General features: G+C 73.1%; 197 protein-coding genes and 4 pseudogenes (2 of these 201 running past the window's edge). 80 read left to right on the top strand and 121 right to left on the bottom strand.

Features of this window, described 5'->3' with window-relative positions; genetic code table 11:
- The 3 genes from ACGFI9_RS19000 to ACGFI9_RS18990 all read right to left on the bottom strand — a co-directional run.
- Nucleotides 1-698: the 5' portion of a DUF4184 family protein gene (locus ACGFI9_RS19000; protein ID WP_393179311.1), read on the bottom strand. 94 nt of this gene lie to the left of the window's left edge; 698 of the gene's 792 nt are visible here — the first part of the coding sequence; it begins with the start codon at nt 696-698; its stop codon lies beyond the left edge, outside the window.
- Between the two features lie 22 nt (nt 699-720).
- The gene (locus ACGFI9_RS18995) at nt 721-1,419 is read right to left on the bottom strand and encodes an HAD family hydrolase (RefSeq protein ID WP_393179309.1); all 699 of its coding nucleotides are present in this window, start codon (nt 1,417-1,419) and stop codon (nt 721-723) included.
- 77 nt (nt 1,420-1,496) lie between these two features.
- On the bottom strand, nt 1,497-4,199 hold the full coding sequence (locus ACGFI9_RS18990; protein WP_393179395.1) for a glucosidase: 2,703 nt from the start codon (nt 4,197-4,199) through the stop codon (nt 1,497-1,499).
- 42 nt (nt 4,200-4,241) lie between these two features.
- Between ACGFI9_RS18990 and ACGFI9_RS18985 the strand changes: the two genes are divergently transcribed.
- The 5 genes from ACGFI9_RS18985 (at nt 4,242) to ACGFI9_RS18965 (ending at nt 11,416) form a co-directional block, all read left to right on the top strand.
- Entirely contained in the window at nt 4,242-6,185 is a 1,944-nt protein-coding gene (locus tag ACGFI9_RS18985) for an amylo-alpha-1,6-glucosidase (protein ID WP_393179307.1), read from the top strand.
- A 129-nt stretch (nt 6,186-6,314) separates the two neighbouring features.
- On the top strand, nt 6,315-7,637 hold the full coding sequence (locus ACGFI9_RS18980) for a glycosyltransferase family 4 protein (protein WP_393179306.1): 1,323 nt from the start codon (nt 6,315-6,317) through the stop codon (nt 7,635-7,637).
- Between the two features lie 76 nt (nt 7,638-7,713).
- Nucleotides 7,714-9,480: a serine/threonine-protein kinase gene (locus ACGFI9_RS18975; RefSeq protein ID WP_393179304.1), complete on the top strand. Its 1,767-nt coding sequence runs from the start codon at nt 7,714-7,716 to the stop codon at nt 9,478-9,480.
- A 200-nt stretch (nt 9,481-9,680) separates the two neighbouring features.
- The gene (locus ACGFI9_RS18970; protein WP_393179302.1) at nt 9,681-10,490 is read left to right on the top strand and encodes a metal-dependent hydrolase; all 810 of its coding nucleotides are present in this window, start codon (nt 9,681-9,683) and stop codon (nt 10,488-10,490) included.
- Nucleotides 10,487-11,416 carry an amidohydrolase family protein gene (locus ACGFI9_RS18965; RefSeq protein WP_393179301.1) on the top strand — a complete coding sequence of 310 codons (930 nt, stop codon included), beginning with the start codon at nt 10,487-10,489 and terminating at the stop codon, nt 11,414-11,416. Before ACGFI9_RS18970 ends, ACGFI9_RS18965 begins: the two co-directional genes overlap by 4 nt.
- A 105-nt stretch (nt 11,417-11,521) precedes the next feature.
- Here ACGFI9_RS18965 and ACGFI9_RS18960 read toward each other — a convergent pair whose 3' ends face one another.
- Complete coding sequence (locus ACGFI9_RS18960) at nt 11,522-12,670, bottom strand: RNA-guided endonuclease InsQ/TnpB family protein (protein WP_393179299.1); 1,149 nt, start codon at nt 12,668-12,670, stop codon at nt 11,522-11,524.
- A 23-nt stretch (nt 12,671-12,693) separates the two neighbouring features.
- Here ACGFI9_RS18960 and tnpA point away from each other — a divergent pair, with 23 nt between their 5' ends.
- The 7 genes from tnpA to ACGFI9_RS18925 all read left to right on the top strand — a co-directional run bounded on the left by tnpA (nt 12,694) and on the right by ACGFI9_RS18925 (nt 21,259).
- Nucleotides 12,694-13,125 carry an IS200/IS605 family transposase gene (gene tnpA / locus ACGFI9_RS18955; protein WP_393179297.1) on the top strand — a complete coding sequence of 144 codons (432 nt, stop codon included), beginning with the start codon at nt 12,694-12,696 and terminating at the stop codon, nt 13,123-13,125.
- A gap of 144 nt (nt 13,126-13,269) precedes the next feature.
- Nucleotides 13,270-14,385 carry a LacI family DNA-binding transcriptional regulator gene (locus tag ACGFI9_RS18950; RefSeq protein WP_393179295.1) on the top strand — a complete coding sequence of 372 codons (1,116 nt, stop codon included), beginning with the start codon at nt 13,270-13,272 and terminating at the stop codon, nt 14,383-14,385.
- Between the two features lie 36 nt (nt 14,386-14,421).
- Nucleotides 14,422-15,726 carry an ABC transporter substrate-binding protein gene (locus ACGFI9_RS18945; RefSeq protein ID WP_393179294.1) on the top strand — a complete coding sequence of 435 codons (1,305 nt, stop codon included), beginning with the start codon at nt 14,422-14,424 and terminating at the stop codon, nt 15,724-15,726.
- A 58-nt stretch (nt 15,727-15,784) separates the two neighbouring features.
- Nucleotides 15,785-16,756, top strand: coding sequence for a carbohydrate ABC transporter permease (locus ACGFI9_RS18940; RefSeq protein WP_393179292.1), 972 nt, complete (start codon nt 15,785-15,787; stop codon nt 16,754-16,756).
- Nucleotides 16,756-17,640 (top strand): carbohydrate ABC transporter permease, encoded by an 885-nt coding sequence (locus ACGFI9_RS18935; RefSeq protein WP_393179290.1) that lies wholly within the window; start codon nt 16,756-16,758, stop codon nt 17,638-17,640. Before ACGFI9_RS18940 ends, ACGFI9_RS18935 begins: the two co-directional genes overlap by 1 nt.
- On the top strand, nt 17,637-19,859 hold the full coding sequence (gene yicI / locus ACGFI9_RS18930; protein ID WP_393179288.1) for an alpha-xylosidase: 2,223 nt from the start codon (nt 17,637-17,639) through the stop codon (nt 19,857-19,859). Before ACGFI9_RS18935 ends, yicI begins: the two co-directional genes overlap by 4 nt.
- Complete coding sequence (locus ACGFI9_RS18925) at nt 19,856-21,259, top strand: GH1 family beta-glucosidase (protein ID WP_393179286.1); 1,404 nt, start codon at nt 19,856-19,858, stop codon at nt 21,257-21,259. The genes yicI and ACGFI9_RS18925 overlap by 4 nt, the downstream gene beginning before the upstream one ends.
- A 3-nt stretch (nt 21,260-21,262) precedes the next feature.
- On the opposite strand, the gene ACGFI9_RS18920 is transcribed toward ACGFI9_RS18925, so the two are convergent.
- Together ACGFI9_RS18920 and ACGFI9_RS18915 are read right to left on the bottom strand one after the other, a co-directional pair.
- Nucleotides 21,263-22,303, bottom strand: a complete 1,041-nt coding sequence (locus tag ACGFI9_RS18920; protein WP_393179285.1) for an aminoglycoside phosphotransferase family protein — start codon at nt 22,301-22,303, stop codon at nt 21,263-21,265.
- A 69-nt stretch (nt 22,304-22,372) separates the two neighbouring features.
- The gene (locus ACGFI9_RS18915) at nt 22,373-23,659 is read right to left on the bottom strand and encodes an MFS transporter (protein ID WP_393179393.1); all 1,287 of its coding nucleotides are present in this window, start codon (nt 23,657-23,659) and stop codon (nt 22,373-22,375) included.
- 99 nt (nt 23,660-23,758) lie between these two features.
- On the opposite strand from ACGFI9_RS18915, the gene ACGFI9_RS18910 reads away from it, so the two are divergent.
- The gene (locus ACGFI9_RS18910; RefSeq protein ID WP_393179283.1) at nt 23,759-24,637 is read left to right on the top strand and encodes a LysR family transcriptional regulator; all 879 of its coding nucleotides are present in this window, start codon (nt 23,759-23,761) and stop codon (nt 24,635-24,637) included.
- Between the two features lie 34 nt (nt 24,638-24,671).
- Here the strand turns inward: ACGFI9_RS18910 and ACGFI9_RS18905 are convergent, their stop codons facing one another.
- Genes ACGFI9_RS18905 through ACGFI9_RS18895 form a run of 3 tightly spaced genes read right to left on the bottom strand, consistent with a single transcriptional unit; the run spans nt 24,672 to nt 27,669 of the window.
- On the bottom strand, nt 24,672-26,186 hold the full coding sequence (locus ACGFI9_RS18905) for a multicopper oxidase family protein (protein ID WP_393179281.1): 1,515 nt from the start codon (nt 26,184-26,186) through the stop codon (nt 24,672-24,674).
- Nucleotides 26,174-26,509, bottom strand: coding sequence for a hypothetical protein (locus tag ACGFI9_RS18900; protein WP_393179280.1), 336 nt, complete (start codon nt 26,507-26,509; stop codon nt 26,174-26,176). The genes ACGFI9_RS18905 and ACGFI9_RS18900 overlap by 13 nt, the downstream gene beginning before the upstream one ends.
- Nucleotides 26,510-26,541: 32 nt before the next feature.
- Complete coding sequence (locus tag ACGFI9_RS18895) at nt 26,542-27,669, bottom strand: amidohydrolase family protein (protein WP_393179278.1); 1,128 nt, start codon at nt 27,667-27,669, stop codon at nt 26,542-26,544.
- Between the two features lie 171 nt (nt 27,670-27,840).
- Here ACGFI9_RS18895 and sigJ point away from each other — a divergent pair, with 171 nt between their 5' ends.
- Nucleotides 27,841-28,722: an RNA polymerase sigma factor SigJ gene (gene sigJ, locus ACGFI9_RS18890; protein WP_393179276.1), complete on the top strand. Its 882-nt coding sequence runs from the start codon at nt 27,841-27,843 to the stop codon at nt 28,720-28,722.
- A gap of 20 nt (nt 28,723-28,742) precedes the next feature.
- Here the strand turns inward: sigJ and ACGFI9_RS18885 are convergent, their stop codons facing one another.
- The 7 genes from ACGFI9_RS18885 to ACGFI9_RS18855 all read right to left on the bottom strand — a co-directional run bounded on the left by ACGFI9_RS18885 (nt 28,743) and on the right by ACGFI9_RS18855 (nt 36,381).
- Complete coding sequence (locus ACGFI9_RS18885; RefSeq protein WP_393179274.1) at nt 28,743-29,336, bottom strand: NTP transferase domain-containing protein; 594 nt, start codon at nt 29,334-29,336, stop codon at nt 28,743-28,745.
- A 143-nt stretch (nt 29,337-29,479) separates the two neighbouring features.
- Complete coding sequence (locus ACGFI9_RS18880; RefSeq protein WP_393179272.1) at nt 29,480-31,222, bottom strand: bifunctional 3'-5' exonuclease/DNA polymerase; 1,743 nt, start codon at nt 31,220-31,222, stop codon at nt 29,480-29,482.
- An 81-nt stretch (nt 31,223-31,303) separates the two neighbouring features.
- Entirely contained in the window at nt 31,304-32,107 is an 804-nt protein-coding gene (locus ACGFI9_RS18875) for a carbohydrate ABC transporter permease (RefSeq protein WP_393179391.1), read from the bottom strand.
- Between the two features lie 163 nt (nt 32,108-32,270).
- Nucleotides 32,271-33,212, bottom strand: a complete 942-nt coding sequence (locus tag ACGFI9_RS18870) for a carbohydrate ABC transporter permease (protein WP_393179270.1) — start codon at nt 33,210-33,212, stop codon at nt 32,271-32,273.
- Between the two features lie 22 nt (nt 33,213-33,234).
- The gene (gene ngcE / locus ACGFI9_RS18865; RefSeq protein ID WP_393179268.1) at nt 33,235-34,647 is read right to left on the bottom strand and encodes an N-acetylglucosamine/diacetylchitobiose ABC transporter substrate-binding protein; all 1,413 of its coding nucleotides are present in this window, start codon (nt 34,645-34,647) and stop codon (nt 33,235-33,237) included.
- Between the two features lie 25 nt (nt 34,648-34,672).
- Nucleotides 34,673-35,422: a sugar isomerase domain-containing protein gene (locus ACGFI9_RS18860; RefSeq protein WP_393179266.1), complete on the bottom strand. Its 750-nt coding sequence runs from the start codon at nt 35,420-35,422 to the stop codon at nt 34,673-34,675.
- Nucleotides 35,419-36,381 (bottom strand): MurR/RpiR family transcriptional regulator, encoded by a 963-nt coding sequence (locus ACGFI9_RS18855; RefSeq protein WP_393179264.1) that lies wholly within the window; start codon nt 36,379-36,381, stop codon nt 35,419-35,421. The genes ACGFI9_RS18860 and ACGFI9_RS18855 overlap by 4 nt, the downstream gene beginning before the upstream one ends.
- A 186-nt stretch (nt 36,382-36,567) precedes the next feature.
- Between ACGFI9_RS18855 and ACGFI9_RS18850 the strand changes: the two genes are divergently transcribed.
- On the top strand, nt 36,568-37,557 hold the full coding sequence (locus ACGFI9_RS18850) for an N-acetylglucosamine kinase (protein ID WP_393179263.1): 990 nt from the start codon (nt 36,568-36,570) through the stop codon (nt 37,555-37,557).
- A 1,007-nt stretch (nt 37,558-38,564) separates the two neighbouring features.
- Here the strand turns inward: ACGFI9_RS18850 and ACGFI9_RS18845 are convergent.
- From ACGFI9_RS18845 to ngcE (ACGFI9_RS18815), 7 genes are all read right to left on the bottom strand, one after another.
- On the bottom strand, nt 38,565-38,996 hold the full coding sequence (locus ACGFI9_RS18845) for an SRPBCC domain-containing protein (RefSeq protein WP_393179261.1): 432 nt from the start codon (nt 38,994-38,996) through the stop codon (nt 38,565-38,567).
- The gene (locus ACGFI9_RS18840) at nt 38,989-39,303 is read right to left on the bottom strand and encodes a helix-turn-helix transcriptional regulator (RefSeq protein ID WP_123241652.1); all 315 of its coding nucleotides are present in this window, start codon (nt 39,301-39,303) and stop codon (nt 38,989-38,991) included. The genes ACGFI9_RS18845 and ACGFI9_RS18840 overlap by 8 nt, the downstream gene beginning before the upstream one ends.
- A gap of 1 nt (nt 39,304) precedes the next feature.
- Nucleotides 39,305-39,679, bottom strand: coding sequence for a VOC family protein (locus ACGFI9_RS18835; protein WP_393179259.1), 375 nt, complete (start codon nt 39,677-39,679; stop codon nt 39,305-39,307).
- 252 nt (nt 39,680-39,931) lie between these two features.
- Nucleotides 39,932-41,194, bottom strand: coding sequence for an RNA-guided endonuclease InsQ/TnpB family protein (locus ACGFI9_RS18830; protein ID WP_393179257.1), 1,263 nt, complete (start codon nt 41,192-41,194; stop codon nt 39,932-39,934).
- Between the two features lie 65 nt (nt 41,195-41,259).
- Nucleotides 41,260-42,159, bottom strand: a complete 900-nt coding sequence (locus ACGFI9_RS18825; RefSeq protein WP_393179389.1) for a carbohydrate ABC transporter permease — start codon at nt 42,157-42,159, stop codon at nt 41,260-41,262.
- Between the two features lie 5 nt (nt 42,160-42,164).
- Nucleotides 42,165-43,073, bottom strand: a complete 909-nt coding sequence (locus ACGFI9_RS18820) for a carbohydrate ABC transporter permease (RefSeq protein WP_393179255.1) — start codon at nt 43,071-43,073, stop codon at nt 42,165-42,167.
- Nucleotides 43,074-43,140: 67 nt separating this feature from the next.
- Nucleotides 43,141-44,556 carry an N-acetylglucosamine/diacetylchitobiose ABC transporter substrate-binding protein gene (gene ngcE, locus ACGFI9_RS18815; protein ID WP_393179254.1) on the bottom strand — a complete coding sequence of 472 codons (1,416 nt, stop codon included), beginning with the start codon at nt 44,554-44,556 and terminating at the stop codon, nt 43,141-43,143.
- Nucleotides 44,557-44,763: 207 nt separating this feature from the next.
- Here ngcE (ACGFI9_RS18815) and ACGFI9_RS18810 point away from each other — a divergent pair, with 207 nt between their 5' ends.
- Nucleotides 44,764-46,146, top strand: coding sequence for an acyltransferase (locus ACGFI9_RS18810; protein ID WP_393179252.1), 1,383 nt, complete (start codon nt 44,764-44,766; stop codon nt 46,144-46,146).
- Here the strand turns inward: ACGFI9_RS18810 and ACGFI9_RS18805 are convergent.
- Both ACGFI9_RS18805 and ACGFI9_RS18800 read right to left on the bottom strand, forming a co-directional pair.
- On the bottom strand, nt 46,082-47,572 hold the full coding sequence (locus tag ACGFI9_RS18805; protein WP_393179251.1) for a CoA-acylating methylmalonate-semialdehyde dehydrogenase: 1,491 nt from the start codon (nt 47,570-47,572) through the stop codon (nt 46,082-46,084). The genes ACGFI9_RS18810 and ACGFI9_RS18805 overlap by 65 nt on opposite strands.
- Nucleotides 47,569-48,876, bottom strand: coding sequence for an aspartate aminotransferase family protein (locus ACGFI9_RS18800; protein ID WP_393179249.1), 1,308 nt, complete (start codon nt 48,874-48,876; stop codon nt 47,569-47,571). The genes ACGFI9_RS18805 and ACGFI9_RS18800 overlap by 4 nt, the downstream gene beginning before the upstream one ends.
- Nucleotides 48,877-49,134: 258 nt before the next feature.
- Here ACGFI9_RS18800 and ACGFI9_RS18795 point away from each other — a divergent pair, with 258 nt between their 5' ends.
- A complete protein-coding gene (locus ACGFI9_RS18795) occupies nt 49,135-50,031 on the top strand; it encodes a glutamate cyclase domain-containing protein (RefSeq protein ID WP_393179248.1) in 897 nt (298 codons plus the stop codon).
- Between the two features lie 120 nt (nt 50,032-50,151).
- Here the strand turns inward: ACGFI9_RS18795 and ACGFI9_RS18790 are convergent, their stop codons facing one another.
- Complete coding sequence (locus ACGFI9_RS18790; protein ID WP_393179247.1) at nt 50,152-51,063, bottom strand: hypothetical protein; 912 nt, start codon at nt 51,061-51,063, stop codon at nt 50,152-50,154.
- A gap of 11 nt (nt 51,064-51,074) precedes the next feature.
- Nucleotides 51,075-51,947: a hypothetical protein gene (locus ACGFI9_RS18785; RefSeq protein WP_393179246.1), complete on the bottom strand. Its 873-nt coding sequence runs from the start codon at nt 51,945-51,947 to the stop codon at nt 51,075-51,077.
- 90 nt (nt 51,948-52,037) lie between these two features.
- Between ACGFI9_RS18785 and ACGFI9_RS18780 the strand changes: the two genes are divergently transcribed.
- Entirely contained in the window at nt 52,038-53,045 is a 1,008-nt protein-coding gene (locus tag ACGFI9_RS18780; RefSeq protein WP_393179245.1) for a hypothetical protein, read from the top strand.
- Nucleotides 53,046-53,099: 54 nt separating this feature from the next.
- Here ACGFI9_RS18780 and ACGFI9_RS18775 read toward each other — a convergent pair whose 3' ends face one another.
- Entirely contained in the window at nt 53,100-53,783 is a 684-nt protein-coding gene (locus tag ACGFI9_RS18775) for a Tat pathway signal sequence domain protein (RefSeq protein WP_393179244.1), read from the bottom strand.
- 417 nt (nt 53,784-54,200) lie between these two features.
- Here ACGFI9_RS18775 and ACGFI9_RS18770 point away from each other — a divergent pair, with 417 nt between their 5' ends.
- The 3 genes from ACGFI9_RS18770 (at nt 54,201) to ACGFI9_RS18760 (ending at nt 56,300) form a co-directional block, all read left to right on the top strand.
- Nucleotides 54,201-54,965, top strand: a complete 765-nt coding sequence (locus tag ACGFI9_RS18770; RefSeq protein ID WP_393179243.1) for a TetR/AcrR family transcriptional regulator — start codon at nt 54,201-54,203, stop codon at nt 54,963-54,965.
- 215 nt (nt 54,966-55,180) lie between these two features.
- Nucleotides 55,181-55,810 carry a DUF6230 family protein gene (locus tag ACGFI9_RS18765; protein WP_393179242.1) on the top strand — a complete coding sequence of 210 codons (630 nt, stop codon included), beginning with the start codon at nt 55,181-55,183 and terminating at the stop codon, nt 55,808-55,810.
- Between the two features lies 1 nt (nt 55,811).
- Nucleotides 55,812-56,300 carry a DUF6114 domain-containing protein gene (locus tag ACGFI9_RS18760; protein ID WP_393179241.1) on the top strand — a complete coding sequence of 163 codons (489 nt, stop codon included), beginning with the start codon at nt 55,812-55,814 and terminating at the stop codon, nt 56,298-56,300.
- Between the two features lie 126 nt (nt 56,301-56,426).
- Here ACGFI9_RS18760 and murD read toward each other — a convergent pair whose 3' ends face one another.
- On the bottom strand, nt 56,427-57,773 hold the full coding sequence (gene murD / locus ACGFI9_RS18755) for a UDP-N-acetylmuramoyl-L-alanine--D-glutamate ligase (protein WP_393179240.1): 1,347 nt from the start codon (nt 57,771-57,773) through the stop codon (nt 56,427-56,429).
- Nucleotides 57,774-57,826: 53 nt separating this feature from the next.
- Nucleotides 57,827-58,162 (bottom strand): zinc ribbon domain-containing protein, encoded by a 336-nt coding sequence (locus ACGFI9_RS18750; RefSeq protein WP_393179239.1) that lies wholly within the window; start codon nt 58,160-58,162, stop codon nt 57,827-57,829.
- Between ACGFI9_RS18750 and ACGFI9_RS18745 the strand changes: the two genes are divergently transcribed.
- From ACGFI9_RS18745 to ACGFI9_RS18735, 3 genes are all read left to right on the top strand, one after another.
- Nucleotides 58,134-59,555: an RNA-guided endonuclease InsQ/TnpB family protein gene (locus tag ACGFI9_RS18745; RefSeq protein ID WP_393179238.1), complete on the top strand. Its 1,422-nt coding sequence runs from the start codon at nt 58,134-58,136 to the stop codon at nt 59,553-59,555. The genes ACGFI9_RS18750 and ACGFI9_RS18745 overlap by 29 nt on opposite strands.
- 71 nt (nt 59,556-59,626) lie before the next feature.
- Entirely contained in the window at nt 59,627-60,976 is a 1,350-nt protein-coding gene (locus ACGFI9_RS18740; protein ID WP_393179237.1) for a hypothetical protein, read from the top strand.
- 98 nt (nt 60,977-61,074) lie between these two features.
- Nucleotides 61,075-61,869 (top strand): maleylpyruvate isomerase family mycothiol-dependent enzyme, encoded by a 795-nt coding sequence (locus ACGFI9_RS18735; protein WP_393179236.1) that lies wholly within the window; start codon nt 61,075-61,077, stop codon nt 61,867-61,869.
- Nucleotides 61,870-61,883: 14 nt separating this feature from the next.
- Here the strand turns inward: ACGFI9_RS18735 and ACGFI9_RS18730 are convergent.
- A pseudogene (locus ACGFI9_RS18730) lies at nt 61,884-63,044 on the bottom strand (helix-turn-helix domain-containing protein); the annotation flags it as partial.
- Between the two features lie 219 nt (nt 63,045-63,263).
- Nucleotides 63,264-63,995 (bottom strand): annotated as a pseudogene (locus ACGFI9_RS18725) (PucR family transcriptional regulator ligand-binding domain-containing protein); the annotation flags it as partial.
- 111 nt (nt 63,996-64,106) lie between these two features.
- On the opposite strand from ACGFI9_RS18725, the gene ACGFI9_RS18720 reads away from it, so the two are divergent.
- Entirely contained in the window at nt 64,107-65,384 is a 1,278-nt protein-coding gene (locus tag ACGFI9_RS18720) for a serine hydrolase domain-containing protein (RefSeq protein WP_393179235.1), read from the top strand.
- Between the two features lie 39 nt (nt 65,385-65,423).
- Here the strand turns inward: ACGFI9_RS18720 and ACGFI9_RS18715 are convergent.
- Nucleotides 65,424-65,844 (bottom strand): annotated as a pseudogene (locus ACGFI9_RS18715) (TrmH family RNA methyltransferase); the annotation flags it as partial.
- A gap of 53 nt (nt 65,845-65,897) precedes the next feature.
- On the opposite strand from ACGFI9_RS18715, the gene ACGFI9_RS18710 reads away from it, so the two are divergent.
- Nucleotides 65,898-66,722 carry a TrmH family RNA methyltransferase gene (locus tag ACGFI9_RS18710; protein WP_393179234.1) on the top strand — a complete coding sequence of 275 codons (825 nt, stop codon included), beginning with the start codon at nt 65,898-65,900 and terminating at the stop codon, nt 66,720-66,722.
- A 382-nt stretch (nt 66,723-67,104) separates the two neighbouring features.
- Here ACGFI9_RS18710 and ACGFI9_RS18705 read toward each other — a convergent pair whose 3' ends face one another.
- Nucleotides 67,105-67,362 carry a hypothetical protein gene (locus ACGFI9_RS18705; RefSeq protein ID WP_393179233.1) on the bottom strand — a complete coding sequence of 86 codons (258 nt, stop codon included), beginning with the start codon at nt 67,360-67,362 and terminating at the stop codon, nt 67,105-67,107.
- Between the two features lie 185 nt (nt 67,363-67,547).
- On the opposite strand from ACGFI9_RS18705, the gene ACGFI9_RS18700 reads away from it, so the two are divergent.
- Complete coding sequence (locus ACGFI9_RS18700) at nt 67,548-67,685, top strand: hypothetical protein (protein ID WP_393179232.1); 138 nt, start codon at nt 67,548-67,550, stop codon at nt 67,683-67,685.
- 345 nt (nt 67,686-68,030) lie between these two features.
- On the opposite strand, the gene ACGFI9_RS18695 is transcribed toward ACGFI9_RS18700, so the two are convergent.
- From ACGFI9_RS18695 to ACGFI9_RS18685, 3 genes and pseudogenes are all read right to left on the bottom strand, one after another.
- Nucleotides 68,031-69,587, bottom strand: coding sequence for a recombinase family protein (locus tag ACGFI9_RS18695; RefSeq protein ID WP_393179231.1), 1,557 nt, complete (start codon nt 69,585-69,587; stop codon nt 68,031-68,033).
- 49 nt (nt 69,588-69,636) lie between these two features.
- Nucleotides 69,637-70,029: pseudogene (locus ACGFI9_RS18690) on the bottom strand (RNA methyltransferase); the annotation flags it as partial.
- 86 nt (nt 70,030-70,115) lie between these two features.
- Nucleotides 70,116-70,673, bottom strand: a complete 558-nt coding sequence (locus tag ACGFI9_RS18685) for a dihydrofolate reductase family protein (protein ID WP_393179387.1) — start codon at nt 70,671-70,673, stop codon at nt 70,116-70,118.
- Between the two features lie 262 nt (nt 70,674-70,935).
- Here ACGFI9_RS18685 and ACGFI9_RS18680 point away from each other — a divergent pair, with 262 nt between their 5' ends.
- Nucleotides 70,936-71,346 (top strand): GNAT family N-acetyltransferase, encoded by a 411-nt coding sequence (locus ACGFI9_RS18680; protein WP_393179230.1) that lies wholly within the window; start codon nt 70,936-70,938, stop codon nt 71,344-71,346.
- Nucleotides 71,347-71,400: 54 nt separating this feature from the next.
- Here the strand turns inward: ACGFI9_RS18680 and ACGFI9_RS18675 are convergent, their stop codons facing one another.
- From ACGFI9_RS18675 to ACGFI9_RS18660, 4 genes are all read right to left on the bottom strand, one after another.
- Nucleotides 71,401-73,608, bottom strand: coding sequence for a transglycosylase domain-containing protein (locus ACGFI9_RS18675; RefSeq protein ID WP_393179229.1), 2,208 nt, complete (start codon nt 73,606-73,608; stop codon nt 71,401-71,403).
- A 549-nt stretch (nt 73,609-74,157) separates the two neighbouring features.
- Nucleotides 74,158-74,967 (bottom strand): hypothetical protein, encoded by an 810-nt coding sequence (locus ACGFI9_RS18670; protein WP_393179228.1) that lies wholly within the window; start codon nt 74,965-74,967, stop codon nt 74,158-74,160.
- 149 nt (nt 74,968-75,116) lie between these two features.
- On the bottom strand, nt 75,117-76,223 hold the full coding sequence (locus ACGFI9_RS18665; protein WP_393179227.1) for an SPFH domain-containing protein: 1,107 nt from the start codon (nt 76,221-76,223) through the stop codon (nt 75,117-75,119).
- A 5-nt stretch (nt 76,224-76,228) separates the two neighbouring features.
- Nucleotides 76,229-76,702, bottom strand: coding sequence for an NfeD family protein (locus ACGFI9_RS18660; protein WP_393179226.1), 474 nt, complete (start codon nt 76,700-76,702; stop codon nt 76,229-76,231).
- Nucleotides 76,703-76,793: 91 nt separating this feature from the next.
- On the opposite strand from ACGFI9_RS18660, the gene ACGFI9_RS18655 reads away from it, so the two are divergent.
- Nucleotides 76,794-78,107: a serine hydrolase domain-containing protein gene (locus ACGFI9_RS18655; protein ID WP_393179225.1), complete on the top strand. Its 1,314-nt coding sequence runs from the start codon at nt 76,794-76,796 to the stop codon at nt 78,105-78,107.
- Between the two features lie 125 nt (nt 78,108-78,232).
- Here the strand turns inward: ACGFI9_RS18655 and ACGFI9_RS18650 are convergent, their stop codons facing one another.
- Nucleotides 78,233-79,045 (bottom strand): DUF3097 domain-containing protein, encoded by an 813-nt coding sequence (locus ACGFI9_RS18650; RefSeq protein ID WP_393179224.1) that lies wholly within the window; start codon nt 79,043-79,045, stop codon nt 78,233-78,235.
- Between the two features lie 162 nt (nt 79,046-79,207).
- On the opposite strand from ACGFI9_RS18650, the gene ACGFI9_RS18645 reads away from it, so the two are divergent.
- Nucleotides 79,208-80,002 carry a hypothetical protein gene (locus tag ACGFI9_RS18645; RefSeq protein WP_393179223.1) on the top strand — a complete coding sequence of 265 codons (795 nt, stop codon included), beginning with the start codon at nt 79,208-79,210 and terminating at the stop codon, nt 80,000-80,002.
- Nucleotides 80,003-80,015: 13 nt separating this feature from the next.
- Here the strand turns inward: ACGFI9_RS18645 and ACGFI9_RS18640 are convergent, their stop codons facing one another.
- The 4 genes from ACGFI9_RS18640 to fabG form a co-directional block, all read right to left on the bottom strand.
- Nucleotides 80,016-80,795 (bottom strand): HAD-IIA family hydrolase, encoded by a 780-nt coding sequence (locus ACGFI9_RS18640; RefSeq protein WP_393179222.1) that lies wholly within the window; start codon nt 80,793-80,795, stop codon nt 80,016-80,018.
- 28 nt (nt 80,796-80,823) lie between these two features.
- Nucleotides 80,824-81,861 (bottom strand): ferrochelatase, encoded by a 1,038-nt coding sequence (locus tag ACGFI9_RS18635; RefSeq protein ID WP_393179221.1) that lies wholly within the window; start codon nt 81,859-81,861, stop codon nt 80,824-80,826.
- Between the two features lie 70 nt (nt 81,862-81,931).
- On the bottom strand, nt 81,932-82,699 hold the full coding sequence (gene fabI / locus ACGFI9_RS18630; RefSeq protein ID WP_393179220.1) for an enoyl-ACP reductase FabI: 768 nt from the start codon (nt 82,697-82,699) through the stop codon (nt 81,932-81,934).
- A gap of 23 nt (nt 82,700-82,722) precedes the next feature.
- Nucleotides 82,723-83,427 carry a 3-oxoacyl-ACP reductase FabG gene (gene fabG, locus ACGFI9_RS18625; RefSeq protein ID WP_393179219.1) on the bottom strand — a complete coding sequence of 235 codons (705 nt, stop codon included), beginning with the start codon at nt 83,425-83,427 and terminating at the stop codon, nt 82,723-82,725.
- Between the two features lie 155 nt (nt 83,428-83,582).
- Here fabG and ACGFI9_RS18620 point away from each other — a divergent pair, with 155 nt between their 5' ends.
- The 4 genes from ACGFI9_RS18620 (at nt 83,583) to ACGFI9_RS18605 (ending at nt 87,689) form a co-directional block, all read left to right on the top strand.
- A complete protein-coding gene (locus tag ACGFI9_RS18620) occupies nt 83,583-84,812 on the top strand; it encodes a sensor histidine kinase (RefSeq protein WP_393179218.1) in 1,230 nt (409 codons plus the stop codon).
- Complete coding sequence (locus ACGFI9_RS18615) at nt 84,809-85,471, top strand: response regulator (protein WP_393179217.1); 663 nt, start codon at nt 84,809-84,811, stop codon at nt 85,469-85,471. Before ACGFI9_RS18620 ends, ACGFI9_RS18615 begins: the two co-directional genes overlap by 4 nt.
- Before the next feature lie 101 nt (nt 85,472-85,572).
- Nucleotides 85,573-86,469: an alpha/beta hydrolase gene (locus tag ACGFI9_RS18610; protein ID WP_393179216.1), complete on the top strand. Its 897-nt coding sequence runs from the start codon at nt 85,573-85,575 to the stop codon at nt 86,467-86,469.
- Nucleotides 86,466-87,689, top strand: coding sequence for an acyltransferase (locus tag ACGFI9_RS18605; RefSeq protein ID WP_393179215.1), 1,224 nt, complete (start codon nt 86,466-86,468; stop codon nt 87,687-87,689). Before ACGFI9_RS18610 ends, ACGFI9_RS18605 begins: the two co-directional genes overlap by 4 nt.
- Nucleotides 87,690-88,216: 527 nt before the next feature.
- On the opposite strand, the gene ACGFI9_RS18600 is transcribed toward ACGFI9_RS18605, so the two are convergent.
- From ACGFI9_RS18600 to ACGFI9_RS18590, 3 genes are read right to left on the bottom strand one after another with little or no spacing between them, the layout of a single operon-like run.
- Nucleotides 88,217-89,167 carry a VWA domain-containing protein gene (locus ACGFI9_RS18600; RefSeq protein WP_393179214.1) on the bottom strand — a complete coding sequence of 317 codons (951 nt, stop codon included), beginning with the start codon at nt 89,165-89,167 and terminating at the stop codon, nt 88,217-88,219.
- Nucleotides 89,164-90,162 (bottom strand): DUF58 domain-containing protein, encoded by a 999-nt coding sequence (locus ACGFI9_RS18595; RefSeq protein ID WP_393179385.1) that lies wholly within the window; start codon nt 90,160-90,162, stop codon nt 89,164-89,166. Before ACGFI9_RS18595 ends, ACGFI9_RS18600 begins: the two co-directional genes overlap by 4 nt.
- Nucleotides 90,141-91,250: an AAA family ATPase gene (locus ACGFI9_RS18590; RefSeq protein WP_393179213.1), complete on the bottom strand. Its 1,110-nt coding sequence runs from the start codon at nt 91,248-91,250 to the stop codon at nt 90,141-90,143. The genes ACGFI9_RS18595 and ACGFI9_RS18590 overlap by 22 nt, the downstream gene beginning before the upstream one ends.
- 240 nt (nt 91,251-91,490) lie before the next feature.
- Between ACGFI9_RS18590 and ACGFI9_RS18585 the strand changes: the two genes are divergently transcribed.
- The 3 genes from ACGFI9_RS18585 to ACGFI9_RS18575 all read left to right on the top strand — a co-directional run bounded on the left by ACGFI9_RS18585 (nt 91,491) and on the right by ACGFI9_RS18575 (nt 94,012).
- Nucleotides 91,491-91,721 carry a hypothetical protein gene (locus tag ACGFI9_RS18585; RefSeq protein WP_393179212.1) on the top strand — a complete coding sequence of 77 codons (231 nt, stop codon included), beginning with the start codon at nt 91,491-91,493 and terminating at the stop codon, nt 91,719-91,721.
- A 48-nt stretch (nt 91,722-91,769) separates the two neighbouring features.
- Nucleotides 91,770-92,297 carry a PH domain-containing protein gene (locus ACGFI9_RS18580; protein ID WP_393179211.1) on the top strand — a complete coding sequence of 176 codons (528 nt, stop codon included), beginning with the start codon at nt 91,770-91,772 and terminating at the stop codon, nt 92,295-92,297.
- Nucleotides 92,298-92,368: 71 nt separating this feature from the next.
- Nucleotides 92,369-94,012 carry a PH domain-containing protein gene (locus ACGFI9_RS18575; RefSeq protein WP_393179383.1) on the top strand — a complete coding sequence of 548 codons (1,644 nt, stop codon included), beginning with the start codon at nt 92,369-92,371 and terminating at the stop codon, nt 94,010-94,012.
- A gap of 184 nt (nt 94,013-94,196) precedes the next feature.
- Here the strand turns inward: ACGFI9_RS18575 and ACGFI9_RS18570 are convergent, their stop codons facing one another.
- On the bottom strand, nt 94,197-95,321 hold the full coding sequence (locus tag ACGFI9_RS18570) for a phosphatase PAP2 family protein (protein WP_393179210.1): 1,125 nt from the start codon (nt 95,319-95,321) through the stop codon (nt 94,197-94,199).
- A 91-nt stretch (nt 95,322-95,412) separates the two neighbouring features.
- Here ACGFI9_RS18570 and ACGFI9_RS18565 point away from each other — a divergent pair, with 91 nt between their 5' ends.
- Nucleotides 95,413-95,817 (top strand): thioesterase family protein, encoded by a 405-nt coding sequence (locus ACGFI9_RS18565; protein ID WP_393179209.1) that lies wholly within the window; start codon nt 95,413-95,415, stop codon nt 95,815-95,817.
- Nucleotides 95,814-96,644, top strand: coding sequence for an MBL fold metallo-hydrolase (locus ACGFI9_RS18560; protein WP_393179208.1), 831 nt, complete (start codon nt 95,814-95,816; stop codon nt 96,642-96,644). The genes ACGFI9_RS18565 and ACGFI9_RS18560 overlap by 4 nt, the downstream gene beginning before the upstream one ends.
- Before the next feature lie 119 nt (nt 96,645-96,763).
- Here ACGFI9_RS18560 and ACGFI9_RS18555 read toward each other — a convergent pair whose 3' ends face one another.
- The gene (locus tag ACGFI9_RS18555; RefSeq protein ID WP_393179207.1) at nt 96,764-97,210 is read right to left on the bottom strand and encodes a MarR family winged helix-turn-helix transcriptional regulator; all 447 of its coding nucleotides are present in this window, start codon (nt 97,208-97,210) and stop codon (nt 96,764-96,766) included.
- An 83-nt stretch (nt 97,211-97,293) separates the two neighbouring features.
- Here ACGFI9_RS18555 and ACGFI9_RS18550 point away from each other — a divergent pair, with 83 nt between their 5' ends.
- Nucleotides 97,294-98,517 (top strand): multidrug effflux MFS transporter, encoded by a 1,224-nt coding sequence (locus ACGFI9_RS18550; RefSeq protein ID WP_393179206.1) that lies wholly within the window; start codon nt 97,294-97,296, stop codon nt 98,515-98,517.
- Between the two features lie 146 nt (nt 98,518-98,663).
- Here the strand turns inward: ACGFI9_RS18550 and ACGFI9_RS18545 are convergent, their stop codons facing one another.
- A complete protein-coding gene (locus tag ACGFI9_RS18545) occupies nt 98,664-99,596 on the bottom strand; it encodes a carbohydrate kinase (RefSeq protein ID WP_393179205.1) in 933 nt (310 codons plus the stop codon).
- A 330-nt stretch (nt 99,597-99,926) separates the two neighbouring features.
- Between ACGFI9_RS18545 and ACGFI9_RS18540 the strand changes: the two genes are divergently transcribed.
- On the top strand, nt 99,927-101,060 hold the full coding sequence (locus ACGFI9_RS18540; RefSeq protein WP_393179204.1) for a lytic polysaccharide monooxygenase: 1,134 nt from the start codon (nt 99,927-99,929) through the stop codon (nt 101,058-101,060).
- A 72-nt stretch (nt 101,061-101,132) separates the two neighbouring features.
- Here the strand turns inward: ACGFI9_RS18540 and asnB are convergent, their stop codons facing one another.
- Nucleotides 101,133-103,094, bottom strand: a complete 1,962-nt coding sequence (gene asnB, locus ACGFI9_RS18535) for an asparagine synthase (glutamine-hydrolyzing) (RefSeq protein ID WP_393179203.1) — start codon at nt 103,092-103,094, stop codon at nt 101,133-101,135.
- Between the two features lie 112 nt (nt 103,095-103,206).
- Here asnB and ACGFI9_RS18530 point away from each other — a divergent pair, with 112 nt between their 5' ends.
- The 3 genes from ACGFI9_RS18530 to ACGFI9_RS18520 all read left to right on the top strand — a co-directional run bounded on the left by ACGFI9_RS18530 (nt 103,207) and on the right by ACGFI9_RS18520 (nt 109,393).
- Complete coding sequence (locus ACGFI9_RS18530; RefSeq protein ID WP_393179202.1) at nt 103,207-104,682, top strand: aminopeptidase P family protein; 1,476 nt, start codon at nt 103,207-103,209, stop codon at nt 104,680-104,682.
- A gap of 356 nt (nt 104,683-105,038) precedes the next feature.
- A complete protein-coding gene (locus ACGFI9_RS18525; protein ID WP_393179201.1) occupies nt 105,039-107,024 on the top strand; it encodes a hypothetical protein in 1,986 nt (661 codons plus the stop codon).
- 362 nt (nt 107,025-107,386) lie between these two features.
- Complete coding sequence (locus ACGFI9_RS18520) at nt 107,387-109,393, top strand: hypothetical protein (protein WP_393179200.1); 2,007 nt, start codon at nt 107,387-107,389, stop codon at nt 109,391-109,393.
- Nucleotides 109,394-109,475: 82 nt separating this feature from the next.
- Here ACGFI9_RS18520 and pulA read toward each other — a convergent pair whose 3' ends face one another.
- From pulA to ACGFI9_RS18505, 3 genes are all read right to left on the bottom strand, one after another.
- Nucleotides 109,476-114,974, bottom strand: coding sequence for a pullulanase-type alpha-1,6-glucosidase (gene pulA, locus ACGFI9_RS18515; protein WP_393179199.1), 5,499 nt, complete (start codon nt 114,972-114,974; stop codon nt 109,476-109,478).
- A 169-nt stretch (nt 114,975-115,143) separates the two neighbouring features.
- A complete protein-coding gene (locus ACGFI9_RS18510; RefSeq protein ID WP_393179198.1) occupies nt 115,144-115,806 on the bottom strand; it encodes a cellulose binding domain-containing protein in 663 nt (220 codons plus the stop codon).
- Nucleotides 115,807-115,906: 100 nt separating this feature from the next.
- Entirely contained in the window at nt 115,907-116,575 is a 669-nt protein-coding gene (locus ACGFI9_RS18505) for a hypothetical protein (protein ID WP_393179197.1), read from the bottom strand.
- Nucleotides 116,576-117,036: 461 nt separating this feature from the next.
- Between ACGFI9_RS18505 and ACGFI9_RS18500 the strand changes: the two genes are divergently transcribed.
- Nucleotides 117,037-118,434 carry an APC family permease gene (locus tag ACGFI9_RS18500; RefSeq protein ID WP_393179196.1) on the top strand — a complete coding sequence of 466 codons (1,398 nt, stop codon included), beginning with the start codon at nt 117,037-117,039 and terminating at the stop codon, nt 118,432-118,434.
- Between the two features lie 55 nt (nt 118,435-118,489).
- On the opposite strand, the gene ACGFI9_RS18495 is transcribed toward ACGFI9_RS18500, so the two are convergent.
- The gene (locus ACGFI9_RS18495; RefSeq protein ID WP_393179195.1) at nt 118,490-119,626 is read right to left on the bottom strand and encodes a hypothetical protein; all 1,137 of its coding nucleotides are present in this window, start codon (nt 119,624-119,626) and stop codon (nt 118,490-118,492) included.
- Nucleotides 119,627-120,064: 438 nt separating this feature from the next.
- Here ACGFI9_RS18495 and ACGFI9_RS18490 point away from each other — a divergent pair, with 438 nt between their 5' ends.
- Nucleotides 120,065-121,321 (top strand): histidine decarboxylase, encoded by a 1,257-nt coding sequence (locus ACGFI9_RS18490; RefSeq protein ID WP_393179194.1) that lies wholly within the window; start codon nt 120,065-120,067, stop codon nt 121,319-121,321.
- A gap of 6 nt (nt 121,322-121,327) precedes the next feature.
- Here the strand turns inward: ACGFI9_RS18490 and ACGFI9_RS18485 are convergent, their stop codons facing one another.
- Together ACGFI9_RS18485 and ACGFI9_RS18480 are read right to left on the bottom strand one after the other, a co-directional pair.
- Complete coding sequence (locus ACGFI9_RS18485; RefSeq protein ID WP_393179193.1) at nt 121,328-121,717, bottom strand: hypothetical protein; 390 nt, start codon at nt 121,715-121,717, stop codon at nt 121,328-121,330.
- A 40-nt stretch (nt 121,718-121,757) separates the two neighbouring features.
- Nucleotides 121,758-122,417 carry a hypothetical protein gene (locus ACGFI9_RS18480; protein ID WP_393179192.1) on the bottom strand — a complete coding sequence of 220 codons (660 nt, stop codon included), beginning with the start codon at nt 122,415-122,417 and terminating at the stop codon, nt 121,758-121,760.
- On the opposite strand from ACGFI9_RS18480, the gene ACGFI9_RS18475 reads away from it, so the two are divergent.
- Nucleotides 122,416-122,628 (top strand): hypothetical protein, encoded by a 213-nt coding sequence (locus ACGFI9_RS18475; protein WP_393179191.1) that lies wholly within the window; start codon nt 122,416-122,418, stop codon nt 122,626-122,628. The two genes, ACGFI9_RS18480 and ACGFI9_RS18475, sit on opposite strands and share 2 nt — an antisense overlap.
- Before the next feature lie 16 nt (nt 122,629-122,644).
- On the opposite strand, the gene ACGFI9_RS18470 is transcribed toward ACGFI9_RS18475, so the two are convergent.
- The gene (locus ACGFI9_RS18470) at nt 122,645-123,013 is read right to left on the bottom strand and encodes an arsenate reductase family protein (RefSeq protein ID WP_393179190.1); all 369 of its coding nucleotides are present in this window, start codon (nt 123,011-123,013) and stop codon (nt 122,645-122,647) included.
- A 589-nt stretch (nt 123,014-123,602) separates the two neighbouring features.
- Between ACGFI9_RS18470 and ACGFI9_RS18465 the strand changes: the two genes are divergently transcribed.
- A complete protein-coding gene (locus tag ACGFI9_RS18465; RefSeq protein ID WP_393179189.1) occupies nt 123,603-124,259 on the top strand; it encodes a C39 family peptidase in 657 nt (218 codons plus the stop codon).
- Nucleotides 124,260-124,320: 61 nt separating this feature from the next.
- Here the strand turns inward: ACGFI9_RS18465 and ACGFI9_RS18460 are convergent, their stop codons facing one another.
- Nucleotides 124,321-124,974, bottom strand: a complete 654-nt coding sequence (locus ACGFI9_RS18460; protein ID WP_393179188.1) for a DedA family protein — start codon at nt 124,972-124,974, stop codon at nt 124,321-124,323.
- 314 nt (nt 124,975-125,288) lie between these two features.
- On the opposite strand from ACGFI9_RS18460, the gene ACGFI9_RS18455 reads away from it, so the two are divergent.
- On the top strand, nt 125,289-128,147 hold the full coding sequence (locus tag ACGFI9_RS18455; protein WP_393179187.1) for an aconitate hydratase: 2,859 nt from the start codon (nt 125,289-125,291) through the stop codon (nt 128,145-128,147).
- 288 nt (nt 128,148-128,435) lie between these two features.
- Here the strand turns inward: ACGFI9_RS18455 and ACGFI9_RS18450 are convergent, their stop codons facing one another.
- The 9 genes from ACGFI9_RS18450 to ACGFI9_RS18410 form a co-directional block, all read right to left on the bottom strand.
- Nucleotides 128,436-128,831 carry a VOC family protein gene (locus ACGFI9_RS18450; RefSeq protein WP_393179186.1) on the bottom strand — a complete coding sequence of 132 codons (396 nt, stop codon included), beginning with the start codon at nt 128,829-128,831 and terminating at the stop codon, nt 128,436-128,438.
- 124 nt (nt 128,832-128,955) lie between these two features.
- Nucleotides 128,956-129,453 carry a DUF2199 domain-containing protein gene (locus tag ACGFI9_RS18445; protein ID WP_393179185.1) on the bottom strand — a complete coding sequence of 166 codons (498 nt, stop codon included), beginning with the start codon at nt 129,451-129,453 and terminating at the stop codon, nt 128,956-128,958.
- A 98-nt stretch (nt 129,454-129,551) separates the two neighbouring features.
- Nucleotides 129,552-130,160, bottom strand: a complete 609-nt coding sequence (locus ACGFI9_RS18440) for an ATP/GTP-binding protein (protein ID WP_393179184.1) — start codon at nt 130,158-130,160, stop codon at nt 129,552-129,554.
- Nucleotides 130,141-130,530, bottom strand: coding sequence for a DUF742 domain-containing protein (locus ACGFI9_RS18435; RefSeq protein WP_393179183.1), 390 nt, complete (start codon nt 130,528-130,530; stop codon nt 130,141-130,143). Before ACGFI9_RS18435 ends, ACGFI9_RS18440 begins: the two co-directional genes overlap by 20 nt.
- The gene (locus ACGFI9_RS18430; RefSeq protein ID WP_393179182.1) at nt 130,527-130,949 is read right to left on the bottom strand and encodes a roadblock/LC7 domain-containing protein; all 423 of its coding nucleotides are present in this window, start codon (nt 130,947-130,949) and stop codon (nt 130,527-130,529) included. Before ACGFI9_RS18430 ends, ACGFI9_RS18435 begins: the two co-directional genes overlap by 4 nt.
- Nucleotides 130,950-131,014: 65 nt before the next feature.
- Nucleotides 131,015-133,450: a nitrate- and nitrite sensing domain-containing protein gene (locus tag ACGFI9_RS18425; RefSeq protein WP_393179181.1), complete on the bottom strand. Its 2,436-nt coding sequence runs from the start codon at nt 133,448-133,450 to the stop codon at nt 131,015-131,017.
- A gap of 97 nt (nt 133,451-133,547) precedes the next feature.
- On the bottom strand, nt 133,548-135,155 hold the full coding sequence (locus ACGFI9_RS18420; RefSeq protein WP_393179180.1) for a prenyltransferase/squalene oxidase repeat-containing protein: 1,608 nt from the start codon (nt 135,153-135,155) through the stop codon (nt 133,548-133,550).
- Nucleotides 135,152-136,057, bottom strand: coding sequence for a terpene synthase family protein (locus ACGFI9_RS18415; RefSeq protein WP_393179179.1), 906 nt, complete (start codon nt 136,055-136,057; stop codon nt 135,152-135,154). The genes ACGFI9_RS18420 and ACGFI9_RS18415 overlap by 4 nt, the downstream gene beginning before the upstream one ends.
- Nucleotides 136,054-137,442: a cytochrome P450 gene (locus ACGFI9_RS18410; RefSeq protein WP_393179178.1), complete on the bottom strand. Its 1,389-nt coding sequence runs from the start codon at nt 137,440-137,442 to the stop codon at nt 136,054-136,056. The genes ACGFI9_RS18415 and ACGFI9_RS18410 overlap by 4 nt, the downstream gene beginning before the upstream one ends.
- 391 nt (nt 137,443-137,833) lie before the next feature.
- Here ACGFI9_RS18410 and ACGFI9_RS18405 point away from each other — a divergent pair, with 391 nt between their 5' ends.
- On the top strand, nt 137,834-138,082 hold the full coding sequence (locus tag ACGFI9_RS18405; RefSeq protein ID WP_089006151.1) for a DUF2630 family protein: 249 nt from the start codon (nt 137,834-137,836) through the stop codon (nt 138,080-138,082).
- Nucleotides 138,083-138,158: 76 nt separating this feature from the next.
- On the opposite strand, the gene ACGFI9_RS18400 is transcribed toward ACGFI9_RS18405, so the two are convergent.
- From ACGFI9_RS18400 to ACGFI9_RS18390, 3 genes are all read right to left on the bottom strand, one after another.
- Nucleotides 138,159-139,088: an RIO1 family regulatory kinase/ATPase gene (locus tag ACGFI9_RS18400; protein WP_393179177.1), complete on the bottom strand. Its 930-nt coding sequence runs from the start codon at nt 139,086-139,088 to the stop codon at nt 138,159-138,161.
- Nucleotides 139,089-139,242: 154 nt separating this feature from the next.
- The gene (locus tag ACGFI9_RS18395) at nt 139,243-139,887 is read right to left on the bottom strand and encodes an HAD family hydrolase (protein ID WP_393179176.1); all 645 of its coding nucleotides are present in this window, start codon (nt 139,885-139,887) and stop codon (nt 139,243-139,245) included.
- A gap of 62 nt (nt 139,888-139,949) precedes the next feature.
- Complete coding sequence (locus ACGFI9_RS18390) at nt 139,950-140,804, bottom strand: carbon-nitrogen hydrolase family protein (RefSeq protein ID WP_393179175.1); 855 nt, start codon at nt 140,802-140,804, stop codon at nt 139,950-139,952.
- Between the two features lie 104 nt (nt 140,805-140,908).
- Here ACGFI9_RS18390 and ACGFI9_RS18385 point away from each other — a divergent pair, with 104 nt between their 5' ends.
- The 6 genes from ACGFI9_RS18385 to mug all read left to right on the top strand — a co-directional run bounded on the left by ACGFI9_RS18385 (nt 140,909) and on the right by mug (nt 145,426).
- A complete protein-coding gene (locus tag ACGFI9_RS18385; RefSeq protein ID WP_073837960.1) occupies nt 140,909-141,481 on the top strand; it encodes a TetR/AcrR family transcriptional regulator in 573 nt (190 codons plus the stop codon).
- 98 nt (nt 141,482-141,579) lie between these two features.
- A complete protein-coding gene (locus ACGFI9_RS18380; RefSeq protein ID WP_393179174.1) occupies nt 141,580-142,500 on the top strand; it encodes a TIGR04222 domain-containing membrane protein in 921 nt (306 codons plus the stop codon).
- Nucleotides 142,501-142,592: 92 nt separating this feature from the next.
- A complete protein-coding gene (locus ACGFI9_RS18375) occupies nt 142,593-143,429 on the top strand; it encodes a DUF692 domain-containing protein (protein WP_393179381.1) in 837 nt (278 codons plus the stop codon).
- On the top strand, nt 143,426-143,908 hold the full coding sequence (locus ACGFI9_RS18370; RefSeq protein WP_393179173.1) for a hypothetical protein: 483 nt from the start codon (nt 143,426-143,428) through the stop codon (nt 143,906-143,908). The genes ACGFI9_RS18375 and ACGFI9_RS18370 overlap by 4 nt, the downstream gene beginning before the upstream one ends.
- A 43-nt stretch (nt 143,909-143,951) precedes the next feature.
- Complete coding sequence (locus ACGFI9_RS18365; protein ID WP_393179172.1) at nt 143,952-144,713, top strand: SDR family oxidoreductase; 762 nt, start codon at nt 143,952-143,954, stop codon at nt 144,711-144,713.
- Nucleotides 144,710-145,426 (top strand): G/U mismatch-specific DNA glycosylase, encoded by a 717-nt coding sequence (gene mug, locus ACGFI9_RS18360; RefSeq protein ID WP_393179171.1) that lies wholly within the window; start codon nt 144,710-144,712, stop codon nt 145,424-145,426. Before ACGFI9_RS18365 ends, mug begins: the two co-directional genes overlap by 4 nt.
- A 169-nt stretch (nt 145,427-145,595) precedes the next feature.
- Here mug and ACGFI9_RS18355 read toward each other — a convergent pair whose 3' ends face one another.
- From ACGFI9_RS18355 to ACGFI9_RS18345, 3 genes are all read right to left on the bottom strand, one after another.
- The gene (locus tag ACGFI9_RS18355) at nt 145,596-147,578 is read right to left on the bottom strand and encodes an ABC transporter ATP-binding protein (protein ID WP_393179379.1); all 1,983 of its coding nucleotides are present in this window, start codon (nt 147,576-147,578) and stop codon (nt 145,596-145,598) included.
- Between the two features lie 115 nt (nt 147,579-147,693).
- Nucleotides 147,694-148,461 carry an enoyl-CoA hydratase/isomerase family protein gene (locus tag ACGFI9_RS18350; protein WP_393179170.1) on the bottom strand — a complete coding sequence of 256 codons (768 nt, stop codon included), beginning with the start codon at nt 148,459-148,461 and terminating at the stop codon, nt 147,694-147,696.
- Between the two features lie 46 nt (nt 148,462-148,507).
- Nucleotides 148,508-148,735 (bottom strand): helix-turn-helix domain-containing protein, encoded by a 228-nt coding sequence (locus ACGFI9_RS18345; RefSeq protein ID WP_007462679.1) that lies wholly within the window; start codon nt 148,733-148,735, stop codon nt 148,508-148,510.
- 212 nt (nt 148,736-148,947) lie between these two features.
- Here ACGFI9_RS18345 and ACGFI9_RS18340 point away from each other — a divergent pair, with 212 nt between their 5' ends.
- Nucleotides 148,948-149,550, top strand: coding sequence for a cadmium resistance transporter (locus ACGFI9_RS18340; RefSeq protein ID WP_393179169.1), 603 nt, complete (start codon nt 148,948-148,950; stop codon nt 149,548-149,550).
- A gap of 14 nt (nt 149,551-149,564) precedes the next feature.
- On the opposite strand, the gene ACGFI9_RS18335 is transcribed toward ACGFI9_RS18340, so the two are convergent.
- Nucleotides 149,565-151,172 (bottom strand): ABC-F family ATP-binding cassette domain-containing protein, encoded by a 1,608-nt coding sequence (locus tag ACGFI9_RS18335; RefSeq protein ID WP_393179168.1) that lies wholly within the window; start codon nt 151,170-151,172, stop codon nt 149,565-149,567.
- 248 nt (nt 151,173-151,420) lie between these two features.
- On the opposite strand from ACGFI9_RS18335, the gene ACGFI9_RS18330 reads away from it, so the two are divergent.
- Nucleotides 151,421-152,335 carry a neutral zinc metallopeptidase gene (locus tag ACGFI9_RS18330; protein WP_393179377.1) on the top strand — a complete coding sequence of 305 codons (915 nt, stop codon included), beginning with the start codon at nt 151,421-151,423 and terminating at the stop codon, nt 152,333-152,335.
- Between the two features lie 106 nt (nt 152,336-152,441).
- On the opposite strand, the gene ACGFI9_RS18325 is transcribed toward ACGFI9_RS18330, so the two are convergent.
- The 11 genes from ACGFI9_RS18325 to ACGFI9_RS18275 all read right to left on the bottom strand — a co-directional run bounded on the left by ACGFI9_RS18325 (nt 152,442) and on the right by ACGFI9_RS18275 (nt 162,285).
- Complete coding sequence (locus ACGFI9_RS18325) at nt 152,442-153,662, bottom strand: RCC1 domain-containing protein (RefSeq protein ID WP_393179167.1); 1,221 nt, start codon at nt 153,660-153,662, stop codon at nt 152,442-152,444.
- A 167-nt stretch (nt 153,663-153,829) separates the two neighbouring features.
- Nucleotides 153,830-154,468, bottom strand: coding sequence for an acVLRF1 family peptidyl-tRNA hydrolase (locus tag ACGFI9_RS18320; protein WP_393179166.1), 639 nt, complete (start codon nt 154,466-154,468; stop codon nt 153,830-153,832).
- 48 nt (nt 154,469-154,516) lie between these two features.
- On the bottom strand, nt 154,517-155,149 hold the full coding sequence (locus ACGFI9_RS18315; protein ID WP_393179165.1) for a LysE family transporter: 633 nt from the start codon (nt 155,147-155,149) through the stop codon (nt 154,517-154,519).
- 456 nt (nt 155,150-155,605) lie between these two features.
- Nucleotides 155,606-155,968, bottom strand: coding sequence for a metal-sulfur cluster assembly factor (locus ACGFI9_RS18310; RefSeq protein WP_393179164.1), 363 nt, complete (start codon nt 155,966-155,968; stop codon nt 155,606-155,608).
- Nucleotides 155,965-156,438: a Fe-S cluster assembly sulfur transfer protein SufU gene (gene sufU / locus ACGFI9_RS18305; RefSeq protein WP_393179163.1), complete on the bottom strand. Its 474-nt coding sequence runs from the start codon at nt 156,436-156,438 to the stop codon at nt 155,965-155,967. Before sufU ends, ACGFI9_RS18310 begins: the two co-directional genes overlap by 4 nt.
- Nucleotides 156,438-157,742, bottom strand: coding sequence for a cysteine desulfurase (locus tag ACGFI9_RS18300; RefSeq protein WP_393179162.1), 1,305 nt, complete (start codon nt 157,740-157,742; stop codon nt 156,438-156,440). The genes sufU and ACGFI9_RS18300 overlap by 1 nt, the downstream gene beginning before the upstream one ends.
- Nucleotides 157,743-157,763: 21 nt before the next feature.
- On the bottom strand, nt 157,764-158,537 hold the full coding sequence (gene sufC, locus ACGFI9_RS18295; RefSeq protein WP_091270088.1) for a Fe-S cluster assembly ATPase SufC: 774 nt from the start codon (nt 158,535-158,537) through the stop codon (nt 157,764-157,766).
- Nucleotides 158,537-158,863 (bottom strand): non-heme iron oxygenase ferredoxin subunit, encoded by a 327-nt coding sequence (locus tag ACGFI9_RS18290; protein WP_393179161.1) that lies wholly within the window; start codon nt 158,861-158,863, stop codon nt 158,537-158,539. The genes sufC and ACGFI9_RS18290 overlap by 1 nt, the downstream gene beginning before the upstream one ends.
- A complete protein-coding gene (sufD, locus tag ACGFI9_RS18285; protein WP_393179160.1) occupies nt 158,863-160,005 on the bottom strand; it encodes a Fe-S cluster assembly protein SufD in 1,143 nt (380 codons plus the stop codon). Before sufD ends, ACGFI9_RS18290 begins: the two co-directional genes overlap by 1 nt.
- A 118-nt stretch (nt 160,006-160,123) precedes the next feature.
- Nucleotides 160,124-161,554: a Fe-S cluster assembly protein SufB gene (gene sufB, locus ACGFI9_RS18280; protein WP_393179159.1), complete on the bottom strand. Its 1,431-nt coding sequence runs from the start codon at nt 161,552-161,554 to the stop codon at nt 160,124-160,126.
- Complete coding sequence (locus ACGFI9_RS18275) at nt 161,551-162,285, bottom strand: helix-turn-helix transcriptional regulator (protein ID WP_393179158.1); 735 nt, start codon at nt 162,283-162,285, stop codon at nt 161,551-161,553. Before ACGFI9_RS18275 ends, sufB begins: the two co-directional genes overlap by 4 nt.
- Nucleotides 162,286-162,383: 98 nt before the next feature.
- Between ACGFI9_RS18275 and ACGFI9_RS18270 the strand changes: the two genes are divergently transcribed.
- Nucleotides 162,384-163,346: a heme A synthase gene (locus ACGFI9_RS18270; protein WP_393179157.1), complete on the top strand. Its 963-nt coding sequence runs from the start codon at nt 162,384-162,386 to the stop codon at nt 163,344-163,346.
- Nucleotides 163,347-163,433: 87 nt separating this feature from the next.
- A complete protein-coding gene (locus ACGFI9_RS18265; RefSeq protein ID WP_393179156.1) occupies nt 163,434-165,107 on the top strand; it encodes a right-handed parallel beta-helix repeat-containing protein in 1,674 nt (557 codons plus the stop codon).
- Between the two features lie 37 nt (nt 165,108-165,144).
- On the opposite strand, the gene ACGFI9_RS18260 is transcribed toward ACGFI9_RS18265, so the two are convergent.
- The 3 genes from ACGFI9_RS18260 to ACGFI9_RS18250 form a co-directional block, all read right to left on the bottom strand.
- Complete coding sequence (locus ACGFI9_RS18260) at nt 165,145-166,056, bottom strand: RimK family alpha-L-glutamate ligase (protein WP_393179155.1); 912 nt, start codon at nt 166,054-166,056, stop codon at nt 165,145-165,147.
- A gap of 6 nt (nt 166,057-166,062) precedes the next feature.
- On the bottom strand, nt 166,063-166,395 hold the full coding sequence (locus ACGFI9_RS18255) for a hypothetical protein (RefSeq protein ID WP_393179154.1): 333 nt from the start codon (nt 166,393-166,395) through the stop codon (nt 166,063-166,065).
- A gap of 252 nt (nt 166,396-166,647) precedes the next feature.
- Nucleotides 166,648-167,607 (bottom strand): heme o synthase, encoded by a 960-nt coding sequence (locus ACGFI9_RS18250; protein WP_393179153.1) that lies wholly within the window; start codon nt 167,605-167,607, stop codon nt 166,648-166,650.
- Nucleotides 167,608-167,873: 266 nt separating this feature from the next.
- On the opposite strand from ACGFI9_RS18250, the gene tkt reads away from it, so the two are divergent.
- The 6 genes from tkt (at nt 167,874) to pgl (ending at nt 176,463) form a co-directional block, all read left to right on the top strand.
- On the top strand, nt 167,874-170,012 hold the full coding sequence (gene tkt, locus ACGFI9_RS18245; protein WP_393179152.1) for a transketolase: 2,139 nt from the start codon (nt 167,874-167,876) through the stop codon (nt 170,010-170,012).
- A gap of 16 nt (nt 170,013-170,028) precedes the next feature.
- On the top strand, nt 170,029-171,207 hold the full coding sequence (tal, locus tag ACGFI9_RS18240; RefSeq protein ID WP_393179151.1) for a transaldolase: 1,179 nt from the start codon (nt 170,029-170,031) through the stop codon (nt 171,205-171,207).
- Between the two features lie 150 nt (nt 171,208-171,357).
- Nucleotides 171,358-173,004 (top strand): glucose-6-phosphate isomerase, encoded by a 1,647-nt coding sequence (locus tag ACGFI9_RS18235; protein ID WP_393179150.1) that lies wholly within the window; start codon nt 171,358-171,360, stop codon nt 173,002-173,004.
- A gap of 38 nt (nt 173,005-173,042) precedes the next feature.
- Complete coding sequence (zwf, locus tag ACGFI9_RS18230; RefSeq protein ID WP_393179149.1) at nt 173,043-174,557, top strand: glucose-6-phosphate dehydrogenase; 1,515 nt, start codon at nt 173,043-173,045, stop codon at nt 174,555-174,557.
- Between the two features lie 22 nt (nt 174,558-174,579).
- Nucleotides 174,580-175,596, top strand: coding sequence for a glucose-6-phosphate dehydrogenase assembly protein OpcA (locus ACGFI9_RS18225; RefSeq protein WP_393179148.1), 1,017 nt, complete (start codon nt 174,580-174,582; stop codon nt 175,594-175,596).
- Between the two features lie 96 nt (nt 175,597-175,692).
- Nucleotides 175,693-176,463 carry a 6-phosphogluconolactonase gene (gene pgl / locus ACGFI9_RS18220; protein WP_393179147.1) on the top strand — a complete coding sequence of 257 codons (771 nt, stop codon included), beginning with the start codon at nt 175,693-175,695 and terminating at the stop codon, nt 176,461-176,463.
- A gap of 122 nt (nt 176,464-176,585) precedes the next feature.
- On the opposite strand, the gene ACGFI9_RS18215 is transcribed toward pgl, so the two are convergent.
- The 8 genes from ACGFI9_RS18215 to rapZ form a co-directional block, all read right to left on the bottom strand.
- Entirely contained in the window at nt 176,586-176,930 is a 345-nt protein-coding gene (locus ACGFI9_RS18215) for an RNA polymerase-binding protein RbpA (protein WP_393179146.1), read from the bottom strand.
- A gap of 131 nt (nt 176,931-177,061) precedes the next feature.
- The gene (gene secG / locus ACGFI9_RS18210; protein WP_393179375.1) at nt 177,062-177,322 is read right to left on the bottom strand and encodes a preprotein translocase subunit SecG; all 261 of its coding nucleotides are present in this window, start codon (nt 177,320-177,322) and stop codon (nt 177,062-177,064) included.
- Between the two features lie 96 nt (nt 177,323-177,418).
- Nucleotides 177,419-178,210, bottom strand: a complete 792-nt coding sequence (gene tpiA, locus ACGFI9_RS18205; RefSeq protein WP_393179145.1) for a triose-phosphate isomerase — start codon at nt 178,208-178,210, stop codon at nt 177,419-177,421.
- The gene (locus ACGFI9_RS18200; protein WP_393179144.1) at nt 178,211-179,410 is read right to left on the bottom strand and encodes a phosphoglycerate kinase; all 1,200 of its coding nucleotides are present in this window, start codon (nt 179,408-179,410) and stop codon (nt 178,211-178,213) included.
- On the bottom strand, nt 179,407-180,411 hold the full coding sequence (gap, locus tag ACGFI9_RS18195; RefSeq protein ID WP_393179143.1) for a type I glyceraldehyde-3-phosphate dehydrogenase: 1,005 nt from the start codon (nt 180,409-180,411) through the stop codon (nt 179,407-179,409). Before gap ends, ACGFI9_RS18200 begins: the two co-directional genes overlap by 4 nt.
- A 263-nt stretch (nt 180,412-180,674) precedes the next feature.
- The gene (gene whiA / locus ACGFI9_RS18190) at nt 180,675-181,655 is read right to left on the bottom strand and encodes a DNA-binding protein WhiA (protein ID WP_088992890.1); all 981 of its coding nucleotides are present in this window, start codon (nt 181,653-181,655) and stop codon (nt 180,675-180,677) included.
- Between the two features lie 54 nt (nt 181,656-181,709).
- Nucleotides 181,710-182,726, bottom strand: coding sequence for a 2-phospho-L-lactate transferase CofD family protein (locus ACGFI9_RS18185; protein WP_393179142.1), 1,017 nt, complete (start codon nt 182,724-182,726; stop codon nt 181,710-181,712).
- Nucleotides 182,723-183,631: an RNase adapter RapZ gene (gene rapZ, locus ACGFI9_RS18180; RefSeq protein WP_393179141.1), complete on the bottom strand. Its 909-nt coding sequence runs from the start codon at nt 183,629-183,631 to the stop codon at nt 182,723-182,725. Before rapZ ends, ACGFI9_RS18185 begins: the two co-directional genes overlap by 4 nt.
- Before the next feature lie 345 nt (nt 183,632-183,976).
- Here rapZ and recQ point away from each other — a divergent pair, with 345 nt between their 5' ends.
- Complete coding sequence (gene recQ, locus ACGFI9_RS18175) at nt 183,977-185,818, top strand: DNA helicase RecQ (RefSeq protein WP_393179140.1); 1,842 nt, start codon at nt 183,977-183,979, stop codon at nt 185,816-185,818.
- A gap of 60 nt (nt 185,819-185,878) precedes the next feature.
- On the opposite strand, the gene ACGFI9_RS18170 is transcribed toward recQ, so the two are convergent.
- The 5 genes from ACGFI9_RS18170 to rsgA form a co-directional block, all read right to left on the bottom strand.
- Nucleotides 185,879-186,538, bottom strand: coding sequence for a C39 family peptidase (locus ACGFI9_RS18170; RefSeq protein ID WP_393179139.1), 660 nt, complete (start codon nt 186,536-186,538; stop codon nt 185,879-185,881).
- A gap of 1,371 nt (nt 186,539-187,909) precedes the next feature.
- The gene (gene uvrC, locus ACGFI9_RS18165; protein WP_393179138.1) at nt 187,910-189,850 is read right to left on the bottom strand and encodes an excinuclease ABC subunit UvrC; all 1,941 of its coding nucleotides are present in this window, start codon (nt 189,848-189,850) and stop codon (nt 187,910-187,912) included.
- Nucleotides 189,851-189,939: 89 nt separating this feature from the next.
- Entirely contained in the window at nt 189,940-190,428 is a 489-nt protein-coding gene (locus tag ACGFI9_RS18160) for a Rieske (2Fe-2S) protein (protein WP_393179137.1), read from the bottom strand.
- A 156-nt stretch (nt 190,429-190,584) separates the two neighbouring features.
- Nucleotides 190,585-193,530, bottom strand: coding sequence for an excinuclease ABC subunit UvrA (gene uvrA, locus ACGFI9_RS18155; RefSeq protein ID WP_393179136.1), 2,946 nt, complete (start codon nt 193,528-193,530; stop codon nt 190,585-190,587).
- Nucleotides 193,531-193,827: 297 nt separating this feature from the next.
- Nucleotides 193,828-194,880, bottom strand: coding sequence for a ribosome small subunit-dependent GTPase A (gene rsgA / locus ACGFI9_RS18150; RefSeq protein ID WP_393179135.1), 1,053 nt, complete (start codon nt 194,878-194,880; stop codon nt 193,828-193,830).
- A 178-nt stretch (nt 194,881-195,058) separates the two neighbouring features.
- Between rsgA and ACGFI9_RS18145 the strand changes: the two genes are divergently transcribed.
- Together ACGFI9_RS18145 and ACGFI9_RS18140 are read left to right on the top strand one after the other, a co-directional pair.
- Entirely contained in the window at nt 195,059-195,778 is a 720-nt protein-coding gene (locus ACGFI9_RS18145; RefSeq protein WP_393179134.1) for a maleylpyruvate isomerase family mycothiol-dependent enzyme, read from the top strand.
- A gap of 8 nt (nt 195,779-195,786) precedes the next feature.
- Entirely contained in the window at nt 195,787-196,440 is a 654-nt protein-coding gene (locus ACGFI9_RS18140) for an MBL fold metallo-hydrolase (protein WP_393179133.1), read from the top strand.
- Nucleotides 196,441-196,486: 46 nt separating this feature from the next.
- On the opposite strand, the gene ACGFI9_RS18135 is transcribed toward ACGFI9_RS18140, so the two are convergent.
- Together ACGFI9_RS18135 and ACGFI9_RS18130 are read right to left on the bottom strand one after the other, a co-directional pair.
- Nucleotides 196,487-197,110 (bottom strand): DedA family protein, encoded by a 624-nt coding sequence (locus ACGFI9_RS18135; RefSeq protein ID WP_393179132.1) that lies wholly within the window; start codon nt 197,108-197,110, stop codon nt 196,487-196,489.
- 100 nt (nt 197,111-197,210) lie between these two features.
- Entirely contained in the window at nt 197,211-197,897 is a 687-nt protein-coding gene (locus ACGFI9_RS18130) for a class I SAM-dependent methyltransferase (protein ID WP_393179131.1), read from the bottom strand.
- A 165-nt stretch (nt 197,898-198,062) separates the two neighbouring features.
- Here ACGFI9_RS18130 and ACGFI9_RS18125 point away from each other — a divergent pair, with 165 nt between their 5' ends.
- Nucleotides 198,063-198,266: a cold-shock protein gene (locus ACGFI9_RS18125; protein ID WP_393179130.1), complete on the top strand. Its 204-nt coding sequence runs from the start codon at nt 198,063-198,065 to the stop codon at nt 198,264-198,266.
- A gap of 51 nt (nt 198,267-198,317) precedes the next feature.
- On the opposite strand, the gene ACGFI9_RS18120 is transcribed toward ACGFI9_RS18125, so the two are convergent.
- The 5 genes from ACGFI9_RS18120 to ACGFI9_RS18100 all read right to left on the bottom strand — a co-directional run bounded on the left by ACGFI9_RS18120 (nt 198,318) and on the right by ACGFI9_RS18100 (nt 203,497).
- Nucleotides 198,318-199,586 carry an MFS transporter gene (locus tag ACGFI9_RS18120; RefSeq protein WP_393179129.1) on the bottom strand — a complete coding sequence of 423 codons (1,269 nt, stop codon included), beginning with the start codon at nt 199,584-199,586 and terminating at the stop codon, nt 198,318-198,320.
- A complete protein-coding gene (locus tag ACGFI9_RS18115) occupies nt 199,583-200,158 on the bottom strand; it encodes an ArsR/SmtB family transcription factor (protein WP_393179128.1) in 576 nt (191 codons plus the stop codon). The genes ACGFI9_RS18120 and ACGFI9_RS18115 overlap by 4 nt, the downstream gene beginning before the upstream one ends.
- A gap of 101 nt (nt 200,159-200,259) precedes the next feature.
- A complete protein-coding gene (locus ACGFI9_RS18110) occupies nt 200,260-201,129 on the bottom strand; it encodes a hypothetical protein (RefSeq protein ID WP_393179127.1) in 870 nt (289 codons plus the stop codon).
- A gap of 162 nt (nt 201,130-201,291) precedes the next feature.
- A complete protein-coding gene (locus ACGFI9_RS18105) occupies nt 201,292-202,947 on the bottom strand; it encodes a CocE/NonD family hydrolase (RefSeq protein ID WP_393179126.1) in 1,656 nt (551 codons plus the stop codon).
- Between the two features lie 4 nt (nt 202,948-202,951).
- The gene (locus ACGFI9_RS18100) at nt 202,952-203,497 is read right to left on the bottom strand and encodes a MarR family transcriptional regulator (RefSeq protein WP_393179373.1); all 546 of its coding nucleotides are present in this window, start codon (nt 203,495-203,497) and stop codon (nt 202,952-202,954) included.
- A 139-nt stretch (nt 203,498-203,636) separates the two neighbouring features.
- Here ACGFI9_RS18100 and ACGFI9_RS18095 point away from each other — a divergent pair, with 139 nt between their 5' ends.
- Together ACGFI9_RS18095 and typA are read left to right on the top strand one after the other, a co-directional pair.
- Nucleotides 203,637-205,763, top strand: coding sequence for an MMPL family transporter (locus ACGFI9_RS18095; RefSeq protein WP_393179125.1), 2,127 nt, complete (start codon nt 203,637-203,639; stop codon nt 205,761-205,763).
- A gap of 385 nt (nt 205,764-206,148) precedes the next feature.
- Nucleotides 206,149-208,017 (top strand): translational GTPase TypA, encoded by a 1,869-nt coding sequence (typA, locus tag ACGFI9_RS18090; protein ID WP_393179124.1) that lies wholly within the window; start codon nt 206,149-206,151, stop codon nt 208,015-208,017.
- Nucleotides 208,018-208,194: 177 nt separating this feature from the next.
- On the opposite strand, the gene ACGFI9_RS18085 is transcribed toward typA, so the two are convergent.
- Nucleotides 208,195-208,860, bottom strand: a complete 666-nt coding sequence (locus ACGFI9_RS18085; RefSeq protein WP_393179123.1) for a class I SAM-dependent methyltransferase — start codon at nt 208,858-208,860, stop codon at nt 208,195-208,197.
- Between the two features lie 72 nt (nt 208,861-208,932).
- Here ACGFI9_RS18085 and ACGFI9_RS18080 point away from each other — a divergent pair, with 72 nt between their 5' ends.
- A complete protein-coding gene (locus ACGFI9_RS18080; RefSeq protein WP_393179122.1) occupies nt 208,933-209,796 on the top strand; it encodes a serine hydrolase in 864 nt (287 codons plus the stop codon).
- A 39-nt stretch (nt 209,797-209,835) separates the two neighbouring features.
- On the opposite strand, the gene ACGFI9_RS18075 is transcribed toward ACGFI9_RS18080, so the two are convergent.
- Nucleotides 209,836-210,633 carry a tyrosine-protein phosphatase gene (locus ACGFI9_RS18075; RefSeq protein WP_393179121.1) on the bottom strand — a complete coding sequence of 266 codons (798 nt, stop codon included), beginning with the start codon at nt 210,631-210,633 and terminating at the stop codon, nt 209,836-209,838.
- 44 nt (nt 210,634-210,677) lie between these two features.
- On the opposite strand from ACGFI9_RS18075, the gene ACGFI9_RS18070 reads away from it, so the two are divergent.
- The gene (locus tag ACGFI9_RS18070; protein ID WP_393179120.1) at nt 210,678-211,775 is read left to right on the top strand and encodes a mandelate racemase/muconate lactonizing enzyme family protein; all 1,098 of its coding nucleotides are present in this window, start codon (nt 210,678-210,680) and stop codon (nt 211,773-211,775) included.
- 43 nt (nt 211,776-211,818) lie between these two features.
- Nucleotides 211,819-212,751: a C40 family peptidase gene (locus ACGFI9_RS18065; protein WP_393179119.1), complete on the top strand. Its 933-nt coding sequence runs from the start codon at nt 211,819-211,821 to the stop codon at nt 212,749-212,751.
- Nucleotides 212,752-212,808: 57 nt separating this feature from the next.
- Here the strand turns inward: ACGFI9_RS18065 and ACGFI9_RS18060 are convergent, their stop codons facing one another.
- A complete protein-coding gene (locus tag ACGFI9_RS18060) occupies nt 212,809-213,807 on the bottom strand; it encodes a TerC family protein (protein WP_393179118.1) in 999 nt (332 codons plus the stop codon).
- Nucleotides 213,808-214,317: 510 nt separating this feature from the next.
- On the opposite strand from ACGFI9_RS18060, the gene ACGFI9_RS18055 reads away from it, so the two are divergent.
- Nucleotides 214,318-214,611: an antibiotic biosynthesis monooxygenase family protein gene (locus tag ACGFI9_RS18055; RefSeq protein WP_393179117.1), complete on the top strand. Its 294-nt coding sequence runs from the start codon at nt 214,318-214,320 to the stop codon at nt 214,609-214,611.
- Between the two features lie 234 nt (nt 214,612-214,845).
- Here ACGFI9_RS18055 and ACGFI9_RS18050 read toward each other — a convergent pair whose 3' ends face one another.
- The 4 genes from ACGFI9_RS18050 to uvrB form a co-directional block, all read right to left on the bottom strand.
- Nucleotides 214,846-215,760 (bottom strand): helix-turn-helix domain-containing protein, encoded by a 915-nt coding sequence (locus ACGFI9_RS18050; RefSeq protein WP_393179116.1) that lies wholly within the window; start codon nt 215,758-215,760, stop codon nt 214,846-214,848.
- A gap of 255 nt (nt 215,761-216,015) precedes the next feature.
- On the bottom strand, nt 216,016-216,384 hold the full coding sequence (locus ACGFI9_RS18045) for a VOC family protein (protein WP_393179115.1): 369 nt from the start codon (nt 216,382-216,384) through the stop codon (nt 216,016-216,018).
- Between the two features lie 23 nt (nt 216,385-216,407).
- Nucleotides 216,408-217,274, bottom strand: coding sequence for an AraC family transcriptional regulator (locus ACGFI9_RS18040; RefSeq protein WP_393179114.1), 867 nt, complete (start codon nt 217,272-217,274; stop codon nt 216,408-216,410).
- Between the two features lie 25 nt (nt 217,275-217,299).
- A complete protein-coding gene (gene uvrB / locus ACGFI9_RS18035) occupies nt 217,300-219,408 on the bottom strand; it encodes an excinuclease ABC subunit UvrB (protein WP_393179113.1) in 2,109 nt (702 codons plus the stop codon).
- A gap of 339 nt (nt 219,409-219,747) precedes the next feature.
- Between uvrB and ACGFI9_RS18030 the strand changes: the two genes are divergently transcribed.
- Nucleotides 219,748-221,853, top strand: a complete 2,106-nt coding sequence (locus ACGFI9_RS18030) for a hypothetical protein (protein WP_393179112.1) — start codon at nt 219,748-219,750, stop codon at nt 221,851-221,853.
- Nucleotides 221,854-221,859: 6 nt separating this feature from the next.
- On the opposite strand, the gene coaE is transcribed toward ACGFI9_RS18030, so the two are convergent.
- Together coaE and rpsA are read right to left on the bottom strand one after the other, a co-directional pair.
- Complete coding sequence (gene coaE / locus ACGFI9_RS18025) at nt 221,860-223,038, bottom strand: dephospho-CoA kinase (protein ID WP_393179111.1); 1,179 nt, start codon at nt 223,036-223,038, stop codon at nt 221,860-221,862.
- 225 nt (nt 223,039-223,263) lie between these two features.
- Nucleotides 223,264-224,748, bottom strand: a complete 1,485-nt coding sequence (rpsA, locus tag ACGFI9_RS18020; RefSeq protein ID WP_393179110.1) for a 30S ribosomal protein S1 — start codon at nt 224,746-224,748, stop codon at nt 223,264-223,266.
- 369 nt (nt 224,749-225,117) lie between these two features.
- Between rpsA and ACGFI9_RS18015 the strand changes: the two genes are divergently transcribed.
- Genes ACGFI9_RS18015 through ACGFI9_RS18005 form a run of 3 tightly spaced genes read left to right on the top strand, consistent with a single transcriptional unit; the run spans nt 225,118 to nt 226,600 of the window.
- Nucleotides 225,118-225,924 carry a class I SAM-dependent methyltransferase gene (locus ACGFI9_RS18015; protein ID WP_393179109.1) on the top strand — a complete coding sequence of 269 codons (807 nt, stop codon included), beginning with the start codon at nt 225,118-225,120 and terminating at the stop codon, nt 225,922-225,924.
- A gap of 39 nt (nt 225,925-225,963) precedes the next feature.
- Nucleotides 225,964-226,182, top strand: a complete 219-nt coding sequence (locus tag ACGFI9_RS18010) for a DUF2945 domain-containing protein (protein WP_393179108.1) — start codon at nt 225,964-225,966, stop codon at nt 226,180-226,182.
- Nucleotides 226,169-226,600, top strand: a complete 432-nt coding sequence (locus tag ACGFI9_RS18005; RefSeq protein ID WP_393179107.1) for a DUF3140 domain-containing protein — start codon at nt 226,169-226,171, stop codon at nt 226,598-226,600. Before ACGFI9_RS18010 ends, ACGFI9_RS18005 begins: the two co-directional genes overlap by 14 nt.
- 171 nt (nt 226,601-226,771) lie before the next feature.
- On the opposite strand, the gene polA is transcribed toward ACGFI9_RS18005, so the two are convergent.
- A protein-coding gene (polA, locus tag ACGFI9_RS18000; protein WP_393179106.1) for a DNA polymerase I crosses the window boundary here: on the bottom strand, nt 226,772-227,184 show its final stretch. Its footprint extends 2,287 nt past the window's final position; only the last 413 of its 2,700 coding nucleotides appear in the window; its start codon lies off the right edge, out of view — the gene reads right to left on this strand; its stop codon occupies nt 226,772-226,774.

Below are 227,184 nucleotides of genomic sequence, written 5' to 3'. Positions count from 1 at the left end.
ATCATCGCGAGGGCCGCCAGGTGCAGCAGCCGTACGCCGGCGGGCGCCGGCACCGTGGCGGCCGGAAGGGCGGGCAGCAGCAGGCCGCCCAGCGCGCTGACCGCCAGCGCCACCGACCAGAAGGCGGCGGGGCGGGCCGGCGGCGCGGGCGGGCGTACCCCGTCGAAGATCTCACGACGGCGGGCGGCCCGGACGGCCAGGGCACCCACGACGACGCCGCCACCCAGCGAGCCGATCACGTCCGCGACCTGCCACCAGTACCAGCCCGTCGCCGCGTGGAAGTCCGCGATGCCCAGCAGCCGCGGCCACCGGTCGGTGTGGGTGATCCGGTCCCACGCGACGTGACTGACCGCGCCGAGCAGCGCCGACGAGACGGTGACCCGGGCGGGATGCCGCACGCCGCCCAGCGCGGCGTGATCCCGCCAGCCGAGGAGCCGCTCACCCGGCAGGTGCACGGCGACCCCGGCGATCACCCGGCGGACGATCCAGGCGTACGCGAGCGCGACCGGCAGGCACCACCAGAGCAGGCCGCCGAGGGTGTGGGTACGCGCGCCCAGGCTCCACGCGGTGCCGGTGAACAGGTAGCCGACGTCCGGCGCCACCGCGCCGGTGGCCAGCGCCACCCCGTCGAACCAGCGGGGCCGCCACAGCTTCAGCGGCAGCACCGGCGCCAGGTGCGAAGGGAAGGTCAACGGCACATTCCGGACCCTACCGGCGCGGTCAGAAGTGTCGGGTCAGGTCGGGAAAGGCGGCCAACCGGATCACCCCCGGATCACCGGGGTCGAGTTCGTCGTCCTCCAGCACCCAGGTGTTCTCGTTCGGGATGAAGACCGCGTTCATGCCGGCGGCCCGAGCGGGCCGGATGTCCGAGCGCGGGGAGTTGCCGATCATCCACGCGGCGGCCGGGTCGAAGGCGTGCTCGCGGGCCAGCCAGCGGTAGGTGTCCACGTCCTTCTCCCGCACGATGTGCGCGGCAGCGAAGTGGTGCAGCAGCCCGCAGGCGTCGAGCTTGCGCTGCTGCTCCTCCTGGTCGCCCTTGGTGAGCAGCAGCAGCCGGTGCCGGGTGGCCAGGTCGTCCAGGGTCTCCGCGACCCCGGGCATCAGCTCGACCTGGTGACCGATCAGCGCCGCCGCCAACTCCTCGATCTCGGCGAGCTCCCGCGGGGTCGCCGGCCGCTCCCGCAGCTTCGCCAGGCACTCGCCGAGGCTGCGCAGGAAGACCTTGCTGCCGTAGCCGTGTGCCACCGCGTTGGCCCGCTCGATGTCGTCGAGGACCGTCCGGATCTCGGTGCGGTCCAGCGTCGGATGGTCCAGCCAGGCGAGGAAGTCGTCGATCACCCGCTCGAAGAGGACGTTGTTCTCCCAGAGCGTGTCGTCGGCGTCGAAGACGAGCACCGCCGCCTCCCGGCGCTGTGGCATCGCTTACCCCTCCCGTTGGTGGACCGGGACACGCTACTGCGCCCGGGCGGGCCGGGACATCCCGGTTTCCGCCCTGCTCAGCGGCGCAGCGTCAGGATGAGGTCGGCGACCAGGGCGGTCCAGCCGGTCTGGTGCCACGCCCCCAGCCCGGCGCCGTTGTCTCCGTGGAAGTACTCGGGGAAGCAGAGCAGGTCCCGCCAGTCCGGGTGGGTCTGGAACAGCTGGGCCGCCCCGTAGATCGGCCGCCGGCCCCAGCCGTCCCGGGTGAACAGCGAGATCAGCCGGGCGGAGAGGTCGTCGGCGATCTGGTCCAGGGTCTTCTTCACCCCGGAGCGGGTCGGGTACTCCACCTGCAGGTCGTCGCCGAAGAAGGCGGCGTAGTCGCGCAGGGCGCTGATCAGCAGAAAGTTGGTGGGCATCCAGATCGGGCCGCGCCAGTTGGAGTTCCCACCGAACAGGCCACTGGTCGACTCGGCCGGCTCGTACCCGACGCTGAACTCCTGCCCGCCGAGGGTCACCGTGAACGGCTTGTCGAGGTGGGCCCGGGAGAGCGTCCGCAGGCCGTACTCGGAGAGGAACTCGTCGGTGTCCAGCATCCGGGCCAGCAGCCGCACCACCTGCTCCGGGCCGACCATGGACAGCAGCCGCTGCTGCCGGCCGTCCGGGCCGATCCGGCGCGCGCCGATCACGTCGGCGTACTCCGGGCGGTTGGTGAGGAACCAGCGCAGCCGGGCGCCCAGCTCGGGCAGCCGGTGCAGGGTCCGCGCGGTCAACCGGGTGACCGCCGCGAGCGGCAGCAGCCCGACCACCGAGCGGACCTTCAGCGGCACCTGGGTGCCGTCGGCCAGCCGCAGCACGTCGTAGAAGAAGGCGTCCTCGGCGTCCCAGAGCCCCTGGTCGTACGCGGCGGCGGCGATGTACGCGAAGTGCTCGAAGAACTTGGTGGCGGTGTCCACGTACGCCCGGTCGTGCTCGGCCAGCACGATGGCCATGTCCAGCAGGTTGAGCGCGTACATGGCCATCCAGCCGGTGCCGTCGGACTGCTCCAGCACCCCGGCGACCGGCAGCGCGGCCGAGCGGTCGAACGGGCCGACGTTGTCCAGCCCCAGGAAGCCCCCCTCGAAGACGTTGTTGCCGCCGGTGTCCTTGCGGTTCACCCACCAGGTGAAGTTCAGCAGCAGCTTGTGCATCACCCGGGCGAGGAACTCGTGGTCCCGGGAGCCGTCGATCTCGAACACCTTCAGCGCCGCCCAGGCGTGCACCGGCGGGTTGACGTCGCCGAACGCCCACTCGTACGCGGGGATCTGCCCGTTGGGGTGCAGGTACCACTCGCGCAGCAGGAGCAGCAACTGCTCCTTGGCGAAGCCCGGGTCGACCCGGGCGATGCTGACGCAGTGGAAGGCCAGGTCCCAGGCCGCGTACCAGGGGTACTCCCACGGGTCGGGCATGGAGATCACGTCGAAGCTGGTCATGTGCCACCAGTGGCTGTTGCGCCCGTGCCGGCGCCCGGCCGGCGGCGGCGCGGAGCCCGGATCGCCCTCCAGCCACCGCTTGACGTCGAAGTGGTAGAACTGCTTGCCCCACATCAGCCCGGCGATGGCCTGCCGGGCGACCAGCGCCTCGTCGGCGGTGGCGGCGGCCGGGATGACGCTGGCGAAGAAGCGGTTGGCCTCGGCGCGCCGCGCCCACAGCACGGCGTCGAAGTCGTCGCCCAGGTCGGCCGGGGGCGGCGGGGTGCTCGCCGGGGGCGGGCCGGTACGGGTCAGCCGCAGCCGGATCTGCCGCTGGCCGCCCGCCGGAACGTTCAGCACGTAGTGCAGCGCGCCCTTGGTGCCCTCCCGGTCCGGGTTGACCGTGTCCGCGCCGGCCACCACATGGTCGTTGATGCCGTCCTTCGGGTACGGGGACCGCCCGGGCAGCCCCCAGAGCCGCTCGGCGTTGGTGTCGTTGTCGCACAGCAGCGGGGTGGGCTCCCCGTCGCCCTCCAGCAGGAGCTGGCCGAGCACCCAGTGCTCGCCGACCAGCCGGGAGCCCTCGCCGACCAGCTTCGGCACCCGGTCCCCGCCGGGCAGCCCCCACGCCCAGGTGTTGCGGAACCAGAGCGTGGGCAGCACGTGCAGGGTCTCGTCCCGGTCCCCCCGGTTGGCGACCGTGACCAGCATGCACAGGTCGGTCGGGGACGCCTTGGCGTAGTCGACGGTCACCGCCCAGTACCTGTCGTCGTCGAAGATCCCGGTGTCCACCAGCTCGTACTCGGTGTCGTCCCGCCCGCGCAGCGCGTTCACCGCGACCAGCTCGTCGTACGGGAAGGCGGCCTGCGGGTAGTGGTACCGCCAGCGCATCCACGAGTGGGTGGGCGTCGAGTCCTCGTACCACCAGTAATCCTTGACGTCCTCCCCGTGGTTGCCGCCGTCGCCGCCGAGGCCGAACATCCGCTCCTTGAGGATCGGGTCGCGCCCGTTCCACAGCGCGAGAGCGAAGCAGAACGTCTGCCGGTCGTCGCAGACGCCCGCCATGCCGTCATCGTTCCACCGGTAGGCTCGGGACCGCGCGTGATCGTGGGGGAAGTAGTCCCAGGCCGTGCCGTGTTCGCTGTAGTCCTCCCGTACCGTCCCCCACGCCCGCTCGGACAGATAGGGACCCCATGCACGCCAGTCCTGCTCCCCGGCGTCGGCCTGGGCGAGCCGGTGCCGCTCGGGGTCGGGGGTCGCGGAAGTCGGGCGGTCTGTGATCACCTGCACATCTTCGACGCCGCCGGGATACTGCACCACAGCGGCCATTGTCGTCGTGAGGCGTCGCACCTCGCCGGTGGTGGAGGAAAGTTGATCGACATTTCGTTCGGCCCGCAGGTCTGCGGGGAGTTGTCCGCCTCCTCGACCAGGGAGTGGCTGCTCACCGATGGCCGGGGCGGCTACGCCATGGGCACCGTCGCCGGGCTGCGCACCCGCCGCTACCACGGGCTGCTGGTGCGGGCCCTGGACACCCCCGCCGCCCGCCGCGTGGGCCTGGTCAGCCTCGACCCGGCGGTGACCCTCCCCTCCGGCGCGCGGGTCCGGCTCGGCGCGCACGAATGGTCCTCCGGGGTGGTCGACCCGCGCGGCTTCGAGCTGCTGGAACGCTTCGACCTGACCGACGGGGTGCCGCGCTGGCGGTGGCGGATCGGCGACGTGGTGATCGAGCGGGAGATCGCCATGGCGTACGGCCGGTCCTGCGTGGCGGTGGTGCACCGGCTGGTCTCCGGCGGCCCGGTCCGGCTGGACCTGGCGGCGGCCTGCACCTGGCGGGACGCGCACGGCGAGCGCCGCGCCGACGGCCCCACCCCCCGGCTGGAGCCGGTGGCCGGCGGGGCCGTGGTCGAGGGCGCGTTCCGGCTGGCCGGCCCGGACTGGACGCCCGAGGGGCAGTGGTGGCTCGGCGTGCACCACCGGGAGGAGGCGGCGCGCGGCCTCAACCCGGACGAGGATCTCTGGTACGCGGGTCGGTTCTCCGGCGGGCTCGACGAGCCGGGCGCCACCGTGTCGGTGCTGGCCTGGGCCGACGACCTGACCGAGGAACCGCCGCCGGCGACGGCGCTGGTCGAGGCGGCCCGGCGGCGCAACCGGGCGGTGGTGGCCGCGGCCGAGCCGGACGACGCGCTGGAGGCGACCCTCGCCCTGGCCGCCGACGCGTTCGTGGTGCGCACCGGCCGCGGACCGGACGTGGTCGCCGGCTACCCGTGGTTCGGCGCCTGGTCCCGGGACACCATGACCTCGTACGAGGGGCTGTTCCTCTGCACCAACCGCGCCGACGAGGGCCGGGACCTGCTGCGGGCGTACGCGGCGACGCTGTCCGAGGGGATGCTGGCGAACACCGCCGACACCGGCCGGGTCGAGTACAACACCGTCGACGCCACGCTCTGGTTCCTGCACGCGGTGAGCCGGCACGTCACCGTCACCGGGGACACCGACCTCGGCGACGAGCTGCTGCCCGCGCTGCACGCCGTGGTGGAGGCGCACCTCGCCGGCACCCGGTACGGCATCGCCGTCGACCCGGCCGACGGGCTGCTCACCCAGGGCGGCCCGCCCGACGTCGCGCTCACCTGGATGGACGCTCGGGTGTACGGGGTGCCGGTGACCCCGCGTACCGGCAAGCCGGTGGAGGTCAACGCGCTCTGGGTGAACGGGCTGGCCGGGCTCGCCGAGCTGACCGAGCTGGTCGGCGGGGACGCCACCGCGCTGTGGGGGCGGCACGCGCAGGCGGCCGGCGCGTTCCGGGAGCGCTTCCCGGCACCGGTCGGCTGGCTGTACGACGTGGTGGACGCGCCCGCGCCCGCGTACCCGCTCGGCGGCGCGCCGCGCCACGACGACGACCTGCTCCGCCCCAACCAACTGCTCGCCTGGTCGCTGCCGTACGCCCCGCTGGAGCCGGACGAGGCCACCCTGCGCCAGGTCACCGAGGGGCTGTTCACCCCGCTCGGACCGCGCAGCCTCGCCCCCGACTCCCCCGGCTTCGTCGGGCGGCACCGGGGCGGGCCGGCCGAGCGGGACTCCGGCTACCACCAGGGCACCGTGTGGCCGTGGCTGATCGGGCCGTTCGTCGACGCGTACCGCCGGGCCGGGCTGCCGACCGACGACCTGCTGGTGGGCCTGGCGGGGCACCTGACGGAGTTCGGCCTCGGCTCGGTGAGCGAGACGGCCGACGCGCTGCCTCCGCACACCGCCACCGGCTGCCCGTTCCAGGCCTGGTCGGTGGCCGAACTGCTGCGCGTCATCCGGACGCGCCGGTAGCGCGTTACAGACCGGCAACCAGCGTGTCTCCGCTGGTTATCGACCGCTCGGCAGGATGGGCTGCGACCCCACGACGCACCCGGCGCGGTGCGCCGCGCGGCGTGCGACACACAACTCCAAGGGGGGCGCATGTCAGCTGACGCGGAAGTGATCGACATCCAGCCCGTCCGGCACCAGCGGGTGCTGATCCTGTCGTGGGAGTACCCACCCGTGCTCGTCGGTGGACTCGGCCGCCACGTGCACGCCCTCTCCGTCGCCCTGGCCGCCGCCGGCCATGAGGTCACCGTCGTCACCCGCCACGCCGAGGGCGCGCCCCTGGAGGAGTACGCCGACGGCGTGCGGATCCTCCGCGCCGCCGAGGACCCGGTCCGGTTCCCCCTCGCCACCGGCTCCCTGCTCGCCTGGACCATGGCGTTCAACCACACCCTCACCCGGGCCGCGCTGCGCGCCGCCGAGTCCGGCGGCTACGACGTCATCCACGCCCACGACTGGCTGGTCGCGCACACCGCGGTCACCCTGGCCGAGCACCTGGATCGGCCGCTGGTCACGACGATCCACGCCACCGAGGCCGGCCGGCACCAGGGCTGGCTGCCTGAGGAGATGAACCGGACCATCCACGGCGTCGAGCACTGGCTCAGCAACGCCTCGGCCCGGGTGATCGCCTGCTCGGGCTACATGCGCGACCAGGTGGCCCGGCTGTTCGACGTGCCGACCGGGCGGATCGACGTGGTACCCAACGGGGTCGACGACCGGGCCTGGCACGCCCGCCCCCGCGCGGTCGCCGCCGCCCGGGCCCGGTTCGCCGGCGCCGGCCCCCTGGTCGGGTACGCGGGGCGGCTGGTCTACGAGAAGGGGGTGCAGCACCTGGTGCGCGCCGTGCCGTACCTGCGGGACCGGCACCCCGGGCTGCGGGTGGTGATCGCCGGCGACGGCCCGTACCGGGAGGAGCTGGTCGACCAGGCGCGGCGGCTGCACCTCGGGGAGACCGTCCGGTGGGCCGGCTTCCTGGACGCCACCCAGCTTCCGGCGGTGCTCGGCGCCACCGACGCCACGGTCGTCCCCAGCCTCTACGAGCCGTTCGGCATGGTCGCCCTGGAGGCCGCCGCCGCCGGTGCGCCGCTCGCCGTGGCCAGCACCGGCGGGCTGGCCGAGATCGTCGAGCCCGGCGTCACCGGGGTGACCTTCCCGCACAGCGACCCGGACGCCCTCGCCGGCGCGGTCGACCGGCTGCTCGGCGACGAGGTCTTCGCCCGCCGGGTGGCCCGCCGGGCCCGCAGCATGGTCACCGAGCGGTACGGCTGGGCCACCATCGCGGCCCGCACCGCCGCCAGCTACGCCGCCGCCCGCCGGGAACACGCCACCTTCCAGGCCCGCCGCGCCGCCCTGCCGGCCGGTGGCCGATCAACCATCGCCATTCCGGACGGAAATCTGCTGACCGGGGCCGCGAGCTGAACCACGCCACCCCGACGGGCGATGGTGGCGTCCGATCCGTTGGCTATGGTGGACACCACCCGCGGTGAGGAGAACGGTGCAGCAGGTAGTGATCGCCGGCCGTTACCGCCTGCTCGACCTCGCCGGACGCGGGGGCATGGGCCGGGTCTGGCGGGCCCGGGACGAGATGCTGCACCGCGAGGTGGCGGTGAAACAGGTGGTGCCGCCCGCCTGGCTCGCCGGGCACGAGCGGGACGAGCTGCGCGCCCGCACCCTCCGGGAGGCCCGGACGGCCGCCCGGCTCAGCCACCCCAACGTGGTCCAGGTCTACGACGTGGTCCGGGTCGACGACGACCCGTGGCTGGTCATGGAGTACGTCCCGTCGCGGTCGCTGCAGGAGATCGTGGACGGTGACGGGCCCCTGAACCCCCGGCGCGCGGCCGGCGTCGGGCTGGCGGTGCTGGCCGCGCTGCGTGCCGCGCACGACGCCGGGGTGCTGCACCGGGACGTGAAGCCCGCGAACGTACTGCTGGCCCGGGACGGCCGGGTGCTGCTCACCGACTTCGGGTTGGCCGTCTTCGACGGCGGCGACGGCATGATGACCCGGCCCGGGCTGGTCCTCGGCTCCCCGCAGTACGTGGCCCCGGAACGCGCCGCCGAGGGGGTGTCCAGTGTCGAGGCGGACCTGTGGTCGCTGGGCGCCACCCTGCACGCCGCCGTCGAGGGACGCTCCCCGTACGCGCGCAGCACGGCGATGGCTACCCTCACCGCGCTGGCCAGCCAACCGCCGGACCCGGCGCCGCACGCCGGCCCGCTCGCGCCGGTGCTCGCCGGGCTGCTCCGCCGCGACCCGCGCCACCGGCTGGACCACGACGACGCGGCCCGACTGCTCGCGCTCGCCGCCAGCGGGCCGGGCACCGGAGCCCTGCCCGGTCCGGTCGCCGCCGTGCCGAGCTGGGACAGCACCGGCTCGTCCCCCGTGCCGCCGCCCGAGGGCGGATACCCGGACGTGGCACCGCCGGCCGCCGCCGCGCGGGCGTGGAGCCGGGCGGCGCACCGCGCCGGCGCGGCGGCTCCGCCCGACGGGAATGCCACGCCGGGACTGCCGGACCCGGGCGACAACGAGGCCGGGCACCCGCGGCGGCGACGCCGGGCGCTGGCCCGCCGCTGGGGACTCGCGGCGGGCGCGCTGGCACTGGCCGTGGCCGCCGGGGCCGGCACCGCCCTGGCGGTCACCGACGGCCGCGGGGGCGAGGCGGCGGGGGACCCGCACGGGCCGCCCGGCGAGCCGTGGGAGCCCCGGCCCGGGCCGCCCCCGGACGGTCGCCCGCCACCGCCGCCACCGTTCCCCTGTGTCCGGCCCGACGTGGCCGGCGAGCCGGTGACCGCCGGGTCGCCGCCCGCCGGCGGGAACGCCACGCTGCCGGCCGGCTGGATCTGGTACGGCGACGCCGGAAGTTTCCGCCTCGCCGTACCGGCCGACTGGCGCTACCTGCGCTCCGGCGACACCACCTGCTTCCAGGACCCGGTCAACCGGCGCATCCTCGGTGTCGAGCCGTACCCGGGCGGCGCGGACCCGGTGGACCAGTTGCGGGCGGCCGAACGGAACCTGACCGCGAGCGGCCGGCTGCCCGGGTACCAGCAGGTGCGGCTCGCCGCGGCGGGCGGCGGCGCCGAGTGGGAGTGCCGCTGGACCGCGCCGTACGGGGAACGCATGCACGCCCTGCGGGTGCTGCCCGGGGACGGCGGCGGCTGGACGCTCGGTTGGACCACGTCGGACGTCGACTGGGCGGCCGGCGCCGGGCAGCTCACCCTGATCCGGCAGAGCTTCCGGCCGGGCCGTTCCACCCGCTCCACCGGTTGACCGCCCGGCGTCTCAAGCCCGACAGAAATGTCCGACGCGCCGGTACGAACCGACATACTCCCTGGTGATCCGGCGGCACCCGGCGGACCGGTCCCATCCGTCTCCCCAGTGGACCGTCCGGGTGATGCCCCGCGACCCGAAGGCTTGACTACAGTGACGTAGTTTTGTCGATCAAGATCTCTGGGGAAGGGCGAGTCGACATGATGGGACCGTCCCACGCGCTCTCCGGCGCGGCGGTGTGGCTGACCGGCTCCTGGGCGTTGGACCAGTTCGCCGACTACCACCAGACGCCGCTGGCGCTGGCGGTGGGCACCGCGGTCTGCGCGGGCGGGGCACTCTTCCCCGACCTCGACCTGTCCGGCAAGGTGACCCGCAACCAGGGCGGGGCCACCGTGGCGCGGACGTTCGGGGTGTTCAGCCTCTTCCTCGCCGAGGTGATGGAGAAGATCTCGCTCGGCGTCTACTACGCGACCAAGCTGAGCAAGGACCCGCGCCGCAACAACGGCCACCGGACGCTGACCCACACCATCCCGTTCACCCTCCTGGTCGGCTGGGGCACCACCGCGCTCTGCGCCCACTACGGCAAGTGGGCGGTGGTCAGCATCCTGTTCTTCATGATCGGGCTGGCGCTGCGCGGGCTCTTCGACGAGTGGGCCGAACGGGCCGGCTGGGTGATCGTCACCCTGGCCTCGGCCGCCGCCGCCTGGTACACCGCCGCGAACCTCCCCGGCGACCGGGGCTACCCGCTGATCGGCATGGCCGTCGGGGTGGGCTGTTTCGTGCACATCCTCGGCGACATGATCACCCGGGCGGGGGTGCCGATCCTCTGGCCCATCCCGATCAAACGGCGGATGTGGACGATGGTCGGCCTGCCCAACAGCATCGCGCTGCGCACCGGGAGCAAGGCCGAGACGATCGTGCTGCGGGCGGCGCTGACCGTCCTCGCGGTGCTCGCCGCGGTGGGGCTGGTCGCACCGTCGGTGCTGCACCGGTTCAACATCGAGATGTGAGAGACGCTCGACACGGGCCGGCGGAACAGAACCGGCCGCCGGCCGAGGACGCGGCGGTGCCCGGGTTCTGGCGGCGGCTGGGGCTGCCCGGGCTCGCCGACGTGCACACCCACTTCCTGCCGCCGCGCCTGCTGCACAAGGTGTGGGCGTACTTCGACTCGGCCGGTCCGCTCGTCGGCCGGGAGTGGCCGATCCGGTACCGGTGGGACGACGACGCGCGGGTGGCGCACCTGCGCCGGCTCGGCGTGCGGGCGTTCACCGCGCTGGCGTACCCGCACCGGCCGGAGATGGCGGAGTCGTTGAACCGGTGGACGTTGGAGTTCGCGGCGCGTACCCCCGGCTGCCTGCCCTCGGCCACGTTCTTCCCGGAGCCGGGGGCCGAGCGCTACGTCGCCAAGGCGCTGGGGGCCGGCGCACGGGTGTTCAAGGTGCACCTGCAGGTGGGCGGCTTCCTGCCGACCGACCCGGCGCTGGACGCCGTGTGGGGACTGCTGGCCGACGCCGGCGTGCCGGTGGTGGTGCACGCCGGGCACGCCCCGGTGGGCACCGCCCACACCGGGCCGGGGCCGTTCGCCGCGCTGCTCGCCCGGCACCCCGGGTTGGCCGCGATCGTGGCGCACCTGGGCGCCCCGGACTACGCCGCGTTCCTCGACCTGGCCTCGGCGTACGAGCGGGTCCGGCTGGACACCACCATGGTGTTCACCTCGTTCTTCGACCACGCAGCGCCCCTCCCGGCGGCGGAGCTGCCGCGGCTGCGGGAGCTGGGGCTGGCTGGCAAGGTGCTGCTCGGCAGCGACTTCCCGAACATCCCCTACCCGTACGCGGAGCAGCTCGCCGGGCTGGCCCGGCTCGACCTGGGCGACGACTGGCTGCGCGCGGTCTGCTGGGGCAACGCCGCCACCCTGTTCGGCCTCACGGCAGACTGAGCGCGGGCCACCGACCAGGCCCGACGCGTTCCGTCACCGCCTAGTCAGCTTCTTGGCCTTGAAGGGGCCGAGGTTGCGGATCGTGTTCGGTGCTGGCTGCATCGGTCACGCCGCGTTTGGCAGGCTGACTGCTGCCCAGTCCGTGGCACCGCGTGTGGCGATGTTGCGGGCTGCGTTCACGTCGGCGTGCTCAGCGAAGCCGCAGGACGTGCATCGGAAGGTGGTCTGGTTGGGGCGGTTGGCTTTGGCGATGTGCCCGCAGGTGGAGCAGCCCTGCGAGGTGTACGCCGGGTCCACGTGAACGAGAGCTATCCCGGACCGTGTCGCTTTGTAGGCGATGAACTGGCCGAGTTGGTGGAACGCCCACGAGTGCAGTGTGACCCGCTGGGGCCGTCGGAGCCGTACCCGGTCGCGGATGCCCGTGAGGTTTTCCAGGGCGATACCGCGGCCGGTGCGTTCGGCCTCGGTCACGATCTGCTTGGCGATGCGATGGTTGATGTCGGCCGCGAATCGGGCTTCCTTACGGCGGCGGGCCTTCAGGAGCCGCTTGGCCGATTTGGTGCCGATGCGCTGGAGTTTGGCCCGCAGCCGCTGGTTACGGTGACGGACCCGGTTCAGGCCCTTGCCGCTGTGTCGGGTGCTGTCGTTGGTGGTGGCGATGTTCGCGATGCCCAGGTCAACGCCGAGGAACCCGTCAGGCTGCTTCACCTCGACATCAGGGATGTCGCACGTGGCGTACAGGAACCATTTGCCGTCGCGGCACACCAGGTCGGACTCGCCCCGCCGGTGCGCCGCCAGGGTGGCGTACTGCTGCTCTGAGCAGCCGAACCGAACTCGGGTCAACCGGCCACCGACGGCCCAGATCGACACCGTGCGGTCGGCGAGCTGCCAGGACAGGCACCTGTCATCGAACGGCTGCGCGGCGTCGCGGCGAAACACGATCGGCTTCGCCTCGGCCTTGCGGCGGCGTTTCGACCCGGGCTTGCCGAGGTTACCGGCGCGAATATTGGCCTTCAGGGTGGCGTACCCACCAGCGACCTTACGGGCGACATGGATCGCCGGCTGAGCCGACAACCCCATCGCCTTCAACCGCCCGTAGGTGAGCCGCTGCAACGCCTGCTTGCCGAACACCCGCGCCCGATAAGCCTCGCCAGAGACCACGTTCGCCGCCTCGTTGCACAGGCTCAACGTGTCCCGCAACGCCGCCTCCTGGCCAGCATCAGGGAACAGGCGTACCTGCACGACGATCTTCACCGTCCACAGCCTAGCGTCTATCTATGTCACCTAGATGGGGCCCAGACCCAGACGTTCGCCGCGGCCGCACTGTCATCCACAACCTGCACGTCCACCTTGTCTTCGTCACCAAATACCGGCGGGACGTGCTCAACGACGCCATGCTCACCCGGTGTAGGCAAATCATGGCCGACGTGTGCGACAAACTCGGCGCGCAACTACGGGAGTTCAACGGCGAACACGACCACGTCCACCTGCTCGTCCACTACCCACCGAAACTGCCGATCTCCACCCTGGTCAACCGACTCAAAGGCGTCTCCACGCACTACCTGCGGCAGAAATTCACCGACCGGATCAACCCGCACATCACGCACGGCCACCTATGGTCGCCGTCATACTTCGCCGAATCATGCGGTGGGGCACCCCTCGCCGCCATCCGCGAGTACATCGGAAACCAGAAACGTCCCGGCTCATGACGCGATCCTTCCCGGCCCTGAAGTTCCTCGCTAACTCATGTTGACGCGCGTGTAACACGTGACCTACCGTCTGTCGAAACGCTTCGTCGAAGCGCTTCGACGATCCCCGGGCGACCGCCCGGCCGCCACCGGAGGAGGTGCGGGATGGCCACCATGCAGGACGTCGCCCGCCTCGCCCGGGTGTCGGTCAGCACCGTGTCGTACGTGCTCACCGGCGCCCGGCCGATCTCCCAGGCGACCCGGGACAAGGTGCTCGCGGCCATGGCCGAGCTGGACTACCAACCCAACGCGATGGCCCGCGGCCTGGCCAGCCGGCGCAGCCGCATCCTCGGCCTGCTGCTGCCGATGGACGAGCGGGGTCTCGGCGCCACCGAGACCGCCTTCGTCACCGGCGCGGCCGCCGCGGCCAGCGCCGCCGGCTACCACCTGGTCCTCTCCCCGGTCGGCGTCAACGACCTCGACGAGCTGCGCCGGCTGGCCAGCCAGCGGATGCTCGACGGCGCGCTGCTGATGGAGGTGCAGCTGGCCGATCCCCGGGTGGCCGTCCTGCGGGAGGTCGGCGTGCCGCTGGCGCTCATCGGTCGCACCGAGGACCCCGCCGGCCTGTCGTACGTCGACATCGACTTCGACCGGACGGTGCGCGACGCCGTCGATCACCTGGTCGGCCTCGGGCACCGCCGGATCGTCTACGTCAACCACTCCGCCGCGGCCATCGCGGCCGGCTACGGCCCGGCGCTGCGTACCCGGGACGCCTTCGCGGCGGCCATGGCCGCGCACGGCCTGGACCCGCTGATGATCCCCGCCGAGGACAGCGCGGCCGGCGGGCGGGCGGCGCTGACCACCGCCTTCACCCGGGCCCCCGACCTGACCGCGGTGCTGGCCATGAACGAGAACGCCGTCTTCGGCATCCTCGGCGAACTGGCCGGCCGCGGCCTGACCGTGCCCGGGGACGTCTCGGTCGTCTCGATGGTCACCTCGCCGCAGGTGGCCGAGCTGGCGACCCCGGCGCTGACCACGATGACCTCACCCGGTTCGGCGCTGGGCCGGACCGCGGTCGAGACGCTGCTGCGGCACCTCGACACCGACAGCGGCGAGATCCACCAGCAACTGCTGCCCTGCGCGCTGGAGGTGCGCGGTTCGAGCGGGCCGCCCCGCACGGCGGGCGGCGACAGCACCACCGGCGCCGGCCCTGCCAGGCCGGCACCGGCACGTACCGACGAAGCAGCCCGCCGCCGCGCTGCCACGCGACGACGGGCCTAGGGAGTACCGGCTCGATACTCACCAAGGAGATTAGCAATGCAGCGACTCCGGAGAGTCGCCGCCGTGGCCGTGCTGGCCGCGCTCGCGGCGACCAACGTGACAGCCTGCGGCAGCGACGACGGCGGGGACGGCGGCGGGGCCAAGACCCTCAAGCTGTGGCACTACGAGAGCGCGAACAGCGCGATGGGCGTCGCCTGGGACAAGGCGATCGAGATCTTCAAGCAGGAGCACCCCGGCGTGGAGGTGCGCTTCGAGCGCAAGGCGTTCGAGCAGATCCAGCAGAACGCCGGCATGATCATCAACTCGTCCGAGGGTCCGGACGTGATGGAGTACAACAAGGGCAACGCCACCGCCGGCCTGCTCTCCTCGCAGGGCCTGCTCACCGACCTCACCGACCAGGCCACCAAGCGGGGCTGGGACAAGGCGCTGAGCCCCAGCCTGCAGACCACCGCCCGGTACGACGACAAGGGCGTGATGGGCTCGGGCAACTGGTTCGGCGTGCCCAATTACGGCGAGTACGTGATGGTCTACTACAACAAGGACCTGTTCGCGAAGTACGGCGTCAAGGTGCCCACCACGCTCGACGAGATGACCCGGGCGATGGACACCTTCGTCGGCAAGGGCGTCACCCCGCTGGGCACCGCCGGCGCCGAGTACCCGGCCGGGCAGCTCTTCTACCAGCTCGCCCTGGCCAAGGCCGACCGGGCGTTCGTGGACAACTACCAGCTCTACAAGAACCCGGTCGACTTCCACGCCGACCCGCTGAAGTACGGCGCCGAGACCTTCGCCGAGTGGGTGCGCAAGGGCTACGTGTCGAAGAACGCGGCTAGCGCGAAGGCGGAGGACATGGGCACCGCGTTCATCGCCGGCAAGACGCCGATGATCGTCTCCGGCAGCTGGTGGTACGGCCGGTTCAAGAGCGAGATCAAGTTCAACTGGGACACCTTCCTCTTCCCGGGCAACACCCTGAACGCCGGCTCGTCGGGCAACCTCTGGGTGGTCCCGGCCACCAGCAAGGCCAAGGACCTGGCGTACGACTTCATCGACATCACCATGCGCCCGGAGGTCCAGGCGCTGATCGGCAACAACGGCGGCGTACCGGTCGTGGGTGACCCGGCGAAGATCAGCGACCCGAAGGACCGGAAGCTGATCGAGAACTTCAACACGATCAGCGCGCAGGACGGGCTGGCCTTCTACCCCGACTGGCCCGTGCCCGGCTACTACGACGTCCTCGTCTCCGGCTTCCAAGGGCTGATCAACCAGTCCAAGTCGCCCGAGCAGGTGCTCGACGCGATCGCCAAGCCCTACCAGGACGGCGTCGCGGAGATCAAGCGCAACTGACGACGGCGGGGCAGGCGCGCCAGCAGACGGGGGCCTGCCCCGCCCCGGAAGGACCCCCATGGCAGTGCCCGACACCGTGGTCGCCGGGGCGACCACGGCATCCCCGAAACCGGCGGCCGGACCCCGCCGCCGCCCGTCCCGCCCCGACGCCGCGTACTGGCTCTACCTGCTGCCCGGCGCGGTGCTGTTCCTGCTGGTCATCGGCGGACCTCTGGTCTACACCGGCTACCTCTCCCTCACCCGGTGGTCGGGCGTCGGCGACCCCACCTTCATCGGCCTGGAGAACTACCGGAACCTGCTGGACGACGAGGTGTTCTGGACTTCGTTCCGCAACACCCTGGCGATGATCGTCGCGATGGTGGTGCTGCCCACCCTGGTCGGGCTGGTGCTCGCCGCGGTGTTGTTCGACACCATCGGCCGCCGGTTCCGGCCGCGCACCGCCGCCGCCCTGCGGGCCGCGTTCTACCTGCCGCAGGTGCTCCCGGTCGTGGTGGCCGGCATCGTCTGGGGTTGGATCCTGCGGCCCGACGGCGCGTTCAACGGGCTGCTCGACGCGGTGGGGCTCGGCTCGCTGCGCCACGACTGGCTCGGTGACCCGGACACCGCCCTGCCCGTGGTCATGGCGGTGATGATCTGGGTGCAGATCGGCTACCCGGTGGTCGTCTTCATGGCGGCGCTGGAGCGGGTGGACCCGGAACTCTACGAGGCGGCGGAGATCGACGGCGCCGGCTGGTGGCGCCGGTTCCGGGCGATCACCCTGCCGCAGATCCGGCCGGAGACCTTCGTGGTCGGGCTGACCTGCACCATCGCCGCGATGAAGGTGTTCGGGCCGATCTACGCGCTGACCCGGGGCGGCCCGGAGAACGCCACCAACGTCCCGTCCTACTTCGCCTACTACACGTTCTTCAAGAAGCTGCACGTCGGCTACGGCTCGGCGATCTCGATGGTGCTCACGCTGATCATCGTCGTGGTGAGCGTGCTGTTCATCCGGGCGCAGAACCGGGCCGAGCGGCGGGACGGGGGATTCTGATGGCCGTCCCGCTCACGCCGCCGGCCGGCGCCGGCCGCACCCGGCGGGTCCCGGACCGGCACCACCGCGGCGCCACCCGGTGGATCGTGCTGGCACTGGTCACCGCGGCGGCGCTGGCGATGCTGATCCCGTTCGCGTTCATGCTGCTCAACGCCTTCAAGTCGCCCGGCGACTACTCGACCAACGGCCCGCTGAGCTGGCCGTCCGAGTTCTACACGAAGGGCCTGCGGACGTACTGGGAGCAGGTCGACTTCCCGGTGAAGCTGTGGAACTCGATCCTCATCTCCGGCTCGGTCGCGGTGCTCGCGGTGGTCGTGTCGCTGCTGAACGCGTACGCGCTGGGCGTCGGCCGGGTCCGCGGCCGGCTCTGGATCATCGGCCTCTTCCTGCTGGCCAACATGCTCCCGCAGGAGTCGCTGATCTACCCGCTCTACCACTTCGCCAAGGAGGCGGGGCTCTACAACACCCGACTCGCCGTGATCATCATCTTCACGGTCATCCAGAGCGCGTTCGGCACGTACCTGCTCGCCTCGGTGCTCGGCACCTTCCCCCGCCCGCTGCTGGAGGCGGCGGCGCTGGACGGCGCCGGCAAGTGGCGGATCCTGTGGCGGGTGGTGCTGCCCAACCTGCGCCCCACCCTCTCGGTGCTGCTCGTCTTCTTCTTCATCTGGACCTGGAACGAGTTCCTCATCCCCCTGGTCATGCTCATCGACAACCAGACCCAGACCGTCCCGGTCGCGCTCGCCTCGTTGCAGGGCGACCGGCTGATGGACGCCCCGACCACCAACGCCGGCTCGCTGCTCAGCCTCGTCCCGGCGATCCTGTTCTTCCTCATCTTCCAGCGCACCCTGGCGCGCGGCATCACGGCGGGAGCCGAGAAGTGAAGTTCACCGACGGGTACTGGCAACTGCGGCCCGGGGTCAGCGTGCTGCGCCCCGGCACGGTCGAGTCGGTGGAGCCGGACGAGCGCGGGTTCACCGTGTTCGCGCCCACCGGCCGGATCACCGGGCGCGGCGACACCCTCAACCGGCCGGTGGTCACCGTGCGGTTCTTCTCCCCCGCGCCCGGCGTGATCGGGGTGACCATCGGCCACCACTCCGGCGGGCTGCCCCGGGAGCCCCGGTTCGCCCTGGCCGAGTCCGGCGACCATCCCGTACACGTGGAGGTCACCGGGGTCACCGCGCGGCTCACCACGGGTGAGCTCACCGCGCGGGTCGCGCTGGTCGGGCCCTGGCGGGTCGACTTCCTCCGCGGCGACCGGCTGGTCACCTCCTCCACCGAGCGCAGCATCGGCATCGTCACGGACGCCGAGGGCCGCAAGTACGTGCACGAGCGGCTGGCGCTGGGCGTCGGCGAGACGATCCACGGCCTCGGCGAGCGGTTCGGCCCGTACGTCAAGAACGGCCAGACCGTGGACATCTGGAACGCCGACGGCGGTACGGCCAGCGAGCAGGCGTACAAGAACGTGCCGTTCTACCTCAGCAGCGCCGGGTACGGGGTCTTCGTGGACCATCCCGAGCTGGTCTCCTTCGAGGTGGGCTCGGAGGTGGTGTCGCAGACCCAGTTCAGCGTGGCGGGTCAGTCGCTGACGTACCACGTGATCGACGGCCCCACCCCGAAGGACGTGCTGCGCCGGTACACGGCGTTGACCGGTCGCCCGGCGCGGGTGCCGGCCTGGTCGTACGGGCTGTGGCTGTCCACCTCGTTCACCACCCAGTACGACGAGAAGACGGTGACCGAGTTCATCGACGGGATGGCGGAGCGGGACCTGCCGCTGTCGGTGTTCCACTTCGACTGCTTCTGGATGCGGCAGTTCCACTGGGTCGACTTCGTCTGGGACCCGGAGACCTTCCCCGACCCGGAGGGCATGCTGCGCCGGCTGCACGAGCGCGGCCTGAAGGTCTGTGTCTGGATCAACCCGTACATCGCCCAGCGGTCGTACCTGTTCGAGGAGGGCCGGCGGGCCGGTTACCTGGTCCGCAACCCGGACGGCTCGGTCTGGCAGTGGGACAAGTGGCAGGCCGGCATGGCGCTGGTCGACTTCACCAACCCGGACGCGGCCCGGTGGTTCGCCGGCAAGCTCAAGGTGCTGCTCGACATGGGCGTCGACTGCTTCAAGACCGACTTCGGCGAGCGCATCCCGACCGACGTGGTGTGGCACGACGGCGCCGACCCGCAGCGGATGCACAACTACTACGCGTACCTCTACAACCGGACCGTCTTCGAGTTGCTGGAGGCCGAGCGCGGCGAGGGCGAGGCGGTCCTGTTCGCACGGTCGGCCACGGCGGGCGGGCAGCAGTTCCCGGTGCACTGGGGCGGCGACTGCGAGTCCACCTTCGTCGCGATGGCCGAGTCGCTGCGGGGCGGGCTGTCGCTGGCCGCGTCCGGCTTCGGGTACTGGAGCCACGACATCGGCGGCTTCGAGGGCACCCCGGATCCGGCGGTGTTCAAGCGGTGGATCGCCTTCGGGCTGCTCTCCTCCCACTCCCGGCTGCACGGCTCCGGGTCGTACCGGGTGCCGTGGGCGTACGACGACGAGGCCGTGGACGTGCTGCGCCGCTTCACCCGGCTCAAGCTGCGGCTGATGCCGTACCTGGCGGCGGCGGCCGAGGAGGCGCACCGGGACGGGGTGCCGATGATGCGGCCGATGATCCTGGACTTCCCGGACGACCCGACCGCCCCGTACCTGGACCGGCAGTACATGCTCGGCCCGGACGTGCTGGTGGCGCCGGTGATGAGCGCCGACGGGCAGGTGACCTACTACGTGCCGGCCGGCACCTGGACCCACCTGGTCACCGGCGCGCAGGTCACCGGCCCGGGTTGGGTCACCGAGAAGCACGACTTCGACAGCGTGCCGGTGCTCGCCCGGCCCGGCGCGGTCATCCCGTTCGGCGCCGTCCACGACCGGCCGGACTACGCCTGGGCCGACGGGGTCCGGCTGCGACTGTTCGCGCCGGTGGAGGGGCAGCGGACCCGGGTCCGTGTGCCCGCGCCGGACGGCGGCGCCGGGGCCGAGTTCGAGGTCCGGTACGCGAACGGGACGGCCGGCGTCGAGCTGGTGGCGGGCGCATCGTCGAGTTACGTGGTGGAGGTGGCGGAGTGAGCGGGTTCCGGTTTCCGGAGGGCTTCGTCTGGGGGTCCGCGACGGCGGCGTACCAGATCGAGGGCGCGGCGAAGGAGGGCGGCCGGGGGCCGTCCATCTGGGACACCTACAGCCACACGCCCGGCCGCACCCTGAACGGGGACACCGGTGACGTGGCGGCCGACCACTATCACCGCTGGGCCGAGGACCTGGAGCAGGTCGCCGCGCTCGGGCTCGGCGCGTACCGGTTCTCGATCTCCTGGCCTCGGGTGCAGCCGGGCGGCTCGGGCGCGCTCAACCAGGTGGGGGTGGACTTCTACGCCCGGCTGGTGGACCGGCTGCTGGAGCTCGGCATCCAGCCGGTGGCCACGCTCTACCACTGGGACCTGCCGCAGGAACTGGAGGACGCGGGTGGCTGGCCGGCGCGGGACACCGCGTTGCGGTTCGCCGACTACGCCGCCGGCATCGTGGGGGCGCTCGGCGACCGGGTGCACACCTGGACCACGCTCAACGAGCCGTGGTGCTCGGCGTACCTGGGCTACGCCTCCGGGGTGCACGCGCCGGGGCGTACCGAGCCGGCCGCGGCGCTGGCCGCCGTGCACCACCTGAACCTGGCGCACGGCCTGGCCGGCCGGGTGATCCGGGACCTCGCCCCGGCGGCGCGGCTCTCGGTCACGCTGAACCTGCACGTGATCCGGCCGGCGTCGGACTCGGCCGCCGACAACGACGCGGTACGCCGGATCGACGCGCTCGCCAACCGGGCGTTCCTCGGGCCGATGCTGGACGGGGCGTACCCGCAGGACCTGCTCACCGACACCGCGGCGGTCACCGACTGGTCGTTCGTGCGCGACGGCGACGAGCGGACCGCCGCGGTGCCGCTGGACGTGCTCGGGGTGAACTACTACTCCAGCACGCTGGTCCGCGCCTGGGACGGGGTGTCGCCCCGGTCGGACGCGGACGGGCACGGCGACTCGGCCCACACGCCCTGGGTGGGCGCCGAGGACGTGGACTTCCTGCCCCAGCCCGGCCCGCACACCGCGATGGGCTGGAACATCGACCCGGGCGGCATGACCGAGCTGCTGCTGCGGCTGCACCGGGAGTACCCCGACCAGCCGTTGATGATCACGGAGAACGGCGCGGCGTTCGACGACGTGGTCGCCCCGGACGGCGCGGTCCACGACGACCGGCGGGTGGACTACCTGCGCCGGCACATCGGCGCGGTCGGCGACGCGATCGCGCGCGGGGCCGACGTCCGGGGGTACTTCGTCTGGTCGCTGATGGACAACTTCGAGTGGGCGTACGGCTACGACCGGCGGTTCGGCATCATCCGCGTCGAATACGACACCCTGGCCCGCACCTGGAAGGACAGCGCCCACTGGTACCGCCGGCTGGCCACCACGAACCAGTTGCCGGACGCCTGACGGTCAGGACAGCTGCTCGTCCGCCCAGCGGGCGAGCAGCTCCAGCACCGGGCGGCGGCCGGCGAACATCGCCGCCTCGTCGCGCCGGTCGTAGGTCTGGCCGGTGGCGCCGCCGGCCCGGTTGAGCATCACCGGCGCGAGCCAGAAGTACTTGGCCGCGCCGGTGAGCTTGACCGCGCGGGCGGCCAGCGCGGGATCCACCGCGTCACGCAGCCCGTCGACGTACCCGGCGAGCACCGCGTCGGCGACCTCGGGCAGGAGCGCGACGTCGACCAGGCCGTCGAAGAAGGTGTCCAGCACCAGATTGGCCGCGTCCTCCCCGATCGGGCCGGGGCCCACGAAGGACCAGTCCAGCAGCACCGGCCCGCCGTCGGTGAACACCACGTTCGGCGGCCAGACGTCGTGGTGGCAGAGCGTACGCGGGAGCCGGTCGGTGGCCGCCAGCACCGCGTGCCGCCGCTCCCACAGCCGGCGCAGTCCCGCCCGCAGCGCTGCCGGCCAGGCCGCCACCGCGACAGGGTGGTCCCACGGCACCGGCTCGGCCACCGGACGGCTGAGGGTGTAGTCGCGCAGCCAGTCCCGGGCCAGCCAGTCGTGACGGGACAGCTCGCCGGTCCGGTCCAGCCAGTCGGCGTGCGCGGCACCGAGCCGGCGAGCCAGGTCGGCGAGGTCGGCCACGGAGCCCGCCGTCCCCGGCCGGCCGTCCAGGTCGGCCAGCCAGAGCGCGACCGTGCCGTCCGGCCGCTCCTCGATGGCCAGCACCTCCGGCGCGGCCAGGCCCGCGCCGGCCCAGGCGGTGGTGGCCAGCCCACTGTGGTACGCCTCGACCTCGCGCCGCCAGTAGTTCCAGTGGCCCGGATCGGCGCTCGCCGCCCAGTGCGCCGGGCCGGCGCCGCCACCGGGCGGCGCGATCAGCTTGAGCACCGCCGGACGGCCGTCCCGGCGGGTCCGCCAGATGCCGCCGGTCACCCCGTTGAGCGGGTTGTGGGTCAAGGGGTACGCCGGCACCTCGGCGGGGACGAGATCGAGCGGAGGGCGGGTCATCGCGGGCAGCGTACCGGCCGGGGCCGCCACCGGGAACGGCGACGACCCGCTCGGGCATCGCCGGTTCCGTCACCGGGCCACGGGTTCGTGGACCGCCCGGTCGGCGGGCCGGGCGCCGGCCGACCCGCCGTCGCCCTGCCGGATGGGTTGCCGGGGCGCGTCGGAGGTCGTGCCGCGCAGGGCCCGGGCCGGGCCGCGAGCCCGGACCGGGATCAGCCAGGGGCCCGCGAGCAGCCCGACGGCGATCTGGGCGGCACCCGCGACGACCAGCGTCGGAGCCGCGCCGGCCAGGCCGATCACCGCGCCTCCGGTGAGCAGGCCGACCGAGACGGCGCCGTCGTGCGCCAGGCTCTCCGCGGCGAAGGCGGCCCGGCGTTCCGCACCCTCGGTACGCGTGCTGATCAGGCGGTTGACCGCGCCGATCCCGAGGGGCATGGCGAAGCCGCCGACCGCGGCCAGGCAGCCGGTCGCCGCGAGTGACGCGGTGCCGGCGGGCAGCGCGGCGAAGGTCGCGCCGAGCAGGATCCAACCGGTCGCCATCGTGCCCAGCGGCGGCAGCCGGGGCACCAGCACCGGCGCGAGCAGCGCGCCGGCGAGGGAGCCGGCGCCGTAGCCGGTCATGCCCGCCGAGACGAGCAGCCCGGGCCGGCCGGTCTCCGCACCGAGGATGGCCAGGCCGAGAGTGAAGGCGAACCAGGTGAGGCCGCCGACGCCGGACATGGTCACCGCCCGGAGGATCGCGGGATGCCGGGCCAGCACCTGCCGCAGGGCGGGGGCCTCGGCCGCGCCGTCGCCTGCGACGCCGGGCGACGCGGTGCCGCGTACGGGCAGCAGCAGGGCCGCGCCGAGCGCGACGCCGGCCGCCTCCGCCCACAGCAGCCGGAACGGGCCGCCGGCGGTGACCGCCCAGCCGGCCAGCGGCGGCGCCAGGATCATCGTGCTGCGGTGGACGAAGTCCTGCCAGGCCAGCATCCGGGCGGCGACGCCGGGACCGGCGCGGTCGCAGATGTCGGCGAGCAAGGCTCGCTGGCCCGGCCCGCTGAGCGCGGTGGCGCAGCCCGTGACGAGCCCGGCGCCGGCCAGGTGGACGGGGCCGACGGTGCCGGCCGCCGCGCCGACCGGGACGACGAGCAGGCCGAGCACCTGAACCGCCAGCACGGCGGCGAGCGAGCGGCCCGTGGTCAGCCGCTGCCGCAGGCTCCGCGCCCACCAGGCCGAGGTCAGCACGGGCAGGCCGACCGCGCCGCCGACCAGCCCGGTGGTCCACGTCGACCCGGTCTCGGCGAGCGCGACGAGGGGCAGCGCGACGGCGGTGGTGCGCTGCCCCATCCAGGTCACGAAGGTGGTGGTCAGCATGGCGGCGATGTCACGGCGGGCGGTCACGGCACGATCCTCTGCTGCGGCCGGATGCGGCGGTAGCTGGCGGATCAGCACCGGCGCTCATAACCTGCACGTATGAGCTCCCTACCCTCGGTCGAGGATCTCCGGCTCGTCGAGGCGCTCGTCCGGCACGGCTCCCTCGGCGCGGCCGGACGCGAGCTGCGGATCAGCCAGCCGGCGGCGAGCAACCGGTTGGCGGCCCTGGAACGGCGGATCGGCGAGCGCCTCTTCGACCGGGACACCACCGGGGCGCGCCCCACCCCGGCCGGCCGCACGCTGGCCGCGGAGGCGGCTCACGTGCTCGGGCACCTGGCGGCGATCTTCGACCGTACGCGGGCGGCGGCGCGGGGCGAGGTGCTCACCGTCGGCACGTTCGCCAGCCTGGCCGCGTGGCTGTTCCCGGCCCTGGTGGAACTGCTCGGAGACGTCACGGTGCACCAGGTCACCGACCACGGCGACCGCCTGGTCGAGTGGGTCGGCGAGGGTTCGCTGGACGCCGCCTTCGTCACGATCGCCGACCAGGTGCGGCTACCGGCCACGGTGACCGCGTCGCCCGTCGCCGTCGACCGGCTGGCCCTGCTCACCCCGCCGGGGGTACGGCTCGGCGACGGACGCCGCCCCTTCGCCGGCCTCGACGTGGTCGCGCACACCTACGACGCGTCCGCCGACGCCCTCCACCGGCGGCTCTCCGCACTCGGTGCCCGCCCGAAGCCGGCCGCGACCGCCGAGACCGCGGTGCGGATGGGCCGGCTGCTCCGCTGCCCGGTCGTCCTGCCCCGCGGGCTGGGCCTCGCCTACGCCGCGCCGGACGAGCAGGTCTCGCCCGTGGCGGTACCGAGCCGGTTCACCCTCTTCATGGTCACCCGCCGGCCCCCGCCGCCCGGGCTCGCGCCGGCGGCCGACGGGCTGGCCGACCGGCTCGGCCTGGAGCCGGCGTCCGGTGGCCGGCCGTAGCCGTTGTCCGGTGGGTGAGCCCCTGGCCGTCGTGTTACTCGGTCGTGAAGTCGGCCATCATCGCCATGTCCTCGTGTTCCAGGTTGTGGCAGTGCAGCATGAACGTGCCTGCGTGGCCAGTGAAGCGGACGGCGATCTCGACTGCTTCGGACGGGCGAAGGTCCACGGTGTCCTTCCACCCTTGGTCGTACGGGCCGGGCGCGCCGTTGTTACGTCCGAGCACCTGGAATGGGTCGAGGTGGACGTGCACCGGGTGGTGAAAGTCGCTGATGAGCCGCCAGATCTCGGTCGTGCCGAGGCGTGGACGGGCCAGCGCGCGACCCGCGCGGTACGGCAGGCCGTTGATCGTCCAGCCGCGGTCGGGGCGGAGTTGGAAGTGGAACGTCCTGGTCGCTACGGCCTGCCCAGGGTTGAGGGTGTCGATCGTGCTGAGCCGTTCGGGCACGACCGACTCGTCCCGGCCGGTGCCTGACGTGACGTCGAAGCGCATCACCTCGGCCGTCGCGCCGGCACCCAGGCGGTTGACCAGACGCACCCGGGTGCCGGGCCGGTACCGGGCGAAGTCGACGACGACGTCGAAGCGTTCGGCGGGTGCGATGTCGATCGTGTCGTGGCGTGCGGGCCGTGCCAGCAGGCCACCGTCGGCGCCGATCTGGACGAGCCCGCGGCCGCCGCGCGGTGGCGGGTCCAGTGCCAGGCGGTAGCGGCGGGCGTTGGAGGCGTTGAGCAGCCGTAGCCGGTATCGGGCCGGCACGGTTTCCAGGACCGGCCACGGTGCGCCGTTGACGAGGATGACGTCGCCGAGCAGCCCGTTCATGTGGCTGTCGTGGATCGAGGCCGGGTAGTGGAAGGAGCCGTCCGCCGCGAACGACCGGTCGGTGATCATGAGAGGGACGTCGCGATCGCCGGACGGCAGGCCGAGCGCGTCCTCCTCGTCGTCGTGGACGAGGTGAAAGCCGGCCAGTCCGCGCCACACCGCCGGGCCGGTCGCACCGTGCCGGTGGTCGTGGTACCACAGCGTCGCCGCCCGCTGCGCCATCGGGTACGTGTGGTCGCGGAATCCGTGGGCGACGTCGCGGTACGCGTGGTGGTCGTGGTGCCGACCGATGCCGGTCGGCAGCACCACGTCCATCGGATAGCCGTCACTGTCCGCGGGCGTGTGACCCCCGTGCAGGTGCACCACGCTCGGTTCCGGCAGCTCGTTGCGGTGTCGGACCACCACCCTACGGCCGGAGCGGGCGACGAGGGTCGGGCCGGGGAACGTGCCGTCGTAGGTCCACGCCTGCGTGGTGAGACCGGGCACGATGGACAGCGTCGCGACACGCTGGGTGATCTCGTAGTGGTCGGTGGTGGCGTCGGTGCGGACGGGTCGCAGCACTGGCGGGATCGGCAGCGCCACCCGATACGGCTCGGGCGGCGGCACCTGGCTGCGCAGCAGTGTCCCCGGCTCGCCCGGAGTCAGCCATCGCCCACCGGCTAACCAACCTGCGGCGCCGGCCGTCAGGGCGGCGCCGGCGCCCAGCAATCGCCGTCGGCTCAGTGACGCCATGACCACACCACCATGAACGCGACGCCGACGGCGAGCCCGACGGCCAGCGGGACGTGCGCCACGAGGATCCGCTGCTCTCCCAACGGGATGAGCGCGCCGCCGACGAGGAGCTGGATCGCGCTGGTGCGCGCCGGCCAGGACGGCCCCCGGCCGACGCGCCACAGCAGGATCGCGGCGATGAGTTGGGTGAGCAGGGCGATCATCACCAGGCTGCCGACGATTGCGTGGACGGCGAGGGCCTCGTAGTTGCCGGAGAGGAACCCGCCGGCGAGGACCACCTGGGCGGCCACGAGCGCGGCGACCGCGGTCGTGGCCGTTCGCATGAACGTCTTCATCGCTGCCGGTCCGCGTTCGTTCAACGGGCCTGGCGGACGCCGCGCCGCCAGACGTCGACGATGGCGCCGATCGCGGTGATGTCGCGGGTGGGGTCGCCGTCAACCAGCACCAGATCGGCGCGCAGGCCCGGCGCGATCCGGCCGCGGTCGGTCAGCCCGAAATGGCGGGCCGGCACGCTCGTGGCCGCGGTCAGCGCCTCCTCGGTGCTCAGCCCGGCCTCGGTCAGCAGCACCAGCTCGCGATGCATGGCGGCACCGTGGGCGGGCGCGAACGGCGTGGCGTCCGTGCCCGCGAGCAGCGGCACGCCCGCCCGGTGCAGGGCCCGTGCCGTGTGTACGGCGTGGATCGCGCTGTCGGCAGCCGCGTGGTCGACCGCGCCGACCCCCGGCTGGCCGATCACCTCGAAGTACGCGAGGGTGCTGACCACGAACAGGCCGTGCGCGGCGATCCGTGCGACGAGCTCGGGGGTGCGGGGTCCGGGATCGATCCACACGTGTGCGAGGCCGTCCACGCCCGCGTTGAGCGCGACCTCCACCTCGGCTGAGGTGATCGCGTGGGCGATCACCGTCAGTCCGTTGGCGTGGGCGGCGTCGACGAGGGCGGCCACGACGTCGGGCGCGAGCACCGGCAGGTCCGCGCCGTGGACCATGCCGTCGTCGATCACGACCTTCAGGTAGTCGATGCCTTCGGCGAGCCGTGCGTCGACGAAGGCGCGGGCCTGGTCGGCGGTGGCGACCGTGTCGAACGCGCCGACGGCGTCGCCGAAGGCGGCCGCGTCCCCGAGCGCGGCCATGAGCTGGCTCGGGTGGCCTCCGGGGGCCGTGGCGAGCATGCCGGCGCTGCGGATGTCGGCCATGTCGTCCCGCTCGGCCGCCGACGCGCGTTGCCGGGCCAGGTTGGCGGGTAGGCAGAACATGTCCAGTTCGGTGGTCACGCCGAACGTCAGCGCCTGCGCGAGGCTGCCGTCGAAGACGTGGGTGTGCGCGTCGATCAGCCCCGGCAGCAGGGTCTTGCCCGTTCCGTCCACCACGACATCGGCGGGCCGGTCGTCGTGGGTGGCGATCCGGTCGCCATCGATCAGCACGCTGGTGCGTCGCGTCGTGTGCTCGCCGTCGAACACGTCAACGTCACGGATCAGGGTTCGCATCGTCGTCTCCCGGTGTGGCGCGGGTCGGGGACCTCCCGCCCGGCGACAATCAAGAGCCGCCCGGGAACGGCGGGCGTGACCTGTCGAGACGTGGACCACAGTCGCGGCCCGCATGTCACACTTCGGGCGCCGGGGCCACTCTCAGTCCTGCGACAGGGATCGGAGGCACCCATGGACCAGGACACCGCCACGCAAGCGTTCGTCGACCAACGCGAGCTGTTGTTCTCCATCGTCTACAACATGTCAGGTAGCGTCGCCGACACCGACGACGTGCTGCAGGAGACGTGGTTGTCGTGGGCGGCCGCGGACCGGGGCCGGGTCGACAACCCGCGCGCGTACCTGGTGCGCATCGCGGTCAACCAGGCGCTCGCCCGCCGTGCGGCGCTCAGCCGGCGGCGGGAGACCTACGTCGGCCAGTGGCTGCCCGAGCCGGTGGTGACCGACGAGACGGATCCGGTTGCGCGTGCCGAATCGTCCTCGATGGCGCTGCTGGTTGTGTTGGAGACGCTGAGCCCGGCCGAGCGTGCCGTGTTCGTACTGCACGAGGCGTTCGGCTATCCGTACACGGACATCGCCGAGATGCTCGACCGCAGTCCGGAGTCGGTGCGTCAGCTCGCTCACCGGGCTCGGGAGCACGTGCGGGCGCGGCGGCCCCGGTACCGCGTCGACGCCCGGGTGCAGCAGGCGGTGACGGAGCGTTTCGTGGACGCCGCGCTCGGCGGTGACCTGCAGGAACTGCTGCGAATCCTTGCCCCTGACGTGACTCTGTGGACGGACGGCGGTGGCAAGGGGCCGGCGACGAGTCTTCGGCCGGTGCACGGCAGCGCTGCCGTCGCGCAGCTGCTCGTGGCCGTCGCCTCGAACGTCGGTGAGTCTGCCGTGGTCCGGTATCGCCGGGTCAACGGTGACCCGTCCGCGCTGGTGTTAACCGGCGACTCGCCGCTGGCCGTGCTGGTCCTCGACCTCACCCCAGACGGCAACCAGGTGCGTGGCGTCTACTCGGTCACCAACCCGGACAAGCTGGCGCGGATCCCGCCCGACGCGGTGCGGTGACACCTCCGGTGACGCTCCGCTCAGGCGCCGACCCGCTGCTCCGGGATGCTGAGGCCGTAGAGCGCCATCAACTCCGGGCTGTCGATCCGGCTGCCGTCGGCCACCGAGTCGCAGGAGATGTCCACGATCTGGTCCTTGTGCGCGAGCAGGTACGGCCGGGCGCCGACGTCGGCGCTGGCCAGGGTGGCGATGCCGGACCAGTGCCGGCGGCCGAAGAGCATGGGGTAGCCGCGCAGCCCGTCGTAGGTGGCGCAGACCAGCACGTCCGGGTACGGCAGGGCGGCCACCCGCCGGACGGCGGCGGCGGTGAGCCCGGGCATGTCGACCGGCACCACGACGACCGCCTCGATCCCCTCGTCGGTCAGCGCGGCGAGACCGGCCCGGATCGACGAGCCCACCCCGGTCCCCCACGCCCGGTTGACCACCACGGTGGCCCCGGTCAGGTCCGTCGTCTGGCGGACCTGCTCGGCCGCCGCGCCCAGCACGACCACGATCTGCTCGCAGCCCGCCTCGCCCATGGTGTCGATCATCTGGCTCACCAGGGGCTTCTCCCCCTGGTGCAGCAACGCCTCGGGTCCGCCGATCCGACGGCCCCCACCAGCGGCGATGATCATTCCTGCGATCCGGTTCAGCTGTGCCCCCTCGACCTGGGGGACGGACCGCAGGCAGCCGCGCCCGGTCCGTCCCGTCGTACGCACAACGGACCCAACGAGCGCCCCCGCGAGCGGGTAGCGGGGCAAAACGGAAAATTGTGCGGCTATGCCGCGTCGGCGTAGCAGTCGACGATGGACAGGTCCAGCGGGAACCGGACCGGGGTGTCGCCGAAGAGCAGCGCCGCGGCCCGGGCGCCCGAGGCGGTGACCGCCGCCGCGACCTCCTCGGCCCGCTCCGCCGGGCAGTGCACGATCACCTCGTCGTGCTGGAAGAAGACCAGCTCCGCCCCGGTGCCGGCGAGCGCCGTGCGGAGCGTGGCCAGCAGCGTGGAGGCCCACTCGGCGGCGGTGGCCTGGATGACGAAGTTGCGGGTGAACCGGCCGCGCGACCGGGCCGCCCGGGCCCGGGGCCCCTGCGGGTCCGCGTCCGCGTCGGGGTCCGCCTCCTCCCCGTCGGCGAAGCCCATCGACCCCGGCGGGCAGGTACGCCCCAGCCACGACCGCACCAGCCCGCCCGCCTCGCCGGTGCGGGCGGCCGCCTCGACGTACCCGAACGCGGTCGGGTAGTTCCGTTTCAGCACGGCCAGGGCGGGCACGGCCGCGCCGCCGGTCTGCCCGTACATGGCGCCGAGCAGGGCCACCTTGGCGCGGGCCCGGTCACCGCCGAAGGCGTCCCGGGCCAGCGCCGCGTAGAGGTCGCCGGCGCCACCGGCGGCGGCGAGCCGGGCGTCTCCGGAGACTGCGGCGAGCACCCGGGGTTCGAGCTGCCCCGCGTCGGCCACCACGAACGTCCAGCCGGGGTCGGCCACCACCGCGCGCCGGATCACCTTCGGGATCTGCAACGCGCCGCCGCCCCGGGTGGCCCAGCGGCCGGAGACCACCCCGCCGGGCACGTACTCGGGATGGAAGCGGCCGGCCGAGACCCAGGCGTCCCGCCACGCCCAGCCGTGGGCCGTCCAGATTCGGTAGAGCTCCTTGTATTCCAGGACCAGCGGCACCGCCGGGTGCTCCACCCCGCGCAACACCCAGGCCCGGGTGTTGGGCAGCTCCACGCCGGCCCGCGCGAACGCCTTCAGCAGCTCCGCCGGGGAGTCGGCGTGCACCTGGCGTACGCCGAAGGCCTCGGCGATCCGGGCGGCCAGCTCGGCCAGCCGGCGGGGCGGCCCGCCGACCGGGGACGCCTCGCCGAGCAGGTCGGCGAGGATCGCGTCGTGCACGTCGGCCCGCCAGGGCAGGCCGGCCGCCCCCATCTCGGCGGCGATCAGCGTGCCGGCCGACTCGGCGGCCACCAGCAGCCGGAACCGGCCGGGGTGCTCGGTCGCCGCGATCCGGGCGAGCTGGTCCGCGTACACCCGGGTCAACGCCTCGATGCCCGGGCCGGGCGGGCCGGACGGCGCGTCGAAGAGCGCGCCCTGGCCGAGGCCGGGCGGCTCCGGCGGGCGGGGCGCCGGGTCCGGCGGGACCGGCGCGCCGGTCAGCCGGGCCCAGGCGGCGGCGAGCGAGCGGGGCTCGCCCCAGCGGCCCGCGTGCCCGAGCAGCAACGCCTCGGTCAGCTCCACGTCGTGGCAGCGGTCCAGCCGGACGCCGGCGCGCAGCAGCGCCGGGTAGAGGGTGGCGCCGGTGGCCCACACCCACCGGGGCCGGTCGGCGGCCTCCCGGGCGGCGACTGCGGCGGCCAGGTCGGCCACCGGCTCCACCGGGCCGGCAGGCCGGCCTGCGGGGTCGAGGCTTTGCAGCACTCCCCCGCCCCGCTCGTCCGCCACCACCGCCACCAGCACGAACGCGATTCTGCCTCGCCCCTCCGACACTCCGTCGCACCGCCTCGCGCGCCAGGCGAGGGGCCTCATACACGGAAAGAGTGGCCATCCCCCGTGGGATGGCCACTCTTTCCGTGAATCAGCGCGATCGGGCGGGCGAGCGCGGGCAGGTTACTTGCCGACGCCGGCGGTGAGGCCGGACTGGACCTGGCGCTGGAAGACGATGTACACGATCAGCACGGGCAGCATCGCCATGGTGACGCCGGCGAAGAGGCCGGACCAGTCGGACTTGTAGCCCTGGTTGACCGAGAGCTCGATCAGGCCCTGGGCGATCACCTGGTGCTTCGGTTCGCCGGACACCGACTGCATGAGCAGGGTCGGCAGGTACCACTGGTTCCACTGGCCGAGCACGTTGAAGATGCCGATGCTGATCAGGCCCGGCTTGGCCATCGGCAGCATCACGCTGAAGAAGGTCCGGGTGTGCGTGGCCCCGTCGACCATGGCCGCCTCGGCGATCGAGTCGGGCAGCGTCCGGAAGAACGAGTGCATGAAGAAGACCGTGAAGGCCAGCGACCAGGCCACGTAGACCAGGATGAGCATGAGGTGCTTGTTCGGGCCGAGCAGCGGGAAGCTGATGCCGGTGTTGTACACGCCCTTGAACAGCGGCACCGCGGCCAGGTAGATCGGCAGGGTCAGCCCGGAGAGGAACATGTAGTAGATCAGCCGGTTGCCGGGGAACTCGTAACGGGCCAGCGCGTACGCGGCCATCGAGCCGAGCAGCATGGTCAGGGTGACGCTGCCGGCCATCACCAGCACCGTGTTGAGGAAGAAGGACCCCAGGTGGCCGTCGGTCCAGGCCCGGGAGAAGTTGTCCCAGTGCAGCGCGCTGGGGATCAGCGAGAGCGGTTCGCGGATGACCTCCGAGTCGTCCTTGAACGCCGACATCACCACCCACAGCAGCGGGTAGATGACCATCACGGCCCAGACCACCAGGAACAGGTGGGAGAAGCCGTTGAAGATCCGGGTGCCCACCCCGGTCCGGCGGGCGTCCGCCCGTCGTACGGCCGCCGGGCGGGACGGGGTGGTCTGGTCGGCCCGGATGGGACCGTGCGTCGCCGTGCTCATCGTGGCCCCTCCTTCAGAACTCGATACGGTCACGACGGGTGATCCTCAGCTGCAGCGCGGCGAGCAGGATCGTGAAGATGGCCAGCGCGACACCCATCGCGCAGGCGTAGCCGAACTGGCCCTTCTGGAACGCGGTGAAGTTGAGCACCGACGCGAAGATCTCGCTGGCGTGGTTCGGCCCGCCCTGGCTGGGCGTCATGACGAAGACCAGGGCGTACATGTCCAGGGCGATGAAGCCCAGGTAGACCCAGGCGACCGAGATGGTCTCCCGCAGCAGCGGCAGGGTGACCCGGAAGAAGGTGTGGAAGCGCCCGGCGCCGTCGAGGATCGCCGCCTCGTAGATGTCCTTCGGGATCGACTGCATGGCCGCCGAGAAGAGCACCATGTAGAAGCCGGCGCCGCTCCACACCGCGATGAGCAGCAGCCACCACAGCACCGCGGGGATTCCGAGGAACGGCTCCGGGTCGGCGGTGAAGGCGATCGGGTTGTCCGCGTCGACCAGCCCGATCTTGATGAGCAGGCCGTTGATCAGGCCCTGCTCGTCGGTCCGGTAGATCTGCTGCCACATGACGGCGATGACCACCAGCGACAGCACCTGCGGGAAGAAGAAGATGACCTTGTAGATGCTGGACCCGAACACGCCGCGGATGCCGGCCCTGTCCTCGCGTCCGCCCACGTTGAGCAGGAACGCGAGGAACAGGGCCAGCGCGATGGTGAACAGCGGCACGGTGACCAGGAAGAACACGTTGTGCCAGAACGCCTTCCGGATCAGCTCGTCGGAGAGCAGCCGGACGTAGTTGTCCAGACCGACGAAGCGCTGGGAATCCGAGTAGCCGCCCCAGTCGGTCAGCGAGTATCCCGCCGCCTGCGCGAACGGCCACACCACGTAGAACAGGTACAGCGCGACGGGCAGGGCCAGGAAGCCCGTGACGAAACGCGCGACTCCGTGCCGCATTGGACTCACTCTCTCCGTCGGATCAGGCGGTGCGGGTCTGCTTCTTGATCGACGAGTCCTTGGCGACCTTGTCCGCAGCCGCCTGCATCTTGTCGATGAACTGCTGCGCGGTGAGCCGGCCGGCCATCAGCTCCTCGGAGAGGTTCTGGCTCTCCTTGTCCAGGTCGGCGTAGAAGTCCGGGAACTTGACCGAGATCAGATCCGAGGACCCGTTCTTCATCAGCGCGTTGGCGGACGCCAGCGCGGTGTCCTGCACGTTGTCGCCGGAGCCCTTGGTGGAGGCCAGCGACTTGGTCAGCTCGGCGAACTTGGCCGAACCGGCCTTGGACAGGATCGCCCGCAGGAACTCCTTCGCGGCCTCCTTGTTGGGGGCCTTGCTCGGCACCACGAAGCCCTCGCCGGAGGACGCGAACACGTCCTTCGCCGCCTTGTCGCCGGCGTTGCTCCAGTAGTCCGACAGGGTCAGCTCGAAGCCCGGCGGGATGGTGGCGGCCATCTCGTTCTTCAGCCAGGTGCCGACCTGGATGAAGGCGGCCTTGCCGTCGAGCCAGGCCTGCTGCGACTGGGTGTGGTCGAGCTTGCCGGGCAGGAGCAGCTTGTCCTTGACCAGCTTCTCCCACGGCTCGAGCGCCTTGAGGATGCCGTCGGCCTTCCAGGCGCCGTCCTTCAGGTTGTCGATGTCGATGACGGCCTGCTTGCCGGCCGACTTCCAGATGCTCGCCATGAGCGCCCAGCGCGGGTAGTAGCCGTGCACCGCGTCGTGGACGTAGGGCGCCATGCCCTTCGCCTTGATCTTCGGGGCCAGGGCGAAGAACTCGTCCCAGGTCGTCGGCGCCTGCCAGCCCTCCTTCTTGAACAGCGCCGCGTTGTACCAGTTGCCCCAGACCGTGTAGGCGACGTTCACCACGTAGAACTTGCCGTTCTGCGTGCCGTCGGCCACCGTGCCCGGCAGCAGGCTGTCGGCGACCGTGCCCTCGCTGTCCCAGGCGGGCGCGGTGAGCAGGTCGTCGAGCGGTTCGATGGCGCCCTCGTTGATCAGGGTGCTGCGGTCCATGCTGTCCGCACCCGAGTTCATCACCAGGTCGCTCGGCTGCGTCGCCATCTTCGGCTGCTCTTCGGTCTTGATCTTCTGGGTGGAAGACATGTTGACCGTGATGTTCGGGTGCTTGGCGTTGAAGACGACCTTGTCTTCCTTGGCCCACTGGTCGCCCAGGCCGCCGTTGAAGATGACCACCTTGACGGCGCTGCCGTCCTTCACACCGAACGGGTTGTCCTTGCTCTTGGCCGCGCCGCCGTTGTCGGACTTCTCCGGCTCGCTGCCGGCGCAGGCGCTGAGCAGGCCCATCGCCGGAGCGGCGAGGAGGCCGGCCGCGGCGGCCCGCCGGAGCAGGGTCCGGCGGCTGAGGTCGCCGAGGTTCTCGGGGGTAACCGACATCTCTGTCTCTCCTTGTGGTGTCGGGTCAGGCGGTCCGCCGGAGGCGCCCGGCGTACCGCGACTCGAGGGCGAGGTTGTGCTCGTCCCCGCCGGGGACGTTGGCGGAGAGGTAGATAGGGGGTACCTCCCCGGCCTGGTGGAACCGTCGTACGACCTCGGCGGTCAGCAACTGCGCCAGCAGCGCCGCGGTGACCGACGAGACCGCACAGACCGCGCCGCCGCCCTCGAGCGGCAGCAGTGCGTCGCCGTACGGCGCGCCGTTGTCCAGCACGACGTCGGCGAGGTCGGCGAGCCGGTGCCCGCTCGGGTGCCGAGGGGCGACCCGGGCGGTGTGCTCGACCGAGGTGACCGCGATCAACGGATGGCCGTGCGCCCGGACCAGCGTCGCCAGCTCGACCACCGAGCCGTTGATGCCGGACTGGGAGGCGACCACGAACACGTCCTCCGGCTGCGGCGCCGCCAGGGCGTAGAGCTGGTGCGCGACGGTCGGGTCGCGTTCCAGCTTGGGGTCGGCGAGCACGTCGCGGGGCGCGTCGCCGTGCAGCACGAGGTCGTGCAGGGAGAGTCGGTTGGTGGGGACCAGGCCGCCGGCCCGGGCCACCAGTTCGGCGGCGAACGCCTCGGAGTGGCCGGCGCCGAACGCCTGGAGCACGCCGCCGCGGCGCAGTCCGGTGGCGATCAGGTCGGCCGCCCGGTCGACCCCGTCTGCCTGCGTGTCGACCAGCCGGTCGAGCACCGGGCGGACGGCGTCGGCGTACCGCTGGGCACTGATCATGAGGTGGCCCCCTTCGCGGCCTTGTGCCCGTCCACGGCCTGGGCGGTACGCCGGAAGGCCGCGTGGGCGCGGTCGTGGGTGCGCTGCGCCACCGCGATGTAGAGCAGGTCGAGCACGACGAGCTGGGGGTGCCGCGCGGAGAGCGCGTCGGGCCGGAAGGTGGTGGCCTGGCTGGCGGTGACCAGCACGATGTCGGCCAGCTCGGCCAGCGGCGAGCGGGGGAAGCCGGTCAGCGCGACCGTGGTCGCTCCCCGGCTGCCCGCCTCGGCGAGCATCTCGATGGTCTCCCGGGTCTGGCCGGTGTGCGAGATGCCGAGGGCGACGTCGCCCGCGCCGAGCAGCGCCGCGCTCGCCAGCCCCTCGTGCACGTCGCTCCAGGCCCAGGCGGCCACCCCGATGCGGTGCAGGCTGAACTGCATCTCCTCGCCGACCAGGGCGCTGCCGCTGGCGCCGAAGATGTTCACCCGGCTGGCCCCGGCGATCGCCACGGCCGCCTTCTCCACCTCGGCGAGGTCGAGCAGCGCGGCGGTGTCGTGCATGGCCCGGGTGTCGGCGGCCATGATCTGGTCGAGCACCCGGGACAGCGGGTCACTGGGCTGGATCTCCCGGCCGATGTCGACGGTCCAGCCGGCCGAGCGGGCCCGGCCGGTCTCCGCGGCGATGCCGAGCCGCAGGTCGGCGTAGCCCTCGAAGCCCATGGCCCGGCAGAACCGGGTGATGGTCGCCGGTGAGGTGCCGCTGCGCTCGGCCAGCTCCACGATGGTGGCCCGGGCCGCCGCCTCCGGGTCGCTGAGCACGTGCTCAGCGACGCGGCGCAGTGCCCCGGTCAGCTCCCCCGCCCCGGCCCGGACCCGGGCCAGCACCCCGTCGGAGGAGACCGCCACCGCACCCCGCCGGTCGACCGCGTCGGCATCCACCACCGCGGTCCCCGCGGGGGTGTCCACCTCGTGATCAACCATGGGACGCCTTTCGGAAAAGAGTGTTAACTGTTAGTGGTAAAAGTTCTTACTGAAGGCCCCTCCGTGTCAAGGCCGTGGGCGAAGTTTTCAAACTGTTACCTGGCGCACAGCGCGGACCTTGCTTCCGGAAGCGGGGCCGACCAGCATGAAGGGCCACGACGCCGCGAGCGCAGGGAGGCCCACCGGATGTCCGACACCGTCGTGGTCGGCCTCGACGTCGGGGGTACGTCCACCCGCGCGGCCGCCGTCAGCCTCGACGGCGTACGGCTCGGCACCGGCCGGGCCGGCGGCGGCAACCCGACCAGCCACGGCGCCGAGCGGGCCGCCGCCGAACTACTGGCCGCGCTGCGGGCCGCGCTCACCGACGTCGATCCGGCCCGGGTCCGGGCCGGCACCATCGGGCTCGCCGGCGCCGGCCGCCTCCTCGCCGACCCGCAGGGCCGGGCCGCGTTCGACCGGGCCTGGTCCGACGCCGGGCTGCACTGCCCGTACGCCGTGCACGGCGACGCCCTGGTCGCGTACGCCTCGGGCACCGCGGCCCCGGACGGCACCGTGCTCATCGCCGGCACCGGCGCGATCGCCGCCCAGGTACGCGACCTGCGCCTGGACCGGGTCGCGGACGGGCACGGCTGGCTGCTCGGCGACGCCGGCTCGGGGTTCTGGCTCGGCCGGGAGGCGGTCCGCCGGCTCCTGTCCGACCTGGACCGGGCGACGGCCCCGGCCGGGCTGACCGGACGGGTGCTCGCCGAACTGACCGGATCGGCCGAGGTCGCGGCCCGGCCCCGGGCCACCGCCGAGACCGTCGTGCAGGCGGTGACCCGACGGCCACCGGTGGAACTGGCCCGGCTCGCGCCGCTCGTGGTGACCGCGGCCCGGGAGGGCGACCCGGCCGGGGTGGCGCTCATCGCGGAGGCCGCGGCGCTGCTCGCGGAGAGCGTCAGCCGGATCCGGCCGGCCCGGGCCACCGACCCGGTGGTGCTCGGCGGCGGGCTGCTCACCGGGGACACCCCGCTCGCCGACGCGGTCCGCACCGAACTGGCCCGGCGGTGGCCGGACGCGCCGCTGCGTACCGCCGGGGACGGCGCCGCCGCGGCGGCCTGGCTCGCCGCCCGCGACCTGCCCGAGGTCACCGACCCGGCCGCCCTGCACGCGCTGCTGGTGCCGGCCGCGGCCTAGCGGATAGCCGCGCTCCGCCCCGGCCTCGGCACGTTCAGTCCGGCCCGCGCCCACGCCCCCCGGGCTCCGCCCTCCCGCCCGGGCTGCCCGCTCCTCCAGGGTGCGCCTGCCGGGGGTTACCCGCTCTCCCCCGAGGCCGCCCTCGCCCGGGTTGCCCGCTCTCCCCAGGGTGCCGCCCTCCCGACCGGGCTGCCCGCTCTGCCCAACGCACGGCTCTCCTCAGAGGCCGCCCTCCCCCCACGTTGCTCGCTCTCGCGAGAGTGCCGTCCTCCCCCGGTTGCCCGCTCGGCCGAGGGTTGCCCGCTCTCCGCCTGGGGCCGTCGCTGCCTCGAGGCTGTCGACCTGATGTCGCAGACGACTCACCGCGGCCCGCCGCCGCCCGGTGTTCGGTCATGCCGCAGTCCCGCAACATCTGGCCAGGTGCGCGCGGCTCGCGGGCCCGCGAGCTGCGGCCGTGCCCGTCGGCTGGGCGGTCCGCATGGCCGCCGTCCCCGCCGATACCGCCGACCCCGACCAGGTGATCGTCGCCCCGGGCAGCCATGACACGGTCGCCGCCGGCCGAACAGCCGCCGCTCGAAGAAGATCGCCGGCTCGCCGAGGCGGCCGCCGGCGCCGGCCCTGCCGCCGTCACAGGCCGCCCCTTGCCCCAGGCCCGGGAATCCGGACCCTGGGGCGGATGGCCGCCGGCCGGAGGCTACGAACTTGATGACGCGAACGACTCACGCTTGTGCCCGCGGCGGCGGCCAGCGACCGATCCATCTGCGACATCAAGTTTGTAGCGGGCGGGACGCCATCCTGGGGACACCGACATCACAGACGACTCAGCTCGACGGGCGGCCCGGACCACCCGCACGCCCGCGGCCGGCTCGGCGGGGCCGCCGTCGGCCCAGCGGCGGCGGCCTCGGCACCGACTTCCTGGGCGCCGCCGGCTGGGGCCCCTCCGCCGCTGGGCCGCCGGCGCCGGCCCAGCGGCCGCGCCGCACACGGATGCCGGACCAACCGCTCCCTCAGGCGAGGTCGCCGAGGGTCTGGGCCAGGCGGGGCCAGACGTGGCTGCGCCAACCGCCGTCGAGCAGGGTGAACGTCCGGCGCTGCACCGGGTCGTCCGGGTCGAAGCCGGCGTGCTCCAGGAAGAGCCGGGTGCCCCGCCCCTCCGGCACCAGCGTCCAGGTGACCACGGTGTCCAGCCGGCCGCCCCGCCAGGACCAGCGCAGCCGGTGCGGCTCGTCCAGCTCCAGCAGTTCGCAGTGGACCAGGCCGTCGAAGCCCTGATCCGGTCGGGGCGTGGTGCGGAAGGTGAACCGGTGGCCCGGTACCGGCCGGAAGTCGTTCGGCATGAGCCAGCGGGCCAGCAGATCAGAATCGGTCAACGCCTGCCAGACCTTCGTCGGCGGGTGCGCCAGGAACTGGTCCACCGCGATGGTGCCCGGCTCACTCATCGGGCAACCCGTCCAGCACCTCGCGCAGGTCGGCGAGGCGGGCCCGCCAGAACCGCTCGTACGGGCCGAGCCAGTCGGACACCTCGCGCAACGGCTCCGGGCGCAGCGCGTAGAACCGCTGCCGGCCGATCGGCTGTTCGGTCACCAGGCCGGCGTCCTTGAGCACCCGCAGGTGCTCCGACAGGCTGGGTCGGCGCATGTCGAAGTGGTCGGCGAGCTGCTGCACCGGCTGCTCGCCGCGCTCCAGGAGCAGCCGGAGCAGCTCGCGCCGGGTCGGGTTCGCCAGCGCCGCGAAGACGTCCGCCACGTCAGACCCGGGTCGACTGGAGCACGATCCCGTTGCCGTCCGGGTCGTCGAACGTGGCGTACCGGCCCCAGGGCGCCGTCTGGATGCCGCCGTCGGCGAAGACGACCCCGCGCTCGCGGAGCCGGGCCACGTCTGCGTCCAGGTCGTCGGTCTCCAGCACCAGGCCCTTGAGCGAGCCGGGCGGCATGGTCGGGAACCAGGTGACCAGGGTCAGTGCGGTGTCGGTGCCCTTCGGGGCCACCTGGATCCAGCGGCCGCCGGGCCCCATCGGGTTGTCGAAGATCAGGTCGAAGTCGAGCACGTCGAGGTAGAAGTCGCGGGCCCGGTCCTGGTCGCTGACGGGTACGGAGACGAGCTTCACGTGGGTCACGGTCATGACCACCACAATAGGTAGGAGATTTCCTACGGGTCAAGCCGAGCGCGGCCGGTCGACCCGTCGACCGGCCCTGCCATCAGGACGAACTCAGTCGCCGGGTAGGGCCGCCCCTGCGGCTGACATACTGAGCTTGGGCCCGCTGTTGCACGTGCGGCTTCCCGCCGGCCATGAACGCCCGCACGATCAGCGGGTCGCGGAACGGCTATTAGATGACGATCCAGTACGGTCCATCCTCGAAGCGAGGCGGAAACATCAGATAGAAGCCTTGACGTTCTCTCCGCCTCCAAGGGCGGTGATTCCCTCCGCGCTGCGCGTGGAACGCGTAGCGCCCGGGTGGATTCCTGCTTCTCGGCGCGGTGCCGGCACGGGTGCCGGTCTTACCTGCGCTCCACAGGCGTTTAGTCTCTCCCAGCGCCCCTGGGCGAGGATGTTGATCGCCGCATTGAGGTCCCGGTCGTGAACCGCCCCACAGGGGCAGGTCCACGACCGGACGTCCAGCGGCTTGGGCCCGCCGAGCCGGCCACACACCGAGCACGTCCGCGAGGTCGGCGCGAACCGGTTGATCCGAGCGAAGGTGCGGCCATACCGAGCCGCCTTGTACTCCAGCATCCCGACGAAGGATGCCCACCCAGCGTCGTGCACCGATTTAGCCAACCGGGTGCGGCCGAGACCAGTTACACACAGGTCCTCGACGTACACCGCTTGGCTGTCGCGGATGATCGTCGTGGACAGCTTGTGCTGCCAGTCCCTCCGGCTGTCGGCCACCCGGGCATGCGCCTTGGCGACCTTGAGGACCGCTTTCCCGCGGTTCTTGCTGCCCTTCTGCTTGCGGGACAGGTTTTGCTGCAACCGGCGCAGCTTACGGGCCGCCCGGCGCAGGAACTTCGGCGCCGCAACCTTCGTGCCGTTCGACAGCACCGCGAAATGGGTCAACCCCAGATCAATACCCACCTCGACGTCCACCGACGGCAACGGCTCGTCACTAGTGGTCACCACGAAGGATGCGAAGTACCGGCCGGCCGCGTCCTTGATGATCGTCACCGAGGTGGGGGCTGCCGGCAGTTGCCGAGACCACCGCACCATGAGATCGCCGATCTTCGGCAGCCGCAGTCGGCCATTGTCCAACACTCGGAACCGGGCGTTGGCGGTGAACCGGATCGCCTGCCGGCCGTCCTTTCGTGAGCGAAACCGCGGCGGCGCGACCTCGCGTCCCTTGCGCCTACCTGTCAACGAGTTGAAGAAGTTTCGGTAGGCGGCATTCAGGTCCGCGAGGGCCTGCTGGAGCACCACCGCCGAGACCTCGCCCAGCCACGCCCGCTCGGGCGTCTTCTTCGCCTCGGTGATCACCCGCTTGGACAACTCACCATCGGACACGTACGGCAACCCGGCCTCGCGAGCCTCATGCCTTGCACGCAGCCCGTCGTTGAACACCACCCGCGCGCACCCAAACGCCCGGGCCAGCGCTGCCTGCTGGCGAGCCGCCGGATAGACGCGGTAGTTGTACCGAAGCTGCACACCGGGAAACCTAACAATGCCCTATGACGTTCTTAAGAACCTCACCGCCTACCGCAACTGCGGCGTCACTTCAACTGGCCGGCGGTCAGTCCGGTCTGGATCTGCCGCTGGAAGGCCACGTAGACCGCGAGCACCGGCAGGGTGGCGATGGTCAGGCCCGCGAAGAGGCCGGAGAAGTCGCCCTGGTAGCCCTGGCTGACCGCGAGCGCGGTGAGCCCCTGCGCCAGCACCCACTTGGAGTCGTCGCCCTGCATGAGCACCTGCGGCAGGATGAACTGGTTCCAGTGGCTGAGGAAGTTGAAGATCGCGACACTGATCAGTCCCGGTCGCGCCATCGGCAGCATCACCCGGAAGAAGAGCCGGAAGTGACCGCACCCGTCGATGAGCGCCGCCTCCGCGACCGAGGTCGGCAGGGTCCGGAAGAACGCGGTCAGGAAGAAGACCGTGAACGGTAGCGAGTAGGCGGCGTAGACCAGCATCAGCCCGGTCCAGGTGCCGAACAGGCCGGCGTTGCGCACCACGAAGAAGAGCGGCACCAGGGCGAGGAAGACGGGGAACATCATCCCGCCGACGAACAGGTAGTAGACGACCTGCCGGCCGCGGAACTCGTACCGGGCGAAGACGTACGCGGCGGCGGCGCCCAGGAGCATGGTGAGGGTGAGCGAGCCGGCCACCACCACGCCGCTGTTCAGGAAGTACCGGCCGATGTGCGCCTCGGTCCAGGCGCGGGACCAGTTCTCGAAGCGCAGCGCACCGGGCAGTCCCCACGGGTCGGAGAGGATCTCACTGTCGCTCTTGAACGAGCTGAGGAACATCCACAGCAGCGGCAGCGCGGTCAGCGCCGCCCAGAGCAGCAGGAAGCCGTGCGAGAAGACGTTGGCCACGCCCAGTTCGCGGCGCGGCGGCCGGTCCTCGCCTCGGCTGGGCTCGGACGTCTCCGCCGCGGTCGTCGCCGGGCGATCCATGGTGGTCACGAGTACTCGATCCGATCACGACGGCCGGTACGCAGCGCCAGCACCGCGACCGACAGGGTCAGGAACAGCATCACCAAGCCGATCGCGGAGGCGTACCCGAACTTGCTCTCGCTGCCGAACGCGGTCTCGTACATGCGGAGGCCGATGACGTCCGAGGAGAAGTTGGGGCCGCCGTTGGTCATCTGCTGGACCAGGATGAACCCGTCCAGCGCGGCGATGGCCAGGTAGATCCAGGCGACCTGCACGGTGTCCCAGAGCAGCGGGACGGTGATCCGGCGCAGGGTGGTCCACCGGGACGCCCCGTCGAGCATGACCGCCTCGTAGATGTCGCGCGGGATCGCCGACATGGCGGCGCCGAAGAGCACCACGTAGAACCCGACGTTGCTCCAGACCATCACGGCCAGCACGCACCAGAACGCCGTGCGCGGGTCGCCGAGCCAGGTGGGCGCGGGCAGGCCGAGCGCCCGCAGCGCGCCGTTGAGCAGGCCGTTGTTGGGGTGGTAGACCTCCCTCCAGAGCAGGGCGATGATCACCACCGAGAGCACCTGGGGGAAGAAGTAGACCATCCGGTAGAACGCCGTGCCGCGTACCCCGGTGACCCCGGCCCGCCCCTTGCGGCCGCCCGTGTTGAGCATGGTGGCGAAGAACAGGCCGAGCGCGATGGTCAGCACCGGGACCACCGCGAGCATGACGGCGTTGTTCTTGATCGCGTTCCACACCTGGCCGTCGTGCCAGAGCGTCCGGAAGTTGGCCATCCCCACCGGGTCCGCGTGCGCGGAGTAGCCGAGCCAGTTGGTGGTGGAGATCTGGAACGCCTGCAGGTACGGCGACAGCACGAAGACGCCGTAGAGCACCAGCGGCGGCACCAGGAAGGTGATGATCAGCGGGTACTTGCCATGCCTCACGAGAAGACCTACTCCCCAGCGGTGGACCGGTGGGGACGGTACCGCGCCCGCCCCCACCGGCCGGACGTCACGCGGCCCGCTTGTACTTCTTGAACGAGCTGTCCTGGGCGATCGAGTCGGCGCCCTTCTGGCACGCGTCGAGGAACTCGGCCGGGGTGCTCCGGCCGCTGAAGAACTCGCCGCAGGCGGCGTCGACGAGCTCGCGCTCCAGCTTGCGGTAGTAGTTGTTGTAGACCCAGTTGAAGCCGTTGCTGCCGGACGCGTCCAGGGCCTTCACCACGCTGCTCAGGCCGAAGGGCAGCTCGACCCCCTCGGTGGTGCCGGCCACGATGGTCAGGCTGGAGACCTTCTTGGTGAAGTCCTGCGCGCCCTTCTTGGAGAGCATCATCCGGAAGTACTCCAGGCCACCGGCGACGTTCTTCGCCTTCGCCGGCACGATGAACGGCTCGCCGGCGGTGCCCCGGATCGCCTCGAACGGCAGCTTGTCGCCGCTGGTCAGGCTCGGCGTCGGCGCGATGGTCATGTTGAAGCCGGCCGGGGTGACCTTCGCCTGCTCGCTCTCCAGCCAGGAACCGCAGGAGATGAAGGCGGCCTTCCCCTGGCACCAGGCCGTCTGCGACTGGATGTGGTCCAGGCCCGGCGAGCCGTCCAGGATGTACTTGTCCTTGACGATCTGGTACCAGGCGTCGGCCGCGGCCTTCATGGCGTCGGACTTCCAGGCGTTCGGCTCGAGGTTGTCGATCGCCATCGCCACCGACGGCCCGCCGAGCTTGATCGCGCTGGCGATCAGCGGCCAGCTCATGTAGCGGGGGTGCTTACCCGCGTACGTCCAGGGGGCGATGCCCGCGGCCTTGATCTGCTTGCAGAGCGCGATGTGCTCGTCCCAGGTCTTCCCGTACTGCCAGCCGCGGTCATTGAAGAGCTTGGTGGAGTACCAGATGCCGTACGCGGTGTAGGTGTAGTTGAGGACCAGGAACTTCCCGTCGTACGAGCCGACCTCGACGGCGCCGGGCAGCAGCGTGTCCCGCACCTTCTTGCCGGGCTGGTCGAGGCTCGGGGCGTCGAGCAGCTCGCCCAGGTCGGCCAGCGCGCCCTGCGAGATCAGGCCGTTGGGGTCGATCTGGCCGGCGCCGGAGTTGTTGACCACGTCCGGCGGGGTGCCGTCGACGAAGCGCGGCTGGAGGGTCTTGTTGATCTCCTGGGTGGCGGAGTGCTTGATCTCGGCCTTGGGGTACTTCTCCTTGTACATGGCCTCGTGGGCCTTGGCGTACTCCTCGCCGAAGCCGCCGTTGAAGATCACCACCTCGAGCGGGGCGTCCTCCTTGACGCCGAGCGGGTTCTGCTCGCTCTTGGTGCCCTTGTAGGTGCCGGAGTCGCTCTTGTCGTCGCCGCCGGACGTGGCGCAGCCGGCGAGCAGGCCGGCGGCGGGGGTGGCCAGCAGGCCGGCGGTGGCGGTGCGCCGGAGAATCTCACGCCTGTTCATCGCATCTCCTCGGTTCGGGTACGGGCGGCCCGCCGAAGATGGGGGAACGGCGGCCGCGGCGTCGAGGCACGGTAGTGTCACTGTTGCTCTTCTTCACTTCTGCGGAAGTTGATGAAGAATTTCTACGACAGCGCGACGCCGACCACAAGACCTCACGACCGAACCGTTATCACCACCGGCCCGCCCCCGCTGGCATAGCCTGGGTCCATGCGCCGCCTGCGGCAGCTCGCCGAGCACACGCCGGCCGGGCGGGAGCGCTACGTCGACCTGCTCCGGGCGCTCGCGATCACCATGGTCGTGCTCGGCCACTGGGGGATCACCGTCATCGGGTACGACCGGGCGGGCCGGCCCACGGGGCACTCCGCCCTCGGCGACCTCCCCTGGGTCTGGCCGCTCACCTGGGTGGCCCAGGTGATGCCGGTGTTCTTCCTGGTCGGCGGGTACGCCAACGCCGCCTCGCTGACCGCCCGCCAGAGCAGGGGCGGCGACGCCACCGGCTGGCTGGTGGACCGCAGTGCCCGGCTGGTCCGCCCCACCACCGCGCTGCTGGTGGTGCTCGCGGTCGGCGCGGCGGTGGCCACCGGACGGCACGCCGACCCGGTGCAGGTCCGCACCGTGGTCTGGTTCGCCACCATCCCGCTCTGGTTCCTGGTGGCGTACCTGGTCGTGGTGCCGCTGACCCCGCCGATGTACGCGCTGCACCGCCGCTTCGGGCTGGCCGTGCCGGCGGTGCTGGTCGGGCTCGTCGCCCTCGGCGACCTGGGCCGGCTGCTCGGGCCGGCCGGACTCGCCACCGGCAACTACCTGTTCGGCTGGCTGGCCGTGCACCAGCTCGGTTTCGCCTGGTACGACACCCGCTCGCCGGACCTGCCGCGCCGCCGCCGGCTGCCGCTGTCCCGGCGCGCCGGGGCGGTGCTGCTGGTCGTCGGGCTGGTCGCGCTGGTGCTGCTGACGGTCGTCGGCCCGTACCCGGTGGTCATGCTCAACGTGCCGGGGACCCGGCTGGACAACGCCGCCCCGCCGAGCCTGGCGCTGCTCGCGGCGGCCACCGCGCAGCTCGGGCTGATCCTGCTGCTGCGCGGGCCGGCCGGGCGGTGGCTGCGCCGGCGCGGCCCCTGGCAGGCGGTGATCGCGGTGAACTCGGTGGTGCTCACCGTCTTCCTCTGGCACCTGACCGCCGCGGTGCTGCTGGTCGGCCTGCTGGACGCGCTCGGCGCGCTGCCCACCCCCCGGGTCGGCTCGGCGGCCTGGTGGGCCTGGCGGATCCCCTGGGTGCTCGCCCTCGCCGTGGTGCTCGCCGCCCTGGTCGCCGTCTTCGGCCCGATCGAGGCCCGGTCGCGACGGCACCCGACCGGGGCCGCGCCGACCCGTCCGTGGCGCACCACGCTGGCCGTCGCCGGGTACGCCGGCATCGTCGCCGGCCTGCTGCTGAACAGCCTCACCCGCAAGGCCGCGGCCGAGCCGCTGGGGCTGCCCGCCCCGGCGCTGGTGGCGTACCTGGCCGGGGCGGGGGTGCTGCGGCTGCTCAGGTCTGGGTGGGGAAGCCGAGGTTCACCCCACCGTGCCGCGGGTCGAGCCAGCGGCTCGTGACCACCTTGCCCCGGGTGAAGAAGGCGACCCCGTCGGCGCCGTGCGCGTGCAGGTCGCCGAAGAGCGACGCCTTCCAGCCGCCGAAGGAGTAGTACGCCATCGGCACCGGGATGGGCACGTTGATCCCGACCATGCCGACCTCCACCTCGTGCTGGTACCGCCGGGCGGCCCCGCCGTCGTTGGTGAAGATCGCCGTGCCGTTGCCGTACGGGTTGGCGTTGACCAGGTCGACCGCCTCGTCGTACGAGCCCACCCGGACCACGCTGAGCACCGGACCGAAGATCTCGTCGGTGTAGATCGACATGTCCGGGGTGACGTGGTCGAAGAGGGTCGGGCCGAGCCAGAACCCGTCCGCGTCCCCGTCCGGGACGACCGCCCGGCCGTCCACCACCGGCACCGCGCCAGCCGTGATCCCGGACTCCACGTACGAGCGGACCCGCTCGGCGTGCACGGCGGTGACCAGCGGGCCCATGTCGCAGCCGCGCCGGCCGTCCCCGGTGCGCAGCCCGGCCATCCGCTCGGCGATCTTCGCCACCAGGGCGTCGGCGACCGGCTCCACCGCGACCAGCGCCGAGATCGCCATGCAGCGCTCCCCCGCCGAGCCGAAGCCGGCGTTGACCGCCGCGTCGGCGGCCAGGTCCAGGTCGGCGTCGGGGAGCACCACCATGTGGTTCTTCGCCCCGCCGAGCGCCTGCACCCGCTTGCCGTTCAGCGAGCCGCGCTGGTGCACGTACCGGGCGACCGGGGTGGAGCCGACGAAGGACACCGCCTTCACCCCGGGGTGGTCGAGCAGCGCGTCGACCGCCTCCTTGTCGCCGTTGACCACGTTGAACACGCCGTCGGGCAGGCCCGCCTCGGTGAACCACTCGGCCAGCAGCAGCGCCGCGCCGGGGTCCTTCTCGCTGGGCTTGAGCACCACCGCGTTGCCGCAGGCGATCGCCACCGGGATGAACCAGAGCGGCACCATCACCGGGAAGTTGAACGGCGAGATCACCGCCACCACGCCCAGCGGCTGCCGCAGGCTGTACGAGTCGACCTCGGTGGAGACGTTCTCGCTGAACCCGCCGCGCAGCGCGGAGGGGATGCCGCAGGCGTACTCGATCACCTCCAGGCCGCGCTGCACCTCGCCGGCGGCGTCCGCGAGCACCTTGCCGTGCTCGGCGGTGATCACCTCGGCGAGCCGGCCCCGTCGAGCGTTGACCAGCTCGCGGAAGGCGAACAGCACGGCCGTCCGCTTCGACAGCGAGGTGTCGCGCCAGGCCCGCGCGGCCCGCTCGGCGGCCTCCACCGCGCCCGCCACGTCCGCCGCGGAGGCCAGCGCCACCTGACCGGTACGCCGACCGGTGGCCGGGTCGAACACGTCGCCCCGCCGCTCCGAGTCACCGCCGACCCGCTTGCCGTCGACGTAGTGCCCGATCTGGTTCATGCGGCCGCCTCGGCCGCGACGGACGAACGGATCGCGTCGACCAGGATGGCCAGGCCCTCGCGGGCCTCCTCCTCGGTCAGGGTCAGCGGCGGGCCCATCCGCACCACGTTGCCGTAGAGGCCGCCCTTGCCGACCAGCAGGCCGCCGGCCCGGCACGCCTCGAACACCCGGGTGGTGAGCGCCGGGTCCGGCTCGGCGGTGCCCGGGCGGACGAACTCCACGCCGAGCATCAGGCCCTTGCCGCGTACCTCGGCGACGCCGTCCAGGTCGGCCGTCGCCGCCCGCAGGCCGTCGCCGAGGATCGCGCCGACCCGCGCGGCGTTGGCCTGGAGGTCGTGGTCGAGCAGGTAGTCCAGGACCGCGTTGCCGGCGGCGGTGGAGACCGGGTTGCCGCCGAAGGTGGAGAAGCTGATCGCCGGCACCGACTCCAGCACGTCCGCCCGGCCGACCACGCCGGCCAGCGCGAAGCCGTTGCCGATCCCCTTGGCGAAGGTGATCAGGTCCGGGGTGACGCCGTGCGCCTGGTAGCCCCAGAAGTGCTCGCCGGTACGCCCCCAGCCGGTCTGCACCTCGTCGCTGATCAGCAGGATGCCGTGCTCGTCGAGCACCTTCTTCCAGGCCGCGAAGAGCCCGTCCGGGCCGTGCACGAAGCCGCCGACACCCTGGATCGGCTCGGCGATCAGGCAGGCCACGTCGCCGGAGGTCTGGGTGGCGAGCACCTCCCGCAGGTCCTCCACCGCCGCGTCGATCCGGTCGGCCTCGTCGAGGCGGGCCAGCAGGCCCCGCAGCCGCTCGCCGGAGTGCAGCCAGGCCACCTGCAACGGATTGAGCGCGCTGGCCGTCCAGCTCCGGTTGCCGGTGACGCCCATCGCCGCGTACGACCGGCCGTGGTAGCTGTTGCGCACGGCGAGGACCTGGTGCGAGCGGCGGTGGTTGGTGGCGACCAGCAGCGCCGCCTCGTTCGCCTCGGTGCCGGAGTTGGTGAAGAACACCCGGGCGTCCGGGATGCCGGAGACCCGGGCGACCTTCTCGGCCAGCTCCACCTGCTGCCGGATCAGGTAGAGGGTGGAGCTGTGCACGATGCCGGTACGCAGCTGGCGCTCGACCGCCTCGCGGATCTCCGGGATGTCGTAGCCGATCATGTTGGTCAGTACGCCGCCGAAGAAGTCCAGGTAGCTGCGGCCCTGCGCGTCGGTCACCCGGCGGCCGGAGCCGGAGACCAGCTCGAGCGGTTCGGCGTAGTAGAGCGGCATCCAGGACGGAAGCACGGCCCGGTGCCGGGCCAGCAGGTCGTCGGAGGTCATTCGGCGCACCCTTCAGCGGCGGTTGGTCCTCGCACGCTCTCACCGGCTGACCGCCGGGACAACTGTCAGCCTGTAGCGCAGCCACCGTCCACGCCTGACACCACGTCAACCACGCCGTTGCGGTTTCCGGAGCCGAACACGCTCCACACCCACCTTTCCGCCGGTCTACGGGCTGGTCAACCACTCGATCCGCACCCGCTGCGGGAGTGGCGCGCCGCGCCTACCCTGGGCCCGTCCGCACCGTCGGGGAGGGAACGCATGCGGGTGGAGGAGACCGTCGCCGAGCTGGCCCGGGTGGCCGCGCGGGAGGTGGGTCGGGGCAGCGAACGGCTCGCCGTGGCGGCGGCCGGCGGGCTGCTCACCGCCGCCCGCTCGCTCGCCGGCCGGCCCGCCCCCGACGCCGCCGTGCTGACCGGGTTCTTCATCCCGGCCGCCGCGCCGCCGGCCGCGGAGACCGACGGACCGATCGGCGCGGTGCAGCTCGCCGCCGCGGTGCGCGCGCTCGGTGGCCAGGTGCGGGTGGTCACCGACGCGCCCTGCGCCCCGGTGGTCGCCGCCGCGATCGCCGCCGGCGCGCCGGGCGTCGCCCTCGACGTGGCACCCCTGCGGGGGTACGACGAATGGGCCGCCGGCGTGCTGCCCCGGTACGCCCGACTGTCGCACGTGATCGCCTGCGAGCGGGTCGGCCCCGGCGTCGACGGCCGGCCGCGGAACATGCGGGGCGAGGACATCGGCGGGCACAGCGCGCCGCTCGACCGGCTCTTCACCGCCGGCCCCGCCTTCCGGATCGGCATCGGCGACGGGGGCAACGAGCTGGGCATGGGCCGCCTCCCCGCCGAGCTGGTCGAGCGGGTGGTCGACCGGGGCGCGCAGATCCGCTGCGTGGTCGGCTGCGAGGCGCTGCTGGTCGGCGGCACCTCCAACTGGGCGGCCGCCGCGCTGGTCGGCGCCCTCGCCGTGCTGCGCCCGGAGGTGACCGCCCTGCGCGAGCTGCTCCGCCCCGAGTGGTCGCACAAGGTGCTGACCGCGATCGTCGCGGCCGGCGCGGTGGACGGCGTACGCCGCCGGGCGGCGCCCAGCGTGGACGGCCTGGACTGGCCCGCGTACGCCGACCCGCTGGCCCGCATCGCCGACCTGGTCGCGGCGGCGACCTGACCCCCGAGCGCCCTCGCGCCCACGATCCGCGCTGATTCACGGAAATAGTGGCTGCCCCGCGACGAACAACCACTCTTTCCGTGAATCAGGCCGCGGGTCGGTGCGGTCCGGCGGGCGGGGTCAGGTTGGGCCGTCGGGTCCGGGTAGGAGGTGGCCGGACAGCCGGGCCTTCTCGATCCGGCGGGGCGGCGATGCGGGTGGCAGGCTCGCTCGCTCCGCTGCGGGACCGGGGCGGAGTCGGCTGTCGGGCTTGTCGGCCGGGTCGGCGGCCGGCCGGGCGGACCGGCGGCGCGGCAGGTGCAGGGCGGCGGCGAGCAGCCCGAAGGCGGCCCAGCCGCCGGCCAGGGCGACGGCCGGCGAGACGTCCTGGAGGTAGTGGTAGCCGGCGAGGAAGCCGAGCAGGGCCAGGCTGTTGCGGGCGAAGTGCCGGCTGAAGTCGGCCAGTTGCCGGCGGGCCTCCACGGCGACCAGCACCCCCGAGTACGGGAAGGTCACCACCATGCCGCGCAGCAGCTCGCCGAGGAGCCCGGTGAGCACCGCCCCGACGAAGATCACGACGAGCTTGACCGGCGCCGCGAGGCCGTCCCGCCCGGACGACTCCGGTGGCTGCCCGGCGTCGTCGGGCGCGGATTCCGGCCGGGACGCGGCGGCCTGCGGCGCGGGCGCGGCGCGGCGGCGCAGCAGCACCATGGCCGCCGCCCAGAGCACCACGGTGCCGGCGAGGGCGGCCTCGAACGGCAGCGGCACCGCCAGCACCCCCGCGCTCAGCGCCACGTACGCCGCGACCCCGGCCAGGTCGGCGAGGAGGATCGGCCAGCGCCACCGGCGGTGGGTGACCGCCACGGTGACGAAGAAGAGGTTCAGCCCGACCACCCCGAGCAGTTGCGCCCCGTCCACCCGGTGGCCCGTGGTGACCAGGGCGAGGGTCATCGGCAGCGGCAGGCTGTAGACGAAGGCGCGCACCCGGACCGAGCGGATCACGCTGACCGCCCAGACCACGGCGGTCACCAGCAGTACGGCACTCCACGTCACGGCGGCCCCGCTCAGTCCTGGAAGGTGGCGACGTCGGCGCAGAGCCGGAAGATCCGGGTGAGCCGCTCGACGTCCGCCCGGTTGACCGAGAACTGGTTCTCGCTGATCTCGCCGTGCGCCGTCATCCCCGCCTCCCAACAGCTCGAACCGTCCCAGACTGCCAGGTTGACGTGCAGGTGCGGGCTGACCGCGCCGAACGGGAGCAGGCCCACCCGGACCCCGGCCCGGCGCTGCCGCTGCACCAGTTCGGACAGTTCGTCGCTGAGCGTGGCGTAGATGAAGATCCGGGTGATCCGTACGCCCCGCGCCAGGGCGGCCACGTTCGCCTCCCAGTAGCGCCGCCCGACGTCCCCCCGCCACCAGCTCATCTCGCCGCTGACCCGGGGCATCACGTTGGTCAGCCCGACCAGCTCGCGGGTGCAGTCCCGGGTCGCGCCGACCAGGTCCTCGTCGTCGTCGCCGCGCCGGATGATCCGGCCCGCCGCGAGCTGCTCCGCCTCCAGGCGGAACTCCTCGTAACGGCGCTGCGCCTCGACGGCCACCCGGGTCCCGGCGTGCCGCTCGGCCGCCTCGCGTACCGCGCCGGCGAGCTGCGGGGTGGCCCGGACCAGCCAGGACGGCCCGTCCAGCAGCGTCCGCAGGTGGAACCGGCGCTCGGCCCGGGCCAGCGAGTCGACCAGCAGCGAGATGGTGATGCCCATCAACCCGGCCAGCAGCGACTCGACCCCGGTGGCCGCGTTGGTCAGGTCCAGCGTCACGGACAGGAAGATCGAGAGCGTGATGCCGATCAGCGCGACCGGGTCGGTGTGCGCGACCAGCCGGGCGAACCCGTCGGCGGATCCGGACCGACCCTTGGCCCGTCGGCGCAGCACGTCACCCGCCATCGGCACCCTCCGATCCCGTCGTCGCACCCAGGGTAGCCACGATCCACAACGGCCGGTGCCGCCGTCCCGACCGGCGGTAGCATCCGCCGGGTGCGGACGACGGAGGTGGCGCTGCCGGCCGGCGCGGCGGGGACGACCGGCGGGGAGATCGCCGCGGGGGTACGGGCCTGGGTGGAGTCCCCGCCGCTGCGCGCCCTGGTCGGGCACTTCGGCGGCGCATGGCCGGCCGGGGACGTGCCGGCGGTGCTGGCCGGGCTGGACGACTTCTCCGCCCGGCACTGGGACTTCCGGGAGGGGCGGGAGCGCCCCGAGGCGCGGGAGCCGGCCTTCGACCCGGCCACGGTCCGGCTGGTGCTGGCCGCGGCCGAGGCGCTGGGGCTGGTCCGGGCCGCCCCGCCGGCCCTGCCCCGGTACGCCCACCTGCTGGTGCTCGGCGGGCTGGCGCACGCCTGCCTGCGCCGCACCGCGTACGCCGCGCACCTGGCCCGGACCGTCGCCGGGGTCTCCGGCGAGGTGGCCGTGCTGGGCAGCTTCCGGGCCCTCTCCCCGGCCGAGTCGCGGATGCTCGCCGACGCCGGCGTGGCCGGCTGCGCCACCGAGGTCGACGTGCTCGACGCCGGCGTACGCGCCGCGTTCGGGGTGACCGACCCGAGCGAGGAGACCGGCGAGGACGCGGACCACCCGCACCGGGCCTGGTCCTCGCGCACCTACCGCCCGGCCGGCCTGCCCCCGGTACGGGTGCTCGCCGCCCCGTCCAGCGAGCCGGACCGGCGCCGGGCGCACACCGCCGACACCCAGCGGTTCTGGGCCGAGCACGTCCGGCTGCGCGCCGGGGACCCGGTGCTGATGGTGACCGCGCCGATCTACGTGCCGTTCCAGCACTGCGACGCGCTGCGCACGCTCGCGGTGCCCTACGCCTGCGGGATCGACACCGTCGGGGTGGACCCGGCGCTGGGCGTCCTGGCCCAGCTGCCCGAGCCCACCCTCACCCCGGGGCGCTACCTCCAGGAGATCCGCTCGGCGATCCGGTCGATGCGCGCCCTGCACGCGGCACTGGGCCCATCCCTCGTGGACGGCGGGACGGAAGCCGCGCGCTGACCCGCGGGCCGGCGCCTGCGGCGAACCGCCGGACGCCGGCCCGAGGGGCGGCCGTCAGTTGACGTAGACCGGGCTGCCGCCCTGGGTGCTGTCCTGCACCGGCGAGTACCGGGCGGTGAAGTACGCGGTGCTGAAGCAGGTGCTGGGTCCGGAGGACTTGGTCAGCACCTGGTTGGTGAAGACGATCGAGTTGGTGGCGTTCACCGCGGTGCCGGTGAGCGTGTTGCTGCTTGTCCGGTAGACGCAGGTGATCGGGCCGAGCAGGGTGTTCAGCACGACGGTGCTCTGGATCGGGGCCGTGGCCGTGCCGGAGATGGTCACCACGCCGGCGCTGGTCACGGAGGTGGCGTACGGCAGGTTGTTCACCGTCACGCTGTTCACCCCGGTGGTGCCGGCCACGTTGCTGGTGCAGCTGGTGAAGGTCTGCGCGGTGAGGCTCTCGGTGGCCGTGCCGGGCGCGGGCGGGTTGCTCAGCACCGTGGCGCTGAAGCTGGACGCGGCGCACTTCACGCCGGTGGTGCCGGTGGTGGACGAGTAGAAGGTGGCGTTGGTGCCGCTGGCCAGGCTGGCCTGGATGACATCGCCGACGGCGACGGCGGTGCCGCCGGGGGTCGGGTAGGTGAGCACGGCGCCGGCGAGCGAGGACGACGGGGAGGCGGCGGCCGGGGCGGCGCCGATCAGGCTGGTCAGCAGCGCCACGGCGGCGAGGCCCGCGCCGATTCGTCCGTACCTGGGCATGGTTCTTCCTTCCGTTGGGAGGGACGGGGATCGACCGCGCCCGGACAGGGGTTCGGGCACGGTCGCCGCGCGGCCGTACGGGCCGGGCGGGGTGGTGGGCGCCGTCCACGGGGGACGGCAGGTGGTGGACGCCACCGGACCACGGCCCGTCGACGGGCCGGCCGGGCGTGGTGGGGTGCCGCGACGTCAGCGCGCGGGCCGGCGTGGCGCACTGCGGCGTGGCCGCGTCACCTGCGCCTTTCCGGCCTTGGGAGGGCACTCGTGGTTGGCGATAATGGCAGCCATCGCGCCCTCCTTCGACGAGCTCGGGGTGACCGTACGGGGAGATCACCATTCGTGACGGGGCGTCAACTCAGAGTGCAGAATTTATAAACCTCCGAGGGTCGTAAAGTCAATGCATCAAAGGAGGTCGATCACTTGTCCACCCTGCGCCGCCCGCAACCGGCGCCGATCCCCCTGCCTGGCGCCCGCCCCGGCCGCGACCCCGACCGGGCCATCAAGCGCGGCCCGCGCCGGGTCTCCGCCGAGGTGGTGGCGGCGACCCAACGCGACCGCCTCTTCGACGGGCTCGTGCAGGAGGTGGCGACGAAGGGCTACGAAAACGCCCGGGTCACCGACATCTGCCGCGCGGCCGGGGTGACCCGGCCGGCCTTCTACGCCCTCTTCACCGGCAAGGAGGACGCGTTCCTGGCCGCGTACCGGCACGGGATCGCCGTGGTGTCGCAGCTGATGGAGAACGCCTACCGGGACGCGGGGCCGGACTGGCCGGACGCCGCCCGGGCCGCCCTGCGCACCCTGCTGGAGGTGCTGGCCAGCGTGCCGGCGTTCGCCCGGATGGCCCTGGTCGAGGTGGACGCCGCCGGCCCGGACGCCCGCCGGGAGCGCGACGCCCTGCTCACCAGCTTCCGCCGGTTCTTCGCCGACGCCGGGCCCGGACCGGCGACCGGCGACGTCGACCGGGACCTGCTGGTGTCCACCGTGGTCGGCGGCCTCCACGCCACCATCCGCGGCCGGGTGGCGCAGGGACCGATCGAGGAACTGCCGCTGCTGCTGCCCGTGCTCACCTACGCGGCCACCGCTCCGTTCCTCGGCCGGGACGCGGCCAGCCGGGCGACCCGGCCGGTGAGCCCCGGGGACGGCCCGAGCGCGACGGCGCCGTGCGCGCCCAGCGAGCCCCATTGATGAAAAACCGCAGCGGTTTCTGACTGTTGGCCACATTTCGCAGATGCCGCCCAACTCCCCGCTACACGCTGTTGACCGACCCTTTACCCAGCGGTAACTTCGGCCTGCGCCCTTCGGCGCGACACCACGCGAAGCCAATTCAGATCTCTTCCACCACACCGGCGGACGACCGCGACACATCGTCGCCGATGAATTGATCTCGAAAAGGAGCCGCCATGTCGGAGCAACTCGCACCGATCGAACCCGGAGCACCCCGGAGCGGCGTGCGCTGGCGCCGGTTCGCCGTCACCTTCGGCACCGTCGCGGCAGGTGCGGCCGGGATGATCGCGCTCACCGCGCAGGGCGCGCTCGGCGTGCAGTTCGCCATCTCGGGCATGCCGTTCACCGTCACCGCCGACCGGCTCGACGGCACCGGCTTCGAGCAGTTCGCCACGATCGACCACATGATCGAGAACAGCCCCAACGAGGGCGACACCGGCGGCCAGGTCCTGGTGATGGTCTCCGCGATCGACCGGGCCCAGCTGACCAACCTCTGCCAGAGCATCAGCCTCGGTGGCATCAACCTGCGGATCACCGCCGGCGACGGCGGCAGCCCGGTCACCGCCCGGACACTGGTCGTCGACGGCGACGAGGTCGCCGGCAACGCCTCGTTCAACAACATCAACGTCGGGCAGGACGCCAGCACGCTCGACCAGGTGCCCGGCGTACGCGGCAACCCGGGCGTCTTCTCCCAGCAGGCCGACACGGTGACCATCACCAACCTGCGGCAGAACAACTACGCCACCACGGCGGCCGTGTTCACCCTGCCCAACCTGCACATGTCGTTCAGCGCCGACGGGTGCTGACATGATCGCCGGCAGACACGCCTCGGCGCCGGCCGCCCGCCACCCCGGCGGGCGCTGGCGTCGCTGGCGCCGGGGCCGCCCGTTCACCGCCGGAGTGCTGATCACGCTCGGCGGCGGGGAGATGCTGGTGACCCTGCGGGCGCCGCTCGGGGTGCTGCTGCACGTCGGGCCGCAGGGACTGGCCGCGTACCTGGTGCCGACCATCCTGGTGCTCTGCGGCGTGCTGCTGATCACCACCCCGCAGCAGCGGGTCTTCTACGCGCTGCTCTCCCTGGTGCTCGGGCTCGGCTCCTGGCTCACCTCGAACCTCGGCGGCTTCCTGATCGGCATGCTCCTCACCCTGGTCGGCGGCGCGCTCGCGTTCGCCTGGACGCCGGACAAGCGGCCGGCTGCGCCGCCGGAGTCCGCGCCGACCGAGGCCGCGCCCGCACCGCCCGCGCCCCGGGAGCCGGCGGACCCGCCCGACCGGACCCCGGCCGACCGGGCCTGACTCCGCGGAACCGGGCCCGCGCGATCGCCCGGGAGACCTCTATGGGCCGGTCCACCGCCAGGACGAGCCGGTCGTACGGCTGCCCGTCCCGCTCGACCAGCAGCACCTCCTCGGGGCGGTGCCGGCTCAGCGGGCGGTGTCGGCGACCGCCTGGGCGAACACCTCGGAGCGGTGCTCGAAGTTGCGGAACCGGCCGTAGCTGGGCGCGGCCGGGGAGAGCAGCACCACCCCGCCGGCCGGGGTGAGCTTGCGGGACAGCGCGACCGCGTCGACCAGGTCCTCCGCGATCTCGGTACGCACCCCGGACAGCCCGGCGAGCGCCTCGACGATCCGGGGCCCGCTGTCCGGAATGCCGATCACGGTGATCTCCCGCTCGGCCAGGTGCTCCCGCAGCGGGGTGTAGTCCAGCCCCCGGTCGGTGCCGCCGACGATCACGGTCAGCGGCCTCCCCTCGTACGCGTCGATCGCGTGCATCGCCGCGTACGGGCTGGTGGCCAGGGTGTCGTCGACGAAGGTGAGGCCGGACGGGTCGGGAATCTCGGTGAGCCGGTGGGCCAGCCCCTGGAACTCGGCGACCGCCAACGCGAGAGTGTCCTTGCGGCCCACCACGTCGACGCCGAGCGCGTCGAGCACGGCGAGGGCGACGCAGAGGTTGCCCTCGTTGTGCCGGCCCACCAGCGGCAGCACCGTGCGCGGGAAGAGCGGGGTGTCCCGCAGGTGGAACCAGGGGGCGCCGTCCGGCCCGGACGCGACGTGCGTGCTGTCCGGCAGGCCGGCGCGGACCGCCGCCCGGTCGCCCAGCTCCAGCGCGAGCCGCGGGTCGGCGCCGTTGACCACCACCGCGTGCGGGCCGTGCGCGATCAGGTTCAGCTTGTCCCGGTAGTACTCCCGCTCCCCGCCGTGCGCGTCCAGGTGCTCCGGGAAGAGCGCGGTGACCACGCCCACCCGGGGCGAGTCGGTCAGGTCGGCGCACTGGTAGCTGGAGAGCTCCAGCACGTACAGGTCGGCCTCGGGCAGGTCGAGCAGCGGCACGCCGATGTTGCCGCCGAAGACGTTCGGCCGGTCCATCGCGGCGAGCAGGTGGCTGATCAGGCTGGACGTGGTGCTCTTGCCCTTGCTGCCGGTGACCCCCACCGTCCGGTCCGCGTGGTCGGCCATCCAGAGCGCGCTGCCCTGGGTGACGGGTACGTCCCGGCGGCGCAGCTCCACCATCCACGGGTGGGTGTTCGGCACCCCGGGCGAGCGGACCACCACCTCGGCGGCGGCCAGCCGGGCGAAACCCTCCTCGCCGGTCACCAGCGGCGCGGCCTCGGCCAGCGGGCCCTCCCAGGGCACCGTGAGGAAGTTCGCGCTGTCGTCGACGGCCACCAGGCCCGCCGGGCCGTGCGCGGCGATCGCGGTCACGGCGGCCCGGCCCTCCCGGCCGGCTCCCCAGACGGCGACATGACGTCCGCGCAGATCAGACAGGCGCACAGGCTCTCCTCGTTGACATTCTCCCCCTCTTACAGAATGAGGGGGATTCCAGCCTATACAGGCTGAGGTTCGGGAATGAGGGACGTACCCAGGCCCCACACGCCCGCGTTCGAACGGCTGGTGGCCGCTGTCGCCCTCCGGCACGGGCTGTTCGCCAGGGACAGGACATTTCCGCCCTGTCCTGCCGCGACGTTGACTGCTGCGTTGGTGTCGGCGTTGCAGGTGAAGCCGCAGAAGAAGCAAACGAACTCGGCTTGGCTCTTGCGCGAGTTCTTGTCGATCGACCGGGACGCGGTCAACCGCCGGTTAACACCAGCTACCTCGTGGAAGTGTCGTAGGTGGCAGGCATGCTGTGGGGCTGTGGGGAGGTTTACCGCGTTCCGGTTCACAGTCGACCCGTCACCGTCGCAGGTGGTGGTGTTGGCCCGTCATGCGGGGGCGGCTCGGTTCGCGTTCAACCAGTGCCTGGCTCTGGTGAAGGAAGCCCTGGATACGAAGCATCGGGGCGGGTCGGTGGTGGTGCCGTGGTCGGGTTTCGACCTGATCAACGCGTTCAACTCGTGGAAAACCTCGGCGCAGGCGGGTCGCCGCTTCGTGGTCGACTCGGCCGGTTCGGCCGAGACAGTGGTCACGGGGTTGTCGTGGCGGGCGCAGGTGTGTCAGCAGGTGTGTGAGGAAGCCGCCGTCGATCTGGGCCGGGCCCTGACCGCCTGGGCCGACTCCCGACGGGGGAAACGGCAGGGCCGCCGGGTGGGGTTCCCGACATTCAAACGCAAGAGCCGCACCCGCCCGTCGTTTCGCGTCCGCTGCAAAACCAAGGCCGGCCGGCCGAGCATCCGGGTCGGGGACCCGACGGCAGGGCCTCGGAGTGTCTGTCTGCCGAAGATCGGGGTCCTGAGGGTACGAGAGGACACCCGCCGACTCCGGCGGATGACCCGCACCGGCCGGGCCTTTGTCCGGTACGCCACCGTCTCTGCTCAGGCGGGCCGGTGGACCGTCACCGTGACCGTGGAGGCAGCTGACCTGCACCCCGCCCACCAACACCCGCCCCGCCCCGATGCCGATGGCGGCGGCTGGGTAGGCATCGACCGAGGCCTCACCGCCCTCATCGTGGCCGCCGACACCACCGGCCGGCAGATGATGCGCGTCACCGACGCCCCACGCCCGCTGCGGGCCGCCCTGCCCCGACTACGGCGTCTGTCCCGCCAGCTCAGCCGCAAACAGCGGGGCTCCCGCAACCGGGCCGAGGCCGTCGCCCGGCTGGCCCAGGCCCACTACCGCGTCGCCAACATACGTAGACACTTCCTGCACAAGGTCGCCAACCGGCTGGTCAAGACCCACGACCGGCTCGCGCTGGAAACCCTGCACACCGCAGGCCTGCTCCGCAACCGGCGTCTGGCCGCCGCCATCTCCGATGCCGGCTGGGCCGACCTGGCCCGCATCATCGGCTACAAACAACGCTGGCGCGGCGGGCAGGCCACTGCAGCGCCTCGCTGGTATCCGTCCACCAAGATGTGCAGTGCCTGCCGCACCGTCGGCCCCGCCCTACCCCTGTCCGTGCGCATCTTCCGCTGCGACGAGTGCGGGCATACGACGGACCGGGACGTCAACGCGGCCGTCAACCTCGCCGTCTGGGCCGAGCAACACCATGCCCAGACCCGGGACCCCGAAGCACGAGGCCCGGTCACCAACGCCTCCCGAGGGACGGCTCTGACCAGCGCCCACGCGCCGGTGAAACCAGCCCCAACGACGGAGGAACCCCACCGCTACGAACGACCGTGACGGCAGGGACGCCCGAGAAGGGCGGTGTCTCATGACCCAACGGACCATTGAGACGCGCTGTAGTATTGCGTGTGCCCAACGAGCAGCTCCGGCGGATGGACGCCTTCACCTTCCCGTCCTACTCGATCGACTTCGCCACCGGCGAGGTGTTGCTGGACTACACCCTCACCGGTCCGGAGGGCGAGCAGCGGTTCACCGAGGTGATCACCCTGCCGCTGCCGGCCGAACCGGTGTCGGACGAGACCGCGGCCACCCTCGGCCGGGTCCTCGAACTGCTGCACGTCGTGGCCGGGGTCAGCTACTACAAGGCCGCCGCGCCACCCCGGCTGGTGCTGCCGGCGCCGCTGGGCGCCGCCGCCGTCGAGTACGTCACCGCCGTCTACACCAAGGGCCTCGCCGAGTACGCGTACCGCAACCAGCTGCCGCACGTGCTGGAGCTGCGCCCGGAGGTGCCGGCCGGCGAGGTCACTCCGCCGCGGGTGTACGACGACTCGGACCGGCGTCCGCTCTCGGCCGTCGGTGGCGGCAAGGACTCCATCGTCAGCCTGGAGGCGCTGCGCCGGGGCGGCTTCGACCCGGTGCCCTTCTCGGTCAACCCGAACCATGTGATCGTCTCGGTCAACGAGGCCTCCGACCTGGTGCCGCTCGCGGCCCGGCGGCGGATCGACCCGGTGCTGTTCGACCTCAACGCCGCCGGCGCGCTGAACGGCCACATCCCGGTCACCGCGATCAACTCGCTGATCGCGGTCGCGACGGCCGTGCTGCACGGGCTCGGCCCGGTGGTGATGTCCAACGAGCGCTCGGCGTCCGACCCGAATCTGGTCTGGAACGGTCACGAGATCAACCACCAGTGGTCCAAGGGCGTGGAGGCGGAGGGGCTGCTGCGCGCCGCCCTCGCGGAGCACGCCGGGCTCACCGAGCCGTACTTCTCACTGCTGCGGTCGCTGTCGGAGCTGCACATCGCCCGGCTCTTCGCCGAGATCGACCGGTACGACGCCGTGGTGACCAGCTGCAACCGGGCGTTCAAGCTGCACGACCCGAGCGAACGGTGGTGCCGCGACTGCCCGAAGTGCCGGTTCGTCTTCCTGGCCCTGGCCCCGTTCATGTCCCGGGAACGGATCACGCGCATCTTCGGCGGGGACCTGCTCGCGGACACCACCCAGCTGCCCGGCTACCGGGAGCTGCTCGGCGTGGACGGGCACAAGCCGTTCGAGTGCGTCGGCGAGGTGGAGGAGTCGGTGGTGGCGCTCAGCCTCCTCGCGCAGCAGGAGCAGTGGCGCGACGCCCCGGTGGTCCGCGCCCTGGTCGAGGCCCTGCCGGAGACCGCCTGGACGGCGGCCGCCACCTCTGACGTCTTCACCCCCGCCGGCCCGACCTTCGTCCCCGCCCCCTACGCCAAGGCCCTCACCGCCCTCACCTGACCCGGCACCGCGGCCGGAGCTGGCCGAACCGCCCCGTCGCCTGGTCGATCTCGACGACACTGGAGGCGTCCGTCCACGGGGAAGGTGCGGTGAGCCCGATGACCCAGTCTCTCGTCGTGGCCGCCGAGCAGCGGCAGGCCGACCGCGACCAGGCGGCGGCGGTGGGCGAGGCCGAGGGACGAGCGACTCTGGCGCTGCTCCGCCAGTTTCGGGACGACGACTGGCAACGCCGCACGGACGCCACCGAATGGGACGTCCGCACCATGGTCTCCCATCTCGTGGCGCAGGCCGAGGATGCGCTGAAGCTACGCACGATGCTGCGCCGGGAACTCCTGGGACGCCTCCACCGCCGGGGAAAGATCCCCGTCGACGCCCACATGGCCGTCGGCGTCGCCGAGCACCGGTCGGAGCGGGGACCCGAGCTGGTGGAGCGGTTCGCGGTGCTGTGGCCGCGGGCGGTGCACGCCCGCTGGCGCCGGTCCGCGCTGCTGCGCCGCGCCCCGATGAGTCTGGGGATGCCGGGGATGCCCCCGGTCCGCGTCGGCTACCTGCTCGACGTGATCCTCAACCGCGACCTGTGGATGCACCGGGTGGACCTGGCCCGCGCCACCGGGAAGCTCTTCGTCATCGCCGAGCACGACCGGCACATCGTCGCGCAGGCCATCCGGGACCTCGCGCTCCAGTGGACGGCGCCACCGGTCGCGCTGGAACTCACCGGCCCGGCCGGTGGCGCCTGGCTGATCGGCTCGGGCGACCCAATGGCGGTGGTCCGCGGTGACGCGGTCGGTTACCTGCGCGCCCTGGCGGGCCGCGACGACAACGTGGACCTGGACCTCGTCTCCGGTGAACGGGCCCTCCTGGCCCGGCTCCGCAACACCCGGCTCCCCTTCTGACCGCGGTCCGCGACTCAGGTGTCGCGGACCGCGTCCAGGGCGAGCAGGGCGACGTGGAGGGAGAGGCAGGCCTCGACCGAGTCCAGGTCGACGTCGAGGATGCGGCCGATCCGGGCCAGCCGCTCGTAGAACGCCGGCCGGGACAGGTGCGCCGCGGCGGCCGCCGCCGACTTGTTCCGGCCCTGCTCCAGGTACGCCCGCAGGGTGCCGAGCAGCTGCTCGCGCGGGTGCTGGGCGTCGTACGCCAGCAGCGCGCCGAGTTCCCGCTCGACGAAGGTCTGCAGGCGCGGCTCGTCCCGCAGCAGGTGCAGCAGACCGGCCAGCCCGACGTGCGGCAGCCGGAAGATCGGCAGGTCGCGCCGGTCCCGGCGGGCCGCCTCGGCGATCTGCCGTGCCTCGACCAGTGAGCGGCGCGCCTCGCGCAGGCTGCCCACCCCGGACCCGGCCGCGATGATCACCGCCGCCGGGCCGCCCGGCCGGGGAGCCCCCGACCCGCCGCCGGCACGGGGCGCGCCGTCGGTCGACCGCGCGCCGGCTGCCGCAGTACGGGGTGCGCCGTCCGTGAGCCGGGGCGCCCCGGCTGCGCCGGGACGGGAGGCGCCGTCGGGGGTCCGGGGCGCGGCCACCGCGACGGGTCGGGTGGCCGGGTCGGCCGGCCGGGGCACGGCCGGGCGGACCGGGGCGGCGTCGAGGCGTACCCGACGCAGCGCGGCGGCGAACGCGGCGAGCGCCTTCTCCTCGGCGGCCGGGTCGGGCAGCACCAGCAGCGCGCCCACCGCCTGGTCGTCGACGGCGCTGGTCAGGGCGGTGAGCTTGGCCTCCCGCAGGGCCTGGCCGACGGCCTCGGCGAGGTCCCGCAGCCGGGCCGGGCCTGCGGCGGGACCGGCGTCGGCGGCGGACAGCCCGCCCTCCCCGGCCGGCTCGTCGGCGCGGTGCCGGACGACCACGCCGACCAGGTGCCGGCGGTCCAGCGTCACGCCCAGCGCCTTGGCCCGCAGCGCCACCTCGTCCACCGGGCGGGAATGGTCGATCAGGGCGGTGAGCAGGGTGCGGTGGATCTGCCGCTCCAGCCCCTCGGCGTCGCGTCGGATCAGCCGGCCGAGGGCGAGGGTGGAGGCGGCCCGCTCGATCAGGATGGTGAGCCGGGTGGGCGGGGTGACGGGCCCCCGTGCGCCGTGGCCCGGCGCGGCGGGTGCGGCCCACCGGTCGTCCGGCGCGGCGTCGACCGGGTCGCGCCGGCCGTCCGGGGAGCCCGGGTCGTCGGCGGCCCGGGCCGGCGGGTCGACCGGATCCGGGCCCGGCCGCAGGGCGGTGCCGCCATCGAGGGGCAGGCGGTGGTCAGCGGTCGCGCGCTCAGGCCCGTCGACGGTCGTCGCCGGATGCCGGTTGGTGGTCAGGTCGCCGCCGGCCGGCCAGCGCAGCAGCAGCCGCCCCCAGTCCTGGCCGCGCGCCCCGACCGTGGTCACCAGCCACCCGCTGTCCGGGTCGTACGCGGTGCGCCCGGCGGGCCGGATCCGCCGCGAGTGCTGCTCCCAGCCGTCCAGCAGCAGCTCCGCGCTCTCCCCCGCCGGGTCGTACGCGAGCACCTGACGGGAGAGGTTCTCCAGCACCACCGGGCAGCCGGCCAGTTCGGCGGCCTGCCGGACCACCTCGGCCGGCTCGGCGCCCTCCACGGACAGTTCGGTGAACCGCTGGTGGATCTCCTCGGTGGCGCGCAGCTCGGTGAGCTGGGCGTCCACGATCAGCGCGTGCACCGCCTCGGTGATCCGGACGAACGGGGTGGCCCGGCGCAGCTCGACCAGGGGCAGGCCGCGCCGCTCGGCGGCGGCCGCCATCACCCGGGGCACCCCGGTGACGTAGCGGCGGCCCAGCTCGACCACCAGGCCGGAGACCCCGACGTCGGCCAGGTCGCCGATGAACGCGCGCAACCCCGCGTCGTCGGCGGGCAGCCCGATGCCGGTGGTCAGCACCAGCTCGCCGCCGCCCAGCAGGGTGGCGATGTCCGGCACCTCCGCCACGTGCACCCAGCGGACCGGGCGGTCCAGGCCCGCGTCCCCGGCGACCAGGCGCGGGGCGCCGTGGCGCACGGGCACCAGGGCGAGCACCTCACGGACGGTAGGGAACACGGGCGACACGCTACCGTGCGTCACCGCCAATCCCGAAGACCCGGCCGCTTCCCAGATGTCCGATCAGATCGAGTAGCGTCGCCATGATCGTGATCAATCGGAAGGGGAGGCATGGACGGGACGACGGTTAGCCGACGGGCGTTCGGGAAACTGGTGGGGGCCGCCGGGGTGGGAACCCTGGGCGCGGGCGCGCTCGGGGCGGCGGCCGCGAGCGCCGCGGTGGACACCTGGACGGCGTCCGGCACCGCGGTCAGCTCGCTCAGCGCGTTCGACGACACGATGAAGAGCTTCATGCAGGCCCGGCACATCGAGGCCGGCCAGCTCGCGGTGACCTACCAGGGCCGGCTGGTGCTGGCCCGGGGCTACGGCAACAACTCGCCGCAGTACATCGCGCCCACCTCGTTGTTCCGGGTGGCCAGCCTCTCCAAGTCGTTGACCGCGGCGGCGATCGTCCGGCTCGCCCAGGACGGCAAGCTCAGCCTCGGTGACCCGATCACCAAGTTCCTCGACCTGATCCCACCGGCCGGGCAGACCGCCGACCCCCGGCTGAGCCAGATCACCCTCTGGCGGCTGCTCCAGCACACCGGCGGCTGGGACCGGGACCTGACCGCCTTCGACCCGGTGTTCAAGGACCGGGTCATCGCCAACGCGCTGGGCGTGCCGATGGAGCTGACCCACGCCGACGTCATCCGGTTCATGTCCGGCCAGCCGCTGATGCACGACCCCGGCTCAACGGTCTCCTACAGCAACTACGGCTACCTGCTCGCCGGCCGGATCATCGAGAAGGTCACCGGCCTGCCGTACGAGACGTACATCAAGCAGACGCTGCTCGCGCCGCGGGGCATCACCCGGATGGCGACCGGTTGGACGATCAGCCGGCACAGCGGCGAGGTGGGCTACCAGTCCCAGTACACCGGCCCGACCGTGCTGGACAACTCGGGCACCATCGTCGACGCCCCGTACGGCACGTTCAGCATGCGCATCCACGACGCCAACGGCGGCTGGCTCGCCTCCGCGGTGGACCTGGTCCGCTGGGCGGCCACCTTCGACAGCGGCAACACGGTGCTGAACAGCACCTCGATCGGCCGGGTCTTCGCGGTGCCCAACCCGACCGGGGTGAACGCCGACGGCTGGTACTACGGCCTGGGCTGGCAGGTCCGCCCGGTCAGCGGCGGCACCGGACGCAACACCTGGCACACCGGCAGCTTCGCCGGCACGTACAGCATCATGGTCCGCACGTACCACGGGATGAGCTGGGCGGCCGTGTTCAACCAGCGCGACGACGAGTCCGGGCTGAGCTACGGCACGATCGACTCGGCGCTCTGGGCCGCCTCCCGGGCGGTGACCAGCTGGCCGACCCACAACCTCTGGTCGACGTACTTCGCCTGACCGGCCCGGCGCCGGGGGCGGCGGTCGCCGTCCCCGGCGTCACAGCAGGTCGTCGCGGCCCAGCTCGCAGCAGGACCGCGGTGGCGGCGGCGACGTTGAGCGAGTCCACCCCGCGCCGCATCGGGATCACCACCCGTACGTCGCTGGCGTCCATCGCGGCCCGGGTCAGGCCGGCCCCCTCGGCGCCCATCAGCAGCGCCGCCCGGGCCCGCTGCGCCGCGTCCAGTCGCTGGATCGGCACCGCGTCCGGCGCGGGCGTCATGGCCAGCACCGTGAAGCCGGCCGCCCGGACCTGCGCGAGGGCGTCCGGCCAGGGCTCCAGCTTCGCGTACGGGATGGCGAAGACCTCGCCCATGCTGACCCGGACGCTGCGCCGGTAGAGCGGGTCGGCGCAGGTCGGCGAGAGCAGCACCGCGTCCACGCCGAGCGCCGCCACGGCCCGGAAGATCGCGCCGAGGCTTCGTGCACGACTCCAAACTGCACCCCGGCCCTCCTCCCCAGCTCACGCAGCCGATGAGCAAGACTCGGCGGGTGACCGTAGAGCTGATCACTGACCCGGCGGACGAGCGGATCGCCGACTATCGCGCCCTGACTGACGTGGAGCTACGCACCAGGTGGGAGCCGCCGCATGGGCTGTTCATCGCCGAGGGGGAACTGGTGCTGCGCCGGGCGCTGCGGGCCGGGTATCGGCCGCGGTCCTTCCTGGTGGACGCGAAGCGGGTGGACCAGCTCGGCAGCCTGCTCGATCATGGGCCGGCGTACGCGGCCAGTCAGGAGGTGCTGGAGGCGGTCACCGGCTTCCATGTCCACCGGGGCGTCCTAGCCAGCTTCCACCGCAAGCCGTTGCCGGCGGCGGAGGAGGTGTTGGCTGGCGCCCGCCGTGTGGCGGTGCTCGAAGGGATGAATAACCACACGAACCTGGGAGCTGTGTATCGGGGGGCAGCCGCCCTGGGCATCGACGCCGTGCTGCTGTCCCCGACGTGCGCGGACCCGCTCTATCGGCGCAGCGTGCGCGTGAGCATGGGCGAGGTGTTCGCGGTGCCGTACGCGAAGCTGGACCCGTGGCCGGCGGGGCTGGAGCTGGTGCGCGCGGCAGGCTTCACGATCCTCGCCATGACGCCGGCTCCCGACGCCGTGCCGATTCAGCGCCTCACTGCGGCTCAGCGAGCGAAGGCCGCTCTGTTGCTGGGAGCCGAAGGCCCCGGCCTGACGGCGGCGGCGCAGGCGGCCAGCGACGTCCGGGTGGTGATCCCGATGCGGCGGGGTGTCGACTCCCTCAACGTGGCGGCGGCTGCTGCTGTGTCGTTCTGGGAGCTGGGCCGCGAGGATGAGGGCTGACGTTTTCCCAGCTCAGCCGTGGTCCGTGTCACCAACTACTATCGTGCAGCCGGGCTAGTCGGACGTATCGTGCCAATGCTGGCAACTCACTGCCGGTGATGTCGCGTACTGGCTCGACGACGAGCGACGCCCCGTTCAGTGCCGGGTCGAGCTGGTGACCGACACCCGCGTCTACCTGCGAGCCACCGCGAACGACTACGGCTGGCGCAAGGACGTGGTACGAGGCGCGGCTTTCCCGGCGCGTCGCCCCGCGCGGAGCGGTCTACATCCGCGACGGCAAGGGCCACTTTTCGACTGGCGCTCGGTCGACATAGCGGCCTGAAACGAAAAAGGGCCCGGCCCCCCAACACGGGGAGGCCGGGCCTCTCGTCTTGCTGTTCGGTTAGTCGGTGATGAGGACCCTCACGGGCTCGGCCGGCAGGCGCAAGTTCCGGGCCAGCTCGGCGATGCCGGCCGCCCCGATCTCGCGTGCCTCTTCCTCCGTCTTGACGGTCACCGAGGCGACGATGCGGGTCTTGCTGGTCCCGTCCACCGTCATGCTGGCCAACTCCACCCGCTCGTCAAGCGCCGGCCCCTCTTCGGGGTACGGCTTGACGGGCGCACCTTGGTACTCGACTGCCACGCCCCACGTCTTCTCCATGCCTGATCCTACTTCTCGGGCTTCGGGCAGGACACGATCCGCGCCTCAGCCTTGTCGTCCGGGCTGAAGGCGAACGGCGTCCCGCTCGGGCCGGTGCCCGTCGCCATCGCCTTCGTCCGCCACTTGCCGGGCGAGCAGAAGTAGCTGAGGAAGGAGCAGGAGATCCAGGCGCCGCGACCAGCGGCATGTCCGACGAGGAGTGGAAGGAGGCGATGCTGTTCTTCTACTCGGCCCGGGTCGAGCACTACACCGACCGGGAGACGGGGCAGATCGTCCTGGAGCCGCACGACGAGGACGGCGAGCCGAGCGGGGTCGGCCTGTGAGCCACCTGACCTGCGCACCGCGGCCCTGCCCGACCCGAGGCGGGTGCGGCGCCGGATGCGCAACACCCTCTGGGCGTGCCCCTACTGCGGCCGGGTCTGGCGACCGTAGTATGTCGAAGCCTTCGGCGATGGCGTCTGGTACTGGACGCCGACGAAGCTGGTGGCGGAGTGAGCACCCCGACCAAGGCCGAGTGCTTCGACCGATTCTGGGACGTGATCGCCCTGGCCCAGGAAACCCCAGCCGGCGCAAGGCGGCCGAGGCAGTACGCCAGAGCACCGCGACGCCAGCCAAGTAATACGGAAGCCCCCGTTAGCCTCATGCGAGGTTGGCGGGGAGCTTTTCCGTCAGGCGGCAGCCTTGGCCCACTTCGGCACAGGGACCACCTTCTTGCCCGGCTCATACGGCCCAGGCATGACCTTGATGGTGGTCACCAGGGTCAGCAGCGCCTCCCGACGCTCGGCCGGGGTGTACTCGTGCCACACGTCCCGCAGGACGCCGAACTTCTGCTGAGCGTAGGCGCCGGCAGCCTCAGACCGGGACACGGCGGAGTCCCGCTTCTCCTCGGCGGCCTCGATCTCCTTTTTCAGCACGTCCCGCCTCCGCTGGTAGTCCGCCTTGTCCAGGTCGCCCTCGGCATACATCTCCTGATACCGGGACACCTTGGCCTTCAGCTTGCGGATCTCCCGCTCCAGCTCAGTAGCATCCGCCACCGCCTCACGGCCCGCCCGAAGGCGCTCCCTCCGCTCCTCGATGTCCTCGCCGCCCTCAGCCTCCCGATCCAGCCAGGCGAGCACGTCGGCCTCGGCGCGGGCGTTGGACACCGAGTTGAACGGGTGCTCCTTCCGGTCGCGCGCCCGGTAGCAGGTCCAGGAGTGCTTTTTGTTCCGGCCCGAGTACACGGACACCATCGGGCCGCCGCAGCCCTCCCAGGCGCACGTCATGAGGCCGGACAGGGAGTGCACCGCGGTCCGCAGGCGGGGAGCCATCGTCGCCTGCTCGTCGCGGCGCTTCTTGTAGGCGTCCCACGTCTCACGTTCGATGATCGGCTCGTGCTTGCCCTCGCGCCAGACGTCGAAGCACCAGATCGAGCGTCCATTACTCCCGCCGGTGTCGCTGGAGGTGGGCGGCTCGGTGCGCTCGCGGATCAGGCCGGCGGCGAAGCCGGTGTCCATCATCCGGGAGATCGACTGAAGGGACCAGCGGTTGCCCTTGACGGTGGTCAGGCCCATGGCGTTCCACTCCATGGCCAGGGCGCGCATGGACTCGCCGGCCACGTATCGCTCGTAGGCGTTCTTCAGGGCCTTCGCCTGGTCCTGGTTGACGGTGTAGCCGGTCCGCCTCTCGTAGTCGTAGCCGAACCGGGGAGCCCCGGTGTGCGGTAGACCGTCGCGGCGCCGCTTGGCCTGCGCCTCCTTCCAGGAGTCGGCGATCATGTCCGACTGAAGCTCGGCGATGAGCAGCATCTGGTTGCGGCTGAACTTGCCGATCGACGTCTTCGGGTCGAAGTCCTCGGTCGCCGCCCGGACCTTCCCGCGCGCCTCGTCCTCGACCATGCTGAGGTAGATCAGCGACTCTTTCATGTTCCGGCCCCAGCGGGACCACTTCCACAGGATCACGATCTCCCAGTGACCCGCGTTGACGCCGGCCACGGTCTCGTTGACCCGGCGCTTGGTGAAGTTGCGACCCGACTTGTCGATGTCGTAGATCCAGGCGACGATCACCAACCCTTCGCGGTCGGTCAACGTCTTGATCGAGTGCTCCTGGATCTCGGGCGAGATAAGGTCGTCGCCTCGCCCGTGCACATCCGAGACGCGGACGTAGCCGAGCACCCGCTTAGCGAGCGGGATACGCTCCAGCTCCTCCGGGGACACCAACCACTGGAGGCCCTGCTTCTCCGGCACTACCACCCTCCCTGAACTAGGGAAATGATGGGTGTATTTTATCGCCTTCCACCTTGGTGTGGTTGTTGACGTCCTCCAGGATCACCACCCGCCGGGCGGTGTCGAGCACCTCGGCGGCGCTCGGCAGGGGCTTGCGGTGGAACGAGGCGAGCACGCCCCGGTGCACGTGGAAGCCGGTGGCCCGCTGGAGCACCTCCGGGGTGGCCGCGTAGACCGGCGTCGCCCCGGTGTCCAGGTCGGCGAGCTGGTCCACCCGCTTGGCGTCGACCAGGTACGACCGGGCCGGGTACCCGGCCCGCAGCGCCCGCCGCAGCACCAGTTCCCCCTCGGCGATGAACAGGCCGTGCGGCGGCTCCCAGCGGGTACGCAGCTCGACGTCGGTCAGCGCACGGTAGTCGGCGATCCGGTCGTCGTCGGGGTCGGTGATCTCGTGGACGGGCACCGACGATTCTGCCCGGTCCGTCCACCCGGCCCGGCACGGCCCGCCACCGTCGCCACGTACTGGCCCCGCCGGGAGCGGTGACGCCTCTAGGCCCTGACGTAACGCAGCAGCACCGACCGGCCGTCGAAGCCCCGGCTCTCCACCAGCCGTAGGTCGAGGCGCTCCTTGCCGGGAAAGACCGGGGTGCCGCCGCCCAGCACGACCGGGTGCACGACGACCTGGTACTCGTCGATCAGCCCCAGCTCGGTCAGCGCCGCCGCCGCGCCGGCGCCGCCGGTGAGCAGCAGGTCCCCGCCGGGCTGCGCCTTCAGCTCGGCGACCTCGGCGGCCAGGTCGCGGCCGATCACCCGGGCGCCGTGCTCCGCGCTCTCCAGGGTCCGGGAGATGACGATCTTCGGGGTCCGCCGCCAGACCGGGGCGAACCTCAGGTCGTGCGGGTCCTGGGAGATCTCCTCCGCACGCGGCCAGTACCAGGACATCATCCCCCACACCGTGCGCCCGTAGAGGAAGGCGTCGGCCCGGTCGGTCAGTTCGAAGGAGTATGCGGACAGCTCCGGCCCCATGGCGGGCCAGTCGAACTCGCCGTTCGGTCCCTCGATGAAGCCGTCGACGGACTGGTGCACCCAGTGGACGAGCTTGCGCATGGTGTCCTCCTGCTCGGTGGCGCCCCCGGCGGGCGCGCTCACCGGTAGGTCGGAGCCGCCCGGTCGGATCCGACAACCGGGTCGGATTTTTTTTTCGACGGGTTTGCCCGGGCCGGTTAGCCTCCCGGGTCGTGGCCCCCGCTGCCGGAGTTCGGCTCGTTCGTGGTGCTCGACGGGGACGCCGGGCCGGACGAGGTGGCGGCGGCCCTGGACCGGGCCATATCACCCCTGGTCGGCGACCGACCGGGGTAGTTTGCCGATGATGGAGTACCACCTGGAGGACCGGCTGCCCACGGTCGAGGAGTTCCTCACCGTCACCGCCGCGGTCGGCTGGACCGACTCGTACGACCCGGCGGCGATCCCGGCCTCGCTGGCCGCCTCGCTGCACGCGGTGGTGGCGGTCGAGGGTGACCGGGTGATCGGGCTGGGCCGGCTGGTCGGCGACGGGGCGATCTACTACTACCTGCAGGACCTGGCGGTGCTGCCGGAGCGGCAGCGGCGCGGGGTCGGCGGCGCGATCCTCGCCCGGCTGGAGAAGTGGATCGGCGGGCGGGCCTCGTCGCGCACCTTCATCGGCCTCTTCGCGACCGGCGGGTCGGTCAGCCTCTACCGCCGCTTCGGGTACGCGGTGCACGAGGACATGACGGGCATGTTCCGCGTCGGCCCTCGCTGAGCCGGTACGCCACGGCCGGCCGCCCGCCTCCGGACGGCCGGCCGGGACGTACCGTCAGCCGCGGCCGCGGCCCTGGAGCCAGCGCAGGATGTCGCCCGGGAGGTTCTGGTCCTGCTGCCGCTGCTGCCGCTGGGGCTGCGGGGTCGGCTGCGGCTGGGGCCGCTGCGGGTCGCCGGCCAGTTCCCGGCTCGGCGCGGTGAAGTCCTTCACCGGCTTGCCGTTCACCGCGGTGCGGATCGTCCGGGCGACCGCGTCGATCACCCGGGCCTGCACCGCCGAGCCGACCAGGTCGGTCGAGTCGTCGGGGTTGGCCGCGATGCCGGCGACGGCCACCTGCGGGGTGAAGCCGACGAAGGTCTCGGTGGCGTTCTGCTCGGAGCTACCGGTCTTGCCGGCGACCGGCCGGCCGACGATCCGGTCCACCGAGGTGGCCGTGCCGCCGTTGCACTGCCCGTACGCCGACTGCTGGCCGACCGGGCAGCGGGCCGCGTCGGTGGCGGCTCGGGCCACGTCGGTGTCCAGCACCTTCTTGCAGGAGGGCTGGCCGACGGCCACCTTGTCGCCGTTGGCCGCGGTCACCGAGACCACCGGCAGCGGGGAGCAGTACGTCCCCTCGGCGGCCACGGTCGCGTACGCGTTGGCCAGGTCGAGCGGGGTGGTGGCGGCCACGCCGAGGGTGAAGGCGCCCCAGTTCTCGGCGTCGTTCTTGGCGAAGTCGGCGTCGGCGCCGGCCCGGAAGGTGATGCCGAGCCGCTGCGCCATCTCCACCACCTTGTCCTCGCCGACCTGCTCGGCCAGCCAGACGAAGTAGGTGTTCACGGAGCGGCCGAAGCCGTCCCACATCATCCGGTAGCCGTCCATCCACTCGGGGTTGGCGTTGGCCGGGCACCACTTGCCGTCGCAGTTGCCCTCGGCGTCGGAGGCGTAGCGGGTGGGCAGCTTCTCCGGGGCGTCGAAACCGGTGGAGAGCGGCTTGCCGGCCTCCAGCGCCGCGAGCATGGTGAACAGCTTGAAGGTCGAGCCGGCCTGGTAGCCGGCGACGCTGTCGCCGCCGGAGATCAGCGGGTTGACGGTGTTCGGGTGGTTGGCCTGCCCGGCCGGGTTGTCGGCCAGGCTGTAGTGCCGGTTCACCGCCATGGCGAGCACCCGGCCGGTGCCCGGCTCGACCGCGGCGATCGGCAGGGCGCGCTTGTTGTCGTACCCGTAGACCTTGGTGGCCTGCTCCTGCGCGGTCTGCTGGATCTTCGGGTCGAGGGTGGTGACCACGGTGTAGCCGCCCCGGCGCAGCGCCTGCTCGCGCTCCTTGACGGTGTTGCCGAAGGCGGGCTGGCTGAGCCACCACTGGCGCAGGTAGTCGCAGAAGAAGCCCCAGTCGTCGTGCCCCTGGGCGACCGCGGTGCAGCCGTTGGGCTGGGCGGTCGGGTGCAGGGTCAGCTTCTCCGCCTTGGCCGTGGCGGCCTGCTGGGCGGTGATCGCCCCGGTCTCGGCCATCGAGTCGAGCACGTACGCCCGGCGGGCGAGGGCCTTGTCCTTGTCCCCGTCGATCGGGCTGTACTCGTCGGGCGACTGGACCAGGCCGGCGAGCAGCGCCGCCTCCCCGAGGGTCAGGTCGCCGGGCGCCTTGCCGAAGTAGCGCTGGCTGGCCGCGGCGACGCCGTACGCGCCGGAGCCGAAGTAGGCGATGTTGAGGTAGCGGTTGAGGATCTCGTCCTTGCTGAGGGTCTTCTCCAGGGCGCCCGCGTACCGGATCTCCTGGAGCTTGCGCCCGACGGTCTGCTCGGTGGCCGCCTGCCGCTCCTCGGCGGTGCGGGTGGGGTCGGTCTTGAGCACGTTGCGGACGTACTGCATGGTCAGCGTGGAGCCGCCCTGCTCGGTGCCGCCGCCCTTGACGTTGGCGACCAGCGCCCGGGCGATGCCCCGCAGGTCGGCGCCGCCGTGCTGGTAGAAGCGGCGGTCCTCCGCCGCGACGATCGCCTGCCGCATCACCGGCGCGATCTCGGCGAGTGGCACGTCGGTGCGGTTGACGTCGTAGAACGTGGTGATCAGGGTCTTGCCGTCGTTGGCGTAGAGGTAGGAGCGCTGCGGCTGCGCGGGGGTGCGCAGCGCGTCGGGCAGCTCCGCGTACGCGCCCAGGGCCGCCTTGGCGACGTACCCGCCGAGCAGGTTGCCGGGGAGCGCGGCGACCGCGAGGACGAGCCCGGCGAGGACGCCGGCGAGCAGCACGGTGAAGAGCCGCGACAGCGGCGTCCGGGGTGACGGCATGCACCCCAGGATTACCGCGAATGCCGCCAACCGACCACTTCGCCAGCCAACTGTCAGTTACCTCACGGTGACCTCTCAGCTACGCCGCCCGCCGGGCTGTGCAGGGGCCGCAGCCCGGTCCTGACCCCGGCGTCCGGTCTCGTCTCGAAACACCCCGATCGGACCCAGCGCGGTCACCCTGGGTGACATCAGCTGCCGCCCGACCGACACCCTGCACCCGCCTTTGCTCTGCAGCCACGGACGCAGCAGTAACGCAGGGACACATGCTGCTTATATGGCTGCAGAGCAAAGGCGGCGACGAGGTGTCTCGGGTTTCGCCGGCGGCTCGGATCTTCGCTGCTCACAGACCTGGGCCGGCGGCGCCCGCCAGAGCGGCATTGATTCGGGCCGTTACACCGAGTGACGGCACTCGTCGACGCTAGCCATGCACTCAGGGTGAGCACCAGACGCGCCGACAGGCCCGGCCAACCGGTGGCAGGTGCCGCGTCGGAGCCGGTCGCCCAGAGACCAGCCGCCCGAAGAGCCGGCGGCGGCCGGAGCGGGAGCGGGTCAGCTCGGCAGGGGTCCGTTCGGCGGCGGGGCGGGGGCGGCCGCGACGCTGGCGGCCACCGCGTCCCGGGCGATGGCGGCGGGGACCAGGCGACCGGAGCGGTGCCCGATGCCGATGCCGGCGACCAGCGCGAAGATCGCCCCGAAGGTCTGCAGCGAGCCGATCAGCGCGCCGCCCAGGCCGAGCAGCGGGGCGGCGATCATCAGCATGACGCCGTCCCCGTACGAGAACAGCCCGGACCGGGCCACCGACCACCCGGTCAGGAACCAGCCCACGCTGTAGCAGGTGGCCCCGAACAGGACGATGCTGCGCGCGGTGACGCCGAAGACGGGCGTCTGCTCGGCCAGCCCCGCGAAGGGCAGCATCAGCACGGTGCCCCCGATGCTCGCCAGCAGCCCGGCCACCGCGATCCGCCGGCACCGGGTGGCGGCGAGCAGGCCGGTGAGCGCCAGCAGCGCGAGCAGCCCGAGCCAGACCGCAGCCACCCAGCCCACCAGGTAGAGCGGCTGGCCGTCGGCCGGGTATGGGTCGTTGCCCACCCCGCCGTCGCTGGCCATCGCCACCAGGCCGTAGAGGATCGCGTACGCGGGCAGCAGCCAGACCGCCGCACGGGCGAACCGGCGTACCGACCAGGCCCAGCTCGCGTTGGTGGCGGGGGCGCCCGGTCCCGGCTCCGAGACGAACGGCAGCACACCGAACCCGCCCCCGGTACGCCGGGTGCCGAGCGGCCCGGCGGGGTCGTGCGCCCCGGGGACCGATTCCGCGGAGAACAGTTCCTTGGAGAACAGCCGGTTCGCCGGATCCTTCATGCCTCACCTCGCTCCGCCCGCGGGCGGTGCGGGACGCACGCGGCGCCCCGGTCCTGCTCACCACCCGTCCTCAGACCGATCGTGGCAGGCGCCGGGGCGCCGCATGAGGCTTTCTCGCATTTGCCGTCCGGGGTCGGACGGCGGTGCACTCAGCCCCGTTCGCGGTGGTCCGCGGGGTCGTTCAGCAGGCTCTCCGGGGAGACCGGCTCGGGGGCCGGCAGCCCCTGCGGGCCGGTGCCGCCGGTGGCCTGCGCCTCCGCGACGCGTACCTCGTCGTGGATCTCCTGCGCGGCGCTGGCGGCGGCCTGGGCGGCCTCGGCGGCCTCCCGCTCCACCTCGCCGGCGCCCCGGCTGGCCTCCGGCGAGGGCACGTCGCCGACCATGCCGGCCAGCCCGCCCAGCGCGCCGCCCATGCCCTCCAGCGCCTTGGTCAGCTCGGCCGGCACGATCCAGACCTTGTTCGCCGACCCGTTGGCGATCTGCGGCAGCGCCTGGAGGTACTGGTAGGCGAGCACCTTCTGGCTCGGGTTGGCCTGGTGGATCGCGTCGAAAACGGTACGGATCGCCTTGGCCTGGCCCTCGGCTTGGAGGATCCGGGCCTGCCGGTCACCGTCGGCCCGCAGCACGGCGGCCTGCTTCTCGCCCTCGGCGGTGAGGATCTGCGACTGCTTGAGACCTTCGGCGTTGAGGATCGCGGCGCGGCGGTCCCGCTCGGCGCGCATCTGCTTCTCCATCGAGTCGCGAATGCTCGGCGGCGGCTCGATCGCCTTGATCTCGACCCGGGTGACCTTGATCCCCCACCGGCCGGTGGTCTCGTCCAGCACCCCGGAGAGGTGCCGGTTGATCTCCTCGCGGCTGGTCAGCGCCCGCTCCAGGTCCAGCGAGCCGATCACGTTGCGCAGCGTGGTGACGGTGAGCTGCTCGATGGCCTGGAGGAAGTTGGAGATCTCGTAGGTGGCGCGGACCGAGTCGACCACCTTGAAGTAGAGCACCGTGTCGATCGAGACGACCAGGTTGTCCGAGGTGATCACCGGCTGCGGCGGGAAGCTGACCACCTGCTCCCGCATGTCGACCTTGGTACGCACCGCGTCGATGTAGGGCACCAGCAGGTTGAGCCCCGGGTTCAGGGTGCGCTTGTACTTGCCCAGCCGTTCCACCACGTCCTGCCGCTGCTGCGGCACGATCCGCACCGCCTTGACGAGCGTCACCACCACGATCACCGCGACGGCGATCAACAGGACCGCTGCAAACTCCATACCGTTCACCTTTTCGCTTCGGGCAGTCCGCCCGGGCTGGAAATCTCGTCCTGCCAGACCAGGGCGGTGGCGCCCCGGACCTTTATCACCTGCACCCGCTCACCGGCGGCGTAACTCCGCGTCGCGTCGTACGACCGGGCCGTCCACAGCTCACCGTCGATCTTGATGAGGCCCCGCTCGGCGTCCACCGGCTCCAGCACCACCGCGCTGGACCCCTCGATCGCCTCGATCCCGAACGGCTGGTCGCCGCTCGCCAGGGCCGGCATGGCGTGCCGCTTGATGACCGGCCGGACCAGGGCCACCGACAGCGCGGAGACCACCGCGAAGACCAGCGCCTGGAGCGCAACCGGGGCGCCGAGCGCTGCGGCACCGGCGGCGGCGAACGCCCCGGCCGCGAACATGATCAGGAACAGCGTCGTCGTGAAGATCTCGGCGACCGCCAGCAGCACACCCAGCACGATCCAGAACACGGCGTCCACCCTTGAATCGTGACACGCCGACGCACGCCGCACCGACCCGAAATGATCACCTAAGCTCGGCACCGCGCCGACGACCACCGAGGAGGACGCCATGGCCCTGCTGCCCGAGACCGCCCGACAGGTGGACCTGCTGGTTGCCCGGGCCCAAGCGGAGGGGCGCGGCCCCTCGCTCGCCCTCGGGGTGGTCCGGGACGGCGACCTGGCACATGTCGCCCTCGCAGGCGAGCAGCCCCGCCCCGACGCCGACCTGCAGTACCGGATCGGCTCGATCAGCAAGACCCTGACCGCCGTACTGGTGATGCAGGAGCGCGACGCCGGCCGGCTGGCCCTCGACGACCCGCTGGACAAGCATCTGCCCGGCACCCCCGTCGGCGCGCTCACCGTACGGCAGCTGCTCGGGCACGCCAGCGGCCTGCAACGCGAGCCGGACGGGGACTGGTGGGAGCGGACCGAGGGCGCCGACCTGGCCACCCTGCTGGCCGGGCTGACGCCGGAGAAGGTCGCCCACCCGCCGCACCACGTCTACCACTACTCCAACCTGGCGTACGGGCTGCTCGGCGGGGTGCTGGAACGGATCACCGGCACCCCCTGGGCGGAACTGCTGCGCGAGCGGCTCCTCGAACCGTTGGGCATGCGCCGGACCACGTACCACCCGACCGAGCCGTACGCCCGCGGCTACGTGGTGCACCCCTGGCACGAGACCCTGCGCGAGGAACCCCGTACGGACACCGGGGCGATGGCGCCGGCCGGCCAGCTCTGGTCCACCGTGGCCGACCTGAGCCGCTGGGCGGCGTTCCTCGCCGATCCGGACCCGCAGGTGCTCGCCCCGGCCACCCTCACCGAGATGTGCGCGCCGGTGGTGATCAGCGACCTCGACTCCTGGACCGGCGGGCACGGCCTCGGCGTGGAGCTCTACCGGGTCGGCGAGCGGGTGTACGTGGGGCACGGCGGCTCGATGCCCGGCTACGTCGCCGGCCTCGCCGTGCACCGGCCCAGCCGCACCGCCGTGGTCGACTTCGCCAACTCGTACGGCCTCAGCCGCGGGCACCACGTCGTGGCCCTGGCCCGCGAGGTGCTCACCCTCGTGCTCGACGCCGAGCCGGCCCCGCCCGCCCCGTGGCGTCAGGCCGAGCCGCCGCCCGCCGAACTGGCCGAGCTGACCGGCCGCTGGTGGTGGATGGGCCAGGAGTACGAGTTCCGCATCGATCCCGCCGGTGACCTGCTCGCCGGCACGGCCGGCCGGCCGGTGCTCCGGTTCACCCCGGAGGCCCCGGACCGTTGGCGGGGCCGCTCCGGCTCGCAGGACGGCGAGATCCTCACCGTCATCCGCGACGCCTCCGGCCACCCGGTGGCCCTGGACATCGCCACTTTCGTCTTCACGAGAACCCCCGACCAGGAACCCTGACCGCGAGATCGCCGGGCGGGGCCAAGAGGACAGACAGGGGTGCGGCGACCGTGCCCGGCGGAGGGATCAAGCCTGACCGTCCGGAGCCGGGCACGGTCGCCCCGGCCCTGAAGCGCAACCACCGACTACAAAGGCTCGGTGACGAAGTCGATCAACCGCTCCATGGCGTTGATCAGCGGCGTCTCGACGTCGGCGAAGCTGTCCACCCGGGACAGGATGTGCCGCCACATGTCGGCCGGCTCGGCCACCCCGAGGGCCGCGCAGACCCCCTCCTTCCACGGCCGCCCGGGCGGCACCACCGGCCAGGCCGGGATGCCCAGCGCCTTCGGCTTCACCGCCTGCCACACGTCCACGTACGGGTGGCCGGTGACCAGCACGTGCGGCGAGGTCACCTGCGCCACGATCCGGCTCTCCTTGGAGCCCGGCACGAGGTGGTCGACGAGTACGCCGAGCCGGCGGCCCGGGCCGGGCGCGAAGGCGCGTACCTCGGCGGCGAGGGCGTCGATGCCGTCCAGGGGTTCCACCACGACGCCCTCGATCCGCAGGTCGTCGCCCCAGATCCGCTCGACGAGCGCGGCGTCGTGCACGCCCTCCACCCAGATCCGGCTGGCCTTGGCCACCTGCGCCCGGACGTTGTCGACCGCGATCGAGCCGGAGGCGGTGCGGCGCCGCGCGGCGGGCACCGGGGCGCGCGCCGGCCGGCGCAGGGTGACCGGCTGGCCGTCGAGCAGGAACGCGGCGGGCAGCAGCGGAAAGTTGCGCCGCCGGCCATGCCGGTCCTCCAGCACCACCGCGCCGGCCTCGAAGCCCACCACCGCGCCGCAGAACCCGGACTCGGCGTCCTCGACGACGAGGTCCGGTTCGGCGTCCACCTCGGGGGTGACCTTCCGCCGCCGCCAGTCGCCCGCCAGCACGTCCCCGTCGTATCGCCCCGCCATGTCGATCACGCTAGCCACCGGCCCGGCGCGTCGCCCGGCGACGCGCCGACCACCGCGCCCGCCGCCGGCACAGAAAGGGGCGAAGGGGGTAGTTGGGGGCAGGTCACGCCGCCGGGGCGGCAGCCGAGACAGGGGCGGCGGCGAGCACGTACCCTTTTCGGCATGTCCCTCCCCGCAGCGGGCGCGGCCACACTGGCTCCGCGCCGGTCGAGCCGGTTCGTTGCCTGGGTACGTGCCTGGCGCGCCGGCCTGGTGCCCTTCGACGAGGTCGCCGACGAGATCGCCGGCGACGAGGAGCACCTGGTCGCGGACGCCCCCGGCACCTGGACCGACGTCACCCTGCGGGAGGCGCTGCCCAGCCTGGCCAAGCTCTCGCCGGACGAGATCCGCCTGGTGCTGCCCGCGCCCGGCGACCCGCGCGGCCTGCCCGGCCCGGGCGAGTTCGCCGGCGCGGCGCTGCTCGCCGGGGAGGCGGTGGTGGCCGCCGGGCTCGGCCTCGTCCCGGAGGTCCGCACCCACACGTCGGGCTCGGGGATGACCTGGGAGACTGTCCTCTGGCGGGTCCACCCGCTGCCGGTCGACGCGCCGAAGGCGTCCCTGGCCGCCCCCGGCGCGGCCGAGGCGGAGGCCGAGCTGGCCGCCGCGCTCGCCGAGTCGACGGCCGCGCTCACCCGGCTCGACGTGGCCCAGTGGCGGCCCGAGCTGGCCGGGGCCCTCGCGGCGCTGCGCCGCCCCGACGGGGCCACCGACCTGCCGCCCGGCTTCGACCCGCGGGCCCGCCGGCTCTTCGCCCGCGCGGCCGTGCTGGACCGGGTGCTCGCCCTGGCCGGGGAGAGTGCCCCGGGCGGGGCGGTGAACACCTACGAGGCGCAGCAGCGGGACGCGGCGCTGCGGCCGCTCACCACCGCCTGCCGGCAGGCCCTGGTGGCCGCCTGCAACGCCCCGCTGCGCCCCTGACCGGGCCGGCGGCTCAGATGTCGTCGATCAGGTCGGCGACGGAGTCGACGATCCGCGACGGCCGGTACGGGTAGCGCTCCGCCTCGGCCCGGCTGCTGATCCCGGTGAGCACCAGGATCGTCTCCAGCCCCGCCTCCAGGCCGCAGAGGATGTCGGTGTCCATCCGGTCGCCGATCATCGCGGTGCTCTCCGAGTGGGCGTCGATGGTGTTCAACGCCGAGCGCATCATCATCGGGTTGGGCTTGCCGACGAAGTACGGCTCGATCCCGGTCGCCTTGGAGATCATCGCGGCGACCGAGCCGGCGGCGGGCAGCGCGCCCTCCACCGACGGGCCGGTCGCGTCCGGGTTGGTGCAGATGAACCGCGCCCCGTCGTTGATCAGCCGGATCGCCTTGGTGATCGCCTCGAAGCTGTAGGTCCGGGTCTCCCCCAGGACCACGTAGTCGGGCGCGAAGTCGCTGAGCACGTACCCGACCGCGTGCAGGGCGGTGGTGAGCCCGGCCTCGCCGATCACGTACGCCGTGCCGCCCGGCCGCTGGTCGTCCAGGAACTTGGCGGTGGCCAGCGCGGACGACCAGATCGCCTCCTCCGGCACGTCCAGCCCCATCCGGGCCAGTCGGGCCTGGAGGTCGCGCGGCGTGTAGATGGAGTTGTTGGTCAGCACCAGGAAGGGCTTGCCGGAGGCGCGCAGCTTCTTGATGAACTCGGGTGCGCCGGGGACCGGCTGTCCCTCGTGCACCAGCACGCCGTCCATGTCGGTGAGCCAGCTCTGCACCGGCTTGCGGTCATGCATGTGTCGTCCCAGGGGTCTCGGAGGTCGGTCAGACTGAGGGCCGGCGGGTGGGAGGCACGCAGCACAGCGCCGGGCAGGTGTCCCAGGTGGGCAGCTCGCCGAGACGGCGGCGCAGCCCCTCGCCGTCCGGGGCGGTACGTTCCAGGACCAGCTCGCGGACCATCGCCACGAAGCGGGGGTCGGTGCCCGGGGTGCCGGCCCGGACGAAGTCCAGGCCGAGCTGCTTGGCCGTCTCCAGCGCCTCGGTGTCGAGGTCCCACACCACCTCGAGGTGGTCGGAGACGAACCCGATCGGGCTCACCACCACGCCGGTCACGCCCTGCTCGGCGAGGACGGCCAGGTGGTCGTTGATGTCGGGCTCCAGCCACGGCACCTGCGGCGGGCCGGACCGGCTCTGCCAGACCAGGTCGTACGGCAGGTCCGGGGCGGCCGCGGCGTGCACCAGCCGGGCGGTCTCCTCGAGCTGGGCGGTGTACCGGCCGCCGTGCGGGCCGGCGGTGGCGGCCGCGGAGACCGGGATCGAGTGCGCGGTGAACACCAGCCGGGTGGTGTCCCGCCTGGCCGGGTCGAGCTGCGCCAACGCCGACCGCACCCCGTCGGCGTGCGGCTCGACGAAGCCGGGGTGGTCCCAGAACTGGCGCAGCTTCTCGATCAGCGGGGCGTCCGGACCGACCGCGGCCCGGGCCGCGGCGATGTCCTCCTGGTACTGCCGGCAGGAGGAGTAGCCGCCGTACGCGCTGGTGACGAAGGCGAGGGCACGCTGGATCCCGTCGTCGCGCATCTGCGCCACGGTGTCGGCGAGCATCGGGTCCCAGTTCCGGTTGCCCCAGTAGACCGGCAGGTCGAGGCCGTTGGCGGCGAAGTCCTCGCGGATCGCCGCGAGCAGGTCCCGGCACTGCTGGTTGATCGGGGACACCCCGCCGAACCGCTGGTAGTGCTCGGCGACCTCGGCGAGCCGCTCCGGCGGCACACCCCGGCCCCGGGTCACGTTCTGCAGGAACGGCAGCACGTCCTCGGGCCGCTCCGGGCCGCCGAAGGAGACCAGCACCAACGCGTCGTACGCCATGGTCCCATTCTCCCCCGACGGCCGTGACGGCCCGGCGACCACCCCGGGACGGCCCGGTTTCGGGCCGGTCTCAGGCGCCGATCGCGTGGTAGCCGCCGTCGACGTGGACGATCTCGCCGGTGGTGGCCGGGAACCAGTCGGAGAGCAGCGCGAGGCAGGCCCGGGCGGCGGGCTCCTGGTCGGTGAGGTTCCAGCCGAGCGGGGCCCGCTCGGCCCAGGCGTCCTCGAACTGCTCGAAGCCGGGGATCGACTTGGCGGCGATGGTGCGCAGCGGGCCGGCGGCGACCAGGTTGCTGCGGATGCCCTGCTTGCCCAGGTGCAACGCCAGGTAGCGGGAGGCGGACTCCAGCCCGGCCTTCGCCACGCCCATCCAGTCGTAGACCGGCCAGGCCTTGGTGGCGTCGAAGGTGAGGCCGACCACCGCCCCGCCTGCGGACATCAGCGGCAGCGCCGCCATGGCCAGCGACTTGTACGAGTACGTGGAGACCTGCAGCGCGGTCGCCACGTCCTCCCACGGCGCGTCGAGGAAGCCGCCGCCGAGGCAGCTCTGCGGGGCGAAGCCGATCGAGTGCACCACCCCGTCCAGCCCGTCGACGTGCTCGCGGACCTTGTCGGCGAGACCGGCCAGGTGCTCGGCGTTGGTCACGTCCAGCTCGATCACCGGGGCCGGCTCGGGCAGCCGCTTGGCGATCCGCTCGACCAGGGAGAGCCGGCCGTAGCCGGTGAGCACGACCTGGGCGCCGTTCTCCTGGGCGAGCTTCGCCACCGAGAAGGCGATCGAGGCGTCGGTGATGACGCCGGTGACCAGCAGCCGCTTACCGGCCAGGAGTCCGGACATTGCGTTGTTTCCTCCGTACTTTCTCAGTGGCCCATGCCGAGGCCGCCGTCGACCGGGATGACCGCGCCGGAGATGTACCCGGCCGCGTCCGAGGCGAGCCAGGTGACCACGCCGGCGACCTCCTCCGGCTGGGCGAACCGGCCGGCCGGGATGGCCTTGCGATATTCGGTCTGGCGCTCCTCGGGCAGCGCGGCGGTCATGTCGGTCTCGATGAAGCCGGGCGCCACCACGTTCGCGGTGATGTTGCGGCTGCCCAGCTCGCGGGTGATCGAGCGGGCCACCCCGACCAGGCCGGCCTTGCTGGCCGCGTAGTTGACCTGGCCGACGCCGCCGTAGAGGCCCACCACCGAGGAGATGAAGATCATCCGGCCCCACCTGGCCCGCAGCATCTTGGTCGAGGCCCGCTTGGCGCAGCGGAACGCGCCGGTCAGGTTGGTGTCGAGCACCCGGGTGAACTGCTCCTCGGACATCCGCATGAGGAGCGTGTCGTCGGTGATGCCGGCGTTGGCGACCAGCACCTCGACCGGGCCGAGCTCCGCCTCGATCGTGGCGAACGCGGCGTCCACCGACTCGGCGTCGGTCACGTCACACTTCACGCCGAACAGTCCCGCCGGCGCGTCGCCGCTGCGGTGGGTCACCGCCACCCGGTCGCCCTGCTTGGCGAAGGCCTGCGCGATGGCCAGGCCGATGCCCCGGTTCCCGCCGGTCACCAGCACGGTACGGGCCACGGTTCCCCCTCTGCTCAGCTGATCTCTCAATCGCTCGGAGCCTAGGGGTTACCGGCAGGTAAGCGCTAACGCGCCCAGGTCACACCGGGGTACGACACGACGGCTCACCCCCAGGTGGGACGACGGTGACCGGGTCGGCCCGTACGCTGCCGCTGATGGAGGAACACCCTGTCCGGACCTGGTGGCAGGCGCTGCGCCGGACCGTGTCCGGGCCGGACTTCCCGCCCGCCCGGCCGCCGCTGGAGCGCTGGCCCCGGCTGGCCCGGTACGCGCGACCCGTCGGCGTGCTCGCGGTGCTGGGCCTGTTCGCCGCCACGCTGGCCGCGGAGACCGACCGGCGTCTGCCCGGCGTGGTGGCGATCCTGTTCGCGGGGCTGACCGTCGCGCCACTGCTCGCGCTGCCCCGGCGCCCGCTGCTGGCCTGGCGGCTCACCATCGTGGCCCTGGTCACCTGCACGTTCAACGCGCCGCCCGGCGAGGCCTGGCCGTGGAATCCCGTGCTGGTGCTCGGGTCGTTGCTGGTGCTCGTGGTGGCGGCGGTCCGGGTGGACCGGCCCGTGCTGGTCTGGGTGGGCCTGATCACCCTGGTGCCGGTCGTCGCCCTGATCAGACCCAGCCACCGGGTCGGCGTCGTGGTGCTGGTGCTGGCCCTGCTGGTGCTCGGTGACCTGGTCCGCGGCAACCGCTCCAGCCGCCGGGCCCTGGCCGCGCAGACCGAACTCAGCGAGCGGGAGAAGGAGCGCCGCGCGGTGCTGGAGGAGCGCACACGCATCGCCCGCGAACTGCACGACGTGGTGGCCCACCACATGTCGATGATCGCCGTCCAGGCGGAGACCGCGCCGTACCGCCTCGGCGACCTGCCGGAGCCGGCCCGGGCCGAGTTCGCCGCCGTCGCCGGGTCGGCCCGGGAGGCGCTGACCGACATGCGTCGCCTGCTGGGCGTCCTGCGCAGCGAGTCGGCCGGCCCGCAGACCGCGCCCCAGCCCGGCCTGGCCGACCTGCCGGCCATGGTGGAGGCCGCGCGCCGGGCCGGCCTCACGGTCACCCTGGACGCGCCCGCTCCGGCCGGGGACACGCCGGCGCCGGTCGGGCTGGCCGCGTACCGGATCGTGCAGGAGGGGCTGGCCAATGCCGCCCGGCACGCCGCGGGCGCCGCGGTGCGGGTCACCGTCCGTCCCGGTCCCCGCGCCCTGTCGGTACGGGTCGAGAACACCGCCGGCCCCGAGGGCCCGAGGGCGGTCGAGCGCGGCGCCGGCCACGGGCTGACCGGGATGCGGGAACGGGCCCGGGCGCTAAGCGGTACGTTCGCCGCCGGGCCGACCGGCGACGGCGGGTACGCCATCGTCGCGGAGTTGCCGTGCGACGGGGAGGACGGGGACCGATGATCCGGGTGCTGATTGCGGACGACCAGGCGATGGTCCGGCAGGGCTTCGGCGCGCTGCTGGCCGCCCAGCCGGACCTGCTCGTGGTCGGGGACGCCGCGGACGGCGCGGCGGCGGTCGAGGCGTCCCGCCGGCTCGACCCCGACGTGGTGCTGATGGACGTGCGGATGCCGGTGCTGGACGGACTCGCCGCGACCCGGCAACTGCTCGGCGACCGCCGGACCGACCGCCCCCGGGTGCTCATCCTGACCACCTTCGACCTGGACGACTACGTGTACGAGGCGCTGCGCGCCGGTGCGAGCGGCTTCCTGCTCAAGGACGCGCCCGCCGCCGACCTCGTGCACGCGGTCCGGGTGGTGGCGGCCGGCGACGCGCTGCTCGCCCCGGCCGTGACCCGCCGGCTGATCGCCGAGTTCGCCGCCCGGCCCGGTCCGCGCCGGCCCCGCCCCACCGACCTGGCCGCGCTCACCCCGCGCGAGACGGACGTGCTGCGGCTGATCGCCCGGGGCCGCTCCAACGCGGAGATCGCCGCCGACCTGGTGGTCGCCGAGCAGACGGTCAAGACCCACGTCGGGCGGATCCTGGCCAAGCTCCAGCTCCGCGACCGCGCCCAGGCCGTGGTCATCGCGTACGAGACAGGTCTGGTGGCCGCCGGGGAGTAGCCCTCGGGTAGCACCCCGAGAACCAACCCGCAGGGTGACGATCTCCGGGCCGTCCGCACCGCACCCTTCCGCCTGAGCACCACGCGGAAGGGAGCACGACGATGCATTGGACACGACCCGCCCGGGCGGCGCTGGCCGCGCTGCTCGGGTTCGGCCTGCTGGTCCCGGGCGGGCCCGGCAAGGTGGCGCCGGCGGCGTACCTCGAGGCGTACCCGGCGACGGCCGCCCGGCTGCGCGCGGCCGGCCCGCCGTACGACGGGTGGGCCGCGGCCGGCCGGCAGTTCCTGGCCTTCGAGCCGCGCGGTGACGGTCTCGCCGTGGAGGTCCTCGGAGACCTGGCCACCGCCGACCGGATCGCCGTGCTGGTGCCCGGCGTCGGGAGCACGCTGCGCGACTTCGACCGCGGGCTGGGCGGGGTGGCCCGTCGCGCGCCCGCCCGGCAGGCCGCCGAGCTGTACCGGGCGGTGCACGAAACCACTCCTTCCGCGCGGGTCGCGGTGCTCGCCTGGCTCGGCTACGACCCGCCGGACACGGTGCCGTCCGCAGCGGGAGCGGCCGCTGCCCGGCGCGGGGGGACCGCGCTCCGCGCCGAGCTGCGCGAGCTGGCCGTCCGGCGCCCGGACGCGCGGATCACCCTGGTCGGGCACAGCTACGGCGCGCTGGTCGTCGGGTTCGCCGCGCGGGGCGCCCCGGCACAGGTCACCGACGTCGTGTCCCTCGGTGGGATCGGCCTTGGCGTGGACCGGGCCGGCGACCTGGGCCGGGTACGGGTGTGGGCGGCGGAGGCGCCGGCGGACTGGATCCGGCGGGTGCCCGAGGTGCGCCTTCTCGGGCTCGGCCATGGCCGCCGCCCCGGCGACCCGGCCTTCAACGCGCGGCCCCTGCCGGTGACCGGGGTGACCGGCCACGACGACTACCTGGTGGCCGGGAGCGCCACGGCGGCGGCGGTCGCGGCGGTGGTGCTGGACGCGGACCCCACCCGCGAGGTGACCCGGTGAGCGGCCGACGCCGCGCGGTCGCGCACCACGGCGGCCGGGTGGGCCGGGACGGGGTGGTCGACGCGCTGCGGGCGTACGCGATCAGCGGCGTCGTGCTCGGGCACTGGCTGGTCACCGCGCTGGTGCTGGACGCCGACGGCACGCTGCACGTGGCAAGCCCGCTGGCCGCCCTGCCGCAGTTGGCACCGCTCACCTGGCTGCTGCAGACCCTGGGGCTGTTCTTCTTCGTCTCCGGGTACGCCGCCGCCCGCTCGCTGTCCGCCGCCCCGGCGGGCGCGCTGCGCTGGTGGGCCCGCCGGCTGGGTCGGCTGGCCCGGCCGACGCTCGCGCTGCTCGGCGTCGGGGCCGTCGTGCTGCTCACCGCGATCGTGGCGGGCACCCCGGACGCCACCCTGTCCGTGGCGCTGCTGCTGGTGACGAGCCCACTGTGGTTCCTGCTCCCGCTGGTCGCCCTGTCCGCGCTGATCGTCCCGCTGCGCGCCGCCGTACGTCGGTGGGGACCGCTGCGCTGCGCGGCCCCGGCGGTGGCCCTGGTCGCGGTGGCCGACCTGGCGGGACGCGGGCAGCCGGCCCTGCCCGGGAGACTGCCGGTCGCGCTGCTGGCCGCCTGGTCGATGCCCTGGCTGCTCGGCCTCGCGCACGCCGACGGCCGGCTGACCGGCCGGCGGTCCGGGGCCGTGCTCGCCGGCACCGGCACGGTGGCGCTGGCCGCGCTGTTCGCCCTGGGCTACCCGACCAGCGCGGTCGGCGTCCCCGGCGCGGCGATGTCCAACCTCAGTCCGCCCTCCCTCGTCGCGGTGGCCCTGGCCGTGACACAGGTGGGGCTGGCCCTGTTCGCCCGCCCGGCCGTCGAGCGGCTGCTGGACCGGGCGGGGCCCCGGCGGGCGGTGGCGACGGTCAACCGGCACGCGATGGGCGTCTATCTCGGCCACCAACCGGTGCTGGTCGGGGTGACCGCGCTGGCCGCCCACGTCGGCCCCCTGCCCGGCCTGCACACCGCGCCGCGGGACCTGGCCTGGGTGGTGGCCCGACTCTGCTGGCTGCCGGTCTTCGCGGCCGTCCTGGCAGCACTGCAACGACGGCGGCGCCGGTTGCCGGCCGGCGGCGCCGCCGGAGGCCTCGGCGGGGTGGGGCAGCTCACCCCCGCCGGCGCTCGGCCCGGCGCTGCCGCGGCGCGCACCGGATGGCCAGGTTCGGCAGGTCACCGACCCGGCGGTTGACCCGCTCGGACGGGGCGCACGGGCCACTCGGCCGAGTACGCCCGCGCGCCCCGACGGGTGTACGATGATCCCCGTTTGCGGGCCGCAGAGCGCCCCGCCGTTCGGACCCCGCCGACCGCAGGAGGTGATCGCTGTGCGAGATAGCGATCCTCCCAGTCGTGGCCGGGCCGACCGTCAGCCCCGCTGAGCCGCGACTCAGTCGGCAGAGCTGACCCAGCTTCCGCCCCTCCGCACCGCCCGTCTCCTCGGCCACCGGCCGGGGCGGCCGTCCTGCGCGGCTCGAACGGTTCCGGCGGTGGGGCACCCCGGTCACGACTTCGTGTGCGTACGTCCTGATCCACCCTGCGGTCCGGCCCCGCGCCGCCCGGACCGTCCCGTCGCCACGGAGCAGTCCCATGAGCCGTTACGTCGCCCCGCTGGGCTTCACCCTCGCCGCCGTCTGGGTGGCCGTCCTCTTCGTCCTGGCCGGCGGCGGTCACTGACCGCGCCGGCCGTACCCGCGCACCGCCCGGCCCGGCCGTCCCGCCTCAGATCAGGCGGGACGACCAGAGCAGGCTCAGCGCACCCGCGCAGAGCGCGAACAGCAACGCGATCCCCGCGTACCACTGGGTGATCTCCCGCGGCTCGGTCCGGAACCCGATCGAGCTGCCCATGTCCTGGTAGACCCGCTTCAGCTCGCTCACCGAGGCCGCCTCGTAGAAGTAGCCCTGGGTGGTCTCCGCGAGCTGGGACAGCGCCATCCGGTCCACCGGCACCCGCTGGAGCTGACCGCCGATGTCGACCTGGCCCGAGTCGGTGCCGAACGCGATGGTGGAGACCGGCACGTTCGCCGCCTGGGCCGCCGCGGCCGCCTCCTCCACCGACCGGCCGGCCGTCCGGTAGCCGTCGGAGAGGAGCACGATCCGGGCCGGCGGGATCCCGGCCGCGCCGTCGGCGGGCACCGAGCGGATCGCCTCCAGGCAGGTGAAGACGGCCTCACCGGTGGCCGTCGCCTCGGCCAGCACCAGCCCGTCGATCGCGGTGGTCACCGCCGCGCGGTCCTTCGTCGGTGGCACCAGCACGTTCGCCGACTTGGCGAACGAGACCAGCCCGAGGTTGTAGCTCTCCGGCAGCTCCCCGACGAACTGCTTCGCCGCCTCCTGGGCGGCCTCCAGCCGGTTCGGCGCGACGTCGTCGGCCTGCATGGACAGCGACACATCGATGGCGAGCATCACGGTGGCCCGTTCCAGCGGCTCCTTGGTGTCCACCGCCGGGCGGGCCAGCGCGGTGGCCAGCACCAGCAGGCAGAGCAGGAACACGGTGGCCGCCGCGTGCCGCCGCCAGCCCAGCCCCTTCGGGGCGAGGGTCCGCAGCAGGTCCACGTTGGTGAACCGCATCGCGTACGCCCGGCGGTGCAGCTGCCGCCAGACGTACGCGGCGGCCAGGGCGAGCACCGGCAGCACGGCCAGCAGCCACCACGGTTGCAGAAAACGGATCATCGCGTCGTCCCTCGGGTACGGGCGTGCCGCTGCGCGGCCACGAAACGCACCATGTCCAGCAGCCAGTCTCGGTCGGTACGCAGCCGCAGGTGGGCCGCGCCGGCGGCGCGCAACTCGGCGGCCACCGCCGCACGCTGGGCGGCCGCCGCGTCGGCGTACCGGCGGCGCAGGCCCGGGTCGGCGGTCTGCACCTCGTGCAGCTCCCCCGTCTCCGGGTCGACCACCGGCAGCACGCCCACGTCCGGCAGCTCCAGCTCGCGCGGGTCGACCACCTCGATCGCCAGCACGTCGTGCCTGACCCGCAGCTTACGGATCGGCCGGCCCCACTGCTGCGGCGGTGCGAGGAAGTCGGAGATCACCACGGCCACGCCGCGCCGGCGGGGCGGCCGGTTCAGCATGTCCACCAGCGCGCCGAGATCGCTGCGCCCCGGGCGGATCTCGGTGCCGGCGATGGCCCGCAGCAGGCCCTGCGCCTCCTTGCGCCCGGCCCGGGCGGGCAGCCGGACCAGGGTGCCCGGCCCGGCGGCCGGCGGCGCGCCCCGCCACCGGCCGGACCGCTCCGGCATCGGCCCGCCGGTGCCGACGACCGCGCCGATCCGGTTGCCGCCCCGGACGGTCAGGTGGACCAGGGCCGCCGCCGCGGCCACCACCAGGTCCCGCTTGAGCCACCGCCCGGTGCCGAAGTCCAGGCTCGCCGACAGGTCCACCGCCAGCCAGGTCTCCAGCTCGCGGTCGGCGACCGTACGCCGGACGTGCGGCATCGTGGTCCGCGCGGTGACCGGCCAGTCCATCCGGCGTACGTCGTCGCCGGGGCGGTACTCGCGGGACTCCCCCGCCTCGCTGCCCGGCCCGGGCAGCAGCCCGGCGTAGTCACCCTGGAGCAGCCCGTCGAGCTTGCGGGTGACCAGCAGCTGCAACCGGGACAGCACGGCGCCGGAGCGGTCCCCGCCGGCCGGCGGTCGGGTGGCTGAGGTCACGGCCGCTGCCCGGGCCAGCCGGCGGCGTTGGGCACGGCCGGTGGCGGCGGCGTGGCCTGCTGCCGGGGCGCGACCGCCGGCAGCGGAATGGTCGACATCACCCGGTGCACGATGTGGTCGGCCGGTACGTCGTCGGCGAGCGCGTCGTAGCTCAGCACCAGCCGGTGCCGCAGGATGTCCGGGGCGATGTCCTGCACGTCCTGCGGCAGCGCGTAGTCCCGGCCGCGCAGCAGGGCCAGCGCGCGGGTGGCCCGGACCAGGCCGAGCGAGGCGCGCGGGCTGGCCCCGTACTGGATGAGCTGCGCGACGTCGGGCATGCCGTGCTCGGCCGGGGCCCGGGTGGCGAGCACCAGCCGGACCGCGTAGTCGACCAGCGCGTTGTGCACGAAGACCTGGTCGGCCTTGTGCTGGAGGGCGATCAGGTCGGCGGTGTCGAAGACCCGGGCCGGCTCGGGCGGGGCGACCCCCATCCGGTAGACGATCTCCCGTTCCTCGGCGTCGGTCGGATAGCCAACCATGATCTTCATCAGGAAGCGGTCCCGCTGCGCCTCCGGCAGCGGGTAGACACCCTCCTGCTCGATCGGGTTCTGGGTGGCCATCACCAGGAACGGGTCGGGCACCCGGTGGGTCTCCCCGCCGATGGAGACCTGCCGCTCGCTCATCACCTCCAGCAGCGCCGACTGCACCTTGGCGGGGGCCCGGTTGATCTCGTCGGCGAGCAGGAAGTTCACGAAGACCGGCCCCAGCTCGACGTCGAACTTCTCGCTGGACTGCCGGTAGATCCGGGTGCCCATGATGTCCGCCGGGACCAGGTCCGGGGTGAACTGCACCCGGGCGAACGAGCCGCCGACCACCTTGGCCAGGGTCTCCACGGCCAGGGTCTTGGCGACCCCGGGCACCCCCTCCAGCAGGCAGTGACCCCGGGCGAGCAGCGCGACGAACATCCGCTCGACCATCCGGTCCTGGCCGACGATCACCCGCTTGATCTCGAACAACGCCCGCTCCAGCAGGCCGGCGTCCTGAGCCGGGGTGGTGGCGGACGGGGCCGGCGCCTCCGGCACGGCCTCGGTCGGGGTCGGGGCGTCGGGCGTGGTCGGCTGGGCCACCGGTCCTCCACAGCTTGGTCGTCGTCGCGGTGTGGTGCGTATCAAGACTGTCATGCCTTCCTGGGAGCCGAGGCCGGGAGAGGGACAGTTTTTGCCGCGCCGTCCCCACGCGCGGAAAACGCTGAACACGGGTGGACAACAAGGGGTCCGGCGTGTGTACGATTCACCCCGTCGCCGGGCGGCTCCCCCCGTGGCCGCCCGGCGCTAAACCTCCCGGCGCGCGAGCCTAGACTCGCCCCGATGACCACTCCCACTCCCGCCGACGAGGCGCTGATCTGTTCGGCGCGCGGGTGTCGCGCCCCCGCCGTCTGGGAGCTGCGCTGGAACAATCCCCGCCTGCACGACGCCGACCGGCGCAAGACCTGGCTGGCCTGCGCCGCGCACCGCGGGTCGCTCGGCGACTTCCTCGACGCGCGCGGCTTCCTGCGCGAGGTCGTCCCCGTGCCCGGATCGCCTACGCTCGAAGCGTGAGCGAGCGGAGCGAGCACGGTGGCGCGGACGAGCGCAGCGGGTCACCCCGTGAACGGTGACGACCTCGCCGGCCGGCCGCCGGCCCCGCCCGGCCCCCTGGAGCCCTGGCCGGACACCGTCCGGTGGCAGCCGATCTCTCGTGACCTGATCTGGGTGGAGCTGATCCGGCTGGGCGTGCTGTTCGCCGTCGCGCTGGTGGCGCTGGGCCTCGGCTGGGCGCTCAGCGGGCACTGGCTCCTCGGCGCCGCGCTGGGGGTGGCCGTGCTGCTGACCGCCTGGCGGGCGGTCACCATCGTCCGCGCCGTGCACGCCTGGGGGTACGCGGAACGCGAGAACGACCTGCTGGTCCGGCACGGGCTGCTGGTCCGGCGGCTGTCCATCGTCCCGTACTCCCGGATGCAGTTCGTGGACGTCACCGCGGGTCCGCTGGAGCGCGCGTTCCACCTGGCCACCGTGCAGCTGCACACCGCCGCGGCGGCGAGCGACGCCCGGGTGCCCGGCCTCCGGCCGGCGGAGGCGTCCCGGCTGCGGGACCGGCTCACCGCGCTCGGCGAGGACCGGGCGGAGGGGCTGTGAGCCACGGCCCGGCCGACGCCGAGCCCGGCGGCCCGCCGCCACAACCGCCCGCCGACGGGGGCCGACCCGCCGTGCCGCCGCCGGGTCCACCGGCCCCGGGTGAGGCCGCCCCGGCCGCCAACGGCACGCCCTGGTCACCGCCGCCCGGTCACGGCCACCCCGGACCGCCGCCCACCGGCCACCATCCGGCACCGCCGCCTCCGCCTGGCTACGGCCATCCCGGACCGCCCCCGCCCGGTCACCGGCATCCCGGTCCCGCCCCGGCCGGCCACCCGGGACTCGGACCCGCCCAGCCGGGTGCCGGCCATCCCGCGGCGGAGACGCACGGCGGGGTCGGCCCGGTCGGACCCGCTGGCTGGCCGCCGCCCGGCCCCGGCTGGCCGGGTCACCCGGTCCCGGCCCCGCCGGCCGGCGAGGAGCCCCGGCAACGGCTGCATCCGCTGAGCCCGGCGCTGCACGGCGCCAAGTCGCTGGTCGTGGTGATCGCCGGGCTCTCCTGGTCGACGCTGTCCCGCGTCGGGTTCGGCTGGTTCGCCGTGCTGGTCGCGATCTTCGTGCTCGGGGCCACCGTGCTGTCGGTGATCAGTTGGTGGAACACCGGCTACCACGTGGTGGGCCGGGAGCTGCGGGTGCACGAGGGGTTGCTGTGGCGGCGTACCCGGGCGATCCCGCTGGAACGGTTGCAGGCCGTGGAGGTGGTCCGGCCGCTGCTGGCGCAGCTCACCGGGCTGGCCGAGCTGCGGCTGGAGGTGGTCGGCGGGGGCAAGACGGAGGCGCCGCTGGCCTACCTCGGGGTGGCCGAGGCCACCGCGCTGCGGCAGCGGTTGCTGGCCGTGGCCGGCCGGGCGCCCGAGGCCGCCCCACCCGCCGCCGGCGCACCGCCCGCGCCGGCCCCGACCGGGCACTGGCTGCACACCGTACGCAACCAGGACCTGCTGGTCAGCCAGCTGCTCACCCCGCAGGCGTTCCTGCTCCCGTTCGGCCTGGCCTTCGTGGTCGCGCAGTTCCTCTCCGAGGGTTCCTGGTCGTTCATCGCGGTGGCCAGCACGCTGACCGCGATGGCCGGTGTGCTGCTGCAACCGGTCCGCCGGGTGCTCGACGACTGGGGCTTCCGGCTCGACCGGGACGACGACCGCCTGCGGGTCCGCAACGGGCTGCTGGAGACCCGGATGCAGATCGTGCCGCTGCACCGGGTGCAGACCGTCGGGGTGACCTGGCCGCTGCTCTGGCGGATGAAGGGCTGGCTGCGGCTGCGGCTGGAGGTGGCCGGCTACTCGGCCGCCGAGCCGGACGACCGGAACCGGCCGGACCGGCTGCTGCCGGTCGGCGACGCCGGCACCGGGGCGCTGGTCGTCGCGGAGGTGCTGCCCGGCGTACGGCTGGACGCGTTGCCGTCCACCCCGCCGCCCCGGCGGGCGCGCTGGCTGCGCCCGCTGAGCCGGGCGGCGGTCGGCGCCGGCCTCGACACGGACGTGTTCGTGGCCCGCTCCGGGCTGCTCACCCGGCAGGTGACCCTGGTGCCGTACGCCCGGATCCAGAGCGTGCGGGTGACCCAGGGCCCGGCGCAGCGGCGGCTGCGGCTGGCCACCGTGCACGCGGACACGGCCGGCGGGTCGGGCGCGGCGGCACTCGACCGGGACCTGACCGAGGCGTGGGAGCTGGCGGCCGAGCTGACGACCCGGGCCGAGGCCGCCCGCCGCGCCAACCGCCCCTGACCCAGCGCACCCTGACTCACGAAACCAGCGCGCGCCCCGACGCGCGCAAGCGGAGCGCCCTGATTCACGGAAAGGGTGGCCATCCCGCGCCGGATGGCCACCCTTTCCGTGAACGAGGGCGGATCTTGGGGGCGCGAGGGCGCGCCCGGGCACCCCGGAAGCGCCGGGCACGCCGGGGTGGCGGTCAGCGGTCGGCCGGGACCGCGGCGGGGCTGTCCGGGCCGGTGGGCGCCAGCGGGTCGGTGTCGGGGTTAGTGGGTGCCGGCGAGGCGGTGTCGGCGGGCAGGGCGGCCTCGGTGGGGAGGGTGGCCCCGGCGGGCACGGCCGGCACAGCGGCCTCGGCGGGGGTCGTGGCGCGCCGGGTCCGGTGGGCCGCCCACCAGTGCTCGGCCAGCCCGACCACCAGGAAGGTCAGCCCGACGTACGCCCAGCCGACCAGCACGTCGATCAGGTAGTGCTCGCCGCTGTAGATCAACGTGAAGGTCATCGCCAGCGGGTACGCGAGCAGCAGCGGCCACCAGCGCCGGCGCACCGAGCGCAGGAAGAAGAGCACCACGAAGAGGGCGAACGCGGTGTGCAGCGAGGGCATCGCGGCCACCGGGTTGGAGGCGATCTGCCCGGCGTTGAGCAGATTGCCCGCGCCGTGCATGCCGATCTCCTTCCAGCCCCGGGTGGAGATCCGGGCGACCTCGGTGAGCAGCCCGTTCTGGCCGGCCCACCACGGCGGCGCGGCCGGGTAGAGGAAGTAGGTGGCCAGTCCGGCGGCGCAGAGGAAGCCCCAGCGGCGCATGTACGCGGCCCAGCGCGTACGGTCCCGCAGCCAGAGCACCGCCGCGGCGGCCAGCGTCGCCACGAAGTGCGAGAAGTAGATCCAGCTGACCAGGACGTCCCACCAGTGCACCTCGGGCCGGTAGAGGTGCTGCTGGAGCCAGATGGTCGGCACCTCCCCGCCGGTGGCCCAGCCCACCAGGAACCGGTCGGCGATGATCAGCTCCATGGCGTGCGGCGTCGCGCCGTTGTCGGCGAACCCTCGGGAGAGGTTGTACGCCGCCAGCAGCAGCACGACCGGGATCCAGTCCCGGGCGAAACGCAGGTGGCTGCGCCACGGGCGGGCGGAGTTCCAGGCGATGGTGCCCGCCCAGATCCAGACGAAGGCGTACGCGGGGTCGGTGGGCAGGCCGATGGCGAGCCAGGCGGCCACGAAGGCGGCCCCCCAGATCGCCATCGCCACCACGCGACGGCGTCCGCCGTCGGGCGAGGGTGTGTCACCGGTCCGGGCGGGGGGCTGGGGGTCTGTCACGACGGCCATCGCGGTCAAGGTTAACGGCGGACGACGGATCGACGGACAGCGACCACCCGCAGGCCGGACGGCCCGCCCCCGGCTCGTCTAGGCTCGGGGCATGCAGGAGCAGCCGGAGCCGCCCTTCGCGCCGGGTCTGTCGGCCCGGGTCGAGCTGACCGTCACCGACGCCGACACCGCGCAGGCGGTGGGCTCCGGCGACGTGCCGGTGCTCGGCACGCCCCGGGTGCTCGCCCTGGCCGAGGCCGCGACCGTGGCGGCCACCGCCACCCGGATGCCCGGCGGGTCGACGACCGTCGGGGTCCGGGTCGAGCTGGAGCACCGGGCCGCCACCCCGGTGGGCCGTACGGTGGTCGCCCAGGCCCGGCTGGCCAAGGTCGACGGCCGGCGGCTGCTGTTCGAGGTGACCGTGACCCAGGATGACGAGACGGTGGCCGAGGGACGGGTCGAGCGGCTGCTGGTGGACCGGCAGCGCTTCGTCGAGCGCGCGTCGCGGGCGTCATGAGCGCCGGGTTCGTCGAGGTCGCCGACCGCGTGCACGTGCTGCGCGACCCGCTGCTGCACGTCAACGTGACGCTGGTGGTGGGCGACGGCGAGGCGCTGCTGGTGGACACCCTCTCCACCGCCGGGCAGGCCCGCGAGCTGGCCGAGGCCGCCCGCGCGGTCACCCCGCACCCGTGGTCCGTGGTCAACACCCACCACCACTTCGACCACTGCTTCGGCAACGCCACCCTGGCCGCCGACCCGCCCCGCCCGGTGTACGCGCACGAGCGGGCCGCCGCCGTGCTGCGAGACCATCCCGACGAGCTGCGTCGGGCGGCGTACGAGGAGATGCGCGACGAGCAGCCGGCGCTCGCCGCGGAGCTGGCCCGCACCGAGCTGCTCGCGCCGACCCGTGCCGTGCTCACGGAGACCGTGCTGGACATCGGCGGCCGGCGGGTGGTGCTGCGCCATCCCGGGCACGGGCACACCGACGCCGACCTGGTGGTGCACGTGCCGGACGCGGACGTGCTGGTCGCCGGGGACCTGGTGGAGCAGAGCGGCCCGCCGGCGTTCGAGGAGTCGTACCCGTTGCAGTGGCCGGACGCGGTGGCCGACCTGCTCCGGCTCACCACACCCGACACCGTGGTGGTGCCGGGGCACGGCGCCCCGATCGACGCGGAGTTCGTCCGGGCCCAGCACGCCCAGCTGGTGGAGCAGGCGTGGCTGATCCGGGCCGGCCACACCGGCAACGCCCCGCCCGAGCGGGTGGCCGCCGAGTCCCCGTTCGGCGCCCGCCCCGGCCTGATCGCCGCCCGCCGCGGCTACGCCGAACTCGACGGCACCGCCTAACCCCTCGCCGCCCCGCCCCTGGCGATCTTGCATTTGTGGTGCCGGCAAATGCTCCGCACACGGGCAAAACGGCAACCCAACCTGCAAGATCGCCTCAGGAGGGCGGGGGCGGGAGGCCGTCAGCGGGGGGCGCGGAGGTGGGCGAGGAGGGCGTCGAGGGCGGGTACGGCCGTGAGGATCTCGGCGCGGGCGGCGGGGTCGAGGGCGGCCAGGGCCTCGGTGAGCAGGGCGGCGCGGTGGGCCGCGTGGTCGGCCATCCGGGCGCGGGCGGCGTCGGTGAGGTGCAGCCGGACCACCCGGCGGTCGGCCGGGTCGCGCTCCCGGTCCAGCAGCCCCGCGTCGACGAGGTCGCGGACCAGGGTGCTCACCGTGTTCGGCGCGGTGCCGAGCCGGCGGGCCGCCTCCTTGCCGCTGATCCCGGGCTCGGCCCGGACGAGCAGCATCAGCTCCACCTGGGCCTCGGGCAGGACGTCCCGGTGGGCCCGGCCGGCGGCGCTGCGCCGCAGCAGCCGGTGCAGCTCCCCCACCAGGGCACCGAGCCGCGCGGTGGCCTCCTCGCTCGACACCGGGTCACCTACTTCACAGCGCAATAGTTCTGTGTACAGAGCTAAGGTTAGCCGGAGATCATCGACTCCGGGGGGACCTTGACGTGAGCAGTACCGCGCCGACGACCGTGCGCCCGCCCGTCGCCGCGCCGGCCCCGGACGGCGGCGGAGTCACCCTGCTCGTGCTGCTCGGCACACTCACCGCCTTCGGCCCGCTCTCGCTGGACATGTACCTGCCGGCGTTCCCCGCGATGACCCGCGAACTCGGCGCCGACCAGGCCCAGATCCAGCTCTCGCTGACCACCTGCCTGATCGGCCTCGCCCTCGGCCAGCTCGTCACCGGCCCGCTCAGCGACCGGTGGGGGCGGCGCCGCCCGGTGCTGGTCGGGGTCACCGCGTACGCCGTGCTGGCGCTGGTCTGCGCGGCGGCGCCGAACGCCCCGGCGCTGGCCGCGGCCCGCTTCGCCCAGGGCCTGGCCGGCGGGATGGGGGTGGTGGTGGCCCGGGCGGTGGTCCGCGACCTCTACTCGGGCCGGGCCGCGGCTAAGTACTTCTCCCGGCTGACCCTGGTCTTCGGGGTGGCGCCGGTCGCCGCGCCGAGCGTGGGCAGCCTGGTGCTCCGGTTCGGCTCCTGGCGGGCGGTCTTCCTCACCCTGGCCGTGATCGGGGCGCTGCTCGCCGTCGCGGTCGCCCTGCGCCTGCCGGAGACCCTGCCGGAAGCGCGGCGCAGCACCGGCGGCCTGGCCGCCACCGCGCGCACCATGCGGTCGCTCGCCGCCGACCGGGTCTACCTCGGGTACGCGCTGACCCAGGGCTTCGCGTTCGCCGGGCTCTTCGCGTACATCTCCGGGTCGTCGTTCGTGTTCCAGGACGTCTTCGGGGTGTCCGGGACGACGTTCAGCCTGATCTTCGGGCTCAACGCGCTCGCCCTGGTGGCGATGGGTCAGGCCAACGCGCGGCTGCTGGACCGGTCCGGCCCGCGCCGGCTGCTGGTCACCGCGCTGCTGGTCAACGCCGTTGCCGCGATCGGGGTGCTGGCCGGGGCGACCGCCGGCAGCCTCGCCCTGGTCGCGGTGGCGCTCTTCCTCTTCGTCGGCTCGCTCGGCATGGTCACGCCGAACAGCACCGCCCTGGGGCTGGACCCGCACTCCCGGCACGCCGGCACCGCCGCCGCGCTGATGGGCGGCATCCAGTCGGTGGTCGGCGCGCTCGCCGCACCCCTGGTCGGTCTCGGCGGTGAGGGCAGCGCCGTCCCGATGGCCACCGTGCTGGCCGGCGCCGCCGCCCTGTCCCTGACCGCCGTCCTCACCCTCGCCCGCCCCCGCTGACCCACCCCGCCCCTCCCCCTCCCCACCCGCGAACCGCGCTGATTCACGGAAAGAGTGGCCATCACCTGCGGAATGGCCACTCTTTCCGTGAACGAGGGCCCTCGCGCTCCCGGCGTACGGCCGCGGGTGGGCGGAAACGTCCGGGGTCAGGCGGGGAAGCGGGCGGCGACGGCGGCACGGGTGGGCATCGCGGTGGCGCCGCCGGGGGACTCGCAGACCAGGCCCGCCACCCGCAGCGCGAACGCGACCCGCTCCCGCCAGCCGATCGGGTCCTCCGGCTCACCGGCGGCGAGCAGCTCGACGATGAGCGCCCCCATCACCGAGTCGCCCGCGCCGGTGGCGTCCACCGCGTCGACCTTCGGTGCGGGGATGCGGACGATGTCGTCCGCGGCGGCGACCAGGGCGCCGTCCGCGCCGAGGGTGACCACCACCGTCGCCGCACCCAGCTCCCGCAGGTACGCGGCGACCCCCTCGACCGGTTCGCGCGGGTAGAGCACCCGGGCGTCCGCACTGCTCAGCTTCACCAGGTGCGCGCTCGCGGCGAACTCGGCGACCACCTCGCGCAGCCTGTCCGGCGCGCCCGGCCCGCCGAGCAGGCTGGGCCGCACGTTCGGGTCGAACACCCGCAGCGCCCCCGCGATCGACCAGGCCCGCCGGGCGGCGGCCAGCACCGGCGGGTCCAGCAGCACGATCGATCCGCAGTAGAGCACGTCCGCGCCCTCGACCACGGCCACGTCCAGCTCGTCCGGGCCGAGCAGGGCGTACGAGCGGGGCTCGCCGTAGAAGCGGAAGTCCGGTTCGGCGCCGGAGAAGGTGGCCACCGCCAACGCCGTCGGCGCCGGTACGGTCACCGCCCCGGCCAGCCCGACGCCGGCGGCGCTCAGGAAGTCGCGGATCCGCTCCGCGAGGGCGTCGTCGCCGAACGACCCGACGAACTGGACGTCGCCGCCGAGGCGGGCCACCGCCACCGCCACGTTCAGCGGTCCGCCGCCGATCGCCTGCCGGTAGACGGGCTGCCCGTCGCACTCGGCATCGAGCAGGTCGACCAGCGCCTCGCCGAGCACCACCGCGTACCCCATCCTGGCTCCTTCCGTGTCGTCGTACCCCCCGATCCTGGCGCATGCCGGGGGCGACGCGCGACGAGACACCGTCATCGACGGAGAGCTATTGCGTGGGACGCGGCGGGCGTGGTGGGATTGCGCGTGCCGGAGTGGCGCGGGGGCTGCCGCGCCCCCGGCCACCGGGTCGAGCCGACGCGAGGGGCACACCGGTCCGTGAGACGGACCGCAGGCGGTGCATGCCTCGACGGCCCCGGTCCCCCGACCGCCGGGCACGGCACCGCGATCGTCGCATCCGCTCGTCGCAGCGGGGCGGCCCGCTGCGGGGCGTCCCGCGAGTCAGGAGATCCCGTGCACCGATCCCGTACGGCCGCGCTGCTCACCGCGGCCGCCACCCTGGCCCTGGGCGCCTTCGCCCTGGCCACCAACTCCGACCCGGCCGCCGCCCACGGCGCGGCGATGACCCCGGGCGCCCGGACCTACCTGTGCTGGAAGGACGGGCTCACCGCGACCGGGGAGATCAAGCCGAACAACCCCGCCTGCGCGGCGGCGGTCGCCGAGAGCGGGACCAACTCGCTCTACAACTGGTTCAGCGTGCTGCGCTCCGACGCCGGCGGCCGGACCGTCGGCTTCATCCCCGACGGTAAGCTGTGCAGTGGCGGCAACCCGAACTTCAGCGGGTACGACCAGGCGCGCACCGACTGGCCGCTCACCCACCTGACCGCCGGCCGGACGATGGAGTTCCGGTACAGCAACTGGGCCCACCACCCGGGCACCTTCTACTTCTACGTCACCAAGGACAGTTGGAGCCCGACCCGGCCGCTGGCCTGGAGCGACCTGGAGGACCGGCCGTTCCTGACGGTCACCAACCCGCCGTCGGTCGGCTCCCCGGGCACCAACGACGGGCACTACTACTTCACCGGCACCCTGCCGGCGAACAAGAGCGGCCGGCACATCATCTACTCCCGCTGGGTCCGCTCGGACAGCCAGGAGAACTTCTTCGGCTGCTCGGACGTGACCTTCGACGGCGGCAACGGCGAGGTGACCGGGATCGGTCCGGGCGGCACCCCGCCGCCCACCAACCCCACGCCCACGCCCACCACGCCGACGCCGAGCCCGACCAGCCCGACGCCGACGCCGACCTCGCCCAGCCCGACCCCGACCATGCCGCCGCCGGGCAGCGGCGACTGCATGGCGGTCTACAAGGTGGTCAACGCCTGGAGCGGCGGCTTCCAGGGCGAGGTCCAGATCATGAACCACAGCACCCGGACGTGGGCCGGCTGGACGGCGAACTGGACGTGGCCCAGCGGTCAGACGCTCACCCAGGTCTGGAGCGGCAAGGCGAGCACCAGCGGGTCGGCGGTGACCGTCACCAACGAGTCCTGGAACGGCACCCTCGCCCCGGAAGGCACCACGACCTTCGGCTTCCTGGCCAACAGCTCCGGCACCAACACCCTGCCCACCGTCACCTGCACGGGCAGGTGACGGCCCCCGGCACGCGTTAAGAAGGGCCCCCTGTACAACGCCAGGCGTTAACAGGGGGCCCTTCCTCGCGGGTCAGCGGACCATGCTGCCGACCACCGGCTTGGTGAGCAGCGCGGACTGGTTGCGCTGGATGCCCGGGTCGAGGGTCTTGGCCACGAAGATGGCGTGCCAGATGCAGAAGATCAGCACGGTCCACACCTTGCGGGAGTGGTCCGCCTCCTCCCGCTTGTGCTCGTCCAGCAGGCGCATCGCGTACGACAGGTCGATCAGGTCGCCCGCGCCCGAGGTGGCCAGCACGTGCCGGGCCCACTCGTACATCTCGCCGCGCAGCCAGACCCGGGTCGGGGTGGGGAAGCCGAGCTTCTTGCGGTTGACGATGGCCGGCGGGACGACACCCTGCAACGCCTGGCGCATGGCGTACTTGGTGGCCTCGGAGCGGGGCGGCAACTTCAGGTCGACGGGGATGCCGGCGGCGACGTTGAACACCTCCCGGTCCAGGAACGGCACCCGCACCTCCAGCGAGTGCGCCATCGAGATCCGGTCGGCCTTGACCAGGATGTCGCCGCGCAGCCAGGTGTAGAGGTCGACGTACTGCATCTTGGTGACGTCGTCCAGCTCGGTGCACTCGGCGTAGATCGGCGCGGTGACGTCGGTGTAGCGGACCGAGGGGTCGTACCTGCGCAGCAGGTGCTGCTTCTCCTCCTCGGTGAACATCCGGGCGTTGCCGTAGTAGCGCTGCTCGATCGGGGTGGTGCCGCGCTCCAGGAAGCTCTTGCCCTTCACGCCCTGCGGGATGGCCTTGGAGACCGCCCGCAGGCCCTTCTGCACCCCGCCCGGCAGGCCGTTCACGCCGCTGAGCGAGAGCGGCTCCCGGTAGATCGTGTACCCGCCGAAGAACTCGTCCGCGCCCTCGCCGGAGAGCACCACGGTGACGTGCTCGGCGGCCTTCTTCGCCACGAAGTAGAGCGGGACCAGCGCCGGGTCGGCCACCGGGTCGTCCAGGTGCCAGACGATCTTCGGCAGCGCCTCCATCATGTCCTGCGGCCCGATCTTGGTCGGGATGGTGGTCACGTCGAGGTGCCGGGCCGATTCCTGGGCGACGTCGATCTCCGAGTAGCCGGGCACGTCATACCCGACGGTGAAGGTCAGGATGTTCGGGTTGAACTCCCGGGCCAGGGCGACCACCGCGGTGGAGTCGATGCCGCTGGAGAGGAACGAGCCGACCGGCACGTCCGAGCGCATGTGCATCCGGACGCTCTCCCGCAGCGTCTCCCGGATCTCGTGGTAGAGCTTCTGCTCGTCGGCCACCGGGGCCGGGTGGAACACCGGCCGGTACCAGCGGCGCACCTCGATCCGGCCGCCCGGGCTCCAGGTCAGGTACTCCCCCGACCCGATCCGGCTGATCCCCTTGTGCAGGGTGCCCGGCTCCGGCACGTACTGGAGGGTCAGGTAGTGGCTCAGGTTGGCCGTGTCGATCCCGGCGTCGCCCTGGTACGCCGAGTGGGCGAACGGCAGCAGCGCCTTCTTCTCCGAGGCGAGGTAGAGGCCGTCCTGCGTCTCCAGGTAGTGCAGCGGCTTGATGCCGAAGTAGTCCCGGGCGCCGAAGGCCCGCCGCTCCTGCCGGTCCCAGATCACGAAGGCGAACATGCCGCGCAGCTTCGTGAGCACCTGCTCGCCCCAGTAGTGGTAGCCGGCGACGATCACCTCGCCGTCGCCGTTGGTGGCGAACTGGGCGCCGAAGTCCCGGATCAGCTCGTCCCGCAGCTCGATGTAGTTGTAGATCTCACCGTTGAAGGTGAGCAGGTAGCGGCCGTTCGCGTAGGGCAGCGGCTCGTGGCTGAGCGCCACGTCGATGATCGCCAGACGCTTGTGGGCGAACACCCCGTCCGCGTACCGGCCGGAGGCGTCACCGACCACCTCGACCCCGGTCTCGTCCGGGCCGCGGTGGTGCAGGCACTCCAGTGCTCCGGCGATGTGGTCGCGGTGGGCGGCGGCGTCGCCGCGCGCGCTGAAGAAGGCCAGGAGTCCGCACATGGCCGTCATCTTTCCACGCGGCCGATACGGACGTCGCGGCACCGCAGGCTCCTCCCGCTCCCGTGCGCGCGATACCGTCTGGACCAGCGACGAGGCTCGAGGAGGACGGAACATGGCCGAGGAGCGGACGCAGCAGGGCAAGCCGGCGGACGGTACCGAGTCGCACGACCCGGACTTCCCGGAGGCGTTCCTGGCGTTCATGCGGCAGGGCTGGCGGGACACCGAGCTGCCGGTCGGCCCCCGCCCGGAGGTGCCCAACTACGCCAAGCGGCGGGCCGCGCTCGCCGCGGCCTTCCCCGGGGAGACGCTGGTCATCCCCACCGGCAACGAGAAGGTACGGGCCAACGACACCGACCACCGGTTCCGGCCGGGCAGTGACTTCGCGTACCTGACCGGCGACCTGGAACCGGACAGCGTGCTGGTCCTGCGCCCGAGCGGGGACGCCACGCTGTACATGCGGCCCCGGTCGTCCCGCAAGACCGACGAGTTCTTCCGCAGCCGGCACGGCGAGCTCTGGGTGGGCCGGCGGCCCACGCTGCACGAGAAGTCGACCGAGCTGGGGCTGCCCACCGCCGACCTGACCGAGCTGGACGCGACGCTGGCCGACCTGGCGCCGGGGCGTACCCGGGTACTGCGCGGCTTCGACGCCCGGGTGGACGCGGCGGTGCGGCCGTACGACGGGGCCCGGGCCGACGGGCAGCCCGGCCGCGACCGGGAGCTGGCCATCGCGATCTCCGAGCTGAAGCTGGTCAAGGACGAGTGGGAGATCGCCCAACTCCAGGAGGCCTGCGACGCCACCGTCCGCGGGTTCGAGGACGTCGCCCGGGCGCTGCCGGCCGACCGGGCGGTCTCCGAGCGGCTGCTGGAGGGCATCTTCGCGCTGCGCGCCCGGCACGACGGCAACGACGTCGGGTACGGCTCGATCGTCGGCGCCGGCGAGCACGCCACGATCCTGCACTGGGTGCACAACCACGGCACCACCCGCCCGGGCGAGCTGCTGCTGATGGACATGGGCGTGGAGAACCGCAACCTCTACACCGCCGACGTCACCCGGGTGCTGCCGGTCGACGGCCGGTTCACCCCGCTCCAGCGCCAGGTGTACGACGCCGTCTACGCCGCCCAGCAGGCGGGCATCGACGTGATCAAGCCGGGGGTGGCGTTCCGCGACGTGCACCTCACCTCGATGCGGGTGCTCGCCGAGGCGCTGAAGGACCTCGGGCTGCTGCCGGTCAGCGTGGACGAGGCGATGGACCCGGCCTCGACCGTCTACCGCCGCTGGACGCTGCACGGCACCAGCCACATGCTCGGCATCGACGTGCACGACTGCGCCAACGCGCGCAAGGAGATGTACCGGGACGGGCCGCTCGGCGAGGGCTACGTGCTCACCGTCGAGCCGGGGCTGTACTTCCAGCCCGAGGACGAGCTGGTCCCCGAGGAGCTGCGCGGCATCGGCGTGCGGATCGAGGACGACATCCTGGTCACCGCCGACGGTCCGGTGAACCTCTCGGCCGGGCTGCCGCGCCGTTCGGACGAGGTGGAGACCTGGCTGGCCGAGCAGCGGGAGGCCGGCCCCCGCCTGCCGGGCTGACCGGGAGGTACGACCCCCGACGGGCCCGCCCGCCGGCGTCTGCGACGTTTGTCGTCGTGCGACGTCGGGGGCGGGCCCGTCGCCGTTTGGGCTACTCCCGCCGTTTGCGCTGCCCGCGGCCCTTCCGGGCGGTCGCGGCCCGGCCGGCACCACCCGATCGCGACTGGACCGGAATGCGCGATTTTTTCGTATACGTCCGCGTCGCGAGGATCCTTCTCATACGGTGTCGATCAGAGGCTACAACCGGTTTGTAGCTGGTCGCCCTGCACAGGCTGGTGCGACCCCTTTGGTAGAAGCCGAAAGGGCGGAACCCTCTGATGTCCAACGACGTAACCACTTCTGACGGTGGGGCCGCCATGACCCCGCCGACGAGCAGGCGGCGGGCGCTCTGGGTCGCCACCGGCGTGGCCGGGCTGACCGGCGTCGTCGGCCTGGCGGCGCTCGGCGGCCTCGCCGCTCGTGACAACAAGTCCGACGACCCGAAGCGCGTCGCGGAGAACCACGCCGCCGTGCCACAGAACGCCAGCGACGGCAAACGCGATGACGCCAAGAAGGACGACGACCGGGACGACAAGGGTCGCGACGAGGATCGTCGTGATGACTTTGACGACCACGGGCGGGTGCGGGAGGTGCCCTGTGACGAGGAGGAGCTGATCGAGGCGATCGATCTGGCGAACCGGGACAATGGCGGCACGTTGAAGCTGGCCGAGCACTGCACCTACGAGCTGAGCTTCGCCGACAAGAAGTCCGGCACGGGTCTGCCGACGATCAAGCGGGACATCACGATCAAGGGCAACGACTCGACGATCAAGCGGGACTCCGAGGACGCCTTCCGGATCTTCCGGGTCGCCGACGGCGGCGAACTGACCCTGAAGGACCTCACCGTCAAGGACGGCAACGCCGCCGAGTTCAAGTACGGGTCGGCGCCGAGCTCCAGCTCGCCGAGCTCCGGCTCGCAGGGCCCCAGCTGGCATGGCTCGGGCTGGCAGGGCCCCGGTGCACCCGGCGGCATGGCTGCCCCGGGCGCCCAGGGCCCGCAGACCGCGCCGGCCGGCGCGCCGGCCGCGGTGCAGGCCGCGCCGGTGGCCCTGGCCGCGCCGGCCACGCAGACCGGACCGGCCGCGCAGACCGGACCGGCCGCGCAGACCGCACCGGGCGCGCAGGGCTCGGGCTCGGGTTCGGGTTCGTGGTCCGGCGACAAGGACAAGGACAAGGACAAGAAGGACGACGGCGAGGGCGACGGCGGCGCGCTGCTGGTCGAGCGCGGCGGCAGCGCCCACCTCAAGGACGTGAAGCTGACCCGCAACAACGCCGAGAACAACGGCGGCGCCATCGCCAACTTCGGCCGGGTCGAGGTCGAGGACAGCAAGATCGAGGACAACCACGCCGGCAAGGACGGCGGCGGCATCTTCAACGAGGGCACCCTCAAGGTCAAGGACACCCAGATCAGCAACAACACCGCCGGCCGCAGCGGCGGCGGCATCGCCAACGGCGAGGACAAGGACCACGACAACAAGAAGGACGGCCACGACAAGAACAGCTACGGCAACAGCAGCTGGGACAAGGACGGCCACGACAAGGACCGCAAGGACCGCAAGGACCGCGACGAGGGCGGCACCGTCGAGATCGTCGGCTCCGACCACGGCAAGGAAGAGTCCAAGAGCGTCATCGAGGACAACCGGGCCGGCAAGAACGGCGGCGGCCTGTTCAGCAACGACGGCACCGTCACGATCACCCTCACCGTGATCAAGGGCAACACCGCCTGCGAAAGCGGCGGCGGCATCTACGCCCTCAACACCGACCTCAAGCTCCACAAGGTCACCGTCGCCAAGAACCACGCCGAGAAGGACGGCGGCGGCATCGTCAACACCGGCGGCGAGGACAAGAAGAAGGACTGGTCCTCCAACGGCAGCGACAAGAAGGACCAGGACAAGAAGGAGAAGACGGAGGCCACCGCCACCATCTCCGACAGCGACATCGTCGACAACACCGCCGGACGCTTCGGCGGCGGCATCTTCAACGGCGACACCAACGTCAAGATCGACGAAGGCTACAAGGACAAGAAGGACGGCGAGGACGACAACGCCACCCTGACCCTGCGGGACACCGAGATCAAGGGCAACACCGCCCTCAACGGCGGCGGCATCTTCAACAACAAGGGCACGGTCACCCTGGAAAACACCCGGGTCACCAAGAACACCGCCACCGACTCGTCCAAGAACCACCGCGTCGCCGGCGGCATCCTCAACAACGAAGGCACCGTCAAGCTCGACGACGAATCCACCGTCACCAACAACGACCCCACCAACTGCGCCGGCACCGTCCCGGACTGCTTCAACTGAACCACCACATAACCGAGGGGGTCCCTTCCCGCCACGCCATGGCGGAAAGGGACCCCCCTGCCCCCACGTCACCACCGGGTGATTCGTCGTGGTCCCTTACCACTACAGGTCCTTCGGAAGCGACCGGCGGCTTCCGCCCTCTGCGGCACCCTTCGCCAACCGTGACACCGCTGCTGTGCTGCGGTCCTCCGTGCGGCCGACGACCTCACCCGCCCCTTATGCGGGTTTTTCTCGTATATGGGCACGAGATGAAGAAGGTTCTCATACGGTGGTCTTCAGCAGCTACAACCGATTTGTAGCGAAGGCCGCCTCGCCGTGGCGAAGCGACCTTGTCGGGTACAAGGAGAGGGCAGAGAGCTCCGATGTCCAACTACCTTCGCAATAACGATGACGCCACCCGTGAGACGATCTCCCCGATCCGGCGCCGCCGGATCTGGCTCGCCACCGGCGTCGTGGGCCTGACGGGAGCGGTCAGCCTCGCCGGTGTGGCGTACGCGACCACCGGGGCCACCGGCCCACACCGGCTCGGCGACGTCAAGTGGTCGACCGCCCAGCACCTCACCAAGGACGGCGCCAAGAAGGACGACGACCGGGACGACAAGGGTCGCGACGAGGATCGTCGTGATGACTTTGACGACCACGGGCGGGTGCGGGAGGTGCCCTGTGACGAGGAGGAGCTGATCGAGGCGATCGATCTGGCGAACCGGGACAATGGCGGCACGTTGAAGCTGGCCGAGCACTGCACCTACGAGCTGAGCTTCGCCGACAAGAAGTCCGGCACGGGTCTGCCGACGATCAAGCGGGACATCACGATCAAGGGCAACGACTCGACGATCAAGCGGGACTCCGAGGACGCCTTCCGGATCTTCCGGGTCGCCGACGGCGGCGAACTGACCCTGAAGGACCTCACCGTCAAGGACGGCAACGCCGCCGAGTTCAAGTACGGGTCGGCGCCGAGCTCCAGCTCGCCGAGCTCCGGCTCGCAGGGCCCCAGCTGGCATGGCTCGGGCTGGCAGGGCCCCGGTGCACCCGGCGGCATGGCTGCCCCGGGCGCCCAGGGCCCGCAGACCGCGCCGGCCGGCGCGCCGGCCGCGGTGCAGGCCGCGCCGGTGGCCCTGGCCGCGCCGGCCACGCAGACCGGACCGGCCGCGCAGACCGGACCGGCCGCGCAGACCGCACCGGGCGCGCAGGGCTCGGGCTCGGGTTCGGGTTCGTGGTCCGGCGACAAGGACAAGGACAAGGACAAGAAGGACGACGGCGAGGGCGACGGCGGCGCGCTGCTGGTCGAGCGCGGCGGCAGCGCCCACCTCAAGGACGTGAAGCTGACCCGCAACAACGCCGAGAACAACGGCGGCGCCATCGCCAACTTCGGCCGGGTCGAGGTCGAGGACAGCAAGATCGAGGACAACCACGCCGGCAAGGACGGCGGCGGCATCTTCAACGAGGGCACCCTCAAGGTCAAGGACACCCAGATCAGCAACAACACCGCCGGCCGCAGCGGCGGCGGCATCGCCAACGGCGAGGACAAGGACCACGACAACAAGAAGGACGGCCACGACAAGAACAGCTACGGCAACAGCAGCTGGGACAAGGACGGCCACGACAAGGACCGCAAGGACCGCAAGGACCGCGACGAGGGCGGCACCGTCGAGATCGTCGGCTCCGACCACGGCAAGGAAGAGTCCAAGAGCGTCATCGAGGACAACCGGGCCGGCAAGAACGGCGGCGGCCTGTTCAGCAACGACGGCACCGTCACGATCACCCTCACCGTGATCAAGGGCAACACCGCCTGCGAAAGCGGCGGCGGCATCTACGCCCTCAACACCGACCTCAAGCTCCACAAGGTCACCGTCGCCAAGAACCACGCCGAGAAGGACGGCGGCGGCATCGTCAACACCGGCGGCGAGGACAAGAAGAAGGACTGGTCCTCCAACGGCAGCGACAAGAAGGACCAGGACAAGAAGGAGAAGACGGAGGCCACCGCCACCATCTCCGACAGCGACATCGTCGACAACACCGCCGGACGCTTCGGCGGCGGCATCTTCAACGGCGACACCAACGTCAAGATCGACGAAGGCTACAAGGACAAGAAGGACGGCGAGGACGACAACGCCACCCTGACCCTGCGGGACACCGAGATCAAGGGCAACACCGCCCTCAACGGCGGCGGCATCTTCAACAACAAGGGCACGGTCACCCTGGAAAACACCCGGGTCACCAAGAACACCGCCACCGACTCGTCCAAGAACCACCGCGTCGCCGGCGGCATCCTCAACAACGAAGGCACCGTCAAGCTCGACGACGAATCCACCGTCACCAACAACGACCCCACCAACTGCGCCGGCACCGTCCCGGACTGCTTCAACTGACCATCGGTCAGCGTACGGAGCCACGCAGACGTCCGGCCCCCTGTCACCTCGGTGACAGGGGGCCGGATCGTCGTCACGTGGGTCAGCTCTGCACGAAGACCGCCACGCTCCGGGCCGGCACGGTGAACGCGCCACTGGCCTTGTCGAACGACGCCGTGCGGAGCACCGGGTCGGCGGAGTTCCGCAGCACCGGGTGCAGCCCAACGTCCGCCCCGCGCAGGCCGGTCACCGTCTGCGTCGCCGCCGCCGGGGTGGCGTTGAAGACCACGGTCACCGACTTCCACTTCCCGTCCAGGCCCCGGGCGTCCAGGGTCATGGTGATCACGCCGGGGGTCTCCTGCTCCCCGGACAGCGGGAACGCCACCCGCTGCTGCACCTGGTCCGCGGTGGTCAGCCCGAACACCGGCGAGGACGCGCGGATCCGCAGCAGCTCCGCGTACCGGGCGTCGGCCAGGTCGACCGCCGCGCAGTCCGGCACCAGCTTCGGGTCGGCCAGCAGCGGCTTGGCGTACGACCACTTGCTCTCGTTGTCCGCCGCGGGCGGGAGCCCGGCCCCGAAGCCGTTGCCCTGGGCGCAGTCCCAGCGGATCTGGTTGAACCAGTCACCGGAGTTGTACGAGTTGCGGTCCAGCGACTTGGAGCGCAGCCGCTCCGAGCCGGCCGTCACGAACCCGGTCCCCTGCCCCATCACCACGGTGCTCAGGGCGAGCACCTGCATCCGGGCCCGGTCCTGCGCCGAGGTGCCCTGCGGCAGCTTGTAGGCCAGCGCGTCGTACAGGATCTCGTTGTCGTGCGCGTCGACGTAGGTGACCGCCTCGCCCGGCGCGGCGGTGTAGCCCGCCGGTGAGCCGTTGTAGTCGACCTGGGCGCCGGTGACCGGCTTGCCCGACGAGTCGGTGAACCGGTAGCCGCGCAGGTTGCCGGCCAGACCCACCTTGATCAGGTCCTGCTGGTGCAGCAGCCGGGCCTTCTGCTCCGCCGCCGAACCGTTGACGCCGTCCCCGTTCGGGTCGGTGTAGAGCCCCGAGGCGAAGCCCTGGATCCGCGGGTTGCCGTCGAACGGGCCGCCGCCGCGTACCGCGTCGCGGAGCCGGTCGTTGAAGGTGCCGATCCCGGTGCCGGCCATGTTGGCCTGGGTGGCCTGCACGAACCGGGCGTCGTTGGCCACCTCGCCGAAGTTCCAGCCCTCGCCGTACAGCAGGATCTTCTTCCCGTCCACGCCGTCACGGGCGACGGTGAGCTGGTCCAGCGCGGCGCGTACGGCCAGGATGTTCGCCTTCGGGTGGTGCCCCATCAGGTCGAACCGGAAGCCGTCCACCTTGTACTGCCGGGCCCAGGTGACCAGGGAGTCGACCACGAGCTTGCCCATCATGGCGTGCTCCGGGGCGGTGTTGGCGCAGCAGGTCGAGTTGGCCACGCTGCCGTCCTCCAGCAGCCGCTGGTAGTAGCCCGGCACCACCTGGTCGAGCACCGACTTCGGATCGACGCCGGCGGCCGAGGTGTGGTTGTAGACCACGTCCATCACCACGCGCAGGCCGGCCTGGTTGATCCCGGCGACCATCTGCCGGAACTCGGTGGTCCGCTTCGCCCCGGCCGGGTCGACGGCGTAGCCGCCCTCGGGCACGGTGTAGTGCAGCGGGTCGTACCCCCAGTTGTAGCCGTCCTTGTCGGCCACCGCCGTGACGCACTTCTGCTGCTGGTCGGAGTCCGCCGGCAGCGCGGCCAGGTCGCAGGCGGGCTGGGCCTGGTCGGCCCGCCGCTCGGGAATGGTGGCGAAGTCGAACGCCGGCAGCAGGTGCAGGTAGTTGACCCCGGCGTCGCCGAGCGCCTTCAGGTGCTTCATCCCGGCAGTGCCCGGGTCGGTGAAGGCGAGGTACGTGCCGCGCCGCTCGGCCGGCACGGTGCTGTCGGCGACGGAGAAGTCGCGGACCGACAACTCCTGGATCTGCGCCCGCGACGACGGCACGGCCGCCGGCTTGCGCAGGTTGGCCCAGCCGGCCGGGGCCAGCGCCGGGTCGGCCAGGTCGACGATCTGGCTGTGCGTCGAGTTCGGTGCCAGGGCCACCGAGTACGGGTCGGTCACCGCGGCGGTGACGATCTTCTGCACCGCCGGCTGCCAGGCCTCCACCTGGAAGCGGTAGTACTTGCCGGTCCAGGCCCGGGTGCCGCGCACCGACCAGACGCCGGTGGTGTCGTTGCGGCTCATCGACACGGTCCTCGGCTCGGCCGTCGGCGAGTCGAAGAGCTGGAGCGACACGGTGCGGGCGGTCGGCGCCCAGACGGCCAGGGTGGGCACCTTGCCGGCGAACGTCGGGCCCAGCTTGGCCGAGGTCGCCGCCCGGTAGACGTCGTCGAGCACGCCGGGGATCTGCACCCCGGTCGCGCCGAGCAGGTGCCCCTCGGCGTCCCGCTCGGTCACCACGAGCTGCCCGCGCAGCGCCGCCGGCACCTTGGCCAGGTCGGCCGGGTCCAGCGTGAAGGCGTGGTAGGCCCAGAGCTGGGGGTACGCCTGCCGCTGGGCCTCGGTGAGCCCGTTGCGCTGCGCCCGCAGCGGCAGCGTGGTGTACGTCCCGGCCAGTTCCCCGTCGGCGATGCTCAGCCCGCCGGTCGGGGCGGCGACCAGGGCGTACCGTTTGCCGTCGGTGGGTCCGGTCTGCCAGGCGACGGTGGACCGGTCGATCCACTGCGCCTTCTGCTTGGTGATGTCGAGGTCCTTGGCCACGCCGGAGGCGGTCGACGGCAGCAGCCGGCCCTTGACCCCGGCCAGCAGCCAGATCTCGTGCCCGGCGGTGGCGAAGTCGAGCCGCTGGTCGTCGGGCTGGTCCTTGGTGTCGCCGTTGTGGACGATGTAGCTCAACCCGGTGGCCCCGGCGGCCAGGGGCACCCGGAACACCGCCCCGAAGGAGTCGATCTTCTCCGGCTTGAGGGGGCTGCCCCAGTCGGTGGGGTTGGCCGCGCCGTCCCACAGGTGCAGGCCCCAGCCGGCGTAGTCGCCGTCCGCCTTGCGCCAGTGGATGACCGCGGTGCTCTGGTCCACCGGCGGGTCGGGCTCGCCGGTGGCGGCCTGCCGGGTCGGGTAGAGCGTCGGGTCGCCCTGCTTGACCCAGACCTCACCGGTCTGCGTCACGTCGATGCTGCGGTCGTTCGCGACGTCCTTGGTCCCGTGGGAGTCGACCACGAGGAAGCCGACGGACTTCGCGCCCGGCTTCAGCTTGACCCAGGCGAACCGACCGAAGGAGTCCTCACCCGCGAAGGGCTGCCCGTTGGGCCAGTCGGTCTGGTACGCCGGGTCGATGTCGCCCCAGGTGTAGAGGCCCCAGTCGGCGTACCCGCCGGCCGGCCGCTGGTAGTGCACGACCGCCCAGTCCCGCGACGCGCTCTGCGCCGGGGTGCCGACCACGCCGGTGGACCGGGCCTCGGCGATCCGGCCCTTGCCGTCGCGGACGACGGCCTTGTACTCGACCTTCGTCCCGCCGGGCAGGCCGGTCAGGTCGTGGTGGACGGTGTACGGGGCGTGGTGCGCGGTGCCCAGCAGGGTCCACTTGCCGCCGGGCACCCGGGCGGCGAAGGTGACCGTCGCGAGGGGGTCGCCGGTGACCTGCGCGGTGACGGCGGCCGTGGTGGCGACCGGGGCGTCGCCCGGCTCGGTGATGGTGACCTGCGGGGCCGCGTCGGCCTGCGGGATCGCCCGGTCGGCCTTCAGGACCACCGCGGACATGGCCGGCACGGTCACCGTCAGCTTGCCGTCGGCGCCCGCCGTGACGGTGGCGGAGTCGCCGTAGATGCCGGTAAAGGTGGCACCGGCCGACCAGGTGTCCACGCTGACAGTCTGCGCGGTGTCGGCGTTGTTCACCGCCACGACGTACTCGGTGCGGTCCTGCGGCAGGATCCGGGAGAAGGCGAAGACGCCCGGGCCGTCGGCCGCGTACCGGGTGACCTGGATGCCGTCCCGCAGCGCCGGGTGGGCCTGCCGGAGCCGGCCCAGCTCAGCGATGGTCCGGTAGAGCGGGTGGGTGGTGTCGTACTGGTCGGTGGCGTGGGTACGGGTGGTGCCGATCAGGTCGTCGTCCAGGTAGTCCGCCGTCTTCGAGGCGAACATGTCCTGCCGGGCGTCCTTGTCGCCGCCGGGGCCGGTGAAGCCCTGCTCGTCGCCGGAGTAGACGACGGGCTGGCCGCGGGTGAGGAACATCAGCTGGTGGGCGAGCTGGTCGCGGCGCAGCTGGTTGGCGTCGTCCCCGCCGGCGGCCGCGACGAACGAGCCGATCCGGCCCATGTCGTGGTTGCCGAGGAAGGTGGTCAGCCGGTTGGCGTCGGTGTTGCGGGCCGCGTAGAGGTCGTCCCTGGCGTACACGTCGGCGAGCGCCTTGGCGGAGCCGGCGGCGGCGGTGTAGCCGCGCGCCGCCTCCTGGAAGGAGAAGTCGAGGGTGGCCGGCAGGCCGCCCTGCCGCACGTACGTCGACTCGATCTCCTGGTCGGCGCTGTAGACCTCGCCGAACATGAAGAAGTCAGGCTTGCCGGCCCGCTCGGCGGCCTGCTTGATGCCCCGGGTGAACTGCGGCCAGAACTCGAGGTTGGCGTGCTTGACGGTGTCCAGCCGGAAGCCGTCGACCCCGGCCTTGCCGATCCACTGCCCGTAGATGTCGGTCATGCCGCGGACCACCTCGGGCCGCTCGGTCCACAGGTCGTCGAGGCCGAAGAAGTCGCCGTACTCGCTGTTCTCACCGGCGAAGGTGGAGTCGCCGCGGTTGTGGTACATCGTCGGGTCGTTCAGCCACGCCGGGACCTTCACCTTCGCGTCGGCCGCGCTGGCGAAGGTCGGGGTGTACGGGAACGACTTCTCGTCGACCTGCGGGAAGTCGCGGGTGCCGTCGGCGTAGTTGCGGTCCTCGAAGGCCCGCCCCTGCGCGTCCCGGTACGGCGCGGTCTTCTTGTCGACGTAGCCGTACTTGTTCTCGGCGTACCGGATCACGTCCGCGGTGTGGTTGACGATGATGTCGAGGTAGACCTTGATGCCCCGTCGGTGGGCCAGGTCGACCAGCTTCTTCAGCTCCTCGTTCGTGCCGAAATGCGGGTCGACCTGGGTGAAGTCGGTGATCCAGTAACCGTGGTAGCCGGCGGAGACGTCGGCGCCGGTGCCCTGCACGGGTCGGTTCTTGAAGACCGGGGCGAGCCAGATGGCGGTGGTGCCGAGGCCCTGGATGTAGTCCAGCTTGTCGATGACGCCCTTCAGGTCGCCGCCGTGGTAGAAGCCCTTGTCCGTCGGGTCCAGGCCGGTGGTGAGCCGGTCGCCGGTCAGGCCGCCGGTGTCGTTGCGCGGGTCGCCGTTGGCGAAGCGGTCGGGCAGCACGAAGTAGAACTGCTCGGCCCGGGCGCTGTTGCTGCCGGCCTTGAGCAGCGTCTCCGCGGACGGCTCCGCTCCCCATTGCGGCGCGCCGGCGGCCGCGAGGACGTCGGGGGTGGCCGCGCGGTCGGGGGCGTCGGCACCCAGTTGGTGGATGGCCACCGGCACGCCGACGAGGGTGAGCACGAGCGAGGAGACCAAGGCGAGCAGGGCCTTGCGAGATATCGGCGGGGGTTTCATCGACGGCCTTTCTCTGGTCGCTGATTCGCCCGCACGCTAGCCCTTGCCGAAACAATCTGCAATACCTTGCAAACCAAGTCGCAACAAAGCAGCAAACTTGCAAAACGTGGGACCCACCACCGCAGCTGCGGACCACGACCCGGCCCACGATCGGCGCGTCGCGCCCGGGTCAGAAGCCGGCGCAGCGCACGCCGTTGACGGTGCAGCGGTCCGGGCTGGTCGTGGTGGCCGGCTCGATCCGGAAGCGCAGCCGGACCGAGGCGCCGGCCGCCAGGTCCACCCCGCTCCGGTACGTCAGGTCGCCGCCGGACACGCTGGCGCGGCCCTGCTCCGCATCCACCACCCAGGTGTCGGCCACCCGTCCACCGGGGACGGTCAGCCGCACCGTCCAGCCAAGCGCGGTCGGGCCGGAGTTGCCGATCAGCACCTCGCCGACGAAACCGGTCTCGAAGCGGTTCACCACCGCGTACCGCCCGGTCACCGGGGACGCCGGCGGCGGTGGGGTCGGCGCCGGACGCCCGCTGCCGTGGCCGGTGGCCGGCGGCCCGGGTGCCGACCGGCTGGGCGGAACCGTCGACCGGGGCGACAGCCCGGGCGGCACGGGGGCGTCGGCCGAGGTCGGGGGGCGCGAGGCCGTCGTGGCCGGCAGGCCCGGCAGGGACATCGGCGCGTCCGGCGGCGGGACCTCCGTGTACGTCCGGCGGTCCCGGGCCGCGTTCAGCGCGACGACCAGCAGCACCACCATGACGATCACACCGAGTGAGACCAGGATCCAGGGCGAGGAGGCGATGGCGGCACCGAGAGACGGGCGTACGCGACGCGTGCCGGACATGGCCCTCCCGTGTCGGTCCAGTCCGGTGAGCGTAGCGACCAGGAGCAATGCCGGAAAAGCGTCCGGCCCGTCACCCGGCACGCTCACCGGTGCGGTGTGTTCAGGCGATGACGCAGTCCGCGCCGTTGACCGTGCACTGGCCCGGCTGGTCGCCACTGCCGGTACGGGTGAACCGCAGGTTCATTACGGCGGTCTCCCCCGACGGCAGGGGGCCGATGCCGCGCAGCACGAAGACGCCGCTGCCCATCGTGGTGACCGACACTCCCGAGGTGGCGGACGCCCGTACACCCTTCACGTTGCCGGTGAAGTACAGCTCGACCTGCCAACCCTGGCTCCGGCCGGAACCGTTGGTGACCGTCAACCGCGCCTCGAACCAGTCCCGGCCGCTGTCGGTCGCCTGGTACCGGGCGGTGACCGTGCCGTTCCGGGGCACGGCCGGGGCGACGAGCGCGGACGCCGAGGGCGCCCCGGCCGTCGCCGATGGGCGGGGGCTGGGCGAGAGAGCGGTCGGCGACGCCGTGCTCTCGGCGGCCACCGGCGGGGCGCCGCTCGACGGCGCGGTGGTCCCCGCCCCGATGGTCGGCAGGTAGATCGGTGGGTCGAGGGACGCCGGTACGGCCCGGCGCTCCTCCGCGCGCAGCGAGAACAGGGCGACGACCAGCAGGCTGGCCAGCAGGCCGACGCCGAGCAGCACCACGATCCACGGCACCGAGGTCAGCATCCGCGGTGCCGACGGCGCCCCGGATGGCCGCCCCTGCTCGACACTCATCAAGTCCCCCCTCGCCGAAGCCGACGTGCCAGCGTAGCCAGGGCTCCCGGCGGTGCGCAGTGCGCCCGCCGCCTTCCGTCCGTCCGGTCGACGGGACCCGGAGAACGGCTGACCGGGGGCGGCGGTTCGGCCCCGGCAGCCCGTCCGTCCCGGGGCTTCCACCACGAGGCGCACGTGCGGGGTCGCGCGGAGTCGTCGGCTAATCTGTCCGGGCTCATGGATTGGAGATCCTGAATGGCCCAGAACTGGGCAATGTCGCGCAAGGTCCTCGAAACCGTCCAGTGTGGAGCCGTCGTCGACGCGCCCCGCCCACGCCACCACCGCTGAACCGGACCGCCGCCGGCCCGTCCGTCCCCGCAACGACCCCCAGCCCCTCACCCCGACTCGGAGCACCTTCCATGCAGATTGCCAGCGCGCCAACCGGGCTCATCAGGAAGTCCCTCGGGACCGGTGCCCTGTTGGTGTTCAGCGCGACCGCCTCCTCCCCGATGGCCGTGCTCGCCGGTGCGATCGTCGCCACGTACGCCTCGACCGGCGTCACCGGCACACCGCTCGGCTTCCTCGTGATCGCGGCCGCGTTGCTCTTCTTCTCCGTCGGTTACCTGGCGATGGCCCGCTACGTGTCCAGCGCCGGCGTCTTCTACGCCGCCCTCGCGGCCGGCTTCGGGCGCTTCTGGGGAGTGGTCGCCGCCCCTGTCGTGCTGCTGGGCTACAACGCCATCCAGATCTGCCTCTACGGGCTGCTCGGCGCGGTCATGACCGGCACCGTGGGCGGCACCTGGTGGGCCTGGGCCCTGGTCGCCTGGGCCGGCGTCGCGTCGGTCGGCGTGCTGAAGGCCCGGATCAGCGTCGGCCTGCTCGGCGCGGTGCTGGCCGTCGAGGTCGCGGTGATCCTGCTCTTCATCGTCACCTCGTTCACCCACCCGGCCGGCGGCTCGGTGAGCTTCGCCCCGTTGAACCCGGGCAACCTGCTGGTGCCCGGCATCGGCGGCGTGGTGGCCTTCTGCGCGGCGTCCTTCGTCGGGTACGAGTCCGCCGCGGTCTACTCGGAGGAGTCGCGCTCCCCGCAGGCGGTGTCCCGGGCCGCCTACTCCGCCCTGATCCTGCTCGGCGTGCTGTACGCGCTCGCCGCCTGGGCACTGGCCGTGGCGGTCGGCCCGGACCAGGTGGTGGACCAGTCGCGCGATCCGTCGGCCGGGCTGCCCTTCTCGATCCTCGAGGCGCACGCCAGCCCCCTGCTCGGCGGCGTCGCGACCGTCCTCGTCGTGACCAGCGTCTTCGCCGCCATGGTCAGCTTCCACAACTCGATCGCCCGGTACACGTTCAGCCTGGGACGGGAGCGGGTGCTGCCGGCGGTGTTCGAGCGGATCGGCCGGGGCGGCGCGCCGGTCGCCGGCTCGGTTCTCCAGTCGGCGATCGCCCTGCCGGTGATCCTGGTCTTCGCGCTGAGCGGGGCGGACCCGGTCGCCATCATGTTCAGTTGGCTCTCCGGCGTCGCGGCCATCGCGGTGCTGCTGATGATGGCCGTCACCTCGCTCGCCGCGGTCGCCTTCTTTCGCCGGGGCGGGGGCACCACCGAGAACGCATGGCAGCGGACGATCGCCCCGCTGGTCGGCGCGGTGCTGGTCGGGGCGGCCCTGCTGACCACCCTGGTCAACCTCTCCGCCGTGCTCGGCGCCCCGGACGACTCCACGACGAAGTGGCTGGTCCCCGGCGCGGTGGCCGCCGCGGCGGTGATCGGCCTGATCTGGGCGGCGGTGCTGAAGGCCAGCCGTCCCGAGGTGCTGGAGAACGTCGGCCAGGGGCAGCCACGCCCGCTCGCCGTGATCGAGCAGGACCTGGTCGGACGCTCCCTCTAGACCTGCCGACACACGACGGCCCGCCCCACGTTCCCGGGACGGGCCGTCGTCCGGCTCAGCGTCGGCGCCGGCCGCCGCCCCCCGCCGCCGCGGTGGCCGTGGCCTTGCGCTCCTGCCCGGCCAGCACCAACTGGTTGAGGAGCTGCAACCAGTGCCAGGCCGGCTCCGCCTGCTGCTCCTGGCTGAACGACCGCCAGCTGCGGTATTCCACGCCGCCGCTGGTGGTGTACGGGAAGGTGGAGTAGACCTCCACCTGCTCGTGCGCCCGTGCCGGGCGCTCGACCACCAGCAGGTTGTGGTCCGACAGGACCACCAGGGCCCGGCCGGGAATGCCCATCCCGCCGACGGCCGTCACCGGCTGGCCGCCGATGTCATCGACGGTGCCGAGCAGGGTGGACACGGCGATCCCGACGTACGTCGCGTCGGCGGGCATCGGTTCGGCGGCCTGGGTCATCTGGGCCACCGGGTCGAAGACCCGGCCGTCGGCGAGGTAGCCCTTGGCGATCTCGGTGAGCTCGTGCAGCAGCGCCGGCAGGTCCTGCACGTCGGCGCCGTCCCGGAACAACCGGGAGGCCGCCTTGATCTCGTAGTACGGGTTACGTGGGTTGGAGAACGTCGGGTCCAGGCTGGCGTACATGAAGACCAGGGCGTGCGGCCCCACCGGCTTGGTCCGGCGCAGGTCCCAGTAGTGCGAGGCGTGCAGGGCGTTGGCGTACTGCACCCGGTGCACCACCGCCTGCCGGATCTGGTTCTGGACGGCCTGGCTGGAGTATCCGCCGGCCGCCGGCTCGGCCCCGCCGGCGGCCGGCTGCCCGGTCGCGGCCACGTGTCCCCCGCTCGGCGCCGGCGCCGGCCAGGTCGCCGGACCGCCGGGTCCGGAGGTCGTCGGCGGGCCGTAGCGCGGTGCCCCGTGCGTGCCGTGGCCGCCGGCCTGGGGCGTGGGATGGGCGGGGGCCTCCGGCGCGCCGTAGCGGGGCAGATCCCGGGCGGGGTACGCGGAGGTGTCCGCCCCGGCGTAGCCGGTCGGGGTCCGGGCACCGTACGCCTGGGCCGGCGGGACGCCCGGACCGGAGGCCGGCGTCGGGACTCCGTACCGGGGCGCCTCGGCGCCGGCGGTACTCGCCGGCGCGCCGTAGCTGGCCTCGGGGGCGCCGTAGCCCGGTGTCTCCGGGGCGCCGTAGCCGGGGGCCACGTGGCCGCGCCCAGCGGCACCGTCCGTCGGGAGTGGACCGCTGCCGAGCCTGCCCCAGCGTGCCGGCGGCCTCACCGGTGACGCCGTCGGCGGGTAGCTGGGCCCGGTGGCCGCGCCGTGGTCACGGCGGTCCTCGTAAGACGGACGCGACAGCGGTGACCGGTGATCCTGCGACACGTGGTAGCTCCTGGCTAGCTGGGATTCGCCCGGCCGATGATTTCACTGGGTGCACGGGTTATCAACTGTCCGCACACAATGCCCAGGCCGGAGCGGCCCGACTCACCGGCCGGCGGTCCGCCGGCATCGTCGATCGCCTTCGAAGCAGCGAGTCGATTGTGGACGACCGGTGGCCGGCTTCGTAACGCTTGCCCGCTCTCCGTGACTCATGGTCCACTCTGTGCGCCGTGCACGCTGCACCGGACGATGAGGAGCGCCGTGTTGTCAGCCGACCCGTGTCATGACGATGCCGCCGCCGATCCGGAGGACCTCCTCGCCGAAATCGCCGCGGTACGCGCGGCCGCCGCGGCCGGCCGGACGACGCACATCGGCTTTCCGGTCGCCACCGACATCGACTACAGCCCGCTCGCACCCCTCTTCGGCGCCCTGCTGAACAACATCGGCGACCCGTGGACCGACCCGGCCGGGGCCAACCACACCAAGCGCTACGAGCGGGAGGTGCTGAACTGGTTCGGGGACCTGTTCCAGGCGCCGCCCGGCGACCGGTGGGGCTACCTCACCTCCGGCGGCACCGAGGGCAACCTCTACGCCCTCTACCTGGCCCGCGCCCGGTTCCCGAAGGGGCTGGTCTACTACTCCGCCGACGCGCACTACTCCGTGCCCAAGTGCGTGGACATCCTCGACCTGGACTCTCTCGTGATCCGCAGCGACGAACGCGGGGAGATGGACTACGACGACCTCGCCCGGATGGTCGACCAGCACCGGGACCGGCCGGCGATCGTCGTGGCCACCTGCGGCACCACGATGACCGAGGCCGCCGACGACGTACCCCGCATCCGGGGGGTCCTGGCGCGGGCGGCGGTCCGGCACCACCTGCACGTGGACGGGGCGCTCGCCGGCGTCCCGCTGGCCCTCGCGGACGGCCGGAGCGCGTTGCGGCTGGACTCGGCCGTCGACAGCATCGCCATCTCCGGCTACAAGTTCCTCGGCACCCCGGTCCCGTGCGGGGTCGTGCTCACCCGCCGTACCCTCCAGCAGCAGCTCGGCCAGACGCCCAACTACACGGCCACGGTGGACACCACGATCAGCGGCTCGCGCAGCGGCCACCCCGCGCTGCTGCTCTGGTACGCGATCCGCCGCCTCGGCCACGCTGGCCTGCGCGAACGCGCGGACCGGGCCCGGGAGCTGGCCGCGTACGCGGTGGACCGGCTCAACGAGGTCAACTGGCCGGCCTGGCGGCACGAGCACGCCTTCACCGTGGTCTTCCCGACCCCGCCCGCCGAAGTGACCGCGAAGTGGGTGCTGGCCAGCAGCGCGGGGCGCAGCCACCTGATCTGCATGCCCGGGGTGACCAAGGAGGTCATCGACGAGTTCGTCACCGACCTGTCCACCGCGGTCGACCCGCGCCCCCGGCCGGGCCGGCGACGGACCCCGGTCCGGCGGACCCGGCGGGCGGCGGACGCCACGCCTCCCGCGCCGCCGGCCGACGTGGCCTACTCGGCGCCGTGCCCGAACTGATCCCGGTCAGGCGGTACGGATGACGGTGCAGATGGCCGGGCCGCCGTCGGTGGCCCGCAGCAGGTAGCGGTAGCGTTCCCCGGGCACCGCCCCGCCCTGGCTGTCCAGGAACTCCCACCGCACCGCCACCTCGGTGAGCAGCGCGGAGACCTGCTGCACGTCCTCGATCTGCGCGTTGGCCGCGACCAGCTCCCGCTCCTGGTAGTCGGGGGCCGCCCCGACGAAGCTGAGCGCCACCGCGGCCGGGGAGCTGAACGAGAAGCTGTAGGTGTCGGCGACCACCAGCCCGGGCAGCGCGTAGCAGGCGGCGATGGCGGGCAGGTCGCCGGTGGTCAGGGCAACGCCGTACCGGTCGAAGAAGTCCGCCAGCGCGTCGAGATCCGTGGAAGCCCTCACAGCGCTCTCCATTGCCGCGCGGGCGGCCCGGCAAACCTGCTCAGCGCGGCGGGATGCGGACCTCGATCTCCGCGCCGAGCTGGGCGCCACCGGTCAGGTCGAGGTCGTCGCCGCTCCAGAACCGGCCCGGGTCGTACCAGTTGGGCCGGCGGCCGGCGGGCAGCAGCCCCATCGCCTCGTAGGTCACCGCCACCACCTCGGCGCAGTACGCGGTCTCCAGTGCCCGGTCCCGCACGGGCACACCCCCGCCGTTCGGCATGGAGCGCCGCCGGCGCAGGTCGGGCACCCGGCCCCGGGCCCAGCGAAAGGCGAGCTGGGCGGTGGACGGGAACGGCGTGCCGTCCAGGCGCGCCACGGTGCGCAGCACCGCCTCCTCCATCGCGGTGTCGGCCGGCGGTTCGAGCTGGCGCAGCCAGGCCCGCTGGCCGTACCGGTTGGCCCAGACGCAGACCGCGTCCCGCAGGTCGTGCAGCTGGACGCCGCGCTGGTGGGTGCCGGTCCACATGTCCGGCAGCGACCGGCCCAGCTCCGCGTGCCACATCAGCGGCGGCATGTCGTCCAGCACCACCGCCATGCCCACGTGGTTGACTGGGCTGTTCGTGGTGAGCTGGATGGCGCGGTCCGGCACGCTGCGCCCGCGGAAGACCCACACGTCGCCGGTCCGGGTCAGCTCCACCGCCTCGTCCAGGCTGATGCTCATGGAGGTCAACCCTATGCCGAAGCGGCAACGGATGCGGTGGTGGAAGGTGCTCGGCCTGGCCGGGCTCGCCGGCGTGGCGGCGACCGGCGTGGTCGTGGCCCGGGCGGAGCGGCGGCGCCGGGCGTACACCCCGGAGGAGATCCGGGACCGGTTGCGCGAGCGGCACGCGCGGGCCGCGGGGACCCCGACGGCGGCCGACGAGCGGCCGTGACCCGCCCGCCGCGCCGTCAGCCGTCCGCGCGGCGCAGCGCCTCGTCCAGGGCGTCAGGGGTACGGCCGACCAGCGCGCTGCCGTCGTCCAGCAGCAGGATCGGGCGCTGGATCAGCTCCGGGTGCTCGACCATCGCGGCGATCCAGCGCGGCTCCGCGTCGTCGTCGCGGGGCCAGTCGGCCATGCCCAGGGCGGCCGCGGCCGGCTCGCCGGTGCGGCAGATGTCCCAGGCCCGGGCGTCCAGCCGGCGCAGCACCTCGGTCAACTCGGCCGCGCTCGGCGGCTCCGCCAGGTACGCCCGCAGCCGGTAGGGCACCCGCGCCTCGTCCAGGGTCGCCCGGGCGGCGGCGCACTTCGAGCAGGACGGGTTGTGCCACATCTCCATGGCGGACATCGTGCCACAACTCCTGATCTGTCCCATGTGGATGATGAGCGGGTCACCTGAGCTCGGGCCTCGCTGTGCCCGGGACGGCGGCGGCGCCCACCATGTCGGCGATCCGGCGGGGCCTCGGTCGGCAGGTCTGGGCCATGTCGGCGATCTCGGTGGTTCATGGGGGCTTGGGCGTGCCCGTGTGGCGTGGGCCTGGTGTCCGGATCCGGCGGCGGGCGAGGGTGCTCCGATTGTCCGTTTTACGACTTGATATCCGGTACGCGGGATCGCGGCGCGGAATGATGGCCGGGTCGGGGTCGTTGAACATGGCAGACCGCGCGGCAACCCGGGCCCTTCGGGGCTGGCTGACCGGCGGTCGGAATGACCGGCCACCGGCCGTCGTTACATCCCCGGGACCGACCGCAGCACCACGGTCCTGAGCCGTGAGGTCGAGGGAATCACTCCCCGCCCCCGGTCGTTACATCTCCGACGGGACATCCCGAGCAGGCCCTTCGCCGCCGGCCCCGTTTCTGACTTTCCTTTCACCGCGGCACACCCGCACCCCCCTGGCGTGTGCCGTTCCCCCGATCGAAAGGTTTCCATCATGCGTACCGATCTGCTGCGTAAGACCGTCCTGACCGCTGCTGGTGTCGCCGCCACCGCTGGTGGGATCGCCGGGCCGGCGATCGCGGCGCAGGCCACCCCGGCTGAGAAGGCCGCCCAGGTGAGCACCGACCGCAAGCACGGCGGCGAGCGGGAGCTGAACGTCCGCTACGAGGCGCAGCCGAACTTCTACTACTGCGGCCCGGCCGCGACCCGTAACGCCCTGTCGGTGCAGGGCAAGAACATCGACGTGGACGCCATGGCCAAGCTCATGGGCACCACCGAGGCCGGCACCAACAGCATCAACGACATCACCCCGGTCCTGAACAAGGAGACCGGTAAGAAGGACGCCTACCACTCGGTGGAGATCCGCGACCCCAAGGCCGACGACAAGCAGACCGACAAGCTGCGCGCCGACATCGTCCGCACCGTGGACGACGGCCGGGCCGTGGTCGCCAACATCGCCGGCACCGCCACCGACACCGACGGCAACACCCACTCCTTCGAGGGCGGCCACTACATCAGCGTCGTGGGCTACCGCGACGGCGGCAAGACCGTGACCATCGCGGACTCGGCCGACCCGAACATGGCCTCCTACCGGATGAACGTCGACAACCTCGCCGACTGGATCGCCACCCGCGGCTACTCCGCCTCCTGACGATCCCCGGCACCACGAAAGGGCCCGACCCCACCACGGGGTCGGGCCCTTTCGCGTCGGGTCAGCGGTCGCCGGCGTGGACCGGCTCGGCCGTCTCGGTGGGCTCGATCGGGGCCAGTCGGCGGGCCCGCCGGCGCAGCCACCAGGTGCTGCCGAGACCGGCGAGGACGGCGAGCGCCAGCCCGGCCCAGGAGATGTCCTTGAGCCAGTGCTCGGCGGCCCGCCCCACGGTGAAGAGCAGGTACGTCGTGCCGAACGCCCAGACCAGGCCGCCCGCCGCGTTGGCCAGCAGGAACCGGCGGTACGGCACGTGCAGCGCGCCCGCCAGGGGCCCGGCGAGGATCCGGAGCAGGGCCACGAACCGGCCGAAGAAGACGGCCCAGACGCCGTGCCGGGCGAAGCTGGCCTCGGCGCGGGCCAGGTGCGCCGGGCCCAGGTGCTTCGGGAAGCGCCGGCCGAGGCGTTCCAGCAGGGGCCGGCCGCCGCGCCGGCCGACGGCGTACCCGACGGAGTCGCCGATGATGGCGCCGGCCGCGGCGGCGGTGGCCACCCACTCGGGCTCGACCACCCCGGTGGCGGCGAGGAGGGCGGAGCTGACCAGCACGATCTCGCCGGGCAGCGGCACGCCCATGCTCTCCACGCCGATCACCCCGGCGACGATCAGGTAGACCACGCCCGGGGGAAGCGCGGAGAGCCAGTGCTGTACGTCGACCACGCTCACCCCTTCCGGTTCGACCCCGAACCCTACCCGGCAACGAGCGGCGTGGCGTGTCGGTCAGCCGGCCGTCACCGGGGCGGGGAACCCCAGCCAGGTGTGGCGCGGCGCATGCCGGCGGTCTCCCCGCAGGGCGAGCGGAACGTGATGGATCATGATGGCCCCTCCTCGTCCCGAACCGTGGCACGAGGTTGCACGAATAGCAAGACGGACGTACGGTTTTGTTGAGCGCGCGATGCAGGTAAGTGTTGCCTAAGCACGGCAATGCCCCGGCCGGTGCGACAGACTGCTCAGGACTACTCACGGTCGCTGGTGTGAAGGAGTACGACGTGGCGAGCCTCGACACCTTCGGTGCGAAGACCCAGCTACGCGTCGGAGACGCGAGCTACGAGATTTTCAAGATCGACAAGGTGGAGGGCCACGACCGGCTGCCCTACAGCTTGAAGATCCTGCTGGAGAACCTGCTGCGGACCGAGGACGGCGCGAACATCACCGCCGACCACATCCGGCAGCTCGGCGGCTGGGACCCGACCGCCGCCCCGAGCGTGGAGATCCAGTTCACCCCGGCGCGGGTGCTGATGCAGGACTTCACCGGCGTGCCCTGCGTGGTCGACCTGGCCACCATGCGGGAGGCCGTCCGCGACCTCGGTGGCGGCGCCACCAAGGTGAACCCGCTCGCCCCGGCCGAGCTGGTCATCGACCACTCGGTCATCGCCGACCTGTTCGGCCGCGAGGACGCCTTCCAGCGCAACGTCGAGCTGGAGTACGAGCGCAACAAGGAGCGCTACCAGTTCCTGCGCTGGGGCCAGACCGCGTTCAACGAGTTCAAGGTCGTCCCGCCGGGCACCGGCATCGTGCACCAGGTCAACATCGAGTACCTGGCTCGCACGGTCATGGAGCGCAACGGCCAGGCGTACCCGGACACCGTGGTCGGCACCGACTCGCACACCACGATGGTCAACGGCCTGGGCGTGCTGGGCTGGGGCGTCGGCGGCATCGAGGCCGAGGCCGCGATGCTCGGCCAGCCGGTCAGCATGCTGATCCCGCGGGTCGTCGGCTTCAAGCTCTCCGGCGAGATGCCGGCCGGCACCACCGCCACCGACCTGGTGCTCACCATCACCGAGATGCTGCGCAAGCACGGCGTGGTCGGCAAGTTCGTCGAGTTCTACGGCCCGGGCGTGAGCGCCGTGCCGCTGGCCAACCGGGCCACCATCGGCAACATGTCCCCCGAGTACGGCTCCACGGTGGCGATCTTCCCGATCGACGCCGAGACCGTCCGCTACCTGGAGCTGACCGGCCGCGACCCGCAGCAGGTCGCGCTGGTCGAGGCGTACGCCAAGGAGCAGGGCCTCTGGCACGACCCGAACCACGAGCCGGAGTACTCGGAGCGCCTGGAGCTGGACCTCAGCACCATCGAGCCGTCCCTGGCCGGCCCGAAGCGCCCGCAGGACCGGGTGCCGCTGGGCAGCGCCAAGACCCTGTTCCGGTCCGCCCTCACCGACTACGTCGCCGCCGGCGACCTGGGCGGCGCGGAGAAGCAGATCAAGCCGGGCGTGGCGCGCGAGGAGCTGCCCCGCGGCGCGAACGGACCGGCCGACGAGGCCAGCGCCGAGTCCTTCCCGGCCAGCGACCCGCCGGCCAACGAGTTCAGCGACCCGGCCGACGAGCCGCGCGACCTGGAGACCGCGGCGGCGGGCGCCGGTGGGCGCGCCACCAACCCGGTCCGGGTGACCGGCGCCGACGGCGTCGAGTACGAGCTGGACCACGGCGCGGTGGTGATCGCCGCCATCACCTCCTGCACCAACACCTCCAACCCGCAGGTCATGATCGGCGCCGCGCTGCTGGCCCGGAACGCGGTGGAGAAGGGCCTGGCCCGCAAGCCGTGGGTGAAGACCACCCTGGCCCCCGGCTCCAAGGTCGTCATGGACTACTACGACCGCGCCGGCCTGACGCCCTACCTGGAGAAGCTGGGCTTCAACCTGGTCGGCTACGGCTGCACCACCTGCATCGGCAACTCCGGCCCACTGCCGGAGGAGGTCTCCGCCGCGGTGAACGAGGGCGACCTGGCCGTGGTCTCGGTGCTCTCCGGCAACCGGAACTTCGAGGGCCGGATCAACCCGGACGTCAAGATGAACTACCTGGCGTCCCCGCCGCTGGTGGTCGCGTACGCGCTCGCCGGCACCATGGACATCGACCTGGCCAACGAGCCGATCGGCGAGGACGCCCAGGGCAACCCGGTGTTCCTGCGGGAGATCTGGCCGAACAGCGCCGAGATCCAGGACGTCATCGCCTCGGCCATCGGCGCCACCGGCTTCAGCTCGGCGTACGCCGACGTCTTCGCCGGTGACGAGCGCTGGCAGTCGCTGCCCACCCCGACCGGCGACACCTTCTCCTGGGACGGCGAGTCCACCTACGTCCGCAAGCCCCCGTACTTCGAGGGCATGGCGAAGGACCCGCAGCCGGTGCAGGACATCGCCGGCGCCCGCGTGCTGGCCAAGCTGGGCGACTCGGTGACCACCGACCACATCTCCCCGGCCGGCTCGATCAAGGCGGACTCCCCCGCCGGCAAGTACCTGGCCGAGCACGGCGTGGCGCGGCACGAGTTCAACTCGTACGGCTCCCGCCGCGGCAACCACGAGGTGATGATCCGGGGCACCTTCGCCAACATCCGGCTGCGCAACCAGCTGGTGCCGGGCGTCGAGGGCGGCTTCACGGTCAACCACCTGACCGGTGAGCAGACCTCCATCTACGACGCCTCGATGGCGTACCAGGAGGCGGGCGTCCCGCTGGTCATCCTCGCCGGCAAGGAGTACGGCTCCGGCTCGTCCCGCGACTGGGCGGCCAAGGGCACCATGCTGCTCGGCGTCAAGGCGGTCATCGCCGAGTCGTACGAGCGGATCCACCGGTCGAACCTGATCGGCATGGGCGTCCTGCCGCTGCAGTTCCCGGTCGACACCACGGCCGAGTCGCTGGGCCTGACCGGCACGGAGACCTTCTCGATCAGCGGCGTCACCGCGCTGAACGAGGGCGAGACCCCGCGTACGGTGAAGGTCACCACCGACACCGGCGTGGAGTTCGACGCCGTGGTCCGGATCGACACCCCCGGTGAGGCCGACTACTACCGGCACGGCGGCATCCTGCAGTACGTGCTGCGGCGCATGATCGCCAGCTGAACTGGAAGCCGAAGGGTCCCTCCGCGTTCGCGAGGGGCCCTTCGGCGTTTCCGCCACCGACGGGGGACAAGGTCGCCGACCTGGTCGCGGATGGCGATCACGCCGTCTGTCGGACGCAGTGGCGATCGCCGGGTCAGCGCATGGTGGCGATGAGGCGTTGCAGGGCGGCGTGGGCGGGTGGGCCCCAGGTGGGCTTGCCGCCGGACGTTGGCCGAGTGCAGGTCGGCGTGGAGCCACAGCGCCGGGCCCGTCCATTGAGGCGCGGCTGCACGGGCCAGCCCAACGCCGTCATGGCCGCCCGCCAGCGATCTCGGCGTCGCTCCGCAGAATGCAGAACTCGTTGCCCTCCGGATCGGCAAGCACAACCCATCCCGTTCCGTCGGCCTCGCGGCGGTCAGCCACGACGGCCGCACCGAGCTCGGTCAGCCGCGCCAGCTCCGCGTCGCGCGTGCCGTCGGCGGGACGCAGGTCGAGATGGATCCTGTTCTTGACCTGCTTCACGTCCGGCACCTCGATGAAGAGCAGGCGGTGCCGCCCGTCACGGGAGTAGATCATGCATTCCTCGTGGCCGGGCTCGTTCGGATCGTCCGGGTTCTCGCGGTAGTCGAGAACGGCTTGCCACCAACGAGACAACGCGTAGGCGTCGGCACAATCCACGGTGGTATGGGACACGTAGGAGGTCACCACTGGATCATCGCAAGGCGAACGTAGGCGGGGAAGTCCGTCCGCGACGCGAGGGCACGCACATGATCGACGTCACCGCGCCACCGAGCCCCCACGGTCTCGAGGTCGCGGTAGCGTGCGTGCCTCAGACCTGGCTGACCGCAGCGAGCACAAGGTCATGCGGCCATTCATCGCGCAGAACCCGGTCCAGCCGAGGGTCGCCGGAGCGATCGCAGTACGGAGTCTGGTCGGGGTCGCGCACCACCGTCTCGACAGGTGCCGCCAGCATGCCCCACGGCGGGATGGCGTTCGCGAGCCAGCCCGTGAACCGTAGGTGACGATACGTGGGTTCCCACCACACGGCGTGGATCGACTGGAGCTCACGGGGGTTGACGGCGAGCCAGACCCCGAACGTGATGGTGTGGCCTTCGGTCAGTCTGATCGGCAGCAGCGCCCGGACGAAGGCGCCGATGTCGGGGACCTGCATCATCACCGACTCGCGGGCGTCGGCGTGGCTCATCCATGTGCCGGCTGTCATCTCTCTGTCGGGCGCGTCGAGCACCGGGTCCGGCAGCGTGAAGCGCACGTGCCGGTCGTGTGCGTCGAGGGGACGCCCGCAGGAGGGGCAGCCGTCAGTAGTCACCGCGTGAGTATGCCCAATCCTGCCCGGCCCACATCCCGCACCGCCGTCGGTATCCACTTCTGCCGCCGACCGAGCGCCAGGCGCCGGGACGGGGGTGTTCAGTCAGCGGTCGCCCGGCGGCGCTCCTCGCGCTGCTTCATGGCGTGCTCCAGCAGCGTGATCAGCACCTCCTTGGCCGACTCCCGCTGCCGCGCGTCGCAGAGCACCACCGGTACGTCCGGGTCGAGGTCGAGCGCCGCCTGCACCTCGTCCAGCCGGTACCGCCTGGCGCCCTCGAAGCAGTTCACCGCCACCACGAACGGGGTGCCCCGCCCCTCGAAGTAGTCGATCGACGGGAAGCAGTCGGCCAGCCGCCGGGTGTCGGCGAGCACCACCGCGCCGATCGCACCGAGCGCCAGCTCGTCCCAGACGAACCAGAACCGGTCCTGGCCGGGGGTGCCGAACAGGTAGAGCACCAGGTCGTCGCTGATCGTGATCCGACCGAAGTCCATCGCCACGGTGGTGGTCGACTTCTCCTCGACGCCGGAGAGGTCGTCGATCCCGACCCCGGTCTCGGTCAGCACCTCCTCCGTCCGCAGTGGACGGGTCTCGCTGACCGCGCCGACCAGGGTGGTCTTGCCGACGCCGAAGCCGCCGGCGATCAGGATCTTGATCGCGGTGGGCAGCGGCGCCGCACCCGCCGGTCGCTCAGAGCGCCCGTAGTCCATTGATTACCGCCTCGAAAACACTCTCATCGGGAAGGCCGGCGGGGGTGGCGCTCGGCTCACGAACCTGCACCAGGGTGCGCGCGACCAGGTCGCCGAGCAGCACCCGGACGGTGCCCACCGGCAGGTCGAGGTGGGCGGCGATCTCGGCCACGGACAGCATCCGCTGGCAGAGGCCGACGATCGCCACGTGCTCCGGGCCGAGCCCGGACTCCGACCCCACGTCCGCCCGGGTGGAGGTGACCAGGGAGATCAGATCGAACGTGCCGGTGACCGGGCGGGCCCGGCCACCGGTCACCGCGTAGGGACGGACCACCGGGCCTGCGTGGTCGTCCACCCACTCGTGCTCCGCGGGCTCCCCCCGGCCGGTCATCGCGCCGGATTCTCGCCGGCGGACTGTTCGCGGGTGGGCGAGGCGACGAACCGCCCGACCCGGGTGACCAGCATCGCCATCTCGTAGGCGATCAGGCCGACGTCGGCGTCCTCGGCGGCCAGCACGGCCAGGCAGGCGTTGCGCCCGGCCGCGGTGACGAACAGGAAGGACGACTGCATCTCGATGATCGTCTGCTGCACCTGGCCGCCGCCGAAGCGTTTGCCCGCGCCCCGGGCCAGGCTCTGGATGCCGGCCGCCATCGCCGCCAGGTGCTCGCCGTCGTCTCGGCTCAAGCCCCGTGAGGAAGCCATCAGCAGGCCGTCGGTGGTGAGCGCCACGGCGTGTTCCGCCTGCTTGACCCGGCCGACCAGGTCATCCAGCAGCCACGTCAGGTCCGCGCTCGAAGCCGTCTTCTGCACCTCGTCATCCTCTTCTCCCCGGCTGGTGTCGCCGTGCTCATCTCGGATCCGCCGCCCCGGCGTGCTTATGTCGCCGGCTCGTCCCCGGTGTCGGGCTCGGGTTCGCCACCCGCCCCGTGTGCGCCGCCGAGCAGCCGCGCCGCGTCGGTCCGGCCCCGTCGGGTGCCGCTCTGGTAGGAGCTCATCATCCGGCGCACCTGCTCCGGTGGGCGTACCGCGTCGTCGTCCGGATCTTCGTCCACGGTGGACTGGTCGGCGCGCAGTTCGGGCGCGAGACTCGCCTGGCGGACCCGGACGGGCAGGCCGGAGTCGGTCCGCGTCGCCGCGGCCTCCGGCACCGGGTCGGCGGCGGCCACCGCGGGTGGCGCGGTCCTGGTCGCGCCGGCCGGCTCCGCCGACGCCGGCGGCCGTTTCCGGGTACGCGTCGGCAGCCCGGACGGGGTGACCCGGGACGCCTCGCTCGTCGCCTCGACCGGGGTGGGCGCCGGGTCGGGCGTCTCCCCGGTCTCGGGCGTGGTCGTGGTCGGCGCCGGCTCGGCGGGTTCGGGCCGGGCGTCCGGCGCGGCGTCGGGCGCCCCCGGCCGGTCACCGGCCGCCGGGCTGCCGGCGCCCCGGTCCGGCCCGTCCTCCGCGACCAGCTCACGCGGGATCAGCACGACGGCGGTGGTGCCGCCGTACGCGGACTCCTTGAGCTGCACCTTCACGCCGTGCCGTTCGGTGAGCTGGCTGACCACGTAGAGGCCGAGCCGGGAGGCGTGGGCCAGGTTCAGCTCGCTCTTGTCCGCGATGCGGTCGTTCGCGGCGGCCAGCTCCTCCTCGCTCATGCCGAGGCCCCGATCCTCGATCTCGATGGCGAAGCCGTTGGCGACCAGGTGGCCGCGCACCTCGACCGGCGTGTGCGGCGGCGAGAAGGACAAGCCGTTCTCGATCAGCTCGGCCAGCAGGTGGATGACGTCGCCGACGGCCCGACCGGCGAGCGACACCGGGCCGAGCGGCCGCACGGTGACCCGGGTGTAGTCCTCGACCTCGGCCACCGCGCCCCGGACCACGTCCACCATCGGCACGTTCCGCCGCCAGGACCGGCCCGGCGTCGAGCCGGAGAGGACGATCAGGTTCTCCGCGTTGCGGCGCATGCGGGTGGCCAGGTGGTCGACGCGGAACAGGTCCTCCAGCTCCTCGGCGTCGTGCTCCCGGCGTTCCATCGCGTCGAGCAGGGTGAGCTGGCGGTGCACCAGGGCCTGGGTACGCCGGGCCAGGCTCAGGAAGACCTCCCGGACGCTGCGGCGCAGCTCCGCCTGCTCCACGGCGGTCCGGATCGCGGTCTCCTGGACGACGTTGAACGCCTTGCCCACCTGCCCGATGTCGTCGTCACCGAACTCCAGCGGGGGCGCCTCCCGGCCGACGTCCACCTCCTCGCCGCGGCCCAGCCGCTCCACCACGCCGGGCAGCCGCTCGTTGGCCAGCCGGAACGCGGCCTCGCGCAGCCGTTCCAGCTGCCGGACCAGGGCGCGGGCCGTGGTGATCGACACCACGACGGACGCGATGACGGCGAGCAGGCCGAGGCCGGCGGCCAGCACCATGCGGACGATCACCCAGACGGCCACCGGGGTGGCCCGGCCGACGAGAGCGTCGCCGGCGGCCAGGACGACGTCTTCCTGCTCGTCCAGGGCCGGCGTGACGGCCGCCTGCCACTCCTCCGCCTCGACCGGCAGGGGGCGGTTGGGGCGGGCCTCCTTCACCAGCCGGTCCTCGAGGGCCCGCAGCCGGGTGAAGGCCTGGCCCTCGGTCATCTGCACGTACCGGTCGTGGTCCGCCGCGGGCAGCTCGGCGAGCGCCTCGCCGGCGAGGAACCGTTGCGCACCGACCAGCCGGGTGAACAACGCGTACTCGTCGTCGGTGATCCGCTCGGCCGCGGCCACGCCGGCGAAGAGAGCGTCCTCCTGGGAGATCAGCTCGCGCACCCGGACCAGCTGGGTCAGGGTCGCGGTGTCCTTGGCGATCTCCGTGTCGTCGAGTTTGCCCAGCGCGGAGTACACCCGGAAGAGGGAATCCAGGACGTCGCTGTAGGCCGCGGCGGCGGTCCCCCGGTCGATGGTGCGGGCGGCCACCGCGTCGCGTACCGGGCCCAGCGAGTCGAGCCGGCCGGCCGCCTCGTCGAGCCGCTTCACCAGTTCGTCACTCGACGCGAGGCGGGCCCGCCAGGAGCGGGCCGACTCCACAAAGGTGGCAGCCAGCCGCTCGCTGCGCTGGCGCTGCTCCCGCAACTGCTCGGCCGGCTTGGGCGAGGGCCGGCCGAGATAGGCCACCGACATCCGGCGTTCCTGCTGCAGCGCGGTACGTAGCGACTCGCTCGGCTGGGCGACCTGGGCGTCGAGCGTCTGCACGCCGAGCACGTTCAACCCGTCGCGAAGAGTCACCCAGGCCGCGAACGCCCAGAGGGCGGTCAGCGAGACCAGCAAGGCCACGACCTTGGTGCGCAACCGTGTATTGCGGGAACCCATCACACCGCCCTCAGCCGGTCTGCACTCACGTTCCGGGGGTGGCCGAAACACACGTGCCGCCGGCCCCGGCGCACGCTAGCAGTGTCCCGAGTTTCCCTCAAGGAGTGCTCGACAGGAGCCGGCGCGGAGGCACGCCCGCACGACGCAGGCGCCCGTCCGCCAGCTTCCGGGCCCCGATCAGGGCGGCCCGCACGATCAGCGGCGGATGGTAGAGATCCTTGTCGTGCCACAGTGGAGGATGCGGCATGTCCGGTGTCACGCGCAAGTGGCCGACCGCCCGGGCGAGCGCGTCGTCGATCTCCGGTCGCGGACGCCCGGCCAGCAACACCTGTACGGCGTAGGCGGTCTCCTCGGCCGTGCCGCCCCAGCGCCCGTAGGACCCGTCGTCGTGCTGGCTGTCCAGCACCCAGCCGACCGCCCGCTCGACCGCGGGTGCCACCTCCCGGGCGTGCTGACCGGTGAGCGCGGCGAGCACCGCGGCGGTGGCGTAGTACGGGGACGCGTGCCACCGGTCCGACCAGGAACCGTCCGGGTGCTGCAGGTCGAGGAGCCAGGCGGTCACCCGGCGGGTTACCGGCGCCGCGCGTGGGTCGGCCCCGGCCGCCAGCCGGTGCAGCGCCTCCAGCACGTGGGCGTTGGTGGTGACGGAGGCCCCGTCCTCCCCCTGCCAGGTGCAGAAGTGCGTGCCGAGGTCGTACCGGAACAGGGCGGACGGGTCGACCGGGTAGCCGAGTGCCGCCAGCGCGTACAGGGTTGCCGCGGTGGTGTCGGCGTCGGCCGGCAGGCCGGGTCCGGTGGCGGCGCCCTCGGGGCCGAGTGCCGCCCGGAGCTCGGCGGCGATCGGTTCCGCCGCCGGCACCGGAATGCCGGCCCGGGCCAGCGCGCTCAGCGCCCAGGACCGTTCGAAGACCGTGATCGGCGTGGCACAGGGGGCGGGCCCCTGGTGGCCGGCCACGGCCTCGGCCAGATATCGGACGGTGGGGTGCGCGTGCCCGGGTGGGGCGCCCAGCCAGGCCGCGGTCGCGGCGGGCGACGCGCCGATCGCGCCCACCGAGGTCGGTGCCACGGACGGCAGGCACCGGGCGGCGGGGCCGAGGACCTCCAACGCGTGGAGCAGCTTCTGCGGAATCGGTACGCCGGTGTGGACCAACCGCCGGACCGCGTCGAATCGGCGCCGGTTCATGCCGGCGGGCACGAGCGGGCGGATCCCCCGCCAGCCGGCCAGCCCCTCGGGGGGATCCGCCAGGCGCTCGCTGATCCGTTCCACCAACGCGGGAACGGTCAGGTCGCACGCCGGCAGGTCGGGCACCGGGAAGGCCGCCGGGCCGGCGATCGGGTCCAGCAGCAGGCGAAGGGCGCGGTCGACCGCCTGGCGCACACCCTGACGGGACCAACCGGCCGGCTCGTCCCGGTCCAGCGTCGCCAGCAGTCCGTCCACCGCGCTGAGGGTCGGCACGAGGGCGTAGCCTTCGGGACCGCCCCAGCCGCCGTCGGCGCGTTGGCTCGCCAGCAGGAAGCGGATCCGCTCGGCGTGGTAGGTCAGCCAGGGCGCCAGCGCGACCAGTCGGCCCGTCTCGTACGGCGAGGCGGACGAGCGGCCCAGGGGCGACGCGGCCAGGTCGGCGACCAGCCGGGCGGCCTCGGCCGCGGGATCCGGCCCGCCGTCGGCCGGGGTCTCACCACCCGGCGACCCCGCGCCGCTCACGCGACACCCCAGAAGTCGGTGGACCGGTAGAACCCGCTGGTGTGGCCGAGCTGGCGGGTGAGGTAGGCCGCCTCCCGCGGGACGTGGGGACGCACCTCCTCGACGAGCGCCATGGCCCGCCGCGTCTGGTCGGCGAGCTCGCGCTCGACGACCGACCGGTCCTCGACCAGCATGAGGGCGTTGAGATCCCCCCAGCGCAGGTCCCGATCGTAGGTGCCCAGGTCGTTCACGAGTCGGAGCGCCCGCTGCACCGCGTCGCTGGCGGCCACCAGCAGATCCAGCCGGGCGTGCGCCTCCGGCCCGCCGGTGCGGATCCAGTGCGCCACGTTGACCACCGTGCACGCCAGGTTGTCGGCGTTGGCGAGGTACCCGTCGAGGCCGGGGAGGCCGGCCCCGCTCGCGGCCGTACGCCAGTGCCACTCCCGACGCATCGCGGTCAGTGTCCGGTCCACCGCGTCCCGCCACGCGCCGCCCAGCGTGGCGAAGGCGGGTACGGCGGCCAGCTCCGCCCGCAGTTCGGCCAGGTACCGGCCCAGCGGATCGTCCGGTCCGGCCGGTGCGCCGTCCGCGACCGCGAGCTGGCGTCGCACCAGCAGGTCGAGTGCGGCGGCGGACCCGGTCTCGTGGTCGACCTGCCAGTCGAGGGCGAATCCCCACAGCACGAATCGGTTGGTGAGCCGCAGGTCCGCGGCCTCGGACCAGGGTGCGCTGAAGGCCATGGCCAGAGCGACGCTGCTGGCCAGCGCGGCGTCGAAGGGCCCGGCAGCGAAGAGACCGGGATGGTCGGCCAGGCAGCGCTGCAGGTCACGCTGCCCCTGGGCGGCGAGGGCGCAGACGCGTCCGTGCTCGAACGCCGCCCGCAGCTCGTCCGTCCCGGCGCCGAGGGACGCCAGGGGACTCATGCCGATACCCGGCGCTGGTTCGGGGTGAGCAGGAGCAGCACCCGCTCCCGCGGTCGCAGCGACGCGGCGAGCTGCGGGTTGGGCATGCCGGGGGTACGCAGCCGGTACCGGAAGCGGCTGAGCAGGGTCGCCACGATGAGCGGGGCCTCCAGCTGGAACAGGTACTGGCCGATGCACTGGTGGGCGCCGCCACCGAACGGGTAGTAGGCGTAGCGGTGGGAGCGCCGGGGGCGGTCGGGCGCGAACCGCTCCGGATCGAAGACGTCCGCCCGCTCCCAGTACCGGGCCAGCCGCTGCGTGACGTACGGGCTGAGGATGATGGTGCCGCCGGCCCGGATCCGGGTGTCGCCGATGACGTCGTCGGCGATGGCCGTCCGGGGCACCAGCCAACCCGACGGGTACATCCGGACCAACTCGTCGAGCACCATCCGGGTGTAGCGGAGCTGCCCGAGCTGCTCGCGACTGATCGGCTGGCCCGGGCTCACCACCCGGTCGATCTCGTCGTACAGCCGCGCGGCGATGTCGGGTAGCTGCTCCAGCAGGGGGAACAGCCAGGTGAGCACCACGTACGTGGTCTCCGTGGTGGTGGCGAACATGGACACCAGGTCGTCGCGGACCCGTTGCTCGCTCAGCTCCCGTCCGTCCGCGTCCCGCGCGCGTGCCAGCGTGGCCAGGATGTCGTCCTCGCCCGTCGGGTGCGCCCGCTCGGCCCGGACCAGCGGCAGCAGGATGTCGTCGATGTTCCGCACGGCCTGGCGGAAGGCCCGGTCGCCCGGCATCGGCACCGTGTCCGGCAGGAACGGGGCGAGCAGCCGGAACCGCAGCGCGGTGGCCACGGTGTCCTGCTCGGCGACGACGCGGACGCCGTCGGCGACCTTGATCTTGTCGCCGAAGAAGACCCGGATGACCGCCTGGCAGATGATCCGGGAGATCTCCGTCGCCGCATCCACGGGAGTGCCGTCCCGCGCCGGCCCCGCCAGCTCGTCGACGGCCTCACTGATCGCCCGGCTCATGTCCTCCACGACCGCGTCGATCCGCTTGGCGGCGAAGTGCGGCTGGAGCCGTCGCCGGCTGCTCTCCCACTCCGGGCCTTCGGACAGGATGCCGTCCCCGGCCAGCTTGCGGACGGACTTCCACATCATGCTGTTGCCGGCCCGGGTGTAGTTGGCGGCGTTGTCCCGCAGCACGTGCTGGACGTGCGCCGGCTCGGCAACCAGGTACGGGCGGATCGTGCCGAGATTCAGCTGGACGACCTGGCCCGGCGCGTTGTCGGCGAGGCCGACCAGGGTGCCCAGCGGGTCCCTGAGCAGCCCGCGCAGCGTGCGGTGCAGGGGTGCGATGTTCGCTCGGCGGGCCAGGGCCCGGGACGCTGTTGCCTCAGCCATGGCTCACCTGCACGGGTTCCTCCTTCGGACGACCGCCCCCGGCGAAGGCGCCGGCCCGCTCACTCGTGGTGCACGGGCCATCGCGGAGAGCATGCCATCCGCAAGGCTGATCTTGCCAGAGCAAACTGAAGACCATTCAGGATGTGCTCCACAGAGGATTCCCACACCTGCCCCGGGCCGCGCACCGATCGACCACCGCCACTCGCCGTCGCGCCCGGCGCCCCGGCCGTGGTGACCAGGCGCGGCTTCCTCGGCAGCGGCCTGGTCGTCGCGGTGACGGCGGCGGAACCACCCCGTACGCGCGCCGCCCAGCCGGCCGGGCGGCGGGCGCGACCCGCTGTGGCGGGGAGAACCCGGGCGCGCCCGGCCCCCCTGTGCCAAGCTTCGGGGCATGGACGACAAGACCATCCTGAACCGGATCTCCGAACTCGTGGACGAGGAGCACCGGCTGCGCGCGGCCGCGCAGGAGAACGAGGCCGGCACCGACGACGCGGCGCGCGAGCGGCTGCGCGCGCTGGAGGAGTCCCTCGACCAGTGCTGGGACCTGCTGCGCCGCCGCCGGGCGGCCCGCCAGGCGCACGGCGACCCGGACGCCCAGGGCGAGCGCCCCCTCTCCGAGGTCGAGCGCTACCTCCAGTGACCTGCGCTCCCCGGCTCGATCGGGGAGCACCTGCCGACGTCCCGGGCGGGGGTTCCCCGCCCGGGACGCGGCGCGCTCAGCGCAGCCCCGCCTCCCGCAGCAGCAGCCCGGTCAGCTCGGCCGGGTCGGCGGCCGCCGCGGGCAGCCCCCTGGCGGCGAACCAGGTGCCGACCACCCGGACGTCCCGGGCGAGGAACTCCGGCCCCTGCGGGTTCGCCACCACGTCGACCACCTGCGGCAGGTCGATCATGACGAGCCGCCGCCGGTGCACCAGCAGGTTGTACGGCGACAGGTCGCCGTGCGCGTACCCGGCCCGGGCGAGCACGACCAGGGCGTCGACCAGTTGCTCCCACAGGTCGCGCAGCTCGGCGGCGTCGGGACGGAGCTGGGCCAGCCGGGGCGCGGCCTGCCCCTCCTCGGCGTCCCCGACGAACTCCAGCATCAGCTCGGTGCCGAGCAGCTGCACCGGATACGGCACGGCGATCCGCCCGGAGGCGGCGCCGATCTCCCAGAGCCGGGCCAGGGCGGCGAACTCGGCCGCCGCCCACTGCCCGGCGATCATCTGCCGGCCGAACGCGGTCCGGCCGACCATCGCCCGCATCTCCCGGGACCGGCGGACCCGGCGTCCCTCGAGGTAGCCGGCATCCCGGTGGAAGAGCCGGTGCTGGGGGTCCCGGTAGCGCTTGGCCGCCAGCAGGCAGGAGCGGTCGGTGTCCGGCACGGCCCGGCGGACCAGGTGGACGTCCGCCTCCTTGCCGGTCTTGAGCACGCCGAGCTCGGTGTCCCTGGCGGCCAGCTCGGTGACCAGCCACGCGGGATGGGGTTCGGGCCCGTGCACGGCCTCGTCCCAGGAGGACCAGGCGTCCTCGGGGTCGGGCTCGTCGTCGGGCTCGGCCAGGACCGGCTCGGCGTGCCGGCCCCGCTTCAGGAAGTACGGTTCGTCGTCGTCGAAGCGGCTCTTGCCGCGGCCACGGCGCTGCGGCGCCGGGAAGTCGTGTTCACGCACGGGTGGGTTGATCCTTCGATCGAGGCTGGTGGAGGCAGGTGGAACGACCCTGCAAAGACGGCCATGACCGACCTCCTCTCCTCGACCGGGCACCGCCCGGCTGCGCCCTCGCGCGGCCCCATGCTCACCGGCGGGCGCGGGCGGGTCAACCGAATTAACCGGCCAGGACCGCGGCCACCGCGGCGATCAGCCCGTCCGCCGTACGGGTGGGCGCGAACCGGGTGTCCGACCAGCGACGGCCCCGGTGCAGCCAGACGCTCGGCAGCCCGACGGCCGTCGCCCCGCCGATGTCGGCCTCGGGGCTGTCCCCCACCACCCAGGCGCCGCGCAGCGGCATCCGGACCCGTTGCGCGGCGAGCGCGAAGATCCGCGGGTTGGGCTTGCTGACCCCGGCCTCCTCGGAGATCACCCAGTCGGCCACGTACCGGTCCAGGCCGGTGCGGCGGATCGTCGCCTCCTGCTGGCGCACCGCGCCGTTGGCGACCACCACCGGCACCCAGCCGGCGTCGTCGGCGATCCGCAGCGCGCAGGCGACCAGCGGGTCCAGCCGGACGTTCGCCACCACCCCGTCGTGCAGCTCCTCGACCAGGTCGATGGAGGGGATGCGCAGCGCGTACCGGTCCCGGATGGCGTCCGCGACGTCCCACCGGTCGGTGAGCCCGTCCGCGTCCACGGAGAGCAACCAGTCGATGTCGCCGGGTGGCGCGCCGATGCCCTCCAGGAAGCGCTCACCCCAGGCGCGGAACGGCCGCTCGCGGTCGAGCAGGGTGTTGTCCAGGTCGAGCAGGAGCAACGGCACTCGGGCACCTTACGGGACCGGGGTGTACCACCGACAGAGCCGAGGGGGCTGCGCGCCGTCCGTCAGGCGCGCAGTGTCGTTCGGGGGAGCCCCTGGTCGGGCAGGCGGTCGGCGAGCATGGTGTGCGCGGCACGGGTGGCCGCCAGGGCCGCCGGGTCGAGCGTGGCCACCAGCACGTCCTCCCCGGTGTCCGCGCCCCGGGCCAGGGGCCGCCCCTCCGGGTCGTACACCGCGGCGCCGCCGTTGAACCGCCACGGGTCGGCCCCGTCGACGGCGTTGGCGAAGACCACGTACATGGTGTTGTCCAGGGCGCGGGCAGCGTAGTAGAGGTCGCGCCGGTGGGCCGAGCCGGCCAGGTAGCCGCTCGGACAGAGGTAGCCGTGCGCCTGGTCGTCGGCGGCGGCCCGGCCGTGCTCGGGGAAGCAGCCGTCGTAGCAGATGCCGAGGCCGAACCGCCAGTCGTCGACCACCAGGGTGGCACCCCGCCGGCCGGCGTCGAACAGCTCGCGCTCGCCGCTCCAGAGCTGCTGCTTGTCGTACGCCGCGCGCACGCCGCCCGCCGGGTCGACCACCAGGGCGGAGATGGTGCGCCGCCCGTCGGGGTGCCGGACCGCCGCGCCCACCACCACGGTGCTCCCGCCGTCCCGGGCGGCCGCCCGCAGCGGGTCCAGTCGCGGGTCGTCGACCCGGCCGTCCCCGTCGGCGAGCACGTCGGTGCCGGCCGGGTCGGCGGCCAGGGTCGGCGGGTGGTACGCCGGCAGGTACAGCTCGGGCAGCACGACGACGCGCGCGCCACCGGCCCGGCCGACCAGGCGGGCGCCGGCGGCGGCGTTGCCGGCGACGTCGCCGGGGACCGGGGTGGCCTGCACGGCGGCCACGGTCAACGGGCGGGCGGGAAGCGGGGCGGCCTCGGTCACCGGCCGATCCTAACCGGATCACGCCGCGGGCCGATCATGCGAAACCGCATCTCAAGCCGTACGTACGGTTTGCATCCATCGGGGGTACCTGGGACGATCGGTGCGTGCCCAGAGTAAGTCAGGATCAGCTCGACGCGCGCCGGCAGGAGATTCTCGCCGCCGCGCGGGCGTGTTTCGCCCGGCACGGCTACGAGGGCGCCACCGTCCGACGCCTGGAGGAGGCCACCGGCCTCTCCCGGGGCGCGATCTTCCACCACTTCCGGGACAAGGACTCGCTCTTCCTCGCGGTCGCCGAGGACGACGCCGCGGTCATGGTGGAGACCGTCGCCCGCAACGGCCTGGTCCAGGTGATGCGGGACCTGCTCGCCCGGGCGGTGTCCCCGGACACCACCGGCTGGCTCGGCAGCCAGCTGGAGGTCTCCCGGCGGCTGCGCACCGACCCGGCGTTCGCCAAGCGCTGGGCGGAACGCTCCGCGGCCATCGCCGAGGCCACCCGGGAGCGCCTGCTGCGCCAGCGGGAGGCCGGGGTGCTCCGCGACGACGTCCCCATCGACGTGCTCGCCCAGTTCCTGGAGCTGGCGTACGACGGGTTGGTGCTGCACCTGGCGATGGGCCGCCCGGCCGGCGACCTGGGCCGGGTGCTGGACCTGGTCGAGGAGGCCGTCCGCCGGCACTGACCGCCGGTCTCGGTCCGGTAACTCGCCCGACGGGCCGGATCACCGCTGGCGGGGCTGCTCCACAATGGGCCGCGATCCCCTCGCGACAGGAGCAGAGCATGACCGTCCTCGCCGCACCGGGCGACACCTGGGGCATCCCCGGCCCGGTCTTCCTGCGCTGGTACCTCCTGGCCGCGGCCGTGCTGGTGGTGGGCACCCTGGTCCACCGGTTCCGCGGGCTGGCCGGCCCGGCCGTCGACAGCGGCGGGCAGCTCGGTCCGCAGCAGGTCGCCTACCTCAACGGCGGCGACCAGCTCGCCGTCTGGACCGCGCTCGGCGGGCTGCGCCGGGCCGGGGCGGTCGGCGTGCATCCCGACCGGCGGATCGTCGTCGGCGGCCCGCTGCCGGCCGGGGTCACCCCCCTGGACCAGGCCATCCATCAGGCGGCCACGCGGGGCGTGCACTCCCGGGAGCTGCGCCGTGACGAGTGGGTGGTCCGCGCCGTCGACCAGCTCCGCGACGGTCTCGAGCAGCGCGGGCTGGCGCTGAGCAAGGACCGGCGGGCGGCGCTGCGGCGCGGGCCGATGCTGATCGGCGCCCTCCTGGCGCTCGGCGTGATCCGGGCCTTCGTCGGCGTGTCGAACGGCCGCCCGGCCGGCTTCCTGATGCTCGGCATGGTCCCGCTCTTCATCGCGTTCCTGCTGCTCAGCCGGGTGCCGTGGCGGACCCGGGCCGCCGACCGGGCGCTGCGCGACCTGCGCCGCCGGCACAGCTGGCTGCGCCCCTCCGCCGCTCCGGCGTACGCCACCTACGGCCCGTCGGACGCGGCGATGGGGGTGGCCCTGTTCGGCACCGCCACCATCTGGGCCATGGACCCGGGCTTCGCCGAGCAGGCCGAGATCCAGCGCCAGGCGATCGGCGCGAGTGGCTCCTCGGGCAGTTCCTGCGGGGGTGGCAGCTCCTGCGGCGGGGGCAGTTCCTGCGGTGGCGGCAGCTCCTGCGGTGGCGGCGGCTGCGGCGGGGGCGGGTGCGGCGGATGACCGGCCCGGCGACCCGACCCGCCACGAACGGTCCCGTGACCGGGCCCGCCCCGGCCGGTCCCCGGCCGGACCCGACACCCGCCTCCGTCCCGGTGGCGCCGGGCCGGCCGGGGGCGGGGCCGTCCGGCGTCGGCATCGGCTGGCGGCCGGAGATCGAGGGCTTCGTGGCCGGCCTGCCCGGGCTGCGCTTCGTCGAGGTGGTGGCGGAGACCGTCGCGCCGGGCGGCCCGCTCCCGGACGGGCTCGCCGCGCTGCGCGGGCGCGGCGTCACCGTCGTACCCCACGGGGTGAAGCTCTCCCTCGGCGGCGCCGAGCCGGTCGACCCGGCCCGGGTGGCGCACCTGGCCGGGGTGGCCGCGGCGGTGGACGCGCCACTGGTCAGCGAGCACATCGCGTTCGTCCGGGCCGGCGGCGTGGAGGCCGGTCACCTGCTGCCGCTGCCCCGCAGCCGGGAGGCGGTCGCCGCGGTGGTGGCGAACGTCCGGCGGGCCCAGGCCGAGCTGCCGGTGCCGCTGGCGTTGGAACCGATCGCCGCGCTCTTCGACTGGCCGGACGACGAGCTGGACGAGGCCGACTTCCTCACCGAGATCCTCGACGCCACCGGGGCGCTGCTGCTGCTCGACGTCGCCAACGTGCACGCCAACGCGCGTAACCGGGGCGGCGATCCGCTCGCCCTGCTGGACCGGCTGCCGCTGGACCGGGTCGCCTACGTCCACGTGGCCGGCGGCGCCGAGCAGGGCGGCTTCTACCACGACACGCACACCGACCCGGTCCCCGCCGAGGTGCTCGACCTGGTCCGCGAGCTGTGCGCGCGGCACCGCCCGCCGGCGCTGCTGCTGGAACGCGACGGCCACTACCCGGCCGCCGGCGAGCTGCGCGGGGAGCTGGACGCGCTGGCCGCCGCGTCCGGCTTTCCGGTGGTCACGTGACCGCCCCGGCCGGGCCGCCGTCGCCCGCGGGCGCCGGTGGCAGCCTGGCGGCGCGGCAGGCGGAGCTGGTCGCCGCGCTGGTCGCCGGGGGCCCGCTGCCACCCGGGTTCGCCCCGGAGCCGGTCGAGGCCGCCCGCCGCGCGCTGCTGCGCAAACGGGCCGGCGACGTGGCACGTCACTGGCCGCTGCTGGCCGCCGGTCTCGGCGCCGGGTGGCCGGCCACGTTCGCGAGCTGGGCGGGCGATCGCCCCACCAACGGGTCGCTGCGCGACGGCTGGGACCTGGCCCGGGAGCTGCGGGACCGGGGCGCGCTGCCGCCGTTGGGCGCCGAGGAACTGGTCGCCCGCGAGGCGGCCAGCCGCTACGACGGCCGTACCACGCCCCGGCCGCGCCGGCTGCCCGCCGTCGCCCGGGCCGGCGGCGCCGTCGCGGTGCAGGTCGCCGGTCGGGTACGCCTGCTCCGTCCCGCCGACCGCTGAGTCGAGGTGGCAGGCCCACCCGGCATACGGCAGGATCGGCGTCATGGATCTCGGACTCGCCGACCGGGTGTACGTGCTGACGGGCGCCTCCGGTGGCCTCGGCTTCGCCACCGCGGAACACCTCGTTGCCGACGGCGCCCGGGTGGTGATCTCGGCCCGCGACCCGGACCGGGTGGCGGCGGCGGTCGAGGCCCTCGGCGGGCCGGAGCGGGCGATCGGACTGCCCGCCGACCTGAGCGACCCGGGCGCCCCGGACCGGCTGGTGGCGCTGGCCTGCCAGCGCTTCGGCCGGCTCGACGGGGCACTGATCTCGGTGGGCGGGCCGCCCCAGGGGAGCGCCGCCCGGGTGACCGACGAGCAGTGGCGGGATTCCTTCGAGACGGTCTTCCTGGGCAGTGTGCGCATGGCCCGGCGGGTGGCCGCCGCGCTCACCGACGGCGGCGCGATCGGGCTGGTCCTCTCCACCTCGGCCCGGAGCCCGCTGCCCGGACTCGGCATCTCCAACGGCCTGCGCCCCGGCCTGGCCGGGGTGGCCAAGGACATCGCCGACGAGTACGGTCCGCGCGGCGTACGGGTGGTGTCCCTGCTGCCCGGGCGGATCATGACCGACCGGAACCGGCAGCTCCTCGCGGCCAGCGGCAACGCGGAACGGGCCCGCGCCGAGGCGGAGGCGGGCATCCCGCTGCGCCGGATCGGCGACCCGGCCGAGTTCGGCCGGGTCGCGGCCTTCCTGCTCTCCCCCGCCGCCAGCTACGTCACCGGGGTGACCGTGCCGGTCGACGGCGGCGCGCTGCGCGGCCTGTGACGCCGCGCGCGGGCGACGGCGGCCCGCCGTCCCCACGCCGCCGACCGGCCCGACCGGCGGACGGCACGACCGAGCCGGCCCACACCGGCGACGCGACCCGACCGGCCCGCGCCGGCCGGTCGGCCACCCCCGCCCGAGGCGCGACGGAGGCGGCCCGGCGCTATCCCCGGCCGACGAAGGAGCAGCTCGCGGCGGCGGCCGACAAGCTGCTGCCGGACGTCATCGCGCCCGGGCTGGACGTGCTCTTCGTCGGCATCAACCCGGGACTCTGGTCGGCGGCGACCGGCTGGCACTTCGCCCGGCCGGGCAACCGGTTCTGGCCGGCGCTGCACCGGGGCGGCTTCACCCCGCGCCAGCTGCACCCCAGCGAGCAGGACGAGCTACCCGCCCTCGGGCTGGGCATCACCAACCTGGTGGCCCGGGCCAGCGCCCGCGCCGAGGAGCTGTCCGCCGAGGAGCTGGTGGCCGGCGCGCAGGCGCTGGCCGGCAAGGCCGAGCGGTACCGGCCATGCTGGGTGGCGGTGGTCGGGGTGACCGCGTACCGGATCGGGTTCGCCCGGCCCAAGGCGGGCTTCGGCCCGCAGCCGGAGCGGCTCGGCCCGGCCCGGCTCTGGGTGCTGCCCAACCCGAGCGGCCTGAACGCCCACTTCACCCCGGAGACGCTCGGCGCCGCCTTCGCCGAGCTGCACGCCGCGGTGACCGGGACGGTCTAGCGGCCCAGGCCGCGTCCTGTCGATCATGCCGGTGCGAGGCGGAGTCCAGGCGGCGATCCGGCAAGGCGGAGGTTCGCCCGGATACCGGTGTTGTATCCGGGCGAATCGACAACGCCGCCGGTCGTCGCCTGGGCCCGCCGCAGCCCGGAAATGATCGGCAGGACACGGCCTAGTTGGCCGCGGCGGGCGGCAACGCCTCCTGCGCCACGTACGTGCCGAGCGGGACCGTGGTCACCACCGGCTCCGACTGCTCCGGCTCGGCGTACGGGGCGGGCGAGTCGGTGACCGCGAACTGGGTGCGGTAGAGCTCGGCGTAGAGGCCGCCGACGGCGACCAGCTCCTCGTGCCGGCCGCGCTCGACGATCCGCCCCTCGTCGAGGACGAGGATCTGGTCGGCGTCGCGGACGGTGGAGAGCCGGTGCGCGATCACCAGCGCGGTACGCCCGGTCAGCGCCACCGACAGCGCTCGCTGCACCGCCGCCTCACTCTCTGAGTCCAGGTGTGCGGTGGCCTCGTCGAGGATGACGATGGACGGGGCCTTGAGCAGGAGCCGGGCGATGGCGATGCGCTGCTTCTCGCCGCCGGAGAAGCGGTAGCCCCGCTCGCCGACCGTGGTGTCGAGCCCGTCGGGCAGCGCCCGGACCAGGTCGGCGACCTGCGCGCCCGCCAGCGCCGCCCAGATCTCGTCGTCGGTGGCGTCCGGCTTGGCGTAGCGCAGGTTCTCCCGGATGGTCTCGTGGAACAGGTGGGAGTCCTGGGTGACCACGCCGATCTCGTCGCGCAGCGAGGCGAGGGTTGCGTCCCGGACGTCGACGCCGCCCACCAGCACCTGGCCGTCGGTGACGTCGTAGATCCGGGAGATCAGCATGGACAGCGTCGACTTGCCGGCGCCGGACGGGCCGACCAGGGCCACCATCTGCCCGGGCTCGACGCTGAACGAGACGCCCTTGAGCACCGGCTCGTTGACCGTACGGTCCAGCGCGGCGACCTCCTCCAGCGAGGCCAGCGACACCTCGGCGGCGCTCGGGTAGCGGAACCGCACGTCGCGAAACTCCACCCGGCCGCTGCCCCGGGGCACCGGCACCGCCTCGGGCTTCTCCTCGATGCCGGGCCGCAGGTCGAGCACCTCGAAGACCCGGTCGAACGAGACCAGCGCGCTCATCACGTCGACCCGGACGTTGGACAGCGCGGTGAGCGGCCCGTACAGGCGGGTGAGCAGCAGCGCCAGCTTGACCACGGTGCCCGCGCTGACCGCGCCGGTGACGGCGAGCCAGCCGCCCAGGCCGTACGTGAGGGCCTGAGCGAGCGAGGCGACCAGCAGCATGGCCACGAAGAAGGTCCGCGAGTACATCGCGGACTGGATGCCGATGTCCCGGACCCGCTCGGCGCGGCGGGCGAACCGGTCCGCCTCCACCTCGGGCGAGCCGAAGAGTTTGACCAGCAGCGCGCCGGCGACGCCGAAGCGCTCGGTCATGGTGGCGTTCATCTTGGCGTCGAGGTTGTACGACTCGCGGGTGATCTCGGCCAGCCGCCGGCCGACCCGGCGGGCCGGGATGATGAAGATCGGCAGCAGGACCAGTGCCAGCACGGTGATCTGCCAGGACAGCACCAGCATCGCACCGGCGGTGAGCACCAGCTGGATGACGTTGCTGACCACCCCGGACAGGGTCGAGGTGAAGGCGCGCTGCGCGCCGAGCACGTCGTTGTTGAGCCGGCTGACCAGCGCGCCGGTCTGGGTCCGGGTGAAGAACTGCAGCGGCATCCGCTGCACGTGGTCGTAGACCCGGGTGCGCAGGTCGAGGATGATGCCCTCGCCGATCCGCGCCGAGTACCAGCGCTGGGCCAGCGAGAAGAGCGCGTCGGCGACCGCCAGCGCGGCGATGATCAGGGCGAGCCGGACCACGGTCGCGCCCGCGTCGGGGCCGCCGCCGGCGATCGCGTCGATGACGTCACCGGCGAGCAGCGGGGTGGCCACCCCGATCACCGCGGCGATCACCACGGTGAGCAGGAAGACCCCGATGTCCCGACGGTACGGGCGGGCGAACGCCACGATCCGCTTGGCCGTGCCGCGCTTGAGCTGGTGGGTGGAGATCTCGTCCCGGTTGCGCATCGACCGGAGCATGCTCCAGCCGCCCATGCCGCCACCGGCCATCGGGTTGGACACTCGTCACCTCCGGGTCGTCGGGCAGCCCTGCACCGTCGGGTCAATTCTCCCGACGACTACGACAACCTCGCGAGTAACCCGGATCTTCCCGAACGGTCCTTACCTATTCTCCCCGCCCGGCCAGGTCGCGCAGCCGCCGGGTCTGCGCCTCGCGCTCCGCGCGCTGCTGCTCGGCGTGGGTGCGACCGGCGGCTCCGGCGAGCAGCGCCTTGATCTCCACGATCGCGTCCCGGCTGTTGGCCAGCAGGCCGGCGGCCAGATCCCGCACTGCGGCGTCCAGCTCGGCGGTGGGCACGACCAGGGTGGCCAGACCGATCCGGTCCGCCTCGGCGGCGTCCATCCGGCGGCCGGTGGCGCAGATCTCCAGGGCACGGGAGTAGCCGACCAGCTCCACGAGGCGCTTGGTGCCGGCGAGGTCCGGGACCAGGCCGAGCGTCACCTCGGCCATGGAGAGCTTCGCGTCCGCGGCGAGCACCCGCAGGTCGCAGGCGAGGGCGAGCTGGAAGCCGGCGCCGATGGCGTGGCCCTGCACCGCGGCGATCGAGATCACGTCGGGACGGTGCAGCCAGGTGAAGCCGCCCTGGTACTCGGCGATCCGGTCGGCGCACTCCTGCTCCGGCAGGGTGGAGAGCTCGGCGAAGGAGCCCGGGCCGGAGGCACCGGCCACCGACAGGTCGAGGCCGGCGGAGAAGGCCCGCCCCTCGCCGCGCACGACGACGACCCGGACATCGCCGGGCAGATCCCGGGAGAAGTCGCTCATCGCGCGCCACATCGCCGGGGTCTGGGCGTTGAGCACGTCGGGCCGGCACAACGTGACCGTCGCGACCGGCCCGTCGCAGTGGAGTCGTACCCCGGTCGTCTCGGCGGTCACCGGACCGCCCGGGGCACGGCGCTGATGGACGACGCTGGGGGGCGGGTCACGCCTTCTTGCGGCGCCGGGCGCCGCCACGCTGCCGCAGCTGCACCCCGGACTCGGTGAGCACCCGGTGGATGAACCCGTAGGAGCGGCCGGTCGAGGCCGCGAGCGCACGGATGCTCTCCCCGGAGGTGTACCGCTTTACCAGGTCCTTGGCGAGCGTCTGACGCTCGGCCCCGACGATCCGGCGACCCTTCTCAGTGCTGGTGGCTGTGCCAGTGGCTGCCATGCTGTGTCCTCACGTCCCAGACTGTGCGGTTCGGATACGGTCCCACCTATTAGACCGCCTCGAACGATCATGCGCCAGATATCAACTATTCGCCAACCGACACGCTATGCAATGTCAGCTTCCCGATAGCGTGATCCTTCTGACCGGCCAGCCGTACCGCCCGGGTGGATCATGACGGGCCGCCCGGCCGGCCGACCCGTACGCTGCCTCGGGTGACCGAACTGCTGGCCGCGGCGGCCGCGGCCGCCCTGGTGTTCGCCGCCACCAACATCGACGACATCGTCGTGCTCACCGTGTTCTTCGTGGCCGCCCGGGGCACCGGCCGGCCCCGCCCCCGGGACATCGTGGTGGGGCAGTATCTGGGCATCGGAGCGCTGGTGGCCGCCGCGGTGGTGGCCGCCGCCGGGCTGCTGGTCGTGCCCGAGCCGTGGACCGGGCTGCTGGGCCTGCTCCCGATCGCGCTCGGCGTCCGCGCGCTGCTGAACCGGTCCGCCGCCGACGAGCCGCCGGCCGCGGTCGGCAGCCTGCTCGGGGTGGCCGGGGTGACGGTCGCCAACGGCGCCGACAACATCGCGGTGTACGTGCCGGTGTTCCGCTCCCTCGACCCCGCCGCCGGGGCGGTCTGGCTGGTGGTCTTCGCGGTGCTGGTGGCGGTCTGGTGCACGGTCGCCGCCCTGCTCGGCGGTCACCCGCGGGTGGTCGGCCTGGTCGGCCGCGCCGGCCACTGGCTGGTCCCGACCGTGTTCGTCGCCATCGGCGCGACCATCCTGGTCACCTCCGGCGTCCTCCCCCGCCTGGCCGCCCTCCTCGCCTGACCCGGCCGCCCGGGTCAGGCGAGTTCGACGAGTTCCAGCAGGTCGTCGCTCCAGGCGTCCTCGTCGCCGTCGGGGAGCAGGATGGCGCGGTCCGGCTTCAGGGCCGTGACGGCGCCGGGGTCGTGGGTGACCAGCACGATCGCTCCCGGGTAGCGGGCGATCGCGTCGAGCACCTGCTCCCGGCTGACCGGGTCGAGGTTGTTCGTCGGCTCGTCCAGCAGCAGCACGTTCGCGCCCGAGCAGACCAGGGTGGCCAGCGCCAGCCGGGTCTTCTCGCCGCCGGAGAGCACCCCGGCCGGCTTGTCGACGTCCTCGCCGGAGAAGAGGAAGGCACCGAGGATCTTGCGCAGGTCGGTGTCGGCCTGCTCCGGCGCGGCGCTGCGCATGTGCTCCAGGATGGTCCGGTCCACGTCCAGGGTCTCGTGCTCCTGGGCGTAGTAGCCGAGGCGCAGGCCGTGGCCGGGGCGTACCTCGCCGGTGTCCGGTTCGAGGAGGCCGCCGAGCATCCGCAGCAGGGTGGTCTTGCCGGCGCCGTTGAGGCCGAGGATGGCCACCCGCGAGCCGCGGTCGACCGCCACGTTGACGTCGGTGAAGATCTCCAGCGAGCCGTACGACTTGGACAGCCCGGTGGCGGTGAGCGGGGTCTTGCCGCACGGCGCCGGGGTGGGGAAACGGACCTTCGCCACCTTGTCCGCGACCCGGACCTCCTCCAGGCCGGACAGCAGCTTCTCCGCCCGGCGGGCCATGTTCTGCGCGGCGACGGTCTTGGTGGCCTTGGCCCGCATCTTGTCCGCCTGGGCCATCAGCGCGCCGGCCTTCTTCTCGGCGTTGGCCCGCTCCCGGCGGCGGCGCCGCTCGTCGGTCTCCCGCGCCTCCAGGTACGCCTTCCAGCCCAGGTTGTAGACGTCCACCACCGAGCGGGTGGCGTCAAGGAACCAGACCTTGTTGACCACCGCCTCCAGCAGCGAGGCGTCGTGGGAGATCACGATCAGGCCGCCCTTGTGGTTGGCGAGGAAGCCGCGCAGCCAGGTGATCGAGTCCGCGTCGAGGTGGTTGGTGGGCTCGTCGAGCAGCAGGATGCCGCCGCCGTTCTCCCCCGCGTCCCGGAACAGGATCCGGGCCAGCTCGATCCGGCGGCGCTGGCCGCCGGAGAGGGTGCCGATGGTCTGCGCGAGGGCGCGGTCCGGCAGCCCGAGGTTGGCGCAGATCCGGGCCGCCTCGGCCTCGGCCGCGTACCCGCCGAGCGAGGCGAACTGGTCCTCCAGCGCGCCGTAGCGGCGGACCAGACGCTCGTCGTCGGCCCCCTCGGCGAGCTTGGCCTCCAACTCCTTCATCTGCGCCATCAGCACGTCCAGCCCGCGGGCGGAGAGCACCCGGTCCCGCCCGGTGACCTCCAGGTCGCCGGTCCGCGGGTCCTGCGGGAGGTAGCCGATGTTGCTGCGCCGGTCGATCTGCCCGGCGTACGGCTGCCCCTCCCCGGCGAGGACCTTCAGGGTGGTGGTCTTGCCGGCGCCGTTACGGCCGACCAGGCCGATCCGGTCGCCCGGCTGCACCCGCAGGGTGGTGTCGGACAGCAGGATCCGGGAACCGGCGCGCAGCTCCAGGCCGGTGGCAGTGATCATTTCGAGGTACTCGCTCTCGGGGTCCGGAAAGGCTGACTCAGGGCACGCGAAAGCGCCGGCGGGTCATCAGTTCCCGTCGGCGCGGGGCGGTTCAGCCTTCGCAGCGCAGCACGGCGCCAAGTGTACCGGGCCACCCCTGGTGGTCCCCGCGGATTACCCGACAAGATCATCGGGTACCGAAAACGTCGTCCGGACCCGGTCCGGTACCGCAACCACCACAGACGGACTAATCGGTGATCGGGGTCAACATGGAGCTGAACGAGAACGCGCGGATCGACACCAGCCAGGTGGAGGATCGGCGAGGGTCCGGCGGAGGCGGCGGGATGGGCATCCCGATCCCGATCGGCGGCGGCCGGGGCGGCATCGTGGGCATCATCATCGCGGTCCTCGTCGCCCTGGTCGGCGGCGGCTTCGGCCTGAACGCGATGAACGGGGGCGGCGGCGCGGAGCAGGGTGACAACACCGCGCTGGAGCAGAAGTGCTCGGCGCAGGACGCGCTGGAGCAGCTCGACTGCCGCAACACCCTCTACGTGAACTCGATCCAGGCGTACTGGCGCACCGCCATGCCCGAGGTCTTCGGCAAGCAGTACCGGCCGTCGAAGACCGTGTTCTTCAGCCAGGCCGTGAGCACCGGCTGCGGCCAGGCCGACTCCGGCGTCGGGCCGTTCTACTGCCCGGCCGACGACCTGGTCTACATCGACCTCACCTTCTACCGGCTGCTCGCCGATCAGCTCGGCGCGGAGGGCGAGTTCGCCCAGCCGTACGTGCTGGCCCACGAGTACGGCCACCACGTGCAGGACCTGCTCGGCACCGAGGCGCAGATGCGCCGCCAGCAGCAGCGCGACCCGGACAACGCCAACGCGCTCTCGGTGAAGCTGGAGCTGCAGGCCGACTGCTACGCCGGCGCCTGGGCCAAGAACGCCACCGGCACCGCCGACGAACAGGGCCAGAAGATCTTCACCAGCATCACCGAGCAGGACATCCAGCAGGCGATCGACACCGCCGAGAAGATCGGGGACGACGCGATCCAGCAGCGCTCCGGCCGGCCGGTGAACCCGGACGAGTTCACCCACGGCACCTCCGAGCAGCGCAAGCAGTGGTTCACCAAGGGCTGGTCGACCGGCGACCCGAAGTCCTGCGACACCTTCGGTAGCGGGCAGTGAGTCCGGACGCCGGCTGAGCGGCTTCCCCCGGGGCCGTCGGCCTGTACCGCTGACACATAGCCAGCGGTCAGGCCGACGGCCCGAATCGTGAGCCGGTGCCGCCGGGTCAGCCCAGCAGGGTCACCTGGGCGGGGGTGGACCGCTGGGTGGTGGTGCCGTCACCCAACTGCCCCCCGCTGTTGTCGCCCCAGCACCACAGGCTGCCGTCGGTGCGGACCCCGCAGTTGTGGTTGGTGACGTCGAAGCCGCCGGTCCAGGTGGTGGCGGTGCCGACCTGGGTCGGCGCGAACCGGTGGGTGGTGGTGCCGTCGCCCACCTGCCCCGTGGTGTTCTTGCCCCAGCACCACAGGCTGCCGTCGGTACGGGCCGCGCACGACGTGTCACCGCTCGCGGCGCCCACCCTGCTCCAGGTGGTGGCCGTGCCGATCTGGACCGGCGCGGTCTGGTAGCTGCCGCTCACGCCCAGCTGGCCGTACCCGTTCTCACCCCAGCACCACAGGGTGCCGGACCGGACCCCGCAGGTGTGCGCGTACCCGGCCGTCACGCCGGTCCAGGTGGTCGCGGTGCCGACCTGCGCCGGCGTCGTCTGCGAGCCCAGGGTGCCGAGACCGAGCTGCCCGTCGGAGCTGTAGCCCCAGCACCAGAGCGTTCCGTCGGTGCGGACACCGCAGGTGTGCGCGAAGCCGGTCGTGACGCTCGCCCAGTTGGTCGCCGTGCCGACCTGCAGCGGGGCGGTCGCGGTGTAGGGGGAGACGCCGACGCCCAACTGGGAGGTCCGGTTGAAGCCCCAGCACCAGAGGGTGCCGTCGGTCCGCACGGCGCAGGTGTGGGCGGGGCCGGCGCTGACCCGGGCCCAGGTGGTGGCGGTGCCGACCCGCACCGGCGTGCTCCGGCTCGTGGTGGTGCCGTCACCGAGCTGGCCCCGGTAGTTCGAGCCCCAGCACCACAGCGTCCCGTCCGTCTGCACCCCGCAGGTGTGCCCGGAGCCGGCATCGACCCCGGCCCAGGTAGCGGTGCCGACCCGCGCTGGGGTGCTCCGGTTCGTGGTGCTGCCGTCGCCGAGCTGGCCGCTGTAGTTCGAGCCCCAGCACCATAGTCCCCCGTCGGCAAGGATCGCACAGGTGTGTGCGCCGCCCGCGGTGACGCTGGTGGCCGTCCCGGCGGCCAGCGCGGCGCGCTCCGCGGGGCTGACGGCGGCGGTCGCCGGGCCGACCGTCAGCGCGACGGTGAGCCCGGCGCTTGCGGTGACCATCGCCGTCGCGGCGGCGAGAAGCCGGGCCGCACGGCGCCACCGGGTCCGCAGCCGGCCGTCCTGATATCCGTTCATGTAGTTGTTCTCTCCCAACGATGTCGGTGCCTGGATGACGGAGACGGAAGCTGCCCCGGCGGGTCGCCCGGAGACCCACCACTTCGTGGCACCGACTTTATGCATCGAGTTGATTCGATGCACCATCGACGGGTTGGATTGACCGTCTTGAGGGGGATCTTTCCCGCTCAGCGGACCAGAATGTGGACCGCTCGGGCGGCGGCGACCGCAGCGACCAGCACCGCGTGCCGGGGCTCCGGCACGTCGAGCAGCCGCTCCGCCCGCAGCGCGGCGAGCGGGGCCAGCCGGCGGTCGGCCAGCACGGTGTCCACCGCCCGCCGGTCACCGCCGCAGACCAGGGCCACCAACGTCCCCGCCGCCGGCAACAGCAGCCGCACGGCCAACTCCGCCGCGTCGCCCAGGGCCGCCTTCGCCTGGTTGTCCCGGCGCCGGGCGAACCGCTGCTGCGACCAGCCGCCGGCGGCGGTGCGGCCCTGCACGTACCGGCTGTCCACCTTGGAGACCACGAGGTCGGTGCCGTCGGCCACGCCGACCGCCACCGCGCCCTTGCGGGCCAGCAGCAGCCCGAGCCGGCGGGGCGCGGCCGCCGCCGCCACGAAGCCGGCGACGTCCGCGCTCCGCGGAGCGCCGGGCGGGGTGTGCAGCTCGGCGGTGGCGCCGTCCGGGGCGGCGAGCAGCAGCCCGTACCCCTCGACCGTGGTGGTGGGGTGGCCGTGCCGGTCGGCGAAGCCCTCGACCCAGCGGGCGATCCGGCCGGGGTCGACCTCGACCCACCGGCCGCCCCCGGCCGCGGGTCGGCTGCTCATGGCACGACCGTACGGCACGGCGGGCCGGGTCGGCCCGGCGGGCGTGGCTCAGCCGGGCAGCAGGGTGGCCACCGCGAGGGCGGCGATCAGGGCGCTGGAGACCAGGCCGGTGACCAGGCGCCCGGTCGGCCCGGCCAGCGCCCGGCCGACCATGCTGCCGCCGCCGGCGACGAGCAGTTGCCAGCTCGCCGAGGCCAGGAACGCGCCGGCCGCGAAGAGCCCGGCGGTGCCCGCGTCCGGGTCGGCGGTGTCCTGGCGGCCGAGCACCAGCGCGGCGAAGTAGACCACCGTGGCCGGGTTGAGCAGGGTCAGGCCCAGCAGCACCGCGTAGGCCCGGCCGGGGCTGTTCAGCCCTCGTCCCGCGGGTGCCTCCGCGACCTCCCGGGTCCGCCGGGCGGACCAGGCCCGCCACAACCCGTGGCCGGCGAGCCCGAGCAGCACCAGCGCGGCGACCACCCGGAGGGGCCCGGCGACCGGCGCGATGACCCCGGCCAGGCCGGTGCCGCCGAGCGCGGCGACCGCCGCGTAGAGCCCGTCGGCGGTGGCCACCGCGAGCGCCGCGGCCGCGCCGACCCGGAAGCCGGTGCGGGCGCTGAGCCCGAGAATGAGGATCGCGATCGCGCCGACCGGCACGGCGACGCCGTAGCCGGCCACCAGACCGGCGAGGAACGCCCCGGTCACGACGGTGGACGGCGGGTCGAGGCGGCCGGCGGCAGGGCGCGCTGTCGGCGCGCGGCGGTGGCCGCACGGACAGGAACCTGCTTCGGGTACGCCTCGATCACGCGATCATCCTCCGCCCCACCATCCCGCCCCGCCACCCCTTTTCCCGCCCAGCACCCCACAGCCCGCGCCCCACGCCCACGCCCACGTCCGCGTGCGCGTGCGCGTGCGCGCCCAAGATCGTGCTCGATCCAGGATCGAGTGGCCTCCAACGCACAACGAGGCCACCACATCCAGGATCGAGCGGGATCTTGCCGAGGACCCGGGCGCTGATTCACGGAAAGAGGGCGCATTCCGCGGGGAATACGGCCGCTTTCCGTGAATCAGGCCGCGGAGCGCAGGGGGACGGCCTCCGCAGACGCGTCGAGCGCGACGCCCCGGGAGGGGTGTCGCGCTCGACGGGTGACCGAGTGTCGGTCAGACGTTGAAGCCGAGGGAGCGGAGCTGGTCGCGCCCCTCGTCGGTGATCTTGTCGGGGCCCCACGGCGGCAGCCACACCCAGTTGATCCGGATGTCGTTGACCAGCCCACCGCCCGGACCGGTGGTCAGCGCCTGCCGGGCCTGGTCCTCGATCACGTCGGTCAGCGGGCAGGCCGCCGAGGTCAGCGTCATGTCCAGGGTGGCCACGTTCTCGTCGTCGACGTGGATGCCGTACACCAGACCCAGGTCGACCACGTTGATGCCCAGCTCGGGGTCGACGACGTCCTTCATCGCCTCCTCGATGTCACCGATCGCGGCCTTGCCACCGGCCGCCGGCGTGGTGGCGGTCTCCTCGCTCATGCCTTCACCTCCGGGCTCACGCCCACCCCGGCGCGTGCCGCGGCGTCCTTGAACGCCATCCACGACAGCAACGCGCACTTCACCCGGGCCGGGTAGCGCGCGACACCCGCGAACGCCACCCCGTCTCCGAGTACGTCCTCGTCCGGCGTGACCTGGCCACGCCCGGACATCAACTCGACGAACGCCTCGTGCACCACCGCGGCGTCGTCCGCGGCCCGGCCGCGCAGCAGCTCGTGCAGCACGCTCGCCGAAGCCTGGCTGATCGAGCAGCCCATCCCGTCGTACGAGATGTCGGTGAACACCTTGCCGTCGGTGGCCACCCGCACGGTGATCTCGTCGCCGCAGGTCGGGTTGACGTGGTGCGCCTCGCCGACCCGGGCGGCCGGGTCCGTCGCGTCCCGCAGGCCGCGGCCGTGCGGGTGCTTGTAGTGGTCCAGGATGATCTCCTGGTAGAGCTGGTCGAGCTGCATCAGTCGAACACCTTCCGCACCTGCTCGAGACCGGCCACCAGCGCGTCGATCTCCTCCGTGGTGGTGTACAGGTAGAACGACGCCCGGGTCATGGCCGGCACCCCGAACCGGGTGCACACCGGCTTCGCGCAGTGGTGCCCCACCCGTACCTGCACGCCGAGCGAGTCGAGCACCTGCCCGACGTCGTGCGGGTGCACGTCGCCCAGCGCGAACGAGATCGTCCCGCCCCGGCCGACCGGCACGTTCGGCCCGAAGATCCGCAGCCCCGGCACGGTGGCGAGGGCGTCCAGCGCGTACGCCGTCAGCTCCTTCTCGTGCCACTGGATGGCGCGCATCCCGATCCCGTTGAGGTAGTCCACCGCCGCGCCGAGCGCCACCGCCTCGGCGATCGGCGGGGTGCCCGCCTCGAACCGGGCCGGTGGCGGGGCGAACGTCGACCGCGCCATCGTCACGGTCTCGATCATCGAGCCGCCGCCGAGCACCGGCGGCATCGCCGCGAGCAGCTCGGACCGCCCCCAGAGCACGCCGACGCCGGTCGGGCCGCACATCTTGTGGCCGGTGAAGACGATGAAGTCGGCGTCGTAGTCGACCACGTCCATCGGCATGTGCGGCACCGACTGCGAGCAGTCGAGCAGCAGCAGGGCGCCCACCTCACGGACTCGCTGGGTGATCCGCCCGGTGGCGTTGACCGTGCCGAGGATGTTGGACATGTGCACCAGCGAGACGATCTTCGTCCGCTCGGTGACCAGGTCGTCCAGCCCGGACTCGTCCAGCCGGCCGTGCTCGGTGACCGGGAACCAGCGCAGGGTCGCGCCGGTCCGCTCCGCGAGGAGCTGCCACGGGACGATGTTCGAGTGGTGCTCCATCTCGGAGATCACGATCTCGTCGCCCGGGCCGATCCGGAACCGCGGGTCGGCGTCGGGCCGCAGCGAGGCGTTGGAGAACGCGTACGCCACCAGGTTGATCGCCTCGGTGGAGTTCTTGGTGAAGACGACCTCGTCCGCGCTCGGCGCGTTGATGAACGCGGCGATCTTCGCCCGCGCCCCCTCGTACGCCTCGGTCGCCTCGGTGCCCAGGGTGTGCACCGAGCGCGACACGTTCGCGTTGTGCCGCGCGTAGTGCTCGGCGAGCACGTCGAGCACCTGCCGCGGTTTGTGCGAGGTGTTGGCGCTGTCGAGATAGACCAGCCGATGGCCGTTGATCTCCCGGTCCAGGATCGGGAAGTCGGCGCGCACCGTGTCCACGTCGAAACGCGGCACGTCGTCGTACTGCGGCATCCCCTGCGGGATGGCGATGGTGGTCATCTCGCGGCCCCTTGTCCTACGTCAGGCCCGCGCCGAACCGGCCCCGGCGACGTACCGCTCGTAGCCCTCTTCCTCGAGCTTGTCGGCCAGCTCCGGGCCGCCCTGCTCGACGATGCGGCCCGCGACGAAGACGTGCACGAAGTCCGGCTTGATGTAGCGCAGGATGCGGGTGTAGTGGGTGATCAGCAGCAGGCCGGTGTCGCCGGTGTCGCGGACCCGGTTCACGCCCTCGCTGACCACGCGCAGCGCGTCCACGTCGAGGCCGGAGTCGGTCTCGTCGAGGATCGCCATCTTCGGCTTGAGCAGCTCCAGCTGCACGATCTCGTGCCGCTTCTTCTCGCCACCTGAGAAGCCCTCGTTGACGTTGCGCTGGGCGAACGCCGGGTCCATCTGGAGCTTCTCCATGGCGCCGCGCAGCTCGCCGGCCCAGGTGCGCAGCTTCGGCGCCTCGCCGTCGATGGCGGTCTTGGCGGTACGCAGGAAGTTGGCGACCGAGACGCCGGGCACCTCGACCGGGTACTGCATGGCCAGGAAGAGGCCGGCGCGGGCCCGCTCGTCGACGGACATGGCCAGCACGTCCTCGCCGTCGAGGGTCACCGAGCCGCCGGTGATCTCGTACTTGGGGTGGCCGGCGATCGAGTACGCCAGGGTCGACTTGCCGGAGCCGTTCGGGCCCATGATCGCGTGGGTCTCGCCCGACTTCACGGTGAGGTCGACACCGGCCAGGATCGGCTTGAGCTCACCCTCGGGCAGCTTGACCGACACCTTCAGGTCGCGGATCTCCAGGGTGCTCATTATCGGGTCACTCCATTGCTCGGCGTCAGACTGACGTAGATGTCGCCGTCGCGGACTTCGACGGGGTAGACGGGAACGGGTTCGGTCGCGGGCAGCCCGGTGGGCTCACCGGTACGCAGGTCGAAACGGGATCCGTGCAGCCAGCATTCCAGCGTGCAGCCGTCGACCTCGCCCTCGGAGAGGGCCACGGCGGCGTGCGAGCACTCGTCGTACACGGCGTAGAAGTTGTCGTCCTCGGCGTGCACGATCGCCAGCTGGGTGCCGTCGACGTCGGCGCTGATCGCGGTGCCCTTCGGCACGTCCTCGGTCGAACAGATCTTGATCATCAGGCGCCGGCCTTGGTCAGGCGGGCCTCGATCGCGTCACCGAGCCGCTCGCGCAGCTCCTCGACCGGGATCTTGTTGATCAGCTCGGCGAAGAAGCCGCGGACCACCAGGCGGCGGGCCTCCTCCGCCGGGATGCCGCGGGCCATCAGGTAGAAGAGCTGCTCGTCGTCGAAGCGGCCGGTCGCGCTCGCGTGGCCGGCGCCGGCGATCTCGCCGGTCTCGATCTCCAGGTTCGGTACGGAGTCCGCCCGCGCGCCGTCGGTCAGCAGCAGGTTCCGGTTGATCTCGTACGTGTCGGTGCCGGTCGCCTCGGCCCGGATCAGCACGTCACCGACCCAGACGGTGTGCGCGCTGTCGCCCTGCAGGGCGCCCCGGTAGCCGACGTAGCTGCGGCAGTCCGGCACGGTGTGGTCGACCAGCTGCCGGTGCTCCAGGTGCTGCCCGGAGTCGGCGAAGTAGAGGCCGTACAGCTCGGCCTCGCCGCCCCGGTCGGCGTACTCCACCGAGGTGTACTGCCGGACCAGGTCACCGCCGAGGCTGACCTGGACGTGGACCACCTTGGCGTCCCGGCCCAGCTTGACCTTGAGGTGCTGCGCCTGCACCGCGTCGTCGGCCCAGTCGGCGATGGTGACCAGGGTCAGCTTCGCGCCGTCGGCCACGGCCACCTCGACGTTGTCGGCGAGGGTGGCCGAGCCGGCGTGCTCGAGCACCAGGGTCACCTCGGCGAACCGGCCCACCTCGACGAAGGTGTGGCCGAAGGCGAGCGCGTCGGCGCTCTCGCCGACCACCCGCAGGCGCACCGGCGCCTCGACCACGGCGTCCCGCGCGACCTGCACCAGCAGCGCCTGCTCGACGCCGCCGTACGCCAGCGCGCTGACCCGGTCGAACGGGGTGAGCACACTGCCGACCCGCGGGTCGTCCTTGCCGACGCGCCCCACGGTGACGCCATCCGGCAGGTCGGCGTACTCGTGGCGGACCGTGCCGGTCGCGGCCTGCGCGCCGCCGGCCAAACCGCGGAGGCGCTTGAGCGGGGTGAAACGCCACTCCTCCTCCAGGCCGGTGAGGGTCGGGAAGTCGGCGACGTCGTACGAGCGGAGCGCCTGCGACTTGGTGGCGGGCGGCGCGGAAGCCTGGGTAGTCATCTCTTCCTTGGTCTGTTCTGCGATTAATCGGAGGGTTGGGTCGGGGTCCCGCGCGGCCCGGCCCGACGGGTCCGGGTTCGCGGGGCCCGGCCCGCCGGATCGGGGCTCGCGGCCGGCGTCAGCCGACCGCGCCCTCCATCTGGAGCTCGATCAGGCGGTTGAGCTCCAGGGCGTACTCCATCGGGAGCTCCTTGGCGATCGGCTCGATGAAGCCGCGCACGATCATCGCCATCGCCTCGTCCTCGCTCAGGCCCCGGCTCATCAGGTAGAAGAGCTGGTCCTCGCTGACCTTGGAGACGGTCGCCTCGTGCCCCATCGACACGTCGTCCTCGCGGATGTCGACGTACGGGTAGGTGTCGGAGCGGGAGATGGTGTCGACCAGCAGCGCGTCGCACTTGACCGTGCTGCGGCTGTTGGTCGAACCCTCCAGCACCTGCACCAGGCCGCGGTAGGAGGTGCGGCCGCCGCCCCGGGCGATCGACTTCGACACGATGGTCGAGGAGGTGTGCGGCGCGGCGTGCACCATCTTGGCGCCGGCGTCCTGGTGCTGGCCCTCGCCAGCCATGGCCACCGAGAGCACCTCGCCCTTGGCGTGCTCGCCGGTCATGTAGACCGCCGGGTACTTCATGGTCACCTTGGAGCCGATGTTGCCGTCGATCCACTCCATGGTCGCGCCCTCGTGGCAGACGGCGCGCTTGGTGACCAGGTTGTAGACGTTGTTCGACCAGTTCTGGATGGTCGTGTAGCGGCAGCGCGCGTTCTTCTTGACGATGATCTCCACCACGGCGCTGTGCAGCGAGTCCGAGGAGTAGATGGGCGCGGTGCAGCCCTCGACGTAGTGCACGTACGCGCCCTCGTCGACGATGATCAGCGTCCGCTCGAACTGGCCCATGTTCTCCGTGTTGATCCGGAAGTAGGCCTGCAGCGGGATCTCCACGTGCACGCCCTTCGGCACGTAGATGAACGAGCCACCGGACCAGACGGAGGTGTTCAGCGCGGCGAACTTGTTGTCGCCGACCGGGATCACCGTGCCGAAGTACTCCTTGAACAGGTCCTCGTGCTCCTTGAGGGCGGTGTCGGTGTCGAGGAAGACGACGCCCTGCTCCTCGAGGTCCTCGCGGATCTTGTGGTAGACGACCTCGGACTCGTACTGGGCCGCGACACCGGCGATCAGCCGCTGCTTCTCCGCCTCGGGGATGCCCAGCTTGTCGTAGGTGTTCTTGATGTCCTCGGGCAGGTCCTCCCAGCTGGCGGCCTGCTTCTCGGTGGACCGGACGAAGTACTTGATGTTGCCGAAGTCGATCCCGGTGAGGTCCGCGCCCCACGCCGGCATCGGCTTGCGGTCGAACAGCCGCAGGCCCTTCAGGCGCAGGTCGAGCATCCAGGCCGGCTCGTTCTTCTTCGCCGAGATGTCCCGCACCACCGCCTCGTTGAGGCCGCGCTGGGCGGACGCCCCGGCGACGTCGGGGTCGGCCCAGCCGTACTCGTAGCGACCGAGGGCGGCGAGCTGCTCCTCCTGGGTCAGGGGCTGGACGATCTGCTCGGTCATTTATCTGTCCTCACAGTGGTGACGGTGTTACGGGACTGGGCCGGGATGTGCGTGGTGCACACCCCGTCGCCGTGCGCGATGGTGGCCAGGCGCTGCACGTGGATGCCGACCAGACGGGAGATGACCGCCGTCTCGGCCTCGCACAGCTGCGGGAACTCGGCGGCCACGTGCGCCACCGGGCAGTGGTGCTGGCAGAGCTGGCCGCCGGAGGCGATCGTGGACGCGTTGGCAGCGTAGCCCTCGGCGGTCAGCGCCGCGGCGAGCGCCTCCGCCCGGGCGAGCGGGTCGTCGCCGGCGTCCTCCATCGCCGCCCGGCAGCGCGCCTCCAGGGCGGCGACCTGGTCGGCGGCGAACGCCGCCACGGCCTCGGTGCCGCCGTTGCGGGCGATCCAGCGCAGCGCGGCGGTGGCCATGTTGTCGTAGTGGTGGGTGCCGCAGCGCACCCGGGCCGCCTCGGTCAGCACGAAGACCTTGGCCGGCCGGCCCCGCCCCCGGCTGCCCCGCACGGCCTGCTCCCGGGCGATCACGTCGCCGTCGGCGAGCATCGCGTCGAGGTGGCGGCGGATCGCGGCCGGGCTGAGCCCCAGCGCCGAGCCGAGCTGGGCGGCGGTGGTCGCCCCCTGCTCCAGCAGGAGCTGGGTGACCCGGTCCCGGGTGGAGAGATCCGCGGCGGTACCGGCGACCTGCCTGGTCGCCGGCTGGTCTCCGGAGAGCGCCGCCGCGTTTTTCACAACGCCAACGTTACGTAATTCGCGGAGGGCCCGCAAACCCGGGGTCCGGTGATCCCGACCACCGGTGCGGCGGAGTCACCCGATCGGGATCCACTACGGTGCGTAGGATTCGCTCCGTGAAGCCTTCCGTCCGGTTCCCGGTCACTCCGACGCTGCTGCGGCGCCTCGCGTACGCCTCGATCATCGCGAACGTGGGGATCGTGGTCACCGGCGGGGCGGTCCGGCTCACCGCCTCGGGGCTCGGCTGCCCCACCTGGCCCCGGTGCACCGACGAGTCGTACCACACCACGCCCGAGATGGGCGTGCACGGGATGATCGAGTTCGGCAACCGGCTGCTCACCTTCGCGGTCGGGGTCATCGCGCTCGCCGTGGTGCTGGCCGTGCTGGCCCAGCGGCCCCGGCCGCGCGGCCTGCTGCCGCTCGCCGTCGGCGTGCTGTTCGGCATCCCGGCCCAGGCGGTGATCGGCGGGTTCACCGTGCTGACCCACCTCAACCCGTGGGTGGTCGGGCTGCACTTCCTCGCCTCGATGGTGGTCATCGCGGCCGCGTACGCCCTCTGGCGCCGGACCGTGGACCCGGACGGGCCGGTGAACCCCACCGTGCCCGCGCCGCTGCGGGCCCTCGCCCTGCTCACCACGCTCGTGAGCGCCGCGGTGCTGGTGGTGGGCACCTGGGTGACCGGCAGCGGCCCGCACGCCGGCGACCAGGGCGCGGCCCGCAACGGTCTCGACCCGCAGGCGATCTCCCAGGTGCACGCCGACGGGGTGTTCCTGCTGATCGGCCTCTCAGTGGCGCTGGTCTTCGCCTTCCGGGCGGTCGGGGCCGCCCGGGCGGCCCGGGCCGCCACCGTCCTGGTCGCGGTCGAGCTGGGCCAGGGCCTGATCGGCTTCGTGCAGTACTTCACCCACCTGCCGGCGGTGCTGGTCGCCGCGCACATGCTCGGCTCCTGCCTGGTGCTGCTGGCCACCCTGGCGGTGCTCTGGTCGACCCGGGAGCGCCGGCCGGTCACACCGCCCGCGCAGCCCGCCCCGGCCGCCGAACCGGTCACCGCGGCCGCCTGACCCCGTACCGGGCATCGCGCCCGCGTTAACCCCGGGACCGGGTGGGAACCCGCCGGCGGAGACATCCGTACGCCGAGGGGAGCGCCCGTGTCCGGCAGGGGGCCGTCCACCGCCGTCCCGCAGCGCCTCACCCCCGTGGCGGGCGCGCCGCTGTGGTGCGACGCGCGCGAGTTCGGGCTCAAGGGCGACGGGGTGACCAACGACCAGCCGGCGCTCTCCGCGCTGGTCGAGCGGCTGGGCGACGGGTACGCCGCCGACGGTCGGGCCCGGGTGATCTGGTGCCCGCCCGGGATCTACTCGATCCGGGACGCCGGCACGGTCTGGCGCAGCGGGGTGTCGCTGATCGGCGCCGGCCCGGCGGCGACCCGCTTCCTGCTGAGCAACGAGGGCAACCGGGCCGATCCGGTGCCGTTGGCGTACTGGACCGTCCTGCAGCACGGCGCCAGCCGGGAGCGGCACATCACCGACTGCGCCTTCGCCGACTTCGAGATCGACGGCTCCGGGGTGGCCGAGGCCGAGTACAGCTATCTCGCCAAGGGCCTCGGCATCCAGTACATGGTCCGGGCCGTCTTCCGGAACCTCTACATCCACCACACCGGCGCGAGCGGCCTGGGCTGCGACTTCCTCCAGGACAGCCTGATCGACGGCGTGGTCGTGGTGGGGTGCGGCCGGCTGGACAACGGCCAGGAGATGGGCGGCGCCGGCATCGGCATCGGGGTGGGCGGCTGGGGCGAGGTGGAGCGGCTCACCATCGCCAACTGCACCGCCGTCGGCAACGGCACCAACGGGATCTTCCTGGAGCTGCAGAAGGATGCCTGGCCGCCGCCGCGCGGCTACCGGATCGTGGGCTGCCACAGCCAGGCCAACCGGTTCGGCATCTCGGACTGGGGCACCGACGGGCTGATCGTCTCGGCCTGCACCCTCACCGACAACCTGGAGGCCGGCTTCGACGTCTCCGCCAACGGCACCGCGGGGGTCGCGGGGCGCGGCGGGTTGCTCGCCGACTGCGTGATCGACCGCAACGTCCGGGACGGGATCAGCATGGGCAACTCCCCCGGGCCGTACACGTTCCGGGGCAACCGGATCAGCCGCAACGGCGGGCACGGCTACCACGAGCACGACCTGGGACACGGCTTCACCGGCGCGACGGCGGACGTGGTGCTCGACGGCAACGAGATCTGGGAGAACGGCCTGGACGGCGTCCGGATCGACCGGCCGATGACCGACGCCACGGTGGTGAACAACCGGATCCGCAACAACGGCCGCCGCTGCGCGCCCGCGACCGCCGGGGTGGGCGAGTCGGTGCGCTACGGCCAGCGGAAACTGGTCGACTCGGCCGCGGGCTGGCCGCACGACGGGCACCGGGGGAAGGTCGTCCGGGTCGGTTCGCGGACCGCGGTGGTCGCCGCGAACAGCCGCACCGAACTGAGCCTCGCCGAGGTCCGGCCGGACTCCGCCACCGGGTGGAACGAGGACGTTCCGCCACCCGGCGCCCGGTACGAGCTGCCAAACGCGCCGCCGGTCCGCGCCGGGATCACGGTCAACGCCCCGTTCGACTCGGCCACCGTGCGGGCCAACCGGATCTGGGACCACCGGGAGGACCAGACCCAGACGTACGGGCTGTGGATCACCGGGAAGGGCAGCTGCCTCTCCTGCGTGGTGGAGGACAACGACTTCGTCGGCAACGCCGAGGGAGCGGTACGCCTGGACACCCCACCGGTGGGCGGGCACTGGCAGCGCAACCACCAGGAGGACCGCTGAGCCCGCCGGGCGCCGGCTGTCCGGCGCCCGGAGCGGGTCAGCGCAGGTGGGTGGCGATCGCCTCGGCGAGGCGGTCGGGGGCGCCGTCGGCATACCCGATGAACAGGCTGGGCTCGGTGAGCTCCAGCTCGACCAGGACCGGCGCGCCGTCCGGGCCGGGGATCAGGTCGACCCGGGCGTAGAGCAGCCGGTCCGTGCCACCCGGCACCACGCCGAGGGTCTTGATCGCGGTGTCGAGCTGCTCGGTCGTGGCGGTCCGGGCGTCGATCCGCTCCTCCTTGTAGAGCTCGGCCACGCCCAGGTCGGGGCCGGTCAGCATCGGCCCCTTGCGGATCGCGTGGCTGAAGACCAGGCCGTCGGGCCCGGCCAGGAAGAGCAGCGCCGTCTCCCCGGCGGTGTCGACCGCGCGCAGGTACGGCTGGACCATGGTGACCCGGCCGGCGGCGGAGAGCCGCCGCACGTGTGCCACGGCCAGTTCCCGGTGCTCCGGGTCGGCCAGGTCGTACCGGCCGGTGTCCTGGCTGCCGGCACTGACCGCCGGCTTGATCACGTACTCGCCGGAGCCGGCGGGCGGGGTCCAGGTCTCCCCGGGCTCGACCCAGGCCGTCGGCACGGTCGGCACGCCCGCCGCGGACAGCTCCGCGAGGTAGCGCTTGTCCGTGTTCCAGGCGACCACGTCGGCCGGGTTGACCAGGCGCGGGACGGATTGTGCCCAGGCCACGAACTCGTCGCGCCGCAGCGCGTAGTCCCAGGGCGAGCGGAGCACGACCAAGTCGTACCCGGCCCAGTCCACGGCCGGGTCGTCCCAGCGCCGCGCCTCGGCGGCGATGCCGCGGGCGGCGAGCGGGCCGAGCACGAGCCGGTCGTCCGGGTCGAGGTCGGGCAGGGCGGAACAGGTGACGAGAGCGACCCGGGGTTCCCCCCGGGTCGGCTGGTGGTGGTTGGTCAATTTATGTCAACGGGCCATCGTGCGTCGGGCCATCGACCGCCAGAGGTCGTTGCTCGGCCGCATCTGGTCCATCAGCTCACGCTCCCAGGCGTTCTCGACAGTGACCCCCGCCTTCGCGCAGGCCTGCCGGGCGACGTCGGTGCCGTCCGCGAACTGGTCGGCCCATGCCCCGTCCTCACCCACGAGGACGATGCGCGCGCCGCGCTTGCCGACGTACTCGATGACCGCCTTCGCGCCACCGTGCCCGGCGGCGAACGACTTGATGCCCGCGACCAGGCCGTTGGGGGCCTGCTCGGCGGTCTTGTCAGCCGTCAGCGTCGTATCGGAACCATCTGCCATGACGCGAAGCCTAAGCAGAGTTCCACCCACATGTGCGAGAACGATGAACTAATTGTGATGCCAATTACCTACGGGTTTAAGGAAGACCACAGGTGTTTTGCCCGGACTTGTCGGATAGATCCGGGCGAAGCGGGCAGGGGAGATCGTCACTATCTGTCCAGGTTGGGGCGCTACCGCGTTACGTGAAAAAAATTCTGGAGAACTTCGCCACCTGCGGGAACTCCACCAGCCGGACCCGGCCCCGGGCGCGGGTCACACCAGGGCGTCGAGCGCGACGGCCGCGAAGAGGATCGTCAGGTAGGTGGTGGACCAGTGGAACAGCCGCATCGGCTTGACCGCCTCGCCGCGCGCCGCGCGCCGGCAGAGCTTGTGCGCCTCGACCACGAAGATGCCGCCGACCACCAGCGCAGTGACCCCGTAGATCGGGCTCATGCCCAGCGGCCAGACCGCCAGCGAGGAGAGCAGGGTCAGCCAGGAGAAGACGAGGATCTCGGCGTTCACCCGGCGGACCGAGGCCACCACCGGCAGCATCGGGATGCCGGCGCGGGCGTAGTCCGCCTTGTACTTGATCGCCAGCGCGTAGAAGTGCGGCATCTGCCAGAAGAAGACGACCGCGAAGAGCCCCCAGGCGGCCGGGGCCAGCGAACCCGTGACCGCGGCCCAGCCGATCAGCACCGGGGCGGCCCCACAGGCCCCGCCCCAGAAGGTGTTGGCCGCCGTGGTCCGCTTCAGCCAGAGCGTGTAGACCAGGTCGTAGTACGCGATCGCGGCCAGGGTCAGCCCGGTCGCCAGCCAGTTGGTGAACGCCGCCATCAACACGACCGAGATCACCGCGAGCACCAGGCCGAAGATCAGCGCGTTGCGCGGCGACACGGTGTGCGCGGGCAGCGGCCGGCGCTTGGTGCGCCGCATCAACTGGTCGATGTCCCGGTCGATGTAGCAGTTGAGCACGCTGGCCGCGCCGGCGGCGAGCGACCCGCCGACCAGCACCACGGCCACCAGCCAGAGCGAGGGCATCCCGCCGTCGGCGAGCATCATCGCCGGCACGGTGGTGACCAGCAGCAGCTCGACGATTCGCGGCTTGGTGAGCGCCACGTACGCGGCCAGCACCGCCCGCAGGTCCCGCCGGCCGGCCGCCGACGCCTCCGTGACCGTGCGCACCGGCGGCTGCCCGGCAGAGTCGCTGACGGGGCGCTCGGTGATCATGCTCACGGATTGCCACCTTCCGGCTTCGGCGGGGGAGGTCGGGGTCGGCCAAGGACCCGTCCGGGTCCACACACCGCCCCACAGACTACGCGTCGTCGTTTTCGCTGCCCCGCAGACCCGACAACGGTGCGGGCCGTCACAGTCACCGGTGAACGACCGATCCGGTCGGACACGTACAGAACAGCATGCAGAGATCCCCGGGCGGACGTTTAGGGACGCTCGATAGGGTCATCAGTGAGGGTTCCGCCCATCTGCCGAGGAGCACAACCATCGTGGCTGCCAACCGTCCCGAGCTTCCCGCTCTCAACTGGTCCGATCTCGACCGCAGGGCCGTCGACACGGTCCGCGTGCTGGCCATGGACGCCGTGGAGAAATCCGGCAACGGCCACCCGGGCACGGCCATGAGCCTCGCCCCGGCGGCGTACCTGCTCTTCAACCGGGTCATGCGGCACAACCCGGCCGACCCGAACTGGCCCGGCCGCGACCGGTTCGTGCTCTCGGCCGGTCACTCCAGCCTGACGCTCTACATCCAGCTCTTCCTCTCCGGCTACCCGCTGAGCCTGGAGGACCTCAAGGCGCTGCGCCAGTGGGGCTCGCTCACCCCGGGTCACCCCGAACACGGCCACACCCCGGGGGTGGAGACCACCACCGGCCCGCTCGGCCAGGGCCTGGGCAACGCGGTCGGCATGGCGATGGCGGCCCGCCGGGAGCGCGGCCTCTTCGACCCCGAGCCGGACCGGGGCGACTCGCCCTTCGACCACGACATCTGGTGCATCGCCTCGGACGGTGACATCGAGGAGGGCATCACCCACGAGGCCAGCGCGCTCGCCGGCCACCAGCAGCTCGGCAACCTCTGCGTGATCTACGACGACAACGAGATCTCGATCGAGGACGACACCCGGATCGCCAAGAGCGAGGACGTCGCGGCCCGCTACGCGGCGTACGGCTGGCACGTGCAGACCGTCGACTGGCGCCGCGGCGACGCCGACCAGGGCGACTACCACGAGGACGTGGAGGCGCTCCACCAGGCGCTGCTGGCCGCCAAGGCGGAGACCGGCCGTCCCTCCTTCATCGCGCTGCGCACCATCATCGGCTGGCCCGCGCCCAACAAGAAGAACACCGGCAAGATCCACGGCTCGGCACTCGGCGCCGACGAGGTGAAGGCCACCAAGGAGATCCTCGGCTTCGACCCGCAGCGCACCTTCGAGGTCGACGAGGAGGTGCTCAAGCACGCCCGCCAGGTGATGGACCGGGGCGCCGAGGCCCAGGCGGCGTGGACCACCGCGTTCGACGCGTGGGCGCAGGCCAACCCGGAGCGCAAGGCGCTGTGGGACCGGATGTCCACCCGTACCCTCCCGCAGGGCTGGACCGACGCGCTGCCGACCTTCCCGGCCGACGCCAAGGGCATCGCCACCCGGGCCGCCTCCGGCAAGGTCCTGGAGGCCCTCGCCCCGGTGCTGCCCGAGCTGTGGGGCGGCTCCGCCGACCTGGCGGAGAGCAACAACACCACCATGAAGGGCGAACCGTCCTTCGTCCCCGCGGTGCACGCGACCAAGGACTTCCCGGGCGACGAGTACGGCCGCACCCTGCACTTCGGCATCCGTGAGCACGGCATGGGCGCCATCCTCAACGGCATCGCCCTGCACGGCGGCACCCGCCCGTACGGCGGCACGTTCCTGGTCTTCAGCGACTACATGCGCCCCGCTGTCCGGCTCGCCGCGCTGATGAAGCTGCCGGTGGTCTACGTCTGGACGCACGACTCGATCGGCCTCGGCGAGGACGGCCCGACCCACCAGCCGGTGGAGCACCTGACCGCGCTGCGCGCCATCCCGGGCCTGGACGTGGTCCGCCCGGCCGACGCCAACGAGACCGCGTGGGCGTGGCGGCAGGCCCTGGAGCACAGCGACCGGCCGACCGCGCTGGCGCTCAGCCGCCAGCCGCTGCCGACCCTGGACCGGAGCGCGCTGGCCGGCGCCGAGGGCACCGCCAAGGGCGGCTACGTGCTGGCCGAGGCGTCCGGCGGCAGGCCGCAGGTGATCCTGGTCGGCACCGGCTCCGAAGTGCAGCTCTGCCTCACCGCCCGGGAGCGGCTGGAGGCCGACGGCACCCCCACCCGGGTGGTCTCCATGCCCTGCCAGGAGTGGTTCTTCGCGCAGGACGAGGCCTACCGGGAGTCGGTGCTGCCACGCGGGGTAAAGGCACGGGTGAGCGTGGAAGCGGGTATCGCCATGTCCTGGCGCGCGATCGTGGGCGACTGCGGCGAGACCGTGAGCCTGGAGCACTACGGGGCGAGCGCCCCGCACACCGTGCTCTTCGAGCAGTTCGGGTTCACTCCCGACCGGATCGTGGCCGCCGCGCACGCGGCACTGACCCGGGTGGGCGACATCACTGGCAACCCCACCGGCAACTGAGGGGAGCGTGGACGGCATGACCGACAGGCTTGGTGAGCTGAGCGCCGCGGGTGTGGCGATCTGGCTCGACGATCTTTCCAGGACACGGCTGAGCTCCGGCGGGCTGGACCAGCTCCGCCGGGAGAAGCACCTGGTCGGGGTGACCTCCAACCCGACCATCTTCGCCAAGGCGCTCAGCGACGCCGACGAGTACAACTGGCAGCTGAAGGACCTCGCCATCCGTGGGGTGGACGTCGAGGAGGCCGTCCGCCTGCTCACCACGTACGACGTGCGGTGGGCCTGCGACGTGATGCGGCCGGCGTACGACGCCAGCGCCGGCGTCGACGGCCGGGTCTCCATCGAGGTCGACCCGCGGCTGGCCCACGAGTCGGAGAAGACCGTCGCCGAGGCCGGGGCGCTGTGGTGGCTGATCGACCGGCCGAACCTGTTCATCAAGATCCCGGCCACCGAGGCGGGCCTGCCGGCGATCACCGCCACCCTCGCCCAGGGCATCAGCGTGAACGTCACGCTGATCTTCGGGCTGGACCGGTACTCGCAGGTCATGGAGGCCTTCCTGGCCGGCCTGGAGCAGGCGAAGGCGAACGGGCACGACCTGTCCAAGATCGGCTCAGTGGCGTCGTTCTTCGTCTCCCGGGTCGACACCGAGGTGGACAAGCGGCTGGAGAAGATCGGTTCGGACGAGGCCAAGGCGCTGCGCGGCAAGGCCGCCATCGCCAACGCCCGGCTGGCGTACGAGCGCTACTGCGAGGTCTTCGGCTCCGACCGGTGGCGGGCCCTGGCCGACGCCGGCGCCCACCCGCAGCGCCCGCTGTGGGCCTCCACCTCGACGAAGAACCCGGACTACCGGGACGTCATCTACGTCGAGGAGCTGATCGCGTCCGGCACGGTCAACACCATGCCGGAGTCGGTCATCCACGCCTTCGCCGACCACGGTGAGGTGCGGGGCGACACCGTCACCGGCGGGTACGACGAGGCTCGCAAGGCCTTCGACGGCCTGCTGGCCGTCGGCGTGGACATGGCCGACGTGATCGCCACCCTGGAGCGGGAGGGCGTGGAGAAGTTCGAGGCGAGCTGGCTGGAGCTGCTGGACGGGGTCAAGAAGTCGCTCGCCGAGGCGGCCAGGGGCGCCGGGCAGCCGGGCCGGATCGCCAAGGGCAACGCGCAGGCCGCCGAGAAGGCCGGGGGCAACGCGTGACCAACGGCGTCGGGCGTGTCCCGGGGCGCCGCCCCGGGACACGCCGCGCCGTCCCCACCCGGGGTCGCGGGGTACCGGCATGAGCGAGCGCCAGCGCGCACCTCGCCGGTACCGCGCCGAGGCCGGCGCCGAGCCGAGCGGGGTGACGCCATGAGCGACCTGCTGGCCGGCCCGGTGGAGGTCGCCGCCGGGCTGGGCGTGCACGGCGCCGACGCGGTCGACGGGTCCGCGCCGGCGTCCGTGCGCCAGGCGCTGGTCGCCCGGGACGTCCCCGCCCGGCTCGCCGCCAAGGACCCCACGCTCTGGGGTGCCGACGCGGAGGCCACGGCGAAGATCCGGCTCGGCTGGGTGGACACCCACCGCCGCGGCCGGGAACTCCTCCCCCAGCTCGCCGAGCTGGTCGAGGAACTGGCCGACTTGGACCACGTGGTGCTCGCCGGGATGGGCGGCTCGTCGCTCGCCCCGGAGGTGATCGCCCGTAGCCTGGGCCGGCCGCTGACCGTGCTGGACACCACCGATCCCGGCCAGGTCCGGGCGGCCCTGGCCGACCGGCTGGAGCGGACCGTGGTGGTGGTCGCCAGCAAGTCCGGCGGGACGGTGGAGACCGACAGCCACCGGCGGGCGTACTGGCAGGCGTTCCTGGACGCCGGGATGAGCGAGGCGGAGGCGGCCCGGCACTTCGTCGTGGTCACCGACCCGGGCTCCCCGCTGGAGGCGACCGCCACCGAGATGGGCGTGGTCACCATCCTCGCCGACCCCGAGGTGGGCGGCCGATACTCGGCACTCACCGCCTTCGGCCTGGTCCCCTCGGCCCTCGCCGGGGTGGCGGTGACCGACCTGCTCGACGACGCCGACGCCCTCGCCGAGTCGCTGGGGCGGGACCGCGACAACCCGGGCCTGGCCCTCGGCGCGGCGCTCGGCGCGGCGGCCACCACGGGCCGGGCCACGGTCGCCCTCACCGCGGACGGCACGGGGGTCGACGGGCTGGGCGACTGGGCCGAGCAGCTGCTCGCCGAGTCGACCGGCAAGGGCGGGGTGGGCATCCTGCCGGTGGTGCTGGAGTCCCCCGACGCCCCCGGCGCCAGCGGCCCGGACGTGCTCACCGTGAGCTACGGCGGGGCGCTCGGCCCCGGCCAGGCCCCGGGCGCCGGGGTCGCCGACGTGGCGGTCAACGGCCCCCTCGGCGCCCACTTCCTGGCCTGGGAGTACGCCACCGCGCTCGCCGGGGTGGTGCTCGGCGTCGACCCGTTCGACCAGCCGAACGTCGCCGAGAGCAAGGAGAACACCGCCCGCATCCTCGCCGCCGGGCCACCGCCGGAGGCGCCGTCGTTCACCGAGGGGGCGGTCGAGGTGTACGCCCCGGCTGGCGCCCCGGGCGACCTGGCCGGCGTGCTGCGCTGGCTGCTGGACGGCTTGGGCGAGGACGGATACCTGGCGGTGACGGCGTACCTGGACCGGCTCGGCGACGCGGCGGTGGCCGGGCTGCGCCCGCTGCTGGCGCGGGCGACCGGACGCCCGGTGACCTTCGGGTGGGGCCCCCGCTACCTGCACTCGACCGGGCAGTACCACAAGGGCGGCCCACGGGTCGGCAGCTACCTTCAGGTGACCGGCGCGGTCACCGATGATCTGCCGGTGCCCGGCCGCCCGTACACCTTCGGGGAACTTCAGGCGGCCCAGGCCGCCGGCGACCGGCAGGCCCTGGCCGGCCGGGAGCGACCGGTGCTGCGACTGCACCTGACCGAGCGGGCGGCGGGCGTCGCCCAGCTGCTGGATGCGGCCGGACGGACACGGACGTGACGATGAATGACCTGGAATCAGCGGAGCGAGGAGGCAGCATGAACCCGCTGCGCGACCCTCAGGACCGGCGGCTGCCGCGGATCCCGGAGCCGTGCGCTCTGGTGATCTTCGGGGTCACCGGCGACCTGGCCCGCAAGAAGCTGTTGCCGGCGGTCTACGACCTGGCCAACCGGGGGCTGCTGCCGCCCGGTTTCGTGGTCCTGGGCTTCGCCCGGCGCGACTGGGGTGACGGCGACTTCGAGTCGCTGGCCCACGAGGCGGCGAAGAAGCACGCGCGTACCCCGTGGCGGGAGGAGGTGTGGGCGCGGCTGGCCGGCAACATCAAGTTCGTCGGTGGCTCGTTCGACGACGACGCCGCGTTCGACCACCTCGCCGCGACCCTCGACGAGCTGCGCGACACGCACGGCATCCCCGGCAACGCCGCCTTCTACTTCTCCATCCCCCCGGCGGCCTTCCCCGTGGTGCTCAAGCAGCTGGCCCGCACCGGCATGGCGGACAACGCCAAGTCCGGCGGCTGGCGTCGGGTGGTGGTGGAGAAGCCGTTCGGCAACGACCTGCCCTCGGCCAAGGCGCTCAACGACCTGGTCGACGACGTCTTCACCCGGCAGGACGTCTTCCGGATCGACCACTACCTGGGCAAGGAGACGGTCCAGAACATCCTGGCCCTGCGGTTCGCCAACAACCTGTTCGAGCCGCTGTGGAACTCCAAGTACGTCGACTCGGTGCAGATCACCATGGCCGAGGACGTCGGCATCGGCACCCGGGCCGCCTTCTACGACTCGGTGGGCACCGCCCGCGACGTGCTCCAGAACCACCTCCTCCAACTGCTCGCCCTGGTGGCGATGGAGGAGCCCACCAGCTTCGACGCCGACGAGATCCGGACCGAGAAGCTGAAGGTGCTCAAGGCCATCACGGTGCCGAAGGACGTCGCCCGGGACACCGTCCGCGGCCAGTACCTGCCCGGCTGGGTCGGCGGCGAGCGCGCCCGCGGCTACCTGGAGGAGGAGGGCGTTCCGGCGGACTCCACCACCGAGACGTACGTGGCGGTGAAGCTCGGCATCCAGAACCGGCGCTGGGCCGGGGTGCCGTTCTACATCCGGGCCGGAAAGCGGCTGCCCCGGCGGGTCACCGAGGTGGCCATCATGTTCAAGAAGGCGCCGCACCTGCCGTTCGACCCGGCCGACATGGAGTCGCTCGGCCCCAACCAGCTCGTCATCCGGGTCCAGCCGGACGAGGGTGTGGTGCTGAAGTTCGGCTCGAAGGTGCCCGGCACCACCATGGAGGTCCGCGACATCGCGATGGACTTCCAGTACGGCGAGGCGTTCACCGAGTCCAGCCCGGAGGCGTACGAGCGACTGGTGCTGGACGTGCTGATCGGCGACCGGACGCTGTTCCCGGACGCCGCCGAGGTCGAGCAGAGCTGGCAGGCGGTGGACCCGCTGGAGCACGCCTGGGCGGGCACCAAGCCGGAGCCGTACCGGGCCGGTGAGTGGGGCCCGCGGGCCGCCGACGAGATGCTGGCCCGCGAGGGCCGGGCCTGGCGGCGGGCATGACCGAGCAGACCAGGAGGATCCGTTGATCGGGCTGTGGGACACCACCGGCAACGAGGTGGTAAAGGCGCTCGCCGCCGAGCGGCGCAGCGCGGGCGGGGTGGCCAGCGGCATGGCCCTCTCCCTGATCGTCGTCGTGGACGAGAAGCGGGTCCGGGAGGCGGAGGCGGCGGCGACCATCGCGGCCGCCGCGCACCCGTGCCGGCTGCTCGTGGTGGTCCGCTCCGACGTCGAGCGGGACCGCAACCGCCTCGACGCGGAGATCGTCGTGGGCGGCCGGCTCGGCCCGTGCGAGGCGGTGGTCACCCGGATGTACGGCCGCCTCGCGCTGCACGCCGAGTCGGTGGTGATGCCGCTGCTGGTGCCGGACGTGCCGGTGGTGACCTGGTGGCACGGCGAGCCGCCGGAGGAGATCGCGACCGACTTCCTCGGCGTGGTGGCGGACCGCCGGATCACCGACTCGGCGCAGGCCGCCGACCCGATCGCCGCGCTGCGGCAGCGGGCCCGCGACTACGCCCCGGGCGACACGGACCTGGCCTGGACCCGGATCACCCCGTGGCGCACCCTGGTCGCCGGGGCGTTCGACACCACCAGCGCACGGGTCACCGAGGCGACCGTGGTGGCGCCGCGGACCGACCCGACGGCGGCGCTGATGCGCGGCTGGCTGGCGGCCCGGCTCGGCATCGACCCGGTCTGGGAGCACACCGACGAGTACCCCCGGATGCGCGAGGTGCAGCTGCGCTGCGCCAACGGCGACGAGCTCACCCTCACCCGGAACGAGAGCGTGGCGACGTTCCGGCGTACCGGCCAGGAGGACCGGACACTGCCGCTGGTCCGTCGCCCGCTCGGCGACGAACTGGCCGAGGAGCTGCGCCGCCTCGACGCCGACCAGGTGTACGCGGAGGCGCTCGGCGCGGCCGCCGGCCTCTCGGGACTGGACCAGCGTCCGGGCCAGCGGGTGCACGTGTGGAAGGATCCGGCGACCGCCCGGCGGGCCGAGGCCGGGGTCACCGCGCACGCCGGCGCGACCGCCAACGAGTGAGCGGGCTGCCGCGCCGGCAGGCGGAGCAGGGACCGCTCGGCGGTCGGACAGCACAGGTGACCGCCGTGGGGCGGTCGGAACACGAAGGCACGATGCATGAGTGAGGCGAGTGTCGCCGTACACGCCGACCCCGACCTGCTGGCGCAGGCGGTGGCGGCCCGGTTGGTGGTGAAGCTGCTCGACGCGCAGGCGGACCGCGGCCAGGCGTCGGTGGTGCTGACCGGCGGGCGGATCGCCGCGGCGGTGTACCGGGCGGTGGCGGCTTTGCCGGCCCGGGACGCCGTCGACTGGTCCCGGGTCGACGTCTGGTGGGGCGACGAGCGGTTCCTGCCGGCCGGTGACCCGGAGCGCAACGAGACGCAGGCCCGGGCGGCGCTGCTGGACGCGGTGCCGCTGGACCCGGCCCGGATCCACCCGATGCCGGCCTCGGACGGGCCGGCCGGCAACGACCCGGAGACGGCCGCCGCCGGGTACGCGGACGAGCTGGCCCGGGCCGCCCGGCCCGGCCACGCCGCGCTCCCCCACTTCGACGTGCTCCTGCTCGGGGTCGGCGAGGACGGGCACGTGGCGTCGGTCTTCCCCGAGCACCCGGTGCACCACGACAAGCGCCCGGTCAGCGCGGTACGCGGCAGCCCCAAGCCGCCGCCGGTGCGCACCACGCTGACCCTGCCGGCGATCAACACGGCCGAGGAGGTCTGGCTGGTGGCCGCCGGCGCGGACAAGGCCCGGGCGGTGGGCATGGCGCTGGCCGGGGCGGGCCCGGTGCAGCTGCCGGCGGCCGGGGTGCACGGGGTGACCCGTACCCTCTGGCTGCTGGACCGGGCCGCGGCGGCCGACGTGCCGCCCCGCCTGCGCAGCCTGCGCTGAGTCCGCCGCGGCTCCCCGCCGCCCCCGGCCCGCAGATTCACGGAATGAGTGGCTGTCCCCCGATGGATGGCCACTCTTTCCGTGCGTCAGGCTCCATCAGGGCGGGGGGGGCGCAGCGCGCGTCAGGTGCCGCCGCGGCGGCGGCGGAGCGTGTCGAGGGCCTCGGCGAGGAGGGCCTCGGCCTGCTCCGGGGTACGCCGCTCCTGCACGTACGCCAGGTGGGTCTTGTAGGGCTCGGTGCGGACCCGCCCAGGCGGGTTTCCCGGGTCGGGGCCGGCCGGCTCGCCGCAGCGCGGGCAGTCCCACGTCGCGGGCGCCTCCGCCTCGGCGGCGATCAGGAACTCGATCCGGTGGTCGTTGCGGCACCAGTAGACGACCGGCCGCCGCGGGGCCGGCTCGGTGCGCTGGTCGAAGCGTTCGGGGGCGGACCCGATGCGGGTGCCGCGGATGACGTTGCCACTCGGCACGGCTGCTCGCTCCTGTCGTCGGAGGGGACCGCCGCTCGGGGTGGGCGGCGGGCGACGCGGTGCAGCGGAAAACAAAACTGCGCGCGGTCCGTGACGGACCGCGCGCAGATTGTACGACTTGACGTGCCGGGTCAGGAGCCGCTGGCGAGCTGGAGCCGGAGCCAGAGCCCGATCCCGACGACGCACGCGAACCAGATGATCCCGACCAGAACGGTGTAACGGTCGAGGTTCTTCTCGGCCACCGAGGAGCCGGCCAGGCTGGAGCTGACGCCACCGCCGAACATGCTCGACAGCCCGCCACCCTTGCCGCGGTGCAGGAGGATCAGCAGGGTCAGCAGGATGCTCGTGATGACCAGCAACACGATCATCGTGTAGGCGAACCAGATCGGCATGGCGGGGGTCAGTCCTCTCGTTGCGATCACTGCCCGGTCCTTGTCGGGCACGGTGGCACCGACCGGTGGACGGGCAGCGTCAAGGATAGCGAGCGATCAGCGGGCGATGTGCTCCGGGAACCGGCAGATCTGCGCGAATTCCTCGGCGTCCAGGCTGGCGCCCCCGACCAGGGCCCCGTCCACGTCCGGCTGGGCCATGATCGCGGCGATGTTCGACGCCTTGACCGACCCGCCGTAGAGGATCCGGACCTGGTCCGCGGTCTGCTGGTCGAAGGTCTCCACCAGGCGCTTGCGCACCTCGCCGCAGACCTCCTGGGCGTCCTCCGGGGTCGCCGTCTTGCCGGTGCCGATCGCCCAGACCGGCTCGTACGCGACGACGACCTTGGTGACCTGCTCCGCGGTGAGCCCGCGGAGCGCGCCGTCGAGCTGGTCGCAGCAGTGCGGCACGTGCTTGAGCTGCTCGCGGATCTCCAGCCCCTCACCGATGCACAGGATCGGGGTGAGCCCGTTGGCAAGCGCCGCGTTCACCTTGTCGTTGACCAGCGCGTCGTCCTCGTGGTGGTACTGCCGGCGCTCGGAGTGGCCGACCACCACGTAGGTGCAGCCCAGCTTCGCGAGCATCGGCCCGGAGATGTCCCCGGTGTACGCGCCCGACTGGTACGGCGACAGGTCCTGCGCGCCGTAGCCGATCAGCAGCTTGTCGCCGTCCACCGCGGTCTGCACGGTACGCAGGTCGGTGAAGGGCGGCAGGACCACCGTCTCGACGTCGGTGAGCTGCTTCTCGGTCAGGCTCGCGGCCAGCTTCTGCACCAGCAGGTTGGCCTCGAGGTGGTTCAGGTTCATCTTCCAGTTGCCGGCCATCAGCGGCCGGCGGGTGGTGCTCGCCATTCAGCTCTCCAGGGCCGCGATGCCGGGGAGGGTCTTGCCCTCCAGGTACTCCAGGGAGGCGCCGCCACCGGTGGAGATGTGATCGAACGCGGACTCGTCCAGCCCGAGCGTCCGCACCGCGGCCGCGGAGTCGCCGCCGCCCACCACGCTGAACGCGCCGGACTTCGCGATCGCCTCGGCCACCCCGCGGGTCCCGTTGGCGAACGCGGCCATCTCGAACACGCCCATCGGGCCGTTCCAGAAGACGGTCTTCGCCTGGGACAGCGCGGCGGCGAACCCGGCCACCGTCTCCGGACCGATGTCCAGCCCGACCCGCTTGTTCGGAATGCCGTCCGCGCGGACCGTGTGGTGCTCGGCGTCCGGGGCGAAGGCCACCGCGGCCACCACGTCGACCGGGAGCATGATCTTGCCCGGCTCGCGCTCCATCAGGTTGCGGCAGGTCTCGACCATCTCCTCCTCGAGGAGCGAGCTGCCCACCTCGTGGCCCTGAGCCTTGAGGAAGGTGAAGCACATCCCGCCGCCGATGAGCAGCCGGTCGACCTTGGGCAGCAGGGCCTCGATCACCGCCAGCTTGTCGGAGACCTTCGACCCGCCGAGCACCACCACGTACGGCCGCTCCGGGTCGCCGGTCAGCTTGCTGAGCACCTCGACCTCGCGCAGCACCAGCCGGCCGGCGAAGTGCGGCAGCCGGGCCGGGACGTCGTAGACGCTGGCGTGCTTGCGGTGCACCGCGCCGAACGCGTCGTCCACGTACGCGTCGCCGAAGGCGACGAGCTGGTCGGCGAAGGCGCCCCGCTCGGCGTCGTCCTTGCTGGTCTCGCCCTTGTTGAAGCGCAGGTTCTCCAGCAGCGCGACCTGGCCGTCGGCCAGGCCCTCCACGCATGCGCGGGCCGAGTCGCCGACGGTGTCCTCGGCGAAGTGGACCGGGGCACCCAGCAGCTCGCCCAGCCGCCCGGCGACCGGGCGGAGGCTGAACTGCGGATCCGGCGCGCCCTTCGGGCGGCCCAGGTGCGAGCAGACGACCACCTTGGCGCCGGCCTGCACCAGCGCGCTGAGGGTCGGCAGCACGGCCCGGATGCGGCCGTCGTCGGTGATCTCACCGGTCTGCTTGTCGAGCGGGACGTTCAGGTCGGCGCGCACCAGCACGCGCCGACCCGACACCCCCTCGCCGAGCAGGTCGTCGAGGTTACGGATGCTCACAGCGAGCTACCCACCAGCTTGACCAGGTCGACCAGGCGGTTCGAGTAGCCCCACTCGTTGTCGTACCAGCCGACGACCTTGACCTGGTTGCCGATCACCTTCGTCAGCGGCGCGTCGAAGATGCAGGACGCCGGGTCGGTGACGATGTCCGAGGAGACGATCGGGTCCTCGTTGTAGACCAGGATGCCCTTGAGCGGGCCGTCCGCGGCCGCCTTGAGCGCGGCGTTGACCTCGTCCACGCTGGTCTCCCGGCCGACCGTGACGGTCAGGTCGGTGGTGGAGCCGGTCGGGATCGGCACGCGCAGCGCGTAACCGTCCAGCTTGCCCTTCAGGTCCGGCAGGACCAGGCCGATCGCCTTGGCGGCGCCGGTCGAGGTCGGCACGATGTTGAGCGCGGCGGCCCGGGCCCGACGCAGGTCCTTGTGCGGAGCGTCCTGCAGGTTCTGGTCCTGGGTGTACGCGTGGATGGTGGTCATCAGGCCGCGCTCGATGCCGAACGTGTCGTGCAGCACCTTCGCCATCGGGGCGAGGCAGTTGGTGGTGCAGGAGGCGTTCGAGATGATGGTGTGCTTGGCCGGGTCGTACTGGTCCTGGTTGACGCCCATGACCACGGTGACGTCCTCGTTCTTCGCCGGCGCGGAGATGATGACCTTCTTGGCCCCGCCGTCGATGTGCGCCTTCGCCTTGGTGGCGTCGGTGAAGAAACCGGTGGACTCGATGACGACGTCGGCGCCGACCTCACCCCACGGCAGCTTGGCCGGGTCCTTCTCGGCGTACGCCTTGATGGTCTTGCCGCCCACGGTGATCTCGTCGGCGGTGGCCTTCACCTCGTGCGGGAGGCGGCCCAGGATGCTGTCGTACTTGACAAGGTGGGCGAGCGTGGCGTTGTCGGTCAGGTCGTTGACCGCCACGACCTCGATGTCAGCGCCGGACGCCAGCACTGCCCGGAAGAAGTTGCGGCCGATCCGGCCGAAGCCGTTGATGCCAACCCGGATGGTCACAGGTCCCATCTCCTCGCGTTCTGGTCCGCCGGCGTGAGACCCCGGCCGGCGGAGATGTGTGCGCCGACCGTTGGAGCCGGCCGTTGACGGTTCATCTCGGCCACCCCGCCGCGGTCCTGGGGACCTGACCGCCCGAGGCGGTGAGCACGACGAGGAGTGCCTGTGCCGGCCCCCTTGCCGTACGCAGCGACCTTATCCGAGCGCGCGCCGCCGCGCTGCGGCGGGTGGAGATCCCGCCCGCCCGCGAACGCCGCACCGTCCTATCAGACCACGAGCATGTCGGGCGTGACGGCCGCTTCCGTATCCGGGATGCCCAGGTCCCGGGCTCGCTTGTCGGCCAGCGCGAGCAGCCGGCGGATCCGGCCGGCGATGGCGTCCTTGGTCAGCGGCGGGTCGGCCAGCGCGCCCAGCTCCTCCAGCGAGGCCTGCCGGTGCTCCAGCCGCAGTCGGCCGGCCGAGGTGAGGTGGTGGGGGGCGTCGTCGGCGAGGATCTCCAGCGCCCGGGTGACCCGGGCGGCGGCGGCAACCGCGGCGCGGGCCGAACGGCGCAGGTTGGCGTCGTCGAAGTTGGCCAGCCGGTTGGCGGTCGCCCGGACCTCCCGGCGGACCCGCCGCTCCTCCCAGGCCAGCACGCTGGAGTGGGCGCCGATCCGGGTGAGCAGCGCGGCGATCGCGTCGCCGTCCTTGACCACCACCCGGTCGACCCCGCGCACCTCGCGGTTCTTGGCGGTGATGCCGATCCGGCGGGCCGCGCCGACCAGGGCGAGGGCCGACTCCGGGCCGGGGCAGGTGATCTCCAGGGCGCTGGAGCGGCCAGGCTCGGTGAGCGAGCCGTGCGCCATGAACGCGCCGCGCCAGGCGGAGACCGCGCAGCAGACGTTGGCGGCCACCACGTGCGGCGGCAGGCCCCGCACCGGGCGGCCCCGGACGTCCAGCAGGCCGGTCTGCCGGGCCAGGGCCTCGCCGTCCTTCACCACCCGCACGATGAAGTGGCTGCCCTTGCGCAGCCCGCCGGAGGCGAGCACGTGGATCTCGCTCGGGTAGCCGTAGACCTCGGCGATCTCCCGGCGGAGCCGCCGGGCGACCGCGCCGGTGTCCAGCTCCGCCTCGACCACCACGCGGCCCGAGACGATGTGCAGGCCGCCCGCGAAGCGCAGCAGGGCCGCCATCTCCGCCCGCCGGCAGCAGGGCTTGGGCACGTCGACCCGACTCAGCTCGTCCTTGACCGCAGCCGTCATCGCCATAGTGCGCCCCCTCACGGACCGGTTTCGGCGTGTCGCCGGTGATTACGTACGTGCTTAACGATCGGCGCCCAGGACAGGCACCAGCGCGGCGCCCAGGGCGGCCGGATCATGACGGGGTGTGCCGTCCGTGACGGCGACGGGAGCGAGGACCAGCCGGGCACCCAGCGATTCTGCCGCACGCCGGACCGCTTCGGGGTCACCCACCGCCGTGGAGTCGGCCAGCACCATGTCCACCTTCAGCTCGGGCAGATAGCGCCCGAGGGTGTCCAGATGGTCGGCCAGGGAGAGCCCGTGGGTCTCCTTCTCCGCCACCAGGTTGAGGGTCACCAGCCGCCGCGCCGAGCTGGAGACGATCGCGTCGGCCAGCCCGGGCACCAGCAGGTGCGGCAGCACGCTGGTGTACCAGCTCCCCGGGCCGAAGATCAGCCAGTCGGCGTCGCGTACCGCGGTCAGCGCCTCGGCGCACGCGGCCGGCGCCGCCGGGGTGAGCCGCAGCGACTCCACCCGCCCGGAGGTGACCGCCACCTGGTGCTGGCCGCGCAGCGTGCGTACCTCGTCGGGGCGGGCCGGGTCGGCGCCGCGCACCCGGGCCTCGATGCCGACCGGCTGGCGGGACATCGGCAGCACCCGGCCGACCGCGCCGAGCATCGCGCCGGCGTGGTCGAGCGCCGCCACCGGGTCCCCGAGCAGCTCCATCAGCCCGCAGATCAGCAGGTTGCCGACCGCGTGCCCGGCGAGCGAATCGGCCGCCGCCCCGCCGGCACCGGCCCGCCCCGCGGCGTCCGTCACGGCGGCCAGGTCCGACGCGGCGGCGAAGCGGTGCTGGAACAGCGCGGCGCTGCGCCGGGTGGCCGGGTGGTCGCCGGCCAGGGCGACCAGCGCCTGCCGCAGGTCGCCCGGGGGCAGCCCGCCGCGCTCGGCCCGCAGCCGACCGCTGGAGCCGCCGTCGTCACCGACGGTGACCACCGCGGTGATGTCCAGGTCGAGTTCGGGTACGCAGCGCCGCAGCGCCCGCAGCGACGCGGAGAGCCCGTGGCCGCCGCCGAAGGCGACCACCCTGATCGGCGTCATTCCCGCCCCAGGTCCCGGTGCTGGGCGTTGGCGGCGATGCCGGACTGGCGGAGCCGGGCGGCCAGTTCCTCGGCGATCGCCACGCTGCGGTGCTTGCCGCCGGTGCAGCCGACCGCGACGGTCAGGTACCGCTTCCCCTCCCGCTCGAAGCCGGCGGTGGTGGCGTTGACCAGGTCCGCGTACCCGGCCACGAAGGCGTCCGCGCCCTCCTGGCCCAGCACGTACGCGCTGACCGCCTCCTCGCGCCCGGTGTGCTCCCGCAGCTCCGGCACCCAGTACGGGTTGGGCAGGAAGCGGGCGTCCATCACGAAGTCGGCGTCCGGCGGGAGGCCGTACTTGAAGCCGAAGGAGAGCACGGTGATCCGCAGCCGGCGGGAGTCCTCCCCACCGAACAGCTCCTCGACCCGGCGCCGGAGCTGGTTGACGTTGAGGTGGCTGGTGTCGATGATCACGTCGGCCTGGTCCCGGGCCTCCTCCAGCAGGGCCCGTTCGACGGCGATGCCGTCGGCCAGCCGGCCGTCGCCCTGCAACGGGTGGGACCGGCGGACGCTCTCGAACCGGCGGATCAGCACGTCGTCGTCGGCGTCGACGAAGACCACCCGCGGCTGGAAGCCACGGTCCCGCAGCTCCCGGATCGCCCCCGCCAGGTCGGTGGAGAAGGCGCGGGAGCGGACGTCCAGCACCATGGCCGTACGCCGGGCCGCGCCGCCGGCCTTGAAGGCCAGCTCGGCCATGTCGAGCAGGAGCGCCTGGGGCAGGTTGTCCACCACGTAGTAGCCGACGTTCTCCAACGCCCGCGCCACGGTGCTGCGCCCGCCGCCGGAGAGGCCGGTCACCACCACCAGGGTGGTCTCCGCCTCGGCCGGCGCCGGTTGTCCGAGGGCTGTCTCCGTACCGGTCGACACCAGATCTCCCGTCCGCGCCTCGCTCACCCGCTACCCCCAAGCTGTGGCGCCGCGGCCGGTCGGCCGCGCATGGTCAGTCAGCGACTCTAACGGCTGCACACCCGTCCGGGATTCCACGGGGTGACGACCGGAACAGGCACTTGTCCGATTTGCCGGGGTGCGTGCCCCGACCCCGGTCGTACTTCCGACACGCCGCCGTGGCCCCCGGCCCGCGCCTCTCCCGGTCGGCGACCTGCCCGGTCCGCGCTCCTCCGGTCGGCGATTCTCGTTCGACGTCTCGCGGTCGGGGCGGCGACGCGCTCGCCGCGGCCGGACGGTGTCGGGGGACGCTCGTAGACTGCGCGGATGGTCTCCCCCACCGGTCAGCGGACCGAGGACGCGCTGCGGGTGCTCAACCGGGTGTTCGGGTACGACGCCTTCCGCGGCTTCCAGCAGGAGGTCGTCGAGCACGTGGTGGCCGGCGGCGACGCCCTGGTGCTGATGCCGACCGGTGGCGGCAAGTCGCTCTGCTACCAGATCCCGGCGCTGGTCCGGGACGGCGTCGCGGTGGTCGTCTCGCCGCTGATCGCCCTGATGCAGGACCAGGTCGACGCGCTCACCGCCGTCGGCGTCCGGGCCGGGTTCCTCAACTCGACCCAGGACCTCACCGAACGGCGCCGGGTGGAGGCGGCCTTCCTCGCCGGCGAGCTGGACCTGCTCTACCTCGCCCCGGAGGCGCTCGCGGTCCGGTCCACCCTGGGCCTGCTGGAGCGCGGCCGGATCGCGCTGTTCGCCATCGACGAGGCGCACTGCGTGTCGCAGTGGGGGCACGACTTCCGCCCGGACTACCTCAACCTGTCGATGCTGCACGAGCGGTGGCCGGGGGTGCCGCGCATCGCGCTGACCGCCACCGCCACCCGGGCCACCCGCACCGAGATCGCCACCCGGCTCAAGCTCACCGACGCCCGGCACTTCGTGGCCAGCTTCGACCGGCCCAACATCCAGTACCGGATCGTGCCCAAGCGCGAGCCGCGCAAGCAGCTGCTCGGCCTGCTGCGCGACGAGCACCCGGGCGACGCCGGCATCGTCTACTGCCTCTCCCGCGCCTCGGTGGAGAAGACCGCGGAGTTCCTGGTGGCCAACGGCATCCCGGCGCTGCCGTACCACGCCGGGCTGGACGCGGCCACCCGGGCGGCCAACCAGCAGCGCTTCCTCCGCGAGGACGGGCTGGTCATGGTGGCCACCATCGCCTTCGGCATGGGCATCGACAAGCCCGACGTCCGCTTCGTCGCCCACCTCGACCTGCCGAAGTCGGTGGAGGGCTACTACCAGGAGACCGGCCGCGCCGGGCGGGACGGGCTGCCGTCCACCGCCTGGCTGGCGTACGGGCTCCAGGACGTGGTGCAGCAGCGCAAGATGATCGAGACGTCCGAGGGCGACCTGGCGCACCGGCGCAATCTCGCCGCCCACCTGGACGCGATGCTGGCGCTCTGCGAGACGGTCCGCTGCCGCCGCGCCCAGCTACTGGAGTACTTCGGCGAGACCGGCACCGGCGGCTGCGGCAACTGCGACACCTGCCTCGAGCCGCCGGAGTCCTGGGACGGCACGGTCGCGGCGCAGAAGCTGCTCTCCACCGTCTACCGGCTCGACCGGGAACGCAACCAGCGGTTCGGGGCCGGGCACTGCGTGGACATCCTGCTCGGCAAGCACACCGACAAGATCGACCAGTACGGCCACGACTCGCTGAGCACCTTCGGCATCGGCACCGAGCTGCGCGAGGCGGAGTGGCGGGGCGTGGTGCGGCAGCTGCTCGCCGAGGGTCTGCTCGCCGTCGAGGGCGACTACGGCACCCTCGCGCTCACCGAGGCGAGCGCCGAGGTGCTGGGCCGCCGCCGTACGGTCACCATGCGGCGGGAGCCGGAGAAGCCAGTGTCCGGCCGGGCCGCGAAGCCGCGCGGCGCGGCCACCGTCGTCGCCGACCTCGCCCCGGCCGCGGTTCCGGTCTTTGAGCGGCTGCGCGCCTGGCGGGCGGCCACCGCGAAGGAGCAGGGCGTCCCGGCGTACGTGATCTTCCACGACGCCACGCTGCGGCAGATCGCCACCGACGCGCCGGCCTCGCTGGCCGAGCTGTCCCGGATCAGCGGCGTCGGCGAGAACAAGCTCGCCAAGTACGGCGAGGCGATCCTCGGCGTCCTCGCCGAGTCCTGAGACGCCGAAAGGGCCCGACCCCGTGGTGGGGTCGGGCCCTTTGCTGGTTGGTGCGGATCGTCAGGAGGCGGAGTAGCCGCGGGTGGCGATCCAGTCGGCGAGGTTGTCGACGTTCATCCGGTAGGAGGCCATGTTCGGGTCGGCCGAGTCCGCGATGGTCACGGTCTTGCCGCCGTCGCGGTAGCCCACGACGCTGATGTAGTGGCCGCCCTCGAAGGAGTGGGTGTTGCCGTCGGTGTCGGTGGCGGTGCCGGCGATGTTGGCGACCACGGCCCGGCCGTCGTCCACGGTGCGGACGATGTCGGCGCGCAGCTTGTCGGTCTGCTTGTCGTCGGCCTTGGGGTCGCGGATCTCCACCGAGTGGTAGGCGTCCTTCTTACCGGTCTCCTTGTTCAGGACCGGGGTGATGTCGTTGATGCTGTTGGTGCCGGCCTCGGTGGTGCCCATGAGCTTGGCCATGGCGTCCACGTCGATGTTCTTGCCCTGCACCGAGAGGGCGTTACGGGTCGCGGCCGGGCCGCAGTAGTAGAAGTTCGGCTGCGCCTCGTAGCGGACGTTCAGCTCCCGCTCGCCGCCGTGCTTGCGGTCGGTCTGCACCTGGGCGGTGGGCTTGGCCTCGGCGGCGTGCGCGGCGATCGCGGGGCCGGCGATCCCACCAGCGGTGGCGGCGACGCCGGCAGCGGTCAGGACGGTCTTACGCAGCATGGTGTTGGTACGCATGATGTGATCAACCTTCCGTTCGGGGGTTGGCGGCACACGCGACAGGGGGGGTGCGTGCGGGTACCGCTGGAAGAAGTCTTCGATGGGTGCCCGGCGATCAAAGGGGGTGACCTGCTCGGGTGGCCCGGGGGTGTAACGACCGGGGGTCGGGGATCATTCCACCGACTCGACCCGGGGACCGGCCGGCGATGGGGGTTCGCTCGGTGGTCCGGGGTATGTAACGACCGGGGGCGGGGAGTGATTCCCTCGACCTCACCGGCTCCGGGGCCAGGGTGTTGCGGGCCCGGGGATGTAACGACGGCCGGTGGCCGGTCATTCCGACCGCCGGTCCGCCAGCCCCGAAGGGCCCGGGTTGCCGCGCGGTCTGCCATGTTCAACGACCCCGACCCGGCCATCATTCCGCCCCCACGGTGGCCCCGACCACCGGACACCCCACCACAAACCACCCAGCCAACCGGCGCGGTGGACCCGAATTCGCCCCCGCGACCTGACCAGCCATCGTCCGCCCCCGGGTGGCCCCCAACCACGGCACGGACGGATAGCGACCGGACATCCGACGCAACAGATCCGGACATTCCACCCACGTCCCTCCGGATCGCGAGGCCGTCCGGGGCGCTGCACGACTGGCACGCCTCCCGATCTTGGACAGTTACCGCTCGCCACGAACGGCAACTGTCCAAGATCGCGGCGGCTCGCCCGCGCGCGATGGGCGCCCAAGGTCCGCCTGAGGTGCCCGCTGGGTGATATGTCCGGAGTCGCGGTTCGTGGCCGCGGCCACGGGGCGGCAGCGCTGGTGGGTGTCGGCGGGTGGTGCTTCGGGTGGATTGGGTGGGGATGGGGCGGGCCGCCGGCAGCAGGGCGGGGCGGGACAGAGAAATGCCTGGGTGAGGCGAATGCGGCGGCCCCTGCGCATCCACAGGCCCTGACCTCCCCGCCCGGCGGATCTCGACGTGGTCGGTGGAACGCCATGGACGTCACCCAGCCCCGGAGACATGCATAGCGTTCCACCGACCACCTCGGGCCGACCCCGTGCCCGGACATTCGCCCCAGAACACCACCCGCCACCGGTCGTCCGCCCGAATCGCGACCCAAGATCCCCGCAAGGTCGCCGGAGATGCTGCTTGCAGGCGCGGGCAGGCAGCAACTTCGCCGATATGGTGCGGATCCTGCCCGGGTGTGATTCACCGCGGCGTCGTCGGAGACCCCGCCGCCGTCACGGCCGCAGTCGGGGCGGCCATGCCTGCCCTGCGGCAGCCGGAGGCGGCCCGCCACCTCAGCTCCACGGCCTACCCCCCCCGCATCCGGGCATTCGCCCGAGAACGCCACGGCCGGCCGCCAGCTGCGCCGGTGGGGCACCCGACAGGCGGAAGGTCAGGGGGTGGGGGTGGGCTTGGCGTTCTCGTCGAGGGCGGCCAGGATCGCCTCGGCGGTACGCCGACCCACGCCGGGCACCTCGGTGATCTCCTCGACCGTGGCGGCGGAGAGCCGCTTGAGGGAGCCGAAGTGCCGCAGCAGCGCCTTACGGCGTACCTCCCCGAGGCCGGGGACGTTGTCGAGCGCCGACTCGGTCATCCGCTTCGAGCGCCGCTGCCGGTGGAACGTGATGGCGAACCGGTGCGCCTCGTCGCGTACGCGTTGCAGCAGGTAGAGCGCCTCGGAGGTGCGCGGCAGGATGACCGGGAACTCGTCGTCGGGCAGCCAGACCTCCTCCAGCCGCTTGGCCAGGCCGCAGAGCGCCACGTCGTCGATGCCCAGCTCGGCGAGGGCCTGCGCGGCCGCCGCCACCTGCGGGGCGCCGCCGTCGACGACGACGAGCTGCGGCGGGTACGCGAACTTGCGCGGCCGCCCGGTGGTGGGGTCGATGCCGGGCCGGTCCGGGTCGCCGGCGGTCTCCTCGCCGATCTCCCCGGTCTCGGCACGGGTGTCGAGGTAGCGGGCGAAGCGCCGGCGCAGCACCTCGGACATGGCGGAGAGGTCGTCGGTGGCGCCCCGGACGATGAACCGCCGGTACTCGCTCTTGCGGGGCAGCCCGTCCTCGAAGACGACCATGCTGGCCACGACGTCGGTGCCCTGGATCTGGGAGACGTCGAAGCACTCGATCCGCAGCGGGGACGTCCGCATGCCGAGCGCCTCGGCGATCTCGTCGAGGGCCTTGCTGCGGGTGGTCAGGTCACCTGCGCGCTTGAGCTTGTGCCGGGCGAGCGCGTCCTTGGCGTTGCGCTCCACCGTCTCCAGCAGCGACCGCTTGTCGCCGCGCTGCGGCACCCGCAGCGACACCCGGCTGCCCCGGCGGGTGGAGAGCCAGTCGGCGAGCGCGTCCACGTCGCTGGGCAGTTCGGGGACGAGCAGCTCGCGGGGCACGTCGGCCTCGCCCTGTTCGCCGCCGTAGACCTGGGTGCAGAAGTGGTGCACCAGGTCGCCCATGGTGACGTCCTCCGTCTTCTCCACCACCCAGCCGCGCTGGCCGCGGACCCGCCCGTCGCGGACGTGGAAGACCTGGACGGCGGCCTCGAGGGGGTCGTCGGCGAAGGCCACCACGTCGGCGTCGGTGCCGTCGCCGAGCACCACCGTCTGCTTCTCCATGGCCCGCCGCAGCGCCGCCACGTCGTCGCGCAGCCGGGCGGCCCGCTCGAATTCGAGCTGCTCGCTGGCCTCCAGCATCTCCCGTTCGAGCTTGCGGACCATGGTGTCGGTGCGGCCGGCCATGAACTCGCAGAAGCCGTTGACGATCTCCCGGTGCCGTTCGGCGGTGACGCTGCCGACGCAGGGCGCGGAGCACTTGCCGATGTAGCCCAGCAGGCACGGCCGGCCGACCTGGCCGGCCCGCTTGAACACCCCGGAGGAGCAGGTCCGCGCCGGGAAGACCCGCAGCAGCAGGTCCAGCGTCTCGCGGATCGCCCAGGCGTGGGAGTACGGCCCGAAGTAGCGCACCCCCTTGCGCTTGGCGCCCCGCATCACCTGGAGCCGCGGGTACTCCTCGTCGAGGGTGACCGCCAGGTACGGGTACGACTTGTCGTCCCGGTAGCGGACGTTGAACTTCGGGTCGTACTGCTTGATCCAGGTGTATTCCTGCTGGAGCGCCTCGACCTCGGTGGCGACGGTGATCCAGTCCACCGACTCGGCGGTGAAGACCATCTGCCGGGTCCGCTGGTGCAGGTTGACCGGGTCGGCGAAGTAGGAGTTGAGCCGGCTGCGGAGGTTACGCGCCTTGCCGACGTAGATCACCCGGCCGGTGCCGTCGCGGAAGCGGTAGACCCCTGGCGACTCCGGGATGGTGCCGGGCGCGGGACGGTAGGTCGAGGGGTCAGCCACGCCCGCAAGCCTAGTCCGCACCCCCGACACCCGGCCGCCGCCGCGCGCGTCCCCCACCGCCGCCCGGGCGGGGGCGCGCGGCGTGCCGGTCAGGCCAGGGTGATCTGCTCCCCGGTGACCTTGAGGTTCTTCGGGGCCAGGGGCCGGGTGGCGGGGCCCTGCTTGACGGAGCCGTCGGTGATCGAGAACCGGCTGCCGTGGCAGGTGCAGTTGATCGTGCCGCCGTCGACGTTCGACACCGGGCAGCCCTGGTGGGTGCAGATCGGGTCGAAGCCCTTGAACTGCCCCGTTTCCGGCTGGGTGATCACGACGCCCTTGCTGGCGAACACCGCGCCGCCGCCGACCGGGATGTCGGTGGTCCGGGCGAGTGGACCGGTGCTGTCCCGGTTGCCGCCCTCGGCGTCGCCGGCGCCGGTCGCGCCGGGGCCGCCGCTGGTGGGCGTGGAGTTGCCCGTGCCCTGGTCGTCGTCGCTGCCGCAGGCGGCCAGCACCACCGCCGCGCCGACCGCGCCGGCGCCCGCGAGCAGAGCCCGGCGTGTCTGCGTACCCGGCCCGGTCAGCTCCTGGTCATCACTCATGCTCCGGCCTTTCTCTCGGCTGCCGCCGCCTGTCATGATCCGCGGCCATACCTGTCGACACGCACGACTGTGCCGCACGGTTCATACTGACGCGTCACGAAATGGACAGGAAAAACGGGCGGGCCGGTCACCCGGCCCGCCCGTCGTACGCCTGGCTCAGCGCGCCCCGGCGGGAACCTTGCGGCTGCTCCGTGACCGGGTGGCGCCGTTGGCCTTCGCGGCCCGGGAGGTGGCCGCGGCGGCCCCCTTCGCCGCGCCGTCGAGCTTGAGCATCGGGCGCAGGAACTGGCCGGTGTGGCTCTCCGGCACCTCGGCGACCTCCTCCGGCGTGCCGGTCGCGAGGACCGTGCCGCCCCGGTGGCCACCCTCCGGGCCCATGTCGATGATCCAGTCGGCCGTCTTGATCACGTCGAGGTTGTGCTCGATGGTGATCACGGTGTTGCCCTTGTCGACCAGGCCCTCCAGCACCATCAACAGCTTGCGGATGTCCTCGAAGTGCAGGCCGGTGGTGGGCTCGTCGAGCACGTAGACGGTCCGCCCGGTGGAACGCTTCTGCAGCTCCGAGGCGAGCTTGACGCGCTGCGCCTCACCGCCGGAGAGCGTCGGGGCGGGCTGGCCCAGCCGGACGTACCCGAGGCCCACGTCGACCAGCGTCTTGAGGTGGCGGTGGATGGCCGGGATGGCGGAGAAGAACTCGGCCGCCTCCTCGATCGGCATGTCCAGCACCTCGGCGACCGTCCGGCCCTTGTAGTGCACCTCCAGGGTCTCCCGGTTGTACCGGGCGCCCTTGCACACCTCGCAGGGGACGTAGACGTCCGGGAGGAAGTTCATCTCGATCTTGATCGTGCCGTCACCGGAGCACGCCTCGCAGCGCCCGCCCTTGACGTTGAACGAGAACCGGCCGGGGCCGTACCCCCGGACCTTGGCCTCGGTGGTCTCGGCGAAGAGCTTGCGGATGTGGTCCCACACCCCGGTGTAGGTGGCCGGGTTCGACCGCGGGGTACGCCCGATCGGCGACTGGTCGACGCCGACGACCTTGTCGACGTGCTCCAGCCCGCTGATCCGGGTGTGCCGCCCCGGCACCAGCCGCGCGCCGTTGATCTGGTTGGCCAGCACCGTGTACAGGATGTCGTTGACCAGCGTCGACTTGCCGGAGCCGCTGACGCCGGTGACCGCGATGAGCTGGCCGAGCGGGAAGCTCACGGTGAGGTTGCGCAGGTTGTGCTCGCGCGCCCCGTGCACCACCAGCTCGCGGCCCGGGGTCTGCGGGCGCCGGCCGGCCGGCGTCGGGATGACCTTGCGCCCCGACAGGTACGCCCCGGTGACCGAGTCCTCGTTCTCCAGCAGGGCCGGCACCGAGCCGCTGTGCACGATCCGGCCGCCGTGCTCGCCCGCGCCCGGGCCGATGTCGACGATCCAGTCGGCGACCCGGATGGTGTCCTCGTCGTGCTCGACCACGATCAGGGTGTTGCCCAGCCCGCGCAGCCGCAGCAGCGTCTCGATCAGCCGGTGGTTGTCCCGCTGGTGCAGCCCGATGGACGGCTCGTCGAGCACGTACAGCACGCCCACCAGGCCGGAGCCGATCTGGGTGGCGAGCCGGATGCGCTGCGCCTCGCCGCCGGAGAGGGTGCCCGCCGGGCGGTCCAGGGAGAGGTAGTCCAGCCCGACGTCGAGCAGGAACTTCAGCCGGGCGTTGATCTCCTTGAGCACCCGCTCGGCGATCATCTTCTGCCGGTCGGTCAACTCGATGCCGGCGAGCAGGTCGGCGGCCTCGCCGACGGAGAGGTTGCAGACCTCGGCGATGCTCTTGCCGGCCAGGGTGACCGCGAGCACCTCGGGCTTGAGCCGGGCGCCGCCGCAGGCCGCGCAGGGCACGTCCCGCATGTAGCCCTCGTACTTGTCCCGCGACCACTCCGACTCGGTGTCGGTGTGGCGGCGCTCGATCCACTGCACCACGCCCTCGAAGCCGGTGTAGTACGAGCGCTCGCGGCCGTACTTGTTGCGGTAGCGGACGTGCACCTGGTCGTCGGAGCCGTGCAGGATCGTCTTCTGCGCCCGGGACGGCAGCTTGCGCCACGGGGTGTCCACGTCGAAGTGCTCGGCCTCGCCGAGGGCCTCCAGCAGGCGCAGGAAGTATTCCAGGTTGTGCCCCGTCGCCCAGGGCTGGATGGCGCCCTCGCGCAGGGTGCGCTCCGGGTCCGGGATCACCAGCTCGGGGTCGACCTCCTTCTTGGTGCCCAGGCCGGTGCACTCGGGGCAGGCGCCGTACGGGGCGTTGAAGGAGAAGACCCGGGGCTCCAGGTCCTCGATCGCGAGCGGGTGGTCGTTGGGGCAGGCCAGGTGCTCGGAGTAGCGGCGCTCCCGGCCCGGGTCGTCCTCCGGCAGGTCGACGAATTCGAGCAGCACGATGCCGCCGGAGAGGCCGAGCGCCGCCTCGACCGAGTCGGTCAGCCGCTGCTTGGCGCTGGGCTTGACGCTGAGCCGGTCGATGACCACCTCGATGGTGTGCTTCTCCTGCTTCTTGAGCTTCGGCGGCTCGGTGAGCGGGTGCACCACGCCGTCGACCCGGGCCCGGGCGTAGCCCTTCGCCTGGAGCTCCGCGAAGAGGTCGACGTACTCGCCCTTGCGGCCACGGACGACCGGGGCGAGCACCATGAACCGGGTGCCCTCGGCCATGGCGAGGACCCGGTCGACGATCTGCTGCGGGCTCTGCTTGGAGATCCGCTCACCGCAGATCGGGCAGTGCGGCTCGCCGATGCGGGCGAAGAGCAGGCGGAGGTAGTCGTAGACCTCGGTGATGGTGCCGACGGTGGAGCGCGGGTTGCGCGAGGTGGACTTCTGGTCGATGGAGACGGCCGGGCTGAGGCCCTCGATGAAGTCGACGTCGGGCTTGTCCATCTGGCCGAGGAACTGCCGGGCGTACGACGACAGCGACTCCACGTAGCGCCGCTGGCCCTCGGCGAAGATGGTGTCGAACGCCAGGCTCGACTTGCCCGACCCGGAGAGCCCGGTGAAGACGATCAGGGCGTCCCGGGGCAGGTCGAGACTGACGTCACGCAGGTTGTGCTCGCGCGCGCCACGGATGATCAGTCGGTCGGCCACGTGCCTGTGCTCCCGGAAGAAGAATGTGCGGCGGATCTGTCCGCTCGGAGCGTGGTCTGAGCGGTTTTCGAGGGTTGTCGAGGCGCAGAGAAGACGCCTGGGCAACTCTAGCCCCGAGGTACGACAAACTTCTTCGCGCGCACATTCCCCCAGCTCAGCACGGTCGGGCGGAGCGCAAGACGCCCCGCCCGACCGGCTCGCACCGGCGCGGTCAGCATCCCCCGGGGTCCGGCGCCGGCGTCGGACGCGCAGTCCGCCGCCGACTCGCTCCACTCCCCGGCGGCGCGAGGCGCCCCGCTACGGAGCCGAACGGTTCGTCCGCTCACGCCGCCAGCTCCCCCGCCGCTGGGCGGCCAGCCGGGACTCCCGCCGGCGGCTCTCGTACGCCACCTCCCGCTGCAGCCGACGCCAGCTCTCCCAGCGCCGGGCCGGCAGCTCGCCGCTCTCCAGCGCCTCGCGCACCGCGCAGGCGGGCTCGGCGTCGTGCGCGCAGTCGGCGTACCGGCAGCCGGTGGCGAGCGCGGCGATGTCGGCGAAGGCCCGATCCAGGCCGGCCGCGCCGTCCAGCAGGCCGACCGCCCGTACGCCCGGGGTGTCCAGCACCGCGCCACCGCCCGGCAGCGGCACCAGCGACCGCCAGGTGGTGGTGTGCCGGCCCTTGCCGTCCACCCGCCGGATCGCCTGGGTACGCATCACCTCCGCCCCGGCGAGCGCGTTGACCAGGCTCGACTTGCCCGCGCCGGAGGGCCCGAGCAGCCCGAGGGTGCGCCCGGGGGCGACGTGCCGGCGCAGCGGCTCCAGTCCGGTCCCCCGTTCGGCGCTGACCGGCAGCACCGGCACCCCGGGGGCGAGCGCGGCGAGCTGCCGGGCCACCGCCCCGGGGTCGGCGGCCAGATCCGCCTTGGTGAGCACGATCAGCGGCTCGGCGCCGGACTCGTGGGCCAGCGAGACCAGCCGCTCGATCCGGGCCGCGTCCGGCGCCGGGTGGACCGGTTCCACCACCGCGGCGGTGTCGAGGTTGGCGGCGAGCACCTGGCCGCTGGCGTCCTTGCCGGCGGTACGGCGGATCAGCGCGGTGCGGCGGGGCAGCACCGACTCGACGGTCACCGGCCCGTCCGGCCAGGTGGCCAGCAGCACCCAGTCGCCGGCGCAGGGCAGTGCGGTCAGGTCGCGGGCGGCGGCGGCCAGCACCCCGCCACCGAGGCTGGCCCGGACCGGGCCCTCGGGGCGGAGCACCGTGCAGATCCCGCGGTCGACGCGGGCCACCCGGCCCGGTCGGTGATCGGTGCGACGTCGTACGTGTGCCGCCCAGTCGGCGTCCCAGCCGAGGGCGGTCAGGTCCATGGTCATGGTGTCCTCATCGGTGTCGAGGGGGTTTCTGGCGGAACACGGGTGCTACGACCGGCATGCTCACCACCTCCACTCCGACTCCCGGTGCCGCGTTCGACGCCGACGGTAAGGGGCACGCCGACGCACCGAAAGCGATTTCCCCGGCGACGCGGCGCCGCCGTACCGCTAGGGTCGGTTCGTGACCAGCGATCCGCTGTTGCTGACCGGCGAGGTCGAGGACGCCACGGCCCGACTCCTGCGTACCGTGGCCGCCTTCGACGCCGCGGACGTGGCCGCCCCGTCCCTGCTGCCACGGTGGACCCGCGGGCACGTGCTCACCCACCTGGCCCGCAACGCCGACGGCTTCGTCAACCTGCTCACCGCCGCCCGCACCGGGCAGCCCACCCCGATGTACGCCAGCCCGCAGGCCCGGGCCGCCGACATCGAGGCCGGGGCGGCCCGGTCGCCGGCCGACCTCTTCGACGACCTGCTCCGGTCCGCGGACCGGTTCGCCGCGGCGGTCGCCGCCATGCCGACCGAGGCGTGGACCGCGACCGTGGAGACCCCGCGCGGTCCCCGGGTGGCCGCCCTGCTGGTCTGGGGCCGGCTGCGGGAGGTCGAGGTCCACCACGTCGACCTGGCCGCCGGTTACCGGCCGGCGGACTGGCCGGAGGCGTTCAGCCACCGGCTGCTGCACGAGGTCGCCGCCGACCTGGCCGAGCGCCCCGCCGCGCCGCCGATGGTCCTGCGCTTCGCCGGCAGCGGCTGCCACGAGCTGGGCATCGGCGACCCCGAGGGGGCGCCCGCGGTCACCGGCCCCGCGCCGGAACTCGCCGCCTGGCTGATCGGCCGCAGCGCGGGCGAGGTGCTCACGGTCACCCCCGACGGTCCCCTGCCGATCCCACCGGAATGGATATAGAAGTCGTCATGACCTACACCGGAGACGTCACGCCCGGCGGCGCGCCGGACGTCCGCGAGCTCGACCGGCTCTCCATCACCAAGGTGTCGGTGGGGCCGATGGACAACAACGCCTACCTGCTGCGCTGCCGGGAGACCGGCGAGCAGGTGCTGATCGACGCGGCGAACGAGGCCCCCCGGCTGCTCGACCTGATCGGCGAGGACGGGCTGACCGCGGTGGTCACCACCCACCAGCACATGGACCACTGGGTGGCCCTGGAGGAGGTGGTCGCCAAGACCGGCGCCCGCCCGCTGGTGCACGCCGACGACGCCGAGGGGCTGCCGATCGACGCCGAGCCGCTGCACGACGGCGACACCGTCGCGGTCGGGGACTGCGCCCTGGAGGTGATCCACCTCAGGGGACACACCCCGGGCTCCGTCGCGCTGCTCTACCGCGACCCGGCCGGCGTCCCGCACCTGTTCACCGGCGACTCGCTCTTCCCCGGCGGGGTCGGCAACACCCACCAGGACCCGGAGCGGTTCGCGCAGCTCATCGACGACGTCGAGCAGAAACTCTTCGACCGGCTGCCCGACGAGACGTGGTTCTACCCGGGGCACGGCAAGGACAGCACCCTGGGCGCCGAGCGTCCCGCGCTGCCGCAGTGGCGGGCCCGCGGCTGGTGACCTCCCGGCTCGCCGGGCGCGTACCCCGCCGTGGCCGGCGACGGACTCAGGCGGCGGACCCGGGTGCGACCAGCGCACGCAGCCGGCGCCGCGTGCCGACCACCACCGGCCCGGCCAGCAGCAGCCCGACCGCCATGGTGACCAGCGCCGGGCTGGGCGCGCCGGGCAGCAGCGCGGCCACCGCCCGGGCCGCGGTGCCGAGAGCCACGTAGAGGCCGGCCCAGAGGGTCGCCCCGACCGCCGCCGCGGTGACGAACCTCCGGTACGACATCCGCAGCCCGCCCGCGGCCAGCGGCAGCAGCGCGTTGAGCACCGGCAGGAAGGGCGCGACCAGCACCATCCGCCCGCCGCCTCGGCGCAGCACCGCCTCCGCCGCCGCCCACCGCGACTCGCCGATCCACCCGCCCAGCCGGCTCCCCCGTAGCGCCGCGCCCCAGCGCCGTCCGGCCAGGAAGCTCAGCGACCAACCGGCGAGGCAGCCGGCCACCACGACCGCCACGGTGGCGACCCCGGTCGCCGGCCGGCCCGTCCCGACCGCCGCGAGCACCGCGGCGTCGCCGGGCACCAGCACCCCGAGCAGGGGTACGGCGTCGGCGAGCATGACCACGCCGAGCGCGGCCATGAGGCACGCGGTGGGCAGGTCGCCGACCTGAGCCAGCAGATCCGTCATGATGCGTACGCTACGGCCGCCGGCCCGCCCGACGCATCGGGCGCGATCCCCTATCCGACCCTGATCGCGTCTAGGGGTCGCCCCTGGGCCGCTGGTCCGCTCAGCGGGGGCGCAGCACGTGGACGCGGCGCACCGGGGAGTCGACCGAGGGCTCGGTGGTGGGCACCGGGTAGCTGGCCACCACCTCCAGCCGGTCGGGCGGCAGGTGACCCCGGTCCGGGTCACCGACCAGCACCTCGACGCCCTGCTCGGCGGCCCGTTGCAGGAACGGCAGCACCCGTCCGGCCAGTTCGGCGTCGTAGAGCACGTCCCCGGCCACCAGCAGGTCGGCGCTGACGGTGCCGTCCAGCAGGTCGCCGCCGGTGGCGGCCACGGCCACCCGGTTGGCCCGCGCGTTGACCGTGACGGCGGCGACCGCGTACGGGTCGACGTCGTTGGCGGCCACCTGGTGGGCCCCGGCGAGCGCGGCGGCGATGGCCACCAGCCCGGACCCGCTGGCCAGGTCGAGCACCCGCCGGCCGGCGGCCAGCTCGGGGTGGTCGAGCAGGTGCCGGGCGAGCGCCTGCCCGCCGGCCCAGACCGAGGCCCAGTACGGCGGCGGCAGGGACCGGCCGGCCGCCGCCTCCATCCGGGCCCACCAGAGGATCGCGTCCTCGGCCAGGTGCAGCCGTACCTCCGGCACGAACGGCGTGGCGACCAGCCGGAGCCGGTCCGGCCCGTCTCCGGGGGCGGTGATCTCCTGTTCCAGGTCGGCCAGCGCCGTGTGTCCCCTCACCGGCGCAAGCATGCCCCGATGCCGTCCGGCCCGGGGCCGTTTCCCGCTCAGTGGGTATTCGCGGGCCACGCCGGCACTTCCGCCAGCGGATCCCGGTCCGGCCGGTTACTGTCGGGAAAGTACAGGGCGATCATCGGCCGTGGCCGGTGCTCACCCGCTTTGAACAGGGAGAGACGCATGGCAACCGGCACGGTCAAGTGGTTCAACTCGGAAAAGGGCTTCGGCTTCATCGAGCAGGACGGCGGGGGTCCGGACGTGTTCGTCCACTACTCGGCCATCCAGACCAGCGGCTACCGCGAGTTGAACGAGGGCCAGAAGGTCGAGTTCGAGGTGACCCAGGGGCAGAAGGGCCCGCAGGCGGACAACGTCCGCCCGATCTAGCTCCGTGCCGGCGACGGCGGTCGGATTCCCGACCGCCGTCGCAGCGCATCCTCAGGCCGGCGCGGCCGGCAGGTCACGCCGCCGCCGCAGCGGCCCGACCAGCAGGATCAGTGGGGTCAGCGCCAGCCAGGCGGTCATCAGCCGGATCGCCGCGGCCGGCCCCCACGCGGCACCCAGCGCCCCGGCCAGGACGGCGGCGAGCGGGATGGTGCCGTAGTTCAGCAGCTGCATGCTGACCGTCACCCGTCCGAGCAGCCGGTGCGGCGTGTACGTCTGCCGGAAGCTGCCCTTGACCACGTTGCCCACCGTGACCCCGAGGCTGACCAGGACCCCGCCGCACACCAGCCAGGCCACCCGCGGGCCTGGGCCGGCGAGCGGGATGAGCAGGGCGGGCGGCCCGGCGAGCAGCGCGGCGAGCAGCAGGGCACGGGCGGAGCCGAGCCGGCGGGCCAGGACGGTGGCCAGGGCGGCGCCGACCAGCCCGCCCGCACTGGCCAGGCCGATCAGCAGGCCGACCAGGCCGGCCGGCAGCTCCGCCGAGCGGACCAGAAAGACCACCAGGACGGCCTGGTAGCCGGTGAGCCCGATGTTGTTGGCCGCCCCGAACACCGTCAACACCCGCAGGTACGGGTCCCGGACCACGAACCGCAGCCCGTCGGCGACCTCACGGCGCAGTGAGGTGGGCCCGTCGGGCCGCCCCGGCCGGGGCTCGGCCGCCCGGATGCGCCCGAGGCACAGCGCGGAGACCAGGAAGCTCAACGCGTCCAGCAGCACCGCGGTGACCGCGCCGGCGAGCTGGGCGATCAGGCCGGCCAGCCCGGGGCCGACGAGATAGCTGGCGGTCCGCGTGGCGTGCAGCTTCGCGTTCCCCTCCGCGACCTCGTCGGGCCGCAGCAGGACCGGCAGGTAGACCTGGTCGGCGGTCTCGAAGAAGACCCGGGCCAGCCCCGCCCCGAGCGCGACGACCAGCAACTGGCCGACGGTGAGCAGGTCGAACAGGGCGGCGGCCGGGACGCTGAGGAACAGCGCCGCGCAGACCAGATCGCAGACGATCATGACGGGGCGGCGGCGGACCCGGTCGACCCAGGCCCCGGCGGGCAGGCCGACCAGCAGCCACGGCAGCCAGGCCGCGGCGGTGAGCACCGCCACCTGGAAGGTGGCCGCGTCGAGCACGGCCACCGCGACCAGGGGCAGCGCCACGGCGGTCACGTTGCTGCCGACGGCGCTGACCGTCTGTCCGGCCCAGAGCAGCCGGAAGTCGCGGTGCCGGAGCAGGCTGCGACGCCGCGCCGGGGCGGGCGTACCGACCAGGGTGGTCACGGCTGGGCCGGAACGCCGTGGGCGAACAGGAACACCGGCTCGCGTCGTCGCCCGTCGTCGGGGACCGCCCGGTCGGCCCAGCGGGCGAAGAGGTCGATGACCTCGCGCCCGAGCTGTGCCAGCTCCTCGGGGGTGAGGTGCAGCCACTTGTCGGTGCTGAACGGCCCCTCGCCCCAGGCCGCATGGGCGTCGTCGCCGGCGGCGTGCCAGGCGCGGACCAGGGCGACGTGCCGGTCCAGGTTGAGCGAGCTGGCCGCGTCGGCGACCGCACGGGCGGCGGGGTCGGCGTCGAAGTCGGCGGTGGACCAGCGCACCCCCCGGTCGCGCAGCCGCCACCACCGCTCCCGGCGGTCCCGGGCCAGTTCCGGCGCCTCGGTCACCAGGTCGGCGGCGGCCAGCATCTTGAGGTGGTGGCTGACGTTGGCCGGGGCCTGGCCGGTCCGCTCGGCGAGCTGGCCCACGGTGGACGGGCCGTACACCTTGAGCACGTCCATGAGGCGGCGGCGCAGCGGGTGGGCGAGCGCCGCGAGGACGCGCGAGTCCGTGACGTGTCGGACGTCGTGGTTGGTCATGCCGCCAGCCTGACATCCGCAAGAGCTGTTGCGCAATAGCTGTTGCGGAATCACCCGGACCGGCCGGCGCGGCGCCTCGGCCACCGCCCCGGCCGAACCGGTCAGGCCACCATCCGCCGAGCGAGTTCGTCGGCGACGTCCCGGGCCAGCTCCGGCGGGATCGCTTCGGCGATCTTCTCCGGCGGCAGGCCGGCGAGCACACCGGTGACGATCGCCTGCTCGTCGGTGAAGTCCTTGTTGGACAACGTGGTCACCTGCGCCGCGAGCTGGTCCACCCGCAGCATCAGGTAGTCGAGCTTGGCGATCAGGCTGTTCGCGGCTGGCTGCGGGCCGCTGCCGTCCGGGTCGACGCTGCGGCCCATGCTCGATCCGCCGAAGAACATGCCGGCGTACACCTGGTGGATCTCGCTCTCTGCCTGGGCGCTCATGTCGTCTCCTTCGATCAGGCCGATGGCGGTCAGGTAACGGCGGAACAGCGGGGTCTGGTCCCGGCCCGCCTTGGTCGAGTCGCGGAAGAAGCTGAAGTGGGTGTGGGTCAGGTGGCTGGAGTCGCCGGTGGTGCGCTTGCCCAGCCGGTCCCAGCGCTTCACGGTCTGACCGTCCGGGGAGTAGATGATCTCCCGGATGTCGCGGGTGTCGGCGGCGCCGGCGACGCACTGCGCGACGAACCAGGTCGAGAAGGTACGGAGGTTGTGGGTCCGGCCGCCGGAGGCGACGGTGAACATGCCGACGTCCAGCGCGGACGCGTGGAGTGTCAGCCCGGAGGAGTCCCGGGTCGACTCCACCACCGAGTAGTCGTTCGCCACCACCCGGTCGGATCCGCAGTGGTAGCCACCGCGGTGGCTGGCGTCGCCGACGATGCCGACCTCGCCGGGCTCGAGGTCCGCGGCCCTGACGGCCTCCTTGTCGACGTTGAGGTAGGTGAGCAGCAGGCTCCGGACGGCCAACAGATTCTGTGGGGCAGTCGTCATGCTTCCCCCTTCGATGGTTCACGGCCGGGTACGGCCATCACCGCAAGTGAGGGAGGGTGATGCGGGGGCGCATCCGGTCGAGATGATGCACAGCGCCGGGCACTTGCCCCGAGAGTATCCGCATCGCCGAATATTTGCCCAGTTCAGAGGCACTATCTGGAACTATGGGGCGGCTGTGGACGGTGGCGCCGCCACCGGGAGCACAATGGCCGAAGGGTGCCCGGGGTCGTGCAGCACTTCCCGCCAGCCAGCACGCAGAGTCACCGCCGTGCCGAGCGGCTCGCCGGTGCCCGGGTTGCGCGCGTAGCGGGGGTGGGCGCCGCCGGAGACCTGGACGCGTAGCCGGTGACCGGGCGCGAAACGGTGCGCGGTGGGCCAGAGGGTGACCGGCACCCGGACCACACCGGACGGGTCCGCGGCGAACCGGCCGGGCGCCACCCGCACCAGCCCGTCGCAGACGTTCCACGACCGGCCCCGGCGGTCCACGTCGCAGAGCCGCACGAATACGTCCAGGTAGGACAGTTCACTGCGGAGGTGGATCTCGGCGCGCACCGGGCCGATCACCTCGACCGGCGCGTCCAGCGGCGCGCTGGTGTACGTCAGCACGTCCGGCCGCGCCTCCACCGGCCGGTTGTCCACCGCTCCGGCCCGCTGGGCGACCAGGAGCGGACCACCCAGGGACGGGGTGGGGTCGGCCGGGTCGTACCAGATCCGGTCGGGCCGGGAGTCGGTCGGCGGGGCGGGGTGCAGGGACCGACCGGCGTGCAGGTGCCACCGGGTCGGCACGGCCGGCGGCGGCCAGTCGGGCAGGTCCCGCCAGCCGCCTCCCGCCCCGCCGACGTGCACCCGGACCGGCGCGCGGCGGGGCGCCGGCCGGCCGGCGAGGTGTTCGTCGAGCCAGTCGAGACCCTCCCGCAGGGCGGCCACCAGCAGTCCCGGGCTGCCGTGGGTCCACGGGCCGACGGTCAGCCGCGGTCGGGCGCCGGCTGCCCGCAGCCGGGCGTAGTCGTCGAGCTGGGCGGGCAGGAAGATGTCCTGCCACCCGCTGACCATGGCCACCGGGGCGCGTACCTCGGTGATCCGCTCGCCGAAGCAGCGGAGCCGCCAGTAGTCGGCGTCGGGGGTGTGGTGGCGCAGCCACTCCTGGAAGAACGGCACGGTCACCCCGGTGGCGATCCGGTCGGCCTCGCCCAGCGGCAGGTGGGCCAGCGCCCGGACCAGCCTCGGCTGCCCGCGCTTGAGCTCCCACTGCCGGGCCAGCCAGGGGACGGTCTGCGCCTGGAGCAGCTCGGCCCAGGTGAGCACGGTGTCGAGGGCGAAGGACTCCCCCGCGTACGTGGAGTCCCGGGTGGCCGAGGCGGTCACCACCGCGACCATGGCGCGCAACTCGTCGGCCGCCTCGGCGGCCACCGCCCACTGCACGAATCCCTGGTAGCTGGCGCCGAACATGCCGAACGCCCCGGACCACCAGGGCTGGCGGCGCAGCCAGTCCAGGGTGTCCAGGCCGTCGTCGCGCTCGTGCACCAGCGGGGCGAACTCGCCGCCGGAGCCGTACGTGCCCCGGCAGGACTGGATCACCACGTGGAAGCCCCGCTCGGCGAGCAGCCGCCCGAGCAGCCGCATCGGCCCGCCCCGCCCGTACGGGGTCCGGATCAGCATGGCGGGCGCGCCCGGCAGGTCCGGGGCGTAGTGGTCGGTACGCAGCGCGACGCCGTCGCGGACCCGGACCGGGATGCCGCGGGTGACCGCGACCCGCCGGGTGCGGGCGGCGGGCAGCCGCAGCGCCGCGCCGGCGATCCGGGTGAGGAACCGGTCCACCGGGTCAGCCCGCGGTGGGCCCGGGGCTCGCGCCGTCAGCCGGCCCCCGCTTCGCGGGCTCGCCGCGCGCCGCGCGGACGGCGTCCCGGTGCTCGCGGATGGTGACCACCATGTCGGCCATGAACCGGTGCACGACCTCGAGTTCCTCGTCGGTGTACCGGGCCATCACCTCGTCGGTGCGCCGGCCGAGGGGAGCGAAGAAGCCGCGGGCCAGCTCGGCGCCGCGGTCGGCGTAGCGCAGGAAGACCTTGCGCCGGTCGGCGGTGTCCCGGTCGCGCCGGATGTGGCCGGCCCGCTCCAGCCGGTCGATCAGCGCGGTCACCGAGCCGGAGGAGAGGTTGAGCCGCTCTCCGAGGCGGCCCGGGGTGATCGGTTCACCGACCAGCTCGGCGTCCATCACGGCGATCAGCGCGTGCAGGTCGGTGGCGTTGAGCCCGTGCAGTCCGGCGAACGCGTGCCCGACGTGCTGCGCGTCCACCGAGTAGCGCCGCAGGTCGTTGGTGATGTCCGCGATCATCCGCCCGCGCCGGTCGTCCCGCCGCCGGTACATGCCGTGCGCTGCCACGTCTCGTCGATGCCCCCTGTCCGCGCGGTCCGGTTGCAGCATAGAGCCTCCGCCGATAATCTCGGCCATCAAGATACTTGGCTGTCGAGAGTGACCGCCGCAACGACCACCCGAGGGCGCCGCCATGTCACTGTTCACCCGCGTGGCCCGGGGCCGGCTGGCCGCCTGGCTCACCGTGGCCGCCGCACTCGTCGTCGGCGCGGTCGTCTTCGGGCTCCCCGAGCCCGCCAACCCCGACCCCGTCTCCGCCACCGGCCTGTCGGTGACGTGGCAGTCCACGCAGGTCGAACGCCTGCGGGACCAGCTGCCCGGCAGCGACGTCCAACCCGCGGTGGTGGTGGTCAGCCGCGCCGACCGGGCGCCGCTGGGCGAGTCCGAGCGGGCCGCCCTGGCCGGCGCGTCCGGCACCCTGGCCCGGCTCGCGGCCGGCGGCCGGGTCGGCCCGCCCCAGGTCTCCCCCGACGGCACGGTCGCGCTGGTCGCCGTACCGCTGTCGACCGCCGGCGGCCAGCAGGCCGTGGTCGACGAGGTGACCCGCCTGCGCGCCGCGCTGGCCGACCTGCCCGAGACGCTGACCGTGCAGGTGACCGGCGCGCCGGCCTTCACCGCGGACCTCACCACGGTGTTCGAGGGCGCCGACGCCACCCTGCTCGCGGTCACCGCCGCCGTGGTGGCGCTGCTGCTCCTGGTCACCTACCGCAGCCCGGTGCTGTGGACCGTGCCGCTGCTGGTGGTCGCCGCGACCGAGCAGCTCACCCTGCGCGCCGTCGACACGATCGTCCCGGCGCTCGGCATCCACCTCCAGGACGGCCAGGTCACCGGCATCGCCAGCGTCCTCGTCTTCGGCGCCGCCACCGACTACGCCCTGCTGCTGATCGCCCGCTACCGGGAGGAACTGCGCCGCGAGCAGGACCGGTTCACCGCGATGCGGGCGGCGCTGCGCCGTACCGCCGAGCCGATCCTGGCCAGCGGCGGCACCGTCGTCCTCGGCGTGCTCACCCTGCTGCTGTCCGAGCAGGAGACCAACCGGGCGCTCGCGGTGGCCTGCGCCACCGGCGTCGTCCTCGCCATGCTCTCCGCGCTCTTCGTGCTCCCCGCCGCCCTGGTGCTGCTCGGCCGGGGGCTGTTCTGGCCGTTCGTACCCCGGCTCGGCAGCCCGGCCCGGGAGGGCCGGCTCTGGGACCGGCTGGCCGCCGCGGTGGTCCGCCGGCCGGCGCCGGTCGCGGCGCTCGCCACGCTGCTGCTCGCCGGCCTGGCCCTGGGTGGCCTCGGCATCCGTACCGGCCTGTCCGAGACCGAGCAGTTCCGGGCCAGGCCGGAGGCGGTGGCCGGCGCGGAGACCCTCGCCCGGGCCTTCCCCGCCGGCGCCACCCAGCCGCTGGCGGTGCTCACCAATCCCGGCGCGGCGGCGGCCGTCGCCGCCGCCGCGACCACGGTCGACGGGGTCGCCTCCGCCCGGCCCGGCCCGGCCGGCGCGCGGGTCGCCGAGGTCGACGTGGTGCTGGCGGACGAGCCGGGCAGCGCCGCCGCCGACCGGGCGGTCGCGGCCCTGCGGGACGCCGTCGCCGCGGTGCCGGGCTCGGCGCCGCCCACCGTCGCCGGCGCCGACACCCCGCGGGGCGCGCTGGTCGGCGGCACGGTCGCCGCTAGGTACGACGCCGAGCGGGCCGACACCCGGGACCTGCGGCTGATCCTGCCGATGATCCTGCTGCTGGTCGGGGCGGTGCTGGTGCTGCTGCTGCGCGGCCTGGTCGCCCCGGTCCTGCTGGTGCTCACCGTCGTCGCGTCGTTCTTCGCCAGCCTCGGCGCGGCGTGGCTGCTCTTCGACCACGTACTGGGCTTTCCGGCGCTGGACAGCGGGGTGCTGCTGCTCGCCTTCGTGTTCCTGGTGGCCCTCGGCGTGGACTACAACATCTTCCTGGTCACCCGGGCCCGGGAGGACGCCCGCTGGACCGGCACCCGGGACGGCACCCGCTCCGCGCTGCGGGTCACCGGCGGGGTGATCACCAGCGCCGGGGTGCTGCTCGCGGCGGTCTTCGCCGTGCTCGGCGTGCTCCCGCTGATCACGCTCACCCAGATCGGCGTCATCGTCTGCGTCGGCGTGCTGCTGGACACCCTGCTGGTCCGTACCGTGCTGGTGCCCGCGCTGGCGTTCCTGCTCGGGGACCGGTTCTGGTGGCCGGGCCGGATCCGGCGGGAGCCCGACGCCCCGGAGGCGGCACCGGCCGAGCCGGTCGCCGCCCGGGACTGAGGCCGACCGGGGCGGCAGGGCCCGCTGCGGCGACAGGTGTGTCCCCTGTCACGAGCCCGCCCTACTTCCCCGCCGGGGTCGGGGCCGCGGGCGCATCCCCGCGTACGCTAGGAAGCCGACCAGCAGCAGGGGTCGTCCCTCCCGGCACCGGCCGACCGGAGATCACCGCCGTCCCACCGGGGCGACCGTCGCGGCGACCGGGTGGACCGGCGGGGACGGCCGGCCCCGCGCCGCCTCGGCAGGTCGGCATCCGCTACCCCCGTCCGCGGGGGCCGGCGTGCCAGCCGCCGAACCGGTCGGAACAGCAGTTTCGGCACAGATCCGGGTGCGCCCGGGGATGACCCCGGCCCACGTCCCGGCAACCGCAGACAGGAGTATGGAGGGTATGCAGCTACGCACCGACCTCCGCAACGTCGCCATCATCGCCCACGTCGACCACGGCAAGACGACCCTGGTCGACGCCATGTTGCGGCAGGCCGGCGCCTACGGCGCCCGCGGTGAGGTCACCGAGCGGGTCATGGACTCCATGGACCTCGAGCGGGAAAAGGGCATCACCATCCTGGCCAAGAACACCGGCGTGCGGTACCTGCCGGCGGACGGGTCCGAGCCGGTCACCATCAACATCATCGACACCCCCGGTCACGCCGACTTCGGCGGCGAGGTCGAGCGCGGCCTGACCATGGTCGACGGCGTGGTGCTGCTGGTCGACGCGAGCGAGGGCCCGCTGCCGCAGACCCGGTTCGTGCTCCGCAAGGCGCTGCGCGCCCGGCTGCCGATCATCCTGGTGATCAACAAGGTGGACCGGCCGGACGCCCGGATCAAGGAGGTCGTGGACGACACCTACGAGCTCTTCCTCGACCTGGACGCCGACGAGGAGCAGATCGACTTCCCGATCGTCTACGCCTGCGCCCGCGACGGCATCGCCTCGCTGACCCAGCCGGCGGACGGCGCGGTGCCCGGCGACAGCCACAACCTGGAGCCGCTGTTCCGCACCCTGCTGGACACCATCCCGCCGCCGGCGTACGAGCAGGACGCGCCGCTGCAGGCGCACGTCACCAACCTGGACGCCTCGCCGTTCCTCGGCCGGCTGGCGCTGTGCCGGGTGCGGCAGGGCACCATCAGCAAGGGCCAGACGGTGGCCTGGTGCCGCACCGACGGCAGCACCCAGCGGGTACGCATCTCCGAGCTGCTGATGACCGAGGGCCTGGAGCGCAAGCCGGCCGACTCGGCCGGCCCGGGCGACATCATCGCTGTCGCCGGCATCCCGGAGATCATGATCGGTGAGACCCTCGCCGACGCGGAGAACCCGGTCCCGCTGCCGTTGATCACCGTCGACGAGCCGGCCATCTCGATGACCATCGGCACCAACACCTCGCCCCTGGTGGGCCGGGTCAAGGGCGCCAAGGTCACCGCCCGGATGGTCAAGGACCGGCTCGACAAGGAGCTGATCGGCAACGTGTCGCTGCGGGTGCTGCCCACCGAGCGCCCCGACGCCTGGGAGGTGCAGGGCCGCGGCGAGCTGGCCCTGGCCATCCTGGTCGAGCAGATGCGCCGCGAGCAGTACGAGCTGACCGTCGGCAAGCCGCAGGTGGTCACCCGGGAGATCGACGGGAAGACCTGTGAGCCGGTGGAGCGGCTGACCATCGACGCCCCGGAGGAGTACCTGGGCGCGATCACCCAGCTCCTCGCCACCCGCAAGGGCCGGATGGAGCAGCTGGTCAACCACGGCACCGGCTGGATCCGGATGGAGTGGCTGGTCCCGGCGCGCGGCCTGATCGGCTTCCGCACGGAGTTCCTCACCGAGACCCGCGGCACCGGCATCCTGCACCACGTCTTCGAGTCGTACGAGCCGTGGTTCGGCGAGCTGCGCACGCGGAACAACGGCTCGCTGGTCGCCGACCGGTCGGGCGCGGTCACCGCGTTCGCGATGACCAACCTCCAGGAGCGCGGCCAGCTCTTCGTCGAGCCCGGCACCGAGGTGTACGAGGGCATGATCGTCGGCGAGAACTCCCGCTCCGACGACATGGACGTCAACATCACCAAGGAGAAGAAGCTCACCAACATGCGGTCGTCGACCGCGGACGAGACCGAGAAGCTGATCCCGCCGCGCAAGCTGTCGCTGGAGCAGGCCCTCGAGTTCTGCCGCGAGGACGAGTGCGTCGAGGTGACCCCGGCCGCGGTCCGCATCCGCAAGGTGGTCCTCGACCAGACCCAGCGGGGTCGGATGGCGGCCCGCCGCAAGCACGCCGGCTGACCCCGCACCCCCGTCCGGAGCCCGGACCGCCACCCGGCGGCCCGGGCTCCCCCCTTTCCACCCCGCCTTCCCCGCGCCCCGGCTCCCTTGATCATGAAGTTGCTGCCATGACACACCGCCCCAGCGGGTAACAACTTCAAGATCAACCGCTCGGGAGGCGGGGGCCGGGCGGGGAGGTCAGGGGGTTTTGGTGGCCTGGAGGGCGAGGAGATCGGGGAGGGGGCCGGGCCCGGACTCCTCGGCCCGGGTCAGGGTGAGGCCGGCGGCGGCCACCGCGTTCAGCAGGTCGGCCAGGGGCAGGTGCCAGGCGCCCACCCGGGCCCGCACCCCGGTCTGGTTCCAGGACCGGAAGCTGCGGTCCCGCTCGGCGTAGCCACCGTCGACCACGATCCGGCCCGGGTCGGCGCGGTCGGCGAACGCGCCCACGTAGCAGGGGTGCACGCCGACGTGGACCAGCCGCCCACCCGGCGCGAGCACCCGGGCCGCCTCGGCGACCGCCGCCGGATAGTCCGGCATGTCGGTGTGGGCGAGCACGCAGACCACCGCGGGCAGGGCGGCGTCCGGCAGGGGCAGCGCGGTGGCGTCGGCACGGACCACCGGGAGCCGGCCGCGCGCGTGACGCAGCTGGCCGGCGGAGAGGTCCGCCCCGACCGGGGTCCAGCCGAGCCGGCGCAGCTCCGCCACGTGCGCCCCGGTGCCGCAGCACAGGTCGAGGCACCGGCCGGGGCCGGTGCCCAGCAGTGCCGCCAACAGCGTCCGCACCCGCTCGCTGTAGGGGCCGGCGGTGGTGGTGACGTAGTCCTCGTACCAGTCGGCGATGGCGTCGTACGCGGGGATCGTCATGACCGCACGCTAGACCGGCCGCCGCCCGGACCGCAGCCCCGGCGGCACCGGTGATCCGCTACGGTCACCGGCATGACCTGGGAGGATCTCGACGCGCACCTCGACAAGGTGCCCGGCACCGTCTCCGCGTACGTGGGACGGCTGGGTGCCCCGCCCACCTGGACCCGGCTGCCCGACGCCACGCACTACGCGGCGAGCACCATGAAGGTCGGCGTGCTGGTGGCGCTGCACCGCGCCGCCGAGGCCGGCCGGCTCGACCTGGACGCGCCGATCCCGGTGCGCAACACCTTCGACTCCGCGCTGCCCGGCGCGCCCCGGTTCGCCAACGCGCAGCACTACGACAACGACGACGCGGTCTGGGCCCGGGTCGGCGGCACCGCCTCCACCCGCTGGCTCGCCGAACGGATGATCGTCCGATCCAGCAACCTGGCCACCAACATCTGCCTCGCCCAGGTCGGGCTGCCGGCGGTGGCCGAGGCGTGGGCGCTCGCCGGGGCGCGGCACAGCGTCACCGGCCGCGGCATCGAGGACTTCGCCGCCCGGGACGCCGGCATCGACAACCTGGTCACCGCCGCCGACCTGGCCGCCCTGCTCGGCGGGCTGGCGCGCGGCGCCCGCGAGCCCGGCCCGCTCGCCTCCCCGGCCGCCTGCGCGTCCATGCTGGACGTCCTCTTCGCCCAGGAACACCGCGAGGACCTCGCCGCCGGGCTGCCCGAGGGCACCCGGATCGCGCACAAGAACGGCTGGGTACGCGGGATCCGGCACGGGGCCGGAGTGGTCTTCCCGGACGACGCCCCGCCGTACACGATCGTCGTCTGCACCACCACCGACCTGGCCGACGGCGGCCCCAGCGGCGAAGAGGAGGACGACGCCTGCCGGCTCATCGCCGACATCTCCGCCCAGGTCTGGGCGGCCCGGCACGACCTGGCCGGCTGACCGCCGCCGCCGGCCGGGGCGGCCCGGCCGGCGGCACCCTCACACCAGCAGGTTCGCGCGCAGCGCGGCGACCGTCTCGTCGGTCACCCCCAGCCCGTCGCGCAGGTACGCCCCGAACGACCCGTGCACCCGCCGCACCTCGTCGTACGCGGCGTCCAGGTAATCCGGCCGCACCTCCAGCAGCGGTCGCGCGACCGCCGGGTCCAGCTCCGGCTGCTGGCGCGTCATCGCGGCGAGCAGCACCTCGCGCAGGCTCTCGGTCAACTCGTTGTGCCGCAGGTAGTCGGCCCGGATCGCGGCCTCGTCCACGCCCAGCGCGGTCAGCAGCACCACCGACAGCCAGCCGGTCCGGTCCTTCCCGGCCGAGCAGTGGAACAGCAGCGGCAGGTTCCCGGCGTCGGCCGCCAGCCGGACCGCCGCCCCGAACCCGGCCCGCGCCGACTCCCCGGTGACGAACCACCGGTAGATCGCGCACATCGCCGCCGGCATCCCCTCCCGGGCCAGCTCGTCGTACGCGGCCAGGTCGTGGCCGAGCAGCACCGCCGAGACGTACGTGAACACCGGGTGGGCCGGGTCGTACACCGGCAGGTGCACCACCCGCGGCTCCCCGACCAGGCGGTCCGGCGGGGCGACCTGCTGCTCGGTGCCGTGCCGCAGGTCCACCACGCAGGCAGGGGACAGCTTGCCCAGCACCGGCAGGTCGTCGTCGGTGAGCCGGCCCAGCGCGGCGGTCCGGATCAGCCGGCCGGCCCGTACCCGCCGCCCGCCCGCGGCGGGCAGCCCGCCCAGGTCACGGGCGTTCGGCGCGCCCACCAGCTCCCAGTCCCGTCCCACCATCGGCCCTCCCCTGTCGCCGGCCACCTGGATATAGGGTGCCGCACATGACGATCGCCGCGGTACGCACCCACCGGCTCTCCGCCCCGTTACACACCCCCTTCGTCACCGCGCTGCGCCGCACGACCACCGTGGACACCCTGATCGTCGAGGTGGTCGACGCCGACGGGCGGTCCGGGTTCGGCGAGGCACCGCAGGTGTGGCAGGTCACCGGGGCGTCGATCGCCGGCGCCGAGGCGTGCGTCCAGGACCTCATCGGGCCCCGGCTCGTCGGACAGGACGCCGACGACCTGAATGCCCGCTGCGCCGAGGTGAGCCGTGCGGTGGCCGGCAACGAGTCGGCCAAGGGCGCCGTCGACGTCGCCCTGCACGACCTGGCCGCGCGGCGGCTCGGCGTACCCCTGGTGCGGCTGCTCGGCGGGACGGCGCTGCACGTCCCGACGGACGTCACCCTGGCCGCCGGCGACGCGGTGGACCTGGCCGCGGCCGCGACGCAGCGCCGGGCCGAGGGCTTCACCGTGCTGAAGCTGAAGGTCGGCACCGACGCCCGGGGCGACCTCGACCGGGTCCGCGCGGTCCGCGCGGCGGTCGGCCCGGAGGTACGCATCCGGCTCGACGCCAACCAGGGCTGGACGCCGCGCGAGGCGGTCCGGGTGATCCGCGGCATCGAGGACGCGGGGCTCGACGTCGAACTGGTCGAGCAGCCGGTCCACCGCCGGGACCTCGACGGGCTGGCCTGGGTCAGCGACCGCGTCGACCTGCCGATCCTCGCCGACGAGTCGGTCTTCGACCTGCGCGACCTGGTCGAGGTGATCCGCCGCCGGGCCGCCGACATGGTCAACGTCAAGCTGGCCAAGTGCGGCGGCCTGCACACCGCCCGGACCCTGCTCGACCTGGCCGCCGCCCACGGGATGGGCACCATCGTCGGCTCGATGATGGAGAGCCCGGTGGGCCTGGGCGCGGCGGCCAGCCTGGTCGCCGCGTACGGCACCAGCGCCGTCTCCGACCTCGACGCCGCCTGGTGGCTGGCCGCCTCCCCGGTCGGCGGCGGAATCCGGTACGACGGCGCGACTGTCGTGCTCCCGGACGCCCCCGGCCTCGGCATCACGGACGTGAGTGAAGCAAACATTCAAGCCGTCAGTTGAGTGATGTTGGAATTTTTCATAGGGTCGGCGCAGAGTGCCCGAGATGGGGGTGGACGTGGAACTGCAGCCCGGCCGCGAGGCCGTCGTCCGGGTCCCGGTGGCGACCCTCTGGACCAGTCCGGAGGCGGTACGGCCGGTCGACCACCCCGTCCTGACCGACACGCCCGACGTCGCCACCTGGGTCGCCGGCATGGACCGCGACCAGCAGGTCGGTGACTGCGTACTCAGCCAGCTGCTGCTCGGCGAGCGGGTGCTCGTCACCGAGCTGCGCGCGGACGGCTGGGCGCACGTGGTCGCCCTCGAACAGCCCGCCGTCAAGCTCGACATCCGGGGTTACCCCGGCTGGCTGCCCGCCGCCCAGCTGGCCGCCCCGCCGGCACCCGGCCCGGCGGCCGACCCGCTGGTCGTGGACGCCACGCACACCGCGCTGCGGTCCGCCCCGGACGGCCCGGTGACGCTGCCCGGCGTCGTCCTCGGCACCCGCCTCGCCCCGGCCGGCCGGCCCGCGGACGGCTGGCGACCGGTCCACGTGCCCGGCCGGGCCGACCCGCTCTGGGCCCCCGAGGGCGACCTGGTCCCGCTGCCCACCGAGCGGCCGGAGGCCAAGGAGGTGCTCGCCACCGCCGAGCGGCTGCGCGGCCTGGTCTACATCTGGGGCGGCGTCTCCACGTACGGCATCGACTGCTCCGGACTGGTGCACCTGGCCTGGCGGCGGTACGGGGTGACCCTGCCCCGGGACGCCGACGACCAGGCCGAGGCGACCGCTCCCCTGGCCCTGGACGAGGAGCGCCCGGGCGACCTCTACTTCTTCGCCCGCCCCGGCCGGCGGATCCACCACATCGGCATCGTCACCGCCGAGCCGCACGGCGACCGGCGGCGCATGCTGCACGCCTGCTACCGGCAGCGCCGGGTGGTGGAGGAACAGCTCCCCGAGGACCGGCTGGCCACCCTCGTCGGCGCGCACCGCGTCAACTGACCCCGTACGGCGAAGGGGCGCTCCCGTGGTCGGGAGCGCCCCTTCTCGTCGTGCGGGTCAGCCGCGGGCGTCGGCCAGCTCGCGGCGCCGGTCGCGGGACGACTTGACCAGGCTGGCCGCGGTGGCGACCGCCAGTGTGCCCAGGATGACCGTCAGCGAGAGCCAGATCGGGATGTGCGGCGCCCAGCCCACGTGCTCGCCGTCGTTGACGAACGGCAGGTTGTTGTCGGCGAGCGCCTCGAGGACCAGCTTCACGCCGATGAAGCCGAGCACCACGGCCAGGCCGTAGCTCAGGTAGATCAGCCGGTCCAGCAGCCCGCCGAGCAGGAAGTAGAGCTGCCGGAGGCCCATCAGCGCGAAGACGTTCGCGGTGAAGACCAGGTACGGCTCCTGGGTGATGCCGAAGATCGCCGGGATCGAGTCGAGGGCGAAGATCAGGTCGGTGGTGCCGATCGCGATCATCACGATCAGCATCGGGGTGAAGAGCCGCCGCCCGTTCTCGTGCGTGGTCATCCGCGCCCCGTCGAAGTCACGGGACAGCGGCAGCGCCTTGCGGCTCCACCGGATCAGCACGTTCTCGCTGAACTCGTCCTCGTCCGGCTCGCCCTGTCGGGCCAGGTTGACCGCCGTGTAGATCAGGAACGCGCCGAAGAGGTAGAAGACCCAGGAGAACTGGGAGATCAGCGCGGCGCCGGCGGCGATGAAGCCGCCCCGCATGACCAGCGCCAGCAGGATGCCGATGAGCAGCACCTTCTGCTGGTACTTCCGGGGCACCCCGAAGCGGGCCATGATGATCACGAAGACGAAGAGGTTGTCCACCGAGAGGCTGTACTCGGTGAGCCACCCGGTGTAGAACTGGCCGGCCACACTGGGGCCGGAGGCGAGCCAGAGGCCCGCGCCGAAGAGCAGGGCCAGCCCGACGTAGAAACCGACCCAGAGGCTCGACTCCCGGACGCTGGGCTCGTGCGGGCGGCGACCGATGATGAAGAGGTCGATGAGCAGAACCGCCGTCAGCGCGACGAGGGTCCCGGCCCACACGTATCCGGACACGTTCAATTCCATCCTCCGGCAGACACACAGCGTCGGGCACACCGTACGCCGGGTGAGCGGCCGGGGTGCGTCGACGCTGACTCTGGTGACTGTCGGAGGTCTCTTCCGCCAGCGATCCGAGGTATCGGACCACTGGCCGACGGAGCCGGGTCGTGCAACCGGGGGGCCGGCGCTCTTCCGTGCTGACGACTCCGTCGCGGGGGAATACTCCCCTCCTCGGCCGCCATTGTTCACCATCCGACCCGCTCAGCGCATCTCCCGGGGTCCGTATTGATGGGGGAATCACTTTCCGGCATGGCGCGGCATGCACCGCCTAGCGCTTCCTAGGAGGCTAGGTGGTCGGGTGGAGCCGGTTGATCGACTCCATTTACGGCACGTCGGAGTGTCCCAGCGCGGGGAGGTGTCGACCTGCCGCATCCCGGGTGGATCAACGGCGCACCGGCGGGCAGCCGTTCGCGGTGGGACGAACAGCCCCCGGGTCGCTCCGGTCGACGGCGGGCGTGCGAGGCTTCCGGCATGGTTCTTGAGGTCGCGCTGATCGACGTAACTCCCGGGCAGGAGGACGACTTCGCCGCCGCGTACGCGAAGGCCCGTCCGATCCTCGCCGGCACCGAGGGCTGCCGCTCGGTACGGATGACCCGCGGCGTGGAGTCGCCGTCCCGGTTCGTACTCCTGGTGGAGTGGGACACGGTGGAGGCGCACGACGTCAACTTCCGGCAGTCCGAGCGCTTCGGGCAGTGGCGGGCGCTGATCGGCCCGCACTTCGCCGCCCCGCCCCTGGTCGAGCACTTCGTCGACGTGCCGGCCTGAACTGTCGTACCCCTGACATAGCCTGCCCTCGACGCGTGGCTGCCGGTCCCGACGGTCATCGGGGGCGCCGGGCCCGGCGGCCGCGCGCCAGGAAAGCTCGTGTGTTTGCTCTGCTCCACCGAGACGGGCTGGATCACCGGCGTGGTGATCGACTCCGAGGGCGGCTTCCAGCGGTGCCGCTGCGGGTGCGGCCCGGCGCGGCGTGGTCGGGCGCCGTCGTGGTCCGGCACGGGTTCAGCTCGGCTCAGCGACCTCGGCGTCGCGGGGCTCACGCGGTCGGGGGACCAGCGCCGGGCCGAGCCGCCGGCTGAGCAGCTCGGCGGTCTCCTCCGCCGACAGCGCCGCCGCCAGCAGCCAGTCGATCAGCCGCTCGTACCGGTCGATGTCGGCCTCGGCGACCAGCCGCAGGTCCGTGGTCAGGGTCTCCACCAGCACGGTGCGCGGATCCGCCGGGTCCGGATGCGCGTAGTAGGCGAAGGCGGCCAGCGGGTGCACCCCGCCGTAGGGCGCGGCGTCGCGGGAAAGCAGCCGGACGGTGACGTGCGGCCGCTCGGCGAGGGCGAGCAGATGCCGCAACTGGTCCCGCCACACGTCGGCCGGGGTGCCGCCGGGGTCGCAGACCCGCTCGTCCAGCAGGGCCGTGTACTGCGGTGGGTCGGCCCGGCGCAGCACCTCCTGCCGCAGGGCGCGGGCCCGGACGTCGGCCTCCACGTCGACGTCGTCGCAGAACAGCGACCCGGCGGTCACCCGCAGCCGGGCGTACGCCGGGGTCTGGAGCAGCCCGGGCACGACGGCGGGTTGGTACTCGACGATGCGGGCGGCACCCGTCTCCAGCTCCGCGTACGCCCGTTGCCGCTCCCCCATCTCGCCCAGGGCCCTGGACCAACCCCGACCGGTCGCGGCGTCACGGGCGATGACGATCAGCTCGGTTCGCCGGTCAGGCGGCACCTGGTAGACGTCGAGCAGGTCGAGCACGTCGGCCAGGTCGGGCCGGCTCTGACCCAGCTCGATGCGGGACAGCTTGGACGTGGACGCCCACCCGAGCCGGGCACAGACCTGCTCGAGGGTGAGCGACTCCCCGTGACGCAGCCGGCGCAGCTCCGCGCCGAGCCGCACCCGCCGGACGACAGGACTTGCTGACAAAGGCATGCGGGCCTCCCCGAGGGAGAGTACGCACGACCATCACGCTGGGCAATACCTTGATTGCTCAGTGCGATCACCCCAGGCGGTCCCGCCGAGATGGCGGCCCCGCACCGATGTCCCGCGCACCTCGGCCCGACCCCGGGGCGGGCAGGCGGCGTTCGGACCGGCCCCAGGATCGGCGCGGCCGCTCGGCCCGGCCTCAGGGTCGGCGCGGCCGCTCGGCCCGGCCTCAGGGGGTCGGCGCGCCGTCTCGGCCCGGCGTCAGGGTCGGTAGGTGCCGAACGACCAGACCAGGCCGGCCGGGTCCCGGGCCACGTAGTCGCGGGAGCCGTAGTCGGTGTCGAAGGGTGGCCGGACGATCTCCGCGCCGGCCGCCAGGGCGCGCGCGTGGTGCCCGTCGACGTCGTCCACCACCACGTAGAGGCGGTAGTCGTCGTCGGCCGGACGGACGGCCGGGGCGGGACCGGTGCCGAGCATGACGAGGTCGTCCCCGTAGCCGAGCTGGGCGTGCCGCACCCCGCCGTCCGGGCCCTCGTGCAGCTCGTGCAGCGTGAAGTCGAACGCGGACCGGAGGAAGTCGATGGCGCTGCGGGCGTCGGGATACCGCAGGACCGGGTAGATGGTTCGCATCCCCCGAGTCTGCGGGCGGGCCGTCAGCCGGGATTGGACGAATGTGACCCGGGACGGGCCAGCGCCGCCGGGGTCCGGCCGGTGAACTCCCGGAACTCCCGGATCAGGTGCGACTGGTCGTAGTAGCCGCAGCGGACCGCCAACTCCGCCCAGCTCTCCCCCACCACGTCCCGGAGACCGGCGCCCTGGTCACCCTGGCGGTCCCGGGCCGCGCCGGTCAGCTCGCGGCCGAGGGTGGCGTACGCGCGCTGGAAGCGCACCAGCCGGCCGACGGTCTTCGGCGGCAGGCCGAACTCCCGCCGGAACACCGCCGCCAGGTGCCGCCGGCTCCAGCCGAGCTCGTCGGCCAGCGCGCCGACCCCGACGGCGCCCCCGCTGCCGTCGAGCAGCCGCCAGGCCCGCAGCAGCCGCCGGTTCACCGGCCCGGCCGCGGCCAGCCGGCCGGCGAACGCCGCGTCGAGCCGGGCGAACCGCCCCGGCCAGTCGGGCACGCCGGCCAGCTCGTCGCGCAGCCGTGCCAGCCAGCGGTCCAGCCGGTCCACCGGCACGGCGCGGTTGGCCAGTTCGCCGAGCGGCAACCCGAGCAGCCGGCGGGCGGCCGGCGGCGTCAGCAGCACCTGCACCCCGGCGCCCTCGCCCACCGTGCGGGTGGTGCAGTACGCGTCGAACGGGCCTGCGACAAAGGCGTTCACCCCGTACGCGCCCCGGGCGGCGGCCCGCGGGTCGGTGACGTCGAGCGGGGCACCCCAGCCGAGGATCAGCACCACGAAGGTGCCGGCCACCTCGTGGCGTACCAGGGGTCGGGCGGCGTGCTCCCGGTAGCCGAGGTAGTGGTCGACGTACGCGCGCAGCGCGGGATCGGGCCGGCCGACGACCACCTCGGTCAGCATGTCGTCCTCCCGACCGCCGCTCGGGTCACTTCACCCCGGCGGCGTCCATCCCGCGCAGTTCCTTCTTCAGGTCGGCGACCTCGTCGCGGATCCGCGCCGCCAGCTCGAACTGCAACTCCCGCGCGGCGGCGAGCATCTGGTCGTTGAGCTCCTGGATCAGGTTGGCCAGGTCGGCCCGGGCCATCCCCTCCCGGGACGGCGCGGCGCCACCGCGACCACGGCTGCGGGTCTCCTTGACCGGGGCCTTGCCCCGGGACAACTGCCGGGCCGCGCCGCCGACCTTGGTGTTGTGCTCGGTGTCCTCCGCCTCGCGGTAGATGTCGTCGAGGATGTCGTGGATCTTCTTGCGCAGCGGCTCGGGGCTGATCCCGTGCGCCTCGTTGTGCGCGATCTGCTTGGCCCGCCGCCGGTTGGTCTCGTCGATCGCGCCCGCCATCGACGGGGTGATCTTGTCGGCGTACATGTGGACCTGGCCGGAGACGTTACGGGCGGCCCGGCCGATGGTCTGGATCAGCGATCGGCCGCTGCGCAGGAAGCCCTCCTTGTCGGCGTCGAGGATCGCCACCAGGGAGACCTCGGGCAGGTCGAGGCCCTCGCGGAGCAGGTTGATGCCGACCAGCACGTCGTAGTCGCCCTTGCGCAGCTCCCGCAGCAGCTCCACCCGGCGCAGCGTGTCGACCTCGGAGTGCAGGTAGCGCACCCGGATGCCGTTCTCCAGCAGGTAGTCCGACAGGTCCTCGGCCATCTTCTTGGTCAGCGTGGTGACCAGCACCCGCTCGTCCCGCTCGGTGCGCAGCTTGATCTCGTGCATCAGGTCGTCGATCTGTCCCTTGGTGGGCTTCACGACGACCTCGGGGTCGACCAGGCCGGTCGGGCGGATCACCTGCTCGACGTACTCGCCCTGGGCCTGCTCCAGCTCCCAGGAGCCGGGGGTGGCGGAGAGGAAGACCATCTGGCCGACCCGGTCCAGGAACTCGTCGAACCGCAGCGGCCGGTTGTCGGCGGCGCTGGGCAGCCGGAAGCCGTGGTCGATCAGCATCCGCTTGCGGGACGCGTCGCCCTCGTACATGCCGCCGATCTGGGAGACCGTCTGGTGCGACTCGTCGATGACGGTGAGGAAGTCGTCGGGGAAGTAGTCGAGCAGGCAGTGCGGCGGATCCCCCGGCTTGCGCCCGTCGATGTGCATCGAGTAGTTCTCGATGCCGGAGCAGAAGCCGACCTGCCGCATCATCTCGATGTCGTACGTGGTGCGCATCCGCAGCCGCTGCGCCTCCAGCAGCTTGCCCTGCCGCTCCAGCTCGGCCAGCCGCTCGCCCAGCTCGGTCTCGATGTCGCGGATCGCCCGCTCCATCCGCTCCGGGCCGGCCGCGTAGTGCGTCGCCGGGAAGATCAGCAGGTGGTCGACCTCGCGGACCACGTCGCCGGTCAGCGGGTTGAGGTAGTAGAGCTTCTCCACCTCGTCGCCGAACAGCTCGATCCGGACGGCCAGCTCCTCGTACGCCGGGATGATCTCCAGCGTGTCGCCGCGGACCCGGAACGTGCCCCGCTGGAACGCCATGTCGTTGCGGGCGTACTGGATGTCGACCAGGCGGCGCAGCAGCTGGTCGCGGTCGAGCTCCTGGCCGACCGCGACCCGGACCGCGCGGTCCAGGTATTCCTCGGGGGTGCCCAGGCCGTAGATCGCCGAGACGGTCGCCACCACGATCACGTCGCGGCGGGTGAGCAGCGACATGGTCGCCGCGTGCCGCAGCCGCTCGACCTCCTCGTTGATCGAGGAGTCCTTCTCGATGTAGGTGTCGGTCTGCGGGATGTACGCCTCGGGCTGGTAGTAGTCGTAGTAGGAGACGAAGTATTCCACCGCGTTGTGCGGGAGCAGCTCGCGGAACTCCTTGGCGAGCTGGGCGCAGAGCGTCTTGTTCGGCGCGAGCACCAGGGTGGGGCGTTGCAGCCGCTCGACCAGCCACGCCGTGGTGGCGCTCTTGCCGGTGCCGGTCGCGCCGAGCAGCACCGTGTTGCGGTCGCCACGGCGTACGCGCCGCTCAAGCTCGTCGATGGCCGCCGGCTGGTCGCCGGCCGGCTGAAACTCGCTGACGACCTGGAAGCGGCCGTCCAGCCGGGGAATGTCGAGCGCCATGACCTCAACGGTACGCCCGGGGTCCGACAGTTCCGGACCGACCACGGAGGGTCCCTGATCGGCTTCGATATTCCCATTGTGTGCCACATCTCACCCGGCTAGGCTCTGACCGTAGGCCGCTCGCGGCGGCCGACCGGGCCGGTGGCCGCCCTCCAGGGCTCGGCCGCCCCCGGCACCGGGGTCGCAGCACCCGGACGACCGGCGTGCGCACCCGAGGTGGTCGCGCAGGAAGCGCAGACCGGCCGCCGCGAGCGCCCCTGCTCCGTCATCCGATCCCGGTCGTCGCTTTCTCCTCGTGGAGGCCTCGTCACCCGAGCCCCGTCCCCGCGTTCTCCACTCGTGGAGACCTCCCCCCGACGCCGGCACGCCGCGGCCCGCGACGCCACTCCGCCCCCCACGGCCGACACCGCCGCCATGCCCGACCTGCCCGCCGACGCGGCCACGCCCGACCGCGACACCGCCGGCCCCGCCGACGGCCCGGCCGTGCCGCCGGAGCACCCGACCGCCCCCACCACGGAGCCGGCCGCGGCACCCGATGCGGCGCAGAGTCCGGCCGGAGACCGCCGCGACGTCGCGGACCCGTCCTCGACCCCGGGCACGGCGCCGAGTCCGGCCGGAGACGACCGCCACTCCCCCGACCCGTCCTCGACCTCCGGCGCGGCCCAGAGCCCGGCCGGGGGCGGCGGCGACACCGGGGACGGGTCCTCGACCGCGGACCGGGCGAGGCACCCGACCACTCCACGCCGCGCCACCGAGCCGCTCGCGACGCCCGAGCCGGCCAAGACCTCGACCGGCCGCCGCGCCGCCGTGCCGCCCGCCATCCCGGAGGCGACCGGCCTCAGCCGTCCCGGGCTGTTCCGCCGTGCCCGACGCGACCCGGGAGGCCCGGACGGGACCGCCGGGAGCGTGCCGCGCGAGCCGGGCCGAGGGCACCGGCGCCCCCGGCACGCCGCGGCGGCCCGACCCCCGGCCGTACCGCCCCTGCACCGGCCGGCGGAGCCGCCGACGCCGGGACGCGAGGCCGCCGCGCTCACGCAGCCGGAGGAACCCGACCTGGACGGCTCCGGCGACCCGCCGGAGCGGCCGACCCGGCGGCGCGCCATCCTGGTCGCGCTCGCGGTGACCGCGGCGGCCTCGGCGGCCGCGCTGGTCGCCGGGCTGCTGCAGTGGTCACCGGAACCGGCGAGGGACCCGGCCCGCCGGCTGACCCACGGCGAGGTCGAGCGGCTGTCCGCCATGCGGGTCACCAACCAGCGGGACGTCCGCGCCGGGGTCCGGGTCTCGGTCGGTACGGGCGCGGCGCGCAGCGAGCTGGTCGGCTGGGTGGACTGGGCCCGGCCGCTGGTCTACCTGGACGTCGGCGGCCCGGGGGCGGGGGCCGAACGGGGCCTGGTCCAGGCCACCGCGTCGACGGTGGTGCTCCGGCCCGACCCGGCCGCGGCGCCGACCCCCACCCCGCCGCCGCTGGTGCCGCCGGCCGACCGCTGGCGGCTGCGGGAACCACCCGCCACGGGCGCGGTGGCCCCCGTCCGTGACCTGCTGCTCGGCCTCGGCGCGAACCGGATCGACGTGGTGTCCACCCGGGCACGCTGGCAGGGCCGGGCCAGCACCGACGGCACCGCGGTGGACATCCTGGAGACCACTCTGCCGGCCGACCCGGCGCCCACCGCCCCGCGTGCCGCTCCGGCCCGCCTCTGGCTGGACGGGGACGCCCGGCTGCACCGGCTGGAGGGGCGGCTGCCCGACGGCCGGCCGGTCACCGTCGAACTGGAACGGACCGACCGGCCCACGCTCCGCCCGGTGGCCGCGCTGGGCGGCCACCCCGGGCTGCCGCGGGCCCTCACGGACGCCGAGGCCGACCGGCTGGCCCGGCTCCCCGCCCGGCTCCGGGCGCTCGGGGGCGCCACGGTGACCCTGACCGCCCCGCTCGGCCCGACCGCCAACCTGCGCGCCGCCGGCTGGCTGCGCTGGACGGAGTCCGCCGCGTACCTGGCGGTGGACGAGGCCGACAGCCCCGGACGCCGAACCCTGCTGCGCTGGCGGGGCGGGCGGGCGACCCGCGCGGAGGTCCCGGCCGGCCCGGCGGGCGACGTCCCGGCCACGCCGCCGCTGCCGCCGCCGGCCGGGCTCACCTGGACGGCCGCCCGGCCACCCGCGGACGACCTGGACCGGCTGCTGGCCGCCGCGCTGCGCGGCGACGACGCACCCGTACCGGCCCGATCGGCGGTTCGGCTGCGCGGCGACCGGACGGCCGACCGCAGCGTGGACGTCATCGAGGTACGCACCGGCGGGGCGGTGCTGCGCTACTGGGTCGACCGGGACGGGCTGCTGCGCCGGCTCGAGCTGCGGACCGGGCGGGGGGTCTGGGCCCAGCTCGACCTCAGCCCCGGTCGGGTGCCGGCGCTGCCCGGCGGACCGGCGGCGCCCCGGCCGAGGCGTCGCTGAGCGGGCTCAGGGCCGCCAGCCGGTCTGGATGGCCCACTCCTCGGCGCGCAGGTGCTCCTCGTCGAACCAGGGGTCCTTCAGCGTCCCGTACGTCGCGCTGTCCGGGGCGGTGGCGGCCAACTCCCGCTTGACCTCGAGGTACGCGGCCCGCTGGGCGGGGTCGGCACGGAGATGGTCGCGCATCAGCAGCGCGTACCGCCAGCCGGGCGAGCCGGCGACCCGCAGGTGCAGGTTGACCGGGCGGGCCGGGTCGGCGCTGCCGTGCAGGCGCTTCTCCCAGCGGGCGCTGCCGGCCGGGCGCGGGTTGTCCCACCAGTCGCCGAGGAGCCGGGGAAAGCCGGCGTCGGCGAGCCGCTCGGCCAGCGGGCCGTCGGCCTCCGCCAGCGACGACACGGTGAGCTGGATGTCGATGACGTCCTTGGCGGCCAGTCCGGGCACCGCGGTGGAGCCGATGTGGTCGACGCGCAGGTCCGCGCCGGCGGCGTGCCGGATCCGGGCGGCCAGTCGGGCGTACTGCTGGGGCCAGGTCGGGTCGGGCTCGGTGAGCACCACCCGCTCGGGCCGGACCGGGCGGCGCTCGCGGACGTTGCGCTCGTAGGGCAGCAGGCGGTCCCGCCACAGCGCGTCCACCGCCGCGTGCAGTTCGTCGAGGGTGCCGTCGTTGGTGAGCAGCACGTCGGCCGCCGCCTGCCGGCGGGCGTCGTCGGCCTGCGCGGCGATCCGCCGCTCGGCCTCCGCGCGGTCCATGCCCCGGTCCCGGGCCAGCCGGGCCAGTCGGGTGGCCACCGCCGCCTGCACCACGACCACCAGGTGGTACGTCGGCGCGAGCCCCACCTCCACCAGCAGCGGCACGTCGTTCACCACGACGGCGTCCGGGGCCGCCGCGGCGGTCAGCTCGGCGGCGCGGGCGCGGACCCGGGGGTGGGTGATCGCCTCCAGCTTGCGGCGGGCGGCCTCGTCCCCGAAGACCAGCGCGCCGAGCGCGGCCCGGTCCAGCGCCCCGTGCGGGTCCAGGACCCGTTCGGAGAAGGTGGCGACGATCTCGGCCAACCCCTCGCTGCCCGGGGCGACCACCTCGCGGGCGATCCGGTCGGAGTCGACGAGCACCGCGCCGAGCGCGGTGAGCCGGTTCGCCACCGCGCTCTTGCCGGACCCGATCCCACCGGTCAAACCCACCTTCAGCACGCGACCAGTCAACCGGATCACCGGCCGCACGCCAAACCGACCCCTGACCGGCCTGCGGATGGGGCTTTCAGTCCGTCTCGGGCTCACCCGGGCTCGCCCCGGCCCGGCCCGGCCGGCCGGAGATACGCGAGGGCCCCGCCCCCGGCCCGGTGAAACCGGATCGCGGGGACGGGGCCCGTCGCCGTCAGCCGACGCGCGGCGCGCCGACATGCAGTTGTCGCGCGGTCACTTGCCGCCGGCGAGCTTCTCCCGCAGCGCGGCGAGCGCCTCGTCGGTGGCCAGCGTGCCGGCCGGCTCCTCGGCCTGACGGCTCGGGGCCGTGGTCGAGGTGGTGGTGCCGGAGACGGCCGGAGCCGGGTTGGCAGCGGCCTCGGCGTCGGCGGCCCGGGAGGACTGCACCTGCTTGGTGTGGGCCTCCCAGCGCTGACGCGCCTCGGCGTACTGCTGCTCCCACGCCTCGCGCTGCTTCTCGTAGCCCTCGAGCCACTCGCCCGTCTCCGGGTCGAAGCCCTCCGGGTAGATGTAGTTGCCCTGCTCGTCGTAGGTCGCGGCCATGCCGTAGAGGGTCGGGTCGAAGTGCTCCTCGCCCTCGACGAAGCCCTCGTTGGCCTGCTTGAGCGACAGCGAGATCCGGCGACGCTCGAGGTCGATGTCGATGACCTTGACCATGACCTCGGAGCCGACCTGGACGACCTGCTCCGGGATCTCCACGTGGCGCTCGGCCAGCTCGGAGATGTGGACCAGGCCCTCGATGCCGTCGTCCACCCGGACGAAGGCGCCGAACGGCACGAGCTTGGTGACCTTACCCGGCACGATCTGCTGGATCGCGTGGGTGCGGGCGAACTGGCGCCACGGGTCCTCCTGGGTCGCCTTCAGCGACAGCGAGACCCGCTCGCGGTCCAGGTCGACGTCCAGGACCTCGACCTCGACCTCCTGGCCGACCTCGACGACCTCGGACGGGTGGTCGATGTGCTTCCAGGAGAGCTCGGAGACGTGCACCAGGCCGTCCACGCCGCCCAGGTCGACGAACGCGCCGAAGTTGACGATCGAGGAGACGACGCCCTTGCGGACCTGGCCCTTCTGCAGCTTGTTGAGGAACTCGGTGCGCACCTCGGACTGCGTCTGCTCCAGCCAGGCCCGGCGGGACAGGACCACGTTGTTGCGGTTCTTGTCCAGCTCGATGATCTTGGCCTCGAGCTCGCGCCCGACGTACGGCTGCAGGTCGCGCACCCGCCGCATCTCGACGAGCGAGGCGGGCAGGAAGCCGCGCAGGCCGATGTCGAGGATGAGACCGCCCTTGACGACCTCGATGACCGAGCCGCGGACGACGCCGTCCTCGTCCTTGATCTTCTCGATCGTGCCCCAGGCCCGCTCGTACTGCGCCCGCTTCTTGGAGAGGATCAGGCGACCCTCCTTGTCCTCCTTCTGGAGGACCAGGGCCTCGATGTGGTCACCGACCGAAACCACCTCGGCCGGGTCCACGTCGTGCTTGATCGACAGCTCCCGAGAGGGGATCACGCCCTCGGTCTTGTAGCCGATGTCGAGCAGGACCTCGTCCCGATCGACCTTGACGACGGTGCCTTCGACAATGTCGCCGTCGTTGAAGTACTTGATGGTCTCGTCGATCGCGGCGAGGAAAGCTTCCTCGGAGCCGAGGTCGTCGACGGTGACCTTGTTGGCGCTCGAGGTGGCCTCGATGCTGCTCGTCATGTGGGCGGTTGCTCCGGTCGGATGGGTTGTCACAGCAGGCGTGGGCGTCGCGGTGACTCAGTCCGCGCCAGCGGATCCGTCGCCGGGCACACCGAACGATCGCCGTCAGAAGATCATTAGTGGCTCCGGTGACCGCGCACCTGCTCCCTGCCGAGGCACACGATCCGCGAGCGCATCGTCTAGCCTACCCGCTGCATTACCACAGCGTGCAAGCCCTCCCAGGTCTCCTCGGGCTCGTCAGCTGCGAAAGCGGAGATTTCGCGCGGTAAGGGGCCACAGCTGTCTCGTCCGTCACATCCGCCACTCCTGTCCCGCGCCGTACGCCGGGCCGGCGTCGGGTCGCCCGGGCCGGGGCCCTAGCGTGAGCGGGTGGACGACGACAGGGTGACCCGACGCCGGGTGGGCGCCGCCGAGATCCGCCGGGCCAACCGCGGCTGGTGGGACCGCGACGCGGACGACTACCAGGCCGAGCACGGCGCGTTCCTGGGCGACGTGGACTTCGTGTGGTGCCCGGAGGGGCTGCGCGAGGCCGACGCCCGGCTGCTCGGCGACGTCGCCGGCCGCCGCATCCTCGAACTCGGCTGCGGCGCCGCGGCCGCCGCCCGGTGGCTGGCCACCCAGGGCGCCCATCCGGTCGCCCTGGACCTCTCCGCCGGCATGCTGCGGCACGCCGCGCGGGCCGCCGACCGCACCGGCGTACGCGTGCCGCTGGTGCAGGCCGACGCGCTCGCCCTGCCCTTCGCCGACGCGGCGTTCGACACCGTCTGCACCGCCTTCGGCGCGATCCCGTTCGTGGACGACTCGGCGGGGGCCATGCGCGAGGTGGCCCGGGTGCTGCGGACCGGTGGCCGCTGGGTCTTCTCGGTCACCCACCCGATGCGCTGGATCTTCCTCGACGACCCGGGCGAGGGCGGGCTGACCGCCGTGCACTCGTACTTCGACCGGTCCCCCTACGTGGAACAGGACGAGCACGGGGTGGCCACCTACGTCGAGCAGCACCGCACCCTCGGTGACCGGATCCGGGAGCTGGTCGGCGCCGGGTTCCGGCTGCTGGACCTGGTGGAGCCGGAGTGGCCGGCGGGGCACGAAGGGATCTGGGGGCAGTGGAGCCCGCTGCGCGGCCGGCTCTTCCCCGGCACCGCCATCTTCGTCGCCGAGAAGCCGGCGGCGGGGTAGCGACCGTTTCCGGGCACCGGGGCCGGGTAACCGGACGGCATGGCCGAGAAGGAGTTCCGCACGGGCGACCACGTCTCCTGGGCCAGCCACAGCGGCCGGGCGTACGGGGTCGTCAAGGAGAAGCTCATCGACCGGACCCACGTGCGCGGGCACACGGTGAACGCCTCGCCGGAGGACCCGCAGTACCGGATCCGCAACGACCACTCGGGCCGGGACGTCGCCCACCGACCGGAGGCGCTGCGCCGTGAGTCGACGTGACGACGGTCGGGACACCTACCAGGAGTTCACCGAGGCCGTGAACATGAAGCCCGGTGAACTGCAGAAATGGCTGGAGACCGACGAGTCGAAGCACGTCGGCTGGCGGAAGACGGGCAGCAGGGGCGGCGAGTCGGTCGGCCACGAGTCGGGCCGGAGGATCGTCGAGCTGCTGCGCCGCAAGCGTGACCAGCTCTCCGAGGCCGACTACCGGCACATGCGCAAGGTCGTCGGGTACGTCCGGCGGCACATGGCGCAGCGACCGAGCGGCGACGTCCGCCGGACCCGCTGGCGGTACTCGCTGATGAACTGGGGCCACGACCCGGTCAAGGCCCCGCTTCCGCCGCCGGGCGGCCCGTCGCGGAAGGCGCTGCAGCGGCACGGCGCCCCGCCGAAGGAACGCCGGGGACCAGGCCGCTGACCCGCCGGGAGCCGTGGGTCGCCCGACCGGGCGCGCGCCGCCAGGTACGCGATGTCGCGGTGTCCCCGCCCCGGTGACGCCGCCCCCCGGCGACGTGGAGTCGGTCACCGGGCGGGGAGGCGGTGGGCCTCGACGCCGACGGGGGCCCGCCCCGGGGCGGGCCGCCGTCACTCAGTGGTCGGCGCTGTTCCAGTCCCGGCCGTCGCCGACGGACACCTCCAGCGGCACCGACAGCGGGTAGGCGTCGCCCATCCGGGTGCGGACCAGGGCCTCCAGCGTCTCCCGCTCGCCCGGCGCGACCTCGAAGACCAGCTCGTCGTGCACCTGCAGGAGCATCCGGGAGCGCAGCCCGGCCTCGCGCAGCGCGGTGTCGACGTGCAGCATGGCGACCTTGATGATGTCGGCCGCCGAGCCCTGAATCGGGGCGTTGAGCGCCATCCGCTCGGCGATCTCCCGGCGCTGCCGGTTGTCGCTGACCAGGTCGGGCAGGTAGCGCCGGCGGCCCAGGATGGTGGAGGTGTAGCCGTCCTGCCGGGCCCGGGCCACCACCTCCTGCAGGTAGTCGCGGACCCCGCCGAACCCGG

This window comes from Micromonospora sp. NPDC048930 (assembly GCF_043197935.1).
Lineage (GTDB): Bacteria > Actinomycetota > Actinomycetes > Mycobacteriales > Micromonosporaceae > Micromonospora.
Note: the sequence above shows the minus strand (reverse complement) of the source record. Positions and strands in the feature narration are given on the sequence as shown.

Bases quoted from the DNA above. Each gene is read 5' to 3' on its own strand.
- ACGFI9_RS18415 (WP_393179179.1), bottom strand. From the start codon at position 136,057: ATGAGTCCCCTGGCGTCCCTCGGCGCCGGGACGGACGAGCTGCGGGCG.
- ACGFI9_RS18910 (WP_393179283.1), top strand. From the start codon at position 23,759: ATGAGCTCCCTACCCTCGGTCGAGGATCTCCGGCTCGTCGAGGCGCTC.
- ngcE (WP_393179268.1), bottom strand. From the start codon at position 34,647: ATGTCGGTTACCCCCGAGAACCTCGGCGACCTCAGCCGCCGGACCCTG.
- ACGFI9_RS18835 (WP_393179259.1), bottom strand. From the start codon at position 39,679: ATGACCGTGACCCACGTGAAGCTCGTCTCCGTACCCGTCAGCGACCAG.
- ACGFI9_RS18650 (WP_393179224.1), bottom strand. From the start codon at position 79,045: ATGGCGGGGCGATACGACGGGGACGTGCTGGCGGGCGACTGGCGGCGG.
- sigJ (WP_393179276.1), top strand. From the start codon at position 27,841: ATGGACCAGGACACCGCCACGCAAGCGTTCGTCGACCAACGCGAGCTG.
- ACGFI9_RS18115 (WP_393179128.1), bottom strand. From the start codon at position 200,158: ATGACCAACCACGACGTCCGACACGTCACGGACTCGCGCGTCCTCGCG.
- ACGFI9_RS18530 (WP_393179202.1), top strand. From the start codon at position 103,207: ATGGCCGAGGAGCGGACGCAGCAGGGCAAGCCGGCGGACGGTACCGAG.
- ACGFI9_RS18045 (WP_393179115.1), bottom strand. From the start codon at position 216,384: ATGCGAACCATCTACCCGGTCCTGCGGTATCCCGACGCCCGCAGCGCC.
- ACGFI9_RS18995 (WP_393179309.1), bottom strand. From the start codon at position 1,419: ATGCCACAGCGCCGGGAGGCGGCGGTGCTCGTCTTCGACGCCGACGAC.
- ACGFI9_RS18720 (WP_393179235.1), top strand. From the start codon at position 64,107: ATGGACGGGACGACGGTTAGCCGACGGGCGTTCGGGAAACTGGTGGGG.
- ACGFI9_RS18510 (WP_393179198.1), bottom strand. From the start codon at position 115,806: ATGTCCGGCACGCGTCGCGTACGCCCGTCTCTCGGTGCCGCCATCGCC.
- ACGFI9_RS18795 (WP_393179248.1), top strand. From the start codon at position 49,135: ATGCGGGTGGAGGAGACCGTCGCCGAGCTGGCCCGGGTGGCCGCGCGG.
- ACGFI9_RS18635 (WP_393179221.1), bottom strand. From the start codon at position 81,861: ATGGCGTACGACGCGTTGGTGCTGGTCTCCTTCGGCGGCCCGGAGCGG.
- ACGFI9_RS18290 (WP_393179161.1), bottom strand. From the start codon at position 158,863: ATGATCAAGATCTGTTCGACCGAGGACGTGCCGAAGGGCACCGCGATC.
- ACGFI9_RS18670 (WP_393179228.1), bottom strand. From the start codon at position 74,967: ATGAAGGATCCGGCGAACCGGCTGTTCTCCAAGGAACTGTTCTCCGCG.
- ACGFI9_RS18905 (WP_393179281.1), bottom strand. From the start codon at position 26,186: ATGGCGTCACTGAGCCGACGGCGATTGCTGGGCGCCGGCGCCGCCCTG.
- ACGFI9_RS18885 (WP_393179274.1), bottom strand. From the start codon at position 29,336: ATGATCATCGCCGCTGGTGGGGGCCGTCGGATCGGCGGACCCGAGGCG.
- rsgA (WP_393179135.1), bottom strand. From the start codon at position 194,880: ATGACCATGGACCTGACCGCCCTCGGCTGGGACGCCGACTGGGCGGCA.
- ACGFI9_RS18565 (WP_393179209.1), top strand. From the start codon at position 95,413: ATGCAGGAGCAGCCGGAGCCGCCCTTCGCGCCGGGTCTGTCGGCCCGG.
- ACGFI9_RS18570 (WP_393179210.1), bottom strand. From the start codon at position 95,321: ATGGCCGTCGTGACAGACCCCCAGCCCCCCGCCCGGACCGGTGACACA.
- ACGFI9_RS18920 (WP_393179285.1), bottom strand. From the start codon at position 22,303: ATGACCCGCCCTCCGCTCGATCTCGTCCCCGCCGAGGTGCCGGCGTAC.
- ACGFI9_RS18945 (WP_393179294.1), top strand. From the start codon at position 14,422: ATGCAGCGACTCCGGAGAGTCGCCGCCGTGGCCGTGCTGGCCGCGCTC.
- ACGFI9_RS18325 (WP_393179167.1), bottom strand. From the start codon at position 153,662: ATGAACGGATATCAGGACGGCCGGCTGCGGACCCGGTGGCGCCGTGCG.
- ACGFI9_RS18970 (WP_393179302.1), top strand. From the start codon at position 9,681: ATGATGGGACCGTCCCACGCGCTCTCCGGCGCGGCGGTGTGGCTGACC.
- ACGFI9_RS18410 (WP_393179178.1), bottom strand. From the start codon at position 137,442: ATGGCTGAGGCAACAGCGTCCCGGGCCCTGGCCCGCCGAGCGAACATC.
- ACGFI9_RS18235 (WP_393179150.1), top strand. From the start codon at position 171,358: ATGAGCGACCTGCTGGCCGGCCCGGTGGAGGTCGCCGCCGGGCTGGGC.
- ACGFI9_RS18880 (WP_393179272.1), bottom strand. From the start codon at position 31,222: ATGAGGCCCCTCGCCTGGCGCGCGAGGCGGTGCGACGGAGTGTCGGAG.
- ACGFI9_RS18655 (WP_393179225.1), top strand. From the start codon at position 76,794: ATGGCCCTGCTGCCCGAGACCGCCCGACAGGTGGACCTGCTGGTTGCC.
- whiA (WP_088992890.1), bottom strand. From the start codon at position 181,655: ATGGCGATGACGGCTGCGGTCAAGGACGAGCTGAGTCGGGTCGACGTG.
- ACGFI9_RS18775 (WP_393179244.1), bottom strand. From the start codon at position 53,783: ATGCCCAGGTACGGACGAATCGGCGCGGGCCTCGCCGCCGTGGCGCTG.
- ACGFI9_RS18140 (WP_393179133.1), top strand. From the start codon at position 195,787: ATGACCTACACCGGAGACGTCACGCCCGGCGGCGCGCCGGACGTCCGC.
- sufU (WP_393179163.1), bottom strand. From the start codon at position 156,438: ATGCAGCTCGACCAGCTCTACCAGGAGATCATCCTGGACCACTACAAG.
- ACGFI9_RS18355 (WP_393179379.1), bottom strand. From the start codon at position 147,578: ATGGCCGGTGGCGGCATGGGCGGCTGGAGCATGCTCCGGTCGATGCGC.
- ACGFI9_RS18065 (WP_393179119.1), top strand. From the start codon at position 211,819: ATGGGGGTGGACGTGGAACTGCAGCCCGGCCGCGAGGCCGTCGTCCGG.
- ACGFI9_RS18560 (WP_393179208.1), top strand. From the start codon at position 95,814: ATGAGCGCCGGGTTCGTCGAGGTCGCCGACCGCGTGCACGTGCTGCGC.
- ACGFI9_RS18435 (WP_393179183.1), bottom strand. From the start codon at position 130,530: ATGACCGGCCGGGGGGAGCCCGCGGAGCACGAGTGGGTGGACGACCAC.
- ACGFI9_RS18130 (WP_393179131.1), bottom strand. From the start codon at position 197,897: ATGCTTGCGCCGGTGAGGGGACACACGGCGCTGGCCGACCTGGAACAG.
- ACGFI9_RS18860 (WP_393179266.1), bottom strand. From the start codon at position 35,422: ATGATCAGTGCCCAGCGGTACGCCGACGCCGTCCGCCCGGTGCTCGAC.
- pgl (WP_393179147.1), top strand. From the start codon at position 175,693: ATGAGTGAGGCGAGTGTCGCCGTACACGCCGACCCCGACCTGCTGGCG.
- ACGFI9_RS18990 (WP_393179395.1), bottom strand. From the start codon at position 4,199: ATGGCCGCTGTGGTGCAGTATCCCGGCGGCGTCGAAGATGTGCAGGTG.
- ACGFI9_RS18895 (WP_393179278.1), bottom strand. From the start codon at position 27,669: ATGCGAACCCTGATCCGTGACGTTGACGTGTTCGACGGCGAGCACACG.
- ACGFI9_RS18825 (WP_393179389.1), bottom strand. From the start codon at position 42,159: ATGGATCGCCCGGCGACGACCGCGGCGGAGACGTCCGAGCCCAGCCGA.
- ACGFI9_RS18335 (WP_393179168.1), bottom strand. From the start codon at position 151,172: ATGATCACTGCCACCGGCCTGGAGCTGCGCGCCGGTTCCCGGATCCTG.
- ACGFI9_RS18440 (WP_393179184.1), bottom strand. From the start codon at position 130,160: ATGGACTACGGGCGCTCTGAGCGACCGGCGGGTGCGGCGCCGCTGCCC.
- ACGFI9_RS18735 (WP_393179236.1), top strand. From the start codon at position 61,075: ATGACCCAGTCTCTCGTCGTGGCCGCCGAGCAGCGGCAGGCCGACCGC.
- ACGFI9_RS18010 (WP_393179108.1), top strand. From the start codon at position 225,964: ATGGCCGAGAAGGAGTTCCGCACGGGCGACCACGTCTCCTGGGCCAGC.
- ACGFI9_RS18185 (WP_393179142.1), bottom strand. From the start codon at position 182,726: ATGACGCCGATCAGGGTGGTCGCCTTCGGCGGCGGCCACGGGCTCTCC.
- ACGFI9_RS18170 (WP_393179139.1), bottom strand. From the start codon at position 186,538: ATGCGTACCAACACCATGCTGCGTAAGACCGTCCTGACCGCTGCCGGC.
- ACGFI9_RS18505 (WP_393179197.1), bottom strand. From the start codon at position 116,575: ATGAGTGTCGAGCAGGGGCGGCCATCCGGGGCGCCGTCGGCACCGCGG.
- ACGFI9_RS18255 (WP_393179154.1), bottom strand. From the start codon at position 166,395: ATGGCAGATGGTTCCGATACGACGCTGACGGCTGACAAGACCGCCGAG.
- ACGFI9_RS18915 (WP_393179393.1), bottom strand. From the start codon at position 23,659: ATGCTGACCACCACCTTCGTGACCTGGATGGGGCAGCGCACCACCGCC.
- tal (WP_393179151.1), top strand. From the start codon at position 170,029: ATGACCGACAGGCTTGGTGAGCTGAGCGCCGCGGGTGTGGCGATCTGG.
- pulA (WP_393179199.1), bottom strand. From the start codon at position 114,974: ATGAAACCCCCGCCGATATCTCGCAAGGCCCTGCTCGCCTTGGTCTCC.
- tpiA (WP_393179145.1), bottom strand. From the start codon at position 178,210: ATGGCGAGCACCACCCGCCGGCCGCTGATGGCCGGCAACTGGAAGATG.
- recQ (WP_393179140.1), top strand. From the start codon at position 183,977: ATGGTCTCCCCCACCGGTCAGCGGACCGAGGACGCGCTGCGGGTGCTC.
- ACGFI9_RS18855 (WP_393179264.1), bottom strand. From the start codon at position 36,381: ATGGTTGATCACGAGGTGGACACCCCCGCGGGGACCGCGGTGGTGGAT.
- ACGFI9_RS18085 (WP_393179123.1), bottom strand. From the start codon at position 208,860: ATGACGATCCCCGCGTACGACGCCATCGCCGACTGGTACGAGGACTAC.
- ACGFI9_RS18425 (WP_393179181.1), bottom strand. From the start codon at position 133,450: ATGGGTTCCCGCAATACACGGTTGCGCACCAAGGTCGTGGCCTTGCTG.
- ACGFI9_RS18475 (WP_393179191.1), top strand. From the start codon at position 122,416: ATGGAGGTCAACCCTATGCCGAAGCGGCAACGGATGCGGTGGTGGAAG.
- tnpA (WP_393179297.1), top strand. From the start codon at position 12,694: ATGTCACCTAGATGGGGCCCAGACCCAGACGTTCGCCGCGGCCGCACT.
- ACGFI9_RS18320 (WP_393179166.1), bottom strand. From the start codon at position 154,468: ATGAGCAGCCGACCCGCGGCCGGGGGCGGCCGGTGGGTCGAGGTCGAC.
- ACGFI9_RS18710 (WP_393179234.1), top strand. From the start codon at position 65,898: ATGAGCAAGACTCGGCGGGTGACCGTAGAGCTGATCACTGACCCGGCG.
- ACGFI9_RS18665 (WP_393179227.1), bottom strand. From the start codon at position 76,223: ATGGAGTTTGCAGCGGTCCTGTTGATCGCCGTCGCGGTGATCGTGGTG.
- ACGFI9_RS18405 (WP_089006151.1), top strand. From the start codon at position 137,834: ATGGACGACAAGACCATCCTGAACCGGATCTCCGAACTCGTGGACGAG.
- ACGFI9_RS18705 (WP_393179233.1), bottom strand. From the start codon at position 67,362: ATGGAGAAGACGTGGGGCGTGGCAGTCGAGTACCAAGGTGCGCCCGTC.
- ACGFI9_RS18645 (WP_393179223.1), top strand. From the start codon at position 79,208: ATGTCCCTCCCCGCAGCGGGCGCGGCCACACTGGCTCCGCGCCGGTCG.
- ACGFI9_RS18680 (WP_393179230.1), top strand. From the start codon at position 70,936: ATGGAGTACCACCTGGAGGACCGGCTGCCCACGGTCGAGGAGTTCCTC.
- ACGFI9_RS18675 (WP_393179229.1), bottom strand. From the start codon at position 73,608: ATGCCGTCACCCCGGACGCCGCTGTCGCGGCTCTTCACCGTGCTGCTC.
- ACGFI9_RS18765 (WP_393179242.1), top strand. From the start codon at position 55,181: ATGTCGGAGCAACTCGCACCGATCGAACCCGGAGCACCCCGGAGCGGC.
- ACGFI9_RS18470 (WP_393179190.1), bottom strand. From the start codon at position 123,013: ATGGAGATGTGGCACAACCCGTCCTGCTCGAAGTGCGCCGCCGCCCGG.
- ACGFI9_RS18950 (WP_393179295.1), top strand. From the start codon at position 13,270: ATGGCCACCATGCAGGACGTCGCCCGCCTCGCCCGGGTGTCGGTCAGC.
- ACGFI9_RS18330 (WP_393179377.1), top strand. From the start codon at position 151,421: ATGGAGCTGAACGAGAACGCGCGGATCGACACCAGCCAGGTGGAGGAT.
- rpsA (WP_393179110.1), bottom strand. From the start codon at position 224,748: ATGACGAGCAGCATCGAGGCCACCTCGAGCGCCAACAAGGTCACCGTC.
- sufD (WP_393179160.1), bottom strand. From the start codon at position 160,005: ATGACTACCCAGGCTTCCGCGCCGCCCGCCACCAAGTCGCAGGCGCTC.
- ACGFI9_RS18365 (WP_393179172.1), top strand. From the start codon at position 143,952: ATGGATCTCGGACTCGCCGACCGGGTGTACGTGCTGACGGGCGCCTCC.
- ACGFI9_RS18800 (WP_393179249.1), bottom strand. From the start codon at position 48,876: ATGACCTCCGACGACCTGCTGGCCCGGCACCGGGCCGTGCTTCCGTCC.
- ACGFI9_RS18520 (WP_393179200.1), top strand. From the start codon at position 107,387: ATGTCCAACTACCTTCGCAATAACGATGACGCCACCCGTGAGACGATC.
- ACGFI9_RS18700 (WP_393179232.1), top strand. From the start codon at position 67,548: ATGTCCGACGAGGAGTGGAAGGAGGCGATGCTGTTCTTCTACTCGGCC.
- ACGFI9_RS18095 (WP_393179125.1), top strand. From the start codon at position 203,637: ATGTCACTGTTCACCCGCGTGGCCCGGGGCCGGCTGGCCGCCTGGCTC.
- ACGFI9_RS18900 (WP_393179280.1), bottom strand. From the start codon at position 26,509: ATGCGAACGGCCACGACCGCGGTCGCCGCGCTCGTGGCCGCCCAGGTG.
- ACGFI9_RS18040 (WP_393179114.1), bottom strand. From the start codon at position 217,274: ATGCTGACCGAGGTGGTCGTCGGCCGGCCCGATCCCGCGCTGCGCGCG.
- ACGFI9_RS18940 (WP_393179292.1), top strand. From the start codon at position 15,785: ATGGCAGTGCCCGACACCGTGGTCGCCGGGGCGACCACGGCATCCCCG.
- ACGFI9_RS18850 (WP_393179263.1), top strand. From the start codon at position 36,568: ATGTCCGACACCGTCGTGGTCGGCCTCGACGTCGGGGGTACGTCCACC.
- ACGFI9_RS18600 (WP_393179214.1), bottom strand. From the start codon at position 89,167: ATGATCCGTTTTCTGCAACCGTGGTGGCTGCTGGCCGTGCTGCCGGTG.
- ACGFI9_RS18980 (WP_393179306.1), top strand. From the start codon at position 6,315: ATGTCAGCTGACGCGGAAGTGATCGACATCCAGCCCGTCCGGCACCAG.
- ACGFI9_RS18300 (WP_393179162.1), bottom strand. From the start codon at position 157,742: ATGACCACCATCGCCATCCCGCAGGGGATGCCGCAGTACGACGACGTG.
- ACGFI9_RS18525 (WP_393179201.1), top strand. From the start codon at position 105,039: ATGACCCCGCCGACGAGCAGGCGGCGGGCGCTCTGGGTCGCCACCGGC.
- ACGFI9_RS18615 (WP_393179217.1), top strand. From the start codon at position 84,809: ATGATCCGGGTGCTGATTGCGGACGACCAGGCGATGGTCCGGCAGGGC.
- ACGFI9_RS18310 (WP_393179164.1), bottom strand. From the start codon at position 155,968: ATGAGCGAGGAGACCGCCACCACGCCGGCGGCCGGTGGCAAGGCCGCG.
- ACGFI9_RS18620 (WP_393179218.1), top strand. From the start codon at position 83,583: ATGGAGGAACACCCTGTCCGGACCTGGTGGCAGGCGCTGCGCCGGACC.
- ACGFI9_RS18110 (WP_393179127.1), bottom strand. From the start codon at position 201,129: ATGACGACTGCCCCACAGAATCTGTTGGCCGTCCGGAGCCTGCTGCTC.
- ACGFI9_RS18100 (WP_393179373.1), bottom strand. From the start codon at position 203,497: ATGTACCGGCGGCGGGACGACCGGCGCGGGCGGATGATCGCGGACATC.
- ACGFI9_RS18380 (WP_393179174.1), top strand. From the start codon at position 141,580: ATGACCGTCCTCGCCGCACCGGGCGACACCTGGGGCATCCCCGGCCCG.
- ACGFI9_RS18345 (WP_007462679.1), bottom strand. From the start codon at position 148,735: ATGGCAGCCACTGGCACAGCCACCAGCACTGAGAAGGGTCGCCGGATC.
- fabI (WP_393179220.1), bottom strand. From the start codon at position 82,699: ATGTCCGGACTCCTGGCCGGTAAGCGGCTGCTGGTCACCGGCGTCATC.
- ACGFI9_RS18805 (WP_393179251.1), bottom strand. From the start codon at position 47,572: ATGAACCAGATCGGGCACTACGTCGACGGCAAGCGGGTCGGCGGTGAC.
- ACGFI9_RS18465 (WP_393179189.1), top strand. From the start codon at position 123,603: ATGCGTACCGATCTGCTGCGTAAGACCGTCCTGACCGCTGCTGGTGTC.
- ACGFI9_RS18080 (WP_393179122.1), top strand. From the start codon at position 208,933: ATGACCTGGGAGGATCTCGACGCGCACCTCGACAAGGTGCCCGGCACC.
- ACGFI9_RS18545 (WP_393179205.1), bottom strand. From the start codon at position 99,596: ATGGGGTACGCGGTGGTGCTCGGCGAGGCGCTGGTCGACCTGCTCGAT.
- ACGFI9_RS18685 (WP_393179387.1), bottom strand. From the start codon at position 70,673: ATGCGCAAGCTCGTCCACTGGGTGCACCAGTCCGTCGACGGCTTCATC.
- ACGFI9_RS18845 (WP_393179261.1), bottom strand. From the start codon at position 38,996: ATGAGTGAGCCGGGCACCATCGCGGTGGACCAGTTCCTGGCGCACCCG.
- ACGFI9_RS18610 (WP_393179216.1), top strand. From the start codon at position 85,573: ATGCATTGGACACGACCCGCCCGGGCGGCGCTGGCCGCGCTGCTCGGG.
- ACGFI9_RS18935 (WP_393179290.1), top strand. From the start codon at position 16,756: ATGGCCGTCCCGCTCACGCCGCCGGCCGGCGCCGGCCGCACCCGGCGG.
- ngcE (WP_393179254.1), bottom strand. From the start codon at position 44,556: ATGAACAGGCGTGAGATTCTCCGGCGCACCGCCACCGCCGGCCTGCTG.
- ACGFI9_RS18480 (WP_393179192.1), bottom strand. From the start codon at position 122,417: ATGAGCATCAGCCTGGACGAGGCGGTGGAGCTGACCCGGACCGGCGAC.
- ACGFI9_RS18125 (WP_393179130.1), top strand. From the start codon at position 198,063: ATGGCAACCGGCACGGTCAAGTGGTTCAACTCGGAAAAGGGCTTCGGC.
- ACGFI9_RS18585 (WP_393179212.1), top strand. From the start codon at position 91,491: ATGACCACTCCCACTCCCGCCGACGAGGCGCTGATCTGTTCGGCGCGC.
- zwf (WP_393179149.1), top strand. From the start codon at position 173,043: ATGAACCCGCTGCGCGACCCTCAGGACCGGCGGCTGCCGCGGATCCCG.
- sufB (WP_393179159.1), bottom strand. From the start codon at position 161,554: ATGACCGAGCAGATCGTCCAGCCCCTGACCCAGGAGGAGCAGCTCGCC.
- sufC (WP_091270088.1), bottom strand. From the start codon at position 158,537: ATGAGCACCCTGGAGATCCGCGACCTGAAGGTGTCGGTCAAGCTGCCC.
- ACGFI9_RS18875 (WP_393179391.1), bottom strand. From the start codon at position 32,107: ATGGTCATCTACCCGCTGCTGTGGGTGGTGATGTCGGCGTTCAAGGAC.
- ACGFI9_RS18760 (WP_393179241.1), top strand. From the start codon at position 55,812: ATGATCGCCGGCAGACACGCCTCGGCGCCGGCCGCCCGCCACCCCGGC.
- ACGFI9_RS18070 (WP_393179120.1), top strand. From the start codon at position 210,678: ATGACGATCGCCGCGGTACGCACCCACCGGCTCTCCGCCCCGTTACAC.
- ACGFI9_RS18870 (WP_393179270.1), bottom strand. From the start codon at position 33,212: ATGCGGCACGGAGTCGCGCGTTTCGTCACGGGCTTCCTGGCCCTGCCC.
- secG (WP_393179375.1), bottom strand. From the start codon at position 177,322: ATGCCGATCTGGTTCGCCTACACGATGATCGTGTTGCTGGTCATCACG.
- ACGFI9_RS18785 (WP_393179246.1), bottom strand. From the start codon at position 51,947: ATGGCGGGTGACGTGCTGCGCCGACGGGCCAAGGGTCGGTCCGGATCC.
- ACGFI9_RS18640 (WP_393179222.1), bottom strand. From the start codon at position 80,795: ATGCATGACCGCAAGCCGGTGCAGAGCTGGCTCACCGACATGGACGGC.
- ACGFI9_RS18050 (WP_393179116.1), bottom strand. From the start codon at position 215,760: ATGCCTTTGTCAGCAAGTCCTGTCGTCCGGCGGGTGCGGCTCGGCGCG.
- ACGFI9_RS18160 (WP_393179137.1), bottom strand. From the start codon at position 190,428: ATGAGTGATGACCAGGAGCTGACCGGGCCGGGTACGCAGACACGCCGG.
- ACGFI9_RS18810 (WP_393179252.1), top strand. From the start codon at position 44,764: ATGCGCCGCCTGCGGCAGCTCGCCGAGCACACGCCGGCCGGGCGGGAG.
- typA (WP_393179124.1), top strand. From the start codon at position 206,149: ATGCAGCTACGCACCGACCTCCGCAACGTCGCCATCATCGCCCACGTC.
- uvrB (WP_393179113.1), bottom strand. From the start codon at position 219,408: ATGGCGCTCGACATTCCCCGGCTGGACGGCCGCTTCCAGGTCGTCAGC.
- asnB (WP_393179203.1), bottom strand. From the start codon at position 103,094: ATGTGCGGACTCCTGGCCTTCTTCAGCGCGCGCGGCGACGCCGCCGCC.
- ACGFI9_RS18075 (WP_393179121.1), bottom strand. From the start codon at position 210,633: ATGGTGGGACGGGACTGGGAGCTGGTGGGCGCGCCGAACGCCCGTGAC.
- ACGFI9_RS18135 (WP_393179132.1), bottom strand. From the start codon at position 197,110: ATGACGGATCTGCTGGCTCAGGTCGGCGACCTGCCCACCGCGTGCCTC.
- ACGFI9_RS18055 (WP_393179117.1), top strand. From the start codon at position 214,318: ATGGTTCTTGAGGTCGCGCTGATCGACGTAACTCCCGGGCAGGAGGAC.